Source organism: Apibacter muscae (assembly GCF_007845595.1).
GTDB lineage: Bacteria > Bacteroidota > Bacteroidia > Flavobacteriales > Weeksellaceae > Apibacter > Apibacter muscae.
Map to the genome: position 1 here is coordinate 1 of NZ_SELI01000016.1, position 230,686 is coordinate 230,686.

Genomic DNA, 230,686 nt, shown 5'->3' on the forward strand with positions numbered 1-230,686 from the left:
GAGAAAGCACGCGCGAGTAAAGGAGGATGAAGGCGAAAGTAAAAAAATGGAGCAGAGACGGGATTATACTATTACGGGGCTAGGTACTACAATCCAAGGGAATCCGTGTGGTTGAGTGTGGATGCACCATTAATTAATGGATATTATTTAGATGGAAATCACGATGGAGGGGTGCAGAATTCCTTCAATTTAGCAGCCTATTCATTTAGCAGACAAAATCCTGTAATTTATATAGATCCTGATGGGAATCAATTTAAAAGAGTAGATGGAGGTTTTTGGTTGATATCATCCATACCTAAAGGTAATTATGGAAGTAACTGGGGATTGAATACATGGACATTTGCCAATAACTCTGCCATAAATATATGGAATGGATTCATAGGAATGGCAAATACATTAAGTTATTATGGGCAATCAGCTTATAGAGGTCAATTTGGTAATATTTTGGATGTTGAAATGGCAGGGATGAGAAATTTATGGGAAATGACCTATAATACTTTTAATACTCCTATTAATGACCAGTTTAGTTCTTTAGTATCTAAGATGGGTACTGCAGAGTATTGGGAGAGTGTGACTGCTACTAGTGCATTATTGTTTGCAGGGCAATTTAAAGTAACAGGGGCTGTTAAAACAACAGGTATTGGTATTATTGCTTCTAGTGAAGAGTCAATATTAAATATGGCTCAAAAAAATGGAATTTATAGTACTCAAAAAGGAATTAATCCTAGTATAGTTGATAAATATTATAATCAAATGAAAAATGGATCTTATAAAGAAGTTGGTGCTGGTGGATATAAGTTTGATGGTAAATATTACTTAAATGAAGACAATCATAAAATGAATGCAGCATTAAAATATGGATTAGAATCAGGGGATTTTAAATATGTAGATTCACTTATTAATAAAGGTAATTGGACTCCTAGAAATCCTAGAATTGATAATCTTAAAACTTATGATCTTCCAACCAAATAATTTATTAAAAAGTGGTAATAAAAGCATTAAATGGAGATTTTAACATTAAATTAAATAGAGAATATGTTTTATTCTATCCCGAATATTCTTTACTTGAAAAATTAAATAATGATATCCAAAAATATATTAATACGGGATTATTTCATAGAGATATAAAAATTGGAGATGTTAATATTGAAGAAAAGGTATACGAAAATTTATTAGTTAAATATGAAATAGATGATATAAAAAATAGCAAAATAGAAGATTTTTTCAATAAACTGGTTTATATTATTCTTAAAGAAACACAAGTTAATGATATTATGGTAGTAGGGCTTAAGGAAATTTCATATGAATCAATAAAGTTAATTATTAAAAATTTTTATAATGTAGCTATTAAATTTAATAAGACAATAATTTTTATAGATTATACAAAGATAGGTATCAGACTAGAGGAGATAACAATAGAGCATTTAATGAATTTTGATAATTGGTATGAATATAGAGAGAAAGAGAATTTCAATTTTAAAAACAATTAAAAAAACCCCCGCTAATAAGCGGGTTTTTTTGTTTTAATCCATTTTATTTAACTTATCCAGCAGTTCCCATTCGCTATGCGGGATGAGAGTGCGTAAAAGCTGTAAGATATTGTAAATATCCTAATGTTTATGTGGGGTAGGAGTTATCCATAATAAGAGCTGTTTGGATTCCTTTACAGAGGAATTTGAGAGTAAAACCTAACTCTTGGTAAGAGCCTAAAAAAGGTAGGTTTTCGAGAAAAGAGAATAAGTCTTTTGGGGGTGAATTTTTGTTTCGGTTAATATTTAGTTTATTATTTAATTATTTGAAAATTAATAATTATTTTTAAAATGAATTTTAAGTGTTATAAAATACCTGAATAACTTCTAAATTCAATAAAATTATGCGTCATTATTTATATTTAATATTATTTTTATTAGTTACAATATCTTGTAAAAGAGAAAAGGGAAGTGAGTTTATTCATGGTGTTAAAAAAAATGAATATGCGCAAAATTTCCATATAAATTCAGAAGCTGAAGAAATACTGATTCATTCTGCAAATAAAATTACCCATTTTCCTAAAGGATTCAAAATTAATAGATGTATTATTACCAATACTTCCTCATCTGCTTATATAGATATTTTAGGTGAGTTCAATACTATAGTTGGAGTTTCATCTCCCAATTATTTTTATAATTCTAAAATTTCTGAAGGAATAAAGTCTGGGAGTATTCTGGATATAGGCAATGATGCTAATTTAAATTATGAAAAAATCATCAAACTAAAACCTGACATCATTATAACTTCGCAAAATGCTAATCATGAAAAAATCCTAAATCAATTGGCTAAACAGGGAATTAAAGTTCTTTACGTTGAAGAGTTTAATGAGCAACATCCTTTAGGGAAAATGGAGTATTTAAAACTGTTTGGATATTTATTTAATCAAAATGCTAGGGCTGATAGTATTTATAATAATATTAAAAAAAATTATTATGAATTAAAAAACAAAACGCAAAATATTAGTTACAGACCAACAGTCTTTACTAATATTATGTACGGAGATTCTTGGTATATGGCAGGCGGTAAAAGTTTTATTGCTCAAATTTTTAGAGATGCAGGTGGTAAATACTTGTGGGAAGATGTTGCTAAGACAGGAACAATTCCGCTAAGTTTTGAAGAAGTATTTATAAAAGCTAAAAATGCTAATTACTGGATAGGAGCTAGTAATTTTAAAGATAAAAGAGAGATTGAAAACTCCAATTTATATTATAAGCAATTTAAAGCATACAAAAACAATGATGTTTATGCTTTTAATAATAAAGAAAATTCAAATTTAGCCAATGATTACTACGAAATGGGTAACATCTTTGCAGATAAAATTTTAGCAGATGTAATCAAAGTTTTACATCCCGAATTATTGCCAAATTACAGTCTTACCTATTTAAAAAAAATAGAGTAATAAATTATAATAAAATTTCTTTTAAAAATAGAGATGCAATTGAAAAATATATAATTAAGCCTGTAACATCAACCAATGTAGCCACAAATGGAGCTGAGGAGGTTGCTGGATCAAGTTTAAATAATCTTAAAATAAACGGCACCATAGAGCCAGACAAAGTGCCCCAAAGAACAATACCTAAGAGAGAACATGCAACAGTGCTACCAATTAAAATCCAGTGTGGTCCGTAATCGTAAAAGTTTAACCCTTGCCAAATTACAATTCTTGTAAATCCAATTATACCTAAGGTAAGCCCTAGCAATAAGCCTGAAAAAATTTCTTTCTTCATAACATACCACCAATCCTTAAGACCTATTTCCTTTAGTGCCATGGCACGGATAATTAGCGTTGCCGCTTGAGATCCTGAATTTCCTCCACTTGAGATTATAAGAGGCACAAAAAGTGCTAACACAACTGCCTTTTCTAATTCATCTTCAAAATGAACCATAGCACTAGCCGTCAGCATTTCTCCTAAAAATAAAATGATTAACCAACCGGCTCTTTTTTGAAAAAGAGTTAGCAAAGGGGTATCTCTATAAGGAATATCTAGGGCTTCAACACCCCCAAATTTTTGAATATCTTCCGTATCTCTTTCTTTAACAATATCCAAAATATCATCAACCGTTACAATTCCAACAAGAATACCTGTGTCTGAAATTACGGGAAGCGCAGTTCTATCATAGTCTTCAAAGATATGAATGGCCTCCTCTTGGTTCATCATGCTTTTAAGAGCAATAAAATTATCGTCACAAAGTTCTTCAATTTTTGTATCACTATCTGCGAGTAATAACTTTCCAATTTTTATATCATCTAGCAATTTATCATGTTCATCAACAATATATATAAAATTTAAAGTTTCCGCTTTTCTTCCAAATCTTTTTATATGTTGTAATGTATATTCTACCGTCCAATTTTTTTTAGCCTGTATATAATTAGGAGTCATTAAACGACCTACACTATCTTCAGGGTATCCTAGTAATTGTAGTGCAGTTTTACGCTCCTTTTCATCTAATAAATTAATAGTGCTTTTAATAAGATCATCCGGCAAATCAATAAAAAATTCAGTTCTATCATCTGGCGCCATACCATTCAAAAGATCTGCTATATCTTTTTTACCTAAACCTTCCAATAACTCTTGTTGAACTTTAGGATCCAGATAAGTAAATACTTCTGTTTTTTGGGTGCGAGGGAGAAGAAAAAAGTTTAAAATTCGGTCTTTTTCAGATAATTCTTCAAGTTGATCTGCAATATCATTAGGGTGAAGATCTTCTATAAGATTTCCTTCAAAGATATTTTTTTCCATAAACCTAAAATTTTTAAAGGGTTAGTATACCGAAGAGTTTACAAATATAAGTTTAATTGTATTAGCAGACAACACAATTATCTTCACAAAACTAAGTAGTATTTTGGTATATCATGAAGATTTAATCCATTATAATTTAAACACTCTAGTTGTTGGGAGCAATATTAAAGAAGGTTATGATTTTCTAACCTTCAAAATCTATTTCTTCATTGGTATCTAGTTCAAGAGCCTTTATTTTTTGAATTGCATTTCCAGCAATCCCCTTTATAGAACCATACATAGCAATTGTATTTTCAATTACTTTATTTATCTGCTTTTCTCTTTTTGTCCAAATGTTCATCATAGCTCTCTTTTCCTTAGCAAGATCCTCTTGCATTTGACTGAAACCTTCAACAATTCCTTCAATCCGAAGTCTAAAATCTGTACCAGTTAAGAAATCATAAAGCATTTCCATTTTGTCTCCTTTATTTTCTTGAGAATGTCTTAAAATACTAAATTGAACTATAGAATGTCTTAATACAGCACTAAGCCCCTTAAATTCATCATAAGTACAAATCCAGATTCCCTCTTTCATGCCCATGCGTTCCATGTCTGAAGGCATAACTTCAGTAACTAAAACACCAATATCTGCTTTTTTTTCTCTTATGTCATTTTTGAACTTTTCAATCCAATTGTTTTGGAATTCCTTCGTACGTTTACTTTCGTAATAAATTGATCCACAGTTTTGTAGTTCTCGGGTGTTAACTATTTGTAAGCAATCTGCTCCGCGAACACCTTTTTTTATTTCATCAATAGTATCTAATGGGAAATTGAAAGACAACCATTCCTCCATAGCAAGTTCTTGAACTTCCCCTTGCAGTTGCATGGAACCTTGTTCTTGTTTACGCTTCATCTCCTCAGTTAATTTCTTTTGATCTTCCAGCTGTTTTTGTAGCTCTTTTATACGAAGCTCATTTTTTTCAGTTTCTTGCTTCCTTATTTTTTCTCTTTCAACAGAAATTTCTTCATTCAATTTTTTTTGAGCTTCTGCTTCAATCATTACCTTCATTTCTTCCTTTTCACGAGTAAGTTTAGAAATTTCAGCTTCCATTTTGTAAAGCCCTTGTAGTTTTTCTGAGTTTTCTTTTAGTTGTTTCTCGTAGAGAGAGATCCGTTCCTGATTTTCAATTTCAAGTTTTTGTTTAAGATGGGTTTCAATTTCTAAACTTTTTTCTTTAGTAATTTTACTAAGTCTTTCTTGGAAAAGTTCGTTTTCTTTTTTCTTTTTTGCTTCAAATTCCTCCTTTTCTTTTTCTAATAAAAGATTTTTCTTTTGAATTTCCTTTTGAAAAATTGATAGTTTTTCTTTATAATCCTGTTTTATTGATTCTTCCAGTTGATGTTTCAACAAATCATTTACATTAATTTCAGTGGAACAATTGGGACATTTTATTTGTGTTTGTGAATCCATAAATCAGACAAAGTTTTTAAAATTTAAATAGGTTTAATTTTCCAGTTCAGAAATAACATCTGTTTTTTCTGGATTTAATAAGTATTCATCTGCATTACATTCGATAGTGATAGTTGTATTTTTTAAGAAAAAATTATTATCGTTTGGCTTATCTGTAGATTTAATTATAGAAAAATTATAAGTAAAATTTTTAAAGAAATATTTATATATTGAAAAGTTATATTATAAAATAAATTATTTAAACAGTTCTTTTTTAGCTTTTATCCATTCATGGATACCTCCCTCTAAAACATAAATAATAGAAAAACCTTTCTTTTCAAGAATTTTTGCAGCTTTCAACTCATCCATTTCAGATCTACCATAAAGTGCTACAGGACTGGTTTTATCTAAATTTTGAATTAGATGAACAAAGCTTGAACTGTTAATGTCTATATTTATGGCATCAAAGATATGGCCAGATTTATATTCTTGCAAACTTCTTATGTCAACAATTTGAGTTAGTCGAATTCCAGCTTCCCAAGAAAATTTTGAAATATCTAATATTTGAATAGTAGAATTTTTATTTTTTTCATTGTTTTTTTGAATATCTGATGAATCATTAGAAGTGCTTATATCAACAGCTTCAATTCCAGCAATAGTTTCAATACCTATACTTTCATGATTATTGCTTGAAATTTCATTAATAACATTTTCATTTTCTCGCTTATTATTTTCAATTGTATCTTTATCTTTTTTCTTATTTTTCTTAGGAGAATTTTTACCCTTAGAGTTCTTAATTTCAAAGGAATATATATTGTTGGTAGGCAATGATTTGCTTTCGTTTGAAATGGTTGTCTTTGTCTTTGATAGGTTTGAAAGAGGACTATGATTAATCTCCTTTATATTTTCATGATTAATTATAGTGTCAGAATCAGAAGTAAATGTATTTGAATAAATGCTTCTGCTCCTAGGTAAATCTGTAACTAACTCTCCTACAGTAGTGGTATATGCCGTATTATTTACAACCGGTTCTTTAGTTTTACACGAAAGTAAACAGATCACAAACAATAACAAAAGTAAATTTTTCATGTAAAAGATATAATTAAACTAAATCCAAAAATAACTATTTTTGTGACAATATGAAAAGATTTATTAAATGCATATTGTGTGGGCTTTTGTTAGCCTTATCTTGGCCCACTTATGGGTTCCCATTTCTTTTGTTTGTAGCATTTGTGCCGCTATTATTATTGGAACATGAAATTACATTAAAAAAAGAAAAACATACATATTTAAAAATATTCTTATTTTCCTATATTTCGTTTTTAATATGGAATTATGGTGCTACACAATGGCTTCATTATGCCAAGAATCCAGACGGTTCAAATTCATGGGTAGCCTTTCTAATTCCTTTGTTTTCAAATAGTTTATTAATGTCCATAACATTTTTGCTCTTCCATTTTGTAAAGAAGGTTGCAGGGACTTGGTATGGAATGTTTTTTTTTCCAGTGATATGGATAGGGTTTGAAAAATTTCATTTAAGCTGGGAAATGTCTTGGCCATGGCTAAATTTAGGAAATGCATTTGCAAACTTTTCTCAAGCCATACAATGGTATGAATATACCGGTACCTTCGGAGGAACCTTATGGGTTTTAATTGTTAATTTAATCATATTTTATTACATAAGAGCTTACCAAGTTACTCATCAAAAAGTATATCTTTGGAAGCCCTTGTTTTATTCTATTTTGTTAATTGGGGTTCCTCTAGCAATTTCATTTTTAATTTATCAATCCTATAAAGAAAAATCAGAAGACAGAACAGAAGTTATTTTAGTTCAACCCGATTTAGATCCTTACGAGGAAAAATATGAACTTAATGGAGAAGTTATATTAAACGATATACTAAACTTAGCAGACAAACAAATTACTACAAACACTCGATTTGTAATTGCACCTGAGACTGCTTTTCCAGGAAGAGGTTCAATTCTAATTAATGAATTTAAAGATGATCCTTATATAAATAGAATTAAAATTTGGCTGAATAAACATCCGCAAATAAATTTTATTTCTGGAGTATCCTTAGCTGAATATTACAACCAACAACAAACTACATCATCACGGTATGTGGAAAAATACAATCAATGGATTGATTTTTATAATTCAGCCATACAAATTAACCAAGAGCCAGAAATACAACATTATAATAAATCTAAATTAGTAGTAGGAGTAGAGTTGTTTCCTTATGCAAATTATTTAAAACCTATTCTAGGAAATTATATGCTGAATTTTGGGGGGAGTATGGAAAGTTTAGGCATTCAAGATCATCCTGAAGTATTTAAAAATAGTGGATTAAAAATTGCTCCAATTATATGCTATGAAAGTATTTATGGAGAATATGTTTCTGAATTTGTAAAAAATGGAGCTAATGCAATTTTTGTAATGACGAATGATTCTTGGTGGGGGGATTCTGAAGGGCATAGACAACTCCTTGCTTATGCACGTTTGAGAGCAATTGAAACTAGAAGAGACATTGCAAGATCAGCCAATAGTGGTATTTCTGCTTTTATAAACCAAAGAGGAGATATCGTTAAAGATCTGGCATATTTAAAAAAAGGTTCTTTAAAAGGAGACGTTAATTTTAATTCAGAATTAACCTTTTATGTGAAATATGGAGATTTAATTTCTAGAATATCTTATTTAATTGCAGGTATCTTATTAGCCTACACCGTTGCTAAACTTTTTTTAGAAAAGATTAATTTAAAGAGAAGAGGAAAAATTAAATAGTTTAGTTTTAACTGTATATAAAAAATAAAAAGAAAAGTTGTAAGACTAAGAAATTATTTGTTAATTTGCAGTCCAAATAAAAATCGAAAATATCTTAGAATATAAATTATAATGGCTAGAATTTGTCAAATAACTGGAAAGCGTGCAATGGTTGGTAATAATGTGTCGCACGCGAATAACAAAACTAAAAGACGTTTTGAAATTAATTTGATGGAAAAAAAATTCTACATACCGTCAGAAGATGCTTGGGTTATTCTAAAAGTATCTGCACATGGTTTAAGAATTATTGATAAAATAGGAATTGAAGAAGCCGTGGCGAGAGCTAGAAAAGAAGGTTTAATCAAAGACTAAAAAATATAAAAAATGGCAAAGAAAGGAAATAGAGTACAGGTTATTTTAGAGTGTACAGAGCATAAAGAAAGTGGTATGCCAGGGGTTTCTCGTTATATTACTACTAAAAATAAAAAAAACACTCCTGAGAGAATTGAATTAAAAAAATTCAATCCAGTATTAAAAAAGTATACGATACATAAAGAAATAAAATAAAATTCTAAGATATGGCTAAGAAGGTTGTAGCTACGTTACGAACTGAATCTAAAAAGATGACTAAAGTTATCAAAATGACTAAGTCTCCAAAATCAGGAGCGTACGTTTTTGAAGAAAAAATAGTTAATGCAGATAATATTGATGCATTTCTAAAACAAAAATAGTTTTTATAACATAGGTTTTTAAGGTTTTAAAATCATCCACATTAGTTATAATGTGGATGATTTTTTTTATTTTTGTTTACTTACACATAATAACAATAAATGAGTTGGTTTAAAAAAATTTTTGGAAAAGAAACTAAAGAAACTTTAGATAAAGGATTAGAAAAATCCAATCGTTCTTTTTTTGATAAGATAGGTAGAGCGGTAGCTGGGAAAAGCAAGGTTGATGACGAGGTTTTGGACGAATTGGAAGAAATTTTGATATCTTCAGATGTGGGAGTTGAAACTACGGTAAAAATCATTAAAATGATTGAAGATAGAGTAGCCAAAGATAAATTTATGAGTACCTCAGAGCTTGATCAAATTTTAAGAGAAGAAATTATGAAGCTTTTGGCAGAAAATAAAAGTTCTGATTCTACTTTTGAAATTCCAGAAAGTGATAAGCCTTATGTTATTATGGTAGTTGGTGTGAATGGAGTTGGTAAAACTACAACCATTGGAAAATTGGCTCATCAGTTTAAACAACAAGGGAAGAAAGTGGTTTTAGGTGCTGCAGATACCTTTAGAGCAGCTGCGGTTGATCAATTAGTCATCTGGTCTGAAAGAGTAGGAGTTCCTATAGTAAAACAAGGAATGGGAGCTGATCCTGCTTCTGTAGCTTTTGATTCAGTACAATCAGCCAAAGCACAAAATGCGGATATTGTTTTGATTGATACTGCCGGTAGATTGCATAACAAAGTGAATTTAATGAATGAACTTTCCAAAATTAAAAGAGTTATGCAGAAAGTAATTCCAGAAGCGCCACATGAGATTTTATTAGTTTTAGATGGCTCTACAGGTCAGAATGCTTTTGAGCAAGCCAAGCAATTTACAGCAGCGACTGAAGTAACTTCCTTAGCGATTACAAAATTAGATGGTACAGCTAAAGGAGGTGTTGTGATTGGTATTTCTGATCAATTTAAAATTCCTGTGAAATATATTGGAGTAGGTGAGGGTATGAATGATCTTCAGCCTTTTGATAAATATGAATTTGTAGATAGTTTCTTTAAAAAAGATGAGTAAATAAAAAAACTCCCATTCATATGCATGAATGGGAGTTTTTTTATTATTATATTTTTTTCTAAATATATTTTTAAAATAACTTGTATAAAATACGAAGACTGAAAATAATTACTAAAAAAGCTACAGCAATTATGGCTGTTCTTTGTGGTAATTTCCCTGCAAGACGAGCAGCTATAGGTGCGGCAATGGTTCCGCCAATGATTAATCCAGCAACTATATACCAATGTTTAACGCCTAAATAAGCAAAGAAAGTAATAGAAGCAGAAAGTGTAATAAAAAACTCTGCCAAGCTAACGGTTCCCACTACATATTTAGATCTTCTACCTTTAGATAAAAGAGTTGAGGTTACAATAGGTCCCCAACCTCCACCTCCAAAAGCATCAAAAAATCCACCTGCGAATCCTAGGATTCCTGTATGTTTAATTTTTTTCTTTAGTATTTTTTTTTGCAAGGCTATAAAGATTAATCTAATTCCAATAATCATGGTATAAATAGCGAGTACACCGTATGCAATGGACTCATATTCATTGCCTAAATAAATAAGTAAAATGGCGCCACTAATAGCTCCAATACATCCTGGAACAGCTAGCCATAATAGCAGTTTTTTATTAACGTTTCCAAACTTATAATGTGAAAATCCGCTAATACCACTGGAAAACATTTCAGCAATATGAATGCTACCACTTATGGTTGGCAGACTTACCCCAAATAACATCATACTAGTGGTACAGGTAATTCCGTAACCTAAACCAACTGCTCCATCAACCATTTGTGCAAAAAAGCCAACGGCAAGCATTATAAAGAAAATGGTAGGAATATCTTGCAAATAAGATTTAGCTTCTTCAATCGTTATAAATGAAGATAAGCCATAGCCTATAAATGTAGCCATAAATATAAAAGTTATATCAAAAGCAAACCGTTTATAATTAACTCTTGATTTTGGCTTCTCTTTATTATCGTTGCTTAATAAAGAAGTAGCTTTGTTTAAGGCTTCCAACTTAGATTTTAAATCTCCTTGTTGTTGATTCCGATAAGTATTTAAATTTTCAATGGTTTCATGAACGTTTTTAGGGATTGATTTTTCTAAATATTCTCTTAACCTTCTAGCTAAAACTGGAGATTTTCCATTGGTGGATATAGCAATTTTTAAATATCCTTTATTAACAATTGAACCTAAATAAAAATCACACAGGGCAGGTTGGTCAGCCGCATTAACTAAAATCCCTTTTTCATTGGCTAAATGTTTTAGTTCTTGATTGAATTTTGTATCGTCGGTAGCAGCGATAACAAAATTAATATTTTGTAGGTCTTCTTTTTCAAATGCTCTTTCTTCCCATTCTATATGTGGATTTTTACTTAAAATTTTATGTAGTTTTTCAGAAATTTCAATTGCTATAATTTTAATATTCATAGCCGGATTTTGTCTTAAAAGGGTTTCCGTTTTTTCAAGACCAACATAACCTCCTCCTACTATAAGAAAGCGGAATGTTTCCGTTTTTAAGAATATTGGAAATAAAGTATTATCCATGCAGATTAAATTTTAATAGCAGTGTATGATATAATTATGAAGTATAAAACTTTTTATATATATAATCCCCAAATGTATCTTCTTCTTTTTCTTTTACGTATTGTCCTAATAAAGTATCAAGCTCCAAAAGAATTTCGGATTCGTTAAGGTGTTCTTTGTAAGGTAGGTTTAATCTTTCGCCTAAGCGATCTCCCCCTAGTCTTAAGTTGTATTGACCTAGGGCAGTTCCTACTAAGCCTATTTCAGCAATATATGGGCGAGCACACCCGTTTGGACATCCGGTCATGCGTATGCTGATAGCATCATTTTTTATATTATGTTTTTTTAGAATAGATTCAATCTTAGTTACCAAATGAGGTAGATAGCGTTGACTTTCAGCCAAGGCTAAAGAGCAGGTTGGAAGAGCAACACAAGCCATTGAGTTTTTGCGTAAATTACTATCTTGTTCTTCGACTTTATATTTTTGAATTAACTGCTCAATCCTTGTTTTGTTTTCTTTAGAAATTGAGCCTAAAATTAAATTTTGGTTGCAGGTAAATCTATAATCGCAAATATTTAGTAAAGCTACTTCATGGAGAAAACTTTTTTGATAAGGCTTAATAACTCCATGTTCAACAAATAGGGTATAAAACCATTCATTTTTATCATTTTCTAGCCAACCAAATCTATCGGTTCGTTCAGTAAATTTGAATTCTTCTGCAGGAAGTAGAGGAAACCCTGTTCTTTTTTCAAGTTCTTTTATGAAATTATCAACTCCCATACGATCTAAGGTATATTTTAATCTAGATAACTTTCGATCGCTTCTATTGCCAAAATCTCTTTGGATAGTGACTATTTCATAAGCGGCTTTCATAATTTTTTCTTCAGTGTCCAGAAATCCTATAATAGTCCCTAATCTAGGATAAGTATCAGCATTTCCATGAGTGGCACCCATGCCACCACCAATGGATAGATTAAATCCTTTAAGTACTCCATCTTTAACAATTGCTATTAAACCTAAATCGTTGGCAAATACATCAATGTCATTAGTTGGAGGTATAGCAATAGCGACCTTAAATTTTCGAGGTAAATAGGTTTTTTTATATAGTGGGTCTTCCTCCGCAGATCTTTCATAAACCTTGTCGCCATCTATCCATATTTCATAATAGGCTTGAGTTTTAGGAAGAAGCAAGGTAGATATTTTATCAGCATACGCATGAATTTCTTTAAAAAGCGGAGAAACTTGAGGGTGAGCACTACAAATGACATTTCTATTTACATCTCCACAGGCCGCAATTGAATCTAATTTAGATATTAGAAATTCTTGAATGGTAGTTCTAAGTTCATTTTTTAATAAACCATGCAGCTGAATGGTTTGGCGCGTAGTAATTTTTAAAACTCCTGTTCCGTGTTCTTCTGAAATATCATGAATAGCTTTCCACTGGCTGGAGGAAATTAAACCACCTGGAATTCTAAGACGAATCATAAATGAAAATAGCCTTTCTAGTTTTTTTGCAGCCCTTTCTTCCCTACGGTCTCGATCGTCTTGAGCGTACATTCCATGAAATTTAATTAATGCTTCATCGTCCGGGCGTATAGTACCTGTATAGTTATCTGCAAGGCTTTCTTTTAAAGTTCCTCTTAAGCCGTCACTTTTTTCTTTGATTATTTCAATCGGTGATAATTTTTCTTGACTCATAATTCTTAATATTTTTAGGCTAGGGAGTATTAATAAACATCTTTTTGGTATCGGCCATTTAATTCTAAATCATCTAGATATGCAATAGCATCTTCTTTACTTATATTGGCTTCCTTTTCAATAATTTCGATTAAAGTTTTATCAACATCTAAACTCATAGGGTCTTTTTGCCCGCAGATATAAAGATAAGCTCCATTTGAAATCCAATCATATATTTCTTTGGAATGTTCCTTTAATCGATCTTGAACATATATTTTATTTTTTTGATCTCTGGAGAAGGCGGTATCTAAGTGAGTTAATACTCCCGTAGATAACCATTCTTGTATTTCTGTTTGATAGTAAAAATCTTTTACAAAATGTTGCTCACCAAAGAATAACCAATTGCGTCCTTCTGCCCCAGTGGCATCTCTGTGAGCAATAAAACTTCTAAAAGGAGCTATACCAGTACCTGGACCAATCATAATGATATCTTTATCATCTGCAGGTAACCGGAAATTATTATTTTTATGTATATAGAAAGGTAAGGTTTCGTTTAGAGTATAGTTTGCTAAAAATTGAGAGCATAGACCGGTTTTGACTAGTCCATCAACCTTAAATTTGTCTAAAGAAACAGCAATATGTAACTCTCCGTCGTGTGCTTCCGGTGAAGAGGCAATGGAATATAAGCGTGGAGATATGGGGTTTAATAAACTCAATACATCATTAATATCAACTGAATTGCTTGGATATTTTTTTAATAAGTCTATTAAATCAATTTTAGATTCTTTAATCTCAATTTTAAAAAGATTCGAAAATTTTTCTAAAGATTTTCCGGATAATCCTCGGATATTTTTAGTCAAAAATTCAGTTGATCTACCTTCCTCATTTAAAAGTTTGGCTATTTCAATGGTTTCATTCTCATTGTTTTTTGGGTAAAATCCTATGGCATCTCCAGGTTGAAAATCAACTTCTTCTTCCGGTTCTATTTCTATATGATAGGTTTCTTTATTAGAACCTATGTCATTAAGAATTACCTTATGTTTAACAATTCCCGTATAAGATTTTTTTTGATTTGATGTAGCAATCTTAGTGGTCTCTATTTGGATTGATAAGCTTGGGCTTGCTGAATTTTGAATAAAATTAAGGATTTGATTGAACCAACTTTTAGCTACTGGCATAAAGTCAACATCGGAAGGCGTAAAGTTTATAATACGCTGTCCTCCTAACTTTTCTAAATTTTTATCTATATCTTCTCCAGCTTTGCAAAATAGGGGATAAGAACTATCTCCCAAACCTAAAACACAAAATTGCGTATTTCTTAAGTTTGCATTTGATTGCTCTAAAGATTGATAAAAATTCGTAGCACTTACAGGAGGCTCTCCTTCTCCTTGCGTACTCATAATGATTAGAAGGAACTTTTCTTTTTCAAGTTTGTCTAATGGATATTGAGAAGCATCATAGGTTTTTGACTGAATTTTATTTTGCTTTAGTAATTTTTGTAATTGTAAAGCAACCTTTTTAGAATTTCCAGTCTCAGTACCATAGATTATGGTTGGCTTAATCAAAGGAGCAGGTGTTGAATTTAAATTTGTGCTTGGAGTAGCTTCCAAAGAGGTTGGATTTCCACCTCCTTCTAAAATTCCGCTTAAGTATCCATTGATCCAAAGAAGCTCGTCTCTAGAAAATTTTTTAATTAGTTCTTTAAATTCTAAAATATGATTAGTTTGCATGTTGCAGAGTTGTTATATGGTTGTCAAAATAAGATTCGGTCTTTGTAATTTCTTGAATCCATGCAAATGATTTATGTAAATGCACTACTTTGCCTATAATAATAAGTGTAGGAACATATTCAAATTCTGGTAATTTATTTGTTTTTAGCTCGCCAAATGAAAATGTCTGGGTTTGTTGATAGGGGGTGGTTGCTTGTTGTATAATCGCTAGCCCCTTAGAGTCCTCTATTTGATGGGAGATTAAGTAGTTGGTCAGTTGGTTTAATTTTTTTCCACTCATGTAAAAAACCAATGTATCTTCTGTTTTTGCCCAATCTTTCCATTGTTCTATGGTAATAGAATCTAAATCAAATAAAGTAAGAAAACGTACAGCTCTGGAGTATTCCCTTGCCGTTAATGGTATTGCTGAATAAGCCGCAGCACCAAATGCAGCAGAAATACCGGGGATGATTTCATAAGGAATATTGTGGGCTACTAATTCATCTAATTCATCTAAAATATTTGAAAAAAGAGAAGCATCACCTCCTTTTAGCCGTAGAACTAATTTTTCTTGCTTAGCGTATTTAACTAAAAGATGATTAATATCTTTTTGTGGAGTATGAATTCCTTTGGAACATTGTTTACCCACGTAAATAATCAATGCATCCTTACGAGCATGGTCTTGAATTAGCTGTGGAGAAACTAAGCGATCCGTTAAGATAACATCAGCCATATTTAGATATTTTAATGCTTTCACACTAATGAGTTCTGGATCTCCGGGGCCAGCTCCCGCTAAAATTACTTTACCTTTTTTTTCTGAAATCATATTTATTAGGCGGATCAAACTTAATTTATATTCTCAATGGATAAAAATTCTATTACAGTAGTAGGTTAATAATTTATAAAAACATTAATGCTCCAACTGTATTAAAAGTAGTTTCATCAATTAAAATTGCGTTTCCACTTTTCGGATTTTCTTTAAAGGAATCGTAAAAAATGGGTTGATTGGTTCGTAGGGAAATTTGTCCGATATCGTTTAATTTTATTTCATCAGCATCACTAAATTTCCAATCGTTAACTTCCCATTTGCGATCTATGGATTGTATTTTAACTCGAACAGATTTAAAACGGTGTTGAAGAATATAAGTTTTGCCTGTTTGAAGAGAGTTTTGATCTAACCAGCATATCCAACTTTTTAATTCATTGGAAGCTGTAGGTAATTTATCTACCTTAACAATGGAATCTCCTCTGCTAATATCTATATTGTCAGAGAGATGTAATACTGTACTATCTCCAGCCCAAACTTGTTCAACTTCCTCTTGTAATTTTTCAATCCTTGTAATAGTAGTTTCTATTTCTGAGGGAAGTATTTTCACCCTGTCACCAACTTTATAATTACCACTTAGTACAGGACCTGAGTAACCACGATAATCATGATATTTATCGTCTTTAGGCCGTATAACCCATTGCACTTGGAAACGAGCATCATTCAATTTTTGTGTAGGAATTTCTATACTTTCTAAAATATTTAGTAAGGTTTCTCCTGCGTACCAAGGAGTATTTTTAGACTTCTCTACGATATTATCACCGTTTAATGCGCTGATGGGTATATAAATAATCTCATCGAAATCTAAATGATCTTTAATAGTTTCAAAATCATTTTTAATATTATTGAAAACTTCCTCCGAGTAATTTTCTAAATCAATTTTATTTACGGTAACTATGGCTTTTTTTATTCCCATTAAAGAACCTATACTTGCATGTCTTTTGGTTTGGGTAGTTATTCCTTTTCTTGCATCTACTAAAAGTATGATAAGATCTGAATTGGATGCACCGGTAACCATGTTGCGGGTATATTGTTCGTGACCAGGAGCATCTGCAATAATAAATTTTCTTTTATGGGTAGAAAAATATTTATAAGCAACATCAATGGTGATTCCTTGCTCTCTTTCAGCTCTTAATCCATCAGTGATTAAAGATAGATCAACTTCTACACCTTCTTGTTTGGTTTGTTGTTTTAAAACTCCAAGTTGATCGGTATGAATACTTCCGGAATCGTATAATAATCTTCCGATAAGGGTACTTTTTCCATCATCAACATTTCCTGCAGTTATAAATTTTAGTGTGTTCATTTAATTTCCTTTTTCTTTTTAATACTTGAGTTGATTATTGGTGCAATTGTTCTTAAAAATAACCTTGTTTTTTTCTATCTTCCATGGCAGCTTCTGATAATTGGTCATCTAATCGTGTTTGCCCTCTTTCACTAATTCTTGTACTTATAATATCATCTATAATATCTTGAATAGTAGATGCGTTAGACGGAACTGCCGCTGTACAGGTCATATCTCCCACGGTTCTGTATCGAACTTTTTCTATAACAACTTTATCTTCCGGTAGAGGTTGTATAAATTTTGAAGTAGCAACAAGTTTATCTTGGTGTACGATACATTCACGATCATGGGCAAAATATAGACTAGGCAGTTCTATATTATTTTCTAAAATATAGTTCCAAACGTCTAGTTCTGTCCAGTTACTGATAGGAAATACCCGAACGTTATGATCCTTTTGAATTTTACCATTCAAAATATCCCATAATTCCGGTCGTTGCAACTTAGGATCCCATTGTCCAAAATCGTCTCTAACAGAAAAGATCCTTTCTTTTGCACGTGCTTTTTCCTCATCTCTTCTAGCTCCTCCAATGCAAGCATCAAAACTGTTTTCTTGTATAGTGTCTAGCAAAGAATAAGTTTGTAGAGAATTACGAGAAGGGAAACGGCCTTGGGTTTCTTTTAAATTATATTTTTTTATACTTTCCTCAACAGAACCCACAATTAGTTTCTCCCCAATTTTATTAACTAAATAATCTCTAAATTCTATGGCTTCTGGAAAGTTATGACCAGTGTCTATGTGTACCAAGGGGAATGGGAATTTTCCAGGGCGAAAAGCTTTAAGGGCTAGGTGTACTAAAACGATGGAGTCTTTGCCTCCTGAAAATAATAATGCAGGTTTCTCAAATTGAGCTGCTGTTTCTCTGAGTATATAAATAGCTTCGTCTTCTAGTTGATTTAAGTATTTTTTTGAGTTACTCATGGTATATTTTTTACAATTTGATTATGTTTTATATTACATTAATTTTGATTATGAACTATGCAGGCCGCATTCTTTTTTAGAGGCATCTTCCCACCACCATCTACCAGCTCGGAAATCCTCGCCTTTTTGTATGGCACGTGTGCAAGGAGCGCATCCTATACTTACAAAGCCTTGATCGTATAAAAGATTATAAGGGACCTTGTTTTGTTTTACGTAATCTTCAACCTCCTGTGTGTTCCAATGCAAGATAGGATTGTACTTATAAAGTTGGTAATGTTCGTCCCATTCTACTATATTTAAATTATTACGCGTAGCAGAATGCTCTGCTCTTAATCCGGTAATCCATACCGTAGCATCTTTAAGTGCTCTTTGTAAAGGTTCTACTTTACGTATATGACAACATTGTTTTCTTAATTCAATACTTTCATAAAATGGATTAATTCCTTTTTCTAATACAAATTTTTCAATACTTTCTGTATTTGGATAATAGGGTTTAATCGGATATTTGTATTTTAATAAAGTTTTACTCCATACAGAATAAGTTTCTTGGAAAAATCTACCAGTATCAAGTGTAAATACTTCAATATTATTTAAATTTTGAGAAAAAATAGCATCGGTAATTAATTGATCTTCCATACTAAAACTACTAGAAAATACAATTTTACCTTCTACCTTGTCATTCAGAAACTTTAAGTTTTCTTTAATGCTCTTGGGTTGATTTAGTATATCAATAATGCTTTGATCCATTTATTTTAGTTTTAATTCCTAGTATTCAACTAGGAAATGTTGTTTTTTAAATTTGTTACATAAAAAACTCCTCAAACTTTAATCTGAGGAGTTTTTTTATTATTTAGATGTTTTACCACATCAAGTAATAGTAAAATTACCCCTTTATAAGGAGCAACACATACAAAACTTGAAATATAAGACATACTGACTCATTCTTTTTGAACTTTATACAAAGTTATTTTTTTATTTTAAATATACAATAGATTTTACTTAAAAAATAAGAATGAATAATTTTTTAGACTAAAAAGATAAAATATAAGCATTAAGAGAATTATAAAAACTTTAATTAATAAAAATTATGTATACAATAACTATTTATTATGATTTTTTACCTTAATTTTAATTGATAAAATTTTTATAGAATTATATAAAATTTATTTAAATGCTTATGATTATAGTATTTGATAAGAGGGTACAGAGTTTATTTATTCGCTATTTGCATTTTCTTTCCATTGTTTCCATTCTTCTAGGAAATAATCAATAATAAAAGGATTATCCAAAGAATTAATTTTTGTTTTCTGCAAAGGAATATCTTTAGGGAAGTGGAAGGAACTTTGTACTAAACTAGCATCCAGATAAGATAAGTTTTCAGCTAATTCTATATTTTTAGGCATTTCTAAAGGATAATCAGCTGCTAGTGTAAACCCCCAATTTCCAAAAGAAGGTACAAAAGTTTGATAAGGTTTGGTAGATTGAAAAACATTTCCCAATGTATTAACAATACAGTTAAAAGTTTTATTGGTAAAATAAACGTCGCAAGATTGTGTAACAAATACTCCCTCTTTTTTTAAATTTTTTTTGACTAATAAATAAAATTGTTTACTATACAAACGAGCTAAAATATCATTGGAAGGATCGGGGAGATCGGCAATAATTAAATCAAAAGATTCTTTAGAGTTTTTTAAAAATAAAAAAGCATCCTCAGCGATTAAATGTACTTTTGGATTGAAGGCCGCTTTTTGATTAATCTTACTAATTTCAGCATTATTTTTAGATACATCAAACATAGCATTATCAATATCTACCACATCAATCTGTTTAATATTAGGGTGTTTTAAAAGTTCTCGGGTAGCTAAATTTTCTCCACCGCCTAATACTAAAACTTTTTCAGCTTTCGGAACCCAAAGTAAAGGAATATGAACCAGCATTTCATGGTACCTATATTCGTCTTTTGAGCTAAATTGTAATTGTCGGTTAAGAAATAATTTTACATCTTTTTCATTATTTTCAGTAAGTACAATTTTTTGATAAGGTGATTGTTTATTAAGTATAATAGGATTTTTATAAATCTTTTCTTCCCAGTTTTTTAATAAATGATTAGAAAACGATAATAAGATGGCTAAAAATAAAATGGATATTAGCCCTGCCAGAGAAATAAAATTCAATTTTTTACTAATGCAAAAGCAAACCCATATTCCTAAAGCAATATTTATTATACCAAATATTAATGAAGATTCAAATAAACCGAGAAAAGGCAAAAGAACAAAAGGGAATAAGAGAGTGGCTATTAATCCACCAATATAATCTAAAGAAAGAATGTTGGATAAAAAATTTTTATAGTTGTTTGAATCAAAAGCAAAAGTTAATAATGGAACTTCCATGCCGGTAAGCAGTCCTATCGTAAGCATAACGGTGTAACAGCTCCATTGCAAAACCGAAATGGGGAAAGTTACAAAAATAAAGTAAAGAATAGGAATGGATAATCCTCCTATAATTCCTAAAAGAAGTTCTGTGTAAATAAAATAATGGATAGGTTTATTTTTGAAATATTTAGATAGGTAGGCCCCTATTCCCATGGAAAATAAATATATCCCAATAAGGATGGAAAACTGAGTGATGCTATCTCCGATAAAGTAGCTAGCGGTAGCACTTATTAATAATTCATAAACAATAGAACATAATCCAGCAATAAAGACAGCCAGAGACAGAGAATATTTTACTTTCATTTAAATTTGTTAATTTTGCTTATCTAACTAAGGATTCACAAATATGAAAAAAAATATTTTAACTCTTAATAAGTTATCCAAAATAGCTTTGGGAGGTATTTTTATTGCAAGTACGTTTATGTTGAGCGCTTGCAAGGGAAATTCCAATGAGGAAGAAACGATAAGTGTAGAAGAAGTAAAGCCTACGAAAGGAGTGATAACGGAAATTGAAGAAGGGAAAGATGGGGAATTCAAAATTATAAGTGAGAAAACTATAGCAAATCCGGATGAATCTAAAGCTATTGTCCATTATGCAGATGGTAAGGTGGATACTTTAAATTCTACGCAGGTCAAAAATGAGATTGAAAAAGCTCCTTCAAGCCATGCAGGAACAGGTTTTCTTTCTGGAATTTTAATGTATTCTTTGATGTCTCGATTTATGGGGGGAGGAATGAATTCTAATTTTGTACCCAATCCTAATGCATATAAAACACCAGAAGCTTATAATCAAGCGAATCAAACCAATAACGAAGTAAACAGAACGGCTACCCGAACAGTTAGGACTATCAAAAATCCTAAATCTGGATTTGGATCTAAAAGCAGTAGTACTTCACGTTCAGGATTTAGATCCACCCGTTCTTATGGAGGATAGTAGATTTAAAAGAGTAAAGAGTTTTAAAAAAGCTCAGCTTCCTCCTGTCTTGCAATGGTTGGCAGGACAAGAATATTTTGTAGATGAAATGATTGGGATTTACTCGCAAGAAATGGAATCTTTTAAAAAACTTACGAATGAAACCTTTGATCTTTTCGTAAAAGCTACCGATCATCTAATTCAAAATAATCATTTAGACTATCTAGGAATTCCAAAATCCTTCCAGTCAGCGATCATTCATTCTTGGGAGAATAGAGCAGATTTTCCATTTTTTGCTGGGAGATTTGACTTCAATGGTGGAGTAGATGGTTTAGGATTGAGGGTTATTGAGTTTAATGCAGACACATTTAGTACACTTCCAGAAACTATTCTATGGCAAAAAATGCAAAATAGAGAGGCACAATCAACAGCTTTTAATTTCTTGGAAGATCATTTAATCACTCAATTTAAACAGCTAAAGCAATTTTTTAATTTTGAGGAGATACAAATGGTTGCTAGTTCGCTGGGGCATCCCGAAGATTTAGCCAACTGTAATACTATGCTTATGCAAGCTCATCAGGCAGGATTGCAGGTGTTGTATAAGGACTTAACCGACATAATTTTTTCAGAAGAAGAAGGATTATTTTATGAGTTAGGAAATGGAGAGTTTCAACCTATAGATATTTGGTTTAAAATGATTCCGTGGGATTGGATGTTTGAGTTTGAACCTGAATTGGCGCACACTTTGATAAAAATTTCACAAGATAGAAAAGTGATTGTATTAAATCCATTGTATACAACCCTTTGGCAAAATAAAAAATTTCTATCTTATATTACTGAAAAATTTCCAAACTCTCTAGTGGCAGAGACCTATAATAATTCAAATTTTTTACAAGAATATGTAAAAAAGCCCATGTATGGCAGAATTGGAGAAAATATAGAGGTTAAAACTGATAGTGTTGAAAAAACGGATGGAGATTACGAGAATCAACCTTGTGTATACCAAAAATATTATCCTTTGCCTAAAGATGAGGAGGAATATTCCTATCAATTTGGAATGTTTTATTCTGATCAGCCCTTAGCCTTTAATGTAAGGCATCAAGATTCTAAAATTATAAACGATGAGTGCGAATTTATTTCACACTTTTTAATCTAAGAAATGGTTGGTAAACATTTTATTTTAGACGTATTTGAGTGCGATGAACGATCTATTTCTTTTGTGAAGTCCATTCAAGAATTATGTAACAATTTGGTTAAGGTTTTAGAATTAAAAAAGGTTGAAGAAGCCTACAAGCAATTTCAACCCGTAGGAGTAACCGGGATTCTTCTTTTAGAAGAAAGTCATTTAAGTATTCATACATGGCCGGAAAAAAGGTATGCTGCTCTGGATGTTTTCTCTTGTCGACCTTTTGATGTAACTAAAGTTGAGGGTTTAGTTATTAAATGTTTTAAAACAAAAATCCTAAAGCCTACTTTAATTGATAGAGGTTAAACTAATATTTAGATAATTTATTTAAACAAGCTCTTAAATTCAATGGTGAAATTTAAGGGCTTAATTTTTTAAATATTAAATTTTAATTTTCGTTGTATAAAATATAAAATTCAATTATTTTAATCTTGATTCATAAATACTAACCTTATTCAAAAATGCTACATTTGTATCGTAATATTATATAATGTATCAAGATACCATTTGCGCATTAGCTACTCCTCAAGGAATTGGAGCTTTAGGGATTATTCGAGTTTCAGGTGAGAAATCCGTTGAAATTGTAAATTCTATATTCAAAGGTAAAAATTTAAGGGCTGTGCATAGCCATACCTTAAATTATGGTTATATTGTAAAAGAGGGAGAAATTATTGATGAGGTAATAGTTTCTGTTTTCTTAGCTCCTCGAACGTTTACCGCTGAAAATTTGGTGGAAATTTCCTGCCACGGTTCCTCTTATATATTACAGGAAATTCTAAATTTATTGGTAAAAAAAGGGTGTCGTTTGGCGTTAGCTGGTGAATTTACCCAGAGGGCTTTTCTAAATGGAAGAATAGATCTAAGTCAGGCAGAAGCTGTAGCCGATTTAATAGCTTCTGAAAATAAAGCTAGTCATGATTTAGCAATATCTCAAATGCGTGGTGGATTTTCCTCTTTGTTAAAAGAATTGAGAATAGAATTGTTAGATTTAGCTTCTCTATTGGAATTGGAATTGGATTTTTCTGAAGAAGATGTAGAATTTGCGGATCGTTCTCAGCTTTTACAATTACTCAATCAAATCCTGCAAGAAATTAATCCCTTAATTGAATCCTTTACTTATGGAAACGCTATTAAAAATGGTGTACCTGTAGCTATCATTGGGAAACCCAATGCTGGTAAGTCAACCCTTCTTAATGTATTATTAAATGAAGATCGGGCAATTGTTAGCGATATTGCAGGAACTACTCGAGACACCATTGAAGAGTCTATTAATATTAATGGAATTCAATTCCGATTTATTGATACCGCTGGGTTGAGAGAAACTCAGGATGCTATTGAAGCCATAGGGGTAGCTAAAGCATTAGAAAAAGCTAATACCGCTGCAATTATTCTTTATTTAGTTGATATTGAGACCTTAAGTTGGAAAGAAGTAGAAGTAGATTTAAATAGGCTTAAAAGAGAAAATGTATTTATAATTGTCTGTTTAAACAAGAAAGATAAAAATACTGATACCGAAAATACCGAACTTTCAAAAAGTACTGAAAATAAATATCCGGTTATTAAAATTTCTGCAAAAGAAAATATTAATTTAGAGCTATTAAAAGAAGAAATGTATTTGTATATAGAGAAACAAAAAGCATCTTCTCAAACCATTGTAAATAATACACGCCATCTAAATGCCTTATTAAAAGCCCAAGAATCCCTAGAATTATGTAAAGAAGGTTTGCAATCCGGATTAAGCAGCGAATTAGTAGCCATAGATCTACGTAGAGCCTTAGAAGCCTTGGGTGAGATTATTGGACAGGTTTCAAATGATGAATTACTCGGAAATATCTTTGGTAAGTTTTGTATCGGGAAGTAGTTATCTTTCTTTTGTTTGTTAACTATCTATAAATGTTATATTTAAGAGCAACTATGTTGCTCTTTTTTGTTGCCTAATTGCTTTATTTTGATTAAATTTGATGCACAGTTGTCGCCCAAGCATCAAGTTTGTTGCCCAAAGCACATCAAAAATATAGTATAGAGAAATGATGCACCAACTAGCTACATCAAGCTACTTTGTGCTAAAATTAGCAACATTATGAGTTCGAATATCAAAATACCAAAATTCTGTCAATTCTGTGGACAAGCCTTTGTTGCCCAAACCACCACTACTCGCTATTGTAGCCACAAGTGCAATTCTAGACACTATAAGCAAATCAAGAAAGAAGAAAAAATAAGAGCCACATTAAGTGAGCAAATTCAAAATGTAAGTTCTGCAAATCCAGAAACCTTGCAAAGTTTGCAAACCCTACAAAAACTCCCAATCCAAACCACCAACTTTATCAATCTTCGTGATAAAGAATTCCTAAGCGTACAAGAAACCGCTATTCTTTTAGGTGCTAGTCGTTGGACAATTCAAAGAATGATTAATCGTAACGAATTAAAAGCTTCTAAAATTGGGAGAAGAACAATAATAAAACGTACCGAAATCGATAATCTTTTTAAATGATGAATTATGAAAGTATCTTTAAGACAACGCAAAAAAGGCAACAAAATAACCTTGTACCTTGACTATTACGACAAAGGCAAACGTGAATACGAATATTTAGGTTTGTACTTAACACCTGAACCAGAAAAAGGAAGTTTGACAAAAGCTCAAAAAGATGAAAACAAAAAAATCTTAGAGCTAGCAGAAAGTATCAGAAGCAAAAGGCACTTGGAAGCACAAAATCAAATTTATGGTTTTAGAGATAAGGAGAAACAAAAAGGAAATTTCTTAACATTTTTTGAAGCACTAACAGAAAAGAAGAAAGCCAGCGTAGGTAATTATGGCAATTGGGATAGTACCAAAAAACATTTACAAGCGTATGATCCAAAAGGTATTTCATTTGAGCGTTTAGACAAAGATTGGTTAGAAGGTTTCAAAGACTATTTAGATAATGTTGCTATTACTAAAACAGGCGAACCCATATCTTTAAATACTAAATACTCTTATTTCAATAAAGTAATAGCAGCTTTAAAACAAGCATTAAAAGAAGGATTGCTAACATATAATCCAGCCGAACAAGTACAACCATTTCCACAAGACGAAGTTCAGAGAGAATTTTTATCTTTAGAGGAAGTTCAAACCTTAGTGCATACACCTTGTAAGAATGAAACACTAAAACGTATGTTTTTATTCTCGTGCCTTACAGGATTGCGTTGGTCAGATATTGAAAAGCTAAAATGGTCAGAAGTGCAATATTCAGAAAAGTTAGGTAATTTCTTACGTTTCAAACAACAGAAAACCAACGGAGCTGAAATGCAACCAATATCCGAAGATGCTCGAACATTTTTAGGCGAAGAAGGTAACCCAAAAGATAACGTGTTTACAGGGTTTAAATATGGCAATTGGAACAAAACCTTATTAAAAGATTGGATGACCAATGCAGGTATCAAAAAGCGTATTACATTCCATTGTGCGAGACATACTTATGCTATATTACAGTTAACGCTGGGGACTGATATTTACACCGTATCGAAGTTGTTAGGACATAAAAACCTATCCACTACCGAAATATACACTAAGGTTATTAATGAGAAAAAAATTGAAGCCGCTAACAAAATAAAACTGAACCTATAACTATGGGATTTATCAAAGAAACAGAAAGAGAAGTATTCTTAGTTGAAGAGTTAGAATTACGTATCATAATGGAAGCTGATATGTATAAACGTAATTGTGATGACTTATGGGAGCAATATAAATTTGATCCAGAGTATTTCAATAGTTTTATGTAAGGTCCTTTATTAAGTGAATATATACAAACTATATATACGAGGTCGCAACCTTTAAATAATAATGAAATCAATAAATGGCTAACAATTTCACTTAGCCAATTCAAAACGCATACACCAAAAGTAAGATATGAGTATATGAAGGAACAATTTTGGAAACAATACTGGTATCTAAATTTTGAACCCAAACCATATACAGAAATGGGCGAAATGTTTACTAGATATTTTGACCACGTTTTCAAATGGTACGAAAAGCATTTTCATATTTTTCAAGAAGCTACACAACAAGCTTTAGAAGATTTCAAGAAAGGTTATTTTGGCTCATTTGCTGATTTTAATAGAGCCATTAATCAACAAGAAGAAAAACCTAAGAACAAATTAAAAACCAATTTAAACGTAAAAGAAATAGCTTATTTATTCAGAGTATTATTTGATGAAGGTATTATAGATGCGAAACATAAAACAGATGTATTCAATTTTATCAGTGAAAGTTTCTCATCCAAAAAAGCAGACGATGTAAGTCCTAATTCCATCAAAAATGCTTTTGATACACCAGACTATAATGCAATGGATTTTTGGCATACAAAATTCATTCATTTTGCTCAAAAAGTAAAAAAAGACAAAGAAAAATAAACCATACAATCCCAATAAAATCAAGGGTTTAAGCTAGGGTTGCACAACCCTATGCAACTACTTTAGGGTTCATCTACTGCATTACTTTGCTTCATAATCACTAAATAATTTGATTTATGGAAGTACAAGTAATCTTAGAAAAGCTTGCTCAATTAGAAGGTAAAATTGAGGAGCAAAATTTATTGCAAAAAGAAGTATTAACGTTTAACGATGTGTGTAAGTATTTAGATATAAGTGCTTCACACCTTTACAAACTAACTTCTCAAAAGCAAATCCCACATTTTTGTCCACAAGGGAAAAAACTCTATTTCAATCGCACAGAAATAGACCAATGGTTAATGCGTAACAGGCAAGAAACTACGGAAGACATCGAAACAGCTGCAGCTAATTATTTAATCAAAAACAAACGTAAATAATTATGAGCTTTTATAGATTTTCCGAAGAAGAGGTTCAAGAGATTATGGATCGTTTAGATCAATTATCTATCGAGGTTAAGAAGAAACAACGTACCGAACCCGACCAAGTCTTTTACGATAATCAGGAGTTTCTCCAAATTATGAATATTAGCAAACGTACTGCCGCTTATTGGCGTACCGAAAACATTATTACCTATTCACAAGTAGGCAATAAAATCTACTACACTTTAGCCGACATCTTAGAGCTATTGCAACGTAGTAAAATTCCAGCTAACAATTCCATTAACCTTAAATCTATTAACAATGACTAGAGTATCAATTTTCCAAAACTTCAATAATCCTGTACAAATCATTACTTTACAGGATTTAATCTCAAATATCAAAACAGGTACTTATCAAGATGATGTAAATACTATTCGTATGGCTATTGGAATGGGGAAACCCGAAAGAACCGATGAATTAAAAAAGAATCTTTTAGCTTTTACTCCATCAGCAACATATTCTGGTGGTAGAAAGAAAGAGTTTATTCAAGAGTACAATCAAATCATTCACTTAGATTTTGATAAAATTGACGAAGTAGATTTACTTCAAATCACTACACAAACGGCATCTATTCTTTATACGCTAGCTTATTTCAAAAGCCCAAGTGGTAATGGCTTAAAAGTATTCATTCAAGTAGATAGCTTAGTACAACACCACGACTTAGCATACAAACAAGTACAAGAATATTACGAAAAGCAATTAGGTGTTAATGCCGATCCTAAATGTAAAGATGTAACTAGATTGTGTTTTGTATCGTTTGATGAAAATGCGTATTACAATCCATTAGCTACAATATTTGCTGTCAATACAAAAGTTGAAGAAAAAGTAGTAAACCATCCTGAATAAATTACGAGTAGTAATACAGATGATGTATTTCAATATTGCGTAGATTTTACCAATAAGATTACCCAGTTCGAAAAAGGTAATCGCAACAACTATGTATATCAGTTAGCGTGTAATTTAAACCGTAAAGGTGTAAATCAGTTAGATGCAGAACAATTCATTTTGCAAAACTTTCATCACGAAAATCAAAAAGAATTCATCAAGTCTATTGAAAGTGCATACAGAAATCAAGCACACGAGTTTGGTACATTTGCAAAGACTGCAAACTTTGTAAACTTGCAAAAAGACAGTCCACCTGATAAAGAACCAGTATATGATGAGGTAGATTATCTAAAAACCACACCTGCAATTCCTGCACATATCGTCAATTATTTACCCGAATTATTGATTGAGGGTTGCGAAGCGTTTAATGATAACGAACGCAAACGTGATGTATTTCTTACAGCTGGTTTAACAATTCTAAGTGGTTGTTTACCCAATGTTACAGGTATTTACCACCAAGAAAGAGTGTACCCGCATCTGTTCTCATTCATTATTGCTCCTGCAGCAAGTGGAAAAGGTGTGCTTAAAAATGCCAAACGTTTGGGCGATAAAATACACGAGCGTTTTGTAAAACTTTCAGAGGAAGCAAAGAAACAATTCGAGAAGGAAAACATCGACTACAAAGCCTTAATTTCAAAACGAAAAAACAACGAAGAACCATTACCCGAAAAACCTGTTGAACCAAAATTCAATTTATTGTTTCTACCTGCCGATACCAGCCAAGCAATGATGATGAAAATGCTTCAAGACAACGATGGCAAAGGTATCATTTGCGAAACAGAAGCCGATGCAATGAGTGGTGCAAACAAACAAGATTGGGGGAATTACTCGCATATTATGAGAGCCGCATTTCATCACGAAAAAATTTCAGCCGCTCGTAAAACCAATAATGAATTATTAGAAATTCCTAATCCACAATTAGCCGTTTCATTATCAGGTACACCAGCACAAGTACCCAAATTAATTCAATCAGCAGAAGATGGTTTATTTAGTCGATTTATGTTCTATGCGTTCAAAAATGAAATTATATGGCAAGACCCATCACCTAAAAAAGGTGGAATTATTTTCAACGATCATTTCGAAAAGTTATCTAACGATGTATTACAGGTATATGATTTTCTAGAACAGCACCCGACCGAAGTACAATTAACGCCCAATCAATGGGAACAATTAAATATAGTTTTCAGTAAATTATTAACCAATACCGTATTATTCAATAGCGATGATACGTCAAGTATTGTATTTCGTTTAGGATTAGTATTGTACCGTTTCTGTATGATTTTTACAGCTTTACGCAAAGTGGAAAATGGCGATTGTTCAGAAGTGGTAGTATGTACAGATGAAGATTTTTTAGCAGCATTAGAATTGATAAATGTATATCTAAATCATAGTATCTTAATGTTCAATAATCTAGCAAGTCAGTCAGAACCTATTACCTACAAAATGGGCAATAACAAAAAAGCTTTTTACGAGGCTTTACCACAATCATTCCAACGTAAAGAAGCAATAGAATTGTGTGCAAAGTACAATCTATCAGAACGTTCGGTAGATAATTTCCTTAGTAATTCTGTACCCGAATTATTATCTAAACCTAAAACAGGATGGTATGAAAAAGTGTAGGTTAATCATCCTTTAATTAATATATTTGAGCAATCAAAGATTTGTCGTATAATCTAAAATAAATGGATAAAATAGAATGCAAGAATTCAATTTCAACCAACATATAACTCAATTACTTAAAGCAGATAATCGCTTAGTAGATGAAGAAAACGATATACAAATTAATGTATTAAGAGACCTAGTAAATAACCTTGATAGTCAATTAGTAGAGCTTTTAATCGCGGATGACAAGGTTAGAGAAAAGTTTTTTATCCAAGTAAAAGATGTTTATGTGTTCAAACAAAACGACTTTATATTTTACTTAGACAGCAAAGTATTAGATGGTTCTTACACCCAATATGCCAATCGTATAGGGTTGGCTTCTGGGGGTAAGTTTCTAACGGATAGTACCGATTATGTATTAGACTTTCCGTATAAAGGCTGCGTATTAGAAGGTGGACAAAGTACAGAAGAAGGAAATGATGTTTATTTCGAATACAATGAAGAAGCTATCGACTATGTAGAAAAAACAGCAAAACGTAAAGAGATTTTCTATAATAACATTATTGCAAAAGACGAAATAGACCGTTTGTTAGAGCCTAAAGCTTTTCAGAAAGTAGTACGCTATGATGGGAATGGCGAAACTATTCCTTCTTCCTTTACAAGAGATGCAGAATTGAATAGACAACGTGGTTTACCCGAAGATACCATTACCGATAATCTAATCATTAAAGGCAACAACTTATTGGCTTTACATTCCTTAGAAAAAGAATTTAAAGGCAAAGTAAAACTAATCTATATCGATCCGCCTTATAATACTGAAAAAGACAGTTTTACATATAATGATAGATTTACACATTCTACTTGGCTAACATTTATGCGAAATCGTCTTTTAAAAGCATTTGATCTTCTTTCTGATGACGGTGGTATATTTGTTCAAGCAGATTGGAATGAAATACATTACCTTAAGGTTTTAATGGATGATGTATGTGGTAGAGATAATTTTAGAAATGAAATAATTTGGTTTTATGAAAATAAATTCAAATTCCAATTTACTAAAAACTTTAATAACGACACAGAAGGTATACTGTATTATTCAAAAAAATCAGGTTTTCAAAAATTCAAACACGTAAAAGTGGATGTAAAGAATAAAAGAAAACAAAATCAAGTCACTTGGGATAAGGAACTTAAAAAAATGGTTACTGTAAAGGACGAAAATGGTAATGTTGTTTACTATGAATCTAATGATAAAATTGTTGGGACATTATGGAATATCCCTCGAATAAATTCACAATCCAAAGAAAGATTAGATTTAGTAGGTCAAAAACCAGAACAATTAATTAGACGCATTTTAGAAGCTTGTACAGAGGAGAATGATATTGTTTTAGATTATCATCTAGGTACAGGAACTACTGCCGCTACATCACATAAAATGAATAGACAATACATAGGTGTTGAGCAGTTAGATTATATTGAATCATTTACAATAGCAAGATTAAATAAAGTTATTAATAATGAAGATCAATCTGGTATTTCAAAGGATGTTAATTGGCAAGGTGGTGGTTCATTTGTTTATGCAGAATTAGCGAAGAATAACGAAACAGCCAAAGAACGAATAGAGGCTTGTACTAATTTAGATGAATTGCTACAGCTATTTGAGGAATTAAACACACGCTATTTCTTAGATTATAATGTGCGTATCAAAGATTTTAAAGAAAATGTAGTCAAAGAAGAGGCTTTCATCAATCTTAGTTTAGCACGTCAAAAAGAGTTATTCAAACGTATGCTGGATAACAATCAATTGTATGTCAATCTTTCAGAAGTGGAAGATGCACGCTACAACCTTTCAGAAGATGCCATTCGTTTAACTAAAGATTTTTATCAAATCAAAAACTAAAACCCTATGAGCGATAATATACCCATATTACCTTCAGATGAATTATCTGAATTTATATTGTATACCGACCCATCGGGCAAGGTAAAGGTAGAAATTTTTGTAATGAATGATACGGTGTGGTTAACGCAACAACGTATAGCAGAACTATTTGATACATCAAAGCAAAATATTAGCTACCATCTTTCTAATATTTTTAAAGATAATGAGTTAGATGAAAATTCAGTTGTAAAGGAATTTTTGACAACTGCTGCCGATGGTAAAAATTATAAAACTAAATTTTACAATCTTGATGCCATTATTTCGGTAGGGTATCGTGTCAATTCTACCAAAGCCACTCAATTCCGTATATGGGCTACCAATACCTTGAAGGAGTTTATCATCAAAGGTTTTGTGTTGGATGATGATAGATTAAAAGATGGTAAAAAACTTTTTAGTAAAGACTATTTCAAAGAGTTATTGGAGCGTATACGCTCGATACGTGCCAACGAGCGTCGCATATACCAACAAATAACCGATATATTCCAAGAATGCAGTATCGACTATGATAAGAATTCAGAGATTACAAAGAATTTTTATGCTATGGTACAAAACAAATTTCATTACGCTATTACGGGGCATACAGCAGCAGAAATTATTTATCTCAATGCTGACAGTACAAAACCCAATATGGGTTTAAAAACGTGGAAAAATAGTCCTGATGGTCGCATTATTAAGTCAGATACCAATGTAGCGAAAAACTATCTCAACGAAGATGAAATAAAACAATTAGAACGTACGGTTTCTTCTTACTTCGATTATATAGAAGGATTGGTAGAGCGTCGTACTACGTTCACGATGGAAGCATTGGCAGAAAGTGTCAATAAGTTTTTAGAGTTTAACGAGTACAGAATATTAGACGGTAAAGGCACACGTAGTCAAAAACAAGCCGAAAACAAAGCCTTTGCAGAGTACGACGTATTTAATAAAACACAAAAGATTGAATCTGATTTTGACAAAATGGTAAAATCCATTCAAACTAAAAAGAAAAATTAATGACTTTATTTCAAGATAAATATCTTTTTGAAACACTAAGAGATAAAGCCTACGATTTAGGGATAACAAAACAGCTTATTCCTAATTATATTATAGATAATTTACGCTTCCCATTATTCAAATGGCAGGAAGATGCTATGCAAAATTTTCTATTAGCAGAAGCTATCAAGAATGTAGAAAATCCTGGTACAGCATCGCATTATATGTTCAATATGGCTACAGGTACAGGTAAAACGCTTGTACTAGCTTCTACCATATTATACTATTACAAACAAGGCTATCGTAATTTTATATTCTTTGTAGACCAAAACAATATTGTAGGTAAAACAGAAGATAACTTAACAGACGCTAATCATCACAAATACTTATATACAAACCCTATCGTAATTGATGACAAAACGGTTGAGGTGCGTAAAGTAGATAATTTTTCGCCTTATATTGATGGCACTACGTTAGATAATCCTGCTATAGATCATATCGAAATTATTTTTACATCTATACACAAATTGCATAACGCAATGTATGTAGTAAAAGAAAACGATATGTTTTTGGATGATCTACAAAAACGTGATTTAATTCTTTTAGCAGATGAAGCACATAGCTTTAATGCGGATACCAAAAAGAAAAAGCAATTAGATTTGGTAGAATTTAAGGAATTAAAAGATGGTGCAAAGGCAGAAGATGTAGAACGTAGTTGGGAAAATACAGTAACTGGGAAATTATTACAGAAAGAAGGTATCAAAACTTATGTCAATAATAATGTATTGTTAGAATTTACTGCAACTATCCCAAAAGATACCAACGTAGCAGATAAGTACAAAGATAAAATCATTATTAAATTTGATTTACCCGAATTCCTAAAAGCTGGTTATACCAAAGAAATCAATTTAGTATCATCTAATTTCGATAAAAAACAACGTATTCTACAAGCTTTGTTATTTAATTGGTATCGTAACCATTTAGCATTAGAATATGGTATTAAAAACTTTAAACCTGTTATACTTTTCAGAAGTAAATATTCTGATGAAAAGCTAGAAGGTAATGTACAGGAAGATTACACGTATTTCAGAGAGGTTATAGATAGCTTAACAACCGCAGATTTTAAATTCTTAGAATCTATTAATGTTGAACAAGCACAAAAAATCTATGAAATAGGTCAAAGTAGAATCGTTGATATCGTACGTATAGTGAATGACAAATTTAATGGAGATTATCAACCCATTATTTCGTATATTAAATCTACTTTCAAGGAGAATAATTGTATTGTTACCCATTCAAAAGAGAAGAATGCTACAGGTCGTAAGGGAGAAGAAAAAACAACGTATAATCAAGATAGATTATTAAATAGCTTAGAAGATAAAAACAATCCTATAACAGCAATTTTTACTTGTAAACGTTTAACACAAGGTTGGGATGTATTGAATCTATATGACATTGTACGTATGTACGAAGGTCGTGATGCAGGTAAAGATTCCAAAACAGGAAAATGTAAAGCAGGTACAAGTACAGTTTCAGAAGTTCAGTTGATAGGTCGTGGTGTACGTTACAATCCTTTTAAATTTGGCGATGACGAACCTAATAAACGTAAATTTGATAAGCAATTAGATCATCCGTTACGTGTGTTAGAAGAATTTTATTTTCATTCTGATAAAGACGAAAGATACATTGATGAGCTAAAGTTAGAGTTGAAAAATCAAAAGTTGTTTTCAGATGATAAGAAAGTGATTAAACATTTTGATATTAAAGAACATATTAAAAATGACAAAGACTCATTCTATCATCAACTAAAAATATTTGCTAACGATAAATTAGAAAATCCTAATCGTCGTAAAACAACATTAGAAGATATTGTTCAAGCTTTCAAGTTTGAATATACTATTCCATCTTATGACTATAAAGCCGAAAAGGTAATTTTAGAAGATGGGAAAAAAGATGAAGTTCGACATAGTCAAGGCAATGAAGATAAAAAGCAGATAAAGAAAAAATTAGCAGATATTTTAGTAAGCAATCAGAAGCATATATTTTTAAAAGCTTATAATGAAGTAGCTAAAAAAGAGAATTCATTATTTAGATTTGATAAACTACAACAAGAGTTACAAATTTCCTCAATAGATGATTTGTGGTCAGATGCTTTTCTAGGTAAATTATACATAACGTTATACTTGCCTAAACAATACGAAAGTTTGAGTGATGTAGAACCAAAACATTTAGTGAAAGCTTTTGTACGATTCTTCGAGCAATTTATAGCAGAATGGAAAAAAGAAATTCACCCACATATTGGTAGTGATTTTAAAGCAAAACCTTTTAAATATTACTTTGAAACTCCTAAACCAGTAGCTGTTGTAGAAGATCCAAAAAATACAGATTATGAAAATAAGCTTGTAACTAAGGATTGGTATGCATTAAATCATTTTCACGGTACATCCGAAGAACAATCTCTTGTAGATTTCATTATCAATACGATAGAGAATTTCAAAGAAAAATACGAAAATGTCTATCTGTTAAGAAATGAACAAGTATATAAAATATACGACTTCAAGGATGGAAAAGGTTTTGAACCAGATTTTCTATTGTTTTTAAAAGAGAAACAAGCAGATAGGTATTATCAAGTATTTATCGAACCTAAAGGTTCACAATTTAAAGATGCTACAGGTAAATTTGATAATAGTAAAGAATCTTGGAAAGAACAATTCCTAACTGAAATTACTAATAAATACGGTAAAGAAGATGTTTTAAAGGTAGAAAACCAAGACTATCGTTTAGTTGGATTACCGCTATACAATGCAACTGTGGCAATAGTTGATAAATTCAAACATTATATTTATGAAAATTTAGAGGTTGAATTATAATTTTAAAAAGGAGCAAATTTGCTCCTTTTTAAATATCTATTTCTCTACAAGTATAATTCTTAATATCATTTACTGGCAATCTTGAATTTTTTGACAATACATTAGCTATAAAATCATTGCATCTTTGTTCAGTATAAATGCCCTTACTTAAAGCATAGCATAAGAAATCCATAGTTGTTAAATATGTGATTTCAAAATCCTCACAGTATTGCTTTATGTCACTTAGATTACAGCTAGCTATTATATTATTGGTAAATCTCACAAATGACAAGCAAGCACTTTCTCCATCTCCTTTATTTAATTGCTTTTTAATACGGAAATATTCTCTTTTAACTTCTGAATTACTTTCGGGGAAAGGTATTACTTGTATAACTCCTTGTGATATAAGAATATCAATTTGTTGCTTCCAAGAAATATTATTTTTCAATTCATCATAGACTTTATCAAGTATCTTTAATTCATAATCAAAAATACTATTAATAGAATAAATTTCGCCTCCTTTAATAAAGTGTGAAATAACATCTGCATCAACTAATATTATTTTATTCTTTTTCTTCGCCATTCATAATAATTTGAAGTTCATTGTCTGTAAGACCTAAATCTTTTAACAGACTAAAATAATATGATTCAGATATTTTTTCTTTATTGTATAATTGATAAGCAAGTTCTCCATAATTACCAATTACAAGATTGTGGTTTCCTTCAGAATATAGTTCTGTGTTATAACCGTGTTGTATAGCATTAAATTTTATATAGGATCTAAAATTTTCAGAATAGGGTTTACTGATTAATTTTATTTCTTGTAATCTATATAACAGTGCCGCTCTTGAACAAGAATAATAATGTTCTAATTTCAAAATAGTTTTAATAGTTATTTTGTCTTTTGCTAATTCATTTTCTGGTATCAAGGATTTAATTCCACTTTCTGGTAACAATAAAACAGCAGCAAAATAGTCAGCATTAAATTCTTCTTTATCAGACTTATCAAATACTCCTGTTTTACAAACCATATAATTAAACTCTTGTTGTATAAACAAATGATATAGTTCGTGACATATTGTGAAATGCTGTTTTCCCAAAGAATGATTGCTATTTACAAGAATAAATCTATCTACTGATGTATCATTAGTAATTTTTAATGCCATACCTGAAAAATCATTACTAAGAGGCTTATATACAGTGATTAGATTTAAATTATTTAATAAACTTTTAAGTCGTATAGGATCATTAGCACCAATTCCATTACTAATTCGAAATTCGTTTGCTTTATTTTCAATTATAAAATTATTCATTTGCTAATGTCTTTTTCATTTTCAAATAATTCATTGCAAGTTTTTTAAAAGAAGCGATTATTTCCATATCAGATGACTGCAATTCATTAGCTCTGAAAGCAAATGCAACATTTAATTTTATATTATCCTCATCTTCTTCATAAAAATCATACTCATCAACTCCAAATAAATCTGCTAATTTGGTCATATGAATTGTAGGTACAGACGTAGTACCCTTCTCATATCTTGAAACTTGCATTTTATTTGACAAACCTAAATATTCAGCTAAATCCTCTTGAGATAATCCAATTTTATCTCTAAGTAATTTTATGTTTTTTCCGATTATTGCGTCCATATTTTTAAGTTTTTTATGTTACAAATTTAGTAAAAATATTTTACATAGCTGTTTTGTAACATACTTTTTATGAAATAAAACGGCTTTTAACTTACGGATAAATTGAAGTTTTGTCCATTCTAATCTATGGTACTGCCGCCATTTTATACTGTCATATTTTTTGCAATGTTCATTCGTCGGCTTTATTGCACATTGCTTAGTTTCGTACCTTACTAAGCAAAGAGCAAGCCTCCTCATTTCACAAGCAAAAAAACGCTACACTCCAACCACCACCACCGTTTCGCTTATGCCAGTACTAAAATTGGCGTAAGCTAAGTTACATAACGTGGCATTATAGTCCTAAAGGCTACGGGGACAAGCCCACTATAATGAACGTTATGTAAAATAGCCAGTACCATAGGCGTTTGTGCTAAATGGAACGTTTATGCCTTTAAGAAAAGCCGTTTTATTTCCACAACTCCCCGCCACCCTTATCAATGGTCAGAAAAAAATTAAACTATGATTTTTTGTGGTGTCGGCTTTTGTAGGATGCTATTCCATTTCATTACATAGCACCCACATCGCCTAAATGGTGCTGCAAGAGTAGTTCAGCCTTTCCATTCTTATTGCTTTATTTTTAGTGGTCGCAGGCAGATGCTCACACACAGTCTACAAATTACTATTGCTTGCTTTGCAAACTTCGCAATCTTTGTAAACTTGCAGTTCGCATTTTGCCTGCTCCTTTTTGAAATAGGTAAGCAATAATTCATTCTCAGGCATTCACTACACTTGCCACCGCACCATTTCCACTTTTGATTTTGGTATAGTTTATTTTTTTCTGGAGTTAATTGCCCCAAGAGTTGTGAGAGGTAGTACCAAGAACTCAAAGTTTACCAAAAGACGAAATGTTAGGAAATATCTTAATCAAATACTACCCAATTTCCCAACTCATTCGAATTAACAAGACGATATGTTAGAGAATAAGTGCTGAAAATATTATCCAATAAATCAACTATTAAATGGAAAAAGAAAACAGCTTCTACACATTTTTTCATCAGTCATTCTTTAGAAGTTGAGGTTATCACATCACATTTCAAAAAATAAAAAAGGAAAGCAAGTTAGGCTGGTTCGGTACTGCTAACGCACAAAGCCGTAAAGGTCACGCCCTACGGGTTTTGAATAAAAAATCTCCACCTATACAGGTTGTATTTTTTATCCAAAAACCTTGACTGCTTTGCCTCACCAGCCTTTTAAACGGCTTTCTTTTTCTTTTTTTTCCCGTTTTTTTTCTGTTTTCTTTTGAAAAAATGATGCGAAGCGTGAGCGAGCAATAAATTTTAAAGCTCGTATTATGCAAAAATTTGAATTAAAAACTTTCAGCCCAAAGAATCAAAAATCTAAATTTGAATTTTACATTCTGAATAAAGGTAAAAACAGCGGCAAACCGTTAGATGAACCTTGTGCAAATTGCTATGTATTACGTACAAATTCCGAAGAAGAAAAGCAATTTTTCAAAACCCTGTGCGATGGATTATTCAAATCAAAATCCTTTTACAACTATTTGAAAGGATCAGTGATTTTATTTGTAACTATTAACGATTGTAAATCCATCATCAAAAACGGATTAATACAAGCAAATGCCAATTTACCCCAGTTTAAAAAATCGGTAAAAGCTATTAAAGAATTAGAGCAAAAAGAAAGACAATATTTAGAAACATTACAGCTCATTTCCGAAACTAAAAGAATAATTCTATACCGATATATTAAAAGACGTTAAAACGCCTTTATTTCGTATTTAAACGATAGGTAATGAATACATATTTAATAGATGATTAATCATTATAGGAAAATTAATGCAAAAAGTAAAAGCCTACTCAAACGAGCAGGCTTTTCAATTTTCCGAAACCTCTAATCTCTAATGATGAATTAGAATATTTTTACAACCTTCATTGTGTTACCTTGAGCAAATAAATAATAATTTCCATTTACTTCTTGGTAAAACTCAACCGCTAAAATATTAATTACTGAAACATCCGCAGAAAGGGTTGGAGAACCTGGCAATGTCGTGGCAACAGAAATTGCAGAAGTCATTGCATTTACAGGTAAATAACCCGAATCAGCTGTAGCAGTCAATCCATTATTTACGTTATCTTTTGGTTCGTAAGTTTTAGTAATTGGATTATATGCAAAGTCAGATAAAACCGTAACAGCATTGATAATTCTAAAATGCGTAGCACCAGCAGGAATAAACATATTATCCAATGGATTGAATGGTGCAATTGCTAATGTTGACTCATCACGATCTACATTTGAAGTAATTGTGTAAGGAGCATTAAAAACACCATTTAAAGAAGAGAACTTATTGAATTCAAAACCTTCTAAATATTGAGGAGCAGCAGTAATTAAAATTGCTCTTTGACCTCTGGCTTCTGAACCATCTTCTAAATTAATTTTCTTCATAACCGCAGTAATACGACCTGTCACTTGACTATCAGCATTATTACGAATTAGATTTGCAATACTTGTTCTAAATGAACGACCAGTAGTAGCACTACCACCAAACTCATTCATATTTTCACGAGTACGAACGAAAGCAGGATCGCTTGCAATTTGTTGTGCAGTAGGTCCGCCTTTTAACCCAGCATAGAAACCTTTGTTTCCTTTAATCTTAAAATGTCTAACGTCTCCTAACGTTCCAACATACTTAATGTGTCCACTCTGTCTAGCCATAATATTAATTATTAAATAGTTACAAATTATTATCGTAAATTTACATATAAATAGTTGATAATCAGAATTTTAACAAGTTCAATATGAAGCAATTAAATGTAATCGGTCAGACTATTTCAAAAACGCATCTTAAAATTGAAAAATACAATGATGGGGATGGAATTTTTGTAAAAGATTTAATTACAAACGAAGTAATTGAAATTAGATTTTATGGTATTGATGCTCCAGAATTAACACCTTGTAAAAAACTAAAGCAAGACGAATTGGAAACATCTGTATCAGGAAGATTATTAATTGAATTAGGTTATAAATCATTAGAATTTTTAAAAACATTAGTTCAGACAAATGATCCAGTAACCTTAATTCAAGAACGTGATAATACGAAAGATAAATATGGTAGAACTTTAGGATATTTAATTTTAAAAGATGGAAGGATAATAAACGAAGAAATGATTAAATTTGGCTTTGCTAAAGCCTATAATAAAATACATTGTAATCAGTTACCATTGTATCAAGAATTGAATTTGAAAGCAAAATCAGAAGGGTTAGGGCTATATTCTTATGTTAAAAATTTCTAACTGAAAATCAGTTATTTTCCTTTGTTTTCTGTACAATTTCTATAGATTTGTTGCTGAAGATACTTAACTATCTGAATATCAATATTAATTACTTTTGTATCGGGAAGTAATTCCTAAATATATAATATAAATTATGCTTCAGAACCCTAGTATTATCCAAAATAAATATAAAAATTTTTTATCGAGAGTAATTCTAAAAGAAGTATTGTATGCATTAGAAAACCATAAAGGCTATGCAACCTCTTATTCAAATAAAGTTGAAGATGAAAATGGAGATCCCGTAGAAATGATTTGTTTTTGGTCAGATGAATCATTGGCTAAATCATGCATTGAAAAGGAATGGAGGGATTATCAGGTGTCACCCTTACTACTTAGTGAATTCTTAGAAAATTGGTGTGTTGGGATGTATAATGACGGTTTAATGGCAGGTATAGACTTCGACAAAAACTTATTTGACGATGAGATTGAGCCCTTAAATTTAATTCTTGATATTTTAAGTCTACTTATTGATCTAAATAAAAATATATCCTTTAAAAAATATAGAGATATAAGCGAATTATATAATCAGGCAAAGGAACTATTATAGGTTATATACAACTAAGAGGTACTAAAATATCCTAGAAATTATAAATCAATACATCTACCATCCAAATATCGAAGTAGATATTATAAATTTAATTCAACCATTCTTTTTTTATATGTCTAAATAAAATTTTCCTTACATCTTTATTATCTTGTTTTGTTTCAATGTAAGAGATCATTTCTTCTTTAGATGTAATTGGTATAGGGCAAAAACCAAACCCCTTATAAGCCCCTTTTTCTATAAGAACAATTCCTTTTTCAGATTCTGTTCTGCCTTGCAATTCAAATAAAAAATCCTTTTTTGGTAGTCTCGTAGTTCCTACAAATTTATTGACTCTAGCATTATAAGATTTAGGATCTTCTTTTTGTATGCAAGCCCCTTGACATTCTTTAATGCTGTATTGAAAACAGGAAGATTGAGTTTTATACAACCCGTTGATTTTCTGACATAGCTGATAAAATTCTGTAATCTTAAACAGATAATTTTTAGCTTCACGCAAGGAAGTAAAGGTTAAGATTTCCGGTAAAGCAGGATCTATTTTTTTTATTAAAAGCGAGTGATATCCCTGTTCATTAGTCTCTTTGTATAAAGCATAGTAGAAATTGATCTTTCTTTGCGCTCGATTAAAAATTGGTAAATGTTTTTTAATTAACTCAGATTCTCTTAACAATGCTATTAATTCGTTACCCGTATTTTCGTATTGTACAAAGTGAGACAAATTTTGCAGTTTTATTTCTTTTTTATCCGTAGATTTAAAATGTTGATTTAGTCTTTTTTTTATATTAATACTTTTGCCTATATAGATAATTTCATTTTTATCATTAAACAAATAATAAACTCCACATAAATTTTTCGGAATGCTATCTACTAAATTTTTTAACCTGTCATTCAGTGTCATAGCGCAAAATTAGTTATATCCTTTTAATGAATAAAATAATTTTTTAGCAGATTTTTTAGATTAAAAATTGGGTGAAATTTTATTAACTGCTGATGATGTATAAAAATTCTAAATCTTTAAAATTTAAGATTTGTAAAAATTTATGAAAATTTGAAAGATGGAAGAATCTATATGTTTATATTCTATTGAAATATTATTTTTATCACAAATGGATTTTACTATATTTAAACCCAACCCGGTAGAATTTTCTTTTTTACCATGAATCAGACGATTAAATAAATTTTCTGAAGTAGCAATTGGTAGACAAGTATTTTCAATTAGTAAAAAACCGTTTTCTTCTAATGTTATTTTTATTTTACCCCCAGTAGATAAATTATGAAAAATGGCATTGTTTAATAGATTAGAAATTAATTGATCAGCAAGAATAGGATCAATCTCAAAAGTAAAAGATTCTAATTGAACTTCAGTTATTATATCTTTACTTGTCATAAGTTCTTCCATTTCTGATAAATAATTGATAATAAGATATTTAAAATCAATTGATTCTTTGTTATGGAATTGATCATTGTTGATTTTTGTAAGTAAAGATAATGAACGGTTTAGTTTAGAAAGACGGGTAGTTGCTCTTAAAATAATTTGTATATTTTTGGTCTGCCATTCATCTTGGATGAGATTGCTTTGTAAAATAAGTTCGAGCCTTAATTTTATGATAGACAATGGAGTCTGCATTTCATGGGAAGCATCCTCAATAAAAATTCTTGAGTTTTCATAATCCGCATTAATTTTCCGTAACATTTTTCGAATTACTTTATTAAAATCGTTGAGTTCATGTACATTATAATCTACTAAAGATAATTCGGAATGAGCTTTCACATTATAGTTACGCAAAAGTCTTAAATTCTTATAAAATGGTATTCCTATGTCTTTTTTTAAGTAGTAAAGCACTAAATAGATAAAAAGAAGAAGCAAAAGCATAATAAGAAATAAAGACAGTATAATAAGGATAAGCAAATCCTTAGATTCGATGTAAGGCTGGTTTACTTTTATAAGATGCCAATGGTTTTTATAGTAAATGGTAAAACAAAGTTGACGGAAGGAACGATAGTCTTGAGTGACCTCATTATATAATAAAATATCTTTAACACTTTCTGGGTGATGAGAGGGATCTTTAATAATTTGTTCCTCAATTCTTGAAGGTTTTAGCATGGTAGAAGAGTATACTTGCAAAGTATCATGCAACTTCACATAATTTTCAATTCCCTTTTTATATTCGTAAAGAATCTTGTCGTTATATTTATAAGTAAAATACCTGAAAATAATAAAGTGAGATATACATCCCAACAACATAACTAGGCATATACCTTTAATTAAATTTTTACGAATAATTTGATCTAAATTCATGCTTCTGAAAACTTGTATCCAATACCATAAACCGTTTGCACATAGTCTTTACATCCTTTATCTATAAGTTTCTTTCTAAGGTTTTTAATATGAGTGTAAACAAAGTCCAGAGAATCAGCCATGGTGCTAACCTCATCTCCCCACAAATGCTCTACTATCATTTCTTTACTTAAAATTCTATTTTTATTCATAATAAAATATAGCAATAAATCGTATTCTTTTTTTGTAAGTATAAGTTCATTCCCATTTACAATGGCTTTTCGTCCCTCCAAAATAATCGTTATTTCATGAAATACATATTCATTCAAGCCCATAAGCCCTCTTCTTCTTATAATTGATTTAATGCGAGCGCTTAATTCCGAAAGATGAAAAGGTTTTGTTAAATAATCATCCGCTCCAATGTCTAATCCTTTAAGTTTATCATCCAAAGAATCACGAGCAGAAATAATAATTATTCCTGAATTGGATTCTTTTTCTTTAAGTTTTTTTATTAAGTCTAAGCCACTACCATTCCCAGGGAGAGTAAGGTCTACAATAATACATTCGTAATCATAAAGAAATATCTTCTCCTCTGCTGTAGGAAAATCAGAAGCAGTTTCAATAGAAAATCCCTCGGCACTAAGGGTTAATTCAATGGATTCTTGTAAATCCAATTCATCTTCAATTACTAGTAATTTCATAGGAGAGACAAAATTTCGTTACAAACAACAAACTTTTAAGGCTTTTTTCTAAGATAAACTATTTTTATATACAAATAGTATTATTATAAATAAATTTTCCTATAAAAAATAATAAGAGACAATAGAATCAAAGAAATATTTATATTTACTTATTCAGAATAAATTTTAATTCATAAATGTGCTTTTAATAAAATAGTTAACTGAGATCAGATGATAAGTATAAATAAAAAAAGCTTTCATAAATTGAAAGCTTTTTTTATGAGTATAATAATTAAAATTAACTATCAATATCCTCTTTAATTAAGATTCCTGAACCATTAAATTCCAATTCACCTTCCAAATGGTCTTTTTCAAGTTCCAATTCAATTTTAGAAGATTTTATTTTAACCTCTAGCAATTTCCAATCAGCATATTTAGACTTTACATAAGTATGTATATTGCCAGGCAATTTTGCTAGAATACCTACAGGGATGGCTTGATTGTTAGATTCAACTTTAATTATTGAGCCGTTTAATTTAAATTTAGCTCTATAGCCATCTTGGGTTTCAACTTCGTATTTATAATCATCAATAGTTGCCCTTGTAACTTTAGACATCCCTCCCAAATATTGGTTAATAGTCTCTTGAATATTAGCAGGTAGCTCAGAAGCAGGAATGATTTTATAGTATGGATTTTTTTGAAATTTTCCTTGTAAAGAAAAAACAGCTGGATTACTAATTCCTGCAAATATGAAAGAAGTAGAAGCGACTGCTGCTAGAACTATGATAATCTTTTTCATAACATATTTATTTTAAAATTTATATAGATCAAATGTAGTAAATAACTCTGTAGAGATTCTGTAGTTTATAAATTTTATAAAATCAATGGCAGATATTGTAAAAATTTCATTGATTAACCTTAATCTGAAAGGCATAAATTCGTGTAAATTGAGAAATAAAAATCCTTTTTTTGATATTTTAAACATAATATTTAAATATTATCTTAAAAGTAATCAGTATAAAATGTTACTTTTGTAACAAAAACTAATTTAAAACTAACCTTAAACATGAAAAAAAATCTATTTTTTTTATTGCTATTTTTTTTATTTTCTTTACTAAGCTATTCTCAAAAGTTAGCTTATGACAAAACTTATGGAGATAATGGCATTGTTCAGCTTCAACCTGATGAGCAAGACGACTATCCTTATAGCTATCAAACCTATGAAGATGGGAAAATATTAATTGCATCCAATAATGGAATCTTTAGATTAAATTCTGACTATACTCTAGATACTTCTTTTGCTACTAACGGAAGAATAAAAAACATAATAAATGCAAAGATTTTTCTATTAAAAGATAATAAAATATTAGCGATTACTACAGAAAATGATAACACTAGCTTTAAACTTCAAAGATTTTTGGCAGATGGTACTTCAGATAAAAATTATGGAACCAATGGAGAAGTAACCTATACAAATCTTGGTTATATCGGTAGTACTATTCAAAAGGACGATAAAGTATTAGTAACATGTACGGATAATCAAAATAAACTTAGGTATTTGCTTAGGATAGGACAGGATGGATATTTAGATTCTAGTTTTGGAGCACAAGGGAAAGCTCTTATTCCGAATATATTTACTAGGCTTTCTACTGATATAGTATCTAAAAGTTTAGGAGAAATAATAATCTCAGGATCAGATTTTTTTTCATCCAATTCCTTTCAAGCATTACAATTTACTTACAATGGGTCTATAGATAAAAGTTTTGGCACTGAGGACGGATTACTTTCTATAAATGATATTAATGATTCTAGTTTTAATGCGGCAACGAATATAAAGATTAAAACACTTAAAGACGGAAACCTTCTTTTTTTTGCGAATGTTGAGACAGTAGATGGTATTTTAAAAGTAATAGTTCAAAAGACCACTCCCGATGGAAAAAAAATACTATTTAATAAAGAGCATATCCAAATTGATAATTTTTTATTTCAAGATCTTAAAATAAATGAAATAACAGAGCTTAACAATGGGAATTTGATTTTTTCAGGAATTACAAATTATATGACATCCCATATATCCTATTTTTTATTAGACGCTAAGGGGGATTTAATAGAAAATTTTGGTGTAAAAGGTATTCTATCTTTTAATCACTCTTCTACAGGTTCTATGTTAAATGAATCAACCATCGGAACTATTGAAAAAAATAATGGTGATTTAATATCTATAGGTAATTATCAAACAGGAACTAAGCGAAAGTCACAACTAGCCTTGTATAAATTTAATGCTAAGGGGGAAATGGATTTATCGTTCGGAACTCAAGGTATTTTGATGTTCGGATCTAAAAAGCCTGTACAAAAATTAACAAGCATCATCTTACAGAAAGGGGATAAAATATTATTTTCAACCAATGATTCAAGAATCGTAAGAATAGACAATCAAGGAAAAATAGATGGGAGTTATTTTCAAATTGAGAATGAAAATGATAATTATGACTTAATTTCAAGTATTAGCAACGACGATAATATTATAGGTGAAATATTACCTGTAAGTTTTGTTACATCTCCTGTAGGTAAGTTAGGTTCCAATATAATTCTTGATGAAAATGGGAATAAAATTAATTATTATGGAATAAATGGACTCAATCAAACGACAACTATAATTGATATGATTAAACTTCCCAATGGGAGATATTTAACTAATTTACTATATAAAATTGGAAATGATACAGGGAGAAGATTGCTTATTTCTGATATAAATGGATCTAATGATAAAACAATTTTTAATACTTATAGCAATATAAACAACGAGAAAATTTATTCAGTGATCTTGCAAAATGAAGATAAATTTTTGTTTATTAAAAGCGGAGTATTGTCGTTTGGGCATGAATTTGATCCCGGAGCACTCAACCAAGGAATCTATCGTTGCAATTTTAACGGAGAAATGGATTCAACATTTCAACCAAAAATGAGTTTTCTACCAGATAATCTTTTAGTGCAGCCGGACTATAAAATCATTGGAATTAAAAATAATTTAATTTCACGTTGGTTACAGAATGGAGATATTGACGCTACTTTTGGAAATAATGGAACCTTAAATTTAAATGAATTACTATCGGAGGAGGTAAATGTATATAGATATACAATACGTACTGATAACAAATTAATTTTTGTAATAGAAAACTCCAAAGGAGCTTTAGAGGTGATACGCTTAAATACAGATGGTAGCTTAGACACCAGTTTTGCCAATCAGGGAAAATATACCGTTGATCATTCTAAACGTTTAATTAGTCTCAAGACTCAATCGGACGATAAATTACTTTTACTGTATTTACATACGGATGGATATTATGAAATGATACGTTTACATGCCGAGGGGCAGTTAGATACTACTTTTACCAATCAAGGCAAAATCTCTTTTGAAGAATCTTTAAATTTACAAGGTTTACTCTTACAATCCAACGATCAACCTTTAGTTTTTGGGACTCAAAAAATTGAAGAAGATGAATATATTACGTTTATAAGAATCTCTAATCAGCAGTTCATTGCTCCGAAGGGAGAAATTCTAGAAGATCAGGAAGTTCTTCGGCAGAATGAACCTATTACTTTTAGTTTACAAACCACAGGTGAACCCATTGATTATTTATGGAGATTTGAAGACGGAAGTAATTCAATTACTTCAACAGAATCCCATCCAGTAGTTACATTCAAATCCCTAGGCGTTCATAAAATTCACTTAACAGTAACTTATTCTGATTCTTACATTTCCGATATTGAAAAAAATATTTTAATTGAAGAAAATGAAAGTACAGAAATTATTCTGAATCCTAAACCTGAACCTGATACTTCAATCTCTTCGGAAACAAGAGTTTCTCCTAACCCAACGCATGGAGTATTAAATTTTAAAATGAAAGGAAATACAAAAAAGGTAGAGGTTCAAATTTTAGATCTATCAGGAAGACAGATCGCAGAATATTCTTTTGTAGGAGAGCAAGGCAACATTAATATTCAGCATTTAACTTCTGGAGTTTATTTTATAAAATTATCTTCCGAAGAATTTTCTAACGTGCAAAAAATTATAAAAAATTAATTCATAAATCAATACCACAAAAAAAGCGATCCCTTTTTTGGGATCGCTTTTTTATTTTATAATTAATTTTAATTATTTTCAGGTCTTAATTTTCTTACTACGGCGCCAGTTCTCCACATTTCACTTTCACGAAGAGCTTTTAATTCGTCTTCAAGTTTTTCTCTGTAGTCTGATTTAGAATTTGTGTCGATGGATCTTTGTGCTTCATTTCCACAAGCAACTTCAGAGTATAACTTAGCAAATACAGGTTTAGTTGCGTCGTGGAATGGTCCCATCCAATCTAAAGCACCTCTTTGTGCAGTAGTAGAGCAGTTGGCATACATCCAATCCATACCCTTTTCAGCAAATAAAGGCATTAAAGATTGAGTAAGTTCTTCCACTGTTTCATTGAAAGCTTCAGAAGGAGTATGTCCATTTTCACGTAACACTTCGTATTGAGCCAATAGAATACCTTGTATAGCACCCATTAAAGTTCCTCTTTCTCCAGTAAGGTCAGAATAAACTTCTCTTTTAAAGTCAGTTTCAAATAAGTATCCGGAACCTACACCAATTCCTAAAGCAATCGTTCTTTCTTTAGCTTTTCCAGTAGCATCTTGGAAGATTGCAAAGCTAGAGTTTAAACCTCTACCTTCTAAGAACATACGTCTTAAACTAGTTCCTGAGCCTTTAGGAGCTACTAAAATAACATCAATATCACTCGGAGGAACAATACCGGTTCTATCATTAAAAGTTATACCAAATCCGTGAGAGAAATAAAGAGCTTTACCAGCGGTTAAGTGCGGTTTTAATTTCGGCCATACTTCAATTTGTGCAGCATCAGACAATAAATATTGAATGATAGTGCCTTTAGCAGCCGCTTCTTCAATGTCAAAAAGAGTTTCGCCAGGAACCCAACCGTCAGCGATTGCTTTTTCCCATGTTTTTCCTCCTTTTCTTTGTCCGATAATAACATTAAATCCGTTGTCACGAAGATTTAATGCTTGTCCTGGACCTTGTACACCATAACCAATTACTGCAATGGTTTCATTTTTTAAAACTTCTCTAGCTTTTTCTAAAGGAAATTCTTCACGAGTAACTACATTTTCAACTACTCCGCCAAAATTCATTTCTGCCATATTATTATTTTTTAATTAATTTATTGTTTTTCATTTGATTCTTTGATTTTAAGCTCGGAAAGCATATCGCTTAGGCGTTCAATTTTTGAAGTATTAATTGCGATTCTTCCAGAGCGTATAAATTGTAAGACTTGAATGGAATTGCTTAGCTCTTTAAAAAGAGCTTGAGTGTCTTCATAATGTCCAGTTTTTTGTATAACCACACAAATTTCGTTAATTTCTAGAATTTGTGCATTATACTTACGGATTAAATTTTCTACAGATCCAATCTTTAAAAATTCAGAGGTTGAAAGTTTATATAAAGCAATTTCTTGATGAATTAATTCTTCATCTGTGTTATAGTAAGATTTTAGTACATCAACACCTTTATCAATTTGCTTTACGATTTTTTCTACTGTTTCTTTATTGCAGAAAGTAGTAATGGTAAATTTATGTATTCCTTCAATAGCTGAAGGTGAAACGGATAAGGTTTCAATGTTTAAAAATCTTCGAGTAAATACGCTGGTAACCTGACCTAAAATACCAACAGTATTTTCTGAAAAAATGGTGATGGTATATAAAGTATTATTATTTTTCTGTTCCATGGTTTCTTAATATAAGAATTAATTAAATTAAAGAATTTAATGACTTAGGCTTTTTCAGAATTTCCTAGTAAGATGTTAGTAACACATGTTCCTGCGGGCACCATGGGATAAACCATACCTTTTAATTCTACTTGTATATCTAATAGGTAAGACCCCTTGTGCTGAATCATTTCATGGATAGCAGCATCTAAATCTTCTCTTTTATTAATAGTTTTTGCTTCTATTCGATAGGCTTTGGCTATCGCTTCAAAATCAGGGTTATCCATAATAGTTTCTGAATATCTTTCGTCAAAAAAGAGTTCTTGCCATTGTCTTACCATTCCCAGAAAATGATTATTTAGAATGATGATTTTAACATCAATTCCATATTGCATAATAGTTCCGAGTTCTTGCAAAGTCATTTGAAATCCACCATCTCCAACAAAAAGACAAACGGTTCTATCAGGATTTCCAATTTTTGCACCAATAGCTGCCGGTAATCCAAAGCCCATAGTCCCTAAACCTCCGGAGGTAACAACACTTCGCGTTTCCTTGTATTTAAAGTAACGTACCCCCATCATTTGATGCTGCCCAACATCCGTAACAAGAATTCCTTCGTTATTAGTAGCTTCAGAAACTTTTCTTACTACTTCTCCCATTTTAATTCCTCCGTCTTGCGGATGAATTTCTTCTTCAATTACGAATTTTTCTTCTTTATCAATGAATACCTTAAAACTATTTTTCCATTCAGTATGCTTATTTTCACTAATGAATTTGGTAACTTCACTTAAAGTTTCTTTAGCATCACCTAAGACTTTGACTGTTGTTTTTACATTTTTATCTATTTCAGCAGGGTCAATATCAAAATGGATAACTTTGGCTTGCTTGGCATAAGTATTTAGATCTCCGGTAACTCGATCGTCAAAACGCATTCCAATAGCAATTAATACGTCACATTCATTGGTTTTCATATTTGGAGCTACATTCCCATGCATCCCTAGCATTCCCATGTTAAGCGGATGATTGGTGGGTAGAGCAGATAAGCCAAGGATCGTAGAAGCAGAGGGTATGTCTGCTTTTTCTAAAAATATTTTTAGTTCATTTTCAGCTTCTCCTAAAAGCACTCCCTGACCAATAAGAGCCAAAGGTTTTTTTGCTCCATTAATTAATTTTGCCGCTTCCTGTATATCATTAAGGTTAATGTCAGGAACCGGTTGGTAGCTACGTATGAAGTTCATGGGCTTATAGGAGTATTCAAGTAAGCCTTGTTGTGCATCTTTAGTTATATCAATAACTACCGGGCCTTTACGTCCAGTATTAGCTATATAGAAAGCTCTAGCAATAGCCCAAGCAATATCTTCAGCTTTTCTTACTTGGTAAGCCCATTTACAAATGGGTTTAGTTATACCTACTATGTCTGCTTCTTGAAATGCGTCGCTTCCAAGTAAGCTTGAGGATACTTGACCAGCAATTACTATTAAAGGTGTGCTATCAATCATAGCGTCAGCAATACCAGTGATTGTATTGGTAGCTCCGGGACCAGAGGTTACTAAAACAATTCCAGCCTTTCCGGTTACCCGTGCATAACCTTGGGCGGAGTGTGCGGCCGCCTGTTCATGTCTTACAAGGTAATGTTTAATTTTATCTTTATAATCATATAGGGTATCAAATACAGGCATGATAGCTCCTCCGGGGTAACCGAAAATAGTATCCGCTCCCTCAGCTATTAATGAACGGATTAGAGCTTCACTCCCGGAAATTTTATTGTTACTCATAGCTTTCTATGTTTATATTTTTATTTATTTAATAATTCTTACCGCTCCTAAATCTGCGGAACTAACCATGCTAGCATAAGCTTTTAAAGCCTTAGAAATTTTTCTATCTCTGTGGGGTTTAAATGCATTTTCACCTTTGGCTAATTCTTGCTCTCTTCTAAAAGCCAATTCTTGATCGGAGATTTTTACATTAATACTTCGGTTGGGTATATCAATTTCAATAATATCCCCATCTTTAACCAAACCAATATTTCCACCAGCCGCTGCCTCTGGTGAGACATGCCCAATGGAAAGCCCAGATGTTCCTCCAGAAAAACGTCCGTCAGTAATTAAGGCACATTCTTTACCTAAATGTCTTGATTTAATATAAGAGGTTGGATAAAGCATTTCTTGCATTCCCGGACCTCCCTTAGGTCCTTCATATGTAATTATTACTACGTCTCCAGACTGAACGCTTCCGTTAAGGATTCCCTCGCAAGCATCGTCTTGAGATTGGAAAATTTTAGCTTTTCCAGTAAATTTAAAAATACTTTCATCAACACCTGCGGTTTTTACCACACATCCGTTAAGTGCTATATTTCCTTTTAAAATGGCTAGTCCACCGTCTTGGGTATAAGCATGTTCTACATCTCTAATACAACCTTCACTTCGGTCCGTATCTAACTCTTCGTATTGAGAGTTTTGAGAACCCATGACTAGATTAAATTTATTTCCGGGTGCTGATTTATATAATTCAAGAACTTTTTCATCAACATTGTTTTTGCATAAGTTGTATTTTTCAATCGCTTGTCCTAAAGTGAGACCATCTACCCGTGGGGTAGAGGTATCAATTAAATGACCTTTGGCTAATTCATGCATGATGTTTAAAATTCCGCCTGCACGATTAACATCTTGTATGTGGTATTTCGTGCTATTTGGAGCAACTTTACATAAACAAGGAGTTTTTTTTGATAAAGCATCAATATCATCCATAGTAAAATCAACTTCAGCTTCATTAGCAATTGCAAGAAGATGAAGTATAGTGTTGGTAGAACCACCCATGGCTATATCGAGAGTCATAGCATTAAGAAAGGCTTGTTTGGTAGCAATGTTTCTTGGTAGTACAGATTCATCGCCGTCTCTATAATATTTATATGCATTATCAACTATATGGTGGGCAGCATCTATAAATAGTTTTTTTCTGTTTGCATGGGTAGCTACAATAGTACCATTTCCAGGGAGTGCAAGTCCAATAGCTTCATTTAAACAATTCATAGAGTTTGCGGTAAACATTCCGGAGCATGATCCGCAGGTGGGACAAGCTAACCTTTCAATAGCGTTTACCTCTTTATCGGAAACTGTGCTATCTGCAGATTTTATCATAGCATCAACCAAATCTAAGTGTTGATTGTTGTGATTTCCGGCTTCCATAGGTCCACCAGATACAAATATAGTTGGAATATTTAATCGCATGGCTGCCATTAGCATACCAGGCGTAATTTTATCGCAATTACTTATACAAATCATAGCATCCGCTTTATGGGCATTAACCATGTATTCAACGCTGTCAGCAATAAGGTCTCTGGATGGTAGAGAATAGAGCATACCGTCATGCCCCATAGCAATTCCATCATCAATAGCAATAGTATTAAATTCAGCAGCAAAACAGCCTAGTTTTTCAATTTCATCCTTAACATACTGTCCAATATGATGTAGATGCACGTGTCCAGGAACAAATTGAGTAAATGAATTTACTATGGCAATTAGAGGTTTACCCATTTGTTCTTCTTTCATACCATTGGCTCTCCATAATGCTCTGGCTCCAGCCATTCTTCTTCCTTGTGTGCTTGTATGACTTCGTAATTGTGTCTTCATTGTATGATATTTTTTATAAATAAAAAACCTTTCTCACTTCTAGAGAAAGGCTTTATATAAATTTTTTTTAATGGATGCATAATACCAATAACCTTTCTCTTCTTATAAGGAAATGACCAAAAGAATGAGAATGACTATATTATGGTTTGTATTGAACATCTTTAATTAAATAATTGTCTTTTTCGTAAATCTTAAACCAAATTTAGAATAGTTTTTTATTATACACAAATATTTTTTGATAAATTTAAGTATTTTATTGAGAATAATAGTGTGTTTATTTAAATACTGCATCTATAATAAGATAAAAAATAATTATTCGTTTTTAATTATTGATAGTAATATGGGGGATATGTTTTTAATTTTATTTTTTTTTGGCTGAATAAACGTTTATTATTATTGAATTAATAATAAATTAGGACAGTAATGTTTTTTGTTGAATTAGAAGTTTATTTAATAAATTCTTATCATTAACTTTTGCATAACATTTATAATTAAGGATTAGATAAAACACTGAAAGTTTTCCTTAATTTTGATTCTTAGTTTGTAACGAATTTAAACTTGGCACTAAATCTTTATTAATAGTTTGTAAAATCTTATTTAATTATGAGTATGTTTCGGCTTAAAATGATCAAACAGCAAAGAGTAGGAGTGTTACTACTTATAGTATTTATTATTGCTTTAGAAATATTTTTACATAAGGATAAGTTTATAAAAAAATCTTCAATAATAGTTAATGAATTGCCCCATTCCATAAAATCCCAGATTACAGAATTTGGCTCTTCATATCCTAAGGATTCATTGAAATTTTTTGATCCGAATCAATATACTTCTGAAGATTGGCAAAAGATAGGTTTTACCAAAAAGCAGTCAGATGTTATTTTGAAGTATAAAGAAATGTTGGGTGGAGTATTTACTTCAAAAGAACAAATTAGAAAATGTTTTGTAATATCAGAGGAAAAATACAAAGAGTTAGAATCATACATACAACTGCCCGAAAAGTTTCGTACCAATACAGCAAAACAAGAAATTCAAAATTTACAAAAAAATACTTATTCATTGACTTTATTTGATCCTAATGATTACACTTTATATGATTGGGTTAAAATTGGTTTCACCAAAAAGCAGGCAGAGGTTATACTTAAATATAAGGGGATCTTGGGTGGTAAGTTTACTTCTAAAGAACAAATTAAAAAGTGTTTTGTTGTATCTGATGATAAATATAAAGAACTCGAAGCTTATATTCGATTACCGGAAGGTGAGTCTTCAATTCGTAAACAACTGAAATCAACTTTGAAAAATAAAATAGATTTAAATAAAGCAACATACAATGATATTTATGCAATTTTGGGCGATGCTGTGCTAGCGAAACGTTTAATAAGTTTTCGTAATGGATTAGGGGGATTTGTATCCAAAAATCAGTTGGATGATGTTTATGGTATTACTAGTAGAAATAAAGATTCACTTTTAAATGCTTTTGTTGTAAAAGTTGAAAATATTAAAAAGATAAATTTAAATAAGGCTACAGAAGACGAACTACAAAGGAATATTTATTTGCGTAAGTATAAAAATAAAATAATTGAACTTAGGTTAAAAGGAGAAAATCCAATTAAAGCTATCTCATCTTCAGACAGCAAGTACCAATGGATTTTACAATATTTAGAATAAATTATTGATATCTTTTGTGTTCTGTGTTTTTATTGCCGTTGATCTTTTTTAAGAATTTTCTTAAAGGACCTAAGTAGTTATTAACATCAAAAAGGTCAGAATCTTTCATTGATTTTAATGTTAGAAAAATACCTAAAGGAAAAAAAACTAGGTTGGGTATCCATGAAGCCCAATAGGCGTTCATAATTTGATTTTTGGCTAAATTTTCCATATACAAGCCCAATACGTAAAAAATAATAAATATGATAACAGCGACAATAACAGGCATACCCACGCCACCTTTTCTAATTATAGACCCTAAAGGTGCCCCTATTAAAAAGAATACTATGCAAGTAAATGAAAAAGAAATTACATTTTTATGTTGCCATATAATCATTTTTGAGATATACTTACCGGTAGATTTTATTTCGGGAGTTCTAGCTTCTAATTCTGATTTAGCATACTTTACGTTATCAATGGCTGATTGAACTATTCTTACTTGAGTATTACTGTCTAACTTATTCCAATCAAAAGGGAGATTAGCTTTGTAGCTTGAGTAATCTACAGAGTCCAAGGGTTTACTATTACTTAACAAAAAAGATAAACTATAATTTGCGAATTGTTTATAATAAATTTGATTTGATTTTTGTATGGAATCTATATAAACATCAAGTTTAGAAAAGGATTTGTATCTGTAATTATCTCCGCCTGATTCTTGATCTAATGACTTTTTTATTAAATCAGAAATATCAAAGTATTGGGTTAATGTATCAAATTTTATAACACTACTTTCTTGTTTAGCCAAGGCTGCAGGACTTTTGCCTTTAATATCTTCTTGGTAGATGTAACCATCGTACAATTCTAATTTAAGAAAATAGTTATTTTTAGAAACAATATTACCTTTCTTTGAAATTATGGTTTGTTGATCTTCATTAGGGAAAGTATTTTTATAAATGAAAACATCCTCCCATATTTCTCCATTGTCTCCACTTTTTTTTCCAATTTTTATGCTAAAGGGATTCATTTCTTTTATAAATTTCCCTTCTTCAAAATTTAAGGCAGGTCTGGTTTTTATAATGTTAGTTAACATGGTTCTTGCCTTTCTTTGATTGTCTGGAAGTACTGTATTTGAAAAATAAAACAACCAAATAGACATGACGACTACAAAGCAGAAAAGAGGAAACATAACTCTAGCTAAAGAAATTCCAGCAGATTTCATGGCAGCTAATTCGTAACGCTCTCCAAATCCACCAAATGTCATTATAGAAGAAAGTAGTATGGTTAGTGGTAGTACTAATCGTATTACATCAAGTCCTAAATAATAAAGAAGTTTGGTAATGTCCCATAGTGTTAATCCTTTCCCTAGGAACTTATCCATTTGATTAAAAGCAAACTGTATAACAAAGATGAACATTAAAACACTAAAAATAAATAAAAAGGGTCCAAAAAATGTCCGTATAATGTACCAGTCTAGCTTTTTAACCATTCGTTCAGTTATAAAAAATGTTATAAGTTAGTAATTGTATAATCCGGGTATTTGCTTGAATCAAATGACAGCAAGGATTTATTAACAATGATATTTTCTTTAAAGTCAGTGATCGTTAAGATCAGTGAGCTACCATCGTTATAATTTTCCGAAACTCGTACAATTTTATTATTGGCAATGGCTAAAACAATGGATTTAGATTTGTTGTTGGTAGGAACCAATTTTATAAGAGAACATTTTACACCATTAACCGTAGAGCTTCCTTCGGAACTTATATTAAATCCTTTTTTATATAAATTTAAAATATTAATGGGCGAGATACCATCTCCATCTTCAGGATTAGAAATTGTAATTTCTTTATCATCCTTGGAAATTGTATAAATTTTTGATCCGTCTGAAATTTGAGTTATGCTAGGCAATATTAGGTGGTATTTATTACCAGCGGCATAAATTTGCCCGACCTCCGTGGTGCTTTTTTGTTCCGGGACAGTGTATAAGTAATTAAATTTAATATAAAATGTTGAGCTTTTACTTAGCTGAGCGCTGGCATTGTCTAATATAGTTTTAGCATTAGCATCTATTTTTTGCCCCCATAGTAAGAATGAAGACGTAAAGAGCATAAGAAATAATATTTTTTTCATATAAAATAAACTTTTATTTTTATAAATTTTCCAATAATTGTTCCAAACTATTTAAATCTGTAACTAAGACTTTTCTGGCTTTACTTCCTTCAAAAGGTCCTACAATACCAGCAGCTTCTAACTGATCCATAATTCGTCCCGCACGATTATAACCTAAGGATAATTTTCTTTGAATTAATGATGTTGAGCCTTGTTGAGCACTTACTAAAACGCGAGCAGCATCAGCAAAAAGGTCGTCTCTTTTTGTTTCTTCCGCTTCAGAATCAAACCCACTTGGTTTATCTTCATAGACTTCTGGTAACAAATAAGCATCTGGGTATCCTTGTTGAGAACCTATATATTCCGTAATTTGATCAACTTCAGGAGTATCGACAAAAGCACACTGCATACGTATAAGTTCATTTCCTGTGGTAAATAACATGTCTCCCTTACCAATTAATTGATCGGCTCCGTTTCCATCAAGGATAGTTCTTGAGTCAATTTTTGAAGTAACTCGGAAAGCTACTCTTGCGGGGAAATTGGCTTTAATCATCCCTGTTATCACATTTACGGAAGGTCTTTGTGTAGCGATTATTAAATGAATCCCAATGGCACGAGCCAATTGAGCCAAGCGAGCAATTGGTAGCTCTACTTCCTTACCCGCAGTCATAATCAAATCAGCAAATTCATCAACAACAAGAACAATGTAAGGTAAATATCTATGACCTTTTTCAGGGTTTAATCGTCTCTGTATAAATTTTTCGTTGTATTCTTTAATGTTTCTAACGTAGGCATCCTGCAATAATTTGTAGCGACTGTCCATTTCTTCGCAAAGCGAGTTTAGGGTATTTATTACCTTTTTAGTATCTGTGATGATTGATTCATCAGATCCTGGAAGCTTAGCTAAAAAATGTCTTTCAATTTTATTGTACAGAGTAAGTTCTACTTTTTTAGGATCAACAAAAACAAATTTTAATTCACTAGGGTGTTTTTTATAAAGCAATGAGGTAACAATTGCGTTTAAACCTACGGATTTCCCTTGTCCTGTTGCTCCAGCCATTAGCAAGTGAGGCATTTTAGTTAAATCAGTTACAAAAGTTTCATTTGAAATTGTTTTACCAAAAACAATTGGGAGTTCCATTTCAATTTTCTGAAATTTTTGAGAAGCTATAACGGAACGCATCGATACCATAGTAGGAGTACTATTGGGGACTTCTATTCCTATTGTACCTTTGCCTGGGATGGGAGCTATAATTCTTATTCCTAGCGCGGCTAAGCTTAATGCTATGTCATCTTCTAAATTCTTAATTTTAGAAATCCTTATGCCTGCCTCTGGGATAATTTCGTATAAAGTAACCGTAGGGCCAATAGTAGCTTTTATACTGGAAATTCCTATACCATAGTTTCCTAGGGTAGTAACAATTTTATTTTTATTTTCTTCTAATTCTTGATTATTAATGGTGATAGCATCGTTAGCTATATTATACGTTTTTAGTAATTCTAAGGGAGGGTATTTATACTTTCCTAATTCTAATTTTGGATCGTAGGGACCAGATTTATCTATGATATTTTTGGATAATTCTTCATCAGAAATAATTTCTTCAACCTCTGTATTTTCAATGGTTAAACTTACTTCTTCAATCGTCTCCTCTGCTTTTGGTATATCTATTTCAAAACTAGTTGAAATGTTTTCTTGTACAGAAATTTCAATATTTCTTTCTTCTATGTTTATATCAGGATCTGAATTTAAAATAATATTCTTATCATTAATATCATCTTTAGTAGTCGTTAATATAGATTCCGACTGTATGGTACTTGGATCTTCTATTTTTTCGTATATTTTTTCATCCGCAAAGGGCTCATTATTTATAGAATCATCTGTGGTCCTTTTTCTATTTTTGTGTTGTATAGAATTAAATTTTTCTTTAATGTGATCCATACTCAAATTAAATTCTAATATAAAATACACAGCTAGAGACAGAAGTAATAAAAATACAGTACCTACACTACCCAGTAAAGATTTTAAATAATCGTGAACTTCATAACCAATCAAACCAGAAAGTAAACATTTATAACTAAAAATCATGGCTAAAAAAACAGGTAGCCATATGATAAAGAATATTGCGTGGGAAAGAAGCTTCCATAGCTTAAGGATTTCTTTACCGATAAGAACTTTAATGGAAAGACAAAACAAATAGAAAGGTATAAAAAATGCTGTTATTCCAATTCCATTAAAAATAAAAAATTCTCCTAAAAAAGCACCAAATTTACCCATGGGATTTAGAGCTACCACATTTTTATCTAGAAACTTGGTTATTTGACTTTGATCTTCTTTCCAATAAAGAAAGAAATAAATGAACGAGAGAAATAATGCAATAGAAAATATAAATAAGCACAATCCAAAGATTGTTATTAGAACTCTTTTTTTTTGTTTTTTCTCTAGAATTTTAGAGGATTTCTCCATTATTAATTATAAATTAATTAAGCTACAAAAATAATAATTTAAGTCGGTTTAATGATAAGAATAATAATTATTACACTAAACTTTTCAAAGTACTTAATCTTGATGTTTATTGGTGATGAGGTATAGAGGCTATATTCTGAAAATAAATTATTTGATCAAATATTTAAATAAATGAAATTCGTAGTTTTAAGATAGAAGAGATGATTATTTAAATATTAATTGCAAAGTTTTTAAGGAAAAGATATTAATATCTTTGATTTATTTAATTCAAATATGTTAGTAAATATTTCTAATCTGAAATTGAGAGATAAGAATTCTTAAGAATGATTTCAATAATAAAAAAGCCCTAAATAATTAGGGCTTTTTTATTATTTAGGAAGGAGGAAATTATCTTCTATCTCCTAAAAATCTTAATAAGAATAGGAAAAGATTAATAAAATCTAAATATAAAGACAAAGCGCCCATAATAGCTCCTTTCGAATAATTTTCAGTGCCATTTTCTCCGATGGTAGCTCCAATTTCTTTTATTTTTTGAGTGTCATAAGCAATTAATCCAACAAAAACTAAAACTCCAACTATAGATATGATAAGATTTAAAGTACCATTGTGTAGAAAAATATTGACAATAGTTGCTAAAACGATTCCAATTAAAGCCATAAATAATATTTTACCCATTTTGGTAAGATCTGTTTTCGTAAAATATCCATAGGCACTCATAATCGCAAAGGTTCCAGCTGTAATAAAAAAGGTGGTAGCGATAGAGCTCATGGTATAAGCAATAAATATCATTGACAAAGTCATCCCATTCACTAGCGAGTAAAATAAAAATACTGCGGTAGCTAGACTTAGTGTCATTTTATTGATTGCTGCACTCAACCAAAAAACTAAAGCAAGTTCTCCAATAATTAATGCATAAAAAAGAAAAGTTGGTGCACCTGTAATGGGCTTAAACATTAAATTAAGTAAAGGTTCTGAAGTAGCCGTATAATAAGCGGCTAAACCAGTTATAGCCAAGGCTAAACTCATCCACATATAAACTTTAGCAATAAAAGTAGCTTGTTGTGATGCCACTGTTTGTTTTAAAGTGTAATTTTCAGCAGTATTTCTGTATTCGTTGTTTTCCATTTTTTAATAATACGTATTTATTTTTAAATATTAATTCACAAATTTTGTTCCAATATAAAATTGGGTTCACCATTTTGAGATTTTCTCAACTCTTGTTTCGTGTCTACCGCCTTCAAATTGGGTGCTTAAAAAAGTATCTACCAATTCTTGTGCTAGTTCTTTAGCAATAAACCTTGTAGGTATTGCCATAACATTGGCATTGTTGTGTTGTCGACTGAGTTTAGCTATGTCATTTTGCCAGCATAGTGCACAACGTATTCCTGCATGTTTATTTGCTGTAATAGAAACTCCTTCACCGCTTCCGCAAAATAAAAATCCAAAATCAAATTCTTTATTTTCGATGGCAGTTGCCAGAGGATGAACAAAATCAGGGTAATCAACGCTATCTTGGGAATAAGTTCCAAAATCATGAACTTGAAAACCTCGATCGGTAAGATATTTAAAAATTAGATTTTTATATTCAAACCCTGCATGATCTGCTGCTACGGCTATTTTCATATTTAATTTTTTATTACATTAATAAATTTTTGAATTCTTTGTAAGCTTTCTTCTTTACCCAAAATTTCCATAATCACAGGTATATCCGGACCGCTTAATGCACCTACAAGAGCTAAACGAATAGGTTGCATTACTTTTCCGAATCCCAATTCGGATTTTTCTACAAAGTTATGAATACAATCATGTATTTCTTTTTCATTAAAGTTAATTCCTTCTAATAGTTCTAGTATTTGAGAAAGAATAGAATCAGTATCTTCTTTTACTACTTTTTTATAATTTTTTTCGTTGTATTCCTTGGACTCAATCCAGAAAAAGGAACCTTCCTTCCATATTTCTTTTACAAAATTCACCCTTTCTTTCAATAAAGCTATAATCTTTGTGTCAAAAGTAGGATTAGGTGTAACTCCGTTTTCTTTTAAAACTTCTTCAAATAAAGGTAAAAGATTTTGTGCCGGGCTTTTTAAAATATATTCATGGTTAAACCATACAGCCTTTTCCTTACTAAAACGTGCTCCGGATTTATGCACCTTACCTAAATCAAATTCTTGGATCATCTCATCCAAAGACAATATTTCTTTATTATCTGCGGGAGACCAACCCAACAAAGCTAGCATATTGGTAAAAGCTTGAGGTAAGTAGCCTTCTTCTTTATATCCTATGGAAGAGGTTCCTTCTTTCTGGTCTTCCCAGGCAAGTGGAAAAACGGGAAATCCAAACTTATCCCCGTCTCTTTTGCTTAACTTACCCTTACCTTCTGGCTTTAAAATCAATGGAAGATGGGCAAACTGTGGAGGATTCCATCCAAAAGCTTCATAAAGAAGTATATGTAAAGGTAAAGAGGGTAACCATTCTTCTCCACGAATCACATGAGAGATTTTCATGGTATGATCATCAATAATATTGGCTAAATGATAAGTAGGTATACCATCTGCCTTTACTAGGACTTTGTCATCCAAAGTATTTGTTTCAATAGTAAACTTTCCACGTATCATATCACTTAAAACCAAAGTTATGTATGGAGGTGTTTTAAATCTTACAACGTAAGGAACACCTTCTTCAATTTTCTTTTGAACCTCTACATCGCTTAAGGTTAAACTATTGTTTAATTGATTTCTGATTTCAAAATTATAGGAAAAAACCTTTCCTTTCGCTTCATGTTCTGCGCGCAATTGTTCTAATTCTTCTTGTGTATCAAAAGCAATATAAGCGTAGTCTGTAGACAAAATTTGTTTGATGTACTGATCGTAAATTTCTTTTCTTTCAGATTGTTTGTAAGGTCCAAATGCACCGCCTTTCTCAACACTTTCATCAACCTCTATTCCACACCATTTTAAACTTTCATTTATATATGGTTCAGCACCTTCTACAAATCGATTTTGGTCTGTATCTTCAATACGAAGAATAAACTTACCCTTATTTTTTTTAGCAAATAAATAATTATAAAGTGCTGTTCTAACTCCCCCTATATGAAGGTAGCCGGTAGGGCTTGGAGCAAAACGTACCCGAACTTCTGACATTGTATTCTTTTAAATAGATTTAAATACAAAAATACAGAAGAAAAATAAATATTTGAGTTTTTAATTCGTATGTTGATCATTAAAGTAAATCACAAGCTTTACAAACTTTTTTTATTGAATAAATTTTACCCTTACTTTTCCTTTTCCAAAAACTTTTTCTAAATCGTAAGGATGAGTAATTTTTCCTATGAGTGAATATTCATAAGAGGTATTAAAGCTTTTGTAAAAGATTACCAGAGTATTCGATCCAAATAACATAACATCCCCTTTGTGTATGGTGTTTACTCTTAATGGATTTGTGGGAAGATTTTCCGAAAGATTACCATACTTCTCGTTTTCATTTAGATCGTTCATTTCAATTGTTAAAGGTAATTGCGATACGAAAGCTTTGGATGTATGATTGTTTTCTAAAGTAAGATTAATGGTTGTTGTACCGATGATTAGTTTTATTTCTTGTTGATTTTTAATATCCATTTGTTTAGAAGAATTTATTCGATTGTCTTTGCAACACGCGGATAAGATTGTTGAAAGAAATAAGGATAATGTTATGGATAAAGTATTCATCGATTTTAATTCTTTATCTCCCTGATCGGTTTAGCTGGATTGCCAGCAACGATGGTATTATCGGCAACATTTTTGGTTACAATAGATCCTGCCGCTACAATGGCATTCTCTCCAATGGTTATACCCGGTAATATTATGGCACCTGCACCTACCCAAGCATTTTGCTGGATGTAAATAGGCTTAGTATATACGTTATGACGAAGATGGGGTTCTTCGGCATGATTTTCGGTAATTAGGCTCACGTTCGGACCGATGAAAACTCCATCTTCAAGCGTAATTCCTCCACGGTCCATAAACATACATCCACTGTTGATAAATACTTTTTTTCCTAAGCGGATAAACTGTCCGAAGTCGGTTCGGAAGGGCGGAACTATCCAAGTAGTTTCGTCTAATTCTTGTCCCGTAAGTTCACTTATAATAGCGCGCGTTTGCTCCGGAGTATGATAGCTTGCATTGAGCTCTCCTGTAATGCGCATTCCTCTATGCAAAGCTTCAAGGAGTTGAGGGTATTCCGGGTCTGATTCTAAGATCAGATCCCCTCTTTTCATTCGATCCAATATATTCATGGTGTATTATTTCTTTAAACTGTTTGTGAAAAAGGCATCTAGTTTATCAAAGGGAATTATATCTACACGATCATATAAGTCTACGTGTACTCCGTTGGGTATAATTACCAATTCTTTAGGTTCAGCTGCGGCTTTGTAAGCATCTTCGCTAAAGTAACGAGAGTGAGCCTTTTCACCTGCAATAAGTAGAATAGGACGTGGCGAAATCTCGTTGATGTAGGTCATTATCGGCATATTCATCATGGTCGCCGGATTGGTAAACGACCATGATCCGGTTGAGTTGATGGAGTGTGGATGATAGCCTCTGGGTGTTTTATAATAGTCGAAATATTCTTTGACAAACAGAGGTTCATCGCCTTTAAGCGAGTCAGGCAGTCCTGTTTCTTTGAAAGTCAAAGTTTCATTGGCTGCATCGATCCAGCGTTGTTGGCTCATTTGCTCCAATAGTTGTGTGCGTTCTTCTTTAGTCATTGAGTCATTGTATCCTTTGGCATTTACTCTTGACATATCGTACATACTAGCAGTAGCTACAGCTTTGATGCGTTTATCTATGGCAGCGGCATTAAGGGCAAATCCACCAAATCCGCAAATACCGATGATACCTATTCGCTGACGATCTACGTCTCTGAGCAGTCCTAAATAATCAACAGCTGCACTAAAGTCTTCGGTGTTGATATCGGGGGATGATATGCGGCGAGGTTCACCACCACTTTCACCCGTATAGGAGGGGTCGAAGGCAAGGGTTATAAAACCGCGTTCTGCCATTTGGTTGGCATATAAGCCTGAGGATTGTTCTTTTACTGCACCAAAAGGTCCGGAAATTGCTATGGCTGCCATTTCTCCACTGTGATTTTTAGGGATGTAAAGATCTCCCATTAGTTCTATGCCGTATCTATTTTTAAATGTTACTTTTTCGCGTGTTACCTTATCGCTTAGTTTAAAGGTGTATGAATCTGAATTTATCATGTTTTTAAAATTTAGATTGTTACTGTTTTTATTTTGAGCCTGAATGTATCCGAATGATAAAAGAATGGAAGCTAATACAAGGGTTAAAAGTCTCATAGATTTTCTTAAAATTTTACTAGACAAAAGTAGACCAGAAAAAAGTTTAAAATTTTGTTTTAAAGCTCAAAAAAATTTGTTGAGAAGCTTAAGGGAACTCTAATGAACTTCCAATAGTTTAAATTTGCAGTTAAAATTTATGGATAGAGTGGATAACTTTTTTATGATTATTACTGAAGTGTTTAATGTTCCGGGGTGAGGAACTATTTTAACAGGTAGAATTGGTAAGGGTAATGTGAGTATTGAAGATACTCTTTGTCTTATAGATTCTTTCGGAAATATAATTTCTAAATCGATAACAATTAAAGGGTTAGATATTGGCTTTAGCCGAACAAGACCAAGTACAGCAGAAGAAGGAATGAATGTGGGTTTGTTAATTGGGGAAGTGGATATTGAAATAGTTCCAGGGTATATTGACCGAAATTTATAAACCCAACCAAGGAAAGCATTTTAGTTAATGGCAAAGAAATGTAAATGGTAAAAGTTTAAAAATAAGAGCTTCAAATAATGTTTAGCCTATAGATTGTACATACGTATAATTCCTTTTTTATAGATACAAAAATTTTTATGGTATAAATTATTCTGTAAGACAAGTTTAGTATGTTTTTTGAATTAAATACCTAAGAATGAAAATAATACATTAATCAAAGTCTTATAAAAAAATATTTTTTTATATAATATTTTTCAGATTATAGATTAATTTTTAAATCCCATATTTTAATACATAGTATGAAAGATGTAGTTTATGATAAATTAAAAATTTTGGCAGAATCTGCAAAGTATGACGTGTCTTGCTCATCCAGTGGAGTTGCTAGAAATAATAAATCGAGAGGTTTAGGCAATACGGCTGGGGGAATGGGTATTTGTCATAGTTATACCGAAGATGGAAGATGTGTATCCTTATTAAAAATTTTACTAACCAATGTATGTATTTTTGATTGTGCTTATTGCATCAATCGTAGAACCAATGATATTCAAAGAGCCTCTTTTAGTGTAAAAGAATTGGTAGAACTTACCATTGAGTTTTATCGCCGCAATTATATTGAAGGCTTATTTTTAAGTTCCGGAATCATCAAGAATGCGGATTATACCATGGAACGTATGCTAAGAGTAGTTAAAGATTTGCGTACCCTCCATAGATTTAACGGGTATATACATATGAAGAGTATTCCTGGAGCCAGTCAGGAACTAGTAAATCAGGCAGGTTTGTATGTAGATCGGATGAGTGTAAATTTAGAAATTCCCACAGAGAAGAATTTAAAGTTGCTAGCTCCTGAAAAGGATCATACCAGTGTTTTTCAACCCATGAAGTATATTCAACAAGGAGTATTGGAGAATATTGAGGATCGAAAAAGAATTCGTTCAGCCCCACGTTTTGTGCCTGCTGGGCAGAGTACACAGATGATTGTTGGTGCAACGAACGAAACAGATAAGGATATTTTACATATTTCTTCTCTTTTATATAAACGCCCCACCATGAGGCGCGTGTACTATTCAGGATTTATTCCGGTTAACAATTATGATACTCGCTTACCTTCCATTAAACAAGCGCCTTTAGTAAGGGAAAACCGATTGTATCAAGCCGATTGGTTGTTGAGGTTTTATGGTTTTAAGGCAGAAGAGATTGCTAATGATGCTTACCCGGACTTAGATTTAGAAGTTGATCCTAAATTGTCTTGGGCTTTGCGTCATCCGGAATTTTTTCCTGTGGATGTAAATCGTGCAGATTATGGAATGATTTTACGTGTACCCGGGATAGGAGTGAAGTCTGCTCGTTTAATAGTTATGTCTCGTAGGCATGGTAAGATCACAGCAACACAGCTAAGAAAGATGGGAATAGTTATGAAGAAAGCACAATATTTTATTACTTGTAATGAATTACCCAATTACACCATACATGAAGCCACTCCTAAATTATTAAGAAGTATTTTAACGGAGCCAAAAAAGAAAACTTTTGCCAGCGGTCAATTGCCAATTATTTTTCCAGTATAATTTATAAAATATGTTGGTTTATTTTTATGATAAAACGTTTGAAGGTTTATTAACGGTTGTATTCATTTCTTACAAGTATAAAAAATTCCCGGATCGATTAATGCAGGAAGGAGATATTGCGCCCTTGTTTACGGAACGTACTTTTACCATTATTACAAGTACGGAGAAAGCGGGTAGAGTGTGGAAGGCTTTAGAAAAAAAAATATCTAAGCGCGCTTGTAGAATGTTGATGCATGCATGGTTGTCTGAAATTGAAGGAAATGATGAAATTATTTTTCGTTACATACATAAAGCTATCGATAGCTCTACAAGAATGGAAACCAATTTTGGAGATAAAGATGTTTTAGAAATTGCGCAAATTGCTAAAAAAGTGACCCGAGAAAGGCATCATTTAGAACAATTTGTACGGTTTCAAAAAGCCTCAGATTCCATTTTTTTTGCACCCATTTCTCCCGCACACAATGCTTTACCTTTAGTGATTAATCATTTTAAGGATCGTTTTGCAGATCAACAGTGGGTAATCTATGATATCAAGCGTAAATATGGGTTTTATTACGATTTGAAAAGCGTTCAGGAAATTACGTTTAGTGAGGATCCTCAATGGATCAATGGTAAGCTGGAGGACCACCAAATAGCTGAAGATGAAAAACGTTTTCAAAAATTATGGAAAGGTTATTTTCAAGCTCTTACCATTAAAGAACGCATCAATCTTAAGCTTCAACGGCAGCAAATGCCTAAACGTTTCTGGAAATACTTAACAGAGAAGCAATACTAATTTTTTCTCGGTAGACTTTAAAAGGTTTATACCCTTTCTAGTACTATCCCTTCATAGAACCGGATTTATGAAAACTTGCCGGAGTAAAGCCATATTTTTTTTTAAAAGCGGTTTGAAAATGTGATAAATTTTTAAAACCGACTTCAGTGTATAAATCATTAACCATAATTTTACTAGACTTTAATGTTTCATAGGCAGCTTCTAATCGTTTATTAATTAGCCATTTTTGTGGAGGTAAATGACTAATTTTTGAAAAATCTCGTTTAAAGGTGGCTAAACTACGACCAGTATAGGAGGCTATTTCGCTGATCGATAGATCGTAAGTATAGTTTTCGTTTAAAAATTCAAGAATATCAATTTTCCAAGGTTCTGTAAAATCAAACAAAATGGGGTAGAAATTCATGTTTGTTTTTAAAAGTATATGAATGCCTTCCTGTAATTTTAATTGAATTAGGTCTTTCGTTGGTTCTACGCCGGAATCAAAATATGGCGTAAGAGACTCAAATAAACTTTTTAGATCAGGAGTGTTATTTAATTTGAAAATGTTTTGATGGGTGGGAGTGATGCTTTCCTGTAATTTTTGGTGTTTCCATTGAGCGTTGTAAAACTCTCTTAAAAACTTTCGTTGAAAAGTGATTGATATACCTTTGTACTGCCCATTTTCTCCATAGTTTTTGAACATCGTTAAACGGTGGTTTTTTCTGACAAAGGCAGATTCTCCAGGTTTTAATATAATTTTTTTATTGTTTTCAACAATGATATGTTCACCCGAGCATAAATAAATAAGAGTATGGTCTTTGAGGGTAGGAACACAAGAAGTTTGATTATTACTAAAGCAAGATAAAAATATACCGGAATAGTTTAAAACATCTAAATGGTCTTTCATGTGTAAAATTTAGTAAAAGAATTTTAAATTTCCCAAATAATATTTAGGTGAAATTTTAGTAGTAATAATAATCTTATGAAGTTTTTTAATAAAAAAAAGCTTCTAATTATTTCAATTAGAAGCTTTTTAGTACCCCAGACGGGAGCAAAACTAACTTTATGAAATACTCTATAAACTTAATCCTAATAAGCCTTTAATCCTTAATTTAAGTAGGTTAAATAATTAGTCGAAATTAAAAGAAATTAAGTTAAATCAAATAAAAGTTGGCAAATTGTCGGCTTATTATTAAATTTGAATAAATAATTATTTCATGAAAGTACGCTTTTATATAACCAAACAAAAAAATCCATATTCCACTATACACTTGAGGTTTTGGCATGGTCGTAAATATGACTTTAAAACCTCCACCGAATTGGTAGTAAAATATGAAGATTGGAATAACGAAAAAGAAGTCGTACGAAATAAAGTAACAGCAAAAGACAAAGACTTTATTAATAATACCCTAGCAAACCTCAGACAATACATTATAGAAAATTTTAATACCGAGTATAACAGCGGATTACCTATATCTAAAATGTGGCTTAAAAATAAAGTTTCTGTTTTCTTTAATAGAGTAGACGAAAGTAAACCAGAACAAACCTATTATACCGATTGGGTTACCAAATTTATAGAAACAGCTTCTAAACGATTATATAAAGGCAAACCAATAAGTCAAAGTACATTAAAAAAATATGTAACTACCCGAAATTACTTAGTTATGTATGAAGAATATAAAAAAACGAAACTCTTACATCAAGACATAACCATGAATTTCTATTATGACTTTGTAGACTATTGTAAAACCATACAAAAAGTTAATCTAAATACCATAGGAACATATATAGGTAAAATAAAATTCTTTTGTGGACAAATTGCATTAGAAGGCTTGCCCATATCTAACCACTATAAAAACAGTGAATTTATGGGGTTATCAGAACAAACAGAAGATATATACCTAACCATCAAAGAAATAGAAACCATCTATAACCTAGACCTTTCCACTAATCCACGTTTAGACAACGTACGAGACCTTTTTATTATAGGATTAAACACAGGGCTAAGAGTATCCGATTTCATGCGATTAGACTTAACCCATATAAAAGACGATACCATACGAATTAAAGCCCAAAAAACAGGAAAAATAGCAGAAATACCCATTAACAACCATATAGAACAAACCCTAGCCAAACGAAACGGAAATTTACCCAAAGCCATAAGCGAACAGAAATTTAATGAATATATAAAAGAATTAGGAAAACTAGCAGGCTTAACCCAACAAGTACAAGGAGCTAAAATCAACAAAGAAACCAAACGAAAAGAAAAAGGCACATATCCCAAATACGAACTTATAACCTCCCATATCTGTCGACGTTCCTTTGCTACAAACCTATACGGTCAAATTCCTACCCCTGTAATAATGTCTATTACAGGACATGCCACCGAAACCCAATTTTTGACCTATATCAAAAAAACTAATGCAGAAAATGCAGAAGTATTAAGAAACTTCTATAAGAAAAGTATGAAAGAAAAAGGCTTAAAACCTATGTTAAAAATAATAAAATAAAAATATTTTAAATAAATAAGATAAAACGATATTACTAATACTGTATTAAAAATATAATTTTTATTTAAAAAGGTAAATCATCATCTTCTTCTTCAATATTAACAGATACATAATTAACTTTCCAATCACCCTTTTTTAAAAATTTTAATTTATCATCAATATCAAATAATGACTTAGATACACCCAATGTTTTAATCTTATCCCTAATTTTTTTATTCCACAGAAAATAATCATCTTTTTCACCAGCATCTTTATATCCTCTAGCCTTTAATAACTCCTCCAAATCAGATAATTCCTGTATATAAAATAAGTATTTAATATCTAATTTATTTTTTAGTTCTTCAACTAATGGATGATGTATCATTAAAATTCTATTAATTTCCTCTGTGTTTTCCTTATTTTCATCACTAAGATAATTAACTAATTGATCTAAAGTTTTAGAAGTAGTTTCCAATTTATTTATTAAGCTGATTTCTTTTATTCTAGACTGGTTTTGCATAAACCTTTGAAATAATCCTGCAAATTGATCTTTTAAATAATTTATAATATCTGAGCTTGTTTCAAAATTTTTGATGTTATTATTGTTAGGTAATAATTTTATTTCTTCAATAAATTTATATATTCTTACATCATCTACATGCTTAAATTTAATATCATTTTCTTTATTTAATAAATATGTTTCATATTCAGCATTTACATTTTTTTCAATGAAAATGTAAACTTGTTTATTTTCTTCAAGAGCGTATTTTAATTCCAAATGAGAAATAGATTTTTCTTTTGTTTTTTTTGATTCTGAGCCAAACCGCCCTCCTATGATTGAAATTAAAATGTCTATATTCTGAATTTCTTTATAGCAATATTCCTCTAAAGCTTCTTCTTTTCCATAAGGAATATCTCCTTCTTCATTTCTTACTGGTTGGTAACCAAGATTTTCAATAAATTGATCTATTTCCGTTCTTATATATTTTAAATCATAAAATGTTGAACTAATAAAAACTGTTGGTTTTGCCATATAGATATAATATGTAATTATTATTATAATTTATTAAAATAAATTATAATAATAAGTATTTTTTTTAGTATTTGTTATTATTAATTCTATTCTAATAATTAAAAATATTCATAGTTGTACTCCTGACTATTACATTTAGTTAAATAGAATCAATTTCAAGAAAAATAAGAATATTATTAAAAAAATTGAACGAATAATAGCCCTATTAAAAATATAACTTTAATAGCCTTATAATCTTCAATTTAAACACTTAACTAATAGAATATCAATTATATAAAAAAGTACTTTTTGTTTTTTTAATATTTTTTTATTTTTCCCCCATAAAAGGAGGTTTTATGTTAAACTTATGTTAAATTTCAGAAATTAGAGCTACAAAAACGTGTAAAAAAAAACACATTCGAGGGGGTATAAGGGTACATTTTTACACTTTAAATAGCTTTAAATGCAAATTCATACCCCCTTAAGAACAGATAAAAAACTTGTAAAGTATTGTCTATGTTATTATTACACTAAATTTTATCTCAAAAACACGTGCGCGCGCGAAAATTTGGGTACGTTTTGTTTTTCAGAGTCTTTTACGTACTTGCAAGAGGGTAGGAATCAAATTAATTTTGTAACCAACAAATAAAACCAAATAAATATCCCATGAAACAAGTAAACCTAGAAGTAAACGGAATAGATTTTAAAAATCTAAAAGTAAACGGAGTAAGCCTCCAAGAACTATTTCAAAAACTCGAAAACTTAACCCATACCAAAACCCAAGAAAAAAACGCAACAGAATCAGAAACCCATTTACTATTAACACGCAAAGAAGTAGCCCACCTATTAAAAATATCCCTGCCTACCTTGCACGATTGGACAAAAAAAGGCTTAATAAAAAGCTATCGAATAGGAAATAGAGTAAGATATAAACAAACAGACCTATACAATGCCTTACAAAAAACCAGTCAACAATAAAGAATACCTATTTATCTTATTAGATGAACTAGTTATCCTAAACCTACATGCCCAAGACATACAAGCCCCTAATCCAAAACAAGCCATACTAGCCAAAATACAGGAGCTTTATACCTTAATAGAATCCTACTTAGATTAACCCATTATTAACCATTAAATAACTAAAATACAATACATTAAAGTATCTGTACAGCCCTTTTTATATCCCTTTTCCAATGATAGACGGCATAAAAATATATTGTGAAGACCTTTCCCCCCAAACATGGGAAAGGATGCCCTATCTATCCTTTATAACCATAATAAACGAACAAACAGGAGAAATACTAAACAAAAAACGATATGCCCAATACCAAGCCCTATACCTAGAAATAAAACCCTCCACCATTATAAAAAATAAAGATAATTGCTATTTACACGGTTCTATAGCCAAGTATCATAATAACGGACTAGATAATGCCTATGATTATGATTATCAAGCCTTTCAAAACACCCTGACAGACCTAGAAAATAAATTAAAAATAAACCCCGAAAAAGCCCAGTTAAAAAACTTTGAATTTGGAATCAACATAACCCTGCCTTTTCCAGTAAAAACCGCATTAAACCATCTTAAAACCTATAAAAGCAATAGCTTTTCCACTATGTATACAGGAAGACAAAACATAGGATATATAGCAGATTATCAACAATACACCCTGAAAATATATAATAAAAGTATCCAAGCAAAAATCAATCAGCCCAACCTCCTCCGAATAGAAATACAAGTAAAAAAAATGCAGTACGTAAAAGCCCTGAATATTCATACACTCGCAGACCTGAAAAAACCTGAAATATGGAAGTATCTAGCAAACCATTTACTTAACCTCTGGGCGGAATGCCTTTACATTAATGAAAAAGACTTTAACTATAAAACCATGTCCGACCGAACACAAAAAAAATTTCTTCGATTTATAGATCCCCGATACTGGGACAGCCTAAAAGAAAAAAAACAACGATTACGAGCCAGACAAGCCTATAAAAAAATATGTAACCACTACCAAAATAAAGAAGAAAAACAAATAATAACCACATTTATTAAAGAAAAACTAGAAAAATTGAAGCCAAAAACTGTCCACCAATTAACAAATCCTATCCCATTAAAAACAGTACAAAATGATAAGCCCAATCAAAAAATAAAATGTCCACCATTTAACCCTTTAGATAAAGAGTTAATAAGTACCCAAAATAAGAATATAAATAAAGACCGTTTTTTACTAGAAAACATAAAACAAAAAAAGCCTGAAAAACAAACCCAAAAACATATAAAAAAATGTCTTGTTTGTCATCAATCCCTAAAAAATAAAAATACCCATGCAAAATACTGCTCCAAACAATGCAACAACCAATACCACACCCGAAAAAGAAAAAAGATGAGACAAAAAATAAAAATAACCCAAATAAAAAACCTCAACCGAATAATACAACAAATACCCAAAAATAACCTTTGGCTTACCATAACCTATACCAATAAAAAACTAACCTATACAGAAACCCTTCATCAGTCTGAAATATTATCCCCTGCCCAATGGATAAACAAAATAAAACAAATAGAAATAAAAGGAATCCGAAAAAACAGCCCAATAATTACCCTTACCAGTCTCAGAGCAAAAAAACTAATCAAACAACTAACCCTAATCAACCAAAAGCACACAAAGAACACTTTAAACAATTAAAAAAATAATAGGGGGGGTGTACTTCAATCAAGCCCCTAAAAAGTACGCAACAAATAGCCTCAACAACATACGTTGTATAACCCTCAAAATGACAACAAATAACGTTAATTTACTACCATTTAAAGTATATTTTAGTATGAAAGAACTTAAATTAGACACCCAAAAAGCCTTTAAATATTACTGTTTAGGCTTAAACAGCAAAGAAATAGCCAAACTATTAGATTGTAGTTACCGAACCGTACAAAACTATATGAGTGCGGAAAACTGGAAAGAAAAAAGAAACCAGTTAAAACCAAAAAACAAAGTCATAAAAAAATAAATCTATCCCTAATAAAAAGATACCTAAAAAACTAGGTGTCTTTTTTGTTTTCCTTACTATAACAATTCAATTCATCCAAAAACTCCAGTTCAGAATAGGGGATAAGGCTTTTAGCCAAATCAAGCAAATTACAAATATCCAAATCCGTATTTATAGCAACATTTCTTTCCCTAGCCAATAAACAACTCTCACAAGCCCTTAAAATAGAAAGCAAAATAAAACCCAAATGCTTATAACCATCAATCTCAACCCTAAGCATATATTTACCCTCATGGGTTGGACTTAAAGTAGTTAGATAATCCTTAGCCTTTTCCAGTATATCCATATCATTAACCATAACCTAAAATTTTATAGCAAAGAAAATACAAGAGGAGGTAATATACTATAGATAAGCCCTTTATCTTATGGTTGCCCTACAATAAAATATCACTCTGTTTTTTATAGTATTTTTCATACTTTTGCTAAAATACTTTGGTTATGAATACAGAAACAGCCCCTAAAAAAGTACATCAAGGAAGAAATATAAAAAGACTAAGAGAAATGTTAGGTATTAAACAAGAATCCCTAGCCTTTGATTTAGGGGTTACCCAGTCTACTGTATCCGATTACGAACAAAAAGAGCAATTAGAAGAAAAGGTATTAGAAAAAGTTTCTACAGCTTTAAAAGTACCTGTAGAGGCTATTAAGAATATGAATGAGGAGGCTACTGTAAATTATATTAATACGTTTAATGATAAGGTAGAAAATTCCTTTTTATTAAATAATAATCCTATCAACTGTAATTTTAATCCGATAGATAAAATTGTTGAGCTATATACTGAAAAAGAGGAACTTTATAAACAAATGCTAAAAGACAAGGATATTTTAATTGAAAAGTTGTCTAAAAAATAACATATAATTTTCAGGCTCAACTAATTTCATATTTTTATTTGTATTTGATTGGACTATAAATTATTTATTGTATTTATAATATTCATTCATGAGACCTTCTTCTTTACATCTATAGTAGAGCCATCCCTTTTTATATCCATTTCTAATACGTTTATTTTCTAAAAATTGATAACGTTCTTTATTCGAATATTTTCTGAGTTTATACTTTTTGTTTGAATGATTTATTCCTAAAATCCATCGTATAAAATCAAGAAAAAACTTCACTATTGCTCCTATAATATAAAAAATAGATCTCATGTATTTTAAATCATTAAATAGTTTTTGCTTTTATTTTCATTTATTATCAATATTACCAAATAGTGTTAGAGAAATATTCACATGCTTTTTTATAATTTGTTCTTCATATTTACTTCCTTCTCCATAAATCATATCTATTATAACAATAGCATCGTTTTTCCATATTTTTATGTCTGAGTCACTATTAAAATTTGGTTGTCTTAATTCTTCTAAAGATTTTAAACACTTATTAATCATAATTTTTTAATTATTTTATTTATAGCATCTCTTTTTTCTACATTGGTTAAATATTCCTGCATCAACTTATATAGATCATATTTTCCAACAGAACCTGAATATAAATTCAATACATCTGTAAATATTACAACGGCATTATTGATATCATCAATATTTAATAAATCAACATCTCCAGAGAGATTATGCTCATTAAATTTTTTAAACTTTCTATTACTATAATTTTTATTTAAAAAGTCTATTAACTGTTCATGTTTACTAAAATCACTCATTTTTATTTTTTTTAATTTTTAAATAGTTTTAATTCAATATTATTAAACTCTAAATTAATTTCCTTTAATTTATTTAGTCCTGTTGTTGTTTCTAAAGGTATCTCCTCCAAATTTTTGGATTGATTTAATAAAGATAATTCCTTTAAATCATTTAATTTTTCATATCGACCTCCATTAAGGTATAATTCCCATTTTTGATTTTTAGAATAATATTCGTCGTACTCGTTTCTATTAACTACCAAAACAGTTAAACCATTTTCTAGAAAAAATATTTTTTTAACTCTCATAATTCACTTTGTTTTATAATCCCATATCCTTAAGTTTTTGTAATATTTGAACATCTTCATCACATAAACCTAATAATTTTTGATGTCTAATCATAAAATCTTTTACGTGACCTTCAGCTTCTTGTCTACCAATGTCATCAATAATACCAAGTTTATGTTGTGTTCCATGCATAAATTCTTCTAATGCAGCAGCTTTACTAGGGTTTTCTCTTAATAAAATACTCATCATATCTTCGCCTCCTGCACTAGCTTCTGCTCCAAAATAATCAAGCATTCTCTTAGCTTCTGAACCCTCTGTCGCAATTTCTATCCTTCTACCTTTTTTAGACATAGCTTCCAATAATTCTTTTGAAACTTTTTCTATTCCCATTAATTCGTCTGAGCTAAATAATATAGGTTTACTTCCCACCTTCACCAGTCCCAAAGCTCCCGTTTTCAACTTACTCATCCATTTCGCTGAGGTAGCAGCAATTTCCGCCAACCGTTCCGCCCCAATCAAAGCCTTTGCCCCCGTAGAAATACCCTTAACCGCCAAACCAGCCCCCTTAGAACCTATCAATGCTTCCGCAATCGCATATTCCAATTGACCCACCGATTCCCCAATCTCTCCCATATTTCCCCTCTTTACATCTTCCCAAGCATTCCCAGCAGATTTCTTTACCCCATCGACTAGGGCATCTTTCGTTTGCTTAAAATCCGTTCCAAACTGACTATCCAATAGTTCCAAAGAACGATCCCCCATTAAAGTACCCGTTAAAGGAGAAGAATACGAAGCTCCAATAACCGCCAGTTTACCCATGCCCTTCCAAGTATCCGCCTTCCATAAATCCGAAGTAAAAAAGTTCCAGGTGCCTTCCATTCCTTTCTTCACTCCACGACCCACCCCTTCCGTAAATTTATCATTATCCTCACAAAACAAATCAATCAATTTACCAAAAGGCGAAGTTAAAGCCTCCCCCAATATAGAAGAAGAAATACTTTCCATTGCAAAAGCACTCTCATTATTATTCTCATTGGCAAGATCCGCCTCATACTCATCAATAAAGATCCTAATCTTACCTTGACCTACCGAACAAATACCCTCCGAATGCTCCAGCAAAGGAATCGCCTTATTTACCCGAACACCACCCTGTTTTACCTTTGTCCACTCTATTGAAGCAAATTTACAAGTACCACAAGTAGCACAACCCCCAAAAGGAATAATATTCACCCCAAACCTATTATCCGTATCCACACATTGCTTAGCCCCATAAATCTTCACATTACGACTAGCATCCGCAATTAACTGAGTAACCATCGTACCCTTATCACAAACCAAGAATACCCCCTCAGGCACATATTTTTTATTAACCTCAGACAAAACTGAATTTTTTAGAATGAAAACTCAACTCATCCCTCTTTAACAACTTCCCCCTAATCTCAAAAAGATGTTTATAAGAACCCCTTAAGAAAATGAAATTATAATCTAACTCATAAGATTCCTTAGCCGAAAAAACAATATCCGAAAAAGTAATTTCTTTTCCATACATAAAACGACAAGCATCAATAAAAATATTCTTATCCAATTTATCAAAATCAATTCTTCCCTCAATCATAACTTTATAGGTATCCTTTACCCTTTCAATCAAAATATCCTCAATCACAGGCAAAGCTAAAGAAAGAATGAAACCATCCAATTTACGAGTGCGCGTAATTCTTTTCTGGGGATAAATATCTTGTACTAACTCTTTAATCCCTGTAAAGAAAAGACGATAGACTCCATAATAAAAAAGAGACTTCCTAAGCTTTTCTTCTTCTTTTAAACTAGCTTCATAATTATCCAAGATAACAGAAATATCAGGCACATGAGAATACTTTTCTAATAAACCTACTCTACTTTTTAAAAAGTTAGCTTGTATTTCTTCTAGGTTAAGAATTTTAGTTACTTGTCCTATGTCATTCAATTGTAAATGTAAAGAGGAAATGGAAGAAGAAAAATTTTGTGCTATTTCATAAATCAATGCTTTGGAGGTTTGTGAAAAGGAAGAAACTGTAAACTCTGCTTGTTTATATTCGTCTTGTTTGAAATAAACTAAGGAACTAAAATGGTTTTGCGTATACTGATCTGCAATTTTATACTCCGAACTTCCCCGAACTTCATAATCATAACAGGGAACAGGATCATAAAAATAGTCCTCTTTTATAGTAGTTAAGCCCATAATCTAAAAAATAAAGCAGTTAAGATAAAATATGAGCAAAAATAGATTTATTTTTCAGATAAGAAAAGAGATTAGGTGAAAAAATAAAGAATATATTTTAAATCCTGTTTAAATTAAGTTTATACAGACTTTTAAATACATTAAAAATAGTTATGAGTTTATTTTTCGGCGGTTTGTCGGCTTATTGTAAAAAGAAAAAGGATTAAATTATTGACTAGCAATTATTTAATCCTCTTGAAGTGTACCCCAGACGGGACTTGAACCCGTACAGCCTAATGGCCACAGGATTTTAAGTCCTGCGTGTCTACCAATTCCACCACCGGGGCATCAGTATTTTTATAAAATAAATTCAACTCTGAGCGAAAAACGGGACTCGAACCCGCGACCCCGACCTTGGCAAGGTCGTGCTCTACCAGCTGAGCTATTTTCGCGTTTCAAATATCGTATTTTCCTTAATTGGTTTGCAAATATATATAGGTATTTTTATTCGTGCAAATATTTTTTAATATTTTTTATAAATTTCTTTATGGTTCTATTTAACTATTTGTATATTAGTTTTTTAAAGATGTAGATATTTTGATTGATTGTATAGTGTTAAAAATAAAATCTTGATTTTTCTTTTATTTTTTATATTTGCTAATTATTACTTAAAATAATACAAGTGAAAATAAAAAAAGAATTCAAGGCAGGAGTCATTGTAATCGTTACTTTACTATGTTTTTGGTGGTTATTTCAGTTTTTAAAAGGTAAGGATGTATTTTCATCTCAAAAGATTTATTATGTTAAGTATAATAAACTAGAAGGTTTGTCTAAATCTAAAAGTGTATATATTAATGGATTAAAAGTGGGTATGGTTGAATCTATTGAATCAATCCCAACTAAAAATAATAATATCTCTTTTGTTGTCGGTTTAAGCATTGATAAAGAATTTTCATTTTCCAAAAATTCTGTTGCTGAGATACAGAATAGTTTAATGAGCGGGGCTGAAATTCATTTAGAATTATCTGAAGATGGACCTATAGCACAACCGGGTGATACTCTAAAGGGGATTATTATTCCTGGGATAATGGATGTAGCTGGGAATGAATTAAAGCCATTAAGTAAAAACGTTAATTCTGTTTTATTGCGTTTAGATTCTACTTTAACAGCAACCAATAAATTGTTAAGCAATAGAAATATTAATACTGTTGAAGCTTCGCTTGACAATTTAAATCGTACTATAGCTCAATTTAACCAACTTGGAAAAAGCATGAATTCATTGCTATCTCAAAATTCTGCTGCATTAACTACAGCGTTAACAAATGTCAATACAATGTTGATTTCAACAAATAAAACAGTTTCTCAGTACGGGAGTTTAGCTGAAAAGATTAACCAATCAGATTTTGAAAAAACAATAAAAAATTTAGAATCAACTCTTAGTAATGTAAATCAATTAACAGCAAAAATTAATTCTGGAGAAGGTTCTTTAGGTAAACTTATGAATGATAAGCAGTTGTATACAAACTTAGAAAATGCTTCTAAAAATTTGAACTTGCTATTGGTAGATTTCAGAGAGAATCCAAAACGTTATGTACATTTCTCGGTATTTGGTGGGGGAAATAAAAATAAGAAAAATAAAAAAGTGGATAGTACTGCTCAAGCTCTAAATTAAAATAAAGATTCTCAATGCTAAAATAAATAATGGAATATATATCAAATATTATATTTATACTTTTAGCATTTATAGGAATTGGTTTTTTCTTAAGAAATTTATTTAAAATTAGAAGAAATATTTTATTAGGAAAACCTGAAAATAGAAGCGATCAGCCTAAACAAAGGTTTAAATTGATGTTGCGGATTGCTTTAGGTCAGGGAAAAATGATGTTTAAACCTGTAGCAGGTTTTTTTCACATACTTATATATGTTGGATTTATTCTAATCAATATAGATTTAATTGAAATATTTATAGATGGAATTTTTAACACCCATAGATATATAGGACAACTACTATCTCCCTACCTCTATAATTATATAACAGCAAGTTTAGATGTTTTATCCTACCTAGTTTTAATAGCCGTTGTAGTTTTTTTTAGTAGACGAAATTTCATAAAAGTACCACGTCTTAAAAGTAATGAATTATCGGGTTGGCCTAAAAAGGATGCGAATATAATACTGATCGTAGAATTTTTAATGATGTTAGCTGTAATATTGGCTAATTCTTCGGAGGTAGTCTTGCAACAAAAAAATGCAATTCATATCGTTGGTTATTTTCCGTTAAGTAGTTGGTTAATAAGTCCTTGTTTATTCAATCTTACTATCCATCAACTAACCATTGTCTTTAGTTCCTGCTGGTGGTTGCATTATATAGGGATATTAATTTTTATGAATTATCTTTATTATTCAAAGCATTTACATATATTATTTGCATTTCCCAATACATATTATTCAAACCTTAAAAACAAAGGAGAGTTCAATAATCTAAGCTCAGTTACTAAGGAAGTTAAGCTAATGATGGATCCCAATATAAATCCATTCACAGAGGAGGGAAGTTCTGATCAAATTTCCGAGAAATTTGGAGCAAACGAGGTTACTGATTTATCTTGGATACAATTACTAAATGCCTATACCTGTACTGAATGTGGACGATGTACTTCTAGCTGTCCAGCTAATCTTACAGGTAAAAAATTATCTCCGCGTAAAATTATGATGGATGTTCGGGATAGAGTTGAAGAAATTGGGAGAGATATTGATAAAAATGGCGAATTTATTGAGGATGGCAAACAACTTTTAGGGGATTATATAACTAAGGAGGAGATTTGGGCTTGTACCACTTGTAATGCCTGTGTTGAATCCTGTCCAATTCAAATAGATCCTCTATCAATAATTATTGACCTGAGAAGATATTTAGTGATGGAAAAATCTGAAGTATCTCAAGAGCTTAATGGAATGATGAGTTGTATAGAGAATAATAATGCGCCTTGGCCATTTAACAATACAGATAGAGAGAATTGGTCTAAAGAGTAAAAAAAATTAAATCTATGAATCAACCAATAAAGACAATGGCGCAATATATAGAAGAAGGTAAAAGTCCGGAAGTTCTTTTTTGGGTAGGTTGTGCGGGCAGTTTTGACGAAAGAGCCAAAAAAGTTACACGTGCATTTGCTTCTTTACTACAAAAGGCTAAAGTAGAATTTGCTATATTAGGACAAGAAGAAGGATGTACCGGTGATCCTGCTAAACGAGCAGGCAATGAATTTCTTTTCCAAATGCAAGCCTTAGCGAATATTGAAATTTTAAATTCTTATGATATTAAGCAAATCGTAACTGCATGTCCTCATTGTTTTAATACATTAAAAAATGAATATCCTTCGTTAGGTGGTAATTATAGAGTTTTGCATCATACACAATTTTTACAAACTTTACTAAATGAAGGAAGATTGAAGGTTGAAGGAGGAAAATATAAAGGAAAAAGAATTGTTTTTCACGACCCTTGTTATTTAGGAAGAGGCAATGGAGAGTATGAGGCACCTAGATTTGTTCTTGAAAAACTTGAAGCTGAATTGAGTGAAATGAAGCGATGTAAAAAAAATGGTTTGTGTTGTGGTGCAGGTGGAGCTCAAATGTTTAAAGAGTCAGAAAAAGGGAATAAAGAAATAAATATAGAGCGGGTAGAAGAAGCTCTAGATGTAAATCCTGATATTATAGCTACGGGCTGTCCATTTTGTAGTATAATGTTAACAGATGGGGTTAAGGCTAAGGAAAGAAATAGGACTGTATATATTAAAGATATTGCAGAAATTTTAAATGAGGAATAAAATTTATTGTAATAATGATTTAAGTGAATCGTCAAGTTCTTTATATCTAAAATAGAAACCACTCTCCAGTAATTTATGGGCAGAAATTCTATTACCTTCTAAAAGTAAATTTGCTCGTTCTCCCATAACCCATTGTATAAAAAAGCTAGGAATATTAGGAAGCCATATTCTCTTGTTTAAGCGTTTTGCTATAGAATAAGTTAAATCTTTATTCGTAGTATGTTCTGGTGAAACAGCATTGTAGGCACCTTCTAGGTTGATATTTTCTAAGGCATATTTATAAATGGAACATAAATCTTTAATATGAATCCAAGGCATATATTGTTTTCCAGAGCCTAGGCAGGCGCCCAGATGGTATTGAATAGGTGTTTTTATCTTGAACAGTGCTCCGTTGGAATCTTCTGATAAAGTAACCCCCGTTCTAATTTTAATTACCCTTTTTGCTATATTTTTAGTTTTAAATTCGTCAGCGATGTTTTCCCATTGCAAACATACATGACTTAAAAAATCAGCTCCATGCTTGTCAGTTTCTGCAAATATTTTATTTGATGTGAGTGTTCCATAATACCCGATAGCAGAAGCAGATATAAAAGATTCAATCGATATATTTTCTTTGATTAGCGTATTTAAAATTAATTTTGCTGAGTCAATCCTACTTGAAAGTATTAATTTCTTTCTTTCTTTAGTCCATCTCTTTTCTCCAATATTTGCTCCAGCTAAATGAATGATATGATTTACATCCTTTAAACTCCTTACATCAATTTCTTGTTTATCAATGTTCCATTCGTACTCTTGATCATTGGTTTTTCTCCTAGTAAGAAAACGAACATTGTAATTTTCCTGTAGTAATTTAGAAATATTTTTTGCTATAAAACCGTTAGCTCCTGTGATGAGTACATTTTTTTTCATTTTTTGATCCTTAGTTGATTGTATTAATTTATAAAATTTATTCAATAATTATAGAGTATATCTTTTATTTATTAAAAAAATAATATGATTGGCTACTATCTCATTTACGTAAAATAGTTTATTCCTGTTGGAGTTATTCAATCAGCAATTCTTGAGAGTTTTCATTTTGTGATTTTTTTTATTTATAGTTTTAAATATCAATAAAAGGAAGGTTGGAATCCGCAATTTAGTTTATATAATTCACTTAAGCTTGCTCATTTAAAAATTAGCCGAAAGTATTTAATTTTCATTTCTCAATATATTTAAAAAAAAATAATAAAATTTGTAAAAAAATTATAAGAAATTATTTGTAAATCATGGGATTATAATATTTAAATTCTGCTATTGTACTGGTGTATTATAAGTTATAATTGAATAAATTCTAATAGAATTTATTCATAAACCACCAATGTTATCGATGTTGCCAGCAATATCCGCCACCTTTCACTCTTCTTTTACAAAATCCTCCCGATTTATTAGCATGTCCACAGAGGCCAGAAGAAAAATTTCTATTTGGTAAACCATTTTGAACTTTATTTTTAGAGCTTTTATTAATTTTTTTTGAAAAAGCATATGGTTTTTTTACTTTATTTGTAGGTCTATTTTCTTTTTTATAGGATGAATTTTTAGTAGATGCTGAGGTTAGTAGATTTGAGGCTTGTACCTCATCATTTTTTTTATCATTATAAGCACTATTAATGGAAGTTTGGGATATAAAGTTGTTTACATTTGTATTTATAGAATTTTTAAAGATTTTTGAATTACTATAATTATTTAAATGATCATCATTTTTAATTGTAGAAACACAGAATAGAGGCGGAAAAATAAAGCCAATAAAAGGTAAAGAATATTTAATACCTTTTCCAAAATTGAAGTTTAAGATTTTTTCTAAAAAATTTCTAGTTATTGGAAGGATTACTAAAGCACAAGCTAGAGATATTATTCCGCTTAAAAAAGATTCTGGTTTTGTATCCAAAAAAAAGATGGTCTCAAGGAAAAAAAAGAAACCTAGTAAATAATGAATAGTTTTTTTTAGAAAATTTTTAAAGCTCATGATTGTATTTTTAGTTAATCAGGTTTATAAAACTACTAAATTAATTGTAATTATATTAATATAGTATAATATATATCATATTTTTATTAAAAAAAATGTTTTTATATGAGAGAAGGATATGATACTTAAAAGTTCTAGATTTAAACCTCTAATTTCCTTAAAAGCTTTTTAACAAAATTTTAGTTATGACAAGAAATAACATTATTTAGTAATTTATATCTTTGTAAAAGATACATTATATACGAATAATACTTTTAAAATGAGTGAGCCTATTATATATTTAAATAATGCAAGTGTTTATCAAAAGAACCATCCTGTATTAAATAATGTAAACCTTTCATTAGCTAGAGGTAATTTTTATTATCTTATAGGTAAGACTGGGAGTGGTAAAAGCTCTTTATTAAAAGTTTTATATGGAGATATTCCCTTAAAAGAAGGAGAGGGGAAAGTTGCAGATGTATTTTTAACGTCTTTAAAGGAAAGTCAAATTCCAAGTTTAAGAAGAAAGTTAGGAATAGTTTTCCAAGATTTCCAGCTACTTACTGATCGTTCTGTTGAGAAAAATTTAATATTTGTATTAAAAGCAACCGGTTGGAAAGATAAAGAGGAAATGCATAGTAGAATTGATGAGGTATTGGAAAGTGTTGGGATGTTATCTAAAAAAAATAAAAAGCCTTATGAATTATCTGGAGGAGAGCAACAACGTATAGCAATAGCTAGAGCCTTATTAAATCACCCGGAATTAATTTTAGCTGATGAACCCACTGGGAATTTGGATCCTGAAACTTCAAGAGATATCATGCTATTACTAAAAAGCATTGTAGAAAAAACTCGTTGTACTATTTTAATGGCTACCCATGACTATTCAATGATTAAAAATTTTCCAGCTAAGACCATTAAATGTGAAGAAGGTAAAATCTTTCATGGTAATTCTGAAGAACTTTTTACTAAATAATATATTTTTAATTTACAAAACTCTTCCATAAGTTATCATTTTGTGGAACTGGTGCAATTATTTGTAGAGGTTCTTTTTTAATGGGATGGATAAACTCTATTTTTCTAGCAAGCAAATGTATACTTCCGTCTGGGTTGGATCGATCAAAGCCATATTTTAAATCTCCTTTTATTGGACATTTTATACTACTTAGTTGTGCTCTAATTTGATGATGTCTTCCAGTTTCTAAATTTATTTCCAAAAGCATATAATTGTTGGAGGTTTGTATACTTTCGTAGCTTAGTATTGCCTCTTTAGCGCCTATGTTAGGTGTTTTATATACAATAGCTTTATTAGTTTTTTCATTTTTTTTTAAAAAATGAATTAATCTTTGTTTATTCGGAATCTCTGTCTTTTTAATTACTGCCCAGTAAGTTTTTTTTATTTCTCTCTTTTTCAACATTTCTGTTAAACGGCTGAGAGCCTTACTAGTTTTAGCAAAAATGACTATTCCGGAAGTAGGTCTATCTATACGATGTACCAAACCTGCAAATACATTTCCAGGTTTGTTATATTTCTTTTTTATATAAGTTTTAACTTCATCAACTAAAGAAACATCTCCTGTTTTATCACCTTGAACAATTTGTCCTGCTTTTTTGTTTATGATAAGTAAATGATTGTCTTCAAAGAGAATTTGATCTTCTAAAACCATGAATTATAAATAATAATTTTATATTAAATTTGAAATTTTGCTAAAAACTTTCATTTTGGTTAGGGAAGGTTTCTTCTTTAACATCCTTTACATAGCAAGAGACGGCATTAGTTATTTGTTCGTGGAGTGTTGCATATTGCCTTGCGAATTTGGGTTTAAAATGAGGATTTAAACCTAATAAATCATGAATGACAAGTACTTGCCCATCAGTTTTATTTCCTGCACCAATTCCAATGGTTGGAATACTTAATAGTTTACTAACCTCTTCTCCCAACTGCGAAGGTATTTTTTCTAAAACTATGGAGAAGCAACCCAGTTCTTCTAAAAGTAAAGCATCTGAAATTAACTTTTCAGCTTCCTGTTTTTCTTTTGCTCTTAACTTAAATGATCCTAATTGATTGATAGATTGGGGAGTAAGTCCTAAATGTCCCATTACAGGAATTCCAGCATTTACAATCGCTTTCACGGACTCCTTAATCTCTATTCCACCTTCAATTTTTATGGCTGAAGCCGAAGTTTCTTTCATAATCCTTACCGCAGAATGATAAGCTTGCCTAGCATCCGATTGATAGGTTCCAAATGGAAGATCTACAATGAGTAAAGCTTTTTCAATCCCTCTACCTACACATTGCGCATGGTAAATCATTTGGTCTAAGGTAATAGGGAGTGTAGTTTCATATCCAGCCATTACATTAGCAGCAGAGTCTCCAACCAATATGGCGTCTATACCAGCTTGATCAATTAGAGTTGCCGTTGTGTAATCATAGGCTGTAAGTACTGATATTTTATTTTCAGTAGCTTTCATTTTCTTTAAAGTTTCAACAGTTACCTTATTTATCTTGGCGTGTACAGACATATTTTAAATATTTTAAAAAGAAATAATTTTCTTCCATTTAGTTTTTTAAATTATAAAGTTAATAGAAAATAAATTAAATAAACTAAAGTATTGAATGGATTTGTAAGTTTAAATAACTATGATTAGTAATAAGAATTATTTAGTTTTCATGAATTAATATATCCTCATTAATAAAAGTTTTAATCTTTAACAAACTTGTTTTGCCTTGATGAAGCATATTAAGATTTAATATTGATTCATTATTCTTGCTAGAGATAAAGAAATGATTATTTATATCATAAACAAGCTTTCCTTTACCTGAACTTTTTCCGGAATATTTTATATCCATATATTCAAAGTTCTTAATGGATGCTTTCATCTCATAGTCAAAATAAGCATAATTAGAATCTATTTTAACTAAAGTATAATGTTTTAGAACTAACAAATCTAAACTTAAAAATTCACTTAAAGTATATTTTAATGGAGAACTAGTGGTGAAAGATTCACCTAATTTTAACTTTTTAGTTAAAATAGGAATTTCTTTAATCGCTTCTTGTATATAATTCAAATAAAAGTTTTCAATATCCTTATTTTCTATAGTTGGTACTACATAAGATATCTTAGGGTATTCAAGGGGGGAACAAATGCCTTTGAATTCATATTTATTTAAATCAATATTATTTTCATCATTAAACCTTATTGAAAATGGGAATTTATTATTATTTAGATTTCCAGTAGATATTATTTTTGAATACAGATTTTTAATTTGGTTCGTGTAATTGATAGTGTTATTCTCCCAGCCTTCAATAATCATTTGAATGTCAGAGTTAAAAGTGTAATTTTTATTAGGTAGATATTCTAAAGTGAGATTTAGGCTATCTTTTTGTGCAAAAAGTATAGTGAAGTTAAGAAATAAAACAAGAAAAATAATAGTTCGGAATGATTTCATAGTTGATAGATTCAATCAGTTATTAAATTTTATTTATATTGATTTAAAAGTAATTACTATAGGTCTAGTCTTCTTTATATAATTTTAAAGATTATGAACACGACGTAGATAATGGAAATCACTTATAAAAACAGCTAACCACGGTTTATACTAAATTTTATTAGGTTGTGAGGTAAGAACATTTAAACAATTAAAATTGTTTAAGATATCTTAAAGAAGATTTTAATGGGTGTATAAAGCATGATAAACTTATATAAATAATTTAAAGTCTAGTAAACTATTTATGCTGAAAAAAATAAAAGTATATCAGTAATAAAGTTCCTATAATTATTCTATACCAACCCCAGATTTTAAAACCATGCTTTTTTATCACTCCTACAAAGAATTTAATTGCAAAAATTGAAACCACAAAGGCTATAATATTGCCAAGGATAAACAGTCCAAAATGTTCAGAGTTTGATAATAGCAATTCATATCCTTTCATTTTTAAATCACCTTCTTCCCAAGTTTTAAGAGTTAAGGAATAAACGGTTACTGCCAACATAGTCGGTACAGCTAAAAAGAAAGAAAATTCTGCGGCAACCTCTCTGCTTAGTTTTTGCTGCATTCCACCTATAATAGATGCTGCAGACCTGCTAGTTCCAGGCATCATTGCTAAGCATTGCCAAAATCCAATAGTAATTGCCTGTTTTATAGATATATCTTCTTCTTTTAGGATAGTTGGATTCTTAAAAAAACGATCGATGAATAGTAGAACAATTCCTCCCAAAACAAGAACGATCGCAATGATTTCAGGTTTCTCAAGAACATCATCAATTTTATCGCTAAAAAGCTTGCCTAATATTAAAGCTGGAATAACGGCGCATACAAGTTTTAAATAAAAATTGATTTTTTTAAAATCAAAAAATTTTTTCCAATACAATACAACGACAGCTAATATTGCTCCAAATTGAATGCAGTATTCAAACATTTTAACAAAGTTATTCTCCTCAATGCCTAACAAGGAACCAGTAAAAATCATGTGGGCTGTTGAAGAAATAGGAAGGTATTCTGTTAATCCCTCAATAACAGCAATAATAATAGCTTCTAAAGTATTCATTATTTTTTATTAGTTTTGGATGGATTAGGATGGATCATTATTGCATAACCTTCAATGATAAAACCAAGAATGATTAGCGTCGGTGCTAAGCGAACTCTTCTAAAACTAAATATATCTTGGTTCCAACTATTAGGATCGTAAACTCCATTCACCGTATTTGCATCAGGGCCAGTCATAAGTAAAAAACCTAAAGCTATAACAGCAACTCCTATGAACATGAAAATATAATTTTTTTTACCGAAAAGAAGATCACTTTTATTTTCTGAATTTTTTTTCATTTTAAATAAAAATTTATACTGTTAATAATACAAATCGTTAGACTTTAAGCGTAAAAATCTCCATGTTGCAAACCAAGTACTTAAAGATGTTATTAATATACCTAATACAAGAATAAAAGCAGCTAATATAAGGTGATTTTTAAAAACTATAATTGGAGGAAGAATGTGTAAAACATTGGTTATAACGTAGTTGGTAGCAAACAGCAACAGCAAAGCTATAAAGGCTCCTAAAACACCTAAAGTTAAAGATTCTGTTATAAAAGGACGTATAATAAACGAACGTTTTGCTCCCACCAACTGCATGGTTTTAATAATGAATCTTTTAGAATAAATTTTTAAACGGATGGAGTTGTTTATAAGCGATACAGCGATAAACAAAATAATAATGGCTAAGACAGAAATTCCAATGGTTATTTTTTTAACACTCTTATCCATTTTTTCTAAAAGGCTATTGTCAGACTTTATTTCATCAACAATAGGATTTTTTATCAGCTGTTTTTTAATAGTTTCAATATGTGTAGAATCAATAAATTCAGGCTTTAATCCAACTATAACTGAAGCAGGGAAAATATTTTCTTCAAATAACACCTGAGAATCCACTCCCAGTTCTTTTTTACCAATATCAGTAGCCTCTTCTTTGGTAATGTATTTAATAGATTTTACGTAAGGATGACCTTTTAAGCTATCTACGTACTGAACCTGAGATTGGCTGTTGGGGTTAGATTTTTTTTCATTTTTAAAAAAAACTTCTATAACCATTTGTTCCTTCAGATAATCAATATAAGAATTAGTGTTAATAATAATTAATCCAATAATCCCAATTAAAAATAAAACCATAGCTATACTAATAACTACAGTAATATTGGATGAGCGTAGCCTGTTTTTATCTAAGTTATCTGCTTTGATTGCCATAATTTATAAAATGTTTGCTAAAGTATAAAATCTTCATAGATTTAAATGTAATTTTGGGTATAAAATAATGTTAAAAGAAAAGAGAATATTTTGAAAGTAAAGCCAAAAAAACACTTAGGGCAGCATTTTTTAAAAGACTTAAATATCGCATCAAAAATTGTAGATTCTTTAACCTATAAAAATTACGATACAATTCTTGAAATTGGACCAGGTACGGGGGTATTAACTCAATTTTTATTAAACAAAAATGTAGAATTATTCCTTTCAGAAATAGATGATGAATCTGTTGAGTATTTAAAAATTAATTATCCACAGTTAAAATCTAAAATTGTTGATGATTTTTTAAAAATTGATATTCATCAAATTGTCCCAAAGAATTTGTCAATCATTGGAAATTTTCCTTATAATATTTCATCTCAAATAATATTTAAAGTTTTAGAAAATAAAGAGCAAGTTGTTGAAGTTGTTGGAATGTTTCAGAAAGAAGTTGCGGAAAGAATAGTTGCAGAAAAAGGATCGAAGATTTACGGAATACTTTCAGTTTTGACTCAGGCATATTATAAAACGGAATATTTGTTTACAGTACACGAAAATGTTTTTAATCCACCCCCCAAAGTAAAGTCGGCAGTTATTCGCCTTTCTCGTTATCGAGAACAAATTGAGGGAGTAGAATCAGAATTATTTATAAAAATTGTAAAAGCAGGATTTAACCAAAGAAGAAAAACCTTAAGAAATGCGCTAAAAGTTTTAGGCGTTCCCTTATCTTTGCATGACCATGAATTTTTAAATCTTAGGGCAGAACAATTGTCTGTAGAAAATTTTATACAATTAACCCAACAATGGCAGAACAGTTAATTCAATTATAAATTAATCAATATGAAAAGACTCATTTTAATATCTTCAGTTGTATTCTTAGCAATCGCATGCGAAAAAAAATCAGATATGCTAGAGAATGCAAATAATCTCTCAAATGTTAAAGTTGAAAATCAATTAGATCCTGTGTGTGAAATGGAAACATCCAAACACTTGGGAGATACACTTACCTATAATGGTAAACTTTATGGATTTTGCAGTAGTAAATGTAAAACTGATTTTGAAAAAAATTCTCAACAATACCTAAATAAGTAATAAACATCGTATAAATACGAAAACATTCTTTGGAAAGAATTTTTATGCAAAATTCTGTAACTTTGTTCGTTTAAAAGTAAAGAGTAGTGGTTGAAGAAAATAGTTCTATGGAATTAGAATCTGCATTAAGTTTTTATGAGTTTAAAAGAGAAATTTTAAAAGACTATCGACTTTGTTTAATAAGCCGAGAATGTAGTATTTTAGGCAGAAAGGAAGCATTGTCTGGAAGTGCTAAGTTTGCTATTTTAGGTGATGGAAAAGAATTGCCACAAATTGCAATGGCTAAAGTTTTTAAAAATGGAGATTTTCGTTCTGGTTATTACAGAGATCAAACCTTGGCTTTTGCTACAGGCGAAATAACAATTGAAAACTTTTTTTCTCAAATGTATGCTGATGCAGATCCGGAGAGAGAACCACAATCCAGAGGGAGAATGATGAATGCTCATTATGCGACGCATTTAGTAGATGTTGATGGAAATTGGAAAAATCTTACAGAACAAAAAAATCATGCAGCGGATCTTTCTCCCACAGCAGGACAAATCCCTAGATTATTTGGATTGGCTTATGCTTCTAAAATATATAGACAAGAAAAAGGATTGTCAAAACAATCCAATTTTTCAAATCAAGGAAATGAAATCGCTTTTGGTACCATTGGAGATGCAAGTACTTCCGAAGGACATTTCTGGGAAGCCATTAATGCAGCCAGCGCTTTACAAATCCCTATGGTTCTTTCCATATGGGATGACGGATATGGGATTTCTGTTGATTCTACGGAGCAAAGAGCCAAAAAACAATTTAAAGAACTATTGCAAGGATTTGAAAAAAAATCCGGTGAGAAAAAAGGCTGTAAAATTTTTCATGTGAAAGGATGGAATTACCCAGAATTAATTGAAACTTACAGCAAAGCAGAAGAGTTAGCCAGAAATGAACATGTTCCTGTAATTATTCACGTAGATGAATTAACACAGCCTCAAGGACATTCTTCCTCAGGGTCTCATGAAAGATACAAGTCTAAAGAGCGTTTGCAATGGGAAAAAGAGTTTGATTGTTTAAAAAAATTTAAAGAGTGGATATTAGACTTTAAAGTCCCAAATTTAGATAATAACACTTCACGATCTTTAATTTCAGAAAATGAGTTGGAAGAGTTAGAGGAGTCTGTGAAAGAAGAAGTGAAGAAACATCAAAAAATAGCATGGAATCAGTATAGAGAATCATTAAATTCCATTAAAAGTGAAGCCATGCAACTAGTGAATTTATTAGAATTACAAAGTTCCAAAAAAGTATTTATTAGTCAGCAAAAAGATATTTTTTTAAAAATTACTAATCCATATAAAAGAGAAATCTATCATTTTGTTAGGAAGATTTTAAGGATAATAAGGGATGAAAATATAGCGGCTAAGTCAGATCTTATCACATGGTTCAATAAAAATTTAAAGAGAGAAGAGGATAATTATAATACAAAATTATATTCAGATACAACAAAATCAGCGTTAAATATACCATATATAGCACCTGAATTTGATCAAGAGTCAAAATTAGTAGACGGAAGGCTAATTGTAAGAGACAATTTTGATAAACTATTGATGAAATATCCTGAGCTCATTGCTTTTGGAGAGGATTTGGGAAAAATTGGAGATGTAAATCAAGGATTTGAAGGTCTACAAGCAAAATATGGAGAACTTAGGGTTTCTGACACAGGAATTCGAGAAGCAACTATAATTGGGCAGGGAATAGGTATGGCAATGAGAGGATTAAGACCTATTGCGGAAATCCAATATATTGATTATGTATTGTATGGAATTCAAACCATGAGCGATGATTTGGCAAGTTTGCGTTATAGAACAGGAGGTAGGCAAAAAGCGCCTTTAATTATTCGTACAAGAGGACATCGTTTAGAAGGGATATGGCATTCAGGTTCACCCATGGCGGGTATTCTTAATTATTTAAGAGGAATTTATCTTTTGGTGCCTAGGAATTTTGTACAAGCAGCTGGATTTTATAATACTATGATGATGTCGGACGATCCTTGTATGATCGTTGAATGTTTAAATGGTTATAGATTAAAAGAACCATTGCCAAAAAATCTTGGTGAGTTTACAACACCAGTAGGACAAGTTGAAGTGACTAAAGAGGGTAAACATATAACTATATTGACTTACGGCGCATGTTGGAAAATAGTTACAGAAGCAGCAAAAGAATTATCCATTTTAGGAATTGACATAGAAATTATAGATGCTCAATCATTAATTCCATTTGATATTAAACATCAAACAGTCGAAAGCTTAAAGAAAACCAATCGATTGTTAATCGTTGACGAAGATGTACCAGGCGGTGCAAGTGCTTATTTATTGCATAAAGTTATTGAAGAGCAGAGAGGTTTTCAGTATTTAGATTCTGCACCTGTAACTCTAACAGCTAAGGAACACCGCCCGGCTTATGGCACAGATGGGGATTACTTTTCTAAACCTTCAGTTGATGATGTTATTGAAAAAGTTTACAATATTATGCATGAAGTAAATCCAACGGAATATCCACCAATTAGATAACTATTCTATAGGATGACTTTAGAAAGCCTTAAATTATTTAACTTTAAAAATTTTGAAGAAAAACATTTTTCCTTTTCAAACAAAATTAACTGTTTAGTTGGTAATAATGGCAAGGGGAAAACTAATGTTTTAGATGCTATCTATTATTTATCTTTAACAAAGAGTTATTTAAATTATTCTGACCAAAACAATGTGCGTTTTGGAGAGAATTTTTTTTCACTAGAAGGAATTTTTAAAAATCAGGATAACCAAGATATCATCAAGTTATTAGTACAAACCGGTCAGAAAAAAGTATTAAAAAAAAACAATAAATCTTATGAAAAGCTGTCAGAACATATAGGGAAATATCCATGTGTGATGATTTCTCCCTATGATCAAAATTTGATAGCTGAGGGTAGTGAATTTAGGCGAAAGTTTATGGATAATATGATTTGTCAACTAAATCCTGAATATTTGCATTGTTTAATACGATACCAAAAAGTACTATTGCAAAGAAATGCATTACTAAAATTGTTTTCGGTACAAAATACTTTTGACGCTTTTAGTCTAGGAATTTATGATGATGAATTAATTAAAAACGGAAACACTATTTATAAATTTAGAATACAATTTATACAAGATTTTGTATCGGTTTTTAGCAAATATTATTCAATTCTATCCAATCAAGAAGAATCCGTAGATATTCAATATATTTCTGATTTACACGAAACAACTTTTCAAAATCTATTAAAAGAAAATCTATTAAAAGACAGAAATTCCACCTATACTTCAAAAGGAATTCACAAGGACGATTTATTATTTAAGTTATTTAACCATCCGATAAAAAAGATAGGTTCTCAAGGTCAACAAAAATCATTTCTAATTTCATTGAAGTTGGCTCAGTTAGAAATTATAAAAAATTATTCTAAGAAAAATCCTATTCTTTTAATGGACGATATTTTTGATAAATTGGATGAGGAAAGAGTGGAAAAATTGTTAAAGCTAGTCTTAGATGAAAATTTTGGACAAATTTTTCTATCGGATACTCATAAAGATAGAACAGAGAGTATAATTCAAAACATAAGTTCCAATTATTCTTTATATAACTTGTAAAATTTTATTGCTCAGGATATTGTTCATAATTCAATTTATCAGTTGAAATAATTCACTTAAAATTATGAATTCTATAAAAAAATTATGATATTTATATACTCAAACAATAGTAAAATTTAACTAAACTCTATGGATATTTTGGTCGTTCATTTAAAAGTATAAATTATAGAATTTTAAAAATCATTAAACACAACGAGTTGATATATGGATCAAAATGTTTCTGAATCTACTTTTAGACAAGAAGTAGAAAATAAATACATAGTATACAATAGCTTATTTGCCAATTTGCCTTATCATGATATGGGGAAGTTAGGAGCTTTAACCCCTATGTTATACGATTTGGCTAACGAAGAATTGAATAAAGAGAAAAATCCTAAAGATATTATAGAGTTTTTCTTAAACAAATATGCATATTTAAATAAAGAAGAGGACAAAAATGAACTTTTATTTAGAATCATTCAATTTATAGAAAGACAAGTTGTTTTATTTGATTCTGTTGAAGACGCATCTTTTGATAAAATTATAGCCGTTAACCATCAGAATGGAACTTTAGAGAATCTTTATCAAGTAGCTCAGCAGCAAAACAAATTAAAAGAAGTTTACGAAGAACTAAAAACTTTTAAAGTACGTGTAGTATTTACTGCGCACCCCACACAGTTTTATCCAAATACGGTTTTAAGAATAATATCAGACCTTACAGAGGCGATACAAGATAACGATATTACTCAGATTAACAATTTATTACAACAATTAGGAAGAACCCCCTTTATAAATAAAAATAAACTCACTCCATTGGAAGAAGCCAATAGTATCATCTATTATTTACGATATGTGTATTACGATGCTATAGGACAACTGCATGAAAAATTATTTTCTGAATATTATTCAGAAAATAAAGACTTTATACCAATTATGGAACTTGGCTTTTGGCCGGGAGGTGATAGAGATGGAAACCCATATGTAACTTCAAGTATCACCAAAAAAGTTACACAAGAATTAAGAACTAGCATTATGAAATGCTATTATAATGATCTTAAAAAAATATCCAGAAGACTCACATTTAGAGGAGTATATGAGAAGTTAAGAGAACTAAGTCAATTGATTTACGATAATTCTTTTGGAGTTAAAAAAGGTTTAACTACAGAAATTATTCTTGAAAAAGCTTTAGAAATAAGAAGAATTTTGGTAGATGATCATGACGGTATTTTTTTAAATGAATTAGATCGATTCATACGTCAGGTACAAACATTTAGAATGCATTTTGCCTCCTTAGATATACGGCAGGACAGTAGTATTCATCAAAAGATTTTAAATGCAATTGTAAAGAGGTACAATCTTTCTGAAAAATCTTACGATGAAATGGATAAGGAAGAAAAATTTTATGTTTTATTCCAGTCCAATATTTTAATTCAAGAATCAGATTTTGAGGAAGATATTATAAAAGATACCATTAGGAACATTAAACAAATTAAACAAATACAGGAAGAAAATGGTGTTCATGCAATTCACCGCTATATAATTAGTAATTCTACTTCTATTTTTAGTGTATTGGAGGTATTTGCCTTATTTGAATTTTGTGGATATAAAAAAGAAGATATAGAGCTAGATATTATTCCCTTGTTTGAAACAGTAGAAGGTTTAGACAATGCAGAAAGCATCATGCAACAATTGTATAATCTACCTTTATATAGGGAACATTTAATGAGGAGAGAAAAACGACAAACGATTATGTTAGGATTTTCCGATGGAACCAAAGATGGTGGATATGTGAAAGCCAACTGGGCTATATTCAAAGCAAAAGAAGAATTAACTAAGGTTTCTAAGGATAATGAGATCGAGGTATTATTTTTTGATGGTAGAGGAGGTCCACCAGCAAGGGGAGGAGGAAAAACAAGACAGTTCTATGCTTCCCAAGGACCAACCATTGCATCCAATCAAATACAACTCACGATTCAAGGACAAACTATATCTTCTTCATATGGATCAATAAATCAAGCCAAACACAATTTTGAACAGCTTATCACAGCGGGTATATCCAACAGAGTGTTTGAAAATAAACAATTGATACTTAGTCCTAAAGATCGGTATATTTTGGATGAATTGTCCAAAATAAGTTATAAAAAATATAAGGAACTCAAAGATCATCCACAGTTTATTGCTTATTTAGAAGAAAGGACTACAGTAGAATATTACGGTAAAGCTAATATAGGAAGTCGTCCATCGAAAAGAAAAAAAGATTCTTCAGGGCTTCAGTTTAAGGACTTGAGAGCCATTCCATTTGTGGGGTCATGGAGCCAGGCAAAACAAAATGTTCCAGGATATTTTGGTTTTGGAACTGCTATACAAGAATTTAAAGAACAAGGAAGATTGTCTGAGTTGCAAGATTTGTACGAACATTCATTGTACTTTAGAACCTTAGTTCAAAATAGTATGATGTCAATGATAAAATGTAATTTCAAATTGACTTCTTACATGAAAGATAATGATAAATTCTCTGATTTTTGGAATATTTTAAACGAGGAATTTAAATTAACGTATGATTTGTTATTGGAAGTTTCTAAGCAAAAGGTTTTAATGGAGAAGGAAGAAATCAATAGAATGTCAGTTTTATGTAGAGAAAAAATAATGCTTCCTTTATTAGTAATCCAGCAATTTGCATTACAGAAAATAAACGAGACTGAGAATGATGAGGATAGAATCGTATATGAAAGAATGTTAGTACGAACACTGTTTGGAATTATAAATGCAAGCCGTAATTCTGCATAGTTTAAAGATAAAGTAAAAAAGGTTGGCTTTCAAGCCAACCTTTTTTTTATGACCATTTTAAGATTCTACCATTTTATTATTTCTAGTGTAAGGAGTAACTAAAAAATATAGATTAGACGAAATCCATCCAATCCAAAATAAATATCCACCTAGGTGGAATTTGTCTTTCATCAAGCGATGTTCAAAAACACTTGAAAAATCATAATATGTATATACTAATCCAAGTACGCCAATTAGTAAGAGAAAAAAGAACACTATCCGTGAAGCACTTAATGTGCAACCTCTTTTTACGATCCATTGAATAAAAATTAACACAATTTGAATACTGAAAATTATTAAAGCAGTTTTCCACCAAGTTTTAAAAACTTTATACTCAGTACGTACAAGGTTTATTCCCATTCTTCCGATAAAAGACATTAAGGACATTAAATACCCAGCAATTGCAGAAATAATAATTTCAAAGATTATTAGTAATGAAATTCTTTTCATAAAAAATAAATAAATAATTAATGTTTCGTTAATACTAATTCATGATTAATAATTTCAGGAATTTCTTCTTTGTAGTGACTAACAAATATTACAGTTTTATCAGAAGAACAATATAAATTGAGTAACTTAATAATTTTCTTTTTATTATCCATGTCTAATCCATGCAAAGGTTCATCTAAAATCAATAAAGAAGGATCTTTAACAAAAATTCTGGCAAGTAAAACTAGGCGTTGTTCACCTGTGGATATATTTAAAAATGAGCTTGAATGTAGAGATTCAATGCCTAAAATTTTCATCCATAATAAAGCAATTTCTTTTTGGCTTTCAGTACATTTGTTATACAAGCCGATGGTATCAAAGAAACCTGAACTGACTACATCTAAGCAATAAACATTCTTTTGATAGTACAAATGCATTTCAGGAGAAATATAACCTATATTTCTCTTTATATCCCAAATGCTTTCACCCGTACCACGTGGCTGATCAAAAAGGGTAATATCATTGGCATAGGCCTGCGGATTATCCGCAACAATTAAACTTAATAAAGTACTTTTTCCAGAACCATTAGGACCTAAAAGAGCCCACTTTTCCCCTTTTTTAACTGTCCAAGATAGATGATTTAATATAGTTCGTTTGTCGTAGGAAATATTTATATCTTTAAATAAAATAGCGTTATTGTAGCTTATTACAACTTGTGATTTTGGCAATTTAGAAAGCAAATGATCGTCAATTCTAGACTTAAACAAGTTTTTATGAAGGTCTTTATTATTGATAAAATCTGTAAAATTTTGAAAAGGTAAAATATTACAATCTATTATAGGTAAAATATGAGTAATTAAAGGTGGTATATCAGCAATATCGGAAGCTAAAAGAATGATTTGTAAATCTGTGAATTTAATCAAATCATTGAATACCTCATTTAAAATACGTCTTGAATGTGAATCAAGCCCTATAAAAGGCTGATCTATAATTAAAATTCCAGGTTTAGAAGCTAAAGATTTTACTAATAAAAACTTTCTAAGTTCTCCACTTGAAAGAAGATTAATTTTTTTATTTAAAAGATCATTAATTCGAAAAGTAGAAATTAAATGATTGACCCATTCCTGATTATCCTCTTGTTTTAGAAAATCTTTTACTAAAGGGATATCTTCTTCTAAGCCTATATTCCATCGTTGTTGATAATAACTATTTCTGCAATCGGTAAGAGAATAAATATCTTTAAAAGCAACATACTTTACAAAATTTCTAATTGAGTATTGTTTACCGCATTCATCCTTACATGAAATTTTTCCGGATTTCAATCCATATTTCCCGGTTAAAATTTCTATGAGTAGGGTTTTACCAGAACCATTGGCTCCTATCACAGCCCACTGTTCTCCTTTTTTTATTTTCCAGTTAATGGGAGTAGAAAAAGAAAAAAAATTAATTCTTGGAATTGCATTTTTTATTTCAATTAAGTCGGTATTCATTTCATTAGAATTAAAATCTAAATTACCCAATTAATTTTAATATAAGAGAGAAATTTTATATTTAAATGGAGGATATCAAAAATAAGATGGAAAAAGATATTCACTATCTTTGTGTGATACAATGGATGCAAAATGAATTTTTTAGAAAAATATAGAGGTTTAATAAAAGAAGAAATAATTAAAAATGCCTTTAATACAGCACCGGAAGAATTGTATGAGCCTATGAACTATATTTTAGATTTAGGGGGGAAACATTTGCGTCCAGTTTTGGTTTTAATGACTTACCATTTATTTAAAGAAGATTATTACAAAGTAATTAAACCAGCGTTAGGAATTGAATATTTTCATAATTTTTCTTTGATGCATGACGATATTATGGATAAAGCACCTCTAAGAAGAGGTAAACCCACTGTACATAAAAAGTTTAATGAAAATACAGCAATTTTATCTGGAGATGCATTGTTAGTGAAATCTTTTCAAATGTTGGAGGATCTTGACCCACAATTATTTAAGCCCTGCTTTCAGTTATTTAGTGAAACTGCTTTGAAAGTTTGTGAAGGTCAACAATACGACATGAACTTTGAAAACCAAAATAAAGTTTCCTTTGATGAATATATTCATATGATAACGGGTAAAACAGCAGTATTATGTGCTTGTTCTATGAAGATGGGGGCATTGCTAGCAGAAACTTCAAGTGAAAATGCTTCAAACTTGTATGAATTTGGTAAATATTTAGGAATAGCTTTTCAGTTCATGGATGATTATTTAGATGTATTTGGAGAACAGCAGGAGGTTGGTAAAAAGTATGCAGGGGATATTTATGAGAATAAAAAAACAATTTTATACATTTTAGCAGAGGAAAACGCTAATCCAGAAGAAAAGAAAGAGTTACAATATTGGTATGAAATACGAGAAGAAAGTCAAGAAAAAATATCTAACGTTGTTCAATTATTTAAAAAATTAAAAGTTGATCGAAAATGTTTAGAATTGGTCAATGAATATAACAATCAAGCAAAAAAACATTTAAATGCAATAAATTTAACGGAAGAGAAAAAACAACCTCTTTTAACGCTTATTGATAATTTATTAATAAGAAAAAGTTAAGTTATGATATTTAGAACAGAGCTTGAATATCAAACCAATGAATTAAAATTAGATTATAATAGCAAAATTTTTACTATTGGATCCTGCTTTGCTACAGAAATAACCCAAAAACTGATACATTATAAATTTAATACTTATCATAATCCATTCGGAATATTATTTCACCCCTTAGCGATTGAAAATGCGTTGATGAGAATTTATTCCAATCAAGAGTACATAAGTTCTGAAATATATAAGTATGAAGAACTTTATATAAGTTGGGATCATAGCTCTACTTTTGATTCAGTAAATGCAGAAACTATTTTAAACCAAATAAATAAAAATATACAAACCGCTCACGATTTTCTAAGAAATACTGATTTAATAATTATTACTTTAGGAACATCTTGGATTTACAAATTAAAGCAGTTTGATATAATTGTTGCTAATTGTCATAAAATTCCAAATTCCAATTTTAACAAACTATTACTCACCGAACACCAGATTAAAACTTCATTAAAAAATATAGTGGAGATGCTTAACGATCTAGGTAAAGATAAGGTGAAAATTCTATTTACTTTAAGCCCTGTACGGCATATTAAAGATGGTTTAGTAGAAAATAATAGAAGTAAGGCTCAATTGTTATCCGTCATACATTCTGTGGTGGACTTGTATGATAATTGTGAATATTTCCCAGCTTATGAATTTATTATGGATGATTTGCGAGATTATCGTTTTTATAAAGAAGATTTAGTTCATCCCAATGAGGTGGCTATTCAATATATATGGAATAAATTTAAAAATTCCTTTATGAGTAATGAAGTGGAATCAATTATGCAAAGAATTGATAAAATTAAACTATCCTTACAGCATAAAGCACAAAATGAAAGTACGATAGCGCATAAAAAATTTTTATATAACATATTAAAAAATATACAAGATTTAGAACCTTTATTGCCTAAAGGATCTATGCAGTTAGAATATCATTTATTAAAAAACAGAATAGAGAATACGTAATCCTATTTTAAGTCTTTAATAATAAAGTAAATATGGAATTTATAGATACACATACACACCTATATTCAGAAAAATTTGATGAAGATAGGGAAGAGGCTATAAAAAGAGCTGTTGAAGAAGGAGTAGGAAGATTTTATCTACCCTCAATAAGCTCAGCTTATTACTCTAAAATGAAGAATTTACAAGAAAATCATCCAGATAAAATTTTTTTAATGATAGGAATTCATCCCTGTGATGTAAAACCTGAAAATTATAAACAAGAGCTAATTTTTGTTAAAGATCAATTAGAAAAAGAAAAATTTGCAGCTATTGGAGAAATTGGAATTGACTTGTATTGGGATACTTCTACCTTGGAAATACAAAAAATAGCTTTTAAGGAACAAATAGAATTAGCAAAGAAATACCAGTTGCCTATTGTTATTCATGTTAGGGAAGCCTTTGAAGAAGTGTTAGAAATTCTAAGGCATGAAAAGTCTCCCGACTTATATGGGATTGTTCATTGCTTCAGTGGAACTTTAGAACAAGCAAAAGAATTTATAGATTTAAGGTTTTCTTTAGGTATAGGTGGTGTAGTAACCTTTAAGAATGGAAAAATAGATCAGTTTTTAAAAAAAATTCCTTTAGAATCTATTGTTTTAGAAACAGATTCACCTTACTTAGCACCTGTACCATTTAGAGGAAAAAGGAATGAATCTTCTTATATTAAATATGTAGCAGATAAACTTTCAGACATCTATCAAATTAATATTGATGAAATAGGCAAGAAAACTACTGAAAATGCGTTAAAAATTTTTAAATTATAAAGAGTGGCCAGAGATAAATTATTTGATTCTTTAAAATTTTTACTCATATGCTTAGTAGTTTTTGGGCACACTATAGATACTAGTACTACTAAATTTGATCATATTTTATTTGGTTTTTTGTATACATTCCATATGCCTTTGTTTATATTTATTTCAGGATATTTTTCAAAAAATATTACTTGGAAAAAATATAAGAAATTTTTTATAGGATTATCTATTACATTTACTATATTTCAATTCATATACTCAATACCATCGATGTTCTTAGGATTTGAAAACTGGTTGCAAGTCTTTATTAGACCTAAAGGTTGGTATATATTAGGATTGTTCTTATGGAGATTTATTTATGTAATCGTTAAAGGTAGGATTTCAATTATAAATTTATTAATTATATCTTTTTTAGTGCCAATAATACTAGGATTTCTACCCTTTAACATTGAATTTTTCAGATTAATAACCTTTTTTCCCTATTTTTTGTTAGGTGTTCTTAGTTCTAAAATTACTATGGTTAGAATAAGAAAGATTAATAAATTTTATTCTATTCTATATTTAATGATTTTATTTGTATTTATTTATAAAAATATGGATATACGCTATAGACTCTCTTTATTTGGAGAAGGAAGTTATCTAGTATATTTTCAATCCAATCTAGTAGGATTATTTTACAGACTTCAAGCTTATTTATTAGCCATTATTACTTCAATAGCGGTTATAAATCTTACACCTCAAAATATAGGTAAGTTTGGAACTAAAACTTTGGAGATATATTTAATGCATTTTATTTTTGAAGTAATTATTTACAGTATAATCTTCCCAAGATTTACAATTCAACCTAATTTACTTATAAATATAATTAGTACAATAATTATTATAACTTTATGTATCTATATTAGTAATTTTAGAATAATACAATTTATAATGCATCCATTAGATTTTTTTAATAGTAATTATAATAAAAAAAACCGATAAATTTTATCGGTTTTTTTTATTATTAAAAATTTTACTTAAGCCTCATTGGGTTTTATAGAAACGTAAGATCTATCATTTTGTTTTTTTCTAAAAACAACAACACCATCAATAAGAGCAAATAAAGTATGATCTTTACCGATTCCTACATTATCTCCAGGATGATGAGTAGTACCTCTTTGTCTTACTAAAATGTTTCCTGCTTTGGCTTCTTGACCTCCGAAAATTTTCACGCCTAATCTTTTAGAGTGAGATTCTCTACCATTTTTGGAGCTACCAACTCCTTTCTTGTGTGCCATGCTATAATTTTCTTTTTAGTTAAAATTAATCTTCTGATTTTACTTCTTCCTTTGCTTCAGTTTTAGGAGCTGCTTTCTTTGCTGCTTTTTTAGGAGCTGCAACACCACCTATAGAAACAATTTGTATTTGAGTAAATTGCTGTCTATGTCCGTTTTTAACTTTATAACCTTTTCTTCTTTTCTTTTTAAAGACAATTACTTTGTCTCCTTTTACTTGGTCTAAAACTTTTGCGACAACAGTCACTCCTTCTATAGCTGGGGCGCCTACTGTTACGGAACCGTCAATGTCAGTAAGTAATACTTTATCAAAAGTAACCTCATCCCCGGCATTAGCTTTTAAACGATTCACGAACAATTTTCGATCTTGCTCAACTTTATATTGAAGCCCTGCTATCTCTACAATTGCATACATAAAATATCCGTTTTTTGTTTTTTGGACAGCAAATATAATAAAATAATTCTATAAATATAAGCAATTAGCTAAATATTAGCATACAAATAAAATTATAAAGAATGCATTTCTGCCAACAGTTATTTATATTTGTAAGAATAACAAAAAGAGCTAAGTTTAAAAATTTAATAAATGAAAGAAAGAAACTTACGTGTTGTATTTATGGGAACTCCCGAATTTGCAGTAGCACCATTAGATAAAATTATACAAGCTGGTTATGAAGTAGTAGCGGTTGTAACAGTTCCAGACAAGCCAGCAGGGAGGGGACAAAGAATATCTGAATCAGCAGTTAAAAAATATGCTTTAAAGAATAATTTGAATTTATTGCAACCTGAAAAACTAAAGGACAATAATTTTATAGAGGAATTAACAAATCTAAAACCAGAGGTAATGGTAGTGGTTGCCTTTCGTATGCTACCGAAAGAAGTTTGGTCATTACCCAGTTTAGGTACATTTAATTTGCATGCCTCGCTTCTCCCACAATATAGGGGTGCATCACCAATAAACTTTTCAATTATCAATGGAGATAATGAAACAGGAGTAACAACTTTCTTTATAGATGAAAAGATAGATACCGGAGAAATTTTACTTCAAGAGCGAATAGCAATCAACGAAAATGAAAATGCTGGAGAATTACATGATCGCTTACAAGAACTTGGCTCTCATTTAGTAGTTAAAACTTTGCAAGGGTTGGAAGACGGAACATTAAAATCCGAAAAACAAGAATTAAAGAAAGAAGTTGAATATAAATATGCACCCAGAATCTTTAAAAAAGATTGTTTAATAAACTGGGAAGATAAAATAGAAAATATTCATAATTTAATAAGAGGTTTAAGTCCTTATCCAGTAGCCTATACTCATTTAGTTATCGGCAATGAAAAATTAAAAATTTTTAAAATATTTAGCGGCTATTACAGCAGAGAAACTCATAATTTTCCAATAGGGAAAATAATAATAGAAGGAAAAGATATTTTAAAAATAGCTATAAAAGAAGGCTTTTATTTTCCAAAAGAAATTCAATTGGAAGGTAAAAAAAGAATGAATATTTCAGATTTTATTAATGGGCTTATAGATAAAAATAATATAAAAGTACAATAATGATAGATTATAGTAATGTTAAATTAGTGGTTACAGATATGGATGGGACATTGCTCCATACTGATTATTCACTGAATCCTGAATTTTTTGATCTGTACAAACAATTAAAAGAATTACAAATTCAATTTGTTGTTGCAAGTGGTAGACAATACGATAGTTTAGCTTCAATCTTCAACCCAATAAAAAATGAAATCTATTTTATTTCAGAGAATGGAGGGAATGTAATTTTTAGAGATAAAAAAATTTTTGTAGGAGAACTATCTCAAGAATTAATAAATAAGGTAGTAGACGCATTGGAGAATCTTCCTGGTACAGAAATTTTGTTGTGTGGAGTTAAAAGTGCTTATATGGTAGATGAAAAAAAAGAGTTTGAAAAATTTGTAGCACCTTATTATCCAAAAAGAAAATTTGTTTCAAATTTTAGAGAACCAATTAATGACGATCAAATTGTTAAAATTGCTGTGTTTAATACTAAAGGGTCAGAAGAAAATGTATATCCTTTGGTGGAACATTTAAAAGAGGATTATTTGGTAAAAGTATCAGGTAAGAATTGGTTGGACATATCAATAAAAGATTCAAATAAAGGTAAAGCTCTTCAAATAGTGCAAAGACTTTTAGGAATTCATAAAGAGGAAACTATGGCTTTTGGTGATTACTTGAACGATTTAGAAATGATTCAAGAATCTAAGTTTAGTTTTGCTATGGAAAATTCACATCCCTATTTAAAAGAAAATGCCAATTATGTTACTAAAACTAACGATGAAGATGGAGTGTTATGTGTGCTAAAAGAAATGATTAAACAAAGAAAAGATGCAACCAAGTAATAAATTTATAGGTAAGAGAAGAGAGATATTTATAATAATTCTGTTCATTTCATTTCATTTATTAAATGCATCAAGCTTTAAGCTTAAAGATGTAATTGCTGTAAATGATTTTTTACAAGGAGAGGAACCAAGTCTTCAATCCATTTTGAATAATTATTATAAAGCGGTAGCAGGAAGTAAAGAAAAATTAGAAAGTATAAAAACCCTTGAATCTAAAGGAGAAATTACATTTAGTACAACGGATGTTAAAGCAAACATTGTTACTAAATACCAAGTACCTAATAAATACATTTCTATCGTAGATTTTATGGGGCAAAAAGTAGTTCAGGGTTTTGACGGTTTAAAGCCTATTTCCAATTTATCTGCTCTTACACAGGATAAAGAAAAAGAAATGAGAGAAAAAAAAGGTATTTTTACTGAACTGTATTTTGCTGATGAAAATTCAGAATATTTAGGTAAAAGTATTCTTAATGGAAATGAAGTGCATAAAATTAAATTTAAAGATAAAGATGCCGAGACCATTGTTTATTTTGATGCAAAAACAGGGTTGAAAGTTAAAGAAGAAATTTTAAAGACAGGAGAGAATATGGTAAAAGAATATTCAGACTATAAAGATTTTCAAGGAATAAAATTAGCTACAAAAATTAAAACCATAGTACCTGGACAGATAGCTACGCAAACAGTAGATAGCTATACGATTAATCCTGTATTTTCCGACAAAGATTTTAGTTTATAATACCATTTATATTAAATAAATAGAATAGCAGATTCTTAAGATAAGAATCTGTTTTTTTTGTGAAAATTATTTTTTCTTTTTCATCTTATTAAACCAAATAATTATACCGGTTACAGGTAAAGAAGTTCCAATCAGGCAGCAAATAAAATATAACACTTTTGAGAAAGTTCCCATTATATCACCAATATGTAGAGGTTTGATTAATGAAACTATTTGAACATTTAAAGGCTTATCTTTAAATAAGTCTAAAGAAATAATTTCTCCATTGTATGGGTTTAAATTCATCTTATCCGGAGCTGCTATTGCGAAAATGCCTGATTTGCTTTTAGAAATACTATATGCATGTGCAGAATCTTTAGGTATATTTATTCTAACATCTCCCTTGTAAGGCAATTGTTGATTTACTATTCGTTCAACTTCTTCAAAAGAAATGGTTTGATCTGAAGTATTTTTTAAAGTTAATGGTTTTTCATTTCTTCCAGCAAAAACTTCACTGCCCATTATCTTTCCCAATCCATTTTTGTACCATTCAAAAGACCAGCACAGCCCAGTAATAGCCATTAATAAAAGTAAAAATAATGAATAAAACCCAAGGGTATTGTGTAAATCATGATTGATTCTTTTCCATCTAGCTTTAAACTTAATTTTAAATCCAGGTTTCCAATGATTCCATCGCTTCCAATATTTAAACTTTTTTGGAAACCATAAGATTAATCCTGAAATTGATAATAAAATAAAAATTAGGGTTGATATTCCAATGATGGGACGACCTATGCTCGGATCCAATAATAAAAATCTATGGAGCTTCATTACGATCATAAAAAACTCAGAAGCTTTATCACCATCTTTGCCAGCAATCTTTCCCGAATAAGGATTTACATAATAGGTGGTGGGTCTTTGTCGTTTAGGTTGAATATTTTCATCGCCTTTACTTTTGATCTTGTTATTTACAGGAGTTGTTTTTTTAGACAATCCAAACAATATATTTTTTGCGCGGTTCTCAGGAATTTCTATAAAAGAAACCTTTCCATTTTCAGTTTTTTCAAGTGTAGCTACTAACTTTTCAATCGGTAGATACGGTGAATTATTGTTAAAGTCGGAGGCATTGTATTTATTTGGATTTACAAAATATTCAATATCACTTCTAAAGACGTAGATACTTCCTGATAAACATACGATAAATAATACGATTCCGGCAATCAATCCCAGCCAAAGGTGTATGTCATTAATGAATTTCCTGAATTTATTTTTTTCTTTCATATTAAGTTAGATGTGCAAGTAATTTAAAAAAGACTACCATAACTAGTAGGGTAGTCTTTATTTAGTAAATGGGAAAATTAGAAATTATATCCTACTTGAATGCCAAAGTTACTAGGATCAATTTGGTTTATAAATCCGCCTCGATAATAGGAATTATACCCCAGCTCGTTAAATATATTATTAAAGAAAACTTGTATATCAAATTGTTTGATTTTATAACCTGCTTGTGCATTTACAGTCAGGTAAGAAGGCATTAAAAAAGGTTTCACTCCAGGGGTTGTACCATGACCGTCAGCAACTAAAGACCATTCATTCACAGGTCTACTTCCAACATAATACACTCCTGCACCCAACGATAGATCTTTCAATGCTCCTTTGTCAAAGGCGTAACGTAACCAGCCGTTGAAGGTGGTATGCGGTGCATTCATAGGTCTAGATCCATCAACATAAGAAGGGCTATCTTCATACTTAGCATCTAGATAAGAATAACCTAAAATAGCTTGTAAATTAGGTAGTATTTTCCCAGTTAATTCAAGTTCAATACCGCTTCTCTTTAAATCTCCGGCAAGAATATAATATAGAACTACGTTACTTACGCCATCGGTAATTCCATACTGTAAATCAGAATTTCTAATATTAAAATAAGTGGCATTGAAAAATAAACGATTCTCGAACCAAGAAGATTTAAAACCCATTTCCCATTGTTTAGAAACAGCGCTTCCCATTTCTTTACCATTAATATCTCTATTAGCTGCAGATCTTAAATCGCTGGTAGTGGTATAAGATCCGAAAATATTTATATTTTCTATAGGAGTAATCATTACACCAAAAAAAGGATCCCAAGCATTCCCTTGGGTTTTCCCAATAGTAGAATTACTCTGGCTAATTTTTGAACTATAACGAACGCCTAGCATCGCTTTAATATAAGAATTAAAACTTACAACATCTTGCACTGTAAATCCATACGAAGAGGTATTGGATGAACTTACTTTTTCGTCACCAAAAGTGTACCCCGTGGGTTTAACGTTGGAAATAGGAGAATAGACATCAATAACATCAATGTATTTTACCGATTTCCCTTTAGAATCTAAAAGAGAATAACTAGTAGTATTTAAATCTGTTTTCTTAAAATCAAACCCTGCTTGAAACGTATGTTTCATAAATCCAGTTTTTACATCTTTCCCAATTAAATCTAGCTGGATTACTTGATTTTTATCATCTCTGGCAGATTTATTTAAAGTTCTATATCTTTTACTGTAATCAATGACACCATTTTCAGAAAACTTATTTTTAGTTAAACTTGCTGCTGTGCTTTCAGTTTGGTATGAAGATCCAGCATATGCAAGTCTTAACATTAATTGATTAGTTAAGTCTCTGTATAATCGGGTGCTATAAGTGGTGGTTTTGTTATGCATATTATCCGATTTGAACCCCAAGAATTTATTATGTGGCATTTTAAACAACGCCTCAATATTATCAGGAGCAAGATTAATCGTGCCAATATCAGGAGTAACATTAGAATCTAAATAATCCATCTCCAAAACTATTCTAGTCTTGTCGTCCGGTCTCCATTCAAAAGAAGGATTAATATAAAATTTTTCTTTGTTTATATAAGATTTATAACTATCAGATCTTTCATAAGCGGAATTAATTCTTATTGCAGCAGTCTTTTTCTTGTCTAGTACAGTTTGAAAGTCAAGCGTAGGTCTAAACATTCCCCAACTCCCTGTTCTTATAGATATATTGCCTTGGTCTTTAAACTTAGGGGTTTTAGTAACTACATTAATAACTCCTCCAGGGCTACCCAAGCCGTCCCCAATTCCTTGTGTTAAGGCTGCTGAACCTTTAAGAACTTGTACGCTTTCTACACCTTGCATATCAGAAGCAATAGAAGCCGTACGGAAATCGGAATCTACTTGCACCCCATTTTTAAGAACCGGAGTGCCTCTGTATCCACGTATAGACATACTTTCTCTAACTCCACCGTAGGAACCAAATAAAGTAACTCCAGCTACATTTTGTGTAGCGTCTGACAAAGATAGAGCTCCTTGTTCTTTAATTATTTTTTCCGGAATAATTGCTATATTCTGAATCATATCTTGAGGGTCAATCGGGATGCGAGTAACCATATCAAGTCCGTTAGGTACTTTCTTTTTTCCATAAACTACAACCTCGTCTAAATTTTTATCGGTTTTAGCCAAGGAATTTAAAGTGATAGTGATGTTTCTTATTTCGTTAGGACTTAAGAAAATATTTTCAAAATGTTCCGAATATAAAGAACTATTTTGAATAAATAAATTATGAGCTCCTTCCTTTAATCCATAAATGCTAAAGTAACCGGAAGGATCTGTTTGTATAGAATTAGTATTGCCATCTACATATAAATTTGCATTAACCACCGGTTGATGATCCTCATCAAAAATATAACCTTCAATTCCCGAATTATGGTTAGCGATTGAATCCTTATTAGCTTTTAATACAATAAAGATTTGTTTCAAAGAGTCAGATATTAAAGAAATTTCCTGATTGTGTAGAGAATAATTAGGGTGAAATACAGACATGGAATGCGTGCCTTTTTCCAATTGTTCAATAAAGAAAAAACCTTTGGAATCACTGGTTTTATGTGAAGGGTTTCCATCGATATATACGGTTGAATTTTCAATTGGAATACCTTGTTCATCTAGTATAAACCCCTGAATGGAACTTAAATTTTGTCCAAACGTAATTATACAGCAAAAAAATAAACTAAAACTAGTGTAGATATGTTTCATTAGATGTGTTTAAATTATTGAAGCAAAATTAATTTTTATTTAGACTAATTACAAATAAAATTCTATAATAAATTTGATTTTATTATAATAATCTGAATATCTGCGATTTAGTTGTTAAAGTTTTCAGGAAAATAGCATATATATAAGTGTAATCATTTATTATAAAAAATGTAGAGATTAAGTTTGAAAATACACTAAATTTGCAAAACATTATAATGTAAATAATAATTTAGCATGAGTTTACCAGTAGATTATATCCCGGTTTTAATCCAAGTAGCTGTCGCTTTCGCATTTAGTGTAGTTACATTAATCGGATCTGCAATGCTAGGATCAAGGGTACATGGGAAAGTAAAAGACGATACTTTTGAGTGTGGAGTAGCTTACGAAGGAGATGCTAGATCCCCCTTTTCAATTAAATATTTTTTAACGGCTATACTTTTCGTATTGTTTGACATCGAAATCATATTTTTTTACCCCTATGCTTTAAACGTTCGGGAATTTGGTGTTGAAGGATTTTTAGCTGTATTAACCTTTATTTCTATTTTTCTAATCGGTTTCTTTTACGTAGTTAAGAGAGGCGCTTTAAATTGGGAAAAATAAAATTCAGATGAATTAAATAAAAAAAATGTCAGAAAAAAAAGTAAAAATAGTAGAAGCACCGGAAGGAATAAGTGGACCAGGATTTTTTGCCGGTAGCCTTGATAAAATAATAGGATTGGCTCGGTCTTATTCTTTATGGCCTCTACCTTTTGCAACTTCTTGTTGCGGAATTGAATTTATGGCAATTCAAGCCTCCAATTACGATTTGTCTCGTTTCGGAGCAGAAAATATGTGTTTTTCCCCAAGACAGGCAGATTTGTTAATGATATGTGGAACCATTTCAAAAAAATTAGCTCCTGTATTAAAACAGGTATACACCCAAATGGCAGAGCCCAAGTGGGTGATGGCAGTAGGGGCCTGTGCTTCAAGTGGAGGAATCTTTGATACCTATTCGGTTCTGCAAGGAATTGATAAAATTATTCCTGTAGATGTTTACGTACCTGGTTGCCCCCCAAGACCGGAACAAATTATAGAAGGTTTTATGCAGATTCAGGAATTAGTTAAAAATGAAAGCTTGAGAAGAAGAGATTCAGAGGAATATAAAAATCTTCTAGAATCTTACCAAATATCGTAAGTAATATTGTATAGAAAATGGAAGAGAAAGTTATCGATAACCAGTACGTACTAGAACTTATTTCAAATAAATTTGAAGATTCTATACTAAGAGCTTACGAGCCTGATGGAATTTTAACCCTAGAAATTAAAAAAGAAATTTTGCTGCCATTGGTACAATGGATGAAGGAAGATAACATAAAAATTGATTTTTTAACGGATATATGTGGAATTCATTATCCCAACAATCATGGAGCGGAATTGGGAGTAATTTATCACTTGCATAGTTTAATACACAATTTCAGAATTAGACTAAAAATATTTTTTTCTATTCAAAATCCTGAAGTAGATTCTTTAACCCCTCTATATGCATCAGCCAATTGGCAAGAAAGAGAAACTTTTGATTTTTATGGTATAAAATTTATTGGACATCCCAATTTGGTAAGGATTTTAAATTGCGATGATATGGATTACCATCCACTCCTAAAACAATACGAATTGGAAGACGCTACCCGTACAGATAAGAATGACGCAATGTTTGGTCGGTAACTAATTATTCAAAAAAAGGAAAAATGTCTAACGAAAATAATCAAAAAGAGTTGCAGCATTTATCTAACCTAGTAGATAAATATATAGTGAAAGAGCAAGTAGATGGTGAACTGCAACATATAAACCTAGGTCCTACCCATCCTTCTACGCACGGAATATTCCAAAATAAAATATTGATGGATGGAGAAAGGGTAGTTTCTTCACAATCTACCGTTGGGTATATACATCGTGCATTCGAAAAAATAGCTGAAAGAAGAACTTATTCACAAATAACCACCTTAACTGATCGGTTGAACTATTGTTCTGCCCCTATTAACAATATAGGATGGCATATGACGATGGAAAAATTTTTAGGGATTAAAGTTACCAAGAAAATCGATTATATGCGTATCATCATTATGGAATTGGCAAGAATTGCAGATCACTTGGTTTGCGATTCAGTCATGGGAGTAGATACAGGAGCATTAACCGGATTTACGTATGTTTTTCAAGACAGAGAAAAAATATATGATCTATACGAGCAGGTTTGTGGAGCAAGAATGACTACTAACATAGGTAGAATAGGGGGGTTTGAAAGAGATTTTAGCCCTAAGTTTCATGAATTGATCAAAAAATTTATTAAAGAGTTTCCGGCAAGAATTGAAGAATTTGCCAATCTCCTAGAAAGAAACCGTATTTTTATGGACAGAACGATAGGAGTGGGAGCTATTTCAGCAGAAAAAGCATTAAATTATGGCTTTACAGGACCTAATCTAAGAGCCGCAGGCGTAGATTATGATGCACGGGTGATGAATCCGTATTCCTCTTACGAGGATTTTGACTTTGTAGTGCCTATTGGAACAGCAGGAGATGCCTACGATCGTTTTATGGTACGTTTACAAGAGATAAGAGAGAGCTATAATTTAGTAAAAAATGCTTACGAAAATTTGCCAGAAGGAGAATATCACGTGGAGGTTCCAGATTTTTATTTACCGAATAAACCAGACGTTTATACCAGTATGGAAGCACTGATTTATCATTTTAAAATAGTGATGGGAGAAGTAGATATACCTACGGGAGAAATTTATAATTCAGTAGAAGGAGGAAATGGCGAATTAGGTTTTTATATGGTTAGCGATGGAGGAAGAAGTCCATACCGATTACATTTTAGAAGACCCTGCTTTATTTATTATCAAGCCTATTCAGAAATAATCAAAGATCAAATGCTATCAGATGCTATAATTACTTTAGGAAGTTTAAATGTAATTGCCGGTGAATTGGATGCATAAATAATAATCATTAAAATTAAAAAAAGCTCTTAATTATTTTTAAGAGCTTTTTTTATTCAATCTATGATTGGGGAATAATTGTTATATTTTTATAAAACTAATTTTCTACTGTTCATTAAATGAATATTTACTACCATATAAAAAATTGAAAAAATGTTAATAATAGGTTTTAATCTATAAATCTGGTAAATAGTAGATTAGATATATAAATTCATTCGAAATATATAAAAATATAAAATTATTAACGTTTCTTTAGTAAAAAATTTGTTTACATGGGATAGTATTGATAATTTTGCAATGGATGAGTGAAAGGTGTAAGAATTTTCTTATATATTTCCTCATCCATGAACTAAACTATAAATTCATTTAAAAAAGCTTATGAAAAGAAAAAATTATCATTTTCTATTTTTTCTATTCTTTGTGAGTTGGTCTCTCTGTTGGGGGCAAACGTCACGAGAATACGAAGTAACCGCGCCGGGAGCTCTAGAATCCCTGGTATCATCCGAAAAAAACACAATTACAGATCTTACCTTAACCGGTACCTTAAATGCAGCAGATTTTGCTACCATACGTAGCATGGCGGCTCTGCAAAATTTAAATTTAGAGAGGGCAAATTTATTAGATAATACTTTGCCTGGAAATGCATTTTTTAAGAAAGAATTAAAGGAGATAATTCTGCCTTATTCATTAGAAAGAATAGGAAATACTGCCTTTGCAGGAGCAATTTTAGAAGAACTAGACTTTAGTAAGACACCAAATTTAGTGACGATAGGAGCAGATGTATTTGATGGATTAACGATAAAAACAGGGAATGAATTAAATTTTAAAACAAATTCAAAACTTGTAAACTTTAATACATATAATAATGTTCCAACTTTCACAGGATTCAAAGGAAAAGTAATATTACCATTAAATCTAAAGAAAATACCAGCACTAACATTTTATAAATTTGAAGGCAGCATAGAAATGCCACCAGCATTGGAAGAGATAGGAAATACTGCCTTTGCAGGAGCAATTTTAGAAGAACTAGACTTTAGTAAGACACCAAATTTAGTGACGATAGGAGCAGATGTATTTGATGGATTAACGATAAAAACAGGGAATGAATTAAATTTTAAAACAAATTCAAAACTTGTAAACTTTAATACATATAATAATGTTCCAACTTTCACAGGATTCAAAGGAAAAGTAATATTACCATTAAATCTAAAGAAAATACCAGCACTAACATTTTATAAATTTGAAGGAAGCATAGAATTGCCACCAGCATTAGAAGAGATAGGAAATACTGCCTTTGCAGGAGCAATTTTAGAAGAACTAGACTTTAGTAAGACACCAAATTTAGTGACGATAGGAGCAGATGTATTTGATGGATTAACAATAAAAACAGGGAATGAATTAAAATTTACAACAAATTCAAAACTTGTAAACTTTAATATTGTTAATAATATTACACCATTTACAGGCTTTAATGGAAGAGTAATTTTACCAGATTCATTAAAAAGGATACCAGATAGAACTTTTTGGAATTTTACAGGGAGTATAGAATTACCTACATCATTAGAAGAAATTGGGAAATGGGTTTTTAGTGGAGCTGAAATAGAAGAATTAGATTTTAGTAAAAGTCCAAACCTAAAAACATTAGATGGAGCAGCATTTAATAATTTAACAATAACTTCTGGAAATGAACTTAACTTTAAGTCCAATAGTAATTTAATAAATATATTGACCGTATCACAGGCATATCCATCAGCTGTGTGGTCACCATTTACAGGCTTTAATGGAAGAGTAATTTTACCAGATTCCTTAAAAAGGATACCAGATAGAACTTTTTGGAATTTTACAGGGAGTATAGAATTACCTACATCATTAGAAGAAATTGGGACATGGGTTTTTAGTGGATCAACTCTTAAAGAATTATTTTTACCTGCAAGTGTAAAGTTAATCGCTAATAATGCCTTTAATGAAATGAAACTATTGGAGAGACTCTCTATTTGCGCTATAACCCCTCCAACTCTAGGAGCAAATGTTTTTAGTGGAGTACCTGTAAGCAATGTTGAATTAGCGGTTCCAAAAAATACAATATCTAGTTATAAAAAAGCTAATCAATGGAACCAATTTACACAAATAAATGAATCTAATATTTGTGAAGCAGCCCCTTATAATCCTTTTGAATTACAAGTATATGCGCCTAATAGCTATATTTTTGATATAGAGCAAGCAAAGTCTAACAATTACGGAGGGTTAGCAATTCCTGTCACTAAAGCTTATGCTATGTGGGAAAATAATGAATACCTAGACCACAAAAGTATCCCATCTGGAAAATTATCTTCTTCTGTATATTGGGAAGATGTAGAAGGTCTTATACGTTCTACTGAAATTGATCAGAACGGCTCCAATTCTCAAATTAAAGTTCAAATCAATCAAGCCAAAGGGAAAGGAAATGCCGTTATTGCTTTCCACGTAGGATCTACTGGGGATCCTAAAAAAGACCCTATATATTGGAGTTGGCATGTATGGGTAACGGATGATCCTACACAAGGTGTAACCTACAACAACAACCCTAGTGGTTATGGAATGATTAATACTTTTATGGATCGCAATTTAGGGGCTTTATCTTCAAAATTTTGGGGAGATGATTGGCATCGTTCAGGAGGATTATTATATCAATGGGGAAGAAAAGATCCATTTCCTGCATTGGCTTATTTAGATGGATCTACCCCTATAATTAATTCACTTCCTTACGGTAAATTTTCTAATAAAGATGTTTTAACTAATCGTGTTCCTTTATCAGAACAAAGATCTTCAGACTTTACGAAAGATAATATTCAAAAAAGTATAAACGAACCATTTAAAATTATTAAATTTAATATTAAAGATTTTGCTACAAATCAAGCAAGAATAAATGCATCTTGGTTTACCAATGATTTATACGGTTACGAAGTTTCGCATGGAAAAAGTTATGATTTGTGGGGCAATAATACGGAAGGTTACAAGTACGCGGGACAAGTATTTGAACAAAAACAAAAATCTCCGTTTGATCCTTGTCCTGCGGGATGGAGAGTACCTTCAGGAGGTATGACAGCTGGTACATGGTGGACTTCTTCTCCATGGGGTAAGCGCTTATTCAATGGTTTTACTTCAGAATATGAACTAACAAAACATTCTGAACAATTTAAAGGAGTGAAAGCTTATCCAGCTCTAGGATTTGATTTTACCAATGCAGAAAACTATAATATAGGTATATATCCATCAACCGGACATTATACAATGGAACCAGATTCCCAATCTGGGAATGTAAGGATCTTGTTCCAAGATGAGGGCGCTCAATCTTTTTTATGGACTGGCACTATGGGATGCAATAATTGTACCACTAATCATGTACAAGTTTTTCGTTTAATTCAAGATGTTCAACAAAGAACAGATACAAATTCTCAAAATTGGGACGGATTGTATTTAATAGATAATTATAATTTTACTTCTGGACATACAAGTGCCTTAAATGGAGTACGTTGCGTGAAAGAGAGTTTACCGAAAATGGAATGGAAGACTTTGTATTTGCCTAATGATAAAGTGGAATTCAAGGATGGTTTAGAAAATCCGAATAGCTATATGTTAGTTAAGAAAGCAGATTATCAAGAAATTAGTATTCCAGTGAATAAAGCATTTGCTATTTATAATCAATTTTTATCCAATAGAGAAATGCCGAATGGAAAACTATCTGTAAATATATACTGGACAGATAATATGCAATTGGTAGGTGAAAGTTCTTTATTAGGCTCTGATCAAAATGCTCTAATTAAAGTTAAGATATCTCCTAACCAATCTGGTAATGCTGTTATATCTTTACACAATGGAGATCAGGGAAATTCTAACGATCCAGTGCTTTGGAGTTGGCATTTATGGGTACCTAATAGTGACCCTACAGAGAAAACTTTCACTCACACAACATTAGAAAAATATTCAAAAAAATATGAAGATTTCTTAGCCTTTAATACCTCAACCGGTACGGTTCCTTTAACAACAACTTTTATGGATCGTAATTTAGGAGCAACGGAATCTAAATTAACTGGAACTAAAAATGCAGATGATAAAGTTTTTGGTTTGTATTATCAGTGGGGAAGAAAAGATCCTATGCCATTAATGCTTTCCTTAGATAATTCCATGAAAATATATTTAGGAAATACTATCAATGGTACTCAGAAATTTAATAAAACCATTGATAATATTTGGTCTTACGAACAAAATTATGTCAATACCTCTTGGGAAAACAATTTTATAGATGTTCTAAATAAGTCTATAAAAAATCCGATTACATATTTACATAGAGATGTTGAAGAAAGTTGGTTACCGGGGATCTACCCTAAATTATGGGGTCATGCGGATAAAAAATCGCCTTTCGATCCATGTCCAGCGGGCTGGAGAGTTCCAGATGCTTCATATGGTCGAGAAAAAGGTTCTCCTTGGTTTAAAGAGGGTATGGGGAAAGATGTATACACTTATAAAATTGATTCAGTGGATGCTGATGGGAAGGTAACTAAATTTCATTATGAGTGGATATTCACACCGAATAAAGAAATCTATTCTATCAAAGGTTTAGGTGGTGAATTGATCAATTATCCATCAATCAATGGTTACTCTGGCGTACAATTTTTAGAATCTATTTATAATTTAGGTATAATACCCTTTGCTGGATTGAAAGGGAATATTCAAAATCAACCTAATTTTATCAATGGATTTTCTGAAATGGCAACGATATGGACAGCAAGTATGTATTCTCATGTAGGAGGAGATCAAAATGCTCAAGCTTTGGCTGTAAAGATTGAAGGGGTTAACGATTACATAGAGGTTGGAGAAATAATTCGTCCAAGATCTTTAGCTTCTGTTCGCTGTGCAAAAGATGAAACAAGATTTACAGCAGAGTCAATAGAAAATTCTCCAGAATATATTGTACCGATCAATCGAAATTTAAGATCTGAAGCAGTTGAGATTAATACTAATAGTAAATTGACAGAATCACAAGTGCAAGTAACTCCAAATCCAAATTCAGGAATATTTAAAGCAATGTTAACAGATATACCGGAGGGTATGTTAAGAGTATTTAGCTTTACCGGAGATGAAGTTTATACTAAATCTTTTAAAGCAGAATCTGAGATATCTATAAATATTCAAAGTTTGCCAGCTGGGGTGTACGTAGTGCAAGTACAGTCTCAAGGACAAACAGTTAGTAAAAAAATCATGAAAAAATAATTTTAATTTTTAATTTATTTTTAGAGGATAGCCGGTTGTAAAACCGGCTATTTTTATGAAAAAAATATAAATGTGTAAAGTTTGGTATAATATTCGCTTTATATCATTTTAAATTAATAACCCATTAAACTTTACAAAATGAAATTTAAAATTTTATTTTTTAGTGCAGCACTTTTATTTTTTACCAGTTGCGCTACTATAAATACCTCTTACGATTACAACAAAACTGTTGACTTTTCCCAGTTTAAAACCTTTGCTTTTTATAAACAAGGGATGGATAGTTTAAAATTAAACGATTTAGATAAAAATGTAATTATTTCTACAGTTACCAATCAATTGGAAAGTAAAGGTCTAAGCCAATCTACAGATCCAAGTTTGTTGGTAAATATTTTAGCTTCTTCTCAGCAAGTGGTAAATGTTTATAACAATAATCCTTATTGGAATTCTCCATGGACAGGTCCTTGGGGCGGTCCTTGGCAAAACAGTTGGGGATGGGGATACGGCTGGGGTCCCGGATGGATCGGTCAAGATACAACCATCTCTGAAGATAGAATTGGACAAATTACCATACATTTAATTGATACTAGAAATAATACTTTGGTTTGGCAAGGGGTAGTTGACGGGTTTAACGTTAGCGATGCAGCAAGCAAAGAAGCTCAAATAATTAAAGCTATTCAGCAAGTTTTCACGAATTTTCCACCTAAATAAATATTAAAATTTAAATTTATTGAGAAAGTCACTATTTATTGATTTAAATAGTGACTTTTTACATTTAAAAAAACTGATTTATTACCAATAAATTGCAAAAAGTTATATTTTTGCGCTTGGGTAAACCCTCACTTCCAGAACCTCTAATAAAATTTTAATGAATATAAATTCCTTTTTACGAAAAAAAAATATCTCAGATTTACAAAATGAAAACCACTCCTCTCAGTTAAATAAAATCTTAAATTTAAAAGATTTAACATTTTTCGGTATAGCTGCCATTATTGGAGCAGGAATTTTTAGTACCATAGGAAGAGCCTCTTACGAGGGAGGTCCAGCAGTTTCCATGCTTTTTCTTTTTGTTGCCATTGCCTGTATTTTTACAGCACTTTGTTATGCCCAGTTTGCTTCCATGATTCCGGTTAGCGGAAGTGCTTATACTTATACTTATGTTTCTTTAGGCGAAATTTTTGCTTGGACCATTGGTTGGGCACTAATTTTGGAATATGCAGTTTCCAACATAGTAATTTCCATTTCTTGGTCGGGATATTTTGTTTCAATGCTACAAGGTTTTGGTATTCATTGGCCAGAATGGTTGGCAGTAGATTATTGGAATGCCCATCAGGCATTTTTAGCCCAACAAGCGCATGAGACACTTACCAATAATGATATAAAACTTGCAGAAGTTTATAAATCTGCTCCTAGCTTTGGTGGCATAAAAGTTTTATTTAATTTACCGGCAGGATTAATTACATTATTTGTAACCATATTAGCCTATATAGGAATTAAAGAATCAACCAAAGTCAGCAATGCTTTGGTTTGGATAAAATTGGTGGTTATTGTAGGAATTATTCTTATAGGTGCTTTCTATGTTAAACCAGACAACTGGACTCCGTTTTTACCCAATGGTTTTGAAGGAGTAATGGGTGGAGTAGCTGCTGTATTTTTTTCTTTTATAGGGTTTGACTCTATATCTACAACGGCCGAAGAATGTAAAAATCCTAGACGAGATTTACCCAGAGCTATGATTTTGTGTATTATTATCTGTACTGTACTGTATGCTGCCATTGCTTTAGTTTTGACGGGTATGGTAAATTACAAAGAATTAAGAGTTGACGATCCTTTGGCTTATGTTTTTGATAAAATTGGAATGAATTTTATTGCTGGAATTATTTCTGTTAGTGCAGTTATAGCCATGACGGGAGCAATTTTAGTTTACCAAGTGGGGCAACCCAGAATTTGGATGACGATGAGTAGAGACGGACTTTTGTGGAAGCCATTTAGCAAAATACATAAAAAGTATCATACCCCAAGTTTCTCAACCATAATTGCTGGTGTATTTGTAGCAATTCCCGCTATGTTTATAGATATGCAAGTAGTTGTAGATTTAACCAGTGTTGGAACTTTTTTTGCTTTTATATTGGTTTGTTCTGGGGTTTTATTTCTAGATTATAAAGGATATTCTAAACAAGCGAAATTTAAACTGCCTTACATAAACGGAAAATATATTATTTGTCCTTTATTTTTAATTGCTATGTATGTTTTTTTATTTCAGGTAGATGGGTTGAAAATGTTAAATGATAAGCCTCTATTGTATGTATTTTGGTTGGTATGGTTAGGTTTAGGTATAGGCTCGCTAAAATATCAATTTTCTTTACTACCGATCTTAGGAATTTTATTTAACCTTTATTTAATGACTGAATTGGGCTGGTCCAATTGGATTATGTTTATTGTTTGGTTAGTAATAGGTTTAACGATTTATTTTCTTTATGGAAGAAAAAATAGTAAGCTCAATCGAATATTTAATTCATAAAGTTGAGTTTTAATTGGTATTAACCAATTTATCAAAAAGATTCATCCATTTTTTCATTATAGCCTCTGGCGAATATCTGAGAATATTAGTAGAGGCAGCTTTTCCCATTTCTTTACGTTTATTTTCATCTTCAATGAGAAGAGATAATTTTTCAATAAATTCTTTCTTATCATTAAAGGCTACTAAATACCCGTCTTTATTGTTATTGATGATGTCTCTAGGACCACATTTACATGCATAAGAAACAGGAGGAACCCCGTAAGACATGGCTTCAGCCAAAGCCAAGCCAAAGCCTTCGTATTTAGAAGTCATTGCATAGATGGAACTCTCTAAAAAAACCTTTTCAATGTTTGGCGTTGCTGGTAAAATTTTAATAAACCCTGTTAACTTTAATTTTGATATTAACTGTTTTAATTTTCTTTCTTGGCTACCGCTTCCATAGATTTCAAGTTTCCAATCCGGATATTTTTTTGCTATAACAGACCATATTTCAATTAAATGATCCAATTGTTTTTGTTGATTTAAGCGACCAAGCGTAATCACTTTTTTATTTTCTAATTCCGAGGTACTTTTAGGTATACAGGTAAGAGCATTTTCAATAACTTCAATATTGGATAATCGATTTCCCCAAGATTCTTTATCTTCATGCGTTAATACCACGAACTTATCAAACTTCTGGATGATGGCGTATTCCTGTCTTCTATAAAAATAAGTAATAAGCCTTCCTAAATAATATTTATCTAATTTTGCGTAATAATAAGCTCGTTTATATTTAGCAAAATGTCTTTCTAATATTTTCTTACTTCCATCTTTAAGTTCATATATGTATTTAGAAAAAATGCAAAAAGTGGAAATGGTAATATCTGGCTTAATCTCTGAAAATAACTTTGATAGTGAATCTAAAAATATCTTCTTATTTTTATTAAAATTTATTTTTTTTCTAAGTCCGTGATCTTTTCTAATGTCTAAATTTAAATAGTGGAATTTAACATTAGGATCAAAATAAAAAAAAGGCTTGCTAGGAGCAGGGCATATAACAACCATATGTACTTGATACCCATGAGAAACTAAGTAGTTAGACTTAGTAGATAAAATTCTCTCTATTCCTCCAGAATTGTGTATATTTTCAACACAATAAGCTATTTTCATAATATTAGTTTATAGATAAAAGTTTGCAAATATACATTAAATCAATTAGGTGTTCTAATTGATTTAATGTATAAAAAATATATCTATGATTAAAACTAATGTTTATGATTTATTTTTTTTAGCAAAATATTCTAAAAAGTGATCGGGATGAGCTCCAGTTCTATCTCCATTATCCAAAGAATCTATTGTATGTATTTCCTCCTCTGTAAGTGTGAAATTGAATATATCCGCATTGGCTAAGATTCTTTCTGGATTTGTGCTTTTAGGAATTGTAACCACCCCTTTTTGCAAATCCCAGCGTAAAATTATTTGAGCCACACTTTTTTCATATTTTTCAGCAATTTGTTTTAAGGTAGGTGCTTCAAAAAGTCCGCCTCTTTTTAAAGGAGACCATGCTTCGTACTGAATGTTATTTTTTTTGCAAAAATCTAATAGTTCTTGTTGCACTAAATTGGGATGAAACTCCATTTGATTAACCATGGGTTTAGTACCTCCTAGGTCGATGATTTTTTGTAAGTGGTGTTGCATGCAGTTGCATACGCCAATGGCTTTTATTTTTCCCTCTTTATATAATTCATCCATGGCCTTCCACGCTTCTAGGTAATAGTCCGGATGAGGCCAATGAATTAAATATAGATCTATATAATCCAATCCTAATTTATTTAATGAGGAATAAAAAGCTTTTTTAGTGTCTTCATATTTTTGTTCAGTATACCATACTTTGGTGGCAATAAAAATTTCTTCTCTTGCTATCGAAGTAGATTTTATAGCTTCTCCAACCCCTTCCTCATTGAAATAATAAGTAGCTGTGTCAAGATGTCTATAGCCGGCATCTAATGCTTTATGAATAGAGTTAATAACTTCCTGTCCATCCTCTGCCTTATATAGACCTAAACCTAAATATGGCATCTTTACCCCATTAGATAAATTAACGGTTCCTTTGATATCTGTTATTTTCATGTTCACTTAATATGAAATTACTCAAATGTACTATTTTTTGCCTTAAAATATACCTAAAGTAAGCAACTTTAATGAAATTTTCTTACTTTTATTTCTAAAACTATCTATCATGCTGAGAAAAATAATTATGTTCGTTCTTTTATTCAATTTTATATCATCTTTATGTGCCCAAGAATATGAATGGCATTCTCCAGATTATGATCTTATTAAAAAAGAAACTTTTAACGAAAAATCGGAATTTCTTTACTCAAATTTATTGTCTAGATTTTATGCTTTTGATAGTACCTTAACTAAAAAAGATTATGAATATTTATACTATGGATATCTTTATCAAAAAGAGTATAAACCTTATAAAAAAGCAAAAAATGAAACAGCTCTTTTATCTATTTTAAAGAAAAATTCGCAAATACAAGAAGAGGATTATGAGGAAATCATAAAACTTACAACAGAATCTATACAAGAATATCCTTTTGCTTTAGATGCGATGGCTATTTTAAGTTATATTTATAAATTAAAAGGAGATACAGAAAATTATTTAAAAATTCGTTTTAGACTTTATGATATTTTAGAAGTAATAACAAATAGTGGGGATGGAAGTACTTGTAGAAATGCTTTCCATGTAACTTCTACAGATCATGAATATGTACTTTTGAAAATGATTAATAAAAAGCCCATTTCTCAAGAACTTATTTTTCTGAAAGACCCAGTAGCCTACTGTGATTTACAAAAACTACATGAAAATTCAAAAGGATATGATTCAGTTTACTTTGATGTGACTAAACTATTTGAAGCACAAGCTGAACGGATTAAAAAAGGTGAATAATTGTTTAAGCAATTTTAAATATAAGTAAGCAGAAATTATGATCGAGATGATTAAAAATAATTTCCTCTTTCATTTTTATTTCTTCATTAAAATTACAATTGGATAAATTTTTGGTATTATTAAAAATTAGCACTTTATGTTCCCTAATTAAAGTTTCAATCTTATTAATTTCAGGAGAAAAGTTTATTTTTAAATTACCTAATTTCACTAATGTTTTTAGTGTTTGTAACTTATTCTCAATAAGATCTAAAGTATTGTTTATAATTAATATACTTTTAGTGTTTGGTTGTATTTCATTCTGTACCAAGATATTAATTTTTCTATTAAGAAAGTGTAGTTCTTCTACTTTCTTTAAAATAACGTCTTTTTTATCCTTGATTTCCTGAAAGTTTCTATCTAAAACTTCAGGTATATAAACCGCTAAAAAAACTGTAGCTACTAAAGTGGCAACATCAATAATATTAATATCTACAGAGAGTGGAAGATTATAATAATGTCTAATTGCTATACCAATAACTATACCTATACATAAAAGAGAAATGTACAAAAGTATTTTAGTTTTGTTACTTTTCATTATCTTTAGCGAGCTAATAATTAATTATTTACAAAGCTATATAATAATTTTTAGATATATACTTAACTATAATTGTATTAAATATATATTGTTATTAAATGCAACTAAGAAAACCAATATTTCCCATAAAAAATAATTTATTGACTTACCTTGATAAATACAATAAAACGACAGAAATCTCTATGTTGTATGAGGATTTATTGAGATTTAAAGATTATACAGTTATTGAAGATAAAGATGGAAAGGATACCTTGTGGTTGAGTGTATATTATTCTCAATGGGAGCAGGAAGAAATTCAACAGAATTTAAAGATTATTTACACGTATTTGCACTCCGATGGAGACCGTACAACTTTACCCTTTTTAAAAGTTGAGTCTATTGAATTTTGTACTTTTGGAAACTCCAAACCTTTCCGTATAAGGGTGAAGAATATCCTTAATGAAAATTACACAAACTTTTACATAAAGAAAGCAGATGCTTCCAGAATTTATGGTTTAGAATTGGAAGATTTACTTTCTCCCCATCGGGTTAATTATTTAGTTTATAAAGATACATTAATTGAAGAGCATATATTGGGGATACCTGGAGATATTTTTATAGAGAGACATTTACCTCTTTGTTCTGATTTAGAAAAATCACAAATTGCTAAGGAATTTGTAAAGTTTAATGAGCGTTGTCTTTTAGGATTGCTAGGAGATATGCGTTCCTATAATTATGTGGTTGTTGTAACTCATGATTATGATCAAATTGTGTATCGAATACGATCGATTGATTTTGATCAGCAAAGTTATGAAGGAGATTTATCATTTTATATGCCTCAATTTTTTAAAGAAAATCAATTAATGTTAGAATTGATTGATGAAAAATTAGAAGCTAATTCTGTGGAGCAATATAGAAAAGAGGTGCGATCGGTGATAGCTAAACGTATATTAAATAGTTTTGAAAGATATTCGGATTTAATTTCTATTATGAAAGAAGATCACATTTCAACAGATGAAAAAATTAATCAATTAAAATTAGCATTGTATAAACTAACTTATAGTTATCATTTTAAGCACTGTGATACTATGGGGGAGATTGTTGAAACGGGTTTAAATTTTATTGTAAAAAATTACCGTAAACATAACTAAATATTTACGGTAAATTTTTTAACGAATTTAATCTTTACTTTACTAATTCAGCAATATCATTCAACCCTTGCGTTAGAGCTTGAGAAGATGCTGTATTTCCTCTTATATCTTTTATAGAGGTATCTGCTCCTTTTTCTAAAAGTAGTTTAGCAATTTCCATACGGTTAAAAGTAGCAGCAAAAAATAAGGCAGTTGCCCCATTAGAATTGGTAACATTTACATCCGCTCCAGCTTCAATCAATTTATTAGCAATATCGTAAAAGCCTTTAAAACAAACTCCCATTAGCGCTGTATTCCCTGATCCATCTTTTTCATCAAGATTGGGTTTAAACTTTAATAAAAAATCAACGATATCTACATTTCCATAGTAGGACGCCAACAATAAAGGTGTTGAACCACGATGATCCTTGGAATTTAGTAGGTCTTTATTTTCTTCTAATATTTCTTTTACGCTGTTTAAATCTTCCAAACGTATGGCTTGAAATAAATTTTCTTGATTGTTCATGTTCTAGTTTAAAAAATAGAAACTGCTAAATGCAGTTTCTATAAAATTTTGTGCAATATATGATGTTAAGTAATAATTAAATACCTAAAGCTTTTCTTACTCCTGCGCCATATTCTGGATCAGCTTGATCGAAAAGGTTTAATTGACGTTCTACAACTTCTTTAGATACTCCTTGCATAGCTTCTTTTATGTTCTGGAATAATCTTTGTTTTTCCTCAGGAGTAAATAAACGGAATAAATCGCCTGGTTGTTTAAAATTGCCGTAGGTATCATTTTCTTCATATCTAGCAACATTTCCATCAATTTTCAATGGAGGTTCTTCATAAGATCGATCTTCTACGGGGCCGTTTTTACTGTTAGGCTCGTAATAAGCATCCGGATTTGAATTAAAATTCTCAAAGAATCTCATAGCTCCGTCTTTATGATAATGATTTACTTCTGAAATTGGTCTGTTAGGAGGTAACATTTCATAATGGGTACCTAATCTATATCTATGAGCATCTGCGTAAGAAAAAATACGAGCTTGTAACATTTTGTCTGGAGAAAAACTTATCCCAGGAACTATGTTTGAAGGTGAAAATGCAGCGTTTTCAATAAATTGGAAATAATTACTAGGATTTTCATTAAGTTCCATAACTCCAACATCAATTAAAGGAAAATCTGCATGTGGCCAAACTTTAGTAACATCAAATGGATTGAATGGACAGTTTAGTGCATCCTCTTCTCCCATAATCTGTATATAAACTTTCCATTTTGGAAAATTACCATTTTCTATAGCATTAAATAGTTCTTCTTGATATTTTTCTCTGGTTTGCCCTGTAATTTGTTCAGCCTCTTTATTGGTATAATTTTCAATTCCTTGTTGGGTTTTGAAATGAAATTTCACCCAGAATCTTTCACCATTATTATTCCAAAAAGAATAGGTGTGAGAACCAAATCCATGCATATGCATAGGAGTTTTAGGGATCCCTCTGTCTGACATTAAAATAGTTACTTGGTGTAAACTTTCTGGAGTTAAAGACCAAAAATCCCACATAGCTTCGTTAGAACGTAAATTTGTCTTAGGATGTCTTTTCTGTGTATGAATAAAATCTGGAAATTTATATCCGTCTCTTACAAAAAATACTGGAGTGTTGTTTCCAACCAAATCCCAATTACCTTCCTCTGTATAGAATTTTAAAGCAAAACCCCTAACGTCACGTTCAGTATCGGAAGCCCCTAATTCACCGGCGACTGTTGAAAATCTTGCAAGCATTTTAGTTTGTTTTCCAATTTCAGAAAAAATGTTTGCTCGTGTGTATTTAGTGATGTCATGGGTCACGGTAAAAGTTCCCATAGCTCCCCAACCTTTAGCATGTACAACCCTTTCAGGGATACGTTCTCTATTTTGATGAGCCAATTTTTCTATTAGTTCAAAATCTTGCAATAATACAGGCCCCTTAAACCCGGCGGTTAATGATTTTTGATTGTTGGAAATTGGATTTCCAGCGGTAGTTGTTAATTTTTTTCTATTCATATCCTTAAAAGTTTTTTATTTAAATTGATCTATATGGTAAAGATAAGTCTTTATCCCATATTAATTAAATTTTTTCCATTTAAATACTAAATGTGTGAATAAAATAAATCTATACTTAAATTTTAGATGAATCAATTTAATAAAATTTCACTTTTAATATAAAAATAAACAGTTTTCTTAAGCAATTTTATTTTCAAGTAATAGATAAAAAGAATATTCTAAAGCAACTTCTTTAAGTGATTCAAAACGTCCGCTTGCACCTCCGTGTCCGGCATCCATATTTGTGTGTAACAAAAGTAAATTAGAGTCAGTTTTTAACTCCCGTAATTTAGCCACCCATTTGGCAGGTTCCCAGTATTGCACTTGCGAGTCATGTAAACCTGTAGTAACTAATAAATTTGGGTAATCTTTAGTCTCAACATTGTCGTAAGGGGAATAAGATTTCATATACTCGTAATACTCTAGATCATTGGGATTTCCCCATTCGTCATATTCTCCTGTTGTTAAAGGAATGGATTCATCCAACATGGTGGTAACCACATCCACAAATGGAACATCGGCCACAACTCCGTGGAAAATTTCCGGAGCAATATTGATTACTGCACCCATTAATAAACCTCCGGCACTACCTCCATTCGCATATAAATGTTGGGGAGAAGTATATTCATTATCTATAAGGAATTTAGCACAATCAATAAAATCGAAAAAAGTGTTTTTCTTTTTTAGCATCTTACCATCTTCGTACCAAAGTCTACCTAAATCTTCTCCACCTCTAACATGAGCAATTGCATAAATAAATCCTCGATCCAGTAAGGATAATCGTAAAGAGCTAAAGGTAGGTTCTATAGAATAACCATAGGATCCGTAGCCATAAAGAAGTAAAGGAGTTTGATTGGATATAGCAGTTGTTTTCTTTCTTACGATTGAAATGGGGATTTTAATTCCGTCTCGAGCAGTTGCCCATAAGCGTTTGGTTTCATAGTTTTCAGGGTTAAAATCGCCCAATACCTCTTGTTGTTTAAGCAAAGTTTTGTGTTGAGTATTCATATCAAATTCAAAATCGCTCCAAGGAGTAGTTAATGAACAATACTTATAGCGTAATTTTTCGGTATTAAAGTCAAGGTTTGTAGATAAACCTACCGTGTATACTTCTTCGTATAAAGGGAGAAAGTATTTAACTTTTTTATTCCAAGATTCAATGAATATGCGGACCAATCCCTTTTCTCTTTCTTCAGTAACTAAATAATTTTTAAAAAGTTCAAAATTCTCAAGTAAAATATTTTCTCTATGTGGAATTACTTCTTGCCAGTATTCTTTTTGAGTTTTATTTACTGGAGTTTTCATTAACTTAAAGTTGTAAGATTTATCTTTATTAGTTAAAATATAAAAGTGATTTTCAAAATGATCAAATGAATATTCTAAATTTCTCTCTCTAGTTTGAAAAATTTGCCAATCGCCGTTTGGTTGATCTGCTGAAATGATCCTGTATTCATCTGAAACAGTGCTACCGGAAGCAATTATCAAATATTCCATGGATTTAGTTTTCGCAACACTTACATTAAATGTTTCGTCTTTTTCTTCGTATATTAAAGTATCCTCGCATTGAGGGGTTCCTAGTTGGTGTTTAAAAATTTTATTCGGGCGTAAAGTTTCTAAATCTTGAGTGGAATAAAATAAGGTTTGGTTGTCATTTGCCCACACAATATTTCCGGTTGTGTTTTCTAATTGATCCTGAAGAATTTCCTGAGTTTCAAGATCTTTAATTCGTATGGTATAGATTCTTCTGCTTAGAGAATCAAAAGAATAGCAAGCCAATTGGTTGTTAGGGCTAACGTTTATGCCTCCTAAATGATAGTAGCTATATCCTTGGGCTAATTCATTTACATTAAACATAATTTCTTCGGATGCAGTAGGAACATCTTTACGTCTGACATATATAGGGTATTCTGCACCTTTTTGATATCTAGTTTTATAAAGATAACCATTGTATTGATAAGGAGCTGACTCATCTTCTTCTTTAATTCGAGATTTCATTTCCTTAAACAATTTTCTTTGTAATTCTTCAGTAGATTCTAGTTTTTCTTCGGTGTATTTGTTTTCCTGTTCCAAATACTGAATGACTTCAGGATTTTCTCGATTATTCAGCCAATAATAATTATCTATTCGTATGTCTTGATGAATTTTTAATTCTTTAGGTATTTTTTTTGCTTTGGGGTGGTTCATTTTTAATAGCTTATTTATGATTAAATGTACAATATCACGAATTAAATATAATGGCAATATTTATAGATTATTTTTCATTGATAATTACACTTTAATTACTAATTTATCATAGCAACAGGGTATATTTAAATCTTTAATTAAATATATTCATGTAATAATAGATTTATATACCTTACTGACAATTGTATTAATGATTAGTAATTAATATTTGAGTATTATAAAGTAAAATAAAATTTTAGAATAGTTTATTTAATAATTTTCTACTTTGTTCCAAAGCTACTCCAAAAACCAAATGAGATCCAAATTCCCATACCCACCAAGATTTAGGCATGTCTTTCACTTTTCCCTGTAAGCCTAAAGCAGGAACTGTGGATCCGTGTGTAGCAGCCCAAACCACAGCACCTGCAGTAATCCCTTCTTCTACTTTCAATCTTTTATTAGAATTCACTAAAGTTACGTAGGCAACGCCAATAACTGCCCCTAAAGCATAGTGAATAAATTTCATAGATTTCACTGCTTCTTGGTTCTGTAGTTCTTCGTTTGTAACCGCTGAATATATTTTTTTGGCTAAAATTGCTGGAGGCATATTTTCAGGCTGGTGCTTTACATCTGCACCTTTCAATTGTAATTCTTTGGGTGTAGGTGGAAAATGTTTTTCACCTAAATCTTGTAAAGGTGGTTCTACGATAGATTTAACCCATGAAGCTAAAATTCCAACAGCAACCCCTTTTATTAAATTTTTTGTACAACAATTCATAAAGATTATTTTTTAATTGATAATTTTATTTACTAGTGAAATTTCAATGGGACATTCTAATAAGGGTGTAATTTCTTGAGTAGTTTTTAAAAATCTTTCAGTTTTTAAGTGAATATCCAGATATTTTTTATGATTCCATATTTCATGGAAAAAGAAAATATTATTATCCGTAATGTTTCGGTACAAATCGTATTGTTTGCAACCTATTTCCATTAGGGTAGGAGCAATTAAAGATTGAAGCAATTTTTCAACTTCATTAATTTTATCTTTTTTAGCGGTTATTTTAGCTATTACTGTAACCATTAAATTAAAGTTATTATAGTTCTTTTAAAGGTAGTAAATTAAAATTGAATTTTTTTGTTTAGGAAGTATAAAAAAAATCACCTTAGATAAGGTGATTTTTTAGAGGCTTCGAGCGGATTCGAACCGCTGTACAAGGTTTTGCAGACCTCTGCCTAGCCACTCGGCCACAAAGCCCTATTTCTTAGGAAGGCAAATTTACAAATTTTTATTTATAAAATACAAAATTAATTGAACTTCTTTTTAAAAGTTACCTTCACAGTATCTAGATCTGCATTTACGGGAGGATTAATTTTTTCAACAGAAATTTTAGCTTTATTTATCGTAGGGAATTGTAAATTTATTTCAAATAAAATTCTATGAGCTATATTTTCTAATAAATTTGATCGCTTATGCATTTGAGCTTTAATAATATTTGTTAGATCTCCATAATTCACAGTGTCTGTAAGGTTATCACTTAAACCTGCCATTTTTAAATCCATCCAAACAGTTAAATTTATTAGATAGAAAGAACCTATCTTAGCTTCTTCAGCCATGCAACCATGATTGGCATAGATTCTAATATTTTTTAATTTAATTTTTTCCATTAAAATATACTTTTTGCTATTCTTTGTATATTATTGCTTCTACCCATGGAATAAAAGTGTAGAACAGGTACCCCATATTCAATTAATTCTTTGCATTGTTGTATGGACCATTGAATACCAATCTCATTTGCTTCTTTATTATTTTTGCATTTTTCTATGGCTAAAACTAATTCTTGAGGAATATCAATATGAAAAATTTTGGGTAAAATGTTTAAATGTTTTTTTATTGAAATAGGTTTAATACCAGGGATTATGGGTATAGTAATACCAGCTTCTCTACATCTTTCAACAAAGCTAAAATATTTTTTGTTATCGTAGAAAAGTTGAGTAACTATATAGTCCGCACCTGCTTCTATCTTTTTCTTTAGGTAATAAAAATCGGTATCTAGATTAGGGCTCTCAAAATGTTTTTCAGGGTAGCCGGCTACGCCTATACAAAAATTTGTGGCGCCGTTAGCATATTCATCGTGCAAATATTTTCCGTTATTCATATCTACTACTTGATGAATTAATTGATTGGCATAAGAATACCCTTGGGGATGCGCTTGGTAAGTACCTTCGCTTTTTATAGGATCTCCACGTAAAACTAGAATATTATCAATCTCTAGAAAATTTAAATCTATTAATAGATTTTCAGTTTCTTCTTTATCAAATCCACCACATATAACGTGTGGAACAGCATCCACTCCATATCGATGTTGAATAGCAGCGCAAATACCAACGGTTCCAGGGCGTTTACGAGTAACTATTTTTTGAATGGATCCATTGGAAAATTCTTTATATTCGTATTCCTCTCTATGATAGGTGACATCTATAAATGGAGGATTAAACTCCATTAAGGGTTCAATATTTGAAAATATGCTTTGTAAATTATCACCTTTTTTAGGAGGAAGAATTTCAAATGAAAATAACGTTTTTCCTTGGGCTTGTTCAATATGCTCTATAACTTTCATACAATTACTAAAATTTCTTCAAAATCTGGCAAATATAGTTATATTATTTATGATATTTTTTTAAGTTTAATATATGCTTTTTAAGTATTTACTAAAAATGATTCTTTAAAAATTTAAATCTTAAAGATTAAATTTTAATATGTATTTTTTTAGTTTTTAATAATTCTAAATTTGAATTTTAAAAATAGCATTAAGTAAATTAACTTTATAGTTTAAATTCATTAAAAAATATAAACATATACTTTAATCTAAATATATTTCTTTTTCGGCAAAATGAAAAAGTGATTCTATGCGGGCATTTTCATCACTATCGGACCCGTGAATAGCATTTCTTTCCATGGATTCTGCGTATTTTTTTCTTAATGTTCCTTCCTCTGCATTTTTAGGGTTCGTAGCACCTATTAATTTTCTAAATTCTTCAACAGCGTTTTCTTTTTTTAAAACAGCAGCAACTATAGGACCGGAAGTCATAAATTCAACTAAGTTTTTAAAGAATGGTTTATCTTTATGAATGCTGTAAAACTTTTTGGCATCTTGAGAAGTAAGTTGAGTCAATCTTAAGGCTATAATAGTAAATCCTGCATTCGTTATATCGTTAATAATATTTCCCATATAACCATTTTTCACTGCATCAGGTTTTATCATGGTTAGGGTTAAATTCTTATTATTTATCATAAGTGTATATTTTTTATTAAAATTAAAAAAAACACTTCATAATTCTTGATTATGAAGTGTATATATAAAAATTAAATGTATAATTATTTAATTGGGTATTTAAGCCAATAAAGAAACTGGATTTTCTAAATATAATTTTAAAGTTTGTAGGAATTGAGCGCCGGTTGCTCCATCAACTACTCGGTGATCGCAAGCCAAAGAAATATTCATGGTATTGCCTATAACAATTTGACCATCTTTTACAATTGGTTTTTGATTAATAGCTCCTACTGAAAGAATACAAGAGTTGGGTTGATTAATAATAGAATTGAAAGATTCTACTCCAAACATTCCTAAGTTAGAAATTGTAAATGTAGATCCATCCATTTCATTTGCTTTTAATTTTTTATCTCTAGCTCTTCCAGCTAAATCTTTCACAGATGAAGAAATTTGTGAAAGAGATAAATAGTCAGTATTCTTAATCACTGGAACCACTAAACCATCTTCTACAGCTACGGCTACTCCAATGTTAATATTTCCGTGATGTATAATTTTAGAATCAGTCCATGAGCTATTAATTTGTGGATGCTTTCTTAGAGCTACTGCTACAGATTTAATCACCATATCATTAAATGAAACTTTGGTGTCTGGAAGACTATTAATTGCTTTTCTGGCTTGAATAGCATTGTCCATATTAATTTCAAACACCAAATTATAGTGAGGGGCTGTAAATAAACTATTGCTTAAGCTTTTTGCAATAGCATTTCTCATGGAAGAATTAGGGGTTTCTGTATCTACTCCAGGTGTTACTTGTAACGTGACGGCTGGTGAGGAAGGTTTAGTGGTAGAAACTTTAGGTGTTGAACTGCTAGTTGCCGGTACAAAATTTTCAACATCTTTACGAGTAATTCTACCATTGTCTCCACTACCTTGTATCTGAGCGAGCTCAATACCTTTATCATTAGCGATTTTTTTAGCTAAAGGAGAAGCAAATATTCTCTTATTATCGGACGAAATAGAGCTTTTATTCTCGTTAGACGAAGTAGAAGAAATTTTATTCTCGGGCTGTTCCGATGTTTTAGGAGTAGTAGATGCAGATACTGATCCACCATTTTTAATTACCCCACTTACATCTGTTCCTTGAGGACCAACAATGGCTAAAAGTGAATCTATAGGAGCAGAATCTCCTTCTTTTACAGCCTGATAAAGTAAAGTCCCGCCATTTCCATCATATTCAAAATCTTGTACGGCTTTATCAGTTTCAATTTCTGCTATAACATCACCCTCATTAATTTGATCTCCTACATTTATATTCCATTTAGAAACTTTACCTTCAGTCATAGTATCACTCAATCTAGGAATAGAAATTATCTCTATCCCTTCAGGAATGCTAGTAGTCGGCTGAGAAGCTTCTTGGGTTTGGGTTTCATTTTTTTTTTCAGTGTTATTAGAAGTTGAAGTTTGAGAAACACCACCTTCAATTAATCCACTTATATCTTCACCTTCTTGTCCAATAATCGCTAATAGTGTATCCACGGGCGAAGATTCCCCTTCCTTAACCCCTTGGTATAAAAGTACACCTCCATCACCATCATATTCAAAATCTTGTACTGCTTTGTCCGTTTCAATTTCAGCAAGAACATCTCCTTCTTTAACAGGATCTCCAACTTTTACGTTCCATTTGGAAACTTTTCCGTCAGTCATTGTATCGCTTAGACGGGGCATTGTTATTTTTTCAGCCATAATTAGGTTATGATTCGATTAATTATTTATTGATTTTCAAATTTATCTAAAAAAGGATAGTTAGGTTCTGAATAAATATAGTCATACATGACATTAGGTTCAGGATAAGGGGCATTTTCTGCAAAATTTCCCACTTCGTTCATGTAATCTTTTATACTCTTGTCTAAAGAATCTAATTCCTCTTCGGAAGCCCATTGGTTTGAAAGAATTTTATGTTTAACCATTAAAATCGGATCTTCTTTCTTATGCTCTTCAACTTCCTGTTTAGTTCTGTAAGGTTCAGCGTCAGACATTGAATGTCCTCTATATCTGTAAGTTCTAACTTCAAGGAAAGTAGGTCCATCTCCTCTACGTGCTCTTTCAATAGCTTCGTAAGCGGCTTCTGCAACTATTTCGGGGTTCATCCCGTCTACGGGAGCACAAGGCATTTCATAACCCAATCCTAGTTGATATATATCTAAGTTGTTGGTAGTTCTTTCAACCGAAGTACCCATAGCGTATTGATTGTTTTCACAAACAAAAACAACCGGCAATTTCCAATTCATTGCCATATTAAAAGTTTCATGTAAGGTTCCTTGTCTAACAGCACCGTCTCCCATGTAACAGATGGTAACTCCATCTCTTTCAAAATACTTATCTGCAAAAGCGATACCAGCCCCTAAAGGAATGTGTCCACCTACAATTCCGTGACCTCCGTAAACATTGTGCTCTTTGCTAAAAAGATGCATGGAGCCTCCCAATCCTTTAGAAGTACCAGTAGCTTTACCACAAAGTTCAGACATAGCTGCTTCGGGAGATACTCCCATAGCTAAGGCATGTGCATGGCAACGGTAGGAAGTTATTACTTTATCTTTTTTTATATCCATAGCATGGGTAAACCCAGCTGCAACTGCTTCTTGTCCATTATAAAGATGTAGAAAACCTCTAATTTTATCTTTCAAATAAAGAGAACGTGCCTTTTCTTCAAAACGTCTCCATTTGGTCATATCTTCAAACCATTTGAGATAAACCTCTTTGTTAAATTCTTTCATCCTTTTTCTGTATTGTGCCACAAATTTACATTAATTCCTATGAAATAACAAAAATAAGATTTTATAAGTTTTGATGGGTTTATTGATAGAATTTATAGCTTACATATACTTAATGATTTAATATATAAGTTTAGAAATTATTGATTAATCAATAATTTTTTTCATAATTAAAAATTTGTAACATTTTATATAATAGATTTTTAACTATCAGGTATATTTCTAAATTATATATGTGTATAATTATGATTGTATTATTAAATTGCTTAAAATAGCTTTGATATTTTAATTTATAAAAGTCAATGTAAAATTTTATATATCAATTCCATAAGGATGTCTTTGGTGGTTGCTTGCGAGGATACTTGTACTCCTTTGGATTTCATGTCTGCATCCCTTAGGTAGGAAATGCATAAAGTAGTTTTTTTTAAAGGATAGTTTTTTATTGCTGTTATATATTCATTTGCAAAAAAAGGATTAATTTTAAGTTCTTTAGCAATATTTTGTGGGGTTTTCACGGGTAAGCTGTGCACGATTAATAAATTTGAAAAAAAACTAATCATTGTTCCAAATGTTATAACAATAGGATTTGCTTTAGGATTTTTTTCAAAATAATCGATTATTTTATAAGCCTGTGCAGCATTTTTTTCAACAATCGCTTTTCTTAACTCAAAATTGTTATATTCTTTACTTATACCTATATTTTTTTCAATGATCTCAGGAGTAATTTTTTTCGAATCACGAAGAATAAGTTTTAATTTTTGTACTTCATTATCAATTCTTGATAAGTCTGATCCTAGAAATTCAGCCAATAAAGCTTTAGATTTTTCATCTATTTCTAGTCCTGATGATTGGCAAAGGCTACCAATCCAAGCGGGGACTTGGTTATCATATAGTTTATCTGATGAAAAAATATAGCCTCGTTGGTTTAGTTGTTTCGTCAAAGATTTTCTTTTGTCTAAAGCTTTGTACTTATAGTTTATCACCAATATGGTAGAAGATTGAGGATTTTTAATATAATTTTCAAAAGATTCAGATTTATCAAAGTTCAGTCCTTTTGCTTCTTTTACAATTATTAATTGCCTTTCTGCACCCATAGGAAACTGTTTAGCTAAGGAGAAAATGGAATCAAGATCAGTTTCTGTACCATAAATGATGGTTTGATTGAAAGCCTTCTCTTCTTCGCTTAGTACATTTTCTTCTAATAATGTGCTGATCTTATCTATATAAAAAGGTTCTTCACCTTCTAAAAAATAAATGGGTAAAAAATTTTTGTTTTTAATATCTTTGACCAAATTATTGTACTCTTTCATAAGCGAAATTAATGGAGCTTTCGGTATTAAACTTTCCTGAAAAATATGAATTTCAAATTAAAGAGAAATGTTCTCTTTGGTATATTTTTGACGAAGTTAGAAAAAAATGGCTAATATTAACTCCTGAGGAGTGGGTTAGACAAAATGTGATAAAGTATTTACAAAAAGAAAAAAAAATACCTAAATCTGCTTTTTTAATTGAGAGAAAAATACAATTAAATAATCAGGTAAAAAGACTAGATCTTTTAATACTCAAAAAAACAGAATCTTTCTTACTTGTAGAATGTAAGGCTCCAGAAATTTCTATAAGTGAAGCAGTATTCGAACAAGCAGCAAGATACAATTTGGAAATTAAGGCTCCATATTTGCTTTTAACTAATGGGTTGAATCATTTATACTTTTACTACGATATTCATAAAAATGAATATAGTTTAATTAAAGATTTTAACTATTAATCTGGGTATTTCACAACCACTTTTTTCTTTTTAACCAGAAATAAATTAAAATGGTAATTACTACCATAACAATCATTATTATAGGATATCCCCATCGATTTTGAAGCTCAGGCATATAACTAAAATTCATTCCATAAATACCAGCAATGAAAGTTAGTGGCATAAAAAAGATAGAGAAAACGGTAAGAGTTTTCATAATTTCATTGGTTTTTTGAGAAGATAAGGATATGTACAAATTCAATAAGTTATTTAAATCGTCTGAAACCTGTTCATGCAGGGTGGTTAATTTTGTATAGAGATCTTTTAAATCTTGAAATTCTGGTTTTTCACTTTTATTGGGCTTGAGGGCGCTGATAACATTATCTGAAAGTATGAGAAGTTTAGAGCATAAACTGGTTTTTCTTTTTAAAGAGTAAATGTTTTTTAATGAGACTGAAGTATTCTTACTTGCAAATAAATTATTCTCGTAAGATTCTAATTTATTCATAGTGCTTAAGAGTGCTTGATTATAGGATTGAAGGCATTCTGACAGTATTTTTATAATTATTGCAAGGGTAGTTTTTGCTTTGTTTGAATCTACGAACTTCAATTTAATATCTAAAAGAAAATCAATTTTAACTCGGTGAACCGTAATAATAACTTTATCATTGTAAAATATGGCTATTTTATTGGTAATTGATTGTATGTTTGCTTCTTTTTTAGCATTTATATTAACGATTCGTACAATTAAAAAGTTTATATCTTCTCCAGATTCATACTTAGGTAAATGATTGGGTTCTAGACTATCAGCCAAATTATAGTAATTTAGATTATATTTTAATGCAATTTCTTGTAATTCGTCTTTATTCGGGTTTTGTAAATCAATCCACTCGTAATGGGTTTGTTGAACGTTTGATGATGGCATATATTAAATTTATTTAATATTAAAATCTTATCAAAATTGCAATAACAACTTTGCTGAAAACAATTTATTATATTTACTAATTCTTTGTAAATATAATATGAAATTTTATCCATTAACCGTAAAAAAAGTAAAACCATTAACATCTATCAGTAAATCCATTGATTTACAAATTCCTGAAGAGCTCAAGGCTGTATTTAAATGGAAACCTGGACAATTTGTGTGTTTAAAATTCTCTATAAATGGTGAAGAAGTGGAAAGAGATTATTCCATTTGCAATGCGCCTAACAATGAATATATTACATTAGCTATAAAAAAAACTAAAAATCCGTACATATCTTCTTATTTAAATGAGCATATAAAAGAAGGAATGCATTTACAAGTTTCTGCACCCTTAGGAAATTTCGGGATTGACTCACGTCCTAATGAAAAAAGAACATTGGTAGCTTTTTCTTCCGGGAGTGGTATAACACCTATTTTAAGTATAATTAAAGATACCCTACAAAAAGAAAAGGATGTAAAATTCTATTTATTTTATGGTAATTCTGAAGAGAGTGATGTAATGTTTAAAGCAGATTTGGATTTACTTAGATCTAAAAATCCAGATAATTTTTTTGTACATTATTTTTACTCACAGCAAAAAGTGAATGATAAATTTTATGAAGGTCAATTAGATGAAAATAAATTAAAATTAATTATTAACCAAATTGTGGATTGGGATGAAGTGGATGAAGTTATGATATGTGGACCTACCAGTATGACTGTTACTTTAGCCAATGCCGTTTATAAACAAGGCATACCCAAAGAAAATATTCATTATGAATTGTATGAACCGGTTGATAAAGTTTTTATGGATGATGAGGTTGTATCGTCTTCTATTGAAGAAGTGGAAGTTATTTTTACCTATGAAGGCGAAACAAAATCAATCCAGTGGTTGAATAATGGAAGCACTCTTTTAGATGCTTTGCTTGATTTGGGTATTGATGCTCCTTATTCTTGTAAAGGTGGAGTATGTGGAACATGTCAATGCACAAAAGAAGGCGGAGATGTTGTTTTAGGAGAGAACTTAGTTTTAACGGATGAAGATTTACAAAATCATAAAATTCTTACCTGTGTTGCCTATCCTAAAAGTAATAAATTAAAAATAAACATGGACGAGCTATAAATATGCCATTCACATTTTCACATCCGGCCATAGTTTTGCCGTTAAGGAATTTGAAAATTTTTTCTTGTACGGGATTAATTGTTGGAAGTATGATGCCAGATTTTGAATACTTTCTAAGAATGCGTATAGTGGGAGAGCATGGACATACAGCTTTAGGTGTATATTATTTTGATTTACCTATTGGATTTTTGTTTACCTATATTTACCATTATTGCATACGGAATACTTTCATTGATCATTTGCCTAATTTTTTTAGAAAAAGATTTATTCTTTTTAAACAATTCAATTGGAATAATTATCTAAAGGAACATTTTTTTGTTGTAGTTTGTTCACTTTTATTAGGAGTTTATTCCCATTTGTTTTGGGATGCTTTTACCCATGAGTATGGATATTTTGTACAAAAAATTCCTATTTTGAAAGAAACAATTTTTAAAAGACCTATTTATAATATTTTGCAACATTTAAGCTCAATAGTTGGAGCATGGCTTATTTATTATTCCATAAAAAAAATGCCTGTAGCATGTAATTTGAATGTTTATACTAATAATGTTATGATATATTGGTTTTGGATTGTATTTTTCACAGGGAGTTTTACGTTGATTCGTTTTTACAATAATATGCATCTATGGATGATTGGGAATATAATAGTTACTACAATTATGAACTTTTTCCTAGCCATGCTATTGATCAATTTTATTTACAAAACATTTAGGAAAAATAATGTTTAGCCTTTTCCCTTTCTTTTAAAATTTTTCAGTTTTTCTTTAATTATTATTATATCTCTTTGTTCTATTTTAATCATAAAATACAGGAAAATAAAAAACAAAAAATTTCCTAAAACTATATGAACAAATATACTATTGCTTGTATAGAAAGAGAGAATACTAAGTAACGAGCTACCACCTATATAGAAGATAAGCTTTCTTTGGTTGTAAGGTATAGGATAATTTTTTTGTCCCCAAACATAAGAAATAACCATCATAACTAAATAAGAAAGGAAAGTTGCGTAAGCACAAGCCCAATATCCTAAGTTGGTGTATTTTAAACCTATCCAATTAAAAATAATAGTAATACCTGCTCCGATAACAGATATTATGGCTCCATAATGAGTATTATCAGAAAGTTTATACCAAATGGAAAGATTTAGATATATTCCGAGGAAAGTTGAACCGATTAATAAAATAGGAACTACCTTAAGTCCAGACCAATATTCAGGATTGCGAATATATAATCTTCCAATCCAATCCAAATTAGCCACTAAAAATAAGAGAATCAATGCACTAAAAATAGTAAAATACTTCATTAATGAAGCATATGTTTTTTTAGAATTTTTTTCGCCGGCATGGGAAAAGAAAAAAGGTTCTACTCCCAAAAGATAAGCCGTCTTGAATAAGGTAATAAAAGTTGCAATTTTATATACAGCGCTGTAAATTCCCATTTCTATTTCTGCCGTTCCTTCCGGTAATAAGTATTTTAAAAATTGCCTATCCATCGTTTCGTTTATAATACCCGCCAAGCCGGCAATAGTAATCGGCCACGCATATAGCAACATTTTCTTCCAAAGCGGAATATTAAATGAATATTTACCATTAAACATTGTGGGAGTAAGCGCTAAAAATGTAACAATGCTAGCAATTAGATTGGCAACAAAAGCATAGCCGATGCCATATTCAGGATTATAAAATTTTGAAAATATGGATGTTCCAAGTCCAGAACTCTCAATTTGTTTAGGAATTACGAATATAAATAGTACGGTTAAAAAAAACATAACTATAGAATTCATAATCTTAAGTGAAGCAAATCGTAAGGCCTTATTTTCTATTCTTAGTTTTGCAAACGGTACAGCTGACATTGCATCAGCAGCCAATATAAAAAGAAACCAGACGAGAAAATTAACTTGATCTGGATGTTTAAATGCATTTGCTAAGGGAACCCTTGCAAGTAAACCAAAAGCCAAAAAAATTAAAGAAACAATAAATACTGAGGTTAAAGAAGTGAAATAGACCATATTTTGTTGAGTACGGTCTTCCTTAAACTTTTGAAAAAAACGAAAAAAAGTTGTTTCCATGCCATGTGTTAAAAGAACAGATATAATTCCTGCAGCGGAATAAAAATCGGCATAAACTGAATATTTTGAAGGTCCAAATGCTTTAACTAACATGGGAGTTAAAACAAAAGGAAATACTCTAACCAATACATTACTTAATCCGTAAATTAAGGTTTGACTAAATAATTTTTTATACAAAATAGATTTATTTTGGAGCTTAAAATTAATTTTATTGTTTGATTAATAAAAATAGTTTTAAATATAATCAACAAATTTAATGAAATTGATTAGGTTTGTGATAAACCTTATAAAGAAATGAAAAAAATATATTTTCTTCATGGATATAAAACCTCAGGTAAGAAATTTTTAGCCATTAAAGAGTATTATAAAAATTCTAAGGAATATTTACCAATTTATTGGGAATGGGATGAAAATTTAGATATTGCTAAATTTATCCTTGAAAAATCTAAAGTTTTAATGGAAGATGAAGGAGAGAAAATTATATTTGCGGATAGTATGGGGGCAAATTTGGCTTGGCATATCGTTAATCACTTTCCATCCATGCATTATGTAATGACGAATCCTGTTTTTACAGCAGATCAAATTATAGATCAAAGTAGAATTCAACCTGAATTAAAATCTAAAATATTTAAGGCTACCTCTGATTCTATTATGAATAAAAATTTACACTTAATTATTTCTAAAAATGATCAAACTTTGAATAATGAGTATTATAAAATAGTATTTGGAGATGATTTTAAGACTTTGGATTTGGATGATGTACACGAGCTTATAAATATAAATAAATATATGCCTCTAATTCATAATGAAATAGAGGCAGCTTTTAAGAAAATTATATAGGAAATTATTACAAGTTAAATTCTGCATTTAAATATATAAATTGTTCAGCATCTTTTTTGATGTAGTTATAGTTTCTGAAATTGGCTGCAAATTTAAGAAGTTTTGTAGGTTGATATTCAATACCTAAAATAGCCAGACTACCATCCGTTTTATTCCAAGGTTTATCATTGATGGATGTAGATTTCATATAATCGTAACGGATAAATGGTTTCCATTTAGGAGCAACTTTTATTGAAGAAAAAACGGAATAACCTTGAAAATCATTTTCTTTAATAAATTTATTGTTAAACTGCTGAATGTATTCAGCTCCTACGGCTAACTTTGAGTTGTCGTATCCTACAAAAACATTCATAGTTATTAAATCTTTCTTACTATTAATTTTTACAGTATCAGAAGGTTTATTATAGTAGTCTACATATCCTCTGATTAATAAATTTTTAACAGGTTTAATATTTGTACCCAAAGCATATCTCATAGTATTATTCATTTCAATATCTTTATATCCTTCTCCGTTGGTAATACTAGCATCTACAGAAACAATTTTGTTAAACTTATAAGTAGCATTAATACCTAGATCAGCACTTTGTCCAATTTTATTCAAAGTAGCTATATTTTCGATAACATATCTAAGTCCAAAATATTTTTCCTGTGTTGGATTAATCAGTGAGTTTATTAAACCAGCATTAACATCCCAATTTTTATAGTTCCAATTTACATAGGCATTTTTTAAGAAAGGAACCAATTGATTGGAAGAGTTCTTGCCTGATGCACCATCTACAATAACTTTCGCTTGTAAAGTTGGAGTAAATTTATAATTGTAACCTATGTAGGCTCTTGTTATATCAAAACCTCTATGATCATGAAAGTCTGTATGGTAATCAAAGAAAGTACGTAAGATTACATTTCCACTAGGTTTAAAATCACTATTCTCTTGAGATAATAAATTTAATGGAATTAGGCAATAAATGACAAAAAGTAATGAAGTTAGGTTTAAAATCTTTTTTTTCATAAAAATTTCTGGTTTAGAATTGTTTTTTTTCTTGTTATTTAGTGAAAATTTGTTGTTATTCTTAATAAAATTGATAAATAATTAAGAATTTTTAATTAATTTTAATTGTGTAAAAGTATGTAAAACAAGTCTAGAGATTGGTTAAGAAAGAGTGAAGAAATAAATACGATACTATTAAAAAAAATGATGGAATATTTAAATATCCATCATTAATTAAACATATCTATGTATTTATTATAAGTATACCACCAAATAATCTATGAGGTTGAATTTTAAATAATTAACCTTTTCTAATTAAACAAGTGCCTGAAGAATAACCTCCGCCAAATACAGATAAACAGATTAGATCGTTACTTTTAAAATTGTCATAGTTTTGGGCGAGTACCAATGGGGCACTTGCGCATCCAGTGTTGCCCAAGGTTTCAATATTGGTTAAAGATTTAGATTCACATATACCTAATTCATTACAAACAAACGAGATAATTCTTTTGTTGGCTTGGTGACCAATGAAATAAGATAAGTCATCAATGGTATAATTGTTTTTTTTAATAATGTATTTAGTAAATTCACTCATATAAATACAAGCATTAGTAAATACATCTTTGCCATAAAGCATTTGTATACCAACTTTAGGATTTAAAGTAATTCCATCTGGGCCTTTGCCTATATTTCCTAATCCTCTAGTTATAACATCAATTACCTTGGAATCATTAGAGGAAATTTCTTCATTAGAGAAAAATAAAGCTACTGCAGCATCGCCCCATAAGTGTCCAGATTCTCTATCATGATCGTTTGAATACTGAGAATTTTGATCAGCACAAACTAACAAGGCCCTTTTAGAGATATTAGTTTCAAAAAATGATTTTATAATTTCCATCCCGTTTACAGCTGAAGAGCAAGCGGAGGAGATATAGAAGGCTCTTGCTTTATCTATATTAAACTCTTTCTGTATTACATGTGCCGTTGTACTTATAGTGTCAGAGGGTGTGTAAGAACCAAAAATTATTAAATCCACTTCATGAATATCATAAGGTAAATTTTTAATCGCCGATTTTACAGCTTCAATGCACATATAGTTAACCGTTTCACCTTCATTAGCCCTAGCTCTAGTTATAATTCCAGTCCTTTTAACGTACCAATCCTCTGTAGAATCATTTATTTGAGCTAGATATTGATTATCTATTCTTTTCTCAGGTATGTAATATCCAGTAGAGTTTATAAACATGATTTATGCCTTTAAATAATAAGATATAGTGTTGTGAAAAAATAGTTGCGAAGATAATAATTAAATTATTTATCTATATTTTAAACTTTACATCATATTATTAAATATTTGAAGAAGAATAAATATTAATGTAACTTAATGAATTAGACTTATAATAATATTCAGGAATACTATATGTAAGGCTTAAAAAATACGCCAATACACTATGTTTTTACACTTAATATATTAACTATGATTTTACATTGTAAATGTATTGAAGATATTTTTAACAACAATGGAAATTGTTGTTTTTCTATTAAAAAATACTTAAAAAAAATATTAATAGATATGATAAGTACGAAATTCTGATATTAATCACCTTTGGAAAATGAATTAGTTAAAATATTAACTTTGTTATTGTTAAATATGATTTTAAATAATTAAAAAAATTGAATTTTATAATTTGAATTTTATAATTAATTTATGAAAAAATAGACGTGAATTAAAATATATGAAAAAAAAAAAATTACTACTTAGCTTATGTGTTTTTTTATCAATGCTTTTACCAATCCATTTGGAATCGCAAGTTGTAGATCAAGAATCTAGTAATCCACAAAAACAACTTGAAAACCAACAGAAACAAATTCAGGATTTACAAGAAGAAATGAGAATGTTGAAAGAACAACTTTATCGAACACAAGTTCCTGCCAATGTGGATAAATCATCTCAAACATCTCCTGAGCAAGAATTAAAAAAAGGACCGGTTTATATAAATAAGGGGAAAGTTTTTGCTAGAATTTTTATGGATTATGCTAATAATCTTACCCATGCAGGAGATAGGAGACAAGGAATTGATATTTCAAGAGCTTATTTAGGCTATGATTATCAAATGACGCAAGAATTATCTGCAAGAGTAATGATCGATGCCGCACCTGAAGGAATTTTAGCACAGACAGGAAAATCTAATACAGCAAGTTTAAAAAATCCAGTTTTAAAAAATGCATATATTAAATACCAAGATAAAGAGAATAAGTATTACATAATGGGCGGAATGTTCACAACACTTGAAAATACCGGTTACTTAAAATATTGGGGCAATAGATATATATCCAAAGGGTTGGCTGTAGATAGTAAAATGGACAAAGGAACGGATATAGGTATCGCTGGAAATTATAGATTTAATAAATTGATCTCTGTTGAAGCGTCGATCATGAATGGGGAGGGGTATAAAACAATTTCTAAAAATGGTTCTTTTTTATATACATTGTCAGTGCCATTACAAATTACAAAAAACTTTGAATTCAAACCCTTATTTAGTATAAAGACAGGTGAAGACAACCACCTTAAAGATAAAATGTTTATGTCATTTTTAGCCGGTTATAAAAATAAATTCATATCAGGAGGTGTTGAATTTGCTGAAACGTTTAACGACGGTAAGGACGATTTGAATAAATACGGTTATTCTATTTTTATTAATGGTAAATTAAATGAAAAATTTAAACTAATTGCCAGATACGATCAAGTAAAAAACACAGAATCTTCAAAATCATTTAGTGGATACGATATTTATGGGGAAAACGGTGCTTTTGCAGGACATTACAATTTAGCAATGTTTGGAATTGAATATAAGCTTATTAAGAATATTAAAATTGCACCGGCTTATATGTTAAGAACTCTAAAAAATGCAAATCAAAATCAAAAAGACATAAATATTAATACAATCTATTTATTTTTAGAATGTAGTTTTTAAAATTTAAAAAATAAGCAAAAAATATGGATAAATCTAAAATTTATAAATTAGGACTCTTAGCCTTGGTTATAGTAATCACTTGTATGACCCCCAATCCAGAAGGATTGAATCCGTTGGCATGGAAACTCTTTGGAGTATATTTAGCAGCAATATTAGGGTTGATCATGAAACCTTATAAAGAACCTGTAATACTATTATCAGCCTTAGCAATATCAGCTTTAATTATAGGTGTTTATAATAAGTTCTATATTCCCAAGGAAGAACAAGTGATAGAAATGAAAAAAGTTTTAGGGGGGTATGCTTCCACCACTACTTGGTTGGTTTTTTCTGCTTTTTCTTTAAGTGTTTCATTTGTAGTTACAGGGCTAGGGAAACGAATAGCCTATTTATTAATAAAGTTGATAGGAAACAGCACATTAAAGCTAGGATATGTAAATGTATTTTTAGAACTTCTATTATCCCCGGCAATGCCATCCAATACAGCAAGGGCTGGTGGAGTAGTTACTCCTATATTTAATAGTATAGCCTTGGCTTTAGGATCAGATCCAGAAAAATCACCCAAAAAAGCAGGACGATATCTACTACTAAACGTATACATGGTAACTAAAACAACAAGTTATTTATTCTTAACAGGTATGGCACCCAATGCATTAGCCTTAAGTTTATTACATCAAGTGAATCCGGCGTTTAATTTAACATGGATTCAATGGCTGTTATTTTCATCCGTACCAGGAATCATTTGTTTATTTCTAACACCTATAGTTATTTATCTATTGTGTCCACCAGAATTAAAAAAAGTAGATAATAAAAAAATCTCAGAGGAAGGACTCAGAGAATTAGGTCCAATGAGCGTTAAAGAAAAAATATTAACGATAGTTTTTATATTGGCATTATTAGGATGGGTATTCGGAAGTATGTTAGGAATTGATTCCTCAGCAGTTGCCATTGCTGCAATGTCTATTTTACTAATTACCAATGTAATTAATTGGGATGAGGTATTAAAAAGTAAAGGAGGTTGGAGTACTTTAATTTGGTATGGAGGTATCATAGGAATGTCTGGAGTGTTAAGTCAGGTAAACTTTTTTAAATGGTTAGGAGAAGCTTTAGCCACACAACTATCTGGAATAACACCAACCATGCAATTAGGAGGAGGTATGGTAGGTATTGTAATTATTTTAACAATCAGTATAGTTATTAGATATCTATTCGCATCCGGGGGGGCTTATGTAGCAGCTATGGTTACGGTATTCGGATTGTTAGGAGTAGCAATGAAAGTACCTTATGAATTATTAGCTATTGGATTGCTTTTTTCCAATTCCTACGGAGGAACAACCAGTCACTATGGAGGAGCAGCTGCACCCATAGTTATGGCTTGCGGATATAACGATACAAAATCATGGTGGAAAATAGGTGGAGTTATAGGTTATGGTACACTTATCGTTCATTGTACAATAGGAATCTTATGGTGGAGATTCCTAATAGAGCTAGGAGTTTTAAACTAAGCTTTAAACGGAATTTACTAAATAAATTTTTAAGGTTATGATGGATATAGATACTATTTACAAAGTAAGAGAAGTAGATGCAGGTCAGGATAAACTTATCGCTGAGATTGAAAAATTTTTAAACAATAACGATTTAAAGCTAGGAAAAGATGTAATTAAGTATCTAACAATTTCCATCGGTGGAGAAATTGTAGCTAGCGCAGGTATAGCAGAAGGCGGAATAATTAAATGTACAGCAATACACCCCAATTATAGAGGAGAAGGTTTAGTCCTCAAACTATTTACAGAACTTACGTATTTATGTTTTGATCTAGGCTTTAAAGATTTATTTATCTATACAAAACCCGTAAACGAAAAAATATTTAGGGATTGTGGTTTTTTTCCTATTGAGATAGCCTCCAAAGTTATTTTAATGGAGAATAGTAAAACCAGATTACCTAATTATTGCAAAGATCTTCAAAAAATAAACAGCCAAATAAATGCAACAAAAATAGGAAGTGTAGTATTAAATGCTAATCCTTTTACTCTAGGACATCAATTTTTAGTTGAGAGTGCAGCATCACTTTGCGATTGGTTGCATGTGTTTGTTGTTAAAGAAGATGCTTCCTATTTTTCATGGGAAGATCGTTTTGAACTGGTAAAAAAAGGGATATCACACCTAAAAAACGTAACTCTACACGAAGGATCAAGATACATAATTTCCAGAGTAACCTTTCCTACCTATTTTTTAAAAGATGAAAAAATAGCAGATGAAAATTATGCAGAATTAGACCTAAGAATCTTTAGGCATTATATAGCACCGTCTTTAAATATAACCCATCGATTTGTAGGAACAGAGCCGACATCTCCAATTACTAACAAATATAATAGCGAGATGAATTATTGGTTAGAAGAAGCACCTTTAGCCTATCCCCCAATTAAAACTACAATTATTGAAAGAAAAACAGTCAACAGTCAGCCCATTTCAGCATCTAAAGTAAGAGAGTTGTATTTAGCGGATAAAATGGAAGATCTGAAACTGTATGTTCCACCAACTACTTATGAATTTCTTGAGAAAAATAAAAATGTAAAAAATAAATGAGTGTAAAATTATGGAAATAGTACAAAAAGCTGTTGCCGGTACATTAGAATCTAGTGATATAATGATTAGAGTATCACCCTCTGATGAGCTTGATATAGTGATTAACAGTACGGTAGAAGCTCAATTTGGAGATGAAATCTTGAAAACCGTAAAAGAAATTCTTTCTAAGCTAAACATTGATAAAATAAAGATACTGATAGATGATAAGGGAGCCTTGGACTGTGTTTTAAGAGCTCGTCTAATAACTGCACTAATACGTTCAACTAAAGATCAAACATTATGGGAGAAAATTCAATAAAATTACGCAGAAGTATGTTGTTTGTACCTGGCGCAAACGCAGCTATGATAAGTAATTCTTTTATTTACAAGCCAGATTCGATTATGTTTGATTTAGAGGATTCAGTCGCACTAAAAGAAAAGGATGGAGCACGTATGCTAGTGGTGCAAGCATTAAAGCACCCCTTTTATCGAGATATAGAAAAAATTGTAAGGGTAAATTCTCTAACCTCTGAGTATGGAAAAGAGGATGTGAAAGCAGTAGTAAGTGCAGGAGTAAATGTAGTTCGATTGCCCAAAACAGACTCGGCGCAAGATGTTCTTGATATGGAACAGGAAATAGAATCCGCAGAAAAGTATTTTGGCATTGAAGTAGGAAGAACAAAAATGTTAGCAGCCGTGGAATCTGCTTTAGGAATACTTAATGCAAAAGAGATAGCATTCTCAACCAAACGTTTAATAGGGATAGCATTAGGAGCAGAGGATTATGTAAGAGACATTAAAACAGAACGATCTCCAGACGGTATTGAACTTTTATTTGCAAGAAGTTCTATACTTCACGCGGCAAGAGCTGCAGGTATCATGGCTTTTGATACCGTATTCTCAGATGCTAATAACGAAGAAGGTTTTTTAAGAGAAGCGACTTTAATAAAACAACTGGGCTTTGATGGGAAATCTTTAGTAAATCCTAGACAAATTGAGTTGATACATAATTTATACGCTCCTACCCAGAAAGAAGTAGATTTTGCTAAGCAAGTAATTGAAGCAGCGGAGGAAGCCTTAAAAAAAGGTTCCGGGGTAGTATCTCTAAATGGAAAAATGGTGGATAACCCAATTATTGAAAGAGCTAAATTAGTTTTACAAAAAGCTGAATTATCTGGAATTAGAGAATAATTAAACCCGTATTAAGATGAATCAAAAAGAAAGAATATCAACCTATTTGGAATCTAAAGAAGCGATCCATGCTGGTGAATATAAAAAAATATGCAAACTAGACTTACTTGAAACCATTGCTAACGATAGAAAAATATGTGATTCAATGGAACAAGCCATTGAAAAGTCTGGATTAAAAGATGGGATGACAATCTCTTTTCATCATGCATTTAGAAATGGAGACTATGTTATTAATATGGTGATGGAAGTAATTGCAAATAAGGGATTTAAGAATTTAACTTTAGCGGCCAGTTCTTTGAATAGTTGTAATTCCCCCTTGGTGCAATATATAAAAGATGGAGTGATAACAAAAATATATACTTCTGGAATCAGGGGAGAACTAGCCGAAGAAATTTCAGCAGGAATTATGAATGAGCCTGTGAATATACATTCCCATGGAGGAAGAGTACATTTAGTAAAAACAGGTGAAATAAAAATTGACGTGGCATTTTTAGGTGTACCGGTTTGTGACGAATATGGGAATGCTTCAGGGGTTGGATTTTGCGGTTCCCTAGGGTACGCAAAAGTAGATGCAGCGAATGCAGATAAAGTAATTCTACTTACAGAAAAATTTGAAGAATATCCTTTTACTCCCGCAAGTATTGCTCAAGATGAAGTTGATTACATTGTAAAAGTTGATCAAGTAGGAGATCCTAATAAAATTGGTGCAGATGCTACAAGAATGACTAGTAATCCTCGGGAGTTGTTAATTGCAAGAAAAGCTTCAGAAGTAATTGCTAAATCAGGATTTTTTAAAGATGGATTTTCATTACAGACCGGTTCCGGTGGAGCAGCATTGGCGGTTACTCGTTTTCTAGAAAATAAAATGAGAAGCCGAAATATTAAAGCAGGATTTGCTTTAGGCGGAATTACTTCCAGTATGGTTAAACTTCACGAAGCAGGTTTAATAAAAAAACTGTTAGATGTTCAAAGTTTTGATAAAGATGCTGCACAATCATTAAAAGTTAATCCCAATCACTTAGAAATTAGTGCTAATCAATATGCCAATTATAGTTCTAAAGGAGCCTCAGTGGAAAGGTTAGATGTAGTTGTACTAAGTGCGTTGGAAATTGATGTGAATTTTAATGTTAATGTATTAACCGGATCAGACGGAGTAATTCGGGGAGCTTCTGGTGGACATAGTGATACAGCAGCATCCGCACAATTGGCGATCATCGTAGCCCCATTAGTAAGAGGACGTTTACCGACCGTAGTAGATCAAGTACTTACTTGCGTTACGCCTGGTGAAAATATAGATGTTTTAGTCACCGATCATGGAATAGCTGTAAATCCTGAAAGACCTAATTTGAAAAGACGTTTGGAAGATGCCGGTGTTTCTTTAGTATCCATTGAAGAACTTAAAAACAGGGCTTTAGAGCTTACAGGAATACCAAAACCTATTGAGTTTACAGATAAACCCGTAGCGGTTGTCAGGTATAGAGATGGAAGAGTGATTGATGTTGTGTACCAAGTAAAACACCATGGATAATTAATTAGATAGATGGAATTTTTATTTTCCGAATTCATATCGCCCAATTGTTTAGTAGGAAAAAAACCTTCATTAATGGAAGTATTAAATTCCAGAGATAAAAAACAATTTTTACAACAAGAATGTTTGAAAAAACATTCTTGTTCTTTATTATCCATAAGTTTAATATCTCCCGGAGGGGTGAAAAAAAATTTATTGCAAGAATATCTTTTTTTTAGAGCATTAGAAACTATAGATTCCTACTTATTAAAAGAAAAAATAACTATAAACGAACGCTTAATAAAAGACGAAGAAACCGGCTTATATGCATTGATTTCTTTGGAGGTAGATCCTATGGAATTAAAGCTTAGGATGATAAAATTAGAGGAAAGCCTACCCCTAGCAAGATTGTGGGATTTAGATGTTTTAGATAAACAGGGAAACATAATCTCTAGAAAACAGACCCATCAAGCAGAATTACGAAAGTGTTTATTGTGTGATCAAAAAGCAAAAATATGTGCAAGAAAACGCCTTCATTCATTAGATGAGATCAATAAGCGAATGCAACAAATAGTAGTTGAAGATTTTCTTTCACAGAAAGTATCAGAAATGGCTTACCGATCCATGCTTGAAGAAATTAATTTAACTCCTAAACCCGGTTTGGTTGATGCGGAAAATTCTGGATCCCATCGAGATATGAATCGGCAGACCTTTTTAAAAAGTGCAGAAGCCATCAAGCCCTTTTGGGCAAGCTTTACGCTAATGGGGATTCATAATAGTCATGAAAGTCCAGAACTCGTATTTAAAAATATAAGAAGTTTAGGTTTGCAAGCAGAAAAAGCTATGTTTTCTGCTACCTCTAATATTAATACCCATAAAGGAACTATATTTTCTTTAGGATTGGTTGCTACTGCCGTAGGATATTTATACAAGAATCAACGAAAAATAAATTCTGATTCAATCGGTGAATTTGTATCAAATGCAACGGTAGGAATTCTTGAAGAATTTTATGGTATGGAAGACAGAGAAGAATCCATTGGTATACAATTATTTAAAAAATATCATTTAACAGGAGCAAGAGGAGAAGCTGCCGAAGGGTTTAAAACTGTACGTATGAATTCTTTACCGGTGTTGTATAGATATCCAAGATTAAATAAAGAACATAGGTTGTTGTTAGCACTTCTAAATCTGATTTCAGTGAATAACGATACCAACGTAGTTCATAGAGGAGGTTTAGAAGCTTTGGAATGGATGAAAAATTATGCACAAAACTTATTGCAAGATCCATTGATATACAAAGACTCTAATTTTTTAGAAAATCAAATGAAAATTTTTGATAAGTTATGTATTGATAAAAATTTAAGTCCGGGTGGAAGTGCAGATTTATTAGCTCTTACTTGGTTCTTTTTTGAATTAGAAAATAATTTTTTAAAATAAGTATATAAAATCTAATTTTTTAAAAAAGCAGATAATTTTATTATCTGCTTTTAGTATTATCGATTTCTTTCCATTAAAACTTCTTCTATATCTTCTAAACGGTAACCTTTTGCTTTTAGTAATATTAAATAATGATAAAGCAAGTCCGCAGCTTCATTTTTAAAAAGATTTTCGTTGTTATCTTTCGCTTCAATGACAACTTCCACCGCTTCTTCTCCAACTTTTTGTGCAACTTTGTTCATTCCCCTTTCAAAAAGTTTATAGGTATAAGAATCCTTAACCTTCTCATCAATTCGTTGGTTGATAATTTGTTGCAACTCATAAATAAAACCTAGAGATTTTTTTTCACCAAAACAGGAATAACTACCGGTATGGCAAGTAGTTCCTTCGGGAGAAGCTAAAATTAGTATAGTGTCTCGATCGCAGTCGATTTGAATATCCTTCACCCAAAGATAATGGTTAGAAGTTTCACCCTTGGTCCATAAACGATTTTTACTTCTGCTAAAGAAAGTTACTTTTCCTTCTTTCTGAGTTTTATTAAAAGCTTCTTCATTCATGTAACCCAACATAAGTACCTGTAAGGTTAAATAATCTTGTATAATTACAGGAACTAGTCCATCGTTATTTTTATTAAAATCTATTTTCATTAGATAAATTATATTGAAAGTTATTCATTATTTAAATTGTTGTATTCAGTTTGTTTTACTTTTGGTAGTTTTTTTATAATCTCATCCACCGAATGTTGTACAAGTTCTTTGATGAGAAGGTTAGGTACATCACTTTCTAAGTAGACAGCATTCCATAAATTTGAGGTTGTGTGCTTTCCTTTGGTTATTCCTATATATTTTTCTCTCAAATCTATGCTTTTATCAGGATCACATTTCATACTAAAACTTAATTTACCATCTTTTGGAGAAATAGATCCGTAAGCAAACATTTTACCCATTACTTTAAAAACAAGAGTATTTTCATCGAAAGGAAAACTTTCGGTAGCTCCCTTTATAGATAAACAATAATCTCTAAAATCTTCGATATTCATTTTTTTAATATAAATTCGGGGATATAAATTTTTTTTATATCTATACGATTAAGTGATTATTATGTGAAAAATATTGAAATCTATTTTCATCGCATAGGAATATTTTGTTCTGATAAATAATTTTTAAGTTCAGGTATAGGTATTTCATTAAAATGAAAAATACTGGCAGCTAAAGCAGCAGATGTTTTAGTTTTTAGAAAAATATCAGAAAAATGCTCTTTGGTTCCTGCTCCTCCGGAAGCAATAACCGGAATATTAACTAAGTTAGCAACTTCTCCGGTAATATCCAAGGCAAAACCATTTTTCGTTCCATCATTATTCATGGATGTAAGCAATAATTCTCCGGCACCTAATTGTTCAGCTTGTTTTACCCAATCTAAAGTAAAAATAGGAGTAGGGGTACGTCCCCCGTGGGTATAAACCATCCATCCATTCTCCTCATTTTTCGTATCAATAGCTACAACTACGCATTGGCTTCCAAATTGACCAGCAATTTCCGAGATTAATTCTGGTTTGCGTACGGCGGAAGAGTTAATACTAATTTTATCTGCTCCTGCTTTTACTAGGGCTGCTACATCCTCCACGGAATTAATACCTCCTCCTACGGTAAATGGAATGTTTACTTCATGGGCAATCCTTTCTACTAAATGTATAAGAGTAGAACGGTTTTCTATAGTTGCGGTAATGTCTAAAAACACGAGTTCATCTGCTCCTTGTTTTGCATAAGCTTTTGCTAGTTCTACCGGATCTCCGGCATCCATAAGGCTTACAAAATTCACCCCTTTTACCGTACGTCCGTTTTTTATGTCTAAACAAGGAATAATTCTTTTTTTTAACATCTTAATTATTATTGAACATAGAATTTTTTTATGAGTTCTGATACTTTAGATATATTTTGTATATTACTATAACATCTTGAATATCCTATGATTACAAAGTGCTCTTTGTGGGGGATTAAATATCCAGCACCATTTTTCCAATCATATTTTTTTATTTCGTTATTTTCAAAAAATGAGTAGAGATAATCAAAGACAAACTTTCCTTCTGCAATGATTATTTTAGGTTTTGTATATTTAATCAGATCACCTATAAAGCCAAGAGAATTTTTCACAAAATTATTAACATTAAAAAATTTTTTAAGATCATTTAGGTTATTAGTAATTATTGGAAATAAATTTGTCTTTAGAGATTTATTTTGAAAAATTTCTTTAATAGAATTATTAGTAATTCCAGCGTTTTCCAGATATTTGATAGTATGTTCTGCTAAAGGATATTTATATTCATCATCCCACATATCTAAGTAGGATATCTCAGGATCAGAATTAACTTTATAATGTTTATCTTTACTCCCAGAGCCAGGATTTATCCCTATAAATAAAAAATCTATATTCTGTTTGATTTTTCCTTCAATAATACAAAATCCGTAATATAAATCTTTTAGTTCTCCTTTTTTAAGTTCTTTGTTGAGTTTATTAATGTACTCATTGTATTCTTGAAAGAAAGTTAAATTTTTCATAATTTTTAAAAATTAGAAAGTTCTTCTAAACTTATTCTTCCCTCATAAAAGGCTTTTCCAACAATGGCTCCTTCACAACCCATTTCTTTTAATCTATATAAATCTTCCACACTAGAAACTCCACCGCTGGCAATTAATTTTACCTGAGTTTTTTCCAAAATTTCATGGTAAAGATCATTGGAAGTTCCTTCTAGCATTCCGTCTTTATAAATATCGGTACAGATGACATAGGAAATTCCTTTTTTCTGGTATTCTTGTATGAAATCTATTACTTCTAAAGAGGAAGATTCTAACCAGCCTTGGGTAGCTATTTTTCTATCTTTACAATCAGCCCCCAAAATAATTCTATCGGCTCCATATTTTTCAATCCAAGATTGGAAAATATCCGGATTTTTCACGGCAATGCTTCCTCCGGTTATTTGACTCGCTCCATTTTCAAAAGCAATTCGTAAATCTTCATCACTTTTTAATCCTCCTCCAAAATCTATTTTAAGGTTGGTTTCTGTAGCTATTTTATATAGAGTATCATAATTGATGATTCTACTGGATTTTGCTCCGTCTAAATCCACCAAGTGCAAATAATTAATTCCAGCATCTTCAAATTCTTTAGCTGCATCCAAAGGGTCTTCTCTATAAATTTTTTCGGTAGAATAATCGCCTTTGGTTAGGCGAACACATTTTCCGTTTATAATATCTATGGCGGGTATAATTCTCATTTTTATATTTTAAATTTATTTAAAAAACTCATTTATTTGTTCTTGAGTAGATAAGAATTTTGGATCTGTCTTCTTCCAAATTATATTTTCCTTTATGTTAATAGTGTCGCAATAATATTCTCCATTAGCAATAAGTGTTTTTTTACCTTTTTTATATACGATTTGAGTAGAACAAATAGTTGGAGTTAAGTAATCATCCACTATTTTAGGTGGTAATACAATATTTACTCCTTGAGATGCTGTTTGCACACTGGGATAAATAATTCCTTGAATATTAGGGTTTTCTAAAACTAGGTTAGTATATGCAGCTGATATTTTGTAGTTATAGTCTTCTCCTATATTAACTTTTTTGGAAAATTCATCACTAATAAATTTTAAAAAATCTATAAAGAATTGTTCATCTTCTTCTGAGAGATTTAATTTTTGGAGAAATTCTATTTGTTTATTGTAAGAATGCTTAATGTCTGGATTATTATTGCAAGAATATTCTGAAAAAACAACCTCAACAAGAGTTATTTCTTCAACACTTTTCCATCTACTTACTGTATAATATTCTCCTGTAGTAGAGTCCAAGTTATGTCTAAATAAATTAGATGTTTCAAAAATAGCTGTTGCTCTTTGTTTATCAATTAAAGTTGTTTCAATAGCTCCATAAAACATAACTTGGTGAGGACAGTTTGCTCTTCCAAAAGAATTTAAGCATTTGTCAATAATCTTCGGATCTTTTATATATCCTAAATCATTAATATGTGTAAATAATTCATTATCATTATTTTTTCGAACTCTATCTATGAAAGCTCCTTTAGAAAGCTTAGCTTCTGGTAATGGGATTTTTTTAATACCATTTTTCAATAGATTATATATTTCATCATAGGAAATTTTATTAAGTTCCTGAGAATATTTTTTCAGTTTTTCTAGAGCATCATACTTATCCATAATATCTTATAATTCTATAAAATTCTTTAATATTTGTTCCCCGATATCTGCGGATTTTTCCGGGTGAAACTGGGTGGCATAAAAATTATCTTTTTGCAAAGCGGCACTATAGGGAAGAATATAATTGCAGGTGGCAGAAGTCTCCTTACATAACTCTACGTAATAGCTGTGTATAAAATAAACATCGCTATTCTCTTCTATATTTTGGAATAAATTTCCTTGCAGGTCATAAATATTATTCCATCCCATATGAGGAACCAATTCTTTAGGGGGAAATTTTTTCACCTCTGCATCAAAAATATGCAGGCAATCGGTATTTCCTTCTTCAGAGTGTTTGCACATGAGTTGTTGTCCTAAACAAATGCCTAAAAATGGTTGGGTAAGCGATTTAAGAAAAACGTCCATATTTCTTTCTCTTAGGTAGTTCATGGCAGTTCCTGCTTCGCCCACTCCGGGGAAAATGACTTTATCAGCTTTTAGAATGGTTTCTTTATCATCAGTAACCAAAGATTCTACCCCTAATCGTGACAAGGCATTCTGTACTGATTTTATATTTCCTGCATTGTATTTTATAATGGCTAACATAATTTAGATTTAAGTGAGAAGATATAAGGTTTAAGGTTGATATTTATTTTTCTTTTGTAATTCTATTTCTATTCCTTTTTGAAACCCATACATATCTATTATTTTAGCTTTAGTATAGTGTATTTGTGTATTTTTACCATCAAAAAAATCAATTGTGTAGATTTTATTGGATAAATCATCAATTTGTTCCTCATTCTCTTCATAAAATATTTTAATATAGTTTAATGAATTTTTATTAACCTTTGTAAAACCACAATTATTATCATCTATAAAAAAATGGCTAAAAGTAGAACGGAAATTTCTATCAAACGCAGGAATAAAGCCAAATACACCTAATAAAATTTTTGTTACAAGAGTTAAATGAGTATGGTTTTCTGTAAATCTTTCTTGTATTTCTTTATAAATATCTAATATGGTATCAATATTCTTTTCATTGTAATTGTGTACATCAATATTCCATATTTCCGGGCTGTCATTTTTTAACTTATATATATATTCAATCGTAGAAATAAAATGAGCTAAGCTTTTTTCTTGCAATAAAAAACTTGAGCCACGAAACATTCCCCAGCTGGCTAAGTAAGTAGCTAAAACTAAACAGCTCTTTTCAAAATCTTTGTTTATATCGGTAGCTTTGAAATAATTAAAACAGTAATCAAAAGAAGCATATCTCTTTTTATGCTCTCTATTTTTTAAATAAAGATCTACTTTTTCTTTTATATCTTCTTGTTTCATCATTGAATTTAGTTATTAAAGGCTTCCTTTGGTACTAGGAATAGCAAAATTAGCATCGGTTTGCTTTACTGCCATCTTTATAGCTTTGGCAAAGGCTTTAAAAATAGCTTCAATTTTATGGTGCTCGTTTTCTCCTTCTGCTTTTATATTTAAGTTGCATTTGGCGTTATCGCTAAAGGATTTAAAGAAATGATAAAACATTTCGGTAGGCAGCTCTCCAATTTTTTCACGTTTAAACTCTGCATCCCAAACCATCCAAGGTCGTCCACCAAAATCAATTCCTACCTGTGCCAGACAATCATCCATGGGTAAAAGAAATCCATAACGTTCAATCCCCTTTTTACTACCTAAAGCTTGTAAAACAGCTTCTCCTAAAGCAATTCCGGTATCTTCTATGGTATGATGTTCATCTACGTTTAAATCTCCATCCACCTCAATAAATAAATCCATATTCCCATGCTTGGCTATTTGTTCCAGCATATGGTCGTAGAAACCTAAACCGGTATGGATCTTACTTTTTCCGGAACCATCTAAATTAATTTCAACCAAAATTTTAGTTTCATTGGTATTTCGTACTACTTTAGCTTTTCGGGGTTCTTTTTTCAGGTATTGATAAATTTCTACCCAATTTTTAGTGCTAAAAGTAGCTTCGTTTTCATTTTCATCTCCCATATAAATAGATTTAGAACCTAAATTTTTTGCCAACTGAACATCGGTTAATCGATCACCGATCACATAAGAGTTGTTTAAATCGTAGTTTCCTTTTATGTAGTGGGTAAGCATTCCAATTCCTGGTTTTCGAGTAGGAAGATTTTCATGTTCAAAGCTTTTGTCGATGAGAATTTCTGAAAACTTAATTCCTTCATTTTCAAAAGCTTGTATAATTTTATTATGTGCCGGCCAAAAAGTATCTTCCGGGAAAGACTCGGTGCCTAATCCATCTTGGTTGGTTACCATTACCAATTCATAATCCATTTCCCGAGCAATTTTCGCAAGATTTTGAAAAACTCCTGGGTAAAATTCTAACTTTTCCAGACTATCTAGTTGATAGTCTACCGGAGGTTCCATGACCAAAGTACCATCTCGGTCAATAAATAATACTTTTTTCATTAGGAAATATTTTTTAGGGCTTGAATTAATTTTTCATTTTCTTCGGGAGAACCAACTGTAATTCTAAGGCTATTCTTAATTTTTGAGGATTGATTTCGTACAATAATTTTTTGTTCTAATAATTCCTGAAAAACTTTATTAGCATCCGTAAATTCAACTAGAAAAAAATTGGTGTCTGAGGGATATACTTTGGTAATTATAGGAATATTTTTAAATTCTTCTTTCATCTTTTCTTTTTCAGAAAGAATAAGTTTTACTCTTTTTTCAAATTCTTCTTGATTATGGAGGACTTCTAAGGCAGCTTTTTGGTTTAATACACTAATGTTATAGGGATGTTTTACTTTGTTTAAAAGTTGTATAATTTCCGGATTTGCGTAAGCCATTCCTATACGTACTCCTGCAATTCCCCATGCTTTACTTAAGGTTTGGAAAACAATAAGGTTGGGGGAATTGTTTATTTGATTCAGGTAAGATTTTTGAGTGGAGAATTCAAGATAAGCCTCATCAATGGCAACAATACCTTTGAAGTTTTCGAGAATAAAATCAATATCCTTAGAGTTTATATGGTTTCCGGTTGGATTATTGGGGGTACAAATCACGATTATTTTTAAGTTTTCATCAGAAAAATAATTTTTTGCTTCTTCAAGATTGATCTGAAAGTCAGAAGTTAAAGGGATATCAATAATTTCAACCTCGTTTAATTCTGCCGCTACTTGGTACATTCCAAAGGTTGGATTAAAAAATAGTACTTTATCTTTTCCCGGACGGCAGAAAACGCGATAAATATGATCAATAATCTCATCACTCCCATTTCCTATAAAAATTTGATTAGGTTCTATTTTTTTTATTTTACTTATTTTTTGTTTCAATTCTTGTTGGTAAGGATCTGGGTAGCGATTGTTTTCTCCAAATGGGTTTTCGTTGGCATCTAAAAATACACCTTGGATTCCTCCGGATTCATCTCTAGCACTAGAGTAAGGCTGCATGTTTAAAACATTGGTTCGAGCTAGTTTTTTTATATCAATATTCATTTTTATTATAATTAATTTAACTAATAATTTATTTTAATCGTAAAGAAACTGCATTTTTATGACCTAAGAGTTCTTCTGCTTCAGCCATCAGTTCAATGGTAGAACCTAAATTTTGAATTCCCTCTTGGGTAAGTTCTTGAAAAGTGATTTTTTTTACAAAACTATCAAGAGAAACTCCGCTATAATTTCGTGCATAACCGTTTGTAGGTAAAGTATGATTGGTTCCACTGGCATAGTCACCGGCACTTTCACAACTATAATTTCCTAAAAATACGGAACCTGCATTTTCTATTTTATTTACATAATTTACGAAATCTTTTATAGCTAAAATTAAATGTTCAGGAGCGTATTGGTTACTAAATTGAATACATTCATCTATAGAATTAAATAAAATTGCAGTGCTATGGTCTAAAGCTTTAGCCGCAATTTCTTTTCTGGGTAGTTGTTCAAGTTGATTTTCAATTTCTTTTAAAGTTTTCTCAAGTATTGCTTCGTCCGTGGTAAGGAAAATAACCTGACTATCAGTTCCATGTTCCGCTTGTGATAGTAAATCCGCAGCTACAAAAGATGGTTGGGCTTGTTCATCTGCAATAATGAGAACCTCACTAGGACCTGCAGGTAAATCGATACTTACATTGAATTCTTGGGCGTATTTTTTGGCCGCAGTAACGTATTGATTGCCCGGTCCGAAGATTTTATAAACCGCAGGAATAGATTCCGTACCCAAACTTAAAGCTGCAATTGCCTGTATTCCTCCCACTTTGTAAATTTCTGTAATTCCAACAGTTTTGGCAGCGAAAAGAATAGCTGGGTGTATATTCCCTTCACTGTCTGGGGGGGTACATAATATAATTTCTTTGCATCCGGCTAGTTTTGCAGGGATACCTAGCATTAACACGGTAGAGAAAAGGGGAGCTGTTCCTCCAGGTATGTATAAGCCTACCTTTTCAATCGGTCTAGATTCACGCCAACATATTACTCCTGGTTCAATATCAATAAGTTTAGGATGTTCTTTTTGTGAGGAATGAAATTTTTCAATATTATTTTTTGCACGAACAATGGCTTCTTGTAAAGCCATAGATATTTTATTGGTGGAATCATCAATTTCCTCTTCAGAAACTTTTAATTGTGTAAGATTTACATTGTCAAATTTTTCCGTGTATAATTTTAAGGCAGAATCGCCAGAGATTTTAATGTCGTTAAAAACACTTTTTACAGTATCTAGTAAGGATTCTTTTTCTCTTTCCGGTCTTAGGATTAAATCTTGCCAATCAGATTTAGCGGGGTATTTTATTGTTTTCATATTCTTATTTTATAAATTTAAGCATAATAAGCTAAAGAATCATTTTTTCAATAGGAACCACAAGGATGCTTTCAGCTCCAAGATTTTTTAGTCGGTCTATAATATCCCAGAATTCATCTTCTTTTATAACTGAGTGAATACTGCTCCAACCTTCTTTAGCCAAAGGAAGAACGGTAGGACTTTTCATTCCGGGTAAAACTTCAATAATCGCAGGAATAGCGGTGTTAGGAGCATTTAATAATATATATTTATTTTCACGTGAATAAATAACTGCCTGAATTCTAAATAAAAGTTTTTCTAAGATTTGTTGTTTTTCTTGAGATAAATTTTTAGATTTAATAAGTATAGCTTCGCTTTTAGTAACAGCTTCAACTTCTTTTAACCCATTCATTAATAAAGTACTACCCGTACTAACTATATCAAAAATACCATGAGCCAAGCCTATGCTAGGGGCAATTTCTACACTACCACTAATCTCTTCAATTTCTACGTATAAATTATTTTCAGCGCAAAATTTACTTAAAATTTTAGGATAACTAGTAGCAACTTTCTTGTTATTGAAATAAGAAATACCCGTATAATTTTCATCCTTAGGTATGGCTAATGACAATCGGCAGTTTCCAAAACCAAGTTTTCGTATAGTCTCTACTTTTCTGTTTTTTTCCCATACCTCATTCTCTCCTAAAATGCCTATATCAGCTACATTTTGTTCTACATATTGAGGGATATCATCATCTCTTAAAAATAACACTTCTATGGGAAAGTTAGAAGAGTTGGTTTTTAATGTTTGACTTCCTTTTGAAATTTTGATACCGCATTCTCTTAGTAGTTCTAATGATTTTTCACTTAATCTTCCACTTTTTTGAATTGCAATTTTTAATTTATCCATTTGTTTTTTTATTCTTAATCCTGATATAATACTAACAAAAAAACCGCCAGATTACTCAGGCGGTTTATATTATAGATTGTACATACACAAAATCAATCCACTGGCTCACCTGTTTGCAAGTAGTTAAAATGATGATGATGTGTGTGTGTAAAATTCATTTATTATTTTTCGTTGATACAAATTTATAAAAAAAATTAATAACCTTTTTAAAAATAAATATTATTAATTTGAATTTAAGTGATTTAATTATAGATCTTGAAAAATGATTAAATTTTAATTTTTCAAATTTCTTTAATAACTAAATTTCAAATAATAATTTATTAAGTGAAAATGATATTATTTTAAATTTAAATAATTTTAAAATTAGTTTTCTTGTAACATTTATCTATACTATTCTTAGAAATACACCTTATTTACCGTTTATTTATTTAGCTCCCCGTTTAGATTAGGACAATCTAAAGAAAATAAAACAATGGCATTTTACATATTAATATATTAAATTTGTCTTTGAACTAAAATAAATCTCAATTATATATATGAAATCTCAAGAAGATGCTTTGAAAAAAGTTGTGGCACATGCTAAAGAATATGGTTTTGTTTTTCCTTCAAGTGAATTGTATGATGGATTATCAGCCATCTATGATTACGGACAAAACGGTGTAGAGTTAAAGAACAATCTAAAGCAATATTGGTGGAAGGCTATGGTGCAGCTAAATGATAATATTACAGGAATTGACTCTGCAATATTTATGCATCCAACCATTTGGAAAGCATCTGGACATGTTGACGCATTCAATGATCCATTAATTGATAATAAAGACAGTAAAAAGAGATTTAGAGCGGATGTATTAGTTGAAGATTTTGCTGAAAAATTTGAAGAGAAAGCAAAAAAAGAAATTGAAAAAGCTAAGAAAAGATTTGGTGAGGATTTCGATCAAGAGCAATTTGAATCTACCCATCCTAAGGTATTAGAATACAGAAAACAAAAACAAGAAATTTTAGACCGATTAGCAAAAACCTTAGAAACTGATTTATCAAAAACCAAAGAATTAATTGAAGAGTTAGGAATTGGAGATCCCGAAACTGGATCTAAAAATTGGACTGAAGTACGTCAGTTTAATCTCATGTTTGGTACCAAATTAGGATCTACGGCAGATACTGCTACGGATTTATATCTTAGACCTGAAACAGCACAAGGGATTTTTGTTAATTATTTAAATGTACAAAAAACAGGTAGGAAAAAGCTTCCTTTTGGAATTGCACAGATAGGAAAGGCTTTTAGAAATGAAATTGTTGCACGACAGTTTATTTTTAGAATGAGAGAATTTGAACAAATGGAAATGCAGTTTTTTGTAGCTCCGGGTTCAGAACTTTCCTTTTTTGAAGAATGGAAAAATAAAAGATTAAACTGGCATTTAGCCTTAGGGTTGGGTAAAGAGAATTATCGTTTTCACGATCACGAAAAACTAGCGCACTACGCCAATGCAGCCACAGATATTGAATTTCAATTTCCTTTTGGATTTAAAGAATTGGAAGGAATTCACTCAAGAACGGATTTTGATCTTTCCGCCCATGAAAAATTTTCAGGAAAAAAAATTCAATATTTTGATCCCGAATTAAATAAAAATTATGTGCCTTATGTGGTAGAAACCTCCGTAGGTTTAGATCGATTATTCTTAGCGGTACTTTCTAATTCTTATAAGGAAGAAAGTTTAGAAGATGGAACTACTAGAACTGTACTGGCTTTACCGCCAGCGATAGCTCCAACGAAATTGGCGATTTTCCCACTTGTGAAAAAAGACGGTTTGCCTGAGTATGCACAAAAGATTTTCAATGATTTAAAATACGATTATAATATCATGTATGAAGATAAAGATGCTATAGGTAAAAGATATAGAAGACAAGATGCTATAGGCACGCCGTATTGCATTACCGTTGATCATGATACATTAAAAGATAATACTGTAACTATAAGAGATAGAGATACTATGACGCAAGAAAGAGTACCTGTTGATTCACTGCGTGAATTAATTGATCCAAAAGTAAATATGAAATCTTTATTAAAAAATTTATAATTTAAAAATTTGATCATACTTTATAAGGAGATTTTATTAAAATCTCCTTATTTGTTTTTTAGTAGAATAATTAATATTAAAAATAGATTTTTATGAAATTGCAAGAAAATTTATATTCTTATACAATTGGAGCTGAGGATTATTTAACTCATCAGTTATTTAGCGCCACAAATAATGAAAATTTTAAAAAACAAAGAAAAAAAGGATTGTTAATTTGGACTTTACTATTTGGTATTCTTGCCTTGGTTTTCTTTATTCAAAAAAAATTCTTTTTAACCAGTTACTTTATAATTTTTGGAATAATATTTTTTTTTGTTTATCCGTATTATTCAAGTTGGGTTTATAAAAGGTATTTTAAAAGAATTGTACAAAGAAATTTTTCTAACGATAAGGAAGCTGTTACCTTAAAAATATCAAGTGAAAACTTTATTCTCTCTAATCAAAAAGAACAAGGTGAGATAGCTATCGCTGATTTAGAAAGCATTAATGAAATAGCAACACATTTATTTTTGAGATTTAAAGATGGTAAAAATATAATTATCCCTATGTTAGAAGTTGAAAATAAAAATTTATTGCTAAATCAAATGACTTCTATAGCTCAAGAAAATTCATTTTCATACCACAAAGATTTAAATTGGAAATGGAAATAAATAAAATCATAAGTTAAAAAAATAAAACATATAAAAACTTTGTTTCAAGCAGATTTCATACATTTGAAAGAAAACAATACAAAAAAATGAATACTTTTGATGTTATCGTTATTGGTTCTGGACCAGGTGGTTATGTAGCTGCCATACGTTGTGCACAGTTAGGATTTAAAACAGCTATTATTGAAAAATATTCCACCTTAGGAGGTACTTGTTTAAATGTTGGTTGTATTCCATCCAAAGCCTTATTAGACTCTTCAGAACATTTTTATAATGCCGTTCATAATTTCGAAAACTTAGGAATTGAGATTCAGCAACCCAAAGCTAATCTAAATAGAATGGTTCAGAGAAAAAATGAAGTTGTTGATCAAACCACTAAAGGAATTAATTATCTAATGGATAAAAACAAGATTGTGGTTTACCAAGGTGTTGGAAGTTTTATTTCAGAAAAACAAATTGCGGTTAAAAAATCTGGAGGAGAAACGGAAGTATTAGAATCAAAATATTTTATAATAGCCACAGGTTCAAAACCTGTAAATTTGCCATTTGCCCCTGTAGATAAAGAAAGAATAATCACTTCAACCGAAGCCTTAAATTTAAAAGAAATACCCAAGCATTTAATAGTAATTGGCGGAGGAGTGATAGGTTTGGAATTAGGTTCTGTTTATAAAAGATTAGGTGCAGAAGTTACTGTAATTGAATATTTAGATTCTTTAATCCCTACGATGGATGGAGCTTTATCTAAGGAATTACAAAGAGTGCTTAAAAAACAAGGTATGAAGTTCTCACTTTCAACAAAAGTTACAAGTATTAAGAGAACCGGAGAAGAAATTGAAGTACATTGCGAGGCTAAAGACGGTGAAAAATTATCTTTTCAAGGAGATTATTGTTTAGTATCAGTAGGAAGAAAACCTTATATAGATGGATTAGGTTTGGAAAATATAAATTTAGGGGTTGATGAAAAAGGTAGAATTAAAGTTAATGCTAATTTACAAACCCAAGTTCCTAATATTTATGCGATTGGGGATGTAGTAGAAGGGCCTATGCTAGCGCATAAAGCTGAGGAGGAAGGAGTCTTTGTGGCAGAAATTTTAGCAGGTCAGAAACCACATATAAACTATCATTTAATCCCAGGGGTTGTGTACACTTGGCCAGAAGTGTCGGGGGTAGGATATACTGAAGAACAATTAAAAGAAAAAGGAAAACAATACAAAGTTGGTCAATTTCCTATGAGAGCTTTAGGAAGAGCTAGAGCTAGTGGAGATATAGAAGGTTTTGTAAAAATTCTGGCAGATAAAAAAACAGATGAAGTTTTAGGGGTTCATATTATTTCTGCAAGAGCAGCGGATCTAATTGCAGATGCTGTAACATTAATGGAATATAGAGCTTCTGCAGAAGATATTGCAAGAATGTGTCATGCGCATCCCACTTATTCAGAAGCGTTAAAGGAAGCAGCTTTAGATGCAACCGATAAGAGAGCTATTCATATGTAGTATTTCTGAAATTTAAATGGGATTAGTTATAGTGAAGATTTAACGCTTTAAATCTATTGATATTCAGAAATCTTATTTATTCAAGAGTTTTGATTAAATCTTATAATTATCGTAGTATTAAATATCAATTATAATTATGGAATATAATTTTTTATTAATGGTTATAGTTTCTTTAATTTTAGTTGTAGGAGCTTTTATCTATTTGTTTAATCGCTTTATACACACTGAAAATCAAAGAAGAAATTTTGAATTGCGCATGAAGAACTCAGAGAACGTATTGCCAAATAAACTTCAGGCTTATGAGCGAATGGTTCTATTTCTTGAAAGAATCCGTCCTTCATCAATGATTAGAAGAACACCAGATGCTCATAATATCTCTGATTTAGAAATGCTTTTAATTGAAACTGTTCAAGTAGAATTTGATCATAATTTGTCTCAACAAATTTATATAAGACCAGAAACTTGGAAGGTTATTTTAGCCGCTAAAAATGCAACTCAGATTATGATTAAGAACGTTTTTCATTCTCTAGAAAGCACAGCTACAGTTCAAGAAGCTAGGGAGGCACTGTTAAATCAAGCAATAAATCAAGATGAGTCTCCCTCGTCAACGGCTATATTATATTTACAAAAGGATATTCAAGGGATTATTTAAATTTTTAGGATATGAATATTAAATCCTTAGCGGAAGAGGAACGTCCTAGAGAAAAGTTATTAGTTAAAGGAAAACAAGCATTAACAGATACAGAGCTTTTAGCAATAGTTTTAGGTAGTGGAACTAGGCAAGAAAGCGTTATTAGACTGTCTCAGCGAATTTTATCTTCGGTAAATTATAATTGGAATGAGCTTGCGAAATTATCCATTTCAGATTTATGTAAATTTAATGGAATTGGAAAGGTCAAGGCGATTGAAATAATTACAGCCTTAGAAATTGGTAGAAGAAAGTCTTTGCAGGAAGCTTTAAAAATAGTAAGCATTTCTTCCTCAGAAGATGCTTTTCAACTTATACATCCTCTTTTATCAGATTTAATTATTGAAGAATTTTGGGTTATTTTTCTTAATAAATCTAACGGAATGTTAGGGAAGGAAAAAATTTCTCAAGGTGGAATAACAGGGACTGTTGTAGATGTTCGTTTAATATTTAAAAGAGCATTAGAACTAAATGCTGTATCAATAATTGTATTTCACAATCATCCATCAGGCAGTTTAAAACCTAGTGAGGAGGATGTTAGGATTACCAAAGAAATTAAAGAGGCTGGTAATTTGTTGAAAATTATGCTTTTAGATCATTTAGTAGTAAATCAAACTTCGTATTTTAGCTTTGCAGATGAAGGCTTTATTTGACTGGTAACAAGTGAAAAATCCTAGTATATTTTTAATTTTATTAATAATATACTAGGATTAAAATATTATTTTAATAATCCAGCTCTCTTAAGTAAAGCTTCAGGCATAGGTTTTCTTCCTCTAAAATCTATATATAGATCCATAGGATTTTGCGTCCCACCTTTGCTAAGTAAAGTTTTAAATTTTTTAGCCGTTTCTTTATCAAAGATTCCCTTTTCTTTAAATAGTTCAAATGCATCTGCATCTAAAATTTCTGCCCATTTGTAGGAATAGTATCCTGCTGCATATCCACCCTGGAATATATGGGAGAAGGATGTGCTTATGCAAGTTTTTTCAATATGTGGATATAATTGAGCTTTCTTTGTTTGCTCTTGCTCAAAGTTTTCAATAGAATCTTCGGGTTTTAATTTATTCGTATGATAACCCATATCAAGCAAACCTAAACCAATTTGACGTAGGGTTTGATAGCCTTGCATAAAATTTGCTGAATCCACTATTTTGTCAATTTTTTCATCACTTAAAACTTCACCCGTCTGGTAATGGATGGCAAAAGTTTTTAGAAAATCTTTTTCGTAAACAAAGTTCTCCATAAATTGGGAAGGTAGTTCTACAAAATCCCAATACACATTTGTCCCCGAAAGAGATTCAAAAACAGTATCAGCCAATATACCATGTAAAGCATGACCGAATTCATGAAAAAGTGTAGTAACTTCATTAAAAGTAAGCAAAGAAGGAGTATTTCCATTAGGTCTTGAAAAATTACAAACTATGGAAATGTGAGGTCTTATATTTTCTTTGCCTTGCTTGTATTGTCCTCGGTATGAGGTCATCCATGCACCGGCTCTTTTTCCTTCCCGAGGGTGAAAATCTGCGTAAAATAAAGCAAGGTGTTCGTTATTCTCATTTAAAACCTCATAGGTAATAACTTCCGAATGATATTTTTGAATATCCTTTCTTTCAAGAAAAGAAACTCCGTAAAGTTTTTTAGCAGCCTTAAATGCAGCTTCCAGAACTTGATTTAAAGGAAAATAAGGCTTTAGCTCTTCTTCCGAAAAGGAAAATTTTTCTTCTCTCAGTTTTTCAGAATAATAGGCATGATCGTAAGGCATTAATTCAATTATTCCGTCTTTTTTTGCTAAATGCTTTAATTCATTAATTTCATTTTCAGCAAAAGGTCTAGCTTTATTTAAAAGATCGTCTAGAAATTCATAAACTAGGGTAGGAGTACTAGCCATTCTTTCAACTAAAATAAAGTCAGCATAGGTATTAAATCCTAATAACTTAGCTTTATTTTCTCTTAAAGTTACAATTTTATGAATAATCTCTTCGTTGTTAAATTCGTTGTTTTTAAATGCTCTTTGCATAGATGCCGTATAGATTTCTTTTCTTAAATCTCTATTTTTAGCATAAGTTAAAAACGGAATATAACTGGGGTATTGAAGAGTAAAAACCCATCCTTCTAAATTTCTTTTTTTTGCTTCAAGTTCTGCCATTTCCTTAATAGAAGCAGGAATACCTTCAATTTGATTTTCTTTAGTAAGATGCAAAAAGTAATCGTTGGTTTCTTTTAAAACATTTTGTCCGAATTTTACAGATAAAACAGCCAACTCATTTGATATTTCTCTTAGCTTTTGTTTATCCTGCTGATTTAAAAGAGCTCCATTTCGTGAAAAATCTTGATAAGTCTTTTCTAACAGCCTAAATTCTTCGGGTGTTAAATTACTAGGATCTCTGTTTGTGTAGACTTCTTTAATTTTATCAAAAAGTCTATCGTTAAAGATAATATCATTAGCATATTCAGTAAGAAGAGGAGAAACTTCAGCAGCAAGATTTTGTAGAAAATCATTGGTTTCTGCAGAATTTAAATTGAAAAAGGTTGAGGATATAATATTTAATTTTTTTCCTACAGACTCTAAAGCAACCATCGTATTTTCAAAGGTGGGCTTTTCTGAATTCTCAATAATTTTATTTAATTCTTGTTTAGCTATAAGAATACCTTCCTCAATAGCAGATTTAAATTCCTCTTGCTTAATTTTTTCAAAAGGAATACTCTCAAACGGGGTATTATATGAATTTAGTAGGGTATTATCGTTCATAAGTTTAAAATTCAATTTTAATTTTGAATTGGTAATTATTAATATAAATTTAATTTAAAATCATTAGCATCCTTAGTGCTACCAATTTCCATAAAAGTTAATTTTTTTTCTTCGGCAGAAAATAATTGCTTTGCTTTTTCCTTGTTGTTTATTTTTATGGCAGGAAAAGTATCGTAATGGCAAGCAATAACATTTTGGGCTTGTACAAATTTAGAAGCAACAACAGCATCGTATACACCCATAGTATAAGTGTTTCCAATAGGTAATATGGCTATATGAATGTGGCCATAGACAAAAGGTAACAATTTCATGTCTGTACAAAGAGCGGTATCCCCCGAAAAATACACAACTTTTTCGTCAACTTTCATAAGGAAACCAGCAGCTAATCCTCCGTAAGTACCGTCAGGGAAAGATGAACTATGAATAGCATTTACCATTTTTACCTTGCCAAAGCCGAATTTTTTTACTCCTCCTATATTCATAGGTAATACTTTAATTCCCTTTTTACTGTAATGGGTGGCAATTTCTGCATTGGCTAGAATGGTTGCATTATTATTCTTAGCAATAGTTTCTGCATCTAAAATATGATCGTAGTGAGCATGACTTAAAAAAATATAGTCAGCTTTTATAGAATTTATATCTATATGCTTAGCTAATTCATTCTCAGTAATAAAAGGATCAATAATAAAACTTTCTGCAGAGGTTTTAAAAGCAAAACAGGCATGTCCATAATAAGTTATCTCCATAATGTTTTTTAATTAAGTTTATAGGATTCTTAAATTTGTTTTCAATCAAATTTAAGAAATAATATTATCTTTGAGAGGCTTAAATAATTAGTAATGAGAAAATCTCTAGTAACATTAATTTTATTTTTATTTTGGACATTAACATTTGCACAGGTTGATCTGGGAATAAAAGGAGGGATGGCTTTTGGTTATGACGGTACATTAAAGCAAACCATTACGAATATCAAAGAAAGTAAAGCAAAGAATAATATTGGCTGGCATATTGGCTTTTATAGTAGAATTCATTTGCTAAGTTGGTATTTACAACCAGAACTTTACTTTTCATCAATGAAAAATAATTTCGAATCATCAACGGAAGGTAGTTTTACTACTCACTCTAACCGATTAGATATTCCTGTGCTGGTTGGGAAAAAGATTTTGAGTATTGGGAGAATTTATGCAGGTCCATTGTTTTCTACCTCAGTTAATGAAGGGATTTCTTTAAAAAGAATAAGTAAAACTAAATCCGATGATTTTTCTTTAGGAGGGCAAATAGGTGTTGGCGTAGATATCTCAAAATTAACTTTGGATGCCCGATATGAATTTGGATTCAATAAATCCAATACTAATTTCGTTAATAAAGTCACACATCAAGAATTTACAATTGAAAAGAAACAAAATTCTTTATTGTTAAGTGTGGGATATAAATTTTAAAAAGGATGTTGTAATCATTAATTTAAATTGAAATGCGGAGATTTTCTTATGGATTTATAGTCATCTTTATATTATTTTTATCCATTTTTTCATGTAGAGAAGATTTAGATTATCAAACAGCTTCTCATCCTCTTAGGTTTTCTAAAGATACCATACTTTTAGATACCGTTTTTTCAACTATTCGTTCTCAAACTTATGTTCTTAAGGTTTATAATCAACAAAATGAGGATGTAACGATTCCTCTTATATACTTAGATAAAGGTATAAATTCTCAGTTTAAAATTAATGTAGACGGTACTCCGGGAACCCATGAAAATAATAATAGATTTGTAAATGTTCCTATTAAAGCTAAGGATAAGATTTCCATTTTCATTGAAGTTGCGCCAAAGTCTATATACTCTACGTCTTTGGTTGCAGATGAAGATTTAATTTTTAATACTTTAGGAAATTCTCAAAAAGTTAAATTACTAACATTGATTGAAGATGCAGATTTTTATTACTCTGCAGGAGGAAATATAAAAATTAATTCTGATTTGGTGTGGGATAAAAGTAAACCGAAGGTAATTTACGGAAATTTAGAAATTGACAATGGTTCTAAATTAACAATTGAAGAAGGCTCTCAGATTTATTTTCATAAAGATGCAAGTTTAATAATTAATAATAAAAGTAAGTTATTTGTAAACGGAACTTTAAATAGTAAAGTTACTTTTAGGAGTGATAGACGTAATGCGAGATACGATTCCTTAGCGGGTAATTGGAAACAAATTAAATTAATGCCTCAGGCTGAAGCTACTATTAATTATTCTCTTCTAAAAGGAGGTGAAAATGCATTCTATTTGGAAGAAGGTTCAAAATTAAATATTACCAATACCGAGATTTATAATTTTCTTTACTCTGGTATATATTCAGAAGGAGGAAACGTGGTTGGACAAAATTTGGCCATGAACAATTTTGGCTTGGCAGCCTTGTTTGTGGAAAATGGAGGGAATTATAATTTTACACATTGTACATTTGCTAATTATTGGAATTTAACCACAGGTACCACTTATTCCGTTTATCTTTCAAATAAACAACAAAATTCAGCGGAAAATATTTATAAAGATTTGTCAGTAACATTCAATAATAACATATTTTGGGGGAGATCTGCAAACAATCTATATCTAGACAATAAAAACTTAAAGTTATTTAATTATAAATTCAATACAAACCTTATCAGAAATAGTAACTTAAATATTAATACAGATTCCAATTTTAATAATACAATTCTTGATAAAGATCCATTATTCAATAAAACTAGTTATTCAAATACTGTTCTTAGCTTAAAACCGAATTCTCCAGCAAAAAATAATGGAAACCCTAACTTTTCAGTTACTGCACCTTTAGATATATTAGGTGTTGATAGAGCTCTAAATCCATCCTTAGGAGCTTACCAGTAATAAAATTCTAATCTTTAGATATTTAATGATGTTAAAATTATTAAATAAAATTAGAAGGAAAGAGTATCTTAGTGGATATACCTAATGATAAATATTAAAAGGCTATTTTAAATAACTTATTTAAAATAGCCTTTAATATTATAAAGTATGAAATAAATTTTAACTTAAATAAAAACCCATATCATCATCTCTTAATGAAACTAAAGCCTCAACATTATCTTTTTGTACAGATAAAGGTTTAAAATATTGACGAGCAATTTGAATAATTTGATTTTTATCAATCATCTTAGTTAGCAAATTCCCTGATTGTAAAGTACATGCCTCATTGTAAGGTATGTCTTGATGATTGTTATATTCACCAAGTGTAACTTTGCCAGGAGCATAAGCATAAAAATTACCGTTTTCATCTTTAAAAGTACAAGCTCCTTGCTCAGTATAAATAAACCATACATTGTTGTGAAATAGAGATCTACTATTTTTACTAACAATCAAACTTACTTCTGAAGGATATCTTAAAAACAAAATATCAATTGTCATAGCCATAATTTTATAATTTTTAGTCGTTATCTGATTAAAGATGAATCATCTATGGCTACAAATATAAAAGATTGCCTATACTCAAATTTAAGGATATCCGTAAGTTTGGGTTATACTTTAATGAAAAATACAATTTTTTACATAAAGGGCATGAAAGCTTTTAATACTTCTGCTGGAATGTCTAATATTTTATAATTTTCTGGAGAAACAAAAATAAGTTGCTGCTTACCTTTCCCTAACAGATTACCTGCTGAATCATAAACTTGATGAGATAATGTAGCAAATTTTCTGTTATATTCAGAAACTCTAATTTTAACACTTATTTTTTCGAATTCTCTGGTTTCATTGATATATTTATGTTCAAATGAACGGGTTAGTATTAAATACTTTGTATCCTTTAAATCAAAATCGGGTAAAACATAATTAAAAAATAATTCTCGGGTTTTACCCACCCATAGAGCATAAACCCCGAAATAAACGTTCCCTACAGAATTTGTATCAGCATAAGTAGCCATAAATGAATGTACAAACCATTTATCTTCAAAATGGCTACCGGTACTAACTTCTTTTATTTTACCATTCAATGCCGTTTGGGTGGCTTTAGATATTGATTTAAGCACAGGTATTTCTGAAGCAACATCCATAACTTCTTCAACTTTCTCTTTAACCACTCTTAATAAATCGGTATTAAGCACTAACCAGCAAACATATAGAATTGGTAAAATAGATCCTAAAATCATTAACCATGCGACTTGTAAAAAATAGCCACAGGCAAAAATTACTAAAGAAAACGCACCAATGGAAAATAATTTAACCTGAGGTAAAGAATGTTGGGAGTTAGGGACAAAACATCTGGCAATTCCAAGAGCGGCATAAGCCACGAAGAAAGTTGCAAAGAAAACCATGAAATATTCAATCTCACAATTTATTAAAACTCCAAATACAGCTATAAAGCCCGCTAAAATGAATGTAGGTATTGGAGAATTTATAATTCCCTCGGGTATCATGGAAAGAATAGGACTGTTACTAGATTTAGAATTTTCTTTTAAAAACCATTTTGTTGCAATATATCCACTATCCAAGGTAGTTATTATAGCTAATGTTATAAATATAAAGTAACTAGTAGGAATCCACCAGGGGAATACAGATTGGAAATGCAACATATATTTTACAATCAAGTCATGTCCGTATTCTAATCCACCTAAGCCCACAAATGTCATATTTGGTAAAAACCAAGGATTGTTAAATACCAAACTTGCTAAAAATCCATGAAAGATTAAAAAGAAAAAGAAAATTAATCCTCCCCACATATAGCTTACGGATATATTAACATTTTCTTTTCTCATTTCAATAGCTCGTTGCCATTGCTGTAAATCTAGCCAAGGACCAACAAAAAAACCTATCAAAATAGGAATTAGGTAACCCCAAAAAATAGGTTTACAAGTTTCAATTTTTATCCAAGCCGAATATTGAACTAACTCGGAAGGACTGAAAAAACATAATATAGAAATAATGCTTAGTAGTATAAGAATACCTGCGAAAAGATGCCAATACTTTATGGTTTTAATAGTAAACTCTTCACCAATCAGGCAAGCAGCTGATATAACAAGAGCAGCAACTAATAATAATAAAAAAACTTGCAAAATAGTACTCTGGGTTTCCCAATCAGGCCAAAAGGAAACTAATAAAGGCATAACAAGATATTTAATTATAGCAAATATGGTTAGGGTAAGAGCAATTAACTGATAAAGGTATAAACTTAAACGAAAGGGTTTGGACCAACGCTTAAAAAAACGTTCCAATGACTCAGAACCTTTATCGCGAGAGGCGATTTTTTGAGTTCCATAACCAAATAAAAATAATCCTAGAGCATTGAGAAATGCAAAACTGAATAAGCCTGTTAAACCAAATAAAAAGGTCATTTGTACGGAAAAAAATAATCCCAAGCCCCATAACCATGACAGAGCAACAGAATTGCCCCATAACCATGATTTTAAAAATTTATAACCCATAGAGAAAAACTTGATCTTTAAAGAATTTGAATGTCTAAATTACGGAATAAAAACTAAATCTTAGTTTATTTAAAATAAAAAACCCTTATACTTTTGTAAAGGCATAAGAGTGAATATATTGTTTGATGTTATAAAAGTTAATTAAATACGATCTCCATCGTATTCTTTATCTTTTTGTCCAAAATCAACAATTCTCTTCATCCAGTAAAGAAGTACTAGGCAAAGAATAACAACAAAGATCCAATCAGCAAAATGTCCAATAATTGGTAATATTTTAAAAGACCATGTAAATAATTTCCCAATACCAATGATTAAATCTGTCATGATTAAAAATTTTTTATTTTTACTTTTGCAAATACAAATATAGAAAAATGTATTCAAATTCCCCCTTTAAAAATTATTTTTTAATAGTAATATCCTTAATTGCAGTTGTATTTTTAGGGTTTATTGGCTATTTTAGAATACAAGAAAGAATTGAACAAGCTTACCTATTGCAAGTAATTTTTATAACCGCTTTATCCTTTACATTGAATGTATTTATAATATTTAATATAAATTCTCAGAAAAAAAGAAAAATTATACCTCTGGCTATTTACATAGTATTATTTGGAGCATTTTTTAAAGAATTTTATTCTATAAATATGGGGGTTGTATATTTGCTATGTACATTAGTATTATTATTAGTTTTGGATGTATTATCCATATCTTCTTCATTTAAATATTTTAATATTGGAGCTTTAATAACCATCTCAAGTTTATTGTATTTTCCTATAATAGTTATGGTTCCTTTATTTTTTTTTATAACCTTACTTTACTATAAGAAAAAAATAAATATATCTCAATACATAGCCGGAGTTTTTGTTGCATCAATTTTAATCTTGGAAGTTACATTTTTAACAGGGAATTTTTCTTACATTGAACATTGGATTCAAAACTTGCATGTACCCAAATTTCATATTGAATATCAAATACCGATCATAATCATTATATTTATCATAACCATCTATGGTTGGATTTATCAATATACAAATCAAACTATTAATAATAGTATTGAACAATCCTCTAAATATACGATCCTAGTCTTTTACTTATTCGCATGGATATTAATCTATGCTTTATTTATGGGTGATAATTACCACTTATTAATTTTTGTAAGCTTACCAGTGAGTCTGATCTTACCTAAAAGCATATAGTAAAATAGGGTTATTAAACTATTATAAATATATTTTTTTTCTTATCCGGCTTAAACTTTCAGGAGTTATTCCTAAATAAGAAGCTATTAAATGTAATGGAGCTCTTTGTAAAAGTTTAGGGTTTTCATTTACAATTTTTAAATACCTTTCCTGTGCAGAGACGTTTAAGGAACAATCCAAACGTTGTAAGGTATGGGTGTAGGCATTTTGGTATAAAATCCGATAGAATTTTTCTAGGGCTGGAATTTTATCAAATAAAATTTCCAATGCATCATTACTCAATTGATAAATATCTGAGTTTTCAAGTGCTACAATGGTTTGGTTAGACGGAGTTTTGTTTATAAAACTATACATATCACCAATCCAATAGTCTTCCATTGCAAAATTTACTACGTTTTCTAAACCATTAGAATCCGTTGAATAAGAATAAAGTAAACCTTGATTCACATAGAAAGTTGTATTGCAAACCTCTCCGAAACACAAAATCTTATGTTTCTTTTTAACTTGAAAATGCTCCATGTAACTTAATAAAAGATTAAATTCATGATCGGAAATTGGGATTCGTGAACGGAAGTGTAGTAATAGAAGATTACTCATTCAATTATATTTATTTTTAGCTATAAATTAGAAGTTCTAAATTAGCAAAAAATACGTTGGAAACTATTTAATAGTAAAGATATTCATGAGTAAAACAAAAGAAACCCCTTTAATGAAGCAATATAATAGCATCAAAGCAAGATATCCGGATGCTTTGCTATTGTTTAGAGTAGGAGATTTTTATGAAACTTTTGGGGAAGATGCTATAAAGGTATCTAAAATACTTGGAATAGTACTAACTAAAAGAGCCAACGGACAAGCGAGTCATATAGAATTGGCTGGGTTTCCACACCATTCTTTAGATGTGTATTTACCAAAATTGGTACGTTCGGGTTTACGAGTTGCAATATGCGATCAATTGGAGGATCCGGCAACGGCTAAGGGAATTGTAAAAAGAGGAGTAACAGAATTGGTAACTCCTGGAGTTACTTTTAACGATAAGGTTTTAGAAGGTAAGAATAATAATTTTTTACTCTCCATACATCAAGAAAAAGAAAACTATGGGATTGTTCTTTTAGATGTATCTACAGGCGAATTTTTTATGACCGAAGGAAATTCACACAAATTAAAACAGCTGGTTGATAATTTTAAACCTACTGAAATTATTTATCAAAGGAAAAAAAACTTACCCTTTGAAATTTCTTCTTACTCTTTTCAATTAGAAGATTGGGCATATCAATTTGATTATGCTTACGAAAAACTTACCCAACATTTTAAAACTAACTCTTTAAAAGGTTTTGGAGTAGATGATTTAAGATTAGGAATTGTAGCCGCCGGTGCAGTTTTTTCGTATCTAGTGGATGACACGCATCATAAATTATTAGACCATATATCCGGTATACAGAGATTGCCCCAAGATACTTTTGTAGAAATGGATCAGTTTACCATTAAGAATTTGGAAATAATAGGAGGGGCTAACAATTCCTCCGTATCTTTACTCAATATCCTAGATCAATCGCTTACACATATGGGAGGGCGAATGATTCGCCGTTGGTTACTAATGCCACTTAAAGATATAAGAGTTATAAATAGAAGACTTAGTTTAGTACGTTATTTTTTAAATAATCCTAAAGTTACTACATCGCTTAAAGAAGAATTAAAGGGAATTTCAGATGTTGAAAGACTTTTAGGTAAACTTGCCGGTGAAAGGATATCTCCGAAAGAGTTTGGTTATTTAAGAGACTCATTAGTTAAATATTTAAAAATTGAGCAAATACTTCTATCTGGAAAAAATATAGACTTAAAATCCTTAGGGGAATTTAAAGATACTCGGGAAACAATAAATTTATTAATCAATCAATTAAATGAAGATTTACCGGTAGCTTTAGCTAAAGGAAATGTAATAAAAGAAGGAGTATCAGAAGAACTTGATCGTCTACGTTCGTTAAAAGAAAACGGCAAAGAATATTTAGAAAATTTGTGTTTAAAAGAATCAGAAAGGTCAGGGATTCCAAGTTTAAAAATAGATTTTAATAATGTTTTTGGTTATTATTTAGAGGTTAGAAATACGCATAAAGATAAAGTTCCACAGGAATGGGTAAGAAAACAAACCTTAGTAAATGCAGAACGATACATTACCGAGGAACTAAAAGAATACGAAAGTCAAATCCTAGGAGCTGAAGAAAAAATATCAGTATTAGAATCCGAATTATACAAAAAACTAAATGCAGAGGTAAAAAAATCTTTATTAGAAATACAGCATAATACACGTATAATAGCTACAATAGATAGTTTAATTTCATTTGCAGAAGTAGCTCAAGAAAATTATTATACTCAACCTCACTTAGACGAATCTAAAACCATTGAAATCACCGAGGGTAGACATCCGGTTATTGAAAAACAATTGCCATTAGGAGAAGTCTACGTATCGAATTCGGTTTATTTAGATGATAAAAATCAACAAATATTAATGATTACCGGGCCCAATATGGCTGGTAAATCTGCTTTGCTCCGCCAAACAGCGTTAATTGTATTAATGGCTCAAATAGGAAGTTTTGTTCCGGCCAAAAATGCTAAAATTGGAATTGTAGATAAAATTTTTACCCGAGTAGGAGCATCCGATAATCTATCAAAAGGAGAATCCACCTTTATGGTTGAAATGAACGAAACAGCCAGTATATTAAATAATATTTCTGAAAGAAGTTTAATATTATTGGATGAAATAGGGAGGGGGACAAGTACTTACGATGGCGTTTCTATAGCTTGGGCAATCGCAGAATATTTGCATGAACACCCCACGTGCCCGAAAACTTTATTTGCCACTCATTACCATGAATTAAATGAAATGACCGGTTCATTTAAAAGGATTAAAAATTTTAATGTAAGCATAAAAGAACTGAAAGATTCTATAGTTTTTCTAAGGAAACTTGTGGCTGGTGGTAGTGAGCACAGTTTTGGTATACACGTAGCAAAGCTTGCAGGCATGCCCGTAAGTTTAACCCAAAGAGCAGAGCAAATATTAAAAACCTTAGAAAATAAGGATGTTAGAAAAGATCTTAAAAATCGAACAAAAATGCTTACAGAGGAAAATATGCAGTTAAGTTTTTTTCAATTGGATGATCCGGTACTAGAAAATATTAGAGAAGAAATTCTTAAAACAGATTTAAATACCTTAACTCCAATAGAAGCCCTTATGAAATTAAACCATATTAAAAAGATGATAGGAGGGTAATTCATATTATTTATTGATCTATGAAAGAATTTATTTAGTTTATAAAAACTAAATAAATAACATCATACACAACATAAAATTTTTCATAACATTTATGAAAATCTATATATTTGTACTTGAAACTATACTAATATGAAAAAATTACTATGAATACTATTCTTAGAACATTCTTACTATAACATTATTTAGCAAAACCAAAATGAAGATTTATAAATCTTCATGGAATAATTCATGGACTTTAGAGTTCAATAAAAACTCCCTATCCTTTAAAGAAATTTAAAAATTAATTTATAAATATTACTACTATGAAAAGACTTTTTTTAGCTTTATTTTTATCCCTTGTCGGATTTATCTCGGCACAAATCCAAGACTTAGCCACATTAGCAAGTGGAAAATTGGTTTATAGCCAAATATTATTGGATACAGAAGATCAGGTATATGGCTATATTTATTTTTTTAATCAAGAAAATATAGATGAAGATCATATACAAATGGAGTATGTTTTATTAGATAAAAATTTAAATAGAGTGGCTAATCACTCTTTTAAGATGCATCAATACAACAAAATGTTAGTTACAAGATATTTTAGAGATTGTTCTCTTATTAATAATAATCAATTACTCTTACGTCTAAGTCATCAGCCTATGAATGCACTGCCTATTGAGTCATTTTCAATTCTATCGATAAAAGAAAAAACCATCTCCCCGGAGTTTTGGTATTACAATGATGCTATTGAAGAAATACCCAAAAGCTATCCAGAATATGAAAAAAAAGCCTTTTATTTTAAAAATACAGGAATTGCAATTCCGGATAAAAACCACAATGGTTTTTATATAAAAGAGCAACCCTATACTAAGGTTGGAACCAATAAGTTTTTGAAATTTTATGATTTGAAAAATCAGTTGCAATGGAGCTATGAATATAACACAAGTACAAAAAATAAAGAACAAAACACGATTTATATCAATAATAAAAAATCTGAAATTATTTATCTTCTTGAATCTAATTTGCTTAAAAAAGATAAAATCGTAGCTATTAACTCACAGAATGGTAAAATAGAATTTCGTTATACATTCGATAATAACCTCACTAAGATTTATCATGATTTTAATTCTAAAGTATTCAATAACCAATTTATAATTACAGGCAATTATTACAAATACGATGGTTATACTGATTCTTACAATTTAAATATGTCCTTGGGATTTTATCGAATAATTTTGGATAAAAATGGGAATAAAATAAATGAGAAATATATTCCGTGGGAAGATTTAAAAGAGCAAATAAATATTAACAAAAAAGGAAAGGTAGATAAAAAATACTTATTACGTCCCAATGGATTTTATATATTCGAAGATGGTTCCGTATGCTTTTTAACTGATAAGTATCAACCCAATTCTAGCTCTTCAGATTTTGTTTTATTTTTAATGGATCCGGATTTTAAACTAAAAAAGATTGAAACCATAGCTAAAGAACCATTCAAAGGAACTCAGTACAATTACTTATTTTCACAATTTTCAAAAGAAAAAAATGAATATACCTTTTTCTACAAAAATTATATAAACTCTAATAAAGAATGGGTTTTAGGAGTAGTAACTCTCAATAAGGAAGGTATAATAAAAGAAGATAAAATACCGATGAGTTCAAAAGATGAAAAATTCACTATTTTGCCAATTCCAGCTAAAGAAGGTTATATTTTATTAAGAGAATACAATGAAATTGACGAAAAATACAACCAACTTCGTTTAGAAAAATTAAATTAATCTTACATAATTATGAAAAGAAAACTATATTTCTATTTACTTTGCCTGTTTATATATTCAACCACAGGGGCACAGACTGCTAAATTAGCGAAGCTATCGGAGGGTAAGCTGGTTTATTATACCCCTTTATTAGATGCGTATTCTGAAAAAGAACTTGGTCTATATGGATATTTTTTTATTTTTAATAAGGACAGAACCCAACGTACAGAGTATAATTATGAATACGTTTTATTAGACAAGAATTTAAACAAAGTATTTTCCGGAGAATTTTCAGAGCAATATAATAAGGGAATTAATACAAGAAAATATTTTGAGGGATGGTATATTAATAAACAAGTATTACTCAATGTATACGAAGATGGTGATAAAATGAAAAATAGAAACAGATGGCAGCGATTGATTGATCTAAAAACCAACAAAGTATCAGATCCCTTTTATGTCAATGACAGCCAATCCAATTTCCCCATAGATATAGGAAAAAATTCTAATGCTTTTTATTATAGCCTATTTCCCTACTCTCAAACTGGTTTTTTTTATAACAATTTTAAATGGCCTTACCCATTATGTTTTTATAAGGAATTAAAACCAGGAGAGCCAACCTGGTGCTTAAAAAATAGTAAACAAAATAAACAGACCCCAAAAAAGTATACAGAATTTTGGTTATCTTCGGTTAATGAAGAAATTGGTTTATTAACAGAAAAAGATATAAAAGAAACCTCTTCTAAAAAAATATTGGACTTAAGGTATAAATTGATTAGCATGAAAGACGGATCTACTATTACCACCTTATCTATACCAGATCCGGAGAAAAAAGATTCAATTATTAATGGATTAAATAAAAATTTACAATTCTATTTTAATACCTATGGTAATATTGAGGATAATTTATTAAAAGTTTCCAAAACAAATTTTTCCGATAGGGTTATTAATCCTGATCCGTTTAAAATTATTGTCAAAGAATATTATTCACTGGATACTGGAAAAAAGGTGAAGACCGATATCTTTAATTTAAAAGATTTATCTTCCTTCATGAATTATACTCCAGACTATAAGGTCATGAATAATGGAAAAAAATGGGAATTAAAGCTCATTGAACATCTTAAATTAAAAAATAATAATTCAATTCTTATTTTTGAAGAAACAAATCAAAATTCTGAAAAATCTGAATTTGGCAATTTGTATTTGGTTGAGCTTAATAAAGATTTAAAAGTAATTAAGTTCACTAAAACGAATATTAAAAGTAGACTTTTTACTAAAAAAGAAGATCAGCAAGAAATTATAGAGAATACTAGAAAGAAACTTAGTGATTTAGGGATTTCTATATCAGTTAGTGAAAGTTGGCTAAAAAAACTACCATTAGAAGATATAGAATTTACCAAACAAATAGAGGATGGTACTATAGTTATCTTTTATAAACAAAAAAATGAAGAAGGAAAAATAAATACTCTTTCTTCCCTTTCTTATAAAGATGGAAAAATAAAACAATTGCCTGATTTCCCTATAAAGACAGAGGAAGGAAGCAAAATATCTTTCTTACCTGCTAAAAATGGTTATTTATTATTGTATGAAGAATTTGAGGATGAAAACAAAATGCCGGAACTTCGGTTAGAAAAAATAAACTATTAAAATAATTCTTTAAAAAGAAAAGCACCTTATTCAGGTGCTTTTTTTGTATTATAAAACTCAGAAATATTTTTAATTTCATCCAAGGAAAGGTTCCACATAAAACTTAAAAACTGTTGATAACTTTCGGATTGGTCTTTGGGTTCAATGCGATCTAAATAGCGATTTAAACGATAAGTTTTTCTTCCCTCGTAAATTTTCTCAAAACATTTACCTAGCCATTCTTTATAAAACTGATTTTCTGGATCTTTCTGTAAATAGTATAAGCAAATATAAATACCTGCACCATATTGTTCAAAGAAATATAAAGAAGGAACTTGCTCATATTTTGCAATTTTTTGTAATTCTTCTAATTCTTTACTAGGTTTAAGTTCTATATCATTTTCCTTCATACCTGGAAAATAGGTACGCAATTTATTGATTCGATCCTCAATTTCCGGGTGGGTAGCAATAGAATCCTTATCAATTTTTTCTTTATATAAAGAATAATCGTAATTAGAAAAATCTTCTCTTTTCAACCAATCATCCTTAAACGGTTGATTAGGAAGCGAAAAAAACTTTCGATATATATCTTCTTTCAATCCAGAAGGTTTAATAGAATCATATTCCTCCATCAACTCCAAAGCATCCACAAAAGCCCCTTCATTAAAAGGAGAATTTTTCATGATGATAAGCCCCAAAGAATCTGCTTGAAATTCATTTTTTTTCCTAAGATCTCCACTGGCATACAATTTATTTCTATAAAGTTCTAGCGCAGCTCTGCTCTTATTGTATTTTTGCTTTTGAATACTTTTAATTTGATTTTTATTATTGGAAGAAAGTTCATCATTAGCTATAGCTTCCCCTCTTTTCAAAGAATGTTTAAGAATATTATGGCTTAATTCATGTGCTAGAACAGAGGCAACTTCATCATCATTATCCAGCCAATAAAAAAGTCCCATATTTAAAACAAAGGTTCCATTGGGTAAACAATAAGCATTTAAACTAGGATCTTTGGAAATTAATACACGTAAGTCTTTAGGAATATTAGGGTTGCCTTGTTTTAATTGATTTAGAATTTTGTCAATATAGCTTGAAAAACGAACATCGTAAACAAAACTACCGTCTTTGATCTGTTTTTCAAAATCCTTATAAAATTCTTCATAGCTTAGAGCCATTATTTTTCCAACCTTTTTAGGATAGTTCGTTTTTACGAATTTGATGAATTCATCGCCCGAATTTTTAAAAGAAGCGGCAGCTAAATCTCTTTTAGCCCTGTCTGCAGTATCAATAGGAATATAATTTTGAGCCCATAAACTGCCTGTAAATAAAATAAATAGTAAATTTAGTAATTTCATTTCATTAGTTTTAACCCCCAAAAATACGTTAAAAGCACTAAACTACAAACCTATAAAGTAGTTAGAAACAAATATTGTAACTTTGTTAATCTTTGAAAATATCATGCAGAATACCTTAAAACTTTCCGGATTAGAAGAATTTACTTTACTTCCCAATAGTAATTTTATAAATATAGGAGAAAGAACCAATGTAACAGGTTCTAAGAAATTTCTAAATCTTATTAAAAATGAAAGGTATGAAGAAGCCTTGTCGGTAGCAAGAGATCAAGTTGAGGGAGGGGCTCAAATAATAGATATTTGTATGGATGAAGGGTTGATAGATGGAGTGAAAACCATGACCACTTTTTTAAGACTCATAGCCTCAGAACCAGATATCGCTAGGGTACCTATAGTCATCGATTCTTCTAACTGGGAGGTAATAGAAGCAGGGTTAAAAAACATACAAGGAAAAGGAATCGTAAATTCTATAAGTTTAAAAGAAGGAGAAGAAGAATTTATAAAAAAAGCTAAAATTATTAAACGCTATGGAGCAGCAATCATTGTTATGGCTTTTGATGAAGAAGGACAAGCCGATAACTTGGAAAAAAGGAAGACCATAGCACAAAGATCATACGATATTTTAGTACATCAATTAAATATAAACCCTTCAGATATAATTTTTGATTTAAATATATTTCCCGTAGGAACGGGAATGCAAGAGCATAGAAGAAATGCCTTAGATTTTTTTGAGGCAACAAAGTGGGTAAAAGAAAATTTACCCGGTTGTTATGTTTCTGGTGGAGTTAGTAATGTGTCTTTTTCATTCCGAGGAAATAATAAAGTTAGAGAGTCTATTAATGCTGCCTTTTTATATCATGCCATTCAATACGGAATGGATATGGGAATAGTAAATCCTACACAAGTAGAGAACTATGATGAAATTGAACCAGAACTTCTACGTAAAATTGAAGATGTTCTCTTTGACAGAAGTGAAGATGCAACCGAAAATCTGATTGAATATGCAGAAACCATTACACAAGAAAAAGGAGCTAAGGAACAAAAAGTTGAAGAATGGAGAAATTATTCCATTGAAAAACGATTAGAATATGCCCTAATCAAAGGGAATGCAGATTATATAGAACAAGATGTGGAAGAAGCTCGCTTACAAGCCCGAAGACCTTTAGATGTAATAGAAGGTCCCTTGATGGATGGTATGAATACCGTAGGTGAACTTTTCGGGGCAGGAAAAATGTTTTTGCCTCAAGTAGTGAAAACTGCACGTGTAATGAAAAAAGCAGTTGCTTATTTACAACCTTTTATTGAAGCCGAAAAAACAGAGGAAAGTAGAACTAACGGAAAAATACTTATGGCAACAGTAAAAGGAGATGTTCACGATATTGGAAAAAATATAGTAGGAGTTGTTTTGGCTTGTAACAATTATGAAATTGTAGATTTAGGAGTAATGGTTCCTAAAGAAAAAATTATTGAAACAGCTCTTAAAGAAAACGTTGACATAATTGGGCTTAGTGGATTAATTACTCCTTCATTGGATGAAATGATTAGTGTGGTAGATGAGTTAGAAAAAAGAAAAATATCTATTCCTGTGATGATTGGTGGAGCAACAACTTCCAAAATTCATACAGCACTTAAAATTGAACCCAAATACAGCCATACGGTAATCCATGTATTGGATGCATCCAAATCCGTGGCGGTAGCTTCCTCCTTATTGTCTGATCAACACGAAACCTTTAAGGCTAAGATAAAAGAAGAGTACAAATATTTAAGAGAAAGCTATTTAAGCAGAAGTTCAGAAAAAGATTATCTTACCATAGCAGAAGCTCGAAAGAACAAATTTAAAATAGACAAGAAATCTTTTACCCCCTATAAACCTAAACAAATAGGAACACAAGTATTCGATGCAATACCATTATCAGACTTAAAAGAGTATATAGATTGGCAACCATTTTTTAGAGCTTGGCAAATTACAGGTAAATTCCCTAATTTACTTACAGATAAAATTGTTGGAGAAGAAGCAACCAATCTTTATAAAGATGCGCAAGCTTTATTAGACGAAATTATAAGCGAAAATTTATTACAACCTAAAGCGGTCATAGGTTTATTTGCTGCCAATGCAACAGAGCAGGATGATATTGAAATCTATGATAGTAAGGGACAGCATATAAACACATTCCGAACTTTACGACAACAAACAAAAAAATCAGAAGGCGTAGCAAATTTTGCTTTGTCAGACTTTATTCTACCTAAAAATAAAGAGAATATCCAAGACTATATTGGTTGTTTTGCAGTTACAATCTTCGGAGCAGAAGAATTGGCAAAAAAATATGAATTAGAAAATGATGATTACTCAGCAATTATGGTAAAAGCAATTTCCGATCGATTTGCAGAAGCTCTCGCAGAATACTTACATGCCAAAGTAAGGAAGGAAATTTGGGGTTATGCATCGGATGAAAATTTAAATAAAGATGAAATTATTAAAGAAAAATATTTAGGGATTCGTCCAGCTCCAGGATATCCGGCATGCCCGGATCATTTAGAAAAAATAACGATTTGGGAATTATTGGATGTAAAAGAATCAATTGGATGCATACTTACAGAAAGTTTAGCTATGTATCCCGCCTCTTCCGTTTCAGGCTATTACTTTGCCAATCCTCAAGCCAAATATTTTGGATTGGGTAAGATCACAAAAGACCAAGTGGAAGATTATGCCAATCGTAAAGATATTAAATTAGAAGATGCAGAGTATTGGTTACAATCCAACTTAGCTTAAAAATTTTAAGAAAATAACAGAATTCTTGTACAGATAGCTACTTATTTTTATTTCTGGATTACTTATATAAACCAATCTTTTTTAGAGAAGGTGAACAAATATGCTATAACTATTTCCATATTAGAATTTATAATCAATAAGATTAAAAAAACTAAAATTCCTTATGTATATTTGAAAGGTTATGAAGATTGTATGGATAATATTTGGAACTATTTCATTATTACTAGGAATTATAGGAGCTTTTCTACCCATACTTCCAACCACACCATTTTTACTATTAACCGCCTACTGCTACGGAAAAGGATCAGAGAAATTTCATTCTAGGTTAGTATCTTCAAAAATATATAAAAAATATATAAAAGATTGTGTTCAAGAAAGAGCCATGACACTAAAGCAAAAGTTGATTCTACTAGTGTTTGTGAGTTTTTTGTCGATTATATTTATGATAATATATCAAAATATATTGATAAAATCAATATTAGGCTTAGTAACTCTAGGTCATGTAATATTTTTTGGCTTTTATGTAAAAACAAAAAATAAAAGATTTTTTTGAATAGTTAAGACTATAATATTTAATTATTTCTAATTTTTTTCTAATGGTTTTCTAATGGTAATAGAATACAATATGCCATACTTTTGCACTACCAACATGTAGAAAAATGGAAGATTATCTCCCAAAATTAAAATATTTAAAAATTATTAATATTTCACTTTAAAGGACGACATATCGTTTGGTTTGTTCTTAGGTGAATAAAATTAAACGAGTCATGCAATTATTAATTTATAAACTACTTAAAGATAGTTGCCTCAATTACACAAATTCTAGAAAAGTTGGCATTAAAAACCAATTATATGTAAATGGTACCGAAAAAAAACGGTAAATTATTTATATTCATCAATAAAATCAATTACAATGTTACCAATCACTGAATTTGCTTTAAGATTAATTTTGGCTTTTGTTTTAGGTATGGCTATAGGCATAGAAAGACAATGGCAACAGAAAAGTGCCGGTTTACGAACCAATACTTTAGTGGCTGTAGGCTCAGCAGCATTTATATTAATTTCTATGTCTGTAAGTGGTAGCCATGGAGATCCTAGTCGTGTGGCTGCACAAATTGTAAGCGGAATTGGTTTTTTAGGTGCTGGAGTTATCATGAAGGATGGTTTAACCGTAAGAGGGTTAAACACAGCTGCAACCATTTGGTGTTCGGCTGCAGTTGGTTCATTGGTAGGCATTGGCTTATATGCTCAAGCAGCCTTAACAGCTTTAACTGTAATCATAATTCATATAACATTACGACCACTAGGAAGCAAAATGAACAAAATATCTTTTAAACAAAAGGATCATACAGCAACTACGGAGTATCAGATTCTCATTCACTGTAAAAATAATATTGAAAACCACATAAGAGTTTTATTAATTCAGCAATTAGGGAACAACGAAAAATTATTACTTCGATCACTTTCAAGTAAAGACGATTTAGATGGAGAAAGCACACTTATTACCGCAGATATAACTGCCAATGGAATTCAAGATTATTTAATGGAACAAATGGTAAGCCGATTAACTATAGAACAAGAGGTTATAAAGGTTAGCTGGGAATTCGTAGGGCAACAGTCTGATGTATAAGATATAAGCATAAATAAAATAGATCATTATGAATGCAAATAGATCTAAAAAACATTCTAACATTGAAATAAATTCAACTACGAAACTTCAAATGGTTTCCAAGAACACTAGCAATTTATTTTATGCTATGTTAGAAAGTAGTGAAAAAGGATTAAGCCTTCCCACGGTTGAAGAAAAGATTAAAAAATTTGGTTACAACGAGATAGAGCAGGACAAAGTACCCTCATGGTACAAACAGTTTGTCATGGCTTTCATCAATCCTTTCATAGCTGTTTTAGTTATACTTGTGATTATTTCAGCAATAATGGATGTATGGATAGTTTCTCCTGAAGAGAGAGATTTCAAAACAATTATTGTGGTTGGCTCTATGATTATTATAAGTTCCATATTAAGGTTTTGGCAAGAATACAATAGTAATCGAGCAGCTGAAAATCTAAAGAATATGGTTAAAACTACAGCGACTGTGTTTAGAAGAAACCAAGGTAAAGTAGAAGTTAATATAAGAGAAATTGTTCCCGGAGATATTGTTCATCTAAGTGCAGGAGATATGATACCTGCAGATTTAAGGATTATTAAATCCAAAGACTTATTCGTAAGTCAGGCCATACTCACGGGTGAATCCCATCCTTTAGAAAAGAGAGATGAGGCTATTGTAAATGCAGAGAATAAATCTCCACTAGAATTAGAAAATTTATGCTTTATGGGTACCAATGTAGTAAGTGGAACAGCCATAGCTATTGTTGTGACTACAGGTAACCAAACCTACTTAGGTTCAATAGGTAAAGCAATTAGTGGTAAAAAAGGAGAAACCAGTTTTGATAGAGGAGTAAATAAAGTAAGTTGGCTTTTAATTCGATACATGCTTGTAATGGTCCCCTTAGTCTTTTTAATTAATGGTTTAACCAAAGGAGATTGGTTACAGGCTTTGCTTTTTGCTGTAGCTATTGCAGTAGGTTTAACTCCAGAAATGCTACCAATGATTGTTACGGCTAACTTAGCCAAAGGAGCTAAAAGTATGAGTAAGCAAAAAGTGATTGTAAAAAAATTAAATGCAATACAAAACATTGGTGCCATGGATATTCTGTGTACAGATAAAACAGGCACGCTCACCTTAGATAAAATCGTTTTAGAACGACATTTAAATGTATTGGGACATGAGGATGATGAAGTTTTAAAGTGGACTTATTTGAATAGTTTTCACCAAACGGGCTTAAAAAACTTATTAGATATTGCCATTCTTGAGCATGTGGAGGTTCATGATTATTTAAAGGTTGAAGAAGATTATTTAAAAGTTGATGAAATTCCTTTTGATTTTCAAAGAAGAAGAATGAGTGTTATTTTAGAAAAGAAAAACAAAAAGCAACTTCTTATTTGCAAAGGAGCCGTAGAAGAAATGTTAGATCTTTGTACTCATGCTTTTTATCCTGGTGAAAATTCTAAGATGCATGCAGAAAAAGATTCAATAATAGCCTTAGATGCTCAGATGAAAAAAACGGTTTTAAACACCTCAAGAAAACTAAACGAAGATGGTTTAAGAGTATTGTTAGTGGCTATTAAAGAATATAACAACCCTAAAATAGATTATAACGTTGAAGATGAATCTAACCTAATACTCACGGGTTTTATAGGTTTTTTGGATCCAGCAAAACCTTCAGCAAAGCCAGCTTTAGAAAAACTTCAAAAATTAGGGATCCAAGTAAAAGTGTTAACCGGTGATAATGAAATTGTAACTAGAAAAATATGTAAAGATGTTGGAATACCTTTTCAAAACATAGTTTTAGGTGCAGATATTGAGCTCTTAAACGATGATGAACTTTCAAAGAAAATCAAAGATATAAGCATATTTGCTAAGCTTAACCCTGTACAAAAATCAAGAATCGTTACTCTTCTTCAAAAACAAAATTTTACGGTAGGCTTTATGGGAGATGGAATCAATGATGCGCCGGCATTGCGTAAAGCTGATGTTGGGATTTCTGTGGATACGGCTGTAGATATTGCTAAAGAAAGTGCAGATATTATACTCTTAGAAAAAGATCTTAGAGTTCTTCAAAAAGGAGTGGTATATGGTCGAAGGACTTTTGGAAATATAATTAAATATATTAAAATGACCACCAGTAGTAATTTTGGGAATATGTTTAGCATGATTGGTGCAAGTATCTTTCTTCCATTTTTACCTATGCTTCCCATACACTTACTAATACAAAATTTACTTTATGATATATCTCAAACTTCTATCCCTTGGGATAAAATGGATGAGGAGTTTATGGAAAGATCCCAAAAATGGGACACAAAAGGGATTAGTCGTTTTATGATATATATAGGACCTATTAGTTCATTCTTTGATTATATAACTTTTGCAGTCATGTTTTTTGTTTTCAAAGCAAATTCCCCTGAACACCAAAATTTATTTCAAACCGGTTGGTTTGTTGAAGGGCTTTTATCACAAACATTAATTGTACATATGATACGCACGCGTAAAGTACCTTTTATACAAAGTTGGGCTACAGCACCAGTAGTTGCATTAACAAGTTTGATTATGTTGATTGGTATCTCATTACCATTTACTCCGTTAGCGGAATCCATACATCTACAACCCTTACCTTTAAGTTATTTTCCTTGGTTAATAGCTATACTCTTTAGTTACTGTTTACTTACTCAGTTTATAAAAAATAGATTTATTAAAAAGTTTCATCAATGGCTTTGAAAAATAATTATTTTAAAAAGTGGATTTGGATAATAATATTTTTCCTTCTTTTAGTCTTTACCGTAGATTTTTTAGTAGCTAAATGTAGTTCACATAAAAACCATAGAAAGATAATTTTTCCCTTTCATTTGAAGGATAGAAAGTAGGGATTTTAATTTAAAAAATAAACATACTCAAATATTTCAATTCGAAAAGACGATTAATTTTAATTAAATCGTCTTTAAATTTTGTATTTTCACTAAAAAGAAAACAAAAGTATGCAAAACGCAGCTCAAAGTTTAAGGAACTTTCAATTTAAAGATATTTCTTTCTCCAATTTAATGAATAAACGTATTTATAATGTGTTATTAATAGCTACGAAATACGATTTATTTATATTGGAAGAAGATGGTAGAATAGATGAACAAATATTTGATGAATATACAGCTTTAAATCTTAGATATCCACCCCGTTTCACCCAAGTTTCAACGGAAGAAGAAGCATTAGAGCTTCTGCAAGAAAATCATTACGAGTTAGTGATATTCATGCCCAATATGGATGAAGTTCATATGTTTTCCACGGCGGAAAAAATTAAAAAACTCTACTCTGAGATTCCATTAGTGGTTTTAACAGCATTTTCAAAAGAAGTTTCAAAACGATTATCAGCGGTGGATTTAAGCTTTGTAGATTATGTATTTAGTTGGTTAGGAAATTCCAAACTACTATTGGCAATTATTAAGTTGATTGAAGATTCTATGAATGTAGAGCACGATGTTCAAACAGCAGGAGTTCAGGTAATTTTATTGGTGGAAGATTCCGTACGCTTTTATTCCTCAGCTCTTCCATCACTATTTAAAATAGTTATGAATGAGTCCAAAAATTTTGCAAAAGAAGCGCTGAATGAGCACCAGCAAATGCTTAGGATGAGAGGAAGACCCAAAATACTATTAGCAAGAAGTTTTGAAGAAGCTAGTGAGATATATAAATTATATACAAAAAACTTGTTAGGTATTATTACAGATATGAGTTATCTGCATAACGGAGTTAAGGAAAAATTAGCCGGATACAACTTAGCAAAATGGATTAAAGAATCAAATAAATTTCTACCCATTATATTTAATTCATCAGACCCTAACAATAAAAAATATGCAACAGAATTAAATTGTGATTTTATAGATAAAAATTCTAAAAGTTATTCTTATGAATTAAGACAAAGAATAATACAACAATTCGGATTTGGAGATTTTATTATCATTAATCCTGAAACAAAAAAAGAGCTTTACAGGATTAGAAATTTGAAGGGACTACAAAAAGTTATAAAAATTATACCGGATGATTCTTTGGCTTATCATGTTTCTCAAAATCATTTTTCAAGGTTCTTATATTCGATTGCAATATTCCCAATTGCTGAAATGCTCAAAAATATAGATGCAAAAGATATTTCCCTGCAAGAAGTTCGTCAGTTGATTTACGATTCAATTATCGAATATAGAAAGATGAAAAACACAGGGGTTATAGCTGTATTTGAAAAAGATCGTTTTGATGAATATTCCGAATATGCAAGAATAGGAGAAGGATCGTTAGGAGGAAAAGGTAGAGGTTTAGCTTTTTTAGGGAATATAATCAAAACACATCCAGAACTAAATCAACACAATAACTTTCCAGTAACTATACCAAAAACTATCGTGTTGTGTACAGATATTTTCGATGAGTTTATGGAAGAGAACCATTTGTACTCAATAGCTTTATCCGATGCAGAAGATCATGAAATTTTAAATGCTTTTTTAAAAGGAAACTTTCCTGAAAGATTAGATGAAGACTTTATTTCTTTATTCCATACAATTAAATCACCCTTAGCCATTCGTTCTTCCAGTTTATTAGAAGATTCCTATTACCAACCTTTTGCAGGAATTTATTCTACCTATATGATTCCATGTATTGAAAATAAACTACAAATGCTGAGCTGGTTGAAAGATGCAATTAAATCAGTATATGCATCCGTTTTTTTTAGAGACAGTAAAGCATACATGGAAGCTACGCATAATGTAATTGATGAGGAAAAAATGGGCATTGTTATACAGGAAGTGGTAGGAAGAAGCTATGAGGAGAGATTTTATCCAGCCATATCTGGGGTAACCCGTTCATTAAATTTTTATCCTATTGACTATGAAAAACCAGAAGAAGGCATTGTAAACCTTGCAATGGGTTTGGGTAAGTATATTGTAGATGGAGGAATAACCCTTAGATTTTCCCCTTACCATCCTCATAATATTCTGCAATTGAGTACCCTAGATTTTGCCTTACGAGAAACGCAGCGACAGTTTTATGCTTTAAATATGAAAGGAATTGATGAGAGTTTTTCAATTAATGATAGTTTCAATTTACTTAAATTAAATGTCAATGAGGTTTTAAAGGATAGTTCTTTAAAATATATAGTATCTACTTATGAACCAAGAGAACAAATAATATACGATGGGTTTTATGAAGGAGGTAGAAAAATTATTTCCTTTACAAATATTCTACAACATGAATTATTTCCATTGATTGATACGTTACAAAAAGTTTTGAAAATAACAAAAGAGGAAATGGGTAGAGATATTGAAATTGAATTTGCAATAGATATAGAAAATAAAGAAAAAGCTACTTTTTATTTACTTCAAATTCGACCTATTGTTCTTAATAAAGAAGATATGAATGAAGATTTATCTCTCATTCCTGTTGAAGAAACTTTATTAACTTCTAACAATGCTTTAGGCAATGGAATTATTGATGATGTGTACCATATCATTTATGTAAAATCTAAAGATTTTAATCCTGCTAATAATCAAATGATTGCTTATGAAATAGAAAAAATTAATAAAAAATTCAAAGAAGGTGATGGAGGTTATGTATTGGTAGGACCAGGAAGATGGGGGAGTAGTGATTCTTGGTTAGGAATTCCTGTTAAATGGTCTTATATAACCAATGCTCGTTTATTGGTAGAATCTGGTTTGAAAGACTATAGAATTGAACCCAGTCAAGGAACACATTTTTTTCAAAACCTAACATCCTTTGGGGTAGCTTATTATACAATAAATTCTTTTCAAGAAGGAGAAGGCACTTTTGATGAGGAATATTTAAACCATTTACCTTCAATTGAAGAAACCGATTACCTCCGAGTAGTTAAGTTTGAAAAGCCAATCGTAATAAAAACCAATGGAAGAAAAAAACAAGGAGCTGTCTTTAAAAGTAGCAATTAAATTTTAAAGTAATAAAATAACCATACTTTTTATTTAAAAAGTATGGTTATTATTTAATGGATGAATTATAATATACCTTGTGCCATCATAGCTCTAGCCACTTTCATGAATCCTGCTATATTAGCTCCATTTACATAGTTAACAAAACCGTCAGCATCTTTGCCGTATTTCACACAATTATTATGAATTTCTTGCATAATTTCTTTAAGTTTTTGGTCTACCGTTTCCAAAGACCAGCTTAAACGTTCTGAGTTCTGACTCATTTCTAAACCTGATACAGCAACACCTCCTGCATTTGCTGCTTTTCCTGGGGCATATAGTATTTTCGCTTCAATAAATGCTTTAACGGCATCTGGAGTAGATGGCATATTTGCGCCTTCTGATACTGCAATTACTCCATTACCTATAAGAGCAACTGCATCATCTCCATTCAACTCATTTTGAGTTGCTGAAGGTAAAGCTATGTCTGCTTTTTCACTCCAAGGTCTTCCTCCATCTACATATTTGCATCCATACTTTTCAGCATACTCTTTAATTCTACCTCTGTATAATTCTTTAAGTTCTTTTACGTATTCCAACTTCTCAGTAGTAATACCCTCAGGATCATAAATATATCCTGCAGAATCTGAAAGAGTTACAGGTATTGCACCTAATTCAATTAATTTTTCACAAGTATATTGAGCAACATTACCAGATCCGGATACTAAGCATTTTTTACCTTTAATATCAATTCCTTTCGTTTTTAACATTTCTAATAAAAAGTAAACATTACCATAACCGGTAGCTTCTGGACGTATTAAAGAGCCTCCAAAGGTTAATCCTTTGCCGGTAAAAGTTCCTGTAAATTCACGAGCTAATTTTTTATACATTCCAAACAGATAACCCACTTCTCTACCACCAACTCCTATATCTCCAGCAGGTACGTCGGTATCTGGTCCGATATGTCTCCATAATTCCGTAACAAAGGCTTGGCAAAATCTCATGATTTCATTGTTAGACTTGCCTTTAGGATTAAAATCTGAACCACCTTTACCGCCTCCCATAGGTAAAGTAGTTAAAGCATTTTTAAAGGTTTGTTCAAAAGCTAAGAATTTAAGTATTGATACATTCACAGATGAGTGAAAACGTAATCCCCCTTTGTAAGGACCAATAGCATTGTTGTGCTGAACTCTATATCCCATGTTAGTTTGTACTTGTCCCTTATCATCTACCCAAGTAACTCTAAATGTAAAAATTCGTTCAGGAATACATAGTCTTTCAATTAAATTTGATTTCTCAAATTCTGGATGTTGATTGTATACCTCTTCAATAGATTCTAAAACTTCATGCACTGCTTGATGATATTCTGGCTCATTTGGAAATCTTCTTTTTAGGCTGTCTAATACCTGTTGTGTTTTCATAAACTTAATAGATTTTTATTGTTTGTAGTATAAATGTATGAAAATAATGGTAACTAATCAAATTTTTAGGTATAAATTTATTATAATAAGAAAGAAACTGCTTTATAATTCTAATTATGATAAATTAATATAAAGAAAAAATTTAGCTTAATTTTAATGTTTTTATCAATTTAGGATGTAATAATGAATAAATATTTTCGGATATAAACTAATAAATCGAAGATTAAGAAATAAAATTTTTTAAATCTTCAAAAATGGTTATAAAACAAATAATATAATGGAAAAGTGGAAGAGTATAGTAGAGTAATTTATTCTAAGTAAATTAATTTATAAATTAAGAGTGTTTCTTTTAAATTTAAGTAAATTTTTACTTAATATAGCTTAAGATTTTTATAAAAGAAATAAGGATTTTGTTTAAAATCCTTATTTCAGTAGAATATTTGTTTTACATATCTAATACATATGCAAATACCAATGGAGCAACTATTGTTGCATCACTTTCAATAATAAATTTGGGAGTATTAACATCCAATTTGCCCCAAGTAATTTTTTCATTAGGTACAGCTCCTGAATAGGAACCATAACTTGTAGTAGAGTCTGAGATTTGGCAGAAGTAGCTCCAGAAAGGAACATCCTCCCATTCTAAATCTTGATACATCATAGGTACCACACAAATAGGAAAATCTCCAGATATACCTCCACCTATTTGGAAGAAACCCACTCCTTTGCCTTGAGAGTTATTTCTGTACCATTCAGTTAAATATGCCATATATTCAATCCCAGATTTCATTGTAGATGCTTTTACTTCCTCTTTAATAACATAAGAAGTAAAAATATTCCCCATGGTGCTATCTTCCCATCCTGGAACTACAATCGGTAAATTCTTCTCTGCCGCAGCAAGCATCCAGCTATTTCTAGGATCAATTTCATAGTATTGCTCAAGCACGCCAGAAAGTAGTAGTTGATACATATATTCATGGGGAAAATAACGTTCTCCCTTGGCATCAGCATCTTTCCAAATTTTTTCTATATGTTGCTGCAAGCGTCTAAAAGCTTCTTCTTCAGGAATACATGTATCAGTTACACGGTTTAAATGATTATCAAGTAGATTCCGTTCTTGTTCTGGAGTTAAGTCTCTGTAATTGGGAATTCTTTTGTAGTGAGAATGAGCCACTAAGTTCATGATGTCTTCTTCTAGATTCGCACCAGTACAAGAAATAATAGCAACTTTGTCTTGTCGTATCATTTCAGCTAAAATCTTTCCCAATTCAGCAGTACTCATAGCACCACCCATGGTTATCATCATTTTTCCACCGTCCTTAAGATGAGCGGTATAACCTTTAGCCGCATCTACTAAAGAGGCAGCATTAAAGTGCAAAAAATATTTTTCTATAAATTCTGAAATAGGTTTACTCATGATATATTTTATTTATTGAATTTGTTCTTTTTTATTAGGGAATATCAAAGACAAAAGTACAGAAAGTATCAGAACACCAGCTACAACCCCTAAAGAGGATAGTGATGAAATATGTATGAATGGAGCCATTAACATTTTAATTCCAATAAAACTGAGTATGATAGCTAATCCATATTTTAACTTACTAAACATATGCATAAAATTAGCTAAAAGAAAGTAAAGAGAGCGTAGTCCCAATATGGCAAATATATTTGAGGTATATAAAATAAATGGATCGTTTGGTGCTATAGCAAAAATTGCAGGAATTGAATCCACCGCAAAAATTAAATCAGTAATCTCAATAATTATTAAAGCTGTGAACAAAGGGGTTGCCATTTTAATCCCATTGCTAACAGTGAAAAATTTATCCTTATCAAAATCTTTAGTTACTTTAAAAAATTTTTTTACAATTCTTGCTCCCAAACTTTCATTTAAATCTTTTTTTGAATCATTATCCTCCTCCTTGGAAAACCATGAATGTATACCTACATAGATTAAAAACACTCCGAATATAGTTAAGATAATATTAGGTCTATAGAATTCATTGCTTGTAGTATTTGAATATTCAGTATGATGATCTAAGACAAAATGAAAGTTTCCTATTGAAAATGGAGGCAAATAGGTTCTGTTTATCATTTCAACTCCTAGAAATATAAATATACCCCGGAAGATTAGCGCTCCAATTATGCCCCAAAAAAGTATTTTGTGTTGATATTCTTTAGGGATTTTGAAAAAGCTAAAAACCATTATAAAAACAAATAAATTATCCACGGATAACGCTTTTTCAATCCAGTAAGCAGATTGAAATTGGGAAAATTTTTCAAGAGCAAATTTATAACCATCGGCTTCTTTAAATACAAGGAATATAACCCCACTAAATATCATAGCCAATGAGATCCAAACCAGTGACCAAGTAGCCGCTTCTTTATTGGAAATTGAATGTGTTTTTTTATTTAAAATTCCCAAATCTAAAATGAGCATTACTAGAATTGAAATTGAGAAAATGGTAATTAAAAGCGGATGATTAAACATATTATCCTCCATAGTATTGGTATCGTTTTATTAATTATTCCAAATTTACTTATTTTTAACTATTAAATAAAAGAAAAAGCTTGGCTAAGCCAAGCTCTTTCTTTTATTTATCTTAGACGTATATAATTACTAAAAATTAAATTCCTAAATCTAAATTTTCAGAACCTTTTTTATAGGTACCATCCATTAACTTCCCTCTAACAGCTTCAAAAGCAGCTAAGGTAGCATCAATTTCTTCATCTGAATGAGAGGCTGTAGGAATTAATCGTAATAAAATCATACCTTTAGGAATCACTGGGTAAACAACAACACTAGTGAATATTCCATAAAATTCTCTTAGATCTTTAATTAATAATGTAGCTTCTAAAGGGTCTCCTTGTAAATAAACAGGAGTAACACAGGTGTTTGTGCTTCCAATGTTGAATCCTCTTTCTTTTAATCCCCCTTGTAGCTTATTTACATTGTACCACAATTTTGCTTTAAGCTCAGGCTTAGTTTTTAAAAGTTCTAATCTTTTTAGAGCCCCCATAACCATAGGCATAGGAAGTGATTTTGCAAATATTTGTGACCTTAAATTGTATTTTAAATATTTAATAATCTCTTTATCACCCGCTACGAATGCACCTATTCCTGCCATAGATTTTGCAAAAGTAGAAAAATAAATATCAATTCCGTCTTGGCAACCTTGTTCTTCTCCTGCACCAGCACCCGTTTTCCCCAATGTTCCAAAGCCATGAGCATCATCAACAAGTAATCTGAAATTATACTTTTTCTTAAGTTCTATAATTTCTTTTAATTTTCCTTGTTCTCCTCTCATGCCAAAAACACCTTCTGTAATTACAAGAATTCCTCCTTGTGATTCTGCGGCGTTTTTAGTCGCTCTTTGTAAGTTTTTTTCTAAACTTTCGATGTCATTATGTTGATAAGTAAATCTTTTACCAAAATGTAATCGAACCCCATCAACAATGCAAGCGTGGCTATCAACATCATAAACAATCACATCGTTTTTTGATACGAGTGTATCAATAATTGATAACATACCTTGATATCCGAAATTCAATAAGTAGGCAGATTCTTTATTTACAAATTCAGCCAATTGTCTTTCTAACTCAGCATGTTGAGGTGTTTGTCCAGACATAGCCCTTGCTCCCATAGGATAAGCCATTCCATATTTTACACCTGCATCTGCGTCTGCTTTTCTTACTTCTGGATGATTGGCTAAACCTAGATAGTCATTGATGCTCCAGACAATCATTTCCTTGCCTTTAAATTTCATACGAGGGCTAATTTCTCCTTCTAATACTGGAAAAATGTATTCTCCTTCCGCATACTCCGCATACTTTTCTAAAGGACCGGGGTGATTTTTTATTCTATCGAAAATATCCATTTGGTAATGTGAATTATTGTACTGTTTCTATTGTGGCATGGGATTCTAACCCGTTTAATCGACTTTTAACAAATCCTTGAGATTGCATCCATTCATCACTAAATACTTTTGTCATGTAGCGAGATCCATGATCTGGGAAGATTAAAACAACTACAGATTCATCGGTAAAATCTTCAGAGATCTTTCGAGTAGCAGTTAGACTTGCTCCACTGGTATAGCCTACCATCATAGCTTCTTTTAAAGCGATTTCTCTTGTAGCATAAGCACTTGGTTCATCTGATACTTTTACGTATTTATCTATAACAGAAAAATCTAAAGCTTCAGGAATTAAATTTTTACCTAATCCTTCAATTTGGTAAGGTTTAATTTCATTAGGATCGATTTCTCCAGTTTCAAAATACTTTTTTAAAACAGAGCCTACTGCATCTACCCCTATAATTTTTATATTAGGATTTTTTTCTTTTAAATATTCAGCAGCTCCAGTTAATGTGCCTCCAGTACCTGTGCATCCTATAAGGTGAGTGATTTTACCTTGGGTTTGTTCCCAAATTTCAGGACCAGTAGTTAAATAGTGAGATTTTGTATTTTCTTTATTAAAGTATTGATTAATGTAAATCGAATTAGGAGTCTCAGCAGCAATTTTTTTAGCTACTTCGTAGTAGGATCTAGGATCGTCTGCCGGTACATTGGCAGGACATAAATATACCTTAGCACCCATAGCTCTCAAAAAAGAAATCTTTTCTGGCTTAGTCTTATCACTAACGGCTAAAATGCACTTGTATCCTTTAACAATGCTTACCATAGCAATAGAAAAACCTGTGTTTCCAGAAGTGGTTTCAACAATGGTTGCGCCTGGCTTTAATAAGCCCTTTCTTTCGGCATTTTCAATGATATGTAGTGCAATCCTGTCTTTTGTTGAATGTCCGGGGTTATAGCATTCTAGTTTAGCGAAAAACTTTCCCTTCATCCCTTCTGTTACTTTGTTCAAGCGTACTAACGGTGTGTTGTTAATTAACTCAAGAACATTATTGTAAGTTCCAGCCATCCTATTTATTTTATTAATTTTTGAATATAATTAATTTCAAGGGGCAAATTTATAATTTTTTTTTATTACAAAAAATTAAAGCTTATGAAATTTAAAGTTCAAGTAAAGTTATATTAACAATTTTTAAAGTGCGTTTTTTTGTAAACAGTTAGAATAAAGATATTTAATAATATCTTTATCTTCTTGAGTCGGTTGTTTATTTCTTCTTAACATCACCTTTTCCATTACGTCATAAACTTTTTCTAATTGAAATAGTGGTGAATCCTTTTTACCACCCCAAGAAAATGAATCTATAAGCTTAGGTGGGAAACCTGGCAAAAAGATATTGGAGGATACACCCACCACAGTTCCGGTATTGAATTGCGTATTTATTGCAGATTTTGAATGATCACCCATAATTAACCCCGCAAATTGTAATTTAGAATCTATAAACTTTGAGGAATGATAGTTCCAAAATTTGACTTCCGAATAGTTGTTTTTCATATTCGATGAATTTGTGTCTGCGCCTAAATTACACCATTCTCCTAATATAGAATTTCCAAGGAATCCTTCGTGTCCTTTGTTAGAATATCCTGAAAAAATACTATTACTTACTTCTCCGCCAACTTTAGAGTAGGGGCCAATAGTTGTTCCTCCATAAATCTTAGCTCCCATATTGATTTTAGAACCTTCACCAAGCATTAATCCTCCTCTAATCATGGAGCCTTCCATAACTTCAGAATTTTTATCTAAATAAATTTCACCTTCTTTCGTATTTATGATTACATGTTCAGCCACAGCTCCTTCTTCAATAAAAATTTTTGAAGTATCCCCAATGACTCTGACAGTTTCTGACAAAGGACAAGATTTTCTGTTTTGAGTTATTAATTGAAAATCGTATGTTATAGCTAATGAATTATAAGTAAATAAGTCCCAAGGATATTGGATATGGAAACTAATATCATCTATGTAATTTTTTTTACAGTTAGAGAATTTGAAATCTTCGTAATTACAATTTGCAGCTATTAATTTTTCATTTTGGTATAAGGCTTCTCCTTGTTGCAAGTTTTTAATTTTAAAAATTAGTTCTTGGTTAGGGAAATAGGCTGGGTTAATAAAGAGGTTAAGATCCTTTATTTTTGCAGGATATTTTTTGGACAAATATTCTTCACTGAGAAAAGATACGTTAGTGGTTTCTAATATTCTCTTCCATCTTTCAGTAAAGGATAAACCTCCCATTCTAAGCTCTGCTACTGGTTTTGTGAAAGTTAGAGGTAACAAATTATTGCGCTCTTCTCCATCAAATAAAATAACGTTCATAGTGGATTATTTATTCTTTCAAATATAATCATTTGCAACGAATGAAATTTATTAAGAAAAATATAAAAACTAAGGGATTGTAAATTCTGCATTTGTATTCGGATTTATTTACCTTTGAATAAAAACTTAAATATGGAAATAGCAATTATAGCTCATGATGGTAGAAAAGCAGATATGGTTGCCTTTTTAATGTCTCATTTAGAAGTTTTGCAACAGCACAATGTACATTTAATAGCAACGGGAACCACAGGTACTTTTGTTGAAAGTGCAGGGTTAAAAGTTCAAAAATTTAAGTCCGGGCCTCTAGGGGGCGATGCTCAAATTGCTGCCCGTGTGGTAGACGGACTAACTAATATGATTATTTTTTTTAGAGATCCGTTAGGTAAACACCCTCATGAGCCAGATGTTAACATGCTTCTTCGATTATGTGATGTGCACAATATACCATTAGCTACGAATAAAGCTACTGCTGAAATTCTTATTAATTCTTTAGGAAGTATGAAAAAAGAAAAACAGAAATGACTTTCACAAATAAAAAAAGGTTCAAAATCGAACCTTTTTTTATTTAGATAATTTATCTTATTTACTTTATTTTTTCTTGCTCAAACTTCCTAGATGCATCATTTACAGCGTTTATAGCTTCATAAAATCCATTATTTATTTCATTTAAAAGTTGTAGCTGTTTACTATCAGTACCTTCCTTTGAACTTATATCTATCAATTCTTTATATTTAACTGTAATAATTTCTTTATATTGATTTAAACTCTTTAAGGTTGCATCTTTAAATGAAGAATCTCCTTTAAAATCGCCTATTTTAGTTATTTCTTTAATAACTTCATTTACATTTCCTTCCCATTTAGCCCTTACTTCTTCTGCCTTCTTTAAATCATTAGAAGTCATTGCTGAATTCATATTTTTTTGATCTTCCTGTAATTTATTTAAGGAGTTCATAATTTTATTATTATACTCTACAGGGTTTTGTCCAGAACAACTTACCATAAGAAACAGAACACTTAGAACACCTAAAAATTTAACTGCTAATTTTTTCATATACTTAGTTTTTAGGCAAAACTACATCATTTTTTTTATTAAAAAAAAATCTCTTTTTATAAAAAATTTTGTCTTAGATATTCTAATCCTTCTGAAGCACCTTTATTTATATAGATTATTTCTTTGTTCCATAAATGATCGATGGGTTTTGGATCTATAACAATAATTTTGCAATTTTTGGGCGCAAATTCAATTAATGAGGCAGCAGGATAAACTTGAAGTGAGGTTCCTATAATTAAAAATATATGGGCTTCCTGTGTTATTTTTATAGCGGTTTCCATTAAAGGGACGCTTTCGCCAAACCAAACAATGTGTGGGCGAAGTTGTGCTCCATCTTCTGCAAGATCACCCATTAAAACATCTTCAGAAGTCTCATAAATTAAACTTTCATCTTGTACGCTTCTTATTTTAGTTAATTCACCATGTAGGTGAATGATATTTGAAGAGCCTGCCCGTTCGTGAAAATTATCTACATTTTGAGTGATAATTGTGACTTCAAAATTTTTTTCTAATTCTTGTAATAAAAAATGTCCTTGATTGGGTTTGTGATTTTTTAATTCAGCTCTTCGTTTATTATAAAAATCTTGAACTAAGTCAGGATTTCTATACCAGCCTTCGATGGAGGCTACATCTTCCACCTTATAATTGTTCCATAAACCGTTGGAGTCTCTAAATGTACTTAAACCGCTTTCAGCACTCATTCCGGCACCAGTAAGAACAACTAATTTAGATTTCATTACCTATTTTTTTAAATTTTTGAAGGTTTGTATTCCACATTGCAAAAATTTCTTAAAATCCTCTTTTTTCATGTATCCAGCAACAGGATAGTTTAATATTTGGTTGTCCGGGGTAACCAAAACATAAAAAGGTTGTGAATTGGAATTAAAATTTTCTTTTTGAAAAACCGACCATTTATTTCCAATGGTTTTAATTTTTCTACTTCTACTATCTTTAAGTTGAACGACTATTTGCTCCTCTTCAGGCAAAGATTCTGAATCATCTACGTATAAAGAAGCAATAATAATATCGTTGTTTAGTATTTGCCAAATGTCTGCTTCACTCCAAACAAATTCTTCCATCTTGCGACAATTTTCACATCCAAATCCTGTGAAGTCTACTAAAATAGGTTTATTTTGTTCTTTGGCTATCTTTAATGCTTCAAAATAATCGTGCTGTATAAATAAACCTAAGATGCCTTGCTCTTTATCTTTCTTATATATACTTACATTTAATGGGGGAGTTAGTCCACTTAGTAATTTTAAATTTGGTTTTTGAGATGGAAATAATCCGGGTATTAAATAAATTCCTATTAAAAAGAATAAACAGCTCCATATCTTTCTACTAGTTCCTATCTTAGATTTTTTGCTGTCGTGTGGAAACTTAATAAATCCTAATAAATATAAAGCGGTTGCAAATGCAATAATGATCCAGATGGCAATGAATATCTCCCTTTTTAATAAGAAGGTTTTAGCAACTAAATCAGCTTTAGAAAGGAATTTAAAAGCCAAAGCCAGTTCAACAAAACCTAATACTACTTTTATAGTATTCATCCAACCTCCAGATTTAGGCATGCTCTTAAGTAAATTAGGAAATAGAGCAAACCCTCCGAATACTAGAGCCCAAGCAAGTCCGCATCCAGAAAAAGCCATAGTAAGCTGTGTAGGGTTTTGAATGGATTGGGCTAAAATGCTACCCAATACAGGACCTGTACAGGAAAAAGATACAATAACTAAGGTTAATGCCATAAAAAATAAACCCAAGATCCCACCGGATTCTGAAGCTCGGTCTGATTTATTTGCCATCCAGCTAGGAAGAGTTATATCATAAAATCCAAAGAAACTGAATGCGAAAACTATAAAAACTATAAAAAAGGCTAGGTTAAGCCAGACGTTGGTGGATATCTGATTGAAAATATCGGAATTAATTCCATTAATTAAATGAAAGGGCAGTGTAAAAATTATAAAAATGAATAGAATGAAAAAGGCATATATTAATGCGTCTCTTTTACCTTTTTTATTGGAATTTTTAGTAAAATATGAAATGGTTAAAGGAATCATTGGATAAACGCAGGGAGTTAACAAAGCAATCAATCCGCCTAGAAAACCAAATATAAATATCCAAAGGTATCCTTCGTTTTGGATGATTTTATCCCCACATTCTTTATTTATGGGGTTGTCAACATCCAAATTAGCGATTATTATATTTTTATTTTCTGAATCTGAAGTATTACTAATGATTTTAACTTCTTCAATTTCTGGATTGTTTTTAGAGTTAAAAGTATCTTTAACTATATTTTTACTTGGCGATACTATTTTATTTATATCATTATTGGATTGCTTTGATACAGTTAAATTTTTTTCAGGTTCAATTTTTAAAATGAAGCTTTCACCGTCTGGAGAAAGACAAATTTTATCATTACACAATTGGTAGTCAACGTCAGCTTCTAGGTTTAAAGGAATGTCTTTTAATATCTCAAACTTCTGGTGATATTCTACTTTGTTTTTATAGTAGACAATGTTAGCTTTAAACGCTTGGGAATATTCTTTAATCTTTTGCCCAACTTCTTGTGTTTTTCCTATTAATTTAATGTTAGGATTTGGAATGAATTTAAAAGTGGTAGGGATAACAATTCCTTCTTCAGCATCTGCAGAATACAAATGCCAATGGTTTTCAATATTTGCCGTAAAAACAGCTACGTATTCTTTATCTTTTAAATGTTTAATTTCTGATTTCCAATGAATAGGATTCTCTATTTGTGCTTGAATGAAGCCTGTTATTAATATAAAGATCCAAAGAATTTTTTTCATATATATTTATTATTTTTGATTCTGAAAGTAGTGAATTACTACAAATGTAAAATACTTTTTTATTAATAAATTACTTTAATAATTTTTTAAGATAAGGATATGTTTCTTCTAACTATTTTTCCTGTAGGGGTTCTTTGAAATTTTTCTATAAAGTAAATTTCTCTAGGCTTTTCATATTTATGATTAAAATTAAAATTTTGAATTAATTCTTCTATATAAGGCGATATACATCCCTCAATAACGAGTATAACCTTATTTCCTAAAATGGGATCTGGTTGGGATGAAATTATAAACTCATTAGGAATAATAGTTTTTAATTGCTTCTCTACTTTTTCAGGATAAATTTTTATACCCCCAGAGTTGATAACATTATCCAATCTTCCTAGCCATTCAAATTCATTTTCTGAATGCATTTTTACTATGTCGTTGGTAATAATTTCCTCATTAGAGAAAGGTGTTTTTATAGTTAAACAACCTCGATCATCTAAATCTATTTTAGTATTAGGTAATAATTTAAAACTTTCTTCCGGATTTTTAGAAACCTTCTTTAAAGCAATATGAGAGATGGTCTCAGTCATACCAAAAGACTCATATATGTTGTTAGTAGAGAACTGATTCAATTGTTTGTATAAGGGGGCGGGGATTTGTGCGCCCCCAATAATTAGTTTTTTTATTAAATGAAGTTTATCTAAAGAATGTTCCACTTGCATAGGAGTCATAGCTGAAAAGGAAATTTCATCCGTAATGTTCTTCAAAGGATTGGAAGATGGCGGTATACAGAGCAATTTTAATTTCCAAACGATGGCTCTTACAAGCATCATTTTGCCAGCAATATACAAGGCAGGCATACATAAAAGTGCGGAATCATTTTCTTTTAAATTTAAAAATTTCCCGGTCATTTCAGCACTTTTTACCATAGCTTCTTTGGTGAGCTCAATGGTTTTAGGGATTCCGGTAGAGCCAGAAGTGTTGGTTTTTATTATTTCAGAGTTATCATACCATTCTGTTAAAAAACTAACTATGTTATTTAGCCAAACTTCATGGGTAGGAATTTTATTAAGATGTATTTCTTTAGAAAAGTCTAATTTTATATTACACATGTAATTAATTCCTAATTTTTAAAGATTGTAATATAACCGATCACCTCGAACTTCTAAATTGGAAGGGAAATTATTAGTATAAAGACCTCCGGTTCCTAGACCTTGGGGTAGAGAATTATTTAAAGTTGCTGTCCATTGGGCTATAGCATTTAAACCTAAATTTGATTCTAAGGCAGAGGTTATCCACCAACCAATTTTATAATTCTTAGCCAAATCTATCCATTCTTTTGAACCTTTAAAGCCGCCTACTAAGGCTGGCTTGAGTATAATATATTGAGGCTTCACTTTTTTTAACAATATTTCTTTATCCGTTAAAGAAAATTTTCCAATTAATTCTTCATCCAGAGCTATAGGTGTGGGGCTAATTTTGCATAAATCTGCCATTAGTTCTATCTGTCCAGCTTTAATAGGCTGTTCTATGGAATGAATCTGTAGACTTGCTAATTGTTCTAATATTTTTGGGGCTTCTTCAAAAGTAAATCCACCATTGGCATCCACTCTAATCTCTAATTTATGAGCCGGGAACTCTTTTCTTAAACTTTTTAATATTGAGTATTCTCCTTCCCAATTAACACCAATTTTTAACTTTATACAATCGAATTTTTGTTCAATTTTATTTTGAATCTGTTCTCGCATGAAATCCAAATCTCCCATCCATATTAAACCGTTGATCTGAATTCCCATGTTCCCATGAATGAAATCTGATTCAAAAAATAATCCACTTTTTTTATTTTCAATTTGCAGAAATACTTGTTCTAAACCAAATTGAATAGAAGGAAATTCTTTACATGAATCTATTAAATAATCTTTATCCTCATTTATATGTTTACAAACCCAGTGTAATTTATCTTCGTATTCAAGTTCTGAATCTGCACTTAGTCCCTTAAATAAGGCGCATTCCCCAATGTATTCTTTTTCAAAATACTTAACATGTAGTAGATAAGTAGTTTTACTTTTTAGAACTCCACGCGAAGTTCCTGCGGGAGTTTTAAATTGTAAATCATAAGAATGAAAACTTGCTTCCATTTAACAAAAATACTTACTGTAAAAAATAAAAGAGATATAAATCTATACTTTTTCTCTATTATAGTATCATTTTATTGCTGTACCTTTAAATCATATAATATTATCAAAGATTTGTTATGCAGGATAATCGAAAAAAAATTCAAAGGTCAGCGCGTTTAATATATATACTTACTAAGTATGGTTTTGACGAATTAGTTATAAAAAGCGGTATCAGTAAATTAATTCCTGAATCATGGCAATCTAAAGAAGAGGGTATGAATAAAGTAGCCAAAGGAAAAACAATTTACGAAAGAATTCGAATGGCTATGGAGGAGTTAGGACCTACCTATGTGAAATTAGGACAGGTTTTAAGCACTATTGATTTATTTCCTGAAGAATTAATACAAGAGTTTAGAAAATTACAAGATCGAGTAGAAGCAGAAAACATTAATATTATTTCTAAATTAGAAGAAGAGTTAGGAGAAGATCCTAAGGAATTTTTTGAGGTTATAAATCCCAATCCAATTGCAGCTGCATCAATATCACAAGTGTATTTTGCTATTTTAAAAAATGGAGAAAAAGTTGTTTTAAAAGTTAAGCGAAGTAATATTCATAAAGTAATAGAATCTGACCTATTATTAATGAAGGATTTGTCTGTAATTCTTGAAAATAACTATGATTGGGCGAAGAGGATAAATCTAGTTTATATCATTGATACTTATGAAAAATCAATTTTACAAGAATTGTCTTTTTTGAAAGAGCTTGAGAATATTGAAAAATTTTCGAAGAATTTTGAGAATAATCTCTATATACATGTACCTAGGACTTATAAAGAATATTCCAACAATAATATTCTATGTATGGAATATATTGAGGGTATTAAAATATCTGACAAAGAAGAGCTTATAAAACAGGGTTTTGATCTAAAAGAATTAGCGATTCGAGGGATAGACCTGTATTTAAAGCAAATTATCGAGTATGGTTTTTTTCATGCTGATCCTCATTCAGGGAATATATTTGTTTTACAAAATAGAAAAATTGTGTACATAGATTTTGGTACCATGGGTATGTTAATGCCGTCTGATCAAGAGCAAATAGAAAATATGCTTATTCATGTAATTAAAAAAGATGTACCCAAAATAATTACTAGTATAAAATCAATAGCAATTAAATATTCAATTCCGGATGAAAAGCAATTAGAAAGAGATATTTATGAGCTTTTAAATTTTATTGATCAAAATTCCTTAAAAGATATAGATTTAAAGGCTTTGATTGAAAAACTTTTAAATATTTTAAATAAGAATGAGATTTTAATGCCCTCACATATTTATTTGCTCGGAAAGGGGGTTCTACTTATGGAAGGCATTGGTAGAAATCTATCTTTAGACTTTAATATTATTGAAAGTATAGAACCTTATGTATTAAAAATTATACGTAAAAGGCTGAATCCCAATTATCTTTTATCTAAAGGTATTCATAGTTTGCAAGAGATTAGTAGCGATATACTATCAATTCCCAACGAGTTAAAAATTTTTATAAAAAACGCTAACGAGGGAAAATTTAAAATTCTATACGACTTTGAAAATAATAATAGTTTTATAAAAACAATACATTGTTTAACATTATCCTTGATAGTTCTATCGTTGCTAGTTAGCTCTGCTATTCTATCTTTATCTCCATTGCCTCCATTTTTACTTGGAATACCTGCACTCTCATTTTTTCTAATGAGTTTTGGGTTAATAATTCTTTTATATCTTCTATACACGATAAAAAAAGGAAAATAAAAAATAAGCAGCTAATTAATTAGCTGCTATTTATTGCAATAAAATTAATTTTATTGCAATAGTTTTTCTCAAAATTATTTAACTTAAGAATTAAATACATGGTAAAGATAATAATATATTTAATTTATCCTAATTATTAATTAAATTATTTTTTATTTATTTAAAATAGTATAATAAATAATTTATGTTATTCTCTTAATTTAAAAACTATTAGAAGTAATGATATGCCAAATTTAAAAATATCTATTTTTGTTTTTTAAGAACTAATTAATTTAATACAGTTGTATACCGTATCAGACATTAAAAAAAAATTAGCAAGTTATTGCGCTTATCAAGATCGTTGCCATTGGGAAGTGGAAGAAAAGTTGAAAGAATATTATTTTTTAGATGATGAGGAAAAAGGGGGGATTTTAGTATGGTTAATACAAAATGATTTTTTAAATGAAGAGAGATTTGCATTGTCTTATACAAGGGGGAAGTTCAATTTAAAGAAATGGGGAAAAATAAAGATTAGACAAAAACTTAAACAAAAAAAAATTCCTGAACGTTTAATCTTATTAAGTTTTGAAGAAATTGATGAGCAAGACTATATAAAATCATTAGAAAAGATTGCAGAGACTAAATGGAATTCTTTAAAGAATGAATCCATCCTAATTAAAAAAAAGAAATTAATCAGCTATCTAATCCAAAAGGGATATGAATTTGAATTGATTCAAAACTCTATAGATTCTTTGGTTAATAAAGAATAACAGAATTTCAATATAATTTATCTAAGGTGAGAATTAAGTTAATAATTGTCTTAAAAATATCAATTCAGAAGTAAATCAAATATTTTTAATTTTAAAGGTGCATTAAATATCTTTGATTTTTTCCGTTAAGAAATTTAGTGAACAGTAATCGTGCCTCCCAATATAGTTTTTTGTTGAACCTCAGCGCTACCATAAATATCAATATTCCCTCCTGCGCGTGTGGTAGCAATTACACTTTTGGAAGCATATATCACCGAATTTCCTCCTGCTGTAAGGTTAATGTTTGCATTATCTGAATTTAAATTCTTAGCCAAATATTTTCCTCCGGAAGTAATTAAAATATTTTGATCTATGGTATTACCAGAAGCATTTATCACTCCACCGGAATTAACTCTTATATTCAACTCTTCTACATTTAATGTAAGAGTAATTGCGGCTCCTTCTTTTGCGTTTAAAGTAAGTGTTTGAGATTCAATCTCTTCTTCGCTTTTTACTGAGGAGCCTTCGCTTGTTTCAATGTTGTTAATTTCAGAGTAATAAATTTTAACAACTGTGTCATCCCCACTTAGAAGATTTAACGTAGACATACGTACTTTTAATTCTCCATTTTTATTAATAACTTGTACATCTTCAGACTTGTTTCCAAAAATCTCAATTCTTGGACTTTCTGAGCGTATTAAAATTACGGGTATTTTATCGAAAACTCGCAAAGAAGTAAAATCACCTACATTCTTAATAACTTCCGTTTGTCCCAAGCATACGTAAGATACAATAAAAAAAATGGGTATTAAAAAGGATTTGCGCATAAAAATTTTTTATGTTATATTAGATACAAAAACTAAGCCACTTGATTGGATGATTAAGTTTCGTGCATATTTATGTATTGAGATAAATTCATATTAGGTAAAAATATTTGTATGCTTGGGGATATATAACCATGCACAAATAAATAGTCAATTTAAATAAAAAAAGATTTAATAACTTTGCATATATGCCTGATATAATCCGATTGTTGCCAGACAATGTATCTAACCAAATCGCAGCGGGAGAAGTTGTTCAACGACCGTCCTCTGTGGCTAAGGAATTATTAGAAAACGCTATAGATGCAAATGCTAAACAGATACAATTAATGGTAAAAGAAGCCGGAAGAAATCTCATTCAAGTAGTGGATAATGGTATGGGCATGAGTGCTACGGATGCACGTATGTCTTTTGAAAGGCATGCAACATCAAAAATAGCAAATACTGAAGATATCTTTCACATAAAAACCAAAGGTTTTAGGGGAGAAGCTTTGGCCTCAATTGCAGCTGTATCTCAGGTTGAATTAAGAACCAAAAAAGAAGAGGAGGAAGTAGGAACTCAGATTATCATTGAAGGAGGACAATTAATAAGTCAAGAAGTTATTCATACACCCACAGGCTCATCTTTTCAAATTAAAAATCTTTTTTACAACGTTCCAGCACGAAGAAAGTTTTTAAAATCGAATTCTGTTGAATTTAGACATGTATTGGATGAATTTCATAGAGTCGCTTTGGCTCATGAAGATATTCAATTTCAGTTGTATAACAATGGAGAGGAACTATTGAGGTTGCGTTCCGGGAGTTTGTTACAAAGGATTTCAGATATTTTTGGGAGGAAAATACAAAACTTGTTAATTCCCATTTCTGAAGAGTTGGAATGGGTAAGGCTTAGCGGATTTGTAGGAAAGCCAGAGAGTGCAAAAAAAACAAGAGGAGAACAATTTTTATTTGTGAACCATAGATTTTTTAAGTCTACTTATTTTAACAAAGCGGTGCAAGATGCTTTTGAAGGGCTGATTCCTCAGCGTTACTTACCATCCTTTTTTCTTTATATTGAAATTGATATTGAACGCATTGACGTTAATATTCATCCTTCTAAAACAGAGATAAAATTTGAAGATGAATCGTCTATTTATGCATTGCTTCGAACAGCTATAAAAAAATCTTTAGGGGTTTACCATGTAGCACCAAGTTTGGATTTTGAACAAAATCAGGATTGGGTATTTTCAATTCCCAAAAAAGATAGCCCGATAGAAGAACCCAAAATAAAAATTAATCCGGCATATAACCCTTTTAAGGAAAATTCTAAACCATTTACGAAGGCGGAAAAATTGAATGTAACGGAATTTTATTCAAGCTTTAGAAACGATGATATTACCAGTGATTTATTTGACGCTCCATCAGCTAACAACGAAGAAAATTTTTTACGATTAATGAATGGAAGGTGGATGATTGAACATAAGGGGCAATTATGGTGTATTGATCCCTACCGTATACATCAAACCATTTTATATAATAAGTATATAAAAAGTATAAAAAATCATGCCCTTAGTCAACAACTTTTATTTCCTTTAGAAAGACCGGTCTATGACTTGGAAAAAGAAAAATTAATTTCTATACAATCCAAGTTATTTGCTCAGGGATTTGATATGCAGATTGAAGATGATTTGTTAACGATTACTGCAATTCCTTCTGATATTTTGCAGGAAAAAGTTTTGGATATTATAGAAGAATTGTTATATCAGCTCACTGAACATTCAGAGGAAGAATTTTCGGTTTTCTTTAGTAAATCTGTTTCAAAAGTTTCAGCAAAAAAAAGGAATGAATTTATTCAATCTTCACAAATACGTCCGATTTGGGAAGAATTCAAAAATTTAGAAATGCCTTATTTGAATCCGTTGAATAAAAAAAATTACGAAATTATAAGTATTCCTAATTTTGAATAAATAAGATAGAAAAATAATGAATAGATATATACCCCCAGTAACTAAAAATTTACTAATATTAAATACCATTTTTTTTGTTGGTAAATTTCTATTGCTTATGCAAGGAATTGATTTAGACGTTGTTTTGGGAGCTTTCTTTCCGGCGTCTCCTAATTTTAAATGGTACCAAATCATTTCTCATATGTTTATGCATGGCAATTTCATGCATTTTGTGTTTAATATGTTTGCCCTTTGGATGTTTGGGTCTGCGGTGGAAAAAGCTTTAGGAATAAAAAAATATCTGATCTTGTATTTCGTATGTGGATTAGGCGCTTTCGTCTTATATAATCTAGTGAATTTCTATGAATACAAAAAAATCTATGAAGTTTTAATAGAACAAGGAGCACCTTTAGGAGAGCTGTACAGTTATACCAAGCTAAGTCCAATAGAAGCTAAAAATATAACTATCACAGATGTTAAAGAATGGCTTAATGCTATGCCTTCGGGGGTAAATGTGCAGTTATTATTTGAACTGTTTAGGGGGTGGAGAACTCCAATGATAGGAGCTAGTGGAGCTATATACGGGGTGTTGGTGGCATTTGGAATGATGTATCCTAATACTGTTTTAATGTTACTTTTTCCACCGATACCCATGAAGGCTAAATTTTTTATACCTATAATGATAATATTAGAATTATTCTTTGGTTTTCAAAATCAACCAGGAGATAATGTAGCGCACTTTGCACATTTAGGTGGCGCAATATTTGGATTTTTTCTAGTAAGGCATTGGTTGAAAAATAGGTATCGATGGAATTAAGGTTAACTACATATATAATTAATGATGGATAAGTTATTTTATTATTATAAAACAGGCACAGAAGGAGTTAAAATTATCTATTTTAGTGTAATTGCTTCAGTTGTTTATTGGATACTAGAATTTATTTTTCAGAAAATATTCAATGTCTCTGTCGGAAGTTTTTTTCTTTTATCTTCACATGCCTTTATACCAAATATTTGGACATTTTTAACCTTTCCTATTTTCTATGTGAAATTCATGGATTTGCTTTTTGGCTGTGTAATGATTTATTACACAGAGAAAATATTTAGATTGTATTTTAATGGAGAAAGTTTTTTGAAATTTTTCATACTAGGCAATTGGGTGGGGGGAATACTATTTTTACTATTTGGATATGCAACATCGACTTATGGTTATCTTTCAGGTTCTATTTTAGGGGTATATAGTTGCTTATTTGCTATTATTTCGTACAATCCTAAAATGAAAGTAACTCTATTTCTTTTGCCTATTGAATTTCCGCTTTATATATTAGGACTAGTAATTGTTGGATTAGATTTGCTCCAACTTTCAGCACAACCTGAAGGGGGGGGATTTCTTATATCCAGAGTTAGCGCTGCAATTTTTGGATATTTATATATGAGAGCTTTCCAATCTGGAAATGATTTTCTTGGAAAATTTATTCCTTCGTTCCATTCATTAATGAAAGTGAAAAATTTATTTAAATTAAGGCAAAAGTCTCATTTAAAAAAGGAGAAAGGAGGTGGAAAAACGAATACTTTTGACGGTCGAAGACCCATGTCTGATGAAGAGTTTAATAGAAATAAAGTACAAGAACAAAATGAAATCAATGCAATTTTAGATAAAATATCAGAAAGAGGTTATGAAAATCTAACCAAGGAGGAAAAAGATATTTTGTTTAAATTTAAAAAATAATAATGATATTTATTAAACGTAGAAAGAGTAGTTACATATATTTAATCATCCATAGTATTGTAGCGATTCTTTTGGTTTCAGTATATGTTAATAGATTCATAACCCCTAAAGATTTTCCATACTTTGGAATAGTAGCCTTAATCTTTCCAATATTAGTTCTTCTTCATCTCCTATTCACCTTTGTTTGGCTTATTAAAAAAGAGATGATATTTATTCCTTTCTTGCTCTTAACTTTTTTATTATTATTTCCTGTAAAAAAATATATTCATTTTGGAAATCAAAAGAATTTATCATTATTAAATGAAAGTGATAAGAAAGAAGAACTCAAAGTTCTTACTTATAATCTCAGATATGCAAATGGAAATAGAGATTTAGAATCCTTAGAAAAATTCATTAAATCTAAAGATGTAGATGTGACTTTTTTTCAAGAGATTTATACTAGGCAATGGAGATCCAAAGAAGTTTTTCTAGTAGATAGGTATAACGCAGTCTTTGATCTGGTTGGAATATCATCTAAATACCCAATCATCGATAAACAAAAAATAATTTTACCCGATCAAGGCTATGCCTGTATGGCAGATATTCTAAAAGGGAATGATACGATCAGGTGTATAAATATATATTTAGAGCCCATGTATCTAAATAAAAGTCTTTTTAAGTTCAGTAAAATTGATGAAGCTAAAGACCAAACTAAAATAGTAACCGAAAAATTAGTTAATGGGTTTAAAAAGCATCAGAAACAATTAGAATTACTTACTAAATATATAAGAGAATCCCCTCATCCTACAATTGTTTGTGGGGATATGAACTCGGTTCCTTTATCCTATGAATATTTTACAATGTTAAATGAAAACTTAATCGATGTTTTTGAAACCAAAGGACAAGGTTTAGGATTGTCCTTTTACGATTATTTTTATCCAATTAGAATAGATTACATATTTACCAATAATAAATTTATGCCAATTAGTTGTTATGTAGATAGAACCGTTCATTTTTCAGATCATTACCCTGTTTTTGCTACAATGAAATTGAATCCATAAAAGAATAAAATAACTATTGATAAAAAGGTTTATACAATAAAAACTTATATATATTTGTTTCTTACTTTTAAAATAAAAACTAGTGCAAACAAATAACGTGAATACTTCAAAATTATCTATTATCGGAATGATAGTAACCGTTGGAGTAGTATTTGGGGATATTGGAACTTCTCCATTGTATGTAATGCGAGCAATTGTAGCTGCAAATCATATGCCTCATATTTCGGAAGAATTTATCATAGGTGCTTTATCTTGTATTATTTGGACCCTAACCTTACAAACCACTATTAAATATGTAATTATTGCTCTTAGAGCAGACAACAAAGGAGAAGGAGGTATCTTAGCTTTATATTCATTAGTAAAGAAAATGAAAAAAAAATGGCTTTATCTGGTAGCCATTTTAGGGGCAGCCACCTTAGTCTCTGATGGTGTTATTACACCATCAATGACAATTGTATCTGCCATTGAAGGTTTAAAAAATTACAATCCCAATACACAAGTCGTACCCATAACTATTTTTATACTTATAGCACTATTTGTAATTCAACAATTTGGAACTCAGTCTATCGGTAAATTTTATGGACCAATAATGACTTTATGGTTTATTATGTTAGGGGTTTTAGGATTGATTGAATTTCTCCCACATTTGTATGTGATAAAAGCCTTTAATCCATACTATGCAATCCATTTAATGATGGATGTCTCCAGCAACGCTGGTTCAGTCACTGAAGGGAAGCATATGATTTTACTAATTATGGGAGCTGTTTTTTTATGTACCACGGGAGCAGAAGCTTTGTACTCAGATCTTGGTCATTGTGGAATAAAAAATATAAGAATAAGCTGGATTTTTGCTAAAGTTTGCTTAATACTAAATTATTTAGGACAAGGAGCTTGGATTCTTGCAAACCCAGAGCAAGCTCAAAGTGGAGGTAATCCATTTTTTATGATGATGCCAGAAACTTTTTTAATTATAGGGGTAATTATGGCAACTTTAGCAGCCATTATTGCTAGCCAAGCATTAATAACAGGCTCTTACACTATCTTTAGTGAGGCAATGTCTCTGAATTTTTGGCCACGTCAAAGAGTAGAATATCCCACCCATGAGAAAGGGCAAATGTATATACCGGCAATTAACTGGGGGCTTTTAGTATCTTGTATTTTCGTTGTACTGCATTTTAAAGAATCTGCTAAAATGGAGGCAGCTTATGGATTAGCCATTACAATAACTATGTTAATGACTACAATACTCTTAGTATTTTATTTAAAGCTAAAAAAGGTACATGCACTTTTAATTGTATTGTTTGGAGCGGTTTATCTTATAATAGAAGGAGGATTCTTTTATGCAAATGTTTTAAAATTTGCAGAAGGTGGCTGGATCACCATGTTTTTAGCAGGTTTAATAGCGGTCTGTATGTATGTATGGTTCAATGGAAGAAAATTAAAAAATAAGTACGTACAATATGTAGATTTAAAACCTTGCTTACCGATAATAAAAGATATGAAGGTAGATACCAGTCTATCTAAATATGCAACGAATTTAGTTTATATAAGTAGATCCAATAGTCCCAACGAAATTGAAGCTAAAATTATATTTTCAATTATCAATAAAAATCCAAAACGAGCGGATTACTATTGGTTTTTGAAAGTGGAAAATGATTTAAATCCGTATACTTTCGAATACGACGTTATGGAATTGATTCCCGATACCTTATATCAGGTCAAGTTTAGATTAGGTTTTAAAGTAGAACCATTAATTAATATATATTTTGCACAAGTACTAGAAGATTTAAAAGTTTCAGGAAAAATAAATTTAATTAGTAAATATCCGTCATTACGAAAGCATGATATCCCTGCGGATTTTAAATTTATATTGATTGATCGGGTATTTAATCAAGAATATCTTTTATCAATCAAAGAAAGATTCATTTTAAGATTTTATAATATGGTTAAATATATGGGAATCTCGGATACTTCCGCTTTGGGGTTGGATAGTTATAACGTAGAAGTAGAGCAAGTGCCTATGTTAACAGATGTTATATATAAAAATAGAATTAAAAGGGTTCGAATATATTAAATATAGATAGTATTAATTATTATGAATAAAATTAAAATATTAGTAACAGGTGGATTAGGTTATATTGGCTCACATACGGTAGTTGAACTAATAAATTCTGGATTTGAGCCTATTATCGTTGACGATTTAAGTAATTCTGAATTGTTTATTTTAGATAACATCTATAAAGTTTCCGGACAAAAACCTAAATTCTACAAGTCTGATATTTGTGATATAAATAGTTTAAAATCAATATTTGAAGAAAATAAAGATTTAAAAGCTTGTATCCATTTTGCAGCAAAAAAAGCAGTAGGAGAGTCCATGGAAAAACCATTGCTTTATTATAGAGAAAATTTAGTTTCTTTATTGAATGTTCTTGATTTAATGAAAGAATATAAAATACACAATTTTGTATTTTCGTCGTCTGCAACCGTTTATGGTGAACCAGAGCATTTACCTGTTCAGGAAACTTTCCCTATAAAAAAAGCACTTTCCTCCTATGGAAGCACCAAGCAAATGGCGGAAGATATTCTGGAAAAAGTAGCTACGAATCATTGGTTAAACGCCTTAGCCTTGCGATATTTTAACCCAGTAGGAGCCCATTTGTCAGGCTTATTGGGAGAATTACCTAAAGGAATACCCAGTAATTTAATGCCGTTTATAACGCAAACAGCCATAGGTATAAGAGAAGAGCTGACTATTTTTGGTAAAGATTATAATACTCCAGATGGAACTTGTATAAGAGATTATATACATGTGGTTGATTTAGCCAAAGCACATGTGTATGCTTGTAATTTTTTACTCAATGGAAAAGGGAATTTACCTTACGATGTATTTAATATAGGAACCGGAGAAGGCTATTCTGTATTAGATATGGTTGAAACTTTTGAAAGAGTAAATAAAGTTAAACTTAAATATAAATTTGGAGAAAGAAGAAATGGTGATGTAGCAAGTATTTATGCCAGTAGCCAAAAAGCCAATGAAATCTTAGGATGGAAAACAGAACTGTCTTTAGATGATATGGTTAAAGATTCGTGGAATTGGGAAAAGAACTATAGAAACCAGTGAAATTTTTCTTTGAAATTATATCAATTTTAAAGAAACTCTGTATATTTGAAGTAACCATAATATAACATAAAACCTTTAAAACCCATGGATAACAAAATAGTATTTGATTTAATTGAGAAAGAAAAGCAAAGACAGCTTAAAGGAATTGAACTTATAGCTTCTGAAAACTTTGTAAGTGAGGATGTTATGAGAGCAGCAGGATCTGTTTTAACTAATAAATATGCAGAAGGTTATCCAGGGAGAAGATATTATGGAGGATGCGAAATAGTTGATCAAATTGAGCAATTGGCCATAGATAGAGCTAAAAAACTATTTGGTGCTGCATATGTAAATGTACAACCTCATTCTGGTGCGCAGGCGAATGCGGCTGTATTTTTAGCTTGTTTAAAGCCTGGAGATAAAGTAATGGGATTGGATTTATCGCATGGAGGTCATTTAACGCATGGCTCACCGGTGAATTTTTCCGGATTAACTTACAGCCCAGTTTTCTATAGAGTTAGAAAAGAAGATGGAAGAATTGATTATGAAGAAATGGAAGCCTTGGCAAGAAAAGAAAAACCTAAAATGATAATTGTAGGGGCTTCTGCCTATTCTAGAGATTTAGATTATGCTAAGTTCAGAGAAGTGGCTGATGAAGTTGGAGCTATATTAATGGCAGATATTTCGCATCCATCAGGACTAATTGCTAAAGGTATTCTTAAAGATCCAATCCCTTATTGTGATATTGTTACAACAACTACTCATAAAACTTTAAGAGGTACCCGAGGTGGAATTATAATGTTAGGGAAAGATTTTGAGAATCCGTTTGGACATAAAACTCCCAAAGGAGAGATTAAATTAATGTCTCAGGTTATTGATGGGGCTGTATTTCCAGGAATTCAAGGAGGACCTTTAGAACATATTATTGCTGCAAAAGCAATAACATTTGAAGAAGCCCTAAGCGATGGGTACTTTAAATATATTTTACAGGTTCTTAAAAATGCACAAGCATTATCCACTGCTTTGATGGATAGAGGTTTTGAAATTATTTCTGGAGGAACTGATAATCATTTAATGCTAATTGATTTGCATAATAAGAATATAACAGGTAAGGCTGCTGAAAAAGCATTAGAAAAAGCGGATATTACTTGTAATAAAAATATGATTCCTTACGACGATAGAAGTCCATTCGTAACTTCAGGGATAAGATTTGGAACTGCTGCGATTACTACTAGAGGATTGAAAGAAGAAGAAATGGTTAAAATTGCAGACTATGTACAGGAAGTGGTTGCAGACCCTGAGAATGAAAAAGTATTAGGAAGAGTTAAAGAAGAAGTAAATGCTTTAATGAGTTCTAGACCTTTATTTCAATGGTAAATAATAAATATATAAAAAACTTATTAGCGTTATTAATTAAATAACGCTAATTTTTTATGTGAAAGGTATAATATCGTTGAGAAGATTTAAATATTTTTCTTTCATAGGCAATTCTTGATTTATAATTAACTCTCTTTGCTTTGTAATAACTTCCTTACTAATATCTTTATTTATCCATTTTTTTTCAAAGGTTTTCCAGTAAATACCGATACCTCTTTTTAGCCATAAGGGCAGATCATTAAAATTTATACCTCTTTTAAAAAGAAATTCATTTTTATTTGAAATAGACATACCTTTAACAAAATCAAAAGCTTGTGTTGCAGTCTTATTTTCTTCTCTCAAATTCCAATAGCAATAGGCATTAAGAGAATTTCTTAATGCATCTTCGCTCCTCCACCTAAAATAATCCATCACTAGCTCTCTATGGGGTAACTGAGAAATTCTACAGTCAAAAACACCAGGGCTTCCTAGCAATAACGAAAATTTTGCGCTTGCTTCACCTGCAAGTATAGAGATGTACTTTCTAGTTTTTCTTGAGAAAGCTGTTTCCTTTTTATGAAATAGAAGAGATATTTCATCACTTTGTGTATAAGCATACAAGATATGAAAACCGCAATTCATTAAATGTTTAGAAGTTTCAACCATTAAATTACTAAATTCTAAATCAAAAGGTTTTTTGTATGGATGTGTTTCTTTAGTAAGTTTAGTGAAACCTCTTCCGTCTAATCTTGCAATCATATAGATTTCAGGTAAAATTTAAAAATCGTTTGAAATTTCAAAACATTTCATCTTAGCATCTAGCTCATTTAGTCTCATAGTAAAATTGTGTTTAAATATAATCTTTGTGGTATTAAATGATTTTAAACTTGAATCTAATTATAAAGATTTATAAACTAAGAGAAATACTTTAACAATGTTTAATCAAAGTAATATCGTTTGAAAATAAAGCGAAGTTTAATCAACTTATATTAAGAAATATAAATTTGTAATTATAAGTTTTTCTCGTACATTTTGTTATACAAATCAATGTATTTTTCCTTGATGAATTTTCTTTTTAGTTTTAAAGTAGGAGTTAATTCTCCACCTTCCATAGACCAAATGCAAGGAGTTAATTCAATTTTTTTTATTTGTTCCCAATTCCCTAAAGTCATGTTTACTTTTTCAACTTCCTTCCATATTCGGTCTTTGATAGTAACATTTTCAATTAATTCCTGATTTGAAAATTCCTTTTTATTTTCTATGAGGTTTTTACGAACTAAATATTTTTTGATGAATAAAAAATTAGGTTGAATAAGCGCACAAGGCATTTTTTCACCAGCACCTACTACCATTGATTGCTCTATAAAGCGAGATTGTTTTAATAGATTTTCAGTGATTTGAGGAGTAATGAATTTACCTCCGGAAGTCTTGAATATTTCATTTTTTCTATCTGTAATTTTTAGAAAAATTCCATCCATCTCTCCAATATCTCCAGTTTTAAACCATCCATCGTCCGTAAAAGCTTCCTTAGTCTTATCTTCTTCATTGTAATAACCCATAAAAACATTAGGACCTTGTGTTAATATTTCCCCATCTTCAGCGATTTTGACTTTCATGTCTTTTAAGAGAGGTCCTACAGAACCGAACTTAAATAAATTTTTATCTTTTCCATTCACTGCAATTACTGGAGAAGTTTCTGTTAATCCATACCCTTCCAAAATGGGTAAACCCGCAGCGAAAAAAATTTTATTTAAATTTTTAGAGAGTGGTGCACCTCCTGAAATAATTGTTTTAATTTCTCCTCCAAGACCTTCTCTCCATTTTTTAAATACTAGTTGATTTACAATTTTATAGGACAATGAAGTAGATGAAAAAGGTTGAAAATTATGTCCAATTTTTAATGCCCATAAAAATATATGTTTTTGTATCCAACCGGACGAGGTACCCTTTTGATATATAGTAGAATATAATTTTTCAATTACCCGGGGAACCACAGTCATTATATGTGGCTTAATTTCTTTTAAGTGCTCAGGAACTTTTTCTATACTTTCTGCAAAATAGATATTATAAGATCGATACATAGCTAAATAAACCACCATTCTTTCAAGTACATGGCAAATGGGAAGGAAACTTAACATTTTTATAATACCGCTATTTTCAATAATCACTCTTTCATGAGTATTTAAAGCGTCAGACAATAGGTTTTTATGACTAAGCATTACACCTTTAGGTGAACCAGTAGTGCCGGAAGTATATATGATTGTTGCTAAATGTTCTGGATGAATGTTCTGTTTAATTTTCTCAACCTCTTTTTGATTGGATAAATCATTACCTAATTCTTTTATAGAATCTAAAGAAATTAAATGATCTAAATTTTCAAATGTGAATATGTTTTTTAAGTGTATACTATCCAAATTTATTCGTTGAATTTTATTCACCAATTCCATTCCTGAAACAAAGCAAAACTTACTATTGCTATGTTTTAAGATAAACTTTAAATCAGGATCACTTAAATTGGGATATATGGGAATCGTAACAGCTCCAATTTGTTGGATCGCAAAATCAATTATTAACCATTCAGTACTATTATTTGGACTAAGAATGGCAATATGATCTCCTTTTTTTACTTCTAATCTTAATAAACCTCTACTCACTTGATTAATTATTTGAACAAGTTCCTGAGTGGAGGTTACCACCCATTTACCAGCATGTTTAGTAACCAAAGAGCTTTCTTGTGGAGCATTTACTAGTTGAAAATAAGGAATATCAAATAGCCTTGAAACATTCATTCTTAGAAATTATTTTATTTTTTAAAGATACAATAATTATACTTTATGAAATACATCTTAAGGAATTAAGAATGAATTTAGGTTTTTTAGATGATAAAAGCAGATAATCCATAAAATTATCTGCTTTTATTTAGTAATATAGAAATACTTAATTGTAACTAATTTATCTTTTTATACTTATAAGCATTTTCTCCATTACCTTCAAATAATGAAAGTAAAACTGATGTGGTTTGAGAAGATGCATCCACTTTGTTTGATTCTTGAAGAATAATACTTCCATCTTCCGCTAAACCTATTCTTCGTTGACTTATGACACAATTCTTTGAAGAGTAAATTTTTGTACAATTTTTTTCCTTAGGAAGATAAATAAATCCATCCTTAATATTGCCTTTATATGTCAATGATGTAGCAATTTGATCATTTTTTAGAAAATTAAATGTAAGGTAACCATCTGGTTTTATTTTAACTTCAAAAGCTTCGTAATTACTAGTTAAACTTGGAATTGAATCTATTGGTGGGTTTTTTAAAATATTGCCTATATCTCCCAAGTCTTTTACTTTCATATTTGGAAGTTTATTTTCAATTTTGTTATGGAATGAGTATTTTTTTTTATTAGTACTTACAGCAGTAAACCGCCCATTCTCATTATATTTTCCGGAGGCAAAAATTTCGTAAGTTCCATTCAACTGTGAAATATTTCTTTGATTTAATTTTTCGCTATTGCCATTGGTAAATCCATTATTAAAAGATGTTGAACAACTGTAGAATGCAATTAGAGTAATAATTGAAAAAAAATATTTTATCATAATATTTATTTTTATTGGAGGTTCTTTTATCTCTTAACGTTTGGTTTTTATTTTAATTGTATAATAAATGTTAAATAAAATAAAAGTATAATTTTCATAGTCTTAATTTTAGGGGTGTATAAATAACATTAGATTTATAATCTATATTATAAATTATATTTTTGAATCAATTAATAAATGAAAGAACGAGTTATTTCAATAAAGATATTTATTTGGCTTAAGTTTTGATCGTAAATTTATATGAGTAATAATGAAATTAATTCAAAGGATATCAATAATAAGAATTCAGAAGAATTTTATGATAAGTTGAAAATTCAATTGGATGAAAGCAATACTCTTCCAGGTAAATATATGTTTAAATTTATAGTTCCTACGGAGAGTAGCAAGATCGCTAAAATTCAAAAAATTTTTGAATTTGCTTCTCCAACATTTTCAATGAGGGATAGTAAAAACAATAAATATACAAGTATAAGTGTTAATATATATGCTGTAGATTCTACCTCAATAATAAATTATTACAAAGAAGTAAGTTTAATAGAGGGGGTAATGATGCTTTAGGTATAGCAATAATATACACTTTTATAATCCCTCTTTGTTTGCATTAAATTCATTCATAGTATTGTTTATTCCTGAAAAAATAAATGATTTAATGGCTTCTGCTCCAACTTTTATTCTAGTATTTAATTTAGTATATTCTTCCTCATTCCACTTACCTAACACATAGTCTATTTGTTGACCTTTAAGAAAATCATTACCAATTCCAAAACGTAATCGTGGATATTGTTGGCTTTGAATGTTATTTTCAATGCTTTTTAACCCGTTATGCCCAGCGCTACTCCCTTTAGGCTTTAAACGGATATGTCCAAAAGGTATACTTAAATCGTCACAAATAACTAAACAGTTTTCTAATTGTATCTTTTCTTTAGTAAGCCAAAACTTCACAGCATTTCCACTAAGATTCATAAATGTGTTTGGTTTTAAAATAAAAGTTTTTCTTCCTTTAAAAGATGTTTCACATAATTGACCAAAATTTGAGGGCTTAAATGTTGCATTTAAATTTTCTGCTAAATAGTCTGAGATCAAAAAACCTATATTATGTCTGGTATAAATATATTCTTCGCCAATATTTCCTAGTCCGACTATAAGGAACTTATTCATTATTTAAATTTTTTCTTGTAATATCTTTTAATTCTTAATAATTCAAAGGGTAATTTTAAAGAGTAAGAAAGCTTTACCTTTGAATCTCCAACATCTCTCCAAGATTCTAATGGTATTTCTTTTGCTTTTTCTTCAACCTTATCTTTACCCACTAAATGTATGAATTTAAAAAATATTTCAACATCAAAACTCCAATCAGAAATAAAAGGTTCATTAAAAATTTGTTTTGCTGTTTTAGAAGTAAAAGCTTTTGCCCCGCATTGGGTGTCATAGACAGGAAGATTTAACATTGTACTAGATAAGGTAGCAAAAACTCTTCCAATAAGATGTCTATGCAGTTTTCTATTAATGTGAGAACCTATTCTTTTTATTCTTGATCCAAAAACAAATTCAATGGGCGGATGTATGTAGGTGCAAATTCTTTCATATTCTTGAATGGAAGTTGCTAAATCAGCATCTAAATATCCAACAATATCAAAAGAATTTAATTTAAGCATTTCATTTATTCCTGTATATATAGCAGAAGCTTTGCCAGCATTTTTCTTCTTATCAACAACATATATTTGATTGGGGTATCTGTTTTTTAATTTATTTAGAATATTTAATGTACCATCTGAACTCCCATCATTGACAAAACAAAAATAAAGAGAATTTTGAGAAGTTAAATTTTCTTCAAATTCAGAAATGGGAAGTCTTAATTCTTCATTGTAGCAGGGAATAATTACACAGTTTTTAGTCATATGTTTTGAATGAGAATTATTTTTCAAGAATAGAAATAGTTTTTTTACTAAAAAATTTAGCCATAGATTGGTTATAAAAAAAACTTTGATCAGGACTTAAATCAGAGATGAAAATTGATCTAGGTCTATAATTTAATGGAGATAATACAATAGTTTCATTGTTTGAGTATTCGATCTTTTTATATCTAGCTTCTATTTCCTTATTATATTTATAAGCATTTCCACTTATAAGATCATAATAAGCCAAATACAAATTATTATGAACACTTAAAAACTCTTTATTTCCAACTATAAATGAATAACTAAAAATAATAAATAGTAGTATGAAGCTTAGTTTATTAGGAGAAATTTTTAAGTTATATAAATTGGTTGATACCACTATTTTATAACTGATAATCATTGAGAAAACAAGTACGGGTAAAAATATCACATTGACTGTTCGTTGTGGAGGATAACTTCCAATGCTTACTAAACTGGGGAATGAGCCTAAGAACAAAAATATAAATAGTGCAATTATGTAAAAATAAAAAGGAAAATTTAAAATCGAAAAACTATATTTTTTTAAATCATTTCTACAATTATAAAATACCAATAAGTTAATAATAAAGACAATAATTCCATATCTAAAAATTATAACAATAGACTTTTTTATAGCCATAAAAAAACTTTCAAGTAAAGGAATGTGATGAATTATTGATGAAGAACGCTTTGCATTACCTGGAGATAATAAAATTAGTAAAGTTAAGAATCCAGCCCAAACAAGTAAAATTAACCAATTACTATTAAGTTTTTTTTTCTTGAAATAGGAATATATAAATATTATAAATATACAAATATCTAAGTAAATCATTGAGATTTCATTGCATCCAATAATTAGAAATACTAATAGAAATAGCATTAGTATCTTTAATAAAGATTTTTGATTGTAATATGATATTGAAAGTCCTACAAAAAAAATCAATAAAATATTTGCCAAATGGTAGGTTGCAGAACCAGCCAGCCAATAAAAGGAGGATACAATTTCCGGAATCATAAATAAATAGCAAAATATAAATGAACAACCTAATATAATTGTTATAGTATTATTAGTTGTAATTTTATAGAACATATAAAATGTTGCGATAACAAACAAGACTATCATGCCTAAGGATATTAATTTATAACCATTCCATGAATCCCATTGAATAGGGTTAAGTATTAATAGACCTGTTGCCGTATATCTACTACTCCAGTTCATGTAGATATTGATTTGAGTCTCAATAAAAGATTTATCTGATAAATTTAAAGCATAACCAAAATCATCTAAGGTTGGTTGTGTAAATAAGCATAGGAGTAAAAATGGGAATAAAGCAAGTATAGATGCTATTATAATCACTTTATTAAAAATGTTAGATTTAAAAATATCTCTCATAAGATAAAACAAATGCAAATATACAGGATAAGAATCTAAATATGAGAGATAAAATTTTTAATTTGATTAAAAAAGTCTAGTATAGTATTAATAGAATATATATTTTCCTTTTTAAAATATAAGATTGAACCGTCGTTGGTGTTTTTTTGTTTAAATATTCCTTCTTCTGGATTTTTATTTAAATATTCTAATATACCTTTAAAAAAATTAGATTGATAGTATTTGGATTGAGAATTAGTAGGGAAGTAAGCCAATAAAATATTATTTTTTATTACAAGTTTTTCAAAGCCCAGAGATTTAGCGAGCCATTTTAATTGAATACTTTCAAGTAAATCTTTCGTAGGATTAGGTAAATCACCAAATCGGTCTATGAGCTCTTGACTGAAAATTTCTAATTGACTTTCATTTTCAAGTTCAGAAAGTTTTTGATATAGAGAAAAACGCTCTTCCACTTTATTAACATATTCGTCTGGTATAAGTAGTTCAAAATCAGTGTCAATTTGTACTTCTGATACGAAGTCCTTGGTTTCATTTTCTTTTTCAAAAAGTTCAGCAAACTCATTTTCTTTTAATTCTTCAATAGCCTCGTTGAGAATTTGTTGATAAGTTTCAAACCCAATTTCATTAAAAAAACCGCTTTGATCAGCCCCCAACAGATCTCCCGCCCCTCGTATTTCTAAATCTTTCATAGCAATATTAAAGCCAGACCCTAAATCTGAGAATTGTTCAACTGCCTGTAAACGCTTTCTAGCCTCAGAGGTTAACACATCAATAGGAGGGGTAATTAAGTAACAAAAAGCTTTTCTGTCAGATCTTCCAACTCTCCCTCGCATTTGGTGTAAGTCTGCCAGTCCAAATCTTTGAGCATCATTAATGAAAATAGTATTGGCATTTGGAACATCTAATCCCGATTCAATGATTGTTGTTGAAATAAGTACATCATACTCCCCCTCCATAAAATCAACCATAATTTGCTCTAATTTTTTGCCTTCCATTTGTCCATGTCCAGTAATAACTCTAGCCATGGGAACTAATCTCTGAATCATTCCTGCTAAAACAGCTAAACTCTCAACTCGATTGTTTATAAAAAATACTTGTCCACCTCTGTTTAGTTCATACATGACAGCATCTCGAATCATTTCTTCGTTAAAGCCCATTAGTTGAGTTTGTACCGGCTGACGATTGGGAGGAGGTGTTTTTATAACAGACAAATCCCGTGCAGCCATTAAAGAAA

General features: G+C 30.6%; 210 protein-coding genes and 3 tRNA genes (1 of these 213 cut by a window edge). 99 read left to right on the forward strand and 114 right to left on the reverse strand.

Annotated features, from left to right (window positions below; all coding sequences use genetic code 11):
* Positions 1-105 precede the first annotated feature (105 nt).
* The 3 genes from ETU10_RS02945 (at position 106) to ETU10_RS02955 (ending at position 2,929) form a co-directional block, all read left to right on the forward strand.
* A complete protein-coding gene (locus tag ETU10_RS02945; protein WP_246118413.1) occupies positions 106-972 on the forward strand; it encodes a hypothetical protein in 867 nt (288 codons plus the stop codon).
* Between the two features lie 11 nt (positions 973-983).
* On the forward strand, positions 984-1,490 hold the full coding sequence (locus ETU10_RS02950; RefSeq protein WP_146309767.1) for a hypothetical protein: 507 nt from the start codon (positions 984-986) through the stop codon (positions 1,488-1,490).
* A gap of 383 nt (positions 1,491-1,873) precedes the next feature.
* Positions 1,874-2,929 carry an ABC transporter substrate-binding protein gene (locus tag ETU10_RS02955; RefSeq protein WP_146309769.1) on the forward strand — a complete coding sequence of 352 codons (1,056 nt, stop codon included), beginning with the start codon at positions 1,874-1,876 and terminating at the stop codon, positions 2,927-2,929.
* Positions 2,930-2,933: 4 nt separating this feature from the next.
* Here ETU10_RS02955 and mgtE read toward each other — a convergent pair whose 3' ends face one another.
* The 3 genes from mgtE to ETU10_RS02970 form a co-directional block, all read right to left on the reverse strand.
* On the reverse strand, positions 2,934-4,271 hold the full coding sequence (gene mgtE, locus ETU10_RS02960) for a magnesium transporter (protein ID WP_146309771.1): 1,338 nt from the start codon (positions 4,269-4,271) through the stop codon (positions 2,934-2,936).
* A 184-nt stretch (positions 4,272-4,455) separates the two neighbouring features.
* A complete protein-coding gene (locus tag ETU10_RS02965; RefSeq protein WP_146309773.1) occupies positions 4,456-5,721 on the reverse strand; it encodes a DUF2130 domain-containing protein in 1,266 nt (421 codons plus the stop codon).
* 234 nt (positions 5,722-5,955) lie between these two features.
* Entirely contained in the window at positions 5,956-6,789 is an 834-nt protein-coding gene (locus ETU10_RS02970) for a rhodanese-like domain-containing protein (RefSeq protein WP_146309776.1), read from the reverse strand.
* A 50-nt stretch (positions 6,790-6,839) separates the two neighbouring features.
* Here ETU10_RS02970 and lnt point away from each other — a divergent pair, with 50 nt between their 5' ends.
* The 5 genes from lnt to ftsY all read left to right on the forward strand — a co-directional run bounded on the left by lnt (position 6,840) and on the right by ftsY (position 10,249).
* Positions 6,840-8,480, forward strand: a complete 1,641-nt coding sequence (gene lnt / locus ETU10_RS02975; protein ID WP_146309778.1) for an apolipoprotein N-acyltransferase — start codon at positions 6,840-6,842, stop codon at positions 8,478-8,480.
* Between the two features lie 111 nt (positions 8,481-8,591).
* On the forward strand, positions 8,592-8,831 hold the full coding sequence (gene rpmB, locus ETU10_RS02980) for a 50S ribosomal protein L28 (RefSeq protein ID WP_146262210.1): 240 nt from the start codon (positions 8,592-8,594) through the stop codon (positions 8,829-8,831).
* A 12-nt stretch (positions 8,832-8,843) separates the two neighbouring features.
* Positions 8,844-9,026 carry a 50S ribosomal protein L33 gene (gene rpmG, locus ETU10_RS02985; RefSeq protein WP_055425117.1) on the forward strand — a complete coding sequence of 61 codons (183 nt, stop codon included), beginning with the start codon at positions 8,844-8,846 and terminating at the stop codon, positions 9,024-9,026.
* Between the two features lie 11 nt (positions 9,027-9,037).
* The gene (locus tag ETU10_RS02990) at positions 9,038-9,190 is read left to right on the forward strand and encodes a DUF4295 domain-containing protein (protein ID WP_146309780.1); all 153 of its coding nucleotides are present in this window, start codon (positions 9,038-9,040) and stop codon (positions 9,188-9,190) included.
* Between the two features lie 99 nt (positions 9,191-9,289).
* A complete protein-coding gene (ftsY, locus tag ETU10_RS02995) occupies positions 9,290-10,249 on the forward strand; it encodes a signal recognition particle-docking protein FtsY (RefSeq protein WP_146309782.1) in 960 nt (319 codons plus the stop codon).
* Positions 10,250-10,319: 70 nt separating this feature from the next.
* Here ftsY and ETU10_RS03000 read toward each other — a convergent pair whose 3' ends face one another.
* From ETU10_RS03000 to ETU10_RS03035, 8 genes are all read right to left on the reverse strand, one after another.
* On the reverse strand, positions 10,320-11,777 hold the full coding sequence (locus tag ETU10_RS03000; protein ID WP_146262207.1) for a TSUP family transporter: 1,458 nt from the start codon (positions 11,775-11,777) through the stop codon (positions 10,320-10,322).
* Between the two features lie 34 nt (positions 11,778-11,811).
* Positions 11,812-13,455, reverse strand: coding sequence for an NADPH-dependent assimilatory sulfite reductase hemoprotein subunit (locus ETU10_RS03005; RefSeq protein ID WP_146309784.1), 1,644 nt, complete (start codon positions 13,453-13,455; stop codon positions 11,812-11,814).
* 29 nt (positions 13,456-13,484) lie between these two features.
* Positions 13,485-15,164 (reverse strand): diflavin oxidoreductase, encoded by a 1,680-nt coding sequence (locus tag ETU10_RS03010; protein ID WP_146309786.1) that lies wholly within the window; start codon positions 15,162-15,164, stop codon positions 13,485-13,487.
* Positions 15,154-15,969 carry a uroporphyrinogen-III C-methyltransferase gene (cobA, locus tag ETU10_RS03015; protein WP_146309788.1) on the reverse strand — a complete coding sequence of 272 codons (816 nt, stop codon included), beginning with the start codon at positions 15,967-15,969 and terminating at the stop codon, positions 15,154-15,156. The genes ETU10_RS03010 and cobA overlap by 11 nt, the downstream gene beginning before the upstream one ends.
* Positions 15,970-16,042: 73 nt before the next feature.
* Positions 16,043-17,275 carry a sulfate adenylyltransferase subunit 1 gene (locus ETU10_RS03020; RefSeq protein ID WP_146309790.1) on the reverse strand — a complete coding sequence of 411 codons (1,233 nt, stop codon included), beginning with the start codon at positions 17,273-17,275 and terminating at the stop codon, positions 16,043-16,045.
* Between the two features lie 52 nt (positions 17,276-17,327).
* Positions 17,328-18,233 (reverse strand): sulfate adenylyltransferase subunit CysD, encoded by a 906-nt coding sequence (cysD, locus tag ETU10_RS03025; RefSeq protein WP_146309792.1) that lies wholly within the window; start codon positions 18,231-18,233, stop codon positions 17,328-17,330.
* Positions 18,234-18,281: 48 nt separating this feature from the next.
* Positions 18,282-18,980, reverse strand: coding sequence for a phosphoadenylyl-sulfate reductase (locus ETU10_RS03030; RefSeq protein ID WP_146309794.1), 699 nt, complete (start codon positions 18,978-18,980; stop codon positions 18,282-18,284).
* A 467-nt stretch (positions 18,981-19,447) separates the two neighbouring features.
* Positions 19,448-20,968: a polyamine aminopropyltransferase gene (locus tag ETU10_RS03035; RefSeq protein ID WP_146309796.1), complete on the reverse strand. Its 1,521-nt coding sequence runs from the start codon at positions 20,966-20,968 to the stop codon at positions 19,448-19,450.
* A 43-nt stretch (positions 20,969-21,011) separates the two neighbouring features.
* On the opposite strand from ETU10_RS03035, the gene ETU10_RS03040 reads away from it, so the two are divergent.
* From ETU10_RS03040 to ETU10_RS03105, 14 genes are all read left to right on the forward strand, one after another.
* Positions 21,012-21,599 (forward strand): hypothetical protein, encoded by a 588-nt coding sequence (locus ETU10_RS03040; RefSeq protein WP_146262199.1) that lies wholly within the window; start codon positions 21,012-21,014, stop codon positions 21,597-21,599.
* Positions 21,535-22,734, forward strand: coding sequence for a glutathionylspermidine synthase family protein (locus ETU10_RS03045; RefSeq protein WP_146309798.1), 1,200 nt, complete (start codon positions 21,535-21,537; stop codon positions 22,732-22,734). The genes ETU10_RS03040 and ETU10_RS03045 overlap by 65 nt, the downstream gene beginning before the upstream one ends.
* Positions 22,735-22,737: 3 nt before the next feature.
* On the forward strand, positions 22,738-23,070 hold the full coding sequence (speD, locus tag ETU10_RS03050) for an adenosylmethionine decarboxylase (RefSeq protein WP_146309800.1): 333 nt from the start codon (positions 22,738-22,740) through the stop codon (positions 23,068-23,070).
* Positions 23,071-23,251: 181 nt separating this feature from the next.
* Positions 23,252-24,625: a tRNA uridine-5-carboxymethylaminomethyl(34) synthesis GTPase MnmE gene (mnmE, locus tag ETU10_RS03055; RefSeq protein ID WP_146309802.1), complete on the forward strand. Its 1,374-nt coding sequence runs from the start codon at positions 23,252-23,254 to the stop codon at positions 24,623-24,625.
* 219 nt (positions 24,626-24,844) lie between these two features.
* Complete coding sequence (locus ETU10_RS03060) at positions 24,845-25,255, forward strand: helix-turn-helix domain-containing protein (RefSeq protein WP_146309804.1); 411 nt, start codon at positions 24,845-24,847, stop codon at positions 25,253-25,255.
* A 6-nt stretch (positions 25,256-25,261) separates the two neighbouring features.
* A complete protein-coding gene (locus ETU10_RS03065; RefSeq protein ID WP_146309806.1) occupies positions 25,262-26,368 on the forward strand; it encodes a site-specific integrase in 1,107 nt (368 codons plus the stop codon).
* A 290-nt stretch (positions 26,369-26,658) separates the two neighbouring features.
* Positions 26,659-27,153, forward strand: a complete 495-nt coding sequence (locus ETU10_RS03070) for a hypothetical protein (protein ID WP_146309808.1) — start codon at positions 26,659-26,661, stop codon at positions 27,151-27,153.
* A 116-nt stretch (positions 27,154-27,269) separates the two neighbouring features.
* Positions 27,270-27,569 carry a helix-turn-helix domain-containing protein gene (locus tag ETU10_RS03075; RefSeq protein ID WP_146309810.1) on the forward strand — a complete coding sequence of 100 codons (300 nt, stop codon included), beginning with the start codon at positions 27,270-27,272 and terminating at the stop codon, positions 27,567-27,569.
* 2 nt (positions 27,570-27,571) lie between these two features.
* Positions 27,572-27,880 (forward strand): helix-turn-helix domain-containing protein, encoded by a 309-nt coding sequence (locus ETU10_RS03080; protein ID WP_146309812.1) that lies wholly within the window; start codon positions 27,572-27,574, stop codon positions 27,878-27,880.
* Positions 27,873-28,457 (forward strand): BT4734/BF3469 family protein, encoded by a 585-nt coding sequence (locus ETU10_RS03085; protein WP_146309814.1) that lies wholly within the window; start codon positions 27,873-27,875, stop codon positions 28,455-28,457. The genes ETU10_RS03080 and ETU10_RS03085 overlap by 8 nt, the downstream gene beginning before the upstream one ends.
* 159 nt (positions 28,458-28,616) lie before the next feature.
* Positions 28,617-30,116: a DUF3987 domain-containing protein gene (locus tag ETU10_RS03090; protein WP_185145047.1), complete on the forward strand. Its 1,500-nt coding sequence runs from the start codon at positions 28,617-28,619 to the stop codon at positions 30,114-30,116.
* 76 nt (positions 30,117-30,192) lie between these two features.
* Positions 30,193-31,992 (forward strand): site-specific DNA-methyltransferase, encoded by a 1,800-nt coding sequence (locus ETU10_RS03095; RefSeq protein WP_146309818.1) that lies wholly within the window; start codon positions 30,193-30,195, stop codon positions 31,990-31,992.
* A gap of 6 nt (positions 31,993-31,998) precedes the next feature.
* On the forward strand, positions 31,999-33,024 hold the full coding sequence (locus ETU10_RS03100; RefSeq protein ID WP_146309820.1) for a virulence RhuM family protein: 1,026 nt from the start codon (positions 31,999-32,001) through the stop codon (positions 33,022-33,024).
* On the forward strand, positions 33,024-35,873 hold the full coding sequence (locus ETU10_RS03105) for a DEAD/DEAH box helicase family protein (RefSeq protein ID WP_146309822.1): 2,850 nt from the start codon (positions 33,024-33,026) through the stop codon (positions 35,871-35,873). The genes ETU10_RS03100 and ETU10_RS03105 overlap by 1 nt, the downstream gene beginning before the upstream one ends.
* A 28-nt stretch (positions 35,874-35,901) precedes the next feature.
* Here ETU10_RS03105 and ETU10_RS03110 read toward each other — a convergent pair whose 3' ends face one another.
* From ETU10_RS03110 to ETU10_RS03120, 3 genes are read right to left on the reverse strand one after another with little or no spacing between them, the layout of a single operon-like run.
* Positions 35,902-36,435, reverse strand: a complete 534-nt coding sequence (locus tag ETU10_RS03110) for a hypothetical protein (protein WP_146309824.1) — start codon at positions 36,433-36,435, stop codon at positions 35,902-35,904.
* Positions 36,416-37,165, reverse strand: a complete 750-nt coding sequence (locus ETU10_RS03115) for an ImmA/IrrE family metallo-endopeptidase (protein WP_146309826.1) — start codon at positions 37,163-37,165, stop codon at positions 36,416-36,418. Before ETU10_RS03115 ends, ETU10_RS03110 begins: the two co-directional genes overlap by 20 nt.
* Complete coding sequence (locus tag ETU10_RS03120) at positions 37,158-37,499, reverse strand: helix-turn-helix domain-containing protein (protein ID WP_146309828.1); 342 nt, start codon at positions 37,497-37,499, stop codon at positions 37,158-37,160. The genes ETU10_RS03115 and ETU10_RS03120 overlap by 8 nt, the downstream gene beginning before the upstream one ends.
* 1,330 nt (positions 37,500-38,829) lie before the next feature.
* On the opposite strand from ETU10_RS03120, the gene ETU10_RS03125 reads away from it, so the two are divergent.
* Positions 38,830-39,255 carry a DUF6943 family protein gene (locus tag ETU10_RS03125; RefSeq protein ID WP_146309830.1) on the forward strand — a complete coding sequence of 142 codons (426 nt, stop codon included), beginning with the start codon at positions 38,830-38,832 and terminating at the stop codon, positions 39,253-39,255.
* A 149-nt stretch (positions 39,256-39,404) separates the two neighbouring features.
* On the opposite strand, the gene ETU10_RS03130 is transcribed toward ETU10_RS03125, so the two are convergent.
* The gene (locus tag ETU10_RS03130) at positions 39,405-40,208 is read right to left on the reverse strand and encodes a hypothetical protein (RefSeq protein WP_146309831.1); all 804 of its coding nucleotides are present in this window, start codon (positions 40,206-40,208) and stop codon (positions 39,405-39,407) included.
* An 83-nt stretch (positions 40,209-40,291) separates the two neighbouring features.
* Between ETU10_RS03130 and ETU10_RS03135 the strand changes: the two genes are divergently transcribed.
* Together ETU10_RS03135 and ETU10_RS03140 are read left to right on the forward strand one after the other, a co-directional pair.
* Entirely contained in the window at positions 40,292-40,786 is a 495-nt protein-coding gene (locus tag ETU10_RS03135; protein WP_146309833.1) for a thermonuclease family protein, read from the forward strand.
* A gap of 133 nt (positions 40,787-40,919) precedes the next feature.
* The gene (locus ETU10_RS03140) at positions 40,920-41,372 is read left to right on the forward strand and encodes a DUF2750 domain-containing protein (RefSeq protein ID WP_146309835.1); all 453 of its coding nucleotides are present in this window, start codon (positions 40,920-40,922) and stop codon (positions 41,370-41,372) included.
* An 88-nt stretch (positions 41,373-41,460) separates the two neighbouring features.
* Here the strand turns inward: ETU10_RS03140 and ETU10_RS03145 are convergent, their stop codons facing one another.
* From ETU10_RS03145 to ETU10_RS03160, 4 genes are all read right to left on the reverse strand, one after another.
* A complete protein-coding gene (locus ETU10_RS03145) occupies positions 41,461-42,267 on the reverse strand; it encodes a GIY-YIG nuclease family protein (protein WP_146309837.1) in 807 nt (268 codons plus the stop codon).
* A 123-nt stretch (positions 42,268-42,390) separates the two neighbouring features.
* Positions 42,391-43,668, reverse strand: coding sequence for a sensor histidine kinase (locus ETU10_RS03150; RefSeq protein ID WP_146309839.1), 1,278 nt, complete (start codon positions 43,666-43,668; stop codon positions 42,391-42,393).
* Positions 43,665-44,348, reverse strand: coding sequence for a response regulator transcription factor (locus tag ETU10_RS03155; RefSeq protein WP_146309841.1), 684 nt, complete (start codon positions 44,346-44,348; stop codon positions 43,665-43,667). The genes ETU10_RS03150 and ETU10_RS03155 overlap by 4 nt, the downstream gene beginning before the upstream one ends.
* 277 nt (positions 44,349-44,625) lie before the next feature.
* Positions 44,626-45,126 (reverse strand): PepSY-like domain-containing protein, encoded by a 501-nt coding sequence (locus ETU10_RS03160; RefSeq protein ID WP_146309843.1) that lies wholly within the window; start codon positions 45,124-45,126, stop codon positions 44,626-44,628.
* A gap of 267 nt (positions 45,127-45,393) precedes the next feature.
* Between ETU10_RS03160 and ETU10_RS03165 the strand changes: the two genes are divergently transcribed.
* Positions 45,394-48,411 carry a T9SS type A sorting domain-containing protein gene (locus ETU10_RS03165; protein WP_146309845.1) on the forward strand — a complete coding sequence of 1,006 codons (3,018 nt, stop codon included), beginning with the start codon at positions 45,394-45,396 and terminating at the stop codon, positions 48,409-48,411.
* Positions 48,412-48,479: 68 nt separating this feature from the next.
* Here the strand turns inward: ETU10_RS03165 and ilvC are convergent, their stop codons facing one another.
* Genes ilvC through ilvD form a run of 4 tightly spaced genes read right to left on the reverse strand, consistent with a single transcriptional unit; the run spans position 48,480 to position 53,718 of the window.
* Positions 48,480-49,526 carry a ketol-acid reductoisomerase gene (gene ilvC, locus ETU10_RS03170; protein ID WP_146262189.1) on the reverse strand — a complete coding sequence of 349 codons (1,047 nt, stop codon included), beginning with the start codon at positions 49,524-49,526 and terminating at the stop codon, positions 48,480-48,482.
* Between the two features lie 20 nt (positions 49,527-49,546).
* Positions 49,547-50,110 carry an acetolactate synthase small subunit gene (gene ilvN / locus ETU10_RS03175; protein ID WP_146262188.1) on the reverse strand — a complete coding sequence of 188 codons (564 nt, stop codon included), beginning with the start codon at positions 50,108-50,110 and terminating at the stop codon, positions 49,547-49,549.
* Between the two features lie 44 nt (positions 50,111-50,154).
* Positions 50,155-51,864, reverse strand: a complete 1,710-nt coding sequence (gene ilvB / locus ETU10_RS03180; protein WP_146309847.1) for a biosynthetic-type acetolactate synthase large subunit — start codon at positions 51,862-51,864, stop codon at positions 50,155-50,157.
* 24 nt (positions 51,865-51,888) lie between these two features.
* Positions 51,889-53,718 carry a dihydroxy-acid dehydratase gene (gene ilvD, locus ETU10_RS03185; protein ID WP_146309849.1) on the reverse strand — a complete coding sequence of 610 codons (1,830 nt, stop codon included), beginning with the start codon at positions 53,716-53,718 and terminating at the stop codon, positions 51,889-51,891.
* 603 nt (positions 53,719-54,321) lie between these two features.
* On the opposite strand from ilvD, the gene ETU10_RS03190 reads away from it, so the two are divergent.
* Positions 54,322-55,383: a ComEA family DNA-binding protein gene (locus tag ETU10_RS03190; RefSeq protein ID WP_146309851.1), complete on the forward strand. Its 1,062-nt coding sequence runs from the start codon at positions 54,322-54,324 to the stop codon at positions 55,381-55,383.
* Position 55,384: 1 nt separating this feature from the next.
* Here the strand turns inward: ETU10_RS03190 and ETU10_RS03195 are convergent, their stop codons facing one another.
* From ETU10_RS03195 to ETU10_RS11415, 9 genes are all read right to left on the reverse strand, one after another.
* A complete protein-coding gene (locus tag ETU10_RS03195) occupies positions 55,385-56,848 on the reverse strand; it encodes an LptF/LptG family permease (RefSeq protein WP_146309853.1) in 1,464 nt (487 codons plus the stop codon).
* 20 nt (positions 56,849-56,868) lie between these two features.
* Positions 56,869-57,489, reverse strand: coding sequence for a LolA family protein (locus tag ETU10_RS03200; RefSeq protein ID WP_146309855.1), 621 nt, complete (start codon positions 57,487-57,489; stop codon positions 56,869-56,871).
* Between the two features lie 19 nt (positions 57,490-57,508).
* On the reverse strand, positions 57,509-59,932 hold the full coding sequence (locus ETU10_RS03205; protein WP_146309857.1) for a DNA translocase FtsK: 2,424 nt from the start codon (positions 59,930-59,932) through the stop codon (positions 57,509-57,511).
* A gap of 387 nt (positions 59,933-60,319) precedes the next feature.
* The gene (locus ETU10_RS03210) at positions 60,320-61,057 is read right to left on the reverse strand and encodes a Bax inhibitor-1/YccA family protein (RefSeq protein ID WP_146262181.1); all 738 of its coding nucleotides are present in this window, start codon (positions 61,055-61,057) and stop codon (positions 60,320-60,322) included.
* Positions 61,058-61,123: 66 nt separating this feature from the next.
* The gene (rpiB, locus tag ETU10_RS03215) at positions 61,124-61,555 is read right to left on the reverse strand and encodes a ribose 5-phosphate isomerase B (RefSeq protein ID WP_146309859.1); all 432 of its coding nucleotides are present in this window, start codon (positions 61,553-61,555) and stop codon (positions 61,124-61,126) included.
* Between the two features lie 2 nt (positions 61,556-61,557).
* A complete protein-coding gene (gltX, locus tag ETU10_RS03220) occupies positions 61,558-63,072 on the reverse strand; it encodes a glutamate--tRNA ligase (RefSeq protein WP_146309861.1) in 1,515 nt (504 codons plus the stop codon).
* A gap of 111 nt (positions 63,073-63,183) precedes the next feature.
* Complete coding sequence (locus ETU10_RS03225; RefSeq protein WP_146309863.1) at positions 63,184-63,636, reverse strand: cyclophilin-like fold protein; 453 nt, start codon at positions 63,634-63,636, stop codon at positions 63,184-63,186.
* A gap of 5 nt (positions 63,637-63,641) precedes the next feature.
* On the reverse strand, positions 63,642-63,878 hold the full coding sequence (locus tag ETU10_RS11230) for a DapH/DapD/GlmU-related protein (RefSeq protein WP_221410358.1): 237 nt from the start codon (positions 63,876-63,878) through the stop codon (positions 63,642-63,644).
* Positions 63,879-64,208: 330 nt separating this feature from the next.
* Positions 64,209-65,264 (reverse strand): alpha/beta hydrolase, encoded by a 1,056-nt coding sequence (locus ETU10_RS11415; protein WP_146309867.1) that lies wholly within the window; start codon positions 65,262-65,264, stop codon positions 64,209-64,211.
* 235 nt (positions 65,265-65,499) lie between these two features.
* On the opposite strand from ETU10_RS11415, the gene ETU10_RS03240 reads away from it, so the two are divergent.
* The 3 genes from ETU10_RS03240 to ETU10_RS03250 all read left to right on the forward strand — a co-directional run bounded on the left by ETU10_RS03240 (position 65,500) and on the right by ETU10_RS03250 (position 68,031).
* Positions 65,500-65,694 (forward strand): hypothetical protein, encoded by a 195-nt coding sequence (locus tag ETU10_RS03240; protein WP_146309869.1) that lies wholly within the window; start codon positions 65,500-65,502, stop codon positions 65,692-65,694.
* Positions 65,695-65,993: 299 nt separating this feature from the next.
* Positions 65,994-67,256 carry a putative DNA modification/repair radical SAM protein gene (locus tag ETU10_RS03245; RefSeq protein ID WP_146309871.1) on the forward strand — a complete coding sequence of 421 codons (1,263 nt, stop codon included), beginning with the start codon at positions 65,994-65,996 and terminating at the stop codon, positions 67,254-67,256.
* Between the two features lie 10 nt (positions 67,257-67,266).
* A complete protein-coding gene (locus tag ETU10_RS03250) occupies positions 67,267-68,031 on the forward strand; it encodes a TIGR03915 family putative DNA repair protein (protein ID WP_146309872.1) in 765 nt (254 codons plus the stop codon).
* A gap of 43 nt (positions 68,032-68,074) precedes the next feature.
* On the opposite strand, the gene ETU10_RS03255 is transcribed toward ETU10_RS03250, so the two are convergent.
* Positions 68,075-68,917: a helix-turn-helix domain-containing protein gene (locus ETU10_RS03255; protein WP_146309874.1), complete on the reverse strand. Its 843-nt coding sequence runs from the start codon at positions 68,915-68,917 to the stop codon at positions 68,075-68,077.
* Between the two features lie 310 nt (positions 68,918-69,227).
* On the opposite strand from ETU10_RS03255, the gene ETU10_RS03260 reads away from it, so the two are divergent.
* Positions 69,228-70,520, forward strand: a complete 1,293-nt coding sequence (locus tag ETU10_RS03260) for a site-specific integrase (protein ID WP_146262171.1) — start codon at positions 69,228-69,230, stop codon at positions 70,518-70,520.
* A 64-nt stretch (positions 70,521-70,584) separates the two neighbouring features.
* Here ETU10_RS03260 and ETU10_RS03265 read toward each other — a convergent pair whose 3' ends face one another.
* On the reverse strand, positions 70,585-71,532 hold the full coding sequence (locus ETU10_RS03265) for a DUF4062 domain-containing protein (RefSeq protein WP_146262170.1): 948 nt from the start codon (positions 71,530-71,532) through the stop codon (positions 70,585-70,587).
* 645 nt (positions 71,533-72,177) lie between these two features.
* Between ETU10_RS03265 and ETU10_RS03270 the strand changes: the two genes are divergently transcribed.
* The 4 genes from ETU10_RS03270 to ETU10_RS03280 all read left to right on the forward strand — a co-directional run bounded on the left by ETU10_RS03270 (position 72,178) and on the right by ETU10_RS03280 (position 74,517).
* Positions 72,178-72,489 (forward strand): DUF3853 family protein, encoded by a 312-nt coding sequence (locus ETU10_RS03270; protein ID WP_146262169.1) that lies wholly within the window; start codon positions 72,178-72,180, stop codon positions 72,487-72,489.
* Positions 72,461-72,628: a hypothetical protein gene (locus ETU10_RS11140; RefSeq protein WP_185145048.1), complete on the forward strand. Its 168-nt coding sequence runs from the start codon at positions 72,461-72,463 to the stop codon at positions 72,626-72,628. Before ETU10_RS03270 ends, ETU10_RS11140 begins: the two co-directional genes overlap by 29 nt.
* Positions 72,629-72,704: 76 nt before the next feature.
* Complete coding sequence (locus ETU10_RS03275) at positions 72,705-74,198, forward strand: hypothetical protein (protein ID WP_146309876.1); 1,494 nt, start codon at positions 72,705-72,707, stop codon at positions 74,196-74,198.
* A 136-nt stretch (positions 74,199-74,334) separates the two neighbouring features.
* Positions 74,335-74,517, forward strand: coding sequence for a helix-turn-helix transcriptional regulator (locus tag ETU10_RS03280; protein ID WP_185145049.1), 183 nt, complete (start codon positions 74,335-74,337; stop codon positions 74,515-74,517).
* Between the two features lie 31 nt (positions 74,518-74,548).
* Here the strand turns inward: ETU10_RS03280 and ETU10_RS03285 are convergent, their stop codons facing one another.
* Positions 74,549-74,854, reverse strand: coding sequence for a hypothetical protein (locus ETU10_RS03285; RefSeq protein ID WP_146309880.1), 306 nt, complete (start codon positions 74,852-74,854; stop codon positions 74,549-74,551).
* Between the two features lie 140 nt (positions 74,855-74,994).
* Between ETU10_RS03285 and ETU10_RS03290 the strand changes: the two genes are divergently transcribed.
* A complete protein-coding gene (locus ETU10_RS03290; protein ID WP_146309882.1) occupies positions 74,995-75,408 on the forward strand; it encodes a helix-turn-helix domain-containing protein in 414 nt (137 codons plus the stop codon).
* Between the two features lie 60 nt (positions 75,409-75,468).
* Here ETU10_RS03290 and ETU10_RS03295 read toward each other — a convergent pair whose 3' ends face one another.
* From ETU10_RS03295 to ETU10_RS03330, 8 genes are all read right to left on the reverse strand, one after another.
* The gene (locus ETU10_RS03295) at positions 75,469-75,705 is read right to left on the reverse strand and encodes a hypothetical protein (RefSeq protein ID WP_146309884.1); all 237 of its coding nucleotides are present in this window, start codon (positions 75,703-75,705) and stop codon (positions 75,469-75,471) included.
* 36 nt (positions 75,706-75,741) lie between these two features.
* Positions 75,742-75,942: a hypothetical protein gene (locus tag ETU10_RS03300; RefSeq protein ID WP_146309886.1), complete on the reverse strand. Its 201-nt coding sequence runs from the start codon at positions 75,940-75,942 to the stop codon at positions 75,742-75,744.
* Complete coding sequence (locus ETU10_RS03305) at positions 75,939-76,211, reverse strand: hypothetical protein (RefSeq protein WP_146309889.1); 273 nt, start codon at positions 76,209-76,211, stop codon at positions 75,939-75,941. The genes ETU10_RS03300 and ETU10_RS03305 overlap by 4 nt, the downstream gene beginning before the upstream one ends.
* An 11-nt stretch (positions 76,212-76,222) precedes the next feature.
* Positions 76,223-76,498 carry a hypothetical protein gene (locus ETU10_RS03310; protein WP_146309891.1) on the reverse strand — a complete coding sequence of 92 codons (276 nt, stop codon included), beginning with the start codon at positions 76,496-76,498 and terminating at the stop codon, positions 76,223-76,225.
* Positions 76,499-76,511: 13 nt separating this feature from the next.
* Positions 76,512-77,858, reverse strand: a complete 1,347-nt coding sequence (locus ETU10_RS03315) for a PAAR-like protein (RefSeq protein WP_146309893.1) — start codon at positions 77,856-77,858, stop codon at positions 76,512-76,514.
* Positions 77,851-78,696: a hypothetical protein gene (locus ETU10_RS03320; protein WP_146309895.1), complete on the reverse strand. Its 846-nt coding sequence runs from the start codon at positions 78,694-78,696 to the stop codon at positions 77,851-77,853. The genes ETU10_RS03315 and ETU10_RS03320 overlap by 8 nt, the downstream gene beginning before the upstream one ends.
* A 242-nt stretch (positions 78,697-78,938) precedes the next feature.
* Positions 78,939-79,022, reverse strand: a tRNA-Leu gene (locus ETU10_RS03325).
* Positions 79,023-79,054: 32 nt separating this feature from the next.
* Positions 79,055-79,127 (reverse strand) — tRNA-Gly (locus ETU10_RS03330).
* A 230-nt stretch (positions 79,128-79,357) separates the two neighbouring features.
* Between ETU10_RS03330 and ETU10_RS03335 the strand changes: the two genes are divergently transcribed.
* The 3 genes from ETU10_RS03335 to ETU10_RS03345 are packed head-to-tail and all read left to right on the forward strand — an operon-like array spanning position 79,358 to position 82,490.
* Entirely contained in the window at positions 79,358-80,347 is a 990-nt protein-coding gene (locus tag ETU10_RS03335) for an MlaD family protein (protein WP_185145050.1), read from the forward strand.
* A 29-nt stretch (positions 80,348-80,376) separates the two neighbouring features.
* Positions 80,377-81,699, forward strand: a complete 1,323-nt coding sequence (locus ETU10_RS03340; RefSeq protein WP_146309899.1) for a (Fe-S)-binding protein — start codon at positions 80,377-80,379, stop codon at positions 81,697-81,699.
* Between the two features lie 14 nt (positions 81,700-81,713).
* Positions 81,714-82,490: a (Fe-S)-binding protein gene (locus ETU10_RS03345; RefSeq protein WP_146309901.1), complete on the forward strand. Its 777-nt coding sequence runs from the start codon at positions 81,714-81,716 to the stop codon at positions 82,488-82,490.
* A gap of 3 nt (positions 82,491-82,493) precedes the next feature.
* On the opposite strand, the gene ETU10_RS03350 is transcribed toward ETU10_RS03345, so the two are convergent.
* The gene (locus ETU10_RS03350) at positions 82,494-83,399 is read right to left on the reverse strand and encodes a TIGR01777 family oxidoreductase (protein WP_146309903.1); all 906 of its coding nucleotides are present in this window, start codon (positions 83,397-83,399) and stop codon (positions 82,494-82,496) included.
* Between the two features lie 451 nt (positions 83,400-83,850).
* Positions 83,851-84,492: a hypothetical protein gene (locus ETU10_RS03355; RefSeq protein ID WP_146262153.1), complete on the reverse strand. Its 642-nt coding sequence runs from the start codon at positions 84,490-84,492 to the stop codon at positions 83,851-83,853.
* A 259-nt stretch (positions 84,493-84,751) separates the two neighbouring features.
* Here ETU10_RS03355 and ETU10_RS03360 point away from each other — a divergent pair, with 259 nt between their 5' ends.
* Positions 84,752-85,447, forward strand: coding sequence for a cell division ATP-binding protein FtsE (locus tag ETU10_RS03360; RefSeq protein WP_146262152.1), 696 nt, complete (start codon positions 84,752-84,754; stop codon positions 85,445-85,447).
* A 7-nt stretch (positions 85,448-85,454) separates the two neighbouring features.
* Here ETU10_RS03360 and ETU10_RS03365 read toward each other — a convergent pair whose 3' ends face one another.
* The 6 genes from ETU10_RS03365 to ETU10_RS03390 all read right to left on the reverse strand — a co-directional run bounded on the left by ETU10_RS03365 (position 85,455) and on the right by ETU10_RS03390 (position 90,211).
* The gene (locus ETU10_RS03365) at positions 85,455-86,138 is read right to left on the reverse strand and encodes an RluA family pseudouridine synthase (protein WP_146262151.1); all 684 of its coding nucleotides are present in this window, start codon (positions 86,136-86,138) and stop codon (positions 85,455-85,457) included.
* 40 nt (positions 86,139-86,178) lie between these two features.
* Positions 86,179-86,994, reverse strand: coding sequence for a 3-methyl-2-oxobutanoate hydroxymethyltransferase (gene panB, locus ETU10_RS03370; RefSeq protein ID WP_146262150.1), 816 nt, complete (start codon positions 86,992-86,994; stop codon positions 86,179-86,181).
* A gap of 139 nt (positions 86,995-87,133) precedes the next feature.
* Entirely contained in the window at positions 87,134-87,922 is a 789-nt protein-coding gene (locus ETU10_RS03375) for a hypothetical protein (protein ID WP_146262149.1), read from the reverse strand.
* A gap of 277 nt (positions 87,923-88,199) precedes the next feature.
* Positions 88,200-89,021 (reverse strand): undecaprenyl-diphosphate phosphatase, encoded by an 822-nt coding sequence (locus ETU10_RS03380; RefSeq protein WP_146309905.1) that lies wholly within the window; start codon positions 89,019-89,021, stop codon positions 88,200-88,202.
* Positions 89,021-89,299, reverse strand: coding sequence for a DUF3098 domain-containing protein (locus ETU10_RS03385; protein WP_146262147.1), 279 nt, complete (start codon positions 89,297-89,299; stop codon positions 89,021-89,023). The genes ETU10_RS03380 and ETU10_RS03385 overlap by 1 nt, the downstream gene beginning before the upstream one ends.
* Positions 89,300-89,320: 21 nt before the next feature.
* Complete coding sequence (locus ETU10_RS03390; protein ID WP_146262146.1) at positions 89,321-90,211, reverse strand: cell division protein FtsX; 891 nt, start codon at positions 90,209-90,211, stop codon at positions 89,321-89,323.
* A gap of 90 nt (positions 90,212-90,301) precedes the next feature.
* Here ETU10_RS03390 and rsmA point away from each other — a divergent pair, with 90 nt between their 5' ends.
* From rsmA to ETU10_RS03415, 5 genes are all read left to right on the forward strand, one after another.
* Complete coding sequence (rsmA, locus tag ETU10_RS03395; RefSeq protein ID WP_146262145.1) at positions 90,302-91,066, forward strand: 16S rRNA (adenine(1518)-N(6)/adenine(1519)-N(6))-dimethyltransferase RsmA; 765 nt, start codon at positions 90,302-90,304, stop codon at positions 91,064-91,066.
* Between the two features lie 21 nt (positions 91,067-91,087).
* Positions 91,088-91,339, forward strand: coding sequence for a YHS domain-containing protein (locus ETU10_RS03400; RefSeq protein WP_146262144.1), 252 nt, complete (start codon positions 91,088-91,090; stop codon positions 91,337-91,339).
* Between the two features lie 107 nt (positions 91,340-91,446).
* On the forward strand, positions 91,447-93,885 hold the full coding sequence (locus tag ETU10_RS03405; RefSeq protein ID WP_146262143.1) for an alpha-ketoacid dehydrogenase subunit alpha/beta: 2,439 nt from the start codon (positions 91,447-91,449) through the stop codon (positions 93,883-93,885).
* A gap of 12 nt (positions 93,886-93,897) precedes the next feature.
* Entirely contained in the window at positions 93,898-94,977 is a 1,080-nt protein-coding gene (gene recF / locus ETU10_RS03410) for a DNA replication/repair protein RecF (RefSeq protein ID WP_146262142.1), read from the forward strand.
* Positions 94,978-95,181: 204 nt separating this feature from the next.
* A complete protein-coding gene (locus tag ETU10_RS03415; RefSeq protein WP_146309906.1) occupies positions 95,182-97,743 on the forward strand; it encodes a phosphoenolpyruvate carboxylase in 2,562 nt (853 codons plus the stop codon).
* A 57-nt stretch (positions 97,744-97,800) separates the two neighbouring features.
* Here ETU10_RS03415 and ETU10_RS03420 read toward each other — a convergent pair whose 3' ends face one another.
* Positions 97,801-98,232: a hypothetical protein gene (locus ETU10_RS03420; RefSeq protein WP_146309908.1), complete on the reverse strand. Its 432-nt coding sequence runs from the start codon at positions 98,230-98,232 to the stop codon at positions 97,801-97,803.
* A 17-nt stretch (positions 98,233-98,249) separates the two neighbouring features.
* Positions 98,250-99,701, reverse strand: a complete 1,452-nt coding sequence (locus ETU10_RS03425; protein WP_146309910.1) for an ATP-binding cassette domain-containing protein — start codon at positions 99,699-99,701, stop codon at positions 98,250-98,252.
* A gap of 132 nt (positions 99,702-99,833) precedes the next feature.
* Here ETU10_RS03425 and ETU10_RS03430 point away from each other — a divergent pair, with 132 nt between their 5' ends.
* Genes ETU10_RS03430 through ETU10_RS03445 form a run of 4 tightly spaced genes read left to right on the forward strand, consistent with a single transcriptional unit; the run spans position 99,834 to position 103,573 of the window.
* Positions 99,834-100,805: a polyprenyl synthetase family protein gene (locus tag ETU10_RS03430; protein WP_146309912.1), complete on the forward strand. Its 972-nt coding sequence runs from the start codon at positions 99,834-99,836 to the stop codon at positions 100,803-100,805.
* 3 nt (positions 100,806-100,808) lie between these two features.
* A complete protein-coding gene (locus ETU10_RS03435; RefSeq protein ID WP_146309914.1) occupies positions 100,809-101,801 on the forward strand; it encodes a GSCFA domain-containing protein in 993 nt (330 codons plus the stop codon).
* A 32-nt stretch (positions 101,802-101,833) separates the two neighbouring features.
* Positions 101,834-102,604, forward strand: a complete 771-nt coding sequence (locus ETU10_RS03440; protein ID WP_146309917.1) for a TatD family hydrolase — start codon at positions 101,834-101,836, stop codon at positions 102,602-102,604.
* Between the two features lie 3 nt (positions 102,605-102,607).
* Positions 102,608-103,573 (forward strand): acyltransferase family protein, encoded by a 966-nt coding sequence (locus tag ETU10_RS03445; RefSeq protein ID WP_146309919.1) that lies wholly within the window; start codon positions 102,608-102,610, stop codon positions 103,571-103,573.
* A gap of 35 nt (positions 103,574-103,608) precedes the next feature.
* Here the strand turns inward: ETU10_RS03445 and rpmA are convergent, their stop codons facing one another.
* Positions 103,609-103,869, reverse strand: a complete 261-nt coding sequence (rpmA, locus tag ETU10_RS03450; protein ID WP_146262134.1) for a 50S ribosomal protein L27 — start codon at positions 103,867-103,869, stop codon at positions 103,609-103,611.
* A gap of 25 nt (positions 103,870-103,894) precedes the next feature.
* Positions 103,895-104,281, reverse strand: coding sequence for a 50S ribosomal protein L21 (gene rplU, locus ETU10_RS03455; protein ID WP_146262133.1), 387 nt, complete (start codon positions 104,279-104,281; stop codon positions 103,895-103,897).
* A gap of 171 nt (positions 104,282-104,452) precedes the next feature.
* On the opposite strand from rplU, the gene fmt reads away from it, so the two are divergent.
* The 3 genes from fmt to ETU10_RS03470 are packed head-to-tail and all read left to right on the forward strand — an operon-like array spanning position 104,453 to position 106,978.
* On the forward strand, positions 104,453-105,418 hold the full coding sequence (fmt, locus tag ETU10_RS03460) for a methionyl-tRNA formyltransferase (protein WP_146309921.1): 966 nt from the start codon (positions 104,453-104,455) through the stop codon (positions 105,416-105,418).
* A complete protein-coding gene (locus tag ETU10_RS03465) occupies positions 105,418-106,242 on the forward strand; it encodes an HAD family hydrolase (protein WP_146309922.1) in 825 nt (274 codons plus the stop codon). The genes fmt and ETU10_RS03465 overlap by 1 nt, the downstream gene beginning before the upstream one ends.
* Entirely contained in the window at positions 106,229-106,978 is a 750-nt protein-coding gene (locus ETU10_RS03470; protein WP_146262130.1) for a hypothetical protein, read from the forward strand. The genes ETU10_RS03465 and ETU10_RS03470 overlap by 14 nt, the downstream gene beginning before the upstream one ends.
* Before the next feature lie 66 nt (positions 106,979-107,044).
* Here the strand turns inward: ETU10_RS03470 and ETU10_RS03475 are convergent, their stop codons facing one another.
* Together ETU10_RS03475 and ETU10_RS03480 are read right to left on the reverse strand one after the other, a co-directional pair.
* A complete protein-coding gene (locus ETU10_RS03475) occupies positions 107,045-108,238 on the reverse strand; it encodes a PepSY-associated TM helix domain-containing protein (protein ID WP_185145051.1) in 1,194 nt (397 codons plus the stop codon).
* A 77-nt stretch (positions 108,239-108,315) separates the two neighbouring features.
* Positions 108,316-111,009 (reverse strand): TonB-dependent siderophore receptor, encoded by a 2,694-nt coding sequence (locus tag ETU10_RS03480; RefSeq protein ID WP_146309924.1) that lies wholly within the window; start codon positions 111,007-111,009, stop codon positions 108,316-108,318.
* Between the two features lie 234 nt (positions 111,010-111,243).
* On the opposite strand from ETU10_RS03480, the gene ETU10_RS03485 reads away from it, so the two are divergent.
* From ETU10_RS03485 to ETU10_RS03515, 7 genes are all read left to right on the forward strand, one after another.
* A complete protein-coding gene (locus ETU10_RS03485; protein ID WP_146309926.1) occupies positions 111,244-111,609 on the forward strand; it encodes an NADH-quinone oxidoreductase subunit A in 366 nt (121 codons plus the stop codon).
* 25 nt (positions 111,610-111,634) lie between these two features.
* A complete protein-coding gene (locus ETU10_RS03490; RefSeq protein WP_146262126.1) occupies positions 111,635-112,183 on the forward strand; it encodes an NADH-quinone oxidoreductase subunit B in 549 nt (182 codons plus the stop codon).
* A 32-nt stretch (positions 112,184-112,215) separates the two neighbouring features.
* Positions 112,216-112,710 (forward strand): NADH-quinone oxidoreductase subunit C, encoded by a 495-nt coding sequence (locus tag ETU10_RS03495; RefSeq protein WP_146310200.1) that lies wholly within the window; start codon positions 112,216-112,218, stop codon positions 112,708-112,710.
* Between the two features lie 23 nt (positions 112,711-112,733).
* Positions 112,734-113,978, forward strand: coding sequence for an NADH-quinone oxidoreductase subunit D (locus ETU10_RS03500; protein WP_146309928.1), 1,245 nt, complete (start codon positions 112,734-112,736; stop codon positions 113,976-113,978).
* A 378-nt stretch (positions 113,979-114,356) separates the two neighbouring features.
* Positions 114,357-119,228, forward strand: a complete 4,872-nt coding sequence (locus ETU10_RS03505; RefSeq protein ID WP_146309930.1) for a leucine-rich repeat domain-containing protein — start codon at positions 114,357-114,359, stop codon at positions 119,226-119,228.
* Positions 119,229-119,366: 138 nt separating this feature from the next.
* Entirely contained in the window at positions 119,367-119,936 is a 570-nt protein-coding gene (locus ETU10_RS03510; protein WP_146292206.1) for a DUF4136 domain-containing protein, read from the forward strand.
* A 157-nt stretch (positions 119,937-120,093) separates the two neighbouring features.
* Positions 120,094-121,746 carry an amino acid permease gene (locus ETU10_RS03515; protein ID WP_146309932.1) on the forward strand — a complete coding sequence of 551 codons (1,653 nt, stop codon included), beginning with the start codon at positions 120,094-120,096 and terminating at the stop codon, positions 121,744-121,746.
* A 9-nt stretch (positions 121,747-121,755) separates the two neighbouring features.
* On the opposite strand, the gene ETU10_RS03520 is transcribed toward ETU10_RS03515, so the two are convergent.
* Together ETU10_RS03520 and ETU10_RS03525 are read right to left on the reverse strand one after the other, a co-directional pair.
* Positions 121,756-122,895, reverse strand: a complete 1,140-nt coding sequence (locus ETU10_RS03520) for a glycosyltransferase family 4 protein (protein ID WP_146262121.1) — start codon at positions 122,893-122,895, stop codon at positions 121,756-121,758.
* Between the two features lie 102 nt (positions 122,896-122,997).
* Positions 122,998-123,855: an aldo/keto reductase gene (locus ETU10_RS03525; RefSeq protein WP_146309934.1), complete on the reverse strand. Its 858-nt coding sequence runs from the start codon at positions 123,853-123,855 to the stop codon at positions 122,998-123,000.
* A gap of 109 nt (positions 123,856-123,964) precedes the next feature.
* On the opposite strand from ETU10_RS03525, the gene ETU10_RS03530 reads away from it, so the two are divergent.
* A complete protein-coding gene (locus ETU10_RS03530; RefSeq protein ID WP_146262119.1) occupies positions 123,965-124,678 on the forward strand; it encodes a DUF4919 domain-containing protein in 714 nt (237 codons plus the stop codon).
* 4 nt (positions 124,679-124,682) lie between these two features.
* Here ETU10_RS03530 and ETU10_RS03535 read toward each other — a convergent pair whose 3' ends face one another.
* A complete protein-coding gene (locus ETU10_RS03535) occupies positions 124,683-125,252 on the reverse strand; it encodes a hypothetical protein (RefSeq protein WP_146262118.1) in 570 nt (189 codons plus the stop codon).
* A gap of 98 nt (positions 125,253-125,350) precedes the next feature.
* Here ETU10_RS03535 and ETU10_RS03540 point away from each other — a divergent pair, with 98 nt between their 5' ends.
* Positions 125,351-126,382, forward strand: coding sequence for a hypothetical protein (locus ETU10_RS03540; protein ID WP_146262117.1), 1,032 nt, complete (start codon positions 125,351-125,353; stop codon positions 126,380-126,382).
* A 34-nt stretch (positions 126,383-126,416) separates the two neighbouring features.
* Here the strand turns inward: ETU10_RS03540 and ETU10_RS03545 are convergent, their stop codons facing one another.
* The 12 genes from ETU10_RS03545 to holA all read right to left on the reverse strand — a co-directional run bounded on the left by ETU10_RS03545 (position 126,417) and on the right by holA (position 137,958).
* Positions 126,417-126,887: an ankyrin repeat domain-containing protein gene (locus ETU10_RS03545; RefSeq protein WP_146292218.1), complete on the reverse strand. Its 471-nt coding sequence runs from the start codon at positions 126,885-126,887 to the stop codon at positions 126,417-126,419.
* Between the two features lie 76 nt (positions 126,888-126,963).
* A complete protein-coding gene (locus tag ETU10_RS03550) occupies positions 126,964-128,403 on the reverse strand; it encodes a catalase (protein ID WP_146292220.1) in 1,440 nt (479 codons plus the stop codon).
* Between the two features lie 177 nt (positions 128,404-128,580).
* A complete protein-coding gene (locus ETU10_RS03555) occupies positions 128,581-130,626 on the reverse strand; it encodes a S9 family peptidase (protein ID WP_146309936.1) in 2,046 nt (681 codons plus the stop codon).
* 235 nt (positions 130,627-130,861) lie between these two features.
* The gene (locus ETU10_RS03560) at positions 130,862-131,383 is read right to left on the reverse strand and encodes a DUF1440 domain-containing protein (protein WP_146262113.1); all 522 of its coding nucleotides are present in this window, start codon (positions 131,381-131,383) and stop codon (positions 130,862-130,864) included.
* Between the two features lie 12 nt (positions 131,384-131,395).
* Complete coding sequence (locus ETU10_RS03565) at positions 131,396-131,686, reverse strand: putative quinol monooxygenase (RefSeq protein WP_146292227.1); 291 nt, start codon at positions 131,684-131,686, stop codon at positions 131,396-131,398.
* Between the two features lie 103 nt (positions 131,687-131,789).
* A tRNA-Cys gene (locus ETU10_RS03570) sits at positions 131,790-131,860 on the reverse strand.
* A 50-nt stretch (positions 131,861-131,910) separates the two neighbouring features.
* Complete coding sequence (gene folB / locus ETU10_RS03575) at positions 131,911-132,270, reverse strand: dihydroneopterin aldolase (RefSeq protein ID WP_146292228.1); 360 nt, start codon at positions 132,268-132,270, stop codon at positions 131,911-131,913.
* Positions 132,270-133,223, reverse strand: coding sequence for a methylenetetrahydrofolate reductase [NAD(P)H] (gene metF, locus ETU10_RS03580; RefSeq protein ID WP_146262110.1), 954 nt, complete (start codon positions 133,221-133,223; stop codon positions 132,270-132,272). Before metF ends, folB begins: the two co-directional genes overlap by 1 nt.
* Positions 133,224-133,466: 243 nt before the next feature.
* The gene (locus tag ETU10_RS03585) at positions 133,467-133,898 is read right to left on the reverse strand and encodes a nucleoside-diphosphate kinase (protein ID WP_146262109.1); all 432 of its coding nucleotides are present in this window, start codon (positions 133,896-133,898) and stop codon (positions 133,467-133,469) included.
* Positions 133,899-133,997: 99 nt separating this feature from the next.
* Positions 133,998-135,620 carry a 2-oxo acid dehydrogenase subunit E2 gene (locus tag ETU10_RS03590; RefSeq protein WP_146309938.1) on the reverse strand — a complete coding sequence of 541 codons (1,623 nt, stop codon included), beginning with the start codon at positions 135,618-135,620 and terminating at the stop codon, positions 133,998-134,000.
* A gap of 26 nt (positions 135,621-135,646) precedes the next feature.
* Positions 135,647-136,651 (reverse strand): pyruvate dehydrogenase (acetyl-transferring) E1 component subunit alpha, encoded by a 1,005-nt coding sequence (gene pdhA / locus ETU10_RS03595; protein ID WP_146309940.1) that lies wholly within the window; start codon positions 136,649-136,651, stop codon positions 135,647-135,649.
* A gap of 296 nt (positions 136,652-136,947) precedes the next feature.
* Entirely contained in the window at positions 136,948-137,958 is a 1,011-nt protein-coding gene (gene holA, locus ETU10_RS03600) for a DNA polymerase III subunit delta (RefSeq protein ID WP_146309942.1), read from the reverse strand.
* Between the two features lie 11 nt (positions 137,959-137,969).
* Here holA and ETU10_RS03605 point away from each other — a divergent pair, with 11 nt between their 5' ends.
* Complete coding sequence (locus ETU10_RS03605; RefSeq protein ID WP_146309944.1) at positions 137,970-138,413, forward strand: type I restriction enzyme HsdR N-terminal domain-containing protein; 444 nt, start codon at positions 137,970-137,972, stop codon at positions 138,411-138,413.
* Between the two features lie 10 nt (positions 138,414-138,423).
* Here ETU10_RS03605 and ETU10_RS03610 read toward each other — a convergent pair whose 3' ends face one another.
* A complete protein-coding gene (locus tag ETU10_RS03610; protein ID WP_146262104.1) occupies positions 138,424-139,317 on the reverse strand; it encodes a magnesium transporter CorA family protein in 894 nt (297 codons plus the stop codon).
* A gap of 97 nt (positions 139,318-139,414) precedes the next feature.
* On the opposite strand from ETU10_RS03610, the gene ETU10_RS03615 reads away from it, so the two are divergent.
* Complete coding sequence (locus ETU10_RS03615) at positions 139,415-140,479, forward strand: 2Fe-2S iron-sulfur cluster-binding protein (RefSeq protein WP_146309946.1); 1,065 nt, start codon at positions 139,415-139,417, stop codon at positions 140,477-140,479.
* A 2-nt stretch (positions 140,480-140,481) separates the two neighbouring features.
* The gene (locus ETU10_RS03620) at positions 140,482-141,207 is read left to right on the forward strand and encodes a DUF4184 family protein (RefSeq protein ID WP_146309948.1); all 726 of its coding nucleotides are present in this window, start codon (positions 140,482-140,484) and stop codon (positions 141,205-141,207) included.
* Here the strand turns inward: ETU10_RS03620 and ETU10_RS03625 are convergent.
* The gene (locus ETU10_RS03625) at positions 141,204-142,724 is read right to left on the reverse strand and encodes a lipopolysaccharide biosynthesis protein (RefSeq protein WP_146309950.1); all 1,521 of its coding nucleotides are present in this window, start codon (positions 142,722-142,724) and stop codon (positions 141,204-141,206) included. The two genes, ETU10_RS03620 and ETU10_RS03625, sit on opposite strands and share 4 nt — an antisense overlap.
* 117 nt (positions 142,725-142,841) lie before the next feature.
* Between ETU10_RS03625 and ETU10_RS03630 the strand changes: the two genes are divergently transcribed.
* Complete coding sequence (locus ETU10_RS03630; RefSeq protein ID WP_146309952.1) at positions 142,842-143,387, forward strand: hypothetical protein; 546 nt, start codon at positions 142,842-142,844, stop codon at positions 143,385-143,387.
* A gap of 7 nt (positions 143,388-143,394) precedes the next feature.
* Here the strand turns inward: ETU10_RS03630 and ETU10_RS03635 are convergent, their stop codons facing one another.
* Positions 143,395-144,396, reverse strand: coding sequence for a hypothetical protein (locus ETU10_RS03635; protein WP_146309954.1), 1,002 nt, complete (start codon positions 144,394-144,396; stop codon positions 143,395-143,397).
* A 280-nt stretch (positions 144,397-144,676) separates the two neighbouring features.
* Positions 144,677-145,621 carry a 3-oxoacyl-ACP synthase III family protein gene (locus ETU10_RS03640; RefSeq protein ID WP_146309955.1) on the reverse strand — a complete coding sequence of 315 codons (945 nt, stop codon included), beginning with the start codon at positions 145,619-145,621 and terminating at the stop codon, positions 144,677-144,679.
* A 490-nt stretch (positions 145,622-146,111) separates the two neighbouring features.
* Between ETU10_RS03640 and ETU10_RS03645 the strand changes: the two genes are divergently transcribed.
* Genes ETU10_RS03645 through citG form a run of 7 tightly spaced genes read left to right on the forward strand, consistent with a single transcriptional unit; the run spans position 146,112 to position 154,047 of the window.
* Entirely contained in the window at positions 146,112-147,350 is a 1,239-nt protein-coding gene (locus ETU10_RS03645) for a porin family protein (protein WP_146262097.1), read from the forward strand.
* 23 nt (positions 147,351-147,373) lie between these two features.
* Positions 147,374-148,852: an anion permease gene (locus tag ETU10_RS03650; RefSeq protein ID WP_146309957.1), complete on the forward strand. Its 1,479-nt coding sequence runs from the start codon at positions 147,374-147,376 to the stop codon at positions 148,850-148,852.
* A 37-nt stretch (positions 148,853-148,889) separates the two neighbouring features.
* The gene (gene citC / locus ETU10_RS03655) at positions 148,890-149,933 is read left to right on the forward strand and encodes a [citrate (pro-3S)-lyase] ligase (protein WP_221410359.1); all 1,044 of its coding nucleotides are present in this window, start codon (positions 148,890-148,892) and stop codon (positions 149,931-149,933) included.
* Positions 149,934-149,943: 10 nt separating this feature from the next.
* Entirely contained in the window at positions 149,944-150,231 is a 288-nt protein-coding gene (gene citD, locus ETU10_RS03660) for a citrate lyase acyl carrier protein (protein WP_146262095.1), read from the forward strand.
* Complete coding sequence (gene citE, locus ETU10_RS03665; RefSeq protein ID WP_146309959.1) at positions 150,213-151,103, forward strand: citrate (pro-3S)-lyase subunit beta; 891 nt, start codon at positions 150,213-150,215, stop codon at positions 151,101-151,103. The genes citD and citE overlap by 19 nt, the downstream gene beginning before the upstream one ends.
* A 16-nt stretch (positions 151,104-151,119) precedes the next feature.
* Positions 151,120-152,631 (forward strand): citrate lyase subunit alpha, encoded by a 1,512-nt coding sequence (gene citF / locus ETU10_RS03670; protein WP_146309961.1) that lies wholly within the window; start codon positions 151,120-151,122, stop codon positions 152,629-152,631.
* A gap of 12 nt (positions 152,632-152,643) precedes the next feature.
* Complete coding sequence (gene citG / locus ETU10_RS03675) at positions 152,644-154,047, forward strand: triphosphoribosyl-dephospho-CoA synthase CitG (protein WP_146309964.1); 1,404 nt, start codon at positions 152,644-152,646, stop codon at positions 154,045-154,047.
* 56 nt (positions 154,048-154,103) lie between these two features.
* Here citG and hisIE read toward each other — a convergent pair whose 3' ends face one another.
* The 12 genes from hisIE to hisG all read right to left on the reverse strand — a co-directional run bounded on the left by hisIE (position 154,104) and on the right by hisG (position 163,904).
* Entirely contained in the window at positions 154,104-154,694 is a 591-nt protein-coding gene (gene hisIE, locus ETU10_RS03680) for a bifunctional phosphoribosyl-AMP cyclohydrolase/phosphoribosyl-ATP diphosphatase HisIE (RefSeq protein WP_146309966.1), read from the reverse strand.
* A 20-nt stretch (positions 154,695-154,714) separates the two neighbouring features.
* Positions 154,715-155,086 (reverse strand): MmcQ/YjbR family DNA-binding protein, encoded by a 372-nt coding sequence (locus ETU10_RS03685; RefSeq protein WP_146262090.1) that lies wholly within the window; start codon positions 155,084-155,086, stop codon positions 154,715-154,717.
* An 86-nt stretch (positions 155,087-155,172) separates the two neighbouring features.
* Positions 155,173-155,925 carry an imidazole glycerol phosphate synthase subunit HisF gene (gene hisF / locus ETU10_RS03690; RefSeq protein ID WP_146309968.1) on the reverse strand — a complete coding sequence of 251 codons (753 nt, stop codon included), beginning with the start codon at positions 155,923-155,925 and terminating at the stop codon, positions 155,173-155,175.
* 8 nt (positions 155,926-155,933) lie between these two features.
* The gene (locus ETU10_RS03695; protein WP_146309970.1) at positions 155,934-156,602 is read right to left on the reverse strand and encodes a hypothetical protein; all 669 of its coding nucleotides are present in this window, start codon (positions 156,600-156,602) and stop codon (positions 155,934-155,936) included.
* A gap of 5 nt (positions 156,603-156,607) precedes the next feature.
* A complete protein-coding gene (hisA, locus tag ETU10_RS03700; RefSeq protein WP_146309972.1) occupies positions 156,608-157,318 on the reverse strand; it encodes a 1-(5-phosphoribosyl)-5-[(5-phosphoribosylamino)methylideneamino]imidazole-4-carboxamide isomerase in 711 nt (236 codons plus the stop codon).
* Positions 157,319-157,333: 15 nt separating this feature from the next.
* On the reverse strand, positions 157,334-158,254 hold the full coding sequence (locus ETU10_RS03705) for a hypothetical protein (protein WP_146309974.1): 921 nt from the start codon (positions 158,252-158,254) through the stop codon (positions 157,334-157,336).
* Between the two features lie 6 nt (positions 158,255-158,260).
* Entirely contained in the window at positions 158,261-158,839 is a 579-nt protein-coding gene (gene hisH / locus ETU10_RS03710) for an imidazole glycerol phosphate synthase subunit HisH (protein WP_185145052.1), read from the reverse strand.
* 30 nt (positions 158,840-158,869) lie between these two features.
* The gene (locus tag ETU10_RS03715) at positions 158,870-159,574 is read right to left on the reverse strand and encodes a hypothetical protein (RefSeq protein ID WP_221410360.1); all 705 of its coding nucleotides are present in this window, start codon (positions 159,572-159,574) and stop codon (positions 158,870-158,872) included.
* Positions 159,575-159,586: 12 nt separating this feature from the next.
* Positions 159,587-160,681 carry a bifunctional histidinol-phosphatase/imidazoleglycerol-phosphate dehydratase HisB gene (gene hisB, locus ETU10_RS03720; protein ID WP_146309978.1) on the reverse strand — a complete coding sequence of 365 codons (1,095 nt, stop codon included), beginning with the start codon at positions 160,679-160,681 and terminating at the stop codon, positions 159,587-159,589.
* On the reverse strand, positions 160,681-161,712 hold the full coding sequence (gene hisC, locus ETU10_RS03725; RefSeq protein WP_146309980.1) for a histidinol-phosphate transaminase: 1,032 nt from the start codon (positions 161,710-161,712) through the stop codon (positions 160,681-160,683). The genes hisB and hisC overlap by 1 nt, the downstream gene beginning before the upstream one ends.
* Positions 161,713-161,740: 28 nt before the next feature.
* Positions 161,741-163,015, reverse strand: a complete 1,275-nt coding sequence (hisD, locus tag ETU10_RS03730) for a histidinol dehydrogenase (protein WP_146309982.1) — start codon at positions 163,013-163,015, stop codon at positions 161,741-161,743.
* 31 nt (positions 163,016-163,046) lie between these two features.
* Positions 163,047-163,904 carry an ATP phosphoribosyltransferase gene (hisG, locus tag ETU10_RS03735; RefSeq protein WP_146309983.1) on the reverse strand — a complete coding sequence of 286 codons (858 nt, stop codon included), beginning with the start codon at positions 163,902-163,904 and terminating at the stop codon, positions 163,047-163,049.
* Positions 163,905-164,440: 536 nt separating this feature from the next.
* Between hisG and ETU10_RS03740 the strand changes: the two genes are divergently transcribed.
* The 5 genes from ETU10_RS03740 (at position 164,441) to radC (ending at position 169,460) form a co-directional block, all read left to right on the forward strand.
* Positions 164,441-165,979 carry a glycine--tRNA ligase gene (locus tag ETU10_RS03740; protein ID WP_146309984.1) on the forward strand — a complete coding sequence of 513 codons (1,539 nt, stop codon included), beginning with the start codon at positions 164,441-164,443 and terminating at the stop codon, positions 165,977-165,979.
* 92 nt (positions 165,980-166,071) lie between these two features.
* Positions 166,072-166,629 carry a hypothetical protein gene (locus ETU10_RS03745; RefSeq protein WP_146309985.1) on the forward strand — a complete coding sequence of 186 codons (558 nt, stop codon included), beginning with the start codon at positions 166,072-166,074 and terminating at the stop codon, positions 166,627-166,629.
* An 86-nt stretch (positions 166,630-166,715) separates the two neighbouring features.
* A complete protein-coding gene (gene lpdA, locus ETU10_RS03750; protein ID WP_146309987.1) occupies positions 166,716-168,119 on the forward strand; it encodes a dihydrolipoyl dehydrogenase in 1,404 nt (467 codons plus the stop codon).
* A gap of 136 nt (positions 168,120-168,255) precedes the next feature.
* Positions 168,256-168,771, forward strand: a complete 516-nt coding sequence (locus ETU10_RS03755; protein ID WP_185145053.1) for a DUF7935 family protein — start codon at positions 168,256-168,258, stop codon at positions 168,769-168,771.
* An 11-nt stretch (positions 168,772-168,782) separates the two neighbouring features.
* Complete coding sequence (gene radC / locus ETU10_RS03760) at positions 168,783-169,460, forward strand: RadC family protein (RefSeq protein WP_146262077.1); 678 nt, start codon at positions 168,783-168,785, stop codon at positions 169,458-169,460.
* Positions 169,461-169,525: 65 nt separating this feature from the next.
* On the opposite strand, the gene ETU10_RS03765 is transcribed toward radC, so the two are convergent.
* Both ETU10_RS03765 and ETU10_RS03770 read right to left on the reverse strand, forming a co-directional pair.
* Complete coding sequence (locus ETU10_RS03765) at positions 169,526-171,556, reverse strand: M3 family metallopeptidase (RefSeq protein WP_146309991.1); 2,031 nt, start codon at positions 171,554-171,556, stop codon at positions 169,526-169,528.
* 38 nt (positions 171,557-171,594) lie between these two features.
* Positions 171,595-172,302 (reverse strand): metal-dependent hydrolase, encoded by a 708-nt coding sequence (locus tag ETU10_RS03770; RefSeq protein WP_146262075.1) that lies wholly within the window; start codon positions 172,300-172,302, stop codon positions 171,595-171,597.
* 93 nt (positions 172,303-172,395) lie between these two features.
* On the opposite strand from ETU10_RS03770, the gene ETU10_RS03775 reads away from it, so the two are divergent.
* Together ETU10_RS03775 and ETU10_RS03780 are read left to right on the forward strand one after the other, a co-directional pair.
* Entirely contained in the window at positions 172,396-172,995 is a 600-nt protein-coding gene (locus ETU10_RS03775; RefSeq protein WP_146262074.1) for a porin family protein, read from the forward strand.
* A 32-nt stretch (positions 172,996-173,027) separates the two neighbouring features.
* Positions 173,028-174,431, forward strand: a complete 1,404-nt coding sequence (locus ETU10_RS03780; protein WP_146309993.1) for a hypothetical protein — start codon at positions 173,028-173,030, stop codon at positions 174,429-174,431.
* A gap of 159 nt (positions 174,432-174,590) precedes the next feature.
* Here the strand turns inward: ETU10_RS03780 and ETU10_RS03785 are convergent, their stop codons facing one another.
* The 3 genes from ETU10_RS03785 to ETU10_RS03795 form a co-directional block, all read right to left on the reverse strand.
* Complete coding sequence (locus ETU10_RS03785; RefSeq protein ID WP_146292282.1) at positions 174,591-174,974, reverse strand: hypothetical protein; 384 nt, start codon at positions 174,972-174,974, stop codon at positions 174,591-174,593.
* A 131-nt stretch (positions 174,975-175,105) separates the two neighbouring features.
* Complete coding sequence (locus tag ETU10_RS03790) at positions 175,106-176,980, reverse strand: acyl-CoA thioesterase (RefSeq protein WP_146309995.1); 1,875 nt, start codon at positions 176,978-176,980, stop codon at positions 175,106-175,108.
* Between the two features lie 141 nt (positions 176,981-177,121).
* Positions 177,122-177,304, reverse strand: a complete 183-nt coding sequence (locus ETU10_RS03795; protein WP_146262070.1) for a DUF6341 family protein — start codon at positions 177,302-177,304, stop codon at positions 177,122-177,124.
* Positions 177,305-177,351: 47 nt separating this feature from the next.
* Here ETU10_RS03795 and ETU10_RS03800 point away from each other — a divergent pair, with 47 nt between their 5' ends.
* Positions 177,352-178,173, forward strand: a complete 822-nt coding sequence (locus ETU10_RS03800; protein ID WP_146309997.1) for a DUF6427 family protein — start codon at positions 177,352-177,354, stop codon at positions 178,171-178,173.
* 21 nt (positions 178,174-178,194) lie between these two features.
* Here ETU10_RS03800 and ETU10_RS03805 read toward each other — a convergent pair whose 3' ends face one another.
* The gene (locus ETU10_RS03805) at positions 178,195-178,770 is read right to left on the reverse strand and encodes a Crp/Fnr family transcriptional regulator (protein ID WP_146309999.1); all 576 of its coding nucleotides are present in this window, start codon (positions 178,768-178,770) and stop codon (positions 178,195-178,197) included.
* Positions 178,771-178,855: 85 nt separating this feature from the next.
* On the opposite strand from ETU10_RS03805, the gene mutS reads away from it, so the two are divergent.
* From mutS to ETU10_RS03820, 3 genes are all read left to right on the forward strand, one after another.
* Positions 178,856-181,441 (forward strand): DNA mismatch repair protein MutS, encoded by a 2,586-nt coding sequence (mutS, locus tag ETU10_RS03810; RefSeq protein ID WP_146310001.1) that lies wholly within the window; start codon positions 178,856-178,858, stop codon positions 181,439-181,441.
* A 305-nt stretch (positions 181,442-181,746) separates the two neighbouring features.
* On the forward strand, positions 181,747-183,204 hold the full coding sequence (locus tag ETU10_RS03815) for a hypothetical protein (RefSeq protein ID WP_146310003.1): 1,458 nt from the start codon (positions 181,747-181,749) through the stop codon (positions 183,202-183,204).
* A 12-nt stretch (positions 183,205-183,216) separates the two neighbouring features.
* The gene (locus tag ETU10_RS03820; RefSeq protein WP_146310005.1) at positions 183,217-184,830 is read left to right on the forward strand and encodes a hypothetical protein; all 1,614 of its coding nucleotides are present in this window, start codon (positions 183,217-183,219) and stop codon (positions 184,828-184,830) included.
* Between the two features lie 26 nt (positions 184,831-184,856).
* On the opposite strand, the gene ETU10_RS03825 is transcribed toward ETU10_RS03820, so the two are convergent.
* A complete protein-coding gene (locus tag ETU10_RS03825) occupies positions 184,857-186,164 on the reverse strand; it encodes a M48 family metallopeptidase (RefSeq protein WP_146310007.1) in 1,308 nt (435 codons plus the stop codon).
* Positions 186,165-186,267: 103 nt separating this feature from the next.
* Here ETU10_RS03825 and metH point away from each other — a divergent pair, with 103 nt between their 5' ends.
* The 5 genes from metH to ETU10_RS03850 all read left to right on the forward strand — a co-directional run bounded on the left by metH (position 186,268) and on the right by ETU10_RS03850 (position 196,483).
* Positions 186,268-188,931 (forward strand): methionine synthase, encoded by a 2,664-nt coding sequence (gene metH / locus ETU10_RS03830; protein WP_146310009.1) that lies wholly within the window; start codon positions 186,268-186,270, stop codon positions 188,929-188,931.
* 181 nt (positions 188,932-189,112) lie between these two features.
* On the forward strand, positions 189,113-189,484 hold the full coding sequence (locus tag ETU10_RS03835; protein WP_146310011.1) for a YbaN family protein: 372 nt from the start codon (positions 189,113-189,115) through the stop codon (positions 189,482-189,484).
* Positions 189,485-189,844: 360 nt separating this feature from the next.
* Positions 189,845-190,561: an MgtC/SapB family protein gene (locus ETU10_RS03840; protein WP_146310013.1), complete on the forward strand. Its 717-nt coding sequence runs from the start codon at positions 189,845-189,847 to the stop codon at positions 190,559-190,561.
* Positions 190,562-190,589: 28 nt separating this feature from the next.
* Entirely contained in the window at positions 190,590-193,265 is a 2,676-nt protein-coding gene (gene mgtA / locus ETU10_RS03845) for a magnesium-translocating P-type ATPase (RefSeq protein ID WP_146310015.1), read from the forward strand.
* Positions 193,266-193,522: 257 nt separating this feature from the next.
* Positions 193,523-196,483, forward strand: coding sequence for a PEP/pyruvate-binding domain-containing protein (locus ETU10_RS03850; RefSeq protein WP_146310017.1), 2,961 nt, complete (start codon positions 193,523-193,525; stop codon positions 196,481-196,483).
* Positions 196,484-196,548: 65 nt separating this feature from the next.
* On the opposite strand, the gene ETU10_RS03855 is transcribed toward ETU10_RS03850, so the two are convergent.
* The 6 genes from ETU10_RS03855 to ETU10_RS03880 all read right to left on the reverse strand — a co-directional run bounded on the left by ETU10_RS03855 (position 196,549) and on the right by ETU10_RS03880 (position 204,102).
* Positions 196,549-197,883 carry an NADP-specific glutamate dehydrogenase gene (locus tag ETU10_RS03855; protein WP_146310019.1) on the reverse strand — a complete coding sequence of 445 codons (1,335 nt, stop codon included), beginning with the start codon at positions 197,881-197,883 and terminating at the stop codon, positions 196,549-196,551.
* Positions 197,884-198,328: 445 nt separating this feature from the next.
* Positions 198,329-199,300 carry a deoxyhypusine synthase family protein gene (locus ETU10_RS03860; RefSeq protein ID WP_146310021.1) on the reverse strand — a complete coding sequence of 324 codons (972 nt, stop codon included), beginning with the start codon at positions 199,298-199,300 and terminating at the stop codon, positions 198,329-198,331.
* Positions 199,301-199,312: 12 nt separating this feature from the next.
* Positions 199,313-200,383, reverse strand: coding sequence for a TerC family protein (locus ETU10_RS03865; protein ID WP_146310023.1), 1,071 nt, complete (start codon positions 200,381-200,383; stop codon positions 199,313-199,315).
* A 124-nt stretch (positions 200,384-200,507) separates the two neighbouring features.
* On the reverse strand, positions 200,508-201,758 hold the full coding sequence (locus ETU10_RS03870; RefSeq protein WP_146310025.1) for an aminotransferase class I/II-fold pyridoxal phosphate-dependent enzyme: 1,251 nt from the start codon (positions 201,756-201,758) through the stop codon (positions 200,508-200,510).
* 13 nt (positions 201,759-201,771) lie between these two features.
* Positions 201,772-202,803 carry a PLP-dependent cysteine synthase family protein gene (locus tag ETU10_RS03875; RefSeq protein WP_146310027.1) on the reverse strand — a complete coding sequence of 344 codons (1,032 nt, stop codon included), beginning with the start codon at positions 202,801-202,803 and terminating at the stop codon, positions 201,772-201,774.
* Between the two features lie 123 nt (positions 202,804-202,926).
* Positions 202,927-204,102: a GlmU family protein gene (locus ETU10_RS03880; RefSeq protein ID WP_146310029.1), complete on the reverse strand. Its 1,176-nt coding sequence runs from the start codon at positions 204,100-204,102 to the stop codon at positions 202,927-202,929.
* A gap of 132 nt (positions 204,103-204,234) precedes the next feature.
* Here ETU10_RS03880 and ETU10_RS03885 point away from each other — a divergent pair, with 132 nt between their 5' ends.
* On the forward strand, positions 204,235-204,624 hold the full coding sequence (locus ETU10_RS03885) for a methylglyoxal synthase (protein WP_146310031.1): 390 nt from the start codon (positions 204,235-204,237) through the stop codon (positions 204,622-204,624).
* Between the two features lie 61 nt (positions 204,625-204,685).
* On the opposite strand, the gene ETU10_RS03890 is transcribed toward ETU10_RS03885, so the two are convergent.
* From ETU10_RS03890 to ETU10_RS03910, 5 genes are all read right to left on the reverse strand, one after another.
* On the reverse strand, positions 204,686-205,153 hold the full coding sequence (locus tag ETU10_RS03890; protein WP_146310034.1) for an LIC11966 family surface protein: 468 nt from the start codon (positions 205,151-205,153) through the stop codon (positions 204,686-204,688).
* A 56-nt stretch (positions 205,154-205,209) separates the two neighbouring features.
* On the reverse strand, positions 205,210-205,890 hold the full coding sequence (locus tag ETU10_RS03895) for an SIR2 family NAD-dependent protein deacylase (RefSeq protein WP_146310036.1): 681 nt from the start codon (positions 205,888-205,890) through the stop codon (positions 205,210-205,212).
* Positions 205,891-205,893: 3 nt separating this feature from the next.
* Entirely contained in the window at positions 205,894-207,960 is a 2,067-nt protein-coding gene (locus tag ETU10_RS03900) for a protein-disulfide reductase DsbD family protein (RefSeq protein WP_146310038.1), read from the reverse strand.
* 86 nt (positions 207,961-208,046) lie between these two features.
* Positions 208,047-209,060, reverse strand: a complete 1,014-nt coding sequence (locus ETU10_RS03905) for an AMP-binding protein (RefSeq protein WP_146310041.1) — start codon at positions 209,058-209,060, stop codon at positions 208,047-208,049.
* An 18-nt stretch (positions 209,061-209,078) separates the two neighbouring features.
* Positions 209,079-210,086, reverse strand: a complete 1,008-nt coding sequence (locus ETU10_RS03910; RefSeq protein WP_146310043.1) for an o-succinylbenzoate synthase — start codon at positions 210,084-210,086, stop codon at positions 209,079-209,081.
* A 116-nt stretch (positions 210,087-210,202) separates the two neighbouring features.
* Between ETU10_RS03910 and ETU10_RS03915 the strand changes: the two genes are divergently transcribed.
* A complete protein-coding gene (locus tag ETU10_RS03915) occupies positions 210,203-211,849 on the forward strand; it encodes an ABC1 kinase family protein (RefSeq protein ID WP_146310045.1) in 1,647 nt (548 codons plus the stop codon).
* A 281-nt stretch (positions 211,850-212,130) separates the two neighbouring features.
* Positions 212,131-212,598, forward strand: a complete 468-nt coding sequence (locus ETU10_RS03920) for a regulatory protein RecX (protein WP_246118415.1) — start codon at positions 212,131-212,133, stop codon at positions 212,596-212,598.
* Positions 212,599-212,732: 134 nt separating this feature from the next.
* On the opposite strand, the gene ETU10_RS03925 is transcribed toward ETU10_RS03920, so the two are convergent.
* On the reverse strand, positions 212,733-213,404 hold the full coding sequence (locus ETU10_RS03925; RefSeq protein ID WP_146310049.1) for a head GIN domain-containing protein: 672 nt from the start codon (positions 213,402-213,404) through the stop codon (positions 212,733-212,735).
* Positions 213,405-213,589: 185 nt separating this feature from the next.
* Between ETU10_RS03925 and mutL the strand changes: the two genes are divergently transcribed.
* The 7 genes from mutL (at position 213,590) to glyA (ending at position 222,569) form a co-directional block, all read left to right on the forward strand.
* Positions 213,590-215,344 carry a DNA mismatch repair endonuclease MutL gene (gene mutL, locus ETU10_RS03930; protein ID WP_146262043.1) on the forward strand — a complete coding sequence of 585 codons (1,755 nt, stop codon included), beginning with the start codon at positions 213,590-213,592 and terminating at the stop codon, positions 215,342-215,344.
* 16 nt (positions 215,345-215,360) lie between these two features.
* Positions 215,361-216,140 (forward strand): rhomboid family intramembrane serine protease, encoded by a 780-nt coding sequence (locus ETU10_RS03935; protein ID WP_146310051.1) that lies wholly within the window; start codon positions 215,361-215,363, stop codon positions 216,138-216,140.
* 21 nt (positions 216,141-216,161) lie between these two features.
* A complete protein-coding gene (locus tag ETU10_RS03940) occupies positions 216,162-217,052 on the forward strand; it encodes a DUF6576 domain-containing protein (RefSeq protein ID WP_146310053.1) in 891 nt (296 codons plus the stop codon).
* A 2-nt stretch (positions 217,053-217,054) separates the two neighbouring features.
* Positions 217,055-218,092: an endonuclease/exonuclease/phosphatase family protein gene (locus ETU10_RS03945; RefSeq protein ID WP_146310055.1), complete on the forward strand. Its 1,038-nt coding sequence runs from the start codon at positions 217,055-217,057 to the stop codon at positions 218,090-218,092.
* 127 nt (positions 218,093-218,219) lie between these two features.
* A complete protein-coding gene (locus ETU10_RS03950; protein WP_146262228.1) occupies positions 218,220-220,166 on the forward strand; it encodes a KUP/HAK/KT family potassium transporter in 1,947 nt (648 codons plus the stop codon).
* Positions 220,167-220,187: 21 nt separating this feature from the next.
* Positions 220,188-221,213, forward strand: a complete 1,026-nt coding sequence (gene galE, locus ETU10_RS03955) for a UDP-glucose 4-epimerase GalE (protein ID WP_146310058.1) — start codon at positions 220,188-220,190, stop codon at positions 221,211-221,213.
* A gap of 84 nt (positions 221,214-221,297) precedes the next feature.
* Complete coding sequence (gene glyA, locus ETU10_RS03960) at positions 221,298-222,569, forward strand: serine hydroxymethyltransferase (RefSeq protein WP_146310061.1); 1,272 nt, start codon at positions 221,298-221,300, stop codon at positions 222,567-222,569.
* A 54-nt stretch (positions 222,570-222,623) separates the two neighbouring features.
* Here glyA and ETU10_RS03965 read toward each other — a convergent pair whose 3' ends face one another.
* The 3 genes from ETU10_RS03965 to ETU10_RS03975 all read right to left on the reverse strand — a co-directional run bounded on the left by ETU10_RS03965 (position 222,624) and on the right by ETU10_RS03975 (position 226,143).
* Positions 222,624-223,325, reverse strand: coding sequence for a tRNA(His) guanylyltransferase Thg1 family protein (locus ETU10_RS03965; RefSeq protein WP_317129698.1), 702 nt, complete (start codon positions 223,323-223,325; stop codon positions 222,624-222,626).
* 233 nt (positions 223,326-223,558) lie between these two features.
* Positions 223,559-225,337: an AMP-dependent synthetase/ligase gene (locus tag ETU10_RS03970; protein ID WP_146310063.1), complete on the reverse strand. Its 1,779-nt coding sequence runs from the start codon at positions 225,335-225,337 to the stop codon at positions 223,559-223,561.
* A gap of 158 nt (positions 225,338-225,495) precedes the next feature.
* Entirely contained in the window at positions 225,496-226,143 is a 648-nt protein-coding gene (locus ETU10_RS03975) for a hypothetical protein (protein ID WP_146310065.1), read from the reverse strand.
* Between the two features lie 240 nt (positions 226,144-226,383).
* Between ETU10_RS03975 and ETU10_RS03980 the strand changes: the two genes are divergently transcribed.
* Positions 226,384-226,701 carry a DUF493 family protein gene (locus ETU10_RS03980; protein ID WP_146292341.1) on the forward strand — a complete coding sequence of 106 codons (318 nt, stop codon included), beginning with the start codon at positions 226,384-226,386 and terminating at the stop codon, positions 226,699-226,701.
* Between the two features lie 21 nt (positions 226,702-226,722).
* Here ETU10_RS03980 and pth read toward each other — a convergent pair whose 3' ends face one another.
* The 4 genes from pth to mfd form a co-directional block, all read right to left on the reverse strand.
* A complete protein-coding gene (pth, locus tag ETU10_RS03985; protein WP_146310067.1) occupies positions 226,723-227,301 on the reverse strand; it encodes an aminoacyl-tRNA hydrolase in 579 nt (192 codons plus the stop codon).
* Positions 227,301-228,041, reverse strand: a complete 741-nt coding sequence (locus ETU10_RS03990; protein WP_146310070.1) for a glycosyltransferase — start codon at positions 228,039-228,041, stop codon at positions 227,301-227,303. The genes pth and ETU10_RS03990 overlap by 1 nt, the downstream gene beginning before the upstream one ends.
* 16 nt (positions 228,042-228,057) lie before the next feature.
* Positions 228,058-229,416: a DUF6056 family protein gene (locus tag ETU10_RS03995; protein ID WP_146310072.1), complete on the reverse strand. Its 1,359-nt coding sequence runs from the start codon at positions 229,414-229,416 to the stop codon at positions 228,058-228,060.
* A gap of 71 nt (positions 229,417-229,487) precedes the next feature.
* Positions 229,488-230,686, reverse strand: partial view of a transcription-repair coupling factor gene (gene mfd, locus ETU10_RS04000; protein WP_246118416.1) — the 3' end only. The gene runs 2,143 nt beyond the window's last position; only the last 1,199 of its 3,342 coding nucleotides appear in the window; the start codon falls outside the window, past its right edge — the gene reads right to left on this strand; the stop codon is at positions 229,488-229,490.

Bases quoted from the DNA above. Each gene is read 5' to 3' on its own strand.
- ETU10_RS02955 (WP_146309769.1), top strand. From the start codon at position 1,874: ATGCGTCATTATTTATATTTAATATTATTTTTATTAGTTACAATATCT.
- mgtE (WP_146309771.1), bottom strand. From the start codon at position 4,271: ATGGAAAAAAATATCTTTGAAGGAAATCTTATAGAAGATCTTCACCCT.
- ETU10_RS02965 (WP_146309773.1), bottom strand. From the start codon at position 5,721: ATGGATTCACAAACACAAATAAAATGTCCCAATTGTTCCACTGAAATT.
- ETU10_RS02970 (WP_146309776.1), bottom strand. From the start codon at position 6,789: ATGAAAAATTTACTTTTGTTATTGTTTGTGATCTGTTTACTTTCGTGT.
- lnt (WP_146309778.1), top strand. From the start codon at position 6,840: ATGAAAAGATTTATTAAATGCATATTGTGTGGGCTTTTGTTAGCCTTA.
- rpmB (WP_146262210.1), top strand. From the start codon at position 8,592: ATGGCTAGAATTTGTCAAATAACTGGAAAGCGTGCAATGGTTGGTAAT.
- rpmG (WP_055425117.1), top strand. From the start codon at position 8,844: ATGGCAAAGAAAGGAAATAGAGTACAGGTTATTTTAGAGTGTACAGAG.
- ETU10_RS02990 (WP_146309780.1), top strand. From the start codon at position 9,038: ATGGCTAAGAAGGTTGTAGCTACGTTACGAACTGAATCTAAAAAGATG.
- ftsY (WP_146309782.1), top strand. From the start codon at position 9,290: ATGAGTTGGTTTAAAAAAATTTTTGGAAAAGAAACTAAAGAAACTTTA.
- ETU10_RS03000 (WP_146262207.1), bottom strand. From the start codon at position 11,777: ATGGATAATACTTTATTTCCAATATTCTTAAAAACGGAAACATTCCGC.
- ETU10_RS03005 (WP_146309784.1), bottom strand. From the start codon at position 13,455: ATGAGTCAAGAAAAATTATCACCGATTGAAATAATCAAAGAAAAAAGT.
- ETU10_RS03010 (WP_146309786.1), bottom strand. From the start codon at position 15,164: ATGCAAACTAATCATATTTTAGAATTTAAAGAACTAATTAAAAAATTT.
- cobA (WP_146309788.1), bottom strand. From the start codon at position 15,969: ATGATTTCAGAAAAAAAAGGTAAAGTAATTTTAGCGGGAGCTGGCCCC.
- ETU10_RS03020 (WP_146309790.1), bottom strand. From the start codon at position 17,275: ATGAACACACTAAAATTTATAACTGCAGGAAATGTTGATGATGGAAAA.
- cysD (WP_146309792.1), bottom strand. From the start codon at position 18,233: ATGAGTAACTCAAAAAAATACTTAAATCAACTAGAAGACGAAGCTATT.
- ETU10_RS03030 (WP_146309794.1), bottom strand. From the start codon at position 18,980: ATGGATCAAAGCATTATTGATATACTAAATCAACCCAAGAGCATTAAA.
- ETU10_RS03035 (WP_146309796.1), bottom strand. From the start codon at position 20,968: ATGAAAGTAAAATATTCTCTGTCTCTGGCTGTCTTTATTGCTGGATTA.
- ETU10_RS03040 (WP_146262199.1), top strand. From the start codon at position 21,012: ATGAAAAAAAATATTTTAACTCTTAATAAGTTATCCAAAATAGCTTTG.
- speD (WP_146309800.1), top strand. From the start codon at position 22,738: ATGGTTGGTAAACATTTTATTTTAGACGTATTTGAGTGCGATGAACGA.
- ETU10_RS03060 (WP_146309804.1), top strand. From the start codon at position 24,845: ATGAGTTCGAATATCAAAATACCAAAATTCTGTCAATTCTGTGGACAA.
- ETU10_RS03065 (WP_146309806.1), top strand. From the start codon at position 25,262: ATGAAAGTATCTTTAAGACAACGCAAAAAAGGCAACAAAATAACCTTG.
- ETU10_RS03070 (WP_146309808.1), top strand. From the start codon at position 26,659: ATGAAGGAACAATTTTGGAAACAATACTGGTATCTAAATTTTGAACCC.
- ETU10_RS03075 (WP_146309810.1), top strand. From the start codon at position 27,270: ATGGAAGTACAAGTAATCTTAGAAAAGCTTGCTCAATTAGAAGGTAAA.
- ETU10_RS03080 (WP_146309812.1), top strand. From the start codon at position 27,572: ATGAGCTTTTATAGATTTTCCGAAGAAGAGGTTCAAGAGATTATGGAT.
- ETU10_RS03085 (WP_146309814.1), top strand. From the start codon at position 27,873: ATGACTAGAGTATCAATTTTCCAAAACTTCAATAATCCTGTACAAATC.
- ETU10_RS03095 (WP_146309818.1), top strand. From the start codon at position 30,193: ATGCAAGAATTCAATTTCAACCAACATATAACTCAATTACTTAAAGCA.
- ETU10_RS03100 (WP_146309820.1), top strand. From the start codon at position 31,999: ATGAGCGATAATATACCCATATTACCTTCAGATGAATTATCTGAATTT.
- ETU10_RS03105 (WP_146309822.1), top strand. From the start codon at position 33,024: ATGACTTTATTTCAAGATAAATATCTTTTTGAAACACTAAGAGATAAA.
- ETU10_RS03110 (WP_146309824.1), bottom strand. From the start codon at position 36,435: ATGGCGAAGAAAAAGAATAAAATAATATTAGTTGATGCAGATGTTATT.
- ETU10_RS03115 (WP_146309826.1), bottom strand. From the start codon at position 37,165: ATGAATAATTTTATAATTGAAAATAAAGCAAACGAATTTCGAATTAGT.
- ETU10_RS03120 (WP_146309828.1), bottom strand. From the start codon at position 37,499: ATGGACGCAATAATCGGAAAAAACATAAAATTACTTAGAGATAAAATT.
- ETU10_RS03125 (WP_146309830.1), top strand. From the start codon at position 38,830: ATGCAAAAATTTGAATTAAAAACTTTCAGCCCAAAGAATCAAAAATCT.
- ETU10_RS03130 (WP_146309831.1), bottom strand. From the start codon at position 40,208: ATGGCTAGACAGAGTGGACACATTAAGTATGTTGGAACGTTAGGAGAC.
- ETU10_RS03135 (WP_146309833.1), top strand. From the start codon at position 40,292: ATGAAGCAATTAAATGTAATCGGTCAGACTATTTCAAAAACGCATCTT.
- ETU10_RS03140 (WP_146309835.1), top strand. From the start codon at position 40,920: ATGCTTCAGAACCCTAGTATTATCCAAAATAAATATAAAAATTTTTTA.
- ETU10_RS03145 (WP_146309837.1), bottom strand. From the start codon at position 42,267: ATGACACTGAATGACAGGTTAAAAAATTTAGTAGATAGCATTCCGAAA.
- ETU10_RS03150 (WP_146309839.1), bottom strand. From the start codon at position 43,668: ATGAATTTAGATCAAATTATTCGTAAAAATTTAATTAAAGGTATATGC.
- ETU10_RS03155 (WP_146309841.1), bottom strand. From the start codon at position 44,348: ATGAAATTACTAGTAATTGAAGATGAATTGGATTTACAAGAATCCATT.
- ETU10_RS03160 (WP_146309843.1), bottom strand. From the start codon at position 45,126: ATGAAAAAGATTATCATAGTTCTAGCAGCAGTCGCTTCTACTTCTTTC.
- ETU10_RS03165 (WP_146309845.1), top strand. From the start codon at position 45,394: ATGAAAAAAAATCTATTTTTTTTATTGCTATTTTTTTTATTTTCTTTA.
- ilvC (WP_146262189.1), bottom strand. From the start codon at position 49,526: ATGGCAGAAATGAATTTTGGCGGAGTAGTTGAAAATGTAGTTACTCGT.
- ilvN (WP_146262188.1), bottom strand. From the start codon at position 50,110: ATGGAACAGAAAAATAATAATACTTTATATACCATCACCATTTTTTCA.
- ilvB (WP_146309847.1), bottom strand. From the start codon at position 51,864: ATGAGTAACAATAAAATTTCCGGGAGTGAAGCTCTAATCCGTTCATTA.
- ilvD (WP_146309849.1), bottom strand. From the start codon at position 53,718: ATGAAGACACAATTACGAAGTCATACAAGCACACAAGGAAGAAGAATG.
- ETU10_RS03190 (WP_146309851.1), top strand. From the start codon at position 54,322: ATGAGTATGTTTCGGCTTAAAATGATCAAACAGCAAAGAGTAGGAGTG.
- ETU10_RS03195 (WP_146309853.1), bottom strand. From the start codon at position 56,848: ATGGTTAAAAAGCTAGACTGGTACATTATACGGACATTTTTTGGACCC.
- ETU10_RS03200 (WP_146309855.1), bottom strand. From the start codon at position 57,489: ATGAAAAAAATATTATTTCTTATGCTCTTTACGTCTTCATTCTTACTA.
- ETU10_RS03205 (WP_146309857.1), bottom strand. From the start codon at position 59,932: ATGGAGAAATCCTCTAAAATTCTAGAGAAAAAACAAAAAAAAAGAGTT.
- ETU10_RS03210 (WP_146262181.1), bottom strand. From the start codon at position 61,057: ATGGAAAACAACGAATACAGAAATACTGCTGAAAATTACACTTTAAAA.
- rpiB (WP_146309859.1), bottom strand. From the start codon at position 61,555: ATGAAAATAGCCGTAGCAGCAGATCATGCAGGGTTTGAATATAAAAAT.
- gltX (WP_146309861.1), bottom strand. From the start codon at position 63,072: ATGTCAGAAGTTCGGGTACGTTTTGCTCCAAGCCCTACCGGCTACCTT.
- ETU10_RS03225 (WP_146309863.1), bottom strand. From the start codon at position 63,636: ATGAATACTTTATCCATAACATTATCCTTATTTCTTTCAACAATCTTA.
- ETU10_RS11415 (WP_146309867.1), bottom strand. From the start codon at position 65,264: ATGAGACTTTTAACCCTTGTATTAGCTTCCATTCTTTTATCATTCGGA.
- ETU10_RS03245 (WP_146309871.1), top strand. From the start codon at position 65,994: ATGAAAGATGTAGTTTATGATAAATTAAAAATTTTGGCAGAATCTGCA.
- ETU10_RS03250 (WP_146309872.1), top strand. From the start codon at position 67,267: ATGTTGGTTTATTTTTATGATAAAACGTTTGAAGGTTTATTAACGGTT.
- ETU10_RS03255 (WP_146309874.1), bottom strand. From the start codon at position 68,917: ATGAAAGACCATTTAGATGTTTTAAACTATTCCGGTATATTTTTATCT.
- ETU10_RS03260 (WP_146262171.1), top strand. From the start codon at position 69,228: ATGAAAGTACGCTTTTATATAACCAAACAAAAAAATCCATATTCCACT.
- ETU10_RS03265 (WP_146262170.1), bottom strand. From the start codon at position 71,532: ATGGCAAAACCAACAGTTTTTATTAGTTCAACATTTTATGATTTAAAA.
- ETU10_RS03270 (WP_146262169.1), top strand. From the start codon at position 72,178: ATGAAACAAGTAAACCTAGAAGTAAACGGAATAGATTTTAAAAATCTA.
- ETU10_RS11140 (WP_185145048.1), top strand. From the start codon at position 72,461: ATGCCTTACAAAAAACCAGTCAACAATAAAGAATACCTATTTATCTTA.
- ETU10_RS03275 (WP_146309876.1), top strand. From the start codon at position 72,705: ATGATAGACGGCATAAAAATATATTGTGAAGACCTTTCCCCCCAAACA.
- ETU10_RS03280 (WP_185145049.1), top strand. From the start codon at position 74,335: ATGAAAGAACTTAAATTAGACACCCAAAAAGCCTTTAAATATTACTGT.
- ETU10_RS03285 (WP_146309880.1), bottom strand. From the start codon at position 74,854: ATGGTTAATGATATGGATATACTGGAAAAGGCTAAGGATTATCTAACT.
- ETU10_RS03290 (WP_146309882.1), top strand. From the start codon at position 74,995: ATGAATACAGAAACAGCCCCTAAAAAAGTACATCAAGGAAGAAATATA.
- ETU10_RS03295 (WP_146309884.1), bottom strand. From the start codon at position 75,705: ATGAGATCTATTTTTTATATTATAGGAGCAATAGTGAAGTTTTTTCTT.
- ETU10_RS03300 (WP_146309886.1), bottom strand. From the start codon at position 75,942: ATGATTAATAAGTGTTTAAAATCTTTAGAAGAATTAAGACAACCAAAT.
- ETU10_RS03305 (WP_146309889.1), bottom strand. From the start codon at position 76,211: ATGAGTGATTTTAGTAAACATGAACAGTTAATAGACTTTTTAAATAAA.
- ETU10_RS03310 (WP_146309891.1), bottom strand. From the start codon at position 76,498: ATGAGAGTTAAAAAAATATTTTTTCTAGAAAATGGTTTAACTGTTTTG.
- ETU10_RS03320 (WP_146309895.1), bottom strand. From the start codon at position 78,696: ATGGGCTTAACTACTATAAAAGAGGACTATTTTTATGATCCTGTTCCC.
- ETU10_RS03340 (WP_146309899.1), top strand. From the start codon at position 80,377: ATGGAATATATATCAAATATTATATTTATACTTTTAGCATTTATAGGA.
- ETU10_RS03345 (WP_146309901.1), top strand. From the start codon at position 81,714: ATGAATCAACCAATAAAGACAATGGCGCAATATATAGAAGAAGGTAAA.
- ETU10_RS03350 (WP_146309903.1), bottom strand. From the start codon at position 83,399: ATGAAAAAAAATGTACTCATCACAGGAGCTAACGGTTTTATAGCAAAA.
- ETU10_RS03355 (WP_146262153.1), bottom strand. From the start codon at position 84,492: ATGAGCTTTAAAAATTTTCTAAAAAAAACTATTCATTATTTACTAGGT.
- ETU10_RS03360 (WP_146262152.1), top strand. From the start codon at position 84,752: ATGAGTGAGCCTATTATATATTTAAATAATGCAAGTGTTTATCAAAAG.
- ETU10_RS03365 (WP_146262151.1), bottom strand. From the start codon at position 86,138: ATGGTTTTAGAAGATCAAATTCTCTTTGAAGACAATCATTTACTTATC.
- panB (WP_146262150.1), bottom strand. From the start codon at position 86,994: ATGTCTGTACACGCCAAGATAAATAAGGTAACTGTTGAAACTTTAAAG.
- ETU10_RS03375 (WP_146262149.1), bottom strand. From the start codon at position 87,922: ATGAAATCATTCCGAACTATTATTTTTCTTGTTTTATTTCTTAACTTC.
- ETU10_RS03380 (WP_146309905.1), bottom strand. From the start codon at position 89,021: ATGAATACTTTAGAAGCTATTATTATTGCTGTTATTGAGGGATTAACA.
- ETU10_RS03385 (WP_146262147.1), bottom strand. From the start codon at position 89,299: ATGAAAAAAAATTCAGAAAATAAAAGTGATCTTCTTTTCGGTAAAAAA.
- ETU10_RS03390 (WP_146262146.1), bottom strand. From the start codon at position 90,211: ATGGCAATCAAAGCAGATAACTTAGATAAAAACAGGCTACGCTCATCC.
- ETU10_RS03400 (WP_146262144.1), top strand. From the start codon at position 91,088: ATGAAAAGACTCATTTTAATATCTTCAGTTGTATTCTTAGCAATCGCA.
- ETU10_RS03405 (WP_146262143.1), top strand. From the start codon at position 91,447: ATGGAATTAGAATCTGCATTAAGTTTTTATGAGTTTAAAAGAGAAATT.
- recF (WP_146262142.1), top strand. From the start codon at position 93,898: ATGACTTTAGAAAGCCTTAAATTATTTAACTTTAAAAATTTTGAAGAA.
- ETU10_RS03415 (WP_146309906.1), top strand. From the start codon at position 95,182: ATGGATCAAAATGTTTCTGAATCTACTTTTAGACAAGAAGTAGAAAAT.
- ETU10_RS03420 (WP_146309908.1), bottom strand. From the start codon at position 98,232: ATGAAAAGAATTTCATTACTAATAATCTTTGAAATTATTATTTCTGCA.
- ETU10_RS03425 (WP_146309910.1), bottom strand. From the start codon at position 99,701: ATGAATACCGACTTAATTGAAATAAAAAATGCAATTCCAAGAATTAAT.
- ETU10_RS03430 (WP_146309912.1), top strand. From the start codon at position 99,834: ATGAATTTTTTAGAAAAATATAGAGGTTTAATAAAAGAAGAAATAATT.
- ETU10_RS03435 (WP_146309914.1), top strand. From the start codon at position 100,809: ATGATATTTAGAACAGAGCTTGAATATCAAACCAATGAATTAAAATTA.
- ETU10_RS03440 (WP_146309917.1), top strand. From the start codon at position 101,834: ATGGAATTTATAGATACACATACACACCTATATTCAGAAAAATTTGAT.
- rpmA (WP_146262134.1), bottom strand. From the start codon at position 103,869: ATGGCACACAAGAAAGGAGTTGGTAGCTCCAAAAATGGTAGAGAATCT.
- rplU (WP_146262133.1), bottom strand. From the start codon at position 104,281: ATGTATGCAATTGTAGAGATAGCAGGGCTTCAATATAAAGTTGAGCAA.
- fmt (WP_146309921.1), top strand. From the start codon at position 104,453: ATGAAAGAAAGAAACTTACGTGTTGTATTTATGGGAACTCCCGAATTT.
- ETU10_RS03465 (WP_146309922.1), top strand. From the start codon at position 105,418: ATGATAGATTATAGTAATGTTAAATTAGTGGTTACAGATATGGATGGG.
- ETU10_RS03470 (WP_146262130.1), top strand. From the start codon at position 106,229: ATGCAACCAAGTAATAAATTTATAGGTAAGAGAAGAGAGATATTTATA.
- ETU10_RS03475 (WP_185145051.1), bottom strand. From the start codon at position 108,238: ATGAAAGAAAAAAATAAATTCAGGAAATTCATTAATGACATACACCTT.
- ETU10_RS03480 (WP_146309924.1), bottom strand. From the start codon at position 111,009: ATGAAACATATCTACACTAGTTTTAGTTTATTTTTTTGCTGTATAATT.
- ETU10_RS03485 (WP_146309926.1), top strand. From the start codon at position 111,244: ATGAGTTTACCAGTAGATTATATCCCGGTTTTAATCCAAGTAGCTGTC.
- ETU10_RS03490 (WP_146262126.1), top strand. From the start codon at position 111,635: ATGTCAGAAAAAAAAGTAAAAATAGTAGAAGCACCGGAAGGAATAAGT.
- ETU10_RS03500 (WP_146309928.1), top strand. From the start codon at position 112,734: ATGTCTAACGAAAATAATCAAAAAGAGTTGCAGCATTTATCTAACCTA.
- ETU10_RS03505 (WP_146309930.1), top strand. From the start codon at position 114,357: ATGAAAAGAAAAAATTATCATTTTCTATTTTTTCTATTCTTTGTGAGT.
- ETU10_RS03510 (WP_146292206.1), top strand. From the start codon at position 119,367: ATGAAATTTAAAATTTTATTTTTTAGTGCAGCACTTTTATTTTTTACC.
- ETU10_RS03515 (WP_146309932.1), top strand. From the start codon at position 120,094: ATGAATATAAATTCCTTTTTACGAAAAAAAAATATCTCAGATTTACAA.
- ETU10_RS03520 (WP_146262121.1), bottom strand. From the start codon at position 122,895: ATGAAAATAGCTTATTGTGTTGAAAATATACACAATTCTGGAGGAATA.
- ETU10_RS03525 (WP_146309934.1), bottom strand. From the start codon at position 123,855: ATGAAAATAACAGATATCAAAGGAACCGTTAATTTATCTAATGGGGTA.
- ETU10_RS03530 (WP_146262119.1), top strand. From the start codon at position 123,965: ATGCTGAGAAAAATAATTATGTTCGTTCTTTTATTCAATTTTATATCA.
- ETU10_RS03535 (WP_146262118.1), bottom strand. From the start codon at position 125,252: ATGAAAAGTAACAAAACTAAAATACTTTTGTACATTTCTCTTTTATGT.
- ETU10_RS03540 (WP_146262117.1), top strand. From the start codon at position 125,351: ATGCAACTAAGAAAACCAATATTTCCCATAAAAAATAATTTATTGACT.
- ETU10_RS03545 (WP_146292218.1), bottom strand. From the start codon at position 126,887: ATGAACAATCAAGAAAATTTATTTCAAGCCATACGTTTGGAAGATTTA.
- ETU10_RS03550 (WP_146292220.1), bottom strand. From the start codon at position 128,403: ATGAATAGAAAAAAATTAACAACTACCGCTGGAAATCCAATTTCCAAC.
- ETU10_RS03555 (WP_146309936.1), bottom strand. From the start codon at position 130,626: ATGAACCACCCCAAAGCAAAAAAAATACCTAAAGAATTAAAAATTCAT.
- ETU10_RS03560 (WP_146262113.1), bottom strand. From the start codon at position 131,383: ATGAATTGTTGTACAAAAAATTTAATAAAAGGGGTTGCTGTTGGAATT.
- ETU10_RS03565 (WP_146292227.1), bottom strand. From the start codon at position 131,686: ATGGTTACAGTAATAGCTAAAATAACCGCTAAAAAAGATAAAATTAAT.
- folB (WP_146292228.1), bottom strand. From the start codon at position 132,270: ATGGAAAAAATTAAATTAAAAAATATTAGAATCTATGCCAATCATGGT.
- metF (WP_146262110.1), bottom strand. From the start codon at position 133,223: ATGAAAGTTATAGAGCATATTGAACAAGCCCAAGGAAAAACGTTATTT.
- ETU10_RS03585 (WP_146262109.1), bottom strand. From the start codon at position 133,898: ATGATAAATAATAAGAATTTAACCCTAACCATGATAAAACCTGATGCA.
- ETU10_RS03590 (WP_146309938.1), bottom strand. From the start codon at position 135,620: ATGGCTGAAAAAATAACAATGCCCCGTCTAAGCGATACAATGACTGAC.
- pdhA (WP_146309940.1), bottom strand. From the start codon at position 136,651: ATGAAAGAATTTAACAAAGAGGTTTATCTCAAATGGTTTGAAGATATG.
- holA (WP_146309942.1), bottom strand. From the start codon at position 137,958: ATGAAAGAGTACAATAATTTGGTCAAAGATATTAAAAACAAAAATTTT.
- ETU10_RS03605 (WP_146309944.1), top strand. From the start codon at position 137,970: ATGGAGCTTTCGGTATTAAACTTTCCTGAAAAATATGAATTTCAAATT.
- ETU10_RS03610 (WP_146262104.1), bottom strand. From the start codon at position 139,317: ATGCCATCATCAAACGTTCAACAAACCCATTACGAGTGGATTGATTTA.
- ETU10_RS03615 (WP_146309946.1), top strand. From the start codon at position 139,415: ATGAAATTTTATCCATTAACCGTAAAAAAAGTAAAACCATTAACATCT.
- ETU10_RS03620 (WP_146309948.1), top strand. From the start codon at position 140,482: ATGCCATTCACATTTTCACATCCGGCCATAGTTTTGCCGTTAAGGAAT.
- ETU10_RS03630 (WP_146309952.1), top strand. From the start codon at position 142,842: ATGAAAAAAATATATTTTCTTCATGGATATAAAACCTCAGGTAAGAAA.
- ETU10_RS03635 (WP_146309954.1), bottom strand. From the start codon at position 144,396: ATGAAAAAAAAGATTTTAAACCTAACTTCATTACTTTTTGTCATTTAT.
- ETU10_RS03640 (WP_146309955.1), bottom strand. From the start codon at position 145,621: ATGTTTATAAACTCTACTGGATATTACATACCTGAGAAAAGAATAGAT.
- ETU10_RS03645 (WP_146262097.1), top strand. From the start codon at position 146,112: ATGAAAAAAAAAAAATTACTACTTAGCTTATGTGTTTTTTTATCAATG.
- ETU10_RS03650 (WP_146309957.1), top strand. From the start codon at position 147,374: ATGGATAAATCTAAAATTTATAAATTAGGACTCTTAGCCTTGGTTATA.
- citC (WP_221410359.1), top strand. From the start codon at position 148,890: ATGATGGATATAGATACTATTTACAAAGTAAGAGAAGTAGATGCAGGT.
- citD (WP_146262095.1), top strand. From the start codon at position 149,944: ATGGAAATAGTACAAAAAGCTGTTGCCGGTACATTAGAATCTAGTGAT.
- citE (WP_146309959.1), top strand. From the start codon at position 150,213: ATGGGAGAAAATTCAATAAAATTACGCAGAAGTATGTTGTTTGTACCT.
- citF (WP_146309961.1), top strand. From the start codon at position 151,120: ATGAATCAAAAAGAAAGAATATCAACCTATTTGGAATCTAAAGAAGCG.
- citG (WP_146309964.1), top strand. From the start codon at position 152,644: ATGGAATTTTTATTTTCCGAATTCATATCGCCCAATTGTTTAGTAGGA.
- hisIE (WP_146309966.1), bottom strand. From the start codon at position 154,694: ATGAAAATAGATTTTAATAAAAATAACGATGGACTAGTTCCTGTAATT.
- ETU10_RS03685 (WP_146262090.1), bottom strand. From the start codon at position 155,086: ATGAATATCGAAGATTTTAGAGATTATTGTTTATCTATAAAGGGAGCT.
- hisF (WP_146309968.1), bottom strand. From the start codon at position 155,925: ATGTTAAAAAAAAGAATTATTCCTTGTTTAGACATAAAAAACGGACGT.
- ETU10_RS03695 (WP_146309970.1), bottom strand. From the start codon at position 156,602: ATGAAAAATTTAACTTTCTTTCAAGAATACAATGAGTACATTAATAAA.
- hisA (WP_146309972.1), bottom strand. From the start codon at position 157,318: ATGAGAATTATACCCGCCATAGATATTATAAACGGAAAATGTGTTCGC.
- ETU10_RS03705 (WP_146309974.1), bottom strand. From the start codon at position 158,254: ATGGATAAGTATGATGCTCTAGAAAAACTGAAAAAATATTCTCAGGAA.
- hisH (WP_185145052.1), bottom strand. From the start codon at position 158,839: ATGTTAGCCATTATAAAATACAATGCAGGAAATATAAAATCAGTACAG.
- ETU10_RS03715 (WP_221410360.1), bottom strand. From the start codon at position 159,574: ATGATGAAACAAGAAGATATAAAAGAAAAAGTAGATCTTTATTTAAAA.
- hisB (WP_146309978.1), bottom strand. From the start codon at position 160,681: ATGAAAAAAGTATTATTTATTGACCGAGATGGTACTTTGGTCATGGAA.
- hisC (WP_146309980.1), bottom strand. From the start codon at position 161,712: ATGAATATTGATATAAAAAAACTAGCTCGAACCAATGTTTTAAACATG.
- hisD (WP_146309982.1), bottom strand. From the start codon at position 163,015: ATGAAAACAATAAAATACCCCGCTAAATCTGATTGGCAAGATTTAATC.
- hisG (WP_146309983.1), bottom strand. From the start codon at position 163,904: ATGGATAAATTAAAAATTGCAATTCAAAAAAGTGGAAGATTAAGTGAA.
- ETU10_RS03740 (WP_146309984.1), top strand. From the start codon at position 164,441: ATGAAATCTCAAGAAGATGCTTTGAAAAAAGTTGTGGCACATGCTAAA.
- ETU10_RS03745 (WP_146309985.1), top strand. From the start codon at position 166,072: ATGAAATTGCAAGAAAATTTATATTCTTATACAATTGGAGCTGAGGAT.
- lpdA (WP_146309987.1), top strand. From the start codon at position 166,716: ATGAATACTTTTGATGTTATCGTTATTGGTTCTGGACCAGGTGGTTAT.
- ETU10_RS03755 (WP_185145053.1), top strand. From the start codon at position 168,256: ATGGAATATAATTTTTTATTAATGGTTATAGTTTCTTTAATTTTAGTT.
- radC (WP_146262077.1), top strand. From the start codon at position 168,783: ATGAATATTAAATCCTTAGCGGAAGAGGAACGTCCTAGAGAAAAGTTA.
- ETU10_RS03765 (WP_146309991.1), bottom strand. From the start codon at position 171,556: ATGAACGATAATACCCTACTAAATTCATATAATACCCCGTTTGAGAGT.
- ETU10_RS03770 (WP_146262075.1), bottom strand. From the start codon at position 172,302: ATGGAGATAACTTATTATGGACATGCCTGTTTTGCTTTTAAAACCTCT.
- ETU10_RS03775 (WP_146262074.1), top strand. From the start codon at position 172,396: ATGAGAAAATCTCTAGTAACATTAATTTTATTTTTATTTTGGACATTA.
- ETU10_RS03780 (WP_146309993.1), top strand. From the start codon at position 173,028: ATGCGGAGATTTTCTTATGGATTTATAGTCATCTTTATATTATTTTTA.
- ETU10_RS03785 (WP_146292282.1), bottom strand. From the start codon at position 174,974: ATGGCTATGACAATTGATATTTTGTTTTTAAGATATCCTTCAGAAGTA.
- ETU10_RS03790 (WP_146309995.1), bottom strand. From the start codon at position 176,980: ATGGGTTATAAATTTTTAAAATCATGGTTATGGGGCAATTCTGTTGCT.
- ETU10_RS03795 (WP_146262070.1), bottom strand. From the start codon at position 177,304: ATGACAGATTTAATCATTGGTATTGGGAAATTATTTACATGGTCTTTT.
- ETU10_RS03800 (WP_146309997.1), top strand. From the start codon at position 177,352: ATGTATTCAAATTCCCCCTTTAAAAATTATTTTTTAATAGTAATATCC.
- ETU10_RS03805 (WP_146309999.1), bottom strand. From the start codon at position 178,770: ATGAGTAATCTTCTATTACTACACTTCCGTTCACGAATCCCAATTTCC.
- mutS (WP_146310001.1), top strand. From the start codon at position 178,856: ATGAGTAAAACAAAAGAAACCCCTTTAATGAAGCAATATAATAGCATC.
- ETU10_RS03815 (WP_146310003.1), top strand. From the start codon at position 181,747: ATGAAAAGACTTTTTTTAGCTTTATTTTTATCCCTTGTCGGATTTATC.
- ETU10_RS03820 (WP_146310005.1), top strand. From the start codon at position 183,217: ATGAAAAGAAAACTATATTTCTATTTACTTTGCCTGTTTATATATTCA.
- ETU10_RS03825 (WP_146310007.1), bottom strand. From the start codon at position 186,164: ATGAAATTACTAAATTTACTATTTATTTTATTTACAGGCAGTTTATGG.
- metH (WP_146310009.1), top strand. From the start codon at position 186,268: ATGCAGAATACCTTAAAACTTTCCGGATTAGAAGAATTTACTTTACTT.
- ETU10_RS03835 (WP_146310011.1), top strand. From the start codon at position 189,113: ATGAAGATTGTATGGATAATATTTGGAACTATTTCATTATTACTAGGA.
- ETU10_RS03840 (WP_146310013.1), top strand. From the start codon at position 189,845: ATGTTACCAATCACTGAATTTGCTTTAAGATTAATTTTGGCTTTTGTT.
- mgtA (WP_146310015.1), top strand. From the start codon at position 190,590: ATGAATGCAAATAGATCTAAAAAACATTCTAACATTGAAATAAATTCA.
- ETU10_RS03850 (WP_146310017.1), top strand. From the start codon at position 193,523: ATGCAAAACGCAGCTCAAAGTTTAAGGAACTTTCAATTTAAAGATATT.
- ETU10_RS03855 (WP_146310019.1), bottom strand. From the start codon at position 197,883: ATGAAAACACAACAGGTATTAGACAGCCTAAAAAGAAGATTTCCAAAT.
- ETU10_RS03860 (WP_146310021.1), bottom strand. From the start codon at position 199,300: ATGAGTAAACCTATTTCAGAATTTATAGAAAAATATTTTTTGCACTTT.
- ETU10_RS03865 (WP_146310023.1), bottom strand. From the start codon at position 200,383: ATGGAGGATAATATGTTTAATCATCCGCTTTTAATTACCATTTTCTCA.
- ETU10_RS03870 (WP_146310025.1), bottom strand. From the start codon at position 201,758: ATGGATATTTTCGATAGAATAAAAAATCACCCCGGTCCTTTAGAAAAG.
- ETU10_RS03875 (WP_146310027.1), bottom strand. From the start codon at position 202,803: ATGGCTGGAACTTACAATAATGTTCTTGAGTTAATTAACAACACACCG.
- ETU10_RS03880 (WP_146310029.1), bottom strand. From the start codon at position 204,102: ATGAACGTTATTTTATTTGATGGAGAAGAGCGCAATAATTTGTTACCT.
- ETU10_RS03885 (WP_146310031.1), top strand. From the start codon at position 204,235: ATGGAAATAGCAATTATAGCTCATGATGGTAGAAAAGCAGATATGGTT.
- ETU10_RS03890 (WP_146310034.1), bottom strand. From the start codon at position 205,153: ATGAAAAAATTAGCAGTTAAATTTTTAGGTGTTCTAAGTGTTCTGTTT.
- ETU10_RS03895 (WP_146310036.1), bottom strand. From the start codon at position 205,890: ATGAAATCTAAATTAGTTGTTCTTACTGGTGCCGGAATGAGTGCTGAA.
- ETU10_RS03900 (WP_146310038.1), bottom strand. From the start codon at position 207,960: ATGAAAAAAATTCTTTGGATCTTTATATTAATAACAGGCTTCATTCAA.
- ETU10_RS03905 (WP_146310041.1), bottom strand. From the start codon at position 209,060: ATGTGTAATATAAAATTAGACTTTTCTAAAGAAATACATCTTAATAAA.
- ETU10_RS03910 (WP_146310043.1), bottom strand. From the start codon at position 210,086: ATGGAAGCAAGTTTTCATTCTTATGATTTACAATTTAAAACTCCCGCA.
- ETU10_RS03915 (WP_146310045.1), top strand. From the start codon at position 210,203: ATGCAGGATAATCGAAAAAAAATTCAAAGGTCAGCGCGTTTAATATAT.
- ETU10_RS03925 (WP_146310049.1), bottom strand. From the start codon at position 213,404: ATGCGCAAATCCTTTTTAATACCCATTTTTTTTATTGTATCTTACGTA.
- mutL (WP_146262043.1), top strand. From the start codon at position 213,590: ATGCCTGATATAATCCGATTGTTGCCAGACAATGTATCTAACCAAATC.
- ETU10_RS03935 (WP_146310051.1), top strand. From the start codon at position 215,361: ATGAATAGATATATACCCCCAGTAACTAAAAATTTACTAATATTAAAT.
- ETU10_RS03940 (WP_146310053.1), top strand. From the start codon at position 216,162: ATGATGGATAAGTTATTTTATTATTATAAAACAGGCACAGAAGGAGTT.
- ETU10_RS03945 (WP_146310055.1), top strand. From the start codon at position 217,055: ATGATATTTATTAAACGTAGAAAGAGTAGTTACATATATTTAATCATC.
- ETU10_RS03950 (WP_146262228.1), top strand. From the start codon at position 218,220: ATGATAGTAACCGTTGGAGTAGTATTTGGGGATATTGGAACTTCTCCA.
- galE (WP_146310058.1), top strand. From the start codon at position 220,188: ATGAATAAAATTAAAATATTAGTAACAGGTGGATTAGGTTATATTGGC.
- glyA (WP_146310061.1), top strand. From the start codon at position 221,298: ATGGATAACAAAATAGTATTTGATTTAATTGAGAAAGAAAAGCAAAGA.
- ETU10_RS03970 (WP_146310063.1), bottom strand. From the start codon at position 225,337: ATGAATGTTTCAAGGCTATTTGATATTCCTTATTTTCAACTAGTAAAT.
- ETU10_RS03975 (WP_146310065.1), bottom strand. From the start codon at position 226,143: ATGATAAAATATTTTTTTTCAATTATTACTCTAATTGCATTCTACAGT.
- ETU10_RS03980 (WP_146292341.1), top strand. From the start codon at position 226,384: ATGAGTAATAATGAAATTAATTCAAAGGATATCAATAATAAGAATTCA.
- pth (WP_146310067.1), bottom strand. From the start codon at position 227,301: ATGAATAAGTTCCTTATAGTCGGACTAGGAAATATTGGCGAAGAATAT.
- ETU10_RS03990 (WP_146310070.1), bottom strand. From the start codon at position 228,041: ATGACTAAAAACTGTGTAATTATTCCCTGCTACAATGAAGAATTAAGA.